This is a genomic window from Devosia sp. BK (assembly GCF_032907385.1).
Taxonomy (GTDB): domain Bacteria; phylum Pseudomonadota; class Alphaproteobacteria; order Rhizobiales; family Devosiaceae; genus Devosia.
In genome coordinates this window covers 1,992,779-2,218,374 of the sequence record NZ_JAIMBX010000001.1, presented here as the reverse complement: position 1 = coordinate 2,218,374, position 225,596 = coordinate 1,992,779, and the positions used below count along the sequence as shown (strand labels likewise).

The following is a 225,596-nucleotide window of genomic DNA, read 5'->3' as shown; positions in this document are numbered from 1 at the left end:
CGCCCAAATCGTCATCGGCGGCGGCGTCTCGGTTGGCTCCGCCGAGGGCTTCCAACTCATTGAAAAGCTTGGCAAAACCCTCGGCGCCGCAGTCGGCGCGACCCGCGCAGCGGTCGATGCCGGTTACGCCCCCAACGATTGGCAGATCGGCCAGACCGGCAAGATCATCGCCCCCGATCTCTACATAGCCATCGGCATTTCCGGCGCGCTGCAGCACCTCGCCGGCATCCAGGGCGCCAAGAAAATCTTCGCCATCAATTCGGACCCCGAAGCCCCATTGGTGAAAATCGCCGATGTTGAGCTGATCGGTGATCTCTTTGAAATCGTTCCGCAATTGGTCACCGAACTCGAGCGTCTCGGCCTAAAGCGCTAGTCGCAAAAGATTGCAAAAATCCCCATTCCGCCTATAAAGGCGGCGCTTTCCCACCGGACTTCCAAAAATGTTCGAAACCCTCTCCAAGGCCCCAGGCGACAAGATTCTTGCGCTGATGGGCGAATATGCGGCCGACTCCCGTCCCACCAAGATCGACCTCGGCGTCGGTGTCTATAAGGACGAAAAAGGCGTGACCCCGGTCATGACCTCCGTGCGCAAAGCCGAAGAGAAGATCCTTTCGAACGAAAAAACAAAGACTTACCTCGGTATTGCCGGCAATAAGGGCTTTGGCACTGCGGTGCTCGACCTCGTCCTTGGCGACAGCGTCGATCGCTCCCGCGTTCGCATCGCCCAGGCGCCGGGCGGCACCGGCTCGCTCTGGGTCCTGATGCAGCTGATCAATCGCGCCCGCCCCGGCGCGACGGTTTATGTGTCCGATCCGACCTGGGCCAACCACAACCCGATCGCCATCAATTCGGGTCTCAAGGTCGCAACCTATCCCTATTTCGACGCGGCAACCCGCGGCGTAAAATTCGACGAAATGCTTGCAGCGCTTGATAAATTGAGCGCTGGCGATGTCGTGCTGCTCCATGGCTGCTGCCACAACCCGACCGGCGCGAACCTCACAGATGCGCAGTGGGATCAGGTCGCCGACAGCCTCAAGCGCACCGGCGCTCTGCCGTTCGTCGATCTCGCCTATCTCGGCTTTGGCGATGGCATCGAAGCCGATGCCTATGGCACGCGCAAAATCTTGTCCACGGTCCCCGAAGCTCTGGTAGCATTCTCGGGTTCGAAGAATTTCGGGCTTTATCGCGAGCGTGTCGGGGCCGCTATCCTCGTTGCCCGCAATGCCGAGGAAGCTGAGGTCACCAATTCGCAGCTTCTTAACATCATCCGCGGTGCCTATTCGCAGCCGCCCGATCATGGCGCGGAGATCATCCGCACCATTCTCGAAGACGCATCCCTGCGCGCCGAATGGGAAGCGGAATTGGCGATTATGCGTAACCGTATGATTTCATTGCGGAAAAAGCTGTCTGACGCGATCCGCGAACGCTCAAACTCGACCGATTTCGACTTCGTCGCCGAACATCGCGGCATGTTTTCGCTGCTTGGCTTGACCAATGATGCGGTCGAACATCTTAAGGCCGGAAATGGCGTCTATATGACTGGAGACAGTCGCATCAATGTTGCCGGCATCCCGGAAGATCGCGTCGGCGATCTCGCCGATGCTTTTCTTGGCGCGCTGCGCTGAGCACGGCTTGCGGCGCCCAGCCGCCATGGACTAGCATCTGGCTAAGCCGCCGGAATTGAACGCTTTTAGGAGGGAACGATGAAGTTCTTCGTCGACACTGCAGATACCGCCGCCATCAAGGAACTCAACGAAGCCGGGCTCATCAATGGTGTGACTACCAACCCGTCGCTGATCGCCAAGTCCGGCCGCGACTTCAAGGAAGTGATCAAGGAAATCTGCGGCATCACGCCTGATCCGGTCTCCGCCGAAGTCGCCAGCCTTGAATTCGACGGCATGATCGCCGAAGGCGAGCACCTCGCCAAGATCGCCTCCAACGTTGTGGTCAAGTTGCCGCTGACCCTTAACGGCTTGAAAGCCACCAAGTATTTCAAGGACAAGGGCATCAAGACCAACGTCACGCTCTGCTTCTCGGCCAATCAGGCCCTGCTCGCAGCCAAGGCCGGCGCCACCTATATCTCGCCCTTCCTCGGCCGTCTCGACGACATCAACCTCGATGGCGTCCAACTGATCGAAGACATCCGCACCATCTACGACAACTATCAGTTCGAGACGCAGATTCTTGCCGCCTCGATCCGCACGCCCAACCATGTGACCCAGGTTGCCCTGGTTGGCGCCGATGTCGCGACCATCCCGCCTGACGTGATCAAGAAGCTCGTCAACCACCCGCTGACCAATGCCGGCATCGAAGGCTTCGTCAAGGATTGGGCCGGTACCGGCCAGTCGATCCTCTAGAGGCGACTAATCCATTGATTGACTGCGGAAATTTTCTGCGGTCGCGCTTCAAGACCTCGCCCGCGCACCGCTTGGGTGGGGTCTTTTCTTTTGGGGACCAAGATGGCCGATACCGAACTCGCCGCCCAGATCAAGGCTGCCCTTGCCAATGTGGACATCCCCGGCGGCGGTGATCTCGCAAGCTATTCCGGCCTCTCCGAAATCATCGTTACCCCCAGCGCCGTGGCCTTTGCTGTTGCCGTAAAGCCCGGCATGGAAGCCGCGTTCGGACCGGTCCGCGAAGCCGCGCTGGCCGCCGCAAAGACCCTGTCCGGCGAGCGCAAGGTGATGGTCTCCATCACCTCGGAAAAACAGAACACACCCAAATTCTCGCATGGTTCGCCACAGCCGCAAGGCAAGACGCGGGTTGATGGCGTGCGCCGCATCATCGCGGTCGGCTCGGGCAAGGGCGGCGTCGGCAAATCCACCACCTCGGTCAATTTGGCTCTCTCGCTTGCCGCCGAAGGCCTCAAAGTCGGCATGCTCGACGCCGATCTCTACGGTCCTTCGGTCCCCAAACTGCTGGGGATCGAAGGCCGCACGGCTCTGCGCGACGACGGCATTTTTCAACCCCACGAAGCCTTTGGCCTCAAAGTCATGTCGATCGGCTCAATGCTCGTGCCGGGCCAAGCCGTCGTTTGGCGGGGCCCCATGGCCACGTCCGGCCTTCGGCAGTTGCTTCGCGAAACAGACTGGGGCGATCTAGACGTCCTCGTCATCGACCTGCCGCCGGGCACTGGCGACATCCATATCGGCCTTTTCCAGCAGACGATCGTCGATGGCGTCGTCATCGTCTCGACCCCGCAGGACCTCGCCCTGATCGACGCCCAGAAAGCCATAGACATGCTGCGTCGCATGTCCGTGCCGATCCTGGGGCTCATTGAAAACATGAGCTATTTCATCGCCCCCGACACCGGCAATCGCTACAATATCTTCGGCTCGGGCGGCGCCGAACGCGCCGCAGCGAACCTCGAAATCCCGTTCCTCGGCGCCGTGCCCCTCGTCATGTCGATCCGCGAAAACTCCGACGCCGGCGTGCCACCCTTGGTTGCCGAACCGGGGGGCACAGAGGCAGGGGTTTACCGCCAGATTGCGCGAACGCTGATCGCTAAAGCGTAAGCAATCTGACGCCCCGAGTTCCATGCAATCGATTTATGAAATCGATTGCATGGCATTTCCGAACCGGATATCCGAACTTTGGAACAGGCAGCAGGCCTGAGCGGAGGGGATATGTTCTCGATCGACCGGCGGGATTTTGGGTCCGATTTTACCTTTGGCGTGGCGACGGCGGCCTATCAGATCGAAGGCGGTCAACGCGATGGCCGTGGCTCCTCGATCTGGGACACCTTTGCTTCGACGGCCGGCAATGTGAAAAACGGTGATACGGGTCGCGACGCCTGTAACCACTATGAACTTTGGCCGCAGGATCTCGATCTTATCCGCGATGGTGGCTTTGGCGCTTACCGCTTTTCCTTCGCTTGGCCCCGGCTCATCCCCGAGGGCACAGGCGCCGTCAACCAGGCCGGTCTCGATTTCTACGATCGCCTGATCGATGGCATGCTCGAGCGCGGCCTAAAACCCTATGCGACGCTCTATCATTGGGACCTGCCGTCTACGCTGCAGGATCGCGGCGGCTGGATGAACCGCGATATCGCCAACTGGTTCGCCGACTATGCGACGCTGATTGGTGAAAAATTCGGCGATAGGCTGGCCGCGACTGCGACGATCAACGAACCGTGGTGTGTCGCCTTCCTCAGCCATTATCTTGGCATCCACGCGCCCGGCTATCGCGATATGCGCGCGGCCGCTCGCGCCATGCACCATGTGCTCTATGCCCATGGCACGGCCATCGACGCCCTGCGCGCCACTGGTACGAAAAACCTCGGCATCGTGCTGAACCTCGAAAAATCCGAGCCTGCGACCGAGAGCGAAGCCGATAAGGCCGCCTGCAATTTCGGCGATGCGCTGTTCAACCGCTGGTATCTCGGCGGCGTGCTCAAGGGCCAGTATCCGAGCGAGATGACCGAGTGGCTCGCGCCCTATCTGCCCGCCAATTACCAGGCTGACATGGCCGTCGTGTCGCGCCCACTCGATTGGCTGGGGATCAATTATTACACCCGCAGTCTCTATAAGGCGTCGAGCGATCCGCGCCGTCCGGTGGAACAGGTGAAGGGCAATCTCGAACTCACCGATATCGGCTGGGAAATCTACCCCAAGGGCCTGTCCGACCTCCTGGTGCGCGTCTCCAACGAATACACCAAGATCCCGCTCTACGTGACCGAGAACGGCATGGCGGAAGTCGAAGGCGACGACGATCCGCGTCGCGTTCGCTATTATGACGAGCACCTGCAGGCCGTGCTTGCTGCGCGCAATGCCGGCGCCGATGTGCGCGGCTATTTCGCCTGGTCGCTGCTCGACAATTACGAATGGGCAGAAGGCTATGACAAGCGCTTCGGCCTGGTCCACGTTGATTACGAGACGCAGAAGCGGACCCCCAAGGCGAGCTATCGCGCTTTCCAGGGCATGCTGCACAACACGCGCTAACCGTGTATGGTCCGCGCACTGAATTCCAAGCGCGGGCCTTTTTTCATGTCTGAACTCGTCGATCTCCCCGAGTCCCTGCTGCGTCTCGATACCCTCCTGTCCGAAGCAGGCGACGAGTCCATGTTGCTGACAGAGCTGGATGGGTTTTTGTGCGGGCTGGCCGTCGGGCCAGCGCAGATCGAGCGGTCGGAATGGTGGCCATTCGACTTCTTGGCCGACGAGCGCGGCATGCTCAAGCCGGGCAATGAAGAGATCGAAAGCCTGATCTTCGCGCGTCAGGCCGAGATCGAAGCGGAACTCGCCTCGGATCAATATGCCCCGCTCTACGAAGTCGATGATGAAAGCGACGATATCGTCTGGGAAGCCTGGTTGGCTGGCTTCCAGCAGGCCATGTTCCTGCGCTTCGACGCTTGGGAAGAAATCCTTCGCGATACCGGCGATGATGCGCGTGGCGAAGCGGCCATGGGTCTTGCGACCGGGCTGATGCTGGCGCAGGGCGAGAACGTGCCCGACGACACCGCCGGCGATGAAGAATGGGCCGAATATGACGAAATGCGCGAGGCCATGCCTGAAGTGCTCGCCCAGGTCGCCGTGCTGCTTTATCGGCTGCACCGCCAAAACTAGGTTTTAGACAAGATCAGGCAGTCGCGCTGCCATCAGCGCTTTGGTGAGGCTGTGTCTGGGATCGGCGAACAGGGTTTTAGGCGACCCGGCTTCGACAATCCTGCCGGCTTCCATCACCATGACACGGTCAGCCATAGCCGCGACCATGTCGAGGTCGTGGCTGATGATCAGATAGGTCAGCCCGAACTGGCTCTGGAGGCGCGCCAGCAGATCGAGCACTGCGCCGCGCACCGAGACATCGAGCGCTGAGACGGGCTCATCCAGCACGACAAGGCGCGGCCGCGTCACCAAGGCCCGCGCGATGGCGAGGCGCTGACGTTGGCCGCCGGAAAACTCGTGTGGATAGCGGGTGAGCATCGAGGCATCGAGCCCTACCGATTCAATGGCCTCGATCAGCCGCTGCTCGCGGTCAAGCGGGGACAGCTTGGGCAGGAGGCGCAAGGGTTCCGCGAGCGATTTGCCGATCGTCAGCCGCGGATTGAAGCTGCCGAAGGGATCCTGGAAGACGAGCGATATGTCTCCCCGCTTCTCCCGGGGCAGGTCGGCGCCATGATAGGGCGTGCTATCGATCGTCATTGTTCCAGAGGTTGCGCTGTCGAGGCCGGCAATGACGCGGGCGAGGGTTGTCTTGCCACAGCCCGACGGGCCGACCAGCGCGAGGACCTCGCCGCGCGTGACATCGAAACTGACATCATTGACTGCCATTAGTGGCGGCTGACGCCGGCTAAAAAGGCCATTGCGCGAATAGGCGCGCGTGACTCCCTCGACGCTCAGCAATAAGTCTTGGTCAGACAGATCGTGGTTCGCGCGCGGTGCCATCTGCGTGGCATCGACGAGCGCCTGCGTGTAAGCCGCTTTGGGCCTTCTCAAGACGTCCTCTGTTGGTACGGTTTCCGCCAGTTCGCCCGCCTTCAAGACGGCAACGCGATTGCACAGCGCTGCTACGGCGCGCATGTCGTGGCTGATGAAGATCAGCGTCATCTGTCGCCGGTCGCAGATTTCGGCAATCAAATCCAGCACACGCCGTTGCGTAATGACATCGAGCGCAGAGGTTGGCTCGTCGGCGATTATCAGGTCAGGATCGCTGGCCAGCGCCATGGCGATCATCACGCGCTGGCGCTGACCGCCGGAGAGTTGATGTGGGAAGCGAATGGCGTGGCTGGAGTCGAGGCCAACTTCTTGCAGCAGCGCAGCCACCTCACGTGTGCTGCTGTCTGCGAGATCGAGAGCTTCGTCGATCTGCGCGCCGACGCGCATCAGCGGATTGAGCGCCGTCATCGGCTCTTGGAAAACTATGCCGATGCGGTGGCCGCGAAGGGCCGCCATGGCCCTTTCGTCGGTCGGTAGCAGCTTGCCATCGAAGCGGATCACGCCGGTTGCTTCTGCCGCATCGGGCAGAAGACCAGTGATCGCCAACGCGGTCAGCGACTTGCCCGAGCCGCTTTCCCCTACGATACCGAAGCGTTCCCCGCGGGCGATTGCAAGCGACAGGCCGGAAAGGGCAGGGCGCCCACCAAAGCGGATGGTTAGGTTTTCGATCTCAACCAGCGACACGGCCAACCTCCTGCCGGCGGAGGCGCGGATCGAGAATGTCGCGGAGGCCATCGCCGGCAATATTGAGGGCGATGACGATGACAGCGATGGCCAGACCCGGGGCGATGCTGAGCCAGGGATGGATCAGGAAAAGGTTCTGCGCATCCCTGAGCATGAGCCCAAGGCTCGTTTCCGGCGGCTGGGTGCCAAGCCCGATATAGGAGAATCCAGCTTCGGCCAAAATGCCGACCGAAAGCTGGATCGTCGCCTGCACGATGATGAGACTGGCGATGTTGGGGAGAAGGTGTCGAAGGGCGATTGCGGGTCTGCTGAGACCAGCCAGCCGGGCCGCCGCCACATAATCGAGCGTCGAGATCGTCAGCGCGCCGCCGCGCGCCACTTGGGCGAAGACCGGGATATTGAAAATGCCGATGGCGATAACGGCGTTGGCTGCGCCGGGCCCCATGAGTGTCGCGATCAGAATGGCGATGATGATGGAGGGGAAGGCGAAAGCGAGATCGGAAAACCGCAACACCAGCCATTCTACGGGTCCGCCATAGATGGCTGCTGCAAGCCCAAGCGGGACGCCGATCCCCGCGCCGATGATGATGGCGGTGGCGCCGACGGTAAAACTTGTCAGTGTGCCCGACATGATCAGCGACAGCATATCGCGGCCAAGCTGGTCGGTGCCTAGCCAATGATCCGGGCTGGGCACCGCAAAGCGGCGGGCGATGGATATATCGCCGATCGGATAGGGCGTCCAGACCAGCGACAACAGCCCGAGAAGGGCGAAGGCAAAGCTCGCAGCAAGCCCGAGCATGAGGCCCGGGTGACGCATCCAAGCGGTTCTCATGCGCCGCGCTCCCGCAAGCGCGGATCGACAAAGCCATAGGCGATATCGACGATCAGCATGGTGGCGCTGACGGCAAGGACAAGGATGATCGTCGCGCTGCGCACCAATACCAGATCGCGCTCGGTGACGGCGGTGGCGATCAGCCGGCCGAGGCCGGGGAGGAAGAACACATTCTCGACGATGATCGTGCCGGCGATCAGAAAGGCGAATTGGAGGCCAAGGATCGTCAGCACCGGCAGAAACGCATTGCGGACCCCGTGGCGCCACATGGCCTGCCCGAAGGTCATCCCCTTGGCGCGGGCAGTACGGATGAAATCCTGCGTCGAAACATCGACGAGGGCCGTGCGCATGACCCTCGCCAGGATGGCGGCTTGCGGCAGGGCCAAGGCCAGCCCGGGCAGGAGGAGGCCGCGAAACGCGGCGATCGGGTTTTCGTGCCAAGGCGTGAAACCACCGGTCGGCAGCCAGCGCAAGGTGACGGCAAAGAGCAGTGTCAGCAGCATGCCGAACCAGAAATTGGGCACGGCGACGCCGGCCTGGGCGATGACCATGAGGATGGTATCAAGCGGCTTGCCGCGATGCATGGCGGCCAATATTCCAAGCGGCAGGCCAATGACGATCGACACCACCATGGCAAAGAGCGTGAGAGGCAGAGTGACGGCCATGCGCGCGGCGATGAGATCCGCCACGGGGAGTTTCTGGGTCTGAGACATGCCGAAATCGCCACGAAACATGTCCAAGAGCCAATTGCCGAAACGGAGGATGGCCGGATCGTCGAGCCCCATCTGCAGGCGCAGCGCCGCGACGGATTCGGGTGTTGCATTGATGCCGAGGATGAAGCGCGCGGGGTCGCCGGGGAGCAGATCGAGAAGCAGGAAGATGACGGCGGCGGCAATGAGGAGGGTGACGAGAAAGCCGAAGACGCGGCGAAGGATGTAGAGGGTCACTGAAGCAGTTCCCCCCTCCCGGCCTCCCCCACCAGGGGGGAGGTGAAGTTTTGAGTTTTTGACCGGAACCGGTCACACCCGCGGACCTGCACCTCCCCCCTTGCGGGGGAGGCTGGGAGGGGGGTGTCTACGTCGATCGCCAAAAGCTTATTCAACCCAATGCACGTCGCGCAGGACCACACCTTCGACGGGCGCGTTCTGCCACATGCCGTCGAGCTTGGCGTTCCAGACGCCGGTCTGGGCGAGCTCGAAGAGGTAGCCGTTGACCGCGTCCTTGGCGATAATGGTCTGCATTTCCTGGGCCAGTTCCTTGCGCTTGGCCTCGTCGGTCGTGGCATTGAGCGTCTCGTTGAGGGCCTGGAACTCTGGATTGTTATAGCCGAAGTAGTAGTCGGGATTGGCATAGATGCCAATGTCGAAGGGCTCGACATGGCTGATGATCGTCAGATCGAAGTCCTTGTTGGCAAAGACGTCTTCCAGCCACTGCGCCCATTCCATGTTGATGAGTTCGAGCTTGATGCCGATCTTGGCAAAATCGCTGGCGATGATCTGACCCGAAACGGTGGCGTAATTGACCGGCGGCAGTTTGAGCGTCGCCGAAAATCCATCGGGATAGCCGGCTTGGGCCAGCAGTTCCTTGGCCTTGTCGAGGTCGAAAGGGTAGGTGTTGGTCAGGTCGATATAATAGGGATTGTGCGGCGCAAAATGGCTGCCGATGGGAACGCCATACCCATAGGTCGCGCCATCGATGATTTCCTGGCGGTTGATGGCATGCGCCATCGCCTGGCGCACTTCGAGCTTGTTGAACGGCTCTTTGGCATTGTTGGTCGAAAGGATCGTCTCGCCTTCGGTCGTGCCGACCAGAACCTTGAACTGCGGATTGTTTTCAAAGACGGGCAGCGCTTCGGCCGAGAAGTTGTAGGTGCCGTCCACATCGCCGGCGAGCAGCGCGTTGGTCATCGTCGCCATATCGCTGATGAAGACATAGGTCGCCTTGGTCAGTGCAGGCTTCTCACCCCAATAGGGGCCGTATTGCTCGAGAATGACGCGGCTGCCGCGATCCCATTGCACGAAGGCGAACGGCCCCGTGCCGATCGGCTGGGTGGCGTTGTTCTCGGCGCTCTCTGGCGCCACAATCACAGCGTCGCCGCGACCGATATTGAAGAGGAAGAGCCCATCGGGCCGCGACAGCTTGATTTCGACGGTCAGCGGATCGACGACTGTGACGCTCTCGATGGCTTCATAAAGCGCCTTCTGTGCGTTGACGCTGTTTTCGGCAAGGATGCGATCGAAAGTGAACTTGACGTCTTCGGCGTCAAAACTCGTGCCGTCGTGGAAGGTCACGCCGTCATGGAGCTTGAAATCATAGGTGAGACCATCCTCGCTTATGGTCCATTCCGAAGCGAGGCCGGGCTGTACGGCGCCGTTCTGGTCGATACGGGTCAAACCCTCGAAAACGTTCTGGTAGACAACCACGTCGATGGCCTCGGCAGCGCCCGCGGTCGGGTCAAGGGCGGGTGGCTCGAGTGGCGCGCCGACGCGGATCTCGGTGGATTGCGCCATGGCAAGGCTGGTGGCCAACAGCAAACCGGCACTGGCCAGCGCGAGGGATTTGGTCACTCTCATATTTGTCTCCCAGAGGTCGGACGCAGTCCCGCGCCCCGCGGCTAGGTATAGGCAAACTTGCCGCGCCATGCACGCGCATACCGGGCTAAAGTTTTTGCTTCAGAGCCCTGCGTTTAGGACAAACGACTTCAGTTCGGCTCAAGTGGCGAGCGGTCGATGAGATCGGCAGGAATACGGAGGGTAAAAAGCACACCGCTTTCCCCCGCCGGATCGACCGAAAGCGACACGGTATTGACCGCGAGCAGCGAGCGCGTCAACGCCAGGCCAACGCTTGAGCGGACGGGAGCAAGGGCTTGGCCGGTGCGGCTGAGACCATCGCGGAACACAACGAAGCGCTCCGCCATATCGACACCGTGGTTGGAGTTGTCGCGCACGTGGATGGCGATGCCGTCATCATCAAGGCGCTGGGCCGAGATGACGACCGTGCTGCCCACCGGGCTTTGATCGATGGCGCTGGCGAGAAGATTGAGCACCGCCTGTGTCAGCGAGGCGCGATCCGCCGTGACCCTCGGCAGCGTTTCCGAAATGGCGTTCCGCAGGATGATCCGGCCAGCATTGGCCTGGTTGCGGATGCGCAGCACGCAGGTTTCGAGCAGTTCGGTGAGGTCGAGACTGGCGCGCTCGGCGAGATATTTGCCGTCGCGAAGCCGCGCATAGTCTTCGAGCTCATCGACCAAAGCAGCGATGTCATTGCCGGCGGCCGCGATGTCATCGGCATAGGTCTGATAGCGCTCGTCGCCGAGTTCGCCAAAAGCCTTGCCACGCAGCAATTCGGCAAAGCCGATTATTGTATTGAGAGGCCGGCGTACGCCGCGGCTGATGCGTGCCAAAAGCGCGGGATCGGCGTCCGATCCGCCCGACATTCGCCGCGGCACGACACTGCGCGGGCGCACGAAGGCGAAGTAGCCGCTGACGGTGCCGGCCTGACCCTGGGCAAAAAGGATGATCTCCGATTTTCCATTGGCGGATTGCAGCAGGATCGAGGGGCGCTCTGTCTCGGCAAACCTGGCCGGCCGCTCGAGGAAAGCGCGCAGCGCAATGCTGTCTTCGGGCAGCGTGAGTTCTGATAGCGTCTTGCCGAGCACGGTGGTGCCATCGGCCAGACCGGCAATGGCCGAAGGATCCGCCGCGCGCACGACGCCAGCGCGGCTGGCTTCGATAAAGCCATCGCCACGCAGCTCGGCAAATGCTTTGGCAAAAGCGCGGACCGCGTCTTCATGCCCGGTGCGCACTTCGGTTGCGCTGGCCGAAAGCATGAGCGCAGGCCGCCCCTGCCATGAGGTCGATTGAAGGCGCGCGGTCACGGGCACCAAAGTCCCGTCCTGCTGCACGAGATGATTGACCGGCCCAGCACTCTCTTCCCCGCTACTGGCAGGGAAAACGGCCGTTAGTCCGGCACGGCGCAGCGAATCGACCGATTCGTAGCCGATCATTTCGGTGATGGCGCGATTGGCAAAAAGGATCTGCTGGTCGCGGAAAACCAGGATGCCAAGCGGCAGACGGTTCAGGACCAGTGCCTCGCCACCGAGATTGACGAGCGAGCCAGTGGATGCCGCAGGTGCAACCTCCTGACCGGCTTGAGGCTGCACGGCGTTCCGCTCGCCCAACCCGACGCGGTCATTCAGAATGCGCGACAGCTCATCGAAATTATAACGCGAAACGCGCTCGACCAAATCTGGCGCAGTTCCCGGCGGAAAGAGCGCATCGTCTTCGACGGGCGCGGCAGGGGGCGGCGCTTCGGCAAGGGTGGGCAATTCGCTGGCCTTGAAGCCGCGACCGGTGATCTTGAATAGCGTGGGCGCGGGGGCTTCCGCCGCAGCCGGTTCGACTGCGTTTTGGTCGGTGAACGCCTCGGGTGGTGTGTCATCGTCTTCGCCGAGCGGGGTATAGAGGTCTTCGTCTGCCGCAAGGCGATCGACCAGCGCCGTCAGGCTGCGGAAAAGTGGCCGTTCGTCTTCGTTCGGGGCCAGAGGAACGTCCGTTGACGGTTCAGCGGCGTCCTCGGCAAAATCTTCATCCTTCACCGGCGCAAAAACCGGCTCCTCCGGTGGCGGGGCGTAGACGGATTCCGGATCGGCCTCCTGCCAATTATGCAGTTCATGACGATAGGCATCGTCCGGCTCGATCGGCGCCTGAGCGGCACCCGGTTTCTCATCGATTGGTTCGTAGATTGCGCCCGCCGCGTCTTGATCGTCTTGCGAAGGGTCTACGTCGATGGCCAACGTATCTTTTTCAACAGCAGGAGCCAGACCTTCCGGCATCAGCTCTGGCTCTGGCTGAGTTTCAGACTGCACAACGGGCTCATCCGCAGCTTCAGGCTCTTCCGGCGCAATGAAAATCTCGTTGCGCTCCGCAAACATCTTCAGGATCGCCTCGTCGACCGGATCGACGGCGACGATCAGCAGCGACAACTCTTCGCCTTCGAGCAAAATCGGCGTCGTAGCGCAGGTGGCGGAGGCCGGCTTGTCGCCAGCATCGAATTGAATACGCGCAAGGCTGGTGCGGCCGGGCGAGCCAAGGCGGATGGTCCGTGCAACCTGTCCCTTGAGCGGCACTGCCAATGGCGCGAGCTTAAGGCCGCTTTTCTTGATCTTGGCGAGGAAGAGGTTTGCTGCAGAATTGGACCAGATCAGGCGCTGGCCATCGCCCGACCAAAGCCATGCCGGCCGCGGATCGTGTGCGTGCTGCAGCACCCGGCGGGCATTCGGCGATGTGGTCCACTCGGCATTCATAGACAGCGTATAAGGGCCAATTTTGTTTGTACCAGTTTGGCACAAATTTTTCGGGGTTCTTTAAGTGTTCTTCATTATCGTGCCGCTGGAAACGAATCCAGCCCATGGCACGCATCGCGCCCATTCAATCCTCGTCATGGTTAAACGGCAGGTGCTAACGAATGGTCACAGCGGCTTCCCAATCGTGATCGAAAGGGAGTTTAAGCGACTGTCCACAGGCCTAAAATCGGTGCTTGTCATTCCGCAAAACTCGACCTATGTTCCGCGCGGTTTCGACAGGCGACGCTTTTCCCGCCATGTCATGAGCCGCCTTAGCTCAGTTGGTTAGAGCGCTAGATTGTGGATCTAGAGGTCCTCGGTTCGATCCCGAGAGGTGGTACCACCCTTCAACATTGCTCATCGCGACAACCGCAGCTGCGAAAGCTGATTGGCGATGTTCTTGAACACGTCGACGAGCTCCGCGGGAGTGTTGGGGAAGAAGTAGTACCCGGTGCCTGACGAGCAATCGGTGAGCATTTTGCGCGTCGCCTGGCTCGGGGGCTGGAGCCCGATCGTATAGACCTGAATTCCCGCAGCCTTGGCATTGGCGCAAGTCTGAACGGTCTTGATGTCCATAGTCGTAGTCATATCGGCTTTGCTGTTGTGGGCGTTGTATTCATTCTGATTGCCAATGATGCCGTCCGTGTCTGGGAGGCGGCCATCCTTACGAAAACCCCAAGATCCATAGATACCCGTGCCGTTAAGGGTGTCAGAATAGGCGCGGAAGTCGGGCTCGTTGAAGCCGTCCGTCATCACGATCATGAACTTCGAGACTTGACCGGGCTTATAGGGAGCCGCCTCAGACAGAGGCTCTGCGCGGGAAAGCGCATGGAAACCCCAGATGGTGCCTTGCTGGATGTTGGTCCCGCCATTTGCCGTCATGCCCTTTATGCGTTGGATGACATCGTTGGATACCGCAGTCAGCGGCAAGATGGAGGCACTGGGGCAGTAGGCATTGGGGCCGGAATTCGCTGCATCTGTAGGTCTTGCGCCGTTATACTTACACAGGCGCTCTTGAAGTTCATTGGCAGAAAGCAGGCTGTAGACTGTTGTCGAGGTTTGCGTTGTGCCGGAAGATGTCGTGACGGTGTCGCTCAATGCTGGCCCGTCTGCGGCCTTGCAGGAAGCGGCAGGTGTCGTCGTGTTTGACCCTACCACTTTCGTATATTTATACGTTGTTGCGCCTGTGCATGTGGTAATACCATTTTTTGTCGAGCAGCCATTCTTGATGATTTGCTCGGTGCATGTCTTGGGCTGACATGTGCCGCCGACATCACTTAGATAGTTATTGTAGCTGTTATAATTGTTATATTTGCGATCGCCCGTGTCCGGCGAAAACATGGGGATGAAAAGCGTATCGCCTGCAACGGCTTCCTGGTCGGTCGTATCATATGGTCCGCGTCGCGCCTCAACGCAGCCTCTCCACGTCACGCCAGTCTGCGTGAATAGGTCGTTGCGGTTGACCGGCCCTACAAAGAGCGTGGTCTCATCATCGTCATTGTCGAAATTCAGACGCGAGAGTGGGCTTTGGCCGGTCCAGTCGAGCCACTTCGCATTTTTGAACTGGGTGCCGACATTGACCATGATGGTAAACGGCACGATTGAAATCCGGACGTCCTCCTGCTGCGTCGCTTTTGCCAATGGCGTGCAGTTAGTATCGACATCCTTGAAGAAAATGATGTTTGTCGCGCATGTCGCTGCCTGCTTGAGATAGGTCATGCGGTTGTTCGAACCCATAGACCCGGAATTGTCGAGCACCATGGCAACTTCGATAGCCATTGATGTTCTGACCGCTTGCGCTTCGACATGAGCGCTTAGGCTCGGCACGCCGACCAAGGCGACGAATGCTGTTGGCACCGTGATATTGGCCTCGAAAGAGAGGGTCCCGTCTGTAGCACTGCCACGTGTCGACAGGATTTTCGCATCGATGTTTTTGTTTGCAATGCGCTCGATGACGAAAGCTTCTGCCAGCTTCTGGACGTCGGCGGCGTTGAAGTTCTTTTCGAAAACCTTTGGCTGCAGGGCTAGGGCCGCAGCGTCGAGAGCGAGTTGGGCGCGGTTGCGGCCCTGTTCGAGCGTGACATAATCAACGACTGCCCCGCCGAGGGCGATCAGGACGATTGCCATGACGCCGAACATGACGGCAAAGGCGCCGCCTTCATCCTTGGCAAATCGGCGAAGAAGTCGGGCTAATTTCGTCTGCGCCGTCACGCGGGTGCTCCGTATTCCGATATCCGGCAGGCGCTTGCTAAAGCACGACCACCTTGGTGTTGAGCTGAACACGGCCATAGAGGTCGGTGACGTCTTGATTGGTCATGCGGATGCAGCCTGACGAGACATTCTGACCGATGGTCCAGGGCTGGTTGGTGCCGTGGATGCGATAAAGCGTCGATCCCAGGTAGAGCGCCCGTGCGCCAAGCGGATTGTCTGGGCCGCCCGCCATCTGGGCCGGTAGCTCGGGCTGGCGCTGACGCATTTCTGCAGGCGGCGTCCACGTGGGCCATTCGGCTTTTCGCGTAACGCGATGCGTGCCGTTCCACTCAAAGCCATCGCGCGCAACGCCGATGCCGTAGCGCAGAGCGCGGCCATCGCCGAGAACGAAATAGAGAAAATGCGCAGTGGTATCGACGACGATCGTCCCTGATCGTTCGCCGGTCGGATAGGTCACGACCTGACGGAGATAGGCGGGATTCACATAGGGATTGCCCTGAAGGGCCAAAGCGTGGCGCGGTCGCTGATCGGTGACGGTCATGCCGGGCGGTGGCGCGAAGCGCCAGCCCTGCTGGAAACGCCCCTCGGCAAAGCCTGGCGCAGCCTGCGCTGTGAGCAAAAGCAAACCAGCCAACACAACCGAGATTAGACGCTTGGTCTCGACCATAGCTTCGACGCCCCTTTGATATCGCCCGCATTTTGCGCGCTGAGCGCAAAAAAGAGGTCAAGGAACGTGGTAAACAACTGACAAGCCTGAAGACTTAACAAGCGGTAAAACTGTTGCGTTGTGGCAACAGGAAGAAAGACCTGCGGCGTTCTGCCTCATTTATGCTTGCCGATCACGGCGCCGCGATCTAAGGATTCGACATCCGCAACAGCCATCCGAGGGAGGCGTTTTATGACAGTCATGACGTTCCGCCACTCGGGGACCTGGCTCCATCTCATCAATACCCGCCGAGAGCCGGTAAAAGGCTGATTTAGCCGCTGATGAGTGTCTAAGGGCAAATCGCCCGCGGATTATCCAACCCTAGCCAACGTGTCGAAGCCGGTCCGTACTGCGTCCGTCTGAGCACTTTTCCCACTCTGAAACCATGAGGCCGGTGGGGTTGCACCCTGCCGGGATACCAATGTCTTCCAATGTGCTTTCCGAGCGCAATTTCGTTTTGCGCCTTGAATTCTCCATCGCCGATGCCGTGCATCAGCGTGGAATCGTGCCGGTCATTGCTGCAGCAGTTCGTGCCTGGTGGAACCGGCCACGCGTGCCGAGCGATCTGCCAGCCTATCTGCGGGCTGATATTGGCCTGCCGCCTGTAGCAGAACCCGTTATCTGGCACTCGCTACCGGCGATAACGATCATACCCGGCTTCAACGAGCGAAGTCGAAGATGATTGTTAGAGGCGGCCGGGCACCTCCGGCCGCCTGAACATCAAGCAAACCCCAACGGCCCCTGTTGTCTCGCCAAACCCTATCGGCTAGAGCAGGGGCCTGACGGGGGAACCGCCCTCCCGGCCGCGCGAGGGCCGCCATTGTCCGCCTCCGGAGTAGTGCGATGACCGAAAAGACCAAGCTGATTTCGCCCCGCCTGCCGCGTGGCTTCGAAGACCGCACGCCGGGTGATATCGCTGCCGTTGGGCAAATGATCGAGACCATCCGCAAGGTGTATGAGCGCTATGGCTTCGACCCTGTCGAAACCCCGCTCCTTGAGCTTACCGAGACGCTTGGCAAATTCCTGCCCGACACGGACCGGCCCAATGCCGGCGTCTTTTCGCTGCAGGACGACGATGAGCAGTGGATGAGCCTCCGCTACGATTTAACCGCGCCACTCGCCCGCTATTTCGCTGAAAATTTCGAAATTCTGCCAAAGCCTTATCGCTCCTATCGGCAGGGCTATGTCTTCCGCAACGAAAAGCCCGGCCCAGGCCGCTTCCGTCAGTTCATGCAGTTCGACGCCGACACGGTTGGCGCGCCCGGTCCCGAAGCCGATGCTGAAATGTGCATGATGATGGCCGACGTCATGGATGCGCTGGGGCTGGCCGGCAAATACGTCGTCCGGGTGAATAATCGCAAGGTGCTCGATGGTGTGCTTGAGGCCGCGGGTGTCACCTCCGACGCGCAAAAGCTGGGCGTGCTCCGAGCGGTGGACAAGCTCGATAAATTCGGTCCTGAAGGCGTAAAGCTTCTGCTCGGCGCCGGACGCAAGGACGAAAGCGGCGACTTTACCAAAGGTGCCGGGCTCAATGACGAGCAAGCGGGCGTGGTGCTCGATTATGTTGCGGGCAAGCCGCCCGCCGACAATGCCGGTGTCACTGAACTCGCGGTCATGCAGACGCTCTTCGACGCGGCTGGCTATGATGCGGACAAGATCAAGATCGACCCGTCAGTCGTCCGTGGCCTTGAGTACTATACTGGCCCGGTCTTTGAGATCGAACTGACCTTCAAGGTGCAGAACGAGAAGGGCCAGGATGTGGTCTTCGGCTCAGTCGGCGGCGGTGGCCGTTACGACGGGCTCGTATCCCGCTTCCGTCGCGAGCCTGTTCCGGCGACCGGCTTTTCCATCGGTGTGTCGCGTCTCGCCAATGCGCTCAAACTCACGGGCAATCTGGGCTCGAAAGAGCCGGTGGGCCCGGTCGTTGTGCTGGTCATGGATAAGGACCAGACCGCGCGCTACCAGGCCATGGTCGCCGAACTCCGCCAGGCTGGCATTCGGGCTGAGATGTTCCTCGGCTCGACCAAGAATTTCGGCAAGCAGGTCTCCTACGCCGATAAGCGCAATTCGCCGGCGGTCATCATCGAGGGCAGCCAAGAACGTGAGCAGGGCATCCTGCAAGTGAAGGATCTGGTCGCCGGCAAGCAGGCGTCCGAAGGCATTACCGATAATGCCGAATGGAAAGCCGCGCGTCCCGGCCAGTTCGAGATCAAGCGCGAAGAACTGGTTTCGGCCATCCAGAAGCTGCTGAGCGAGCAGTGACGCTTTTTCTGCAGGGGCAAGAGCCATGACTAACGCCGCCATGCGACGGACCCAGCTCGAAGCCCTTGTCGAGGCCCAGGGCGGTTGCCGTGCGACCCCGCCGCTGCTCCTGCCGGCTGATCCCTATTTCGATCTGGCGGGCGAAGAGTTCGGACGCCGGCTGCTTTTGACGAGCGACACGACTGGCGCCGAGCACTGCCTGCGGCCTGAATTTACGCTGCCCATCGTCCGCGATTATATCGCTGATGGGACGCGCCAGCCAGCGGCCTTTACCTATCTCGGCCCCATATTCCGCCAGCGCGAAACCGGCCCCGCCGAATTCGATCAGGCCGGGATTGAGCTCTTGGCGCAGCCCGATGGCGACGTGGCGCTTGATCAGGTTTTGACGTTCGCGCGCGCTGCGCTCTCCATCTATGGCCTCCCGGCCCATATCCGTCTTGGCGGTGTTGGCCTTTTCGAGGCTGTTCTAGTGCAGGCCGATATGCCCGCCGCGTGGCGCTCGCGCATTCGGCACCGCTTTGGCCATCCAGAAGCCATGGAACGCCTGCTGTCGCGGCTTGAGGCTGCGCCAGACGTGCCGCGGCAAGAACAGCCGTCGCGCGATGTGCTGATCGAAGATGTCACGGCGCGCATGGTATCGACGGGCCTAAGCCTCTCGGAAGGCCGCACGCCAAACGAGATCGCAGATCGCTATCTCGAGCAACAGGCGCTTGATGCAGCGCATGTTCCTGCCGAAACGCTAAAGCTGCTCCGCGACTATCTTTCGATTTCAGGCGACGTGCTCTCGGCACTGCGCCAGATCGAAGCGCTGGCCGAAAGCCACAAGCTGATGCTCGGTGCACCGATCCGCGCTATTCGGCGCCATCTCGATAAGCTTGGCGAAGCACGCATTTCCTTCGATGCCGCCTTCTCGCCGCGGCTCGATTATTATACCGGCATCGTCTTTGAGATTGTTGGCCGGAGCGGCGACGTTCTGGCCTCGGGCGGTCAATACGATCGTTTGTTGGAACGGCTTGGCGCGACAGCACCTATCGCGGCCTCAGGTTGCGCGCTCTGGGTCGATCGGCTGGAAGCGGAGGTCTCGGCATGAGGGGCATTACTCTTGCAGTCCCCTCGAAGGGGCGCCTCGAAGAACTGACACGCGCCTGGTTTGCCGAGCGCGGTCTCACCATTTCCCGGCCTGGCGGCGCGCGATCCTATCTCGGCGTGATGGAGGGAGAAGCCGATGTCACGGTACGTTTCTTCCCCGCCTCGGAAATTGCGCGCGAGCTGATCCGCGGCAATATCGACATTGGCGTGACGGGTCGTGACCTCATCCACGAGACGAGTGAAACCGGACCGGATGCCGTCCACTTCGCTCGTTCGCTCGACTTCGGTCATGCCGACGTCGTCATTGCCGTGCCCGATGCCTGGATCGATGTCACCCATCTCCATGACCTTGCGGACGTTGCCTCGGACTTTCGGAGCCGTCACAAGCGTTGGCTGCGGATCGCGACCAAATATATCACCATCACCCGCCAGCATTTCGCCAAGGCCGGGATTGCGGAATATCGCATTGTCGAAAGTCTCGGTGCGACGGAAGCCGCGCCAGCATCCGGTGTGGCTGATATCGTCGTCGATATTACCTCGACCGGCTCGACCCTTGCTGCCAATGGCTTGCGCGTCCTCGATGATGGCGTAATGCTCAAGAGCGAGGCCAATCTGATCGTCTCGCGCACGACCGAGTGGCCGGCCGACAAGAAGGCCTATCTCAACGATCTGCTCAAACGCCTGGGTGCAGGAGTGCTCTAGGCCAGCTCGAAGTGGCGATGATGGAACCGATTGTCCTGACCTTCGTCGTGGTCGCCTGTGTGATCATCGCCATCGTGTCGCTCGGTCAGCGCGCCGATCGGCGGCGGGCGCGCAAGTCCTCGGGCGACACCGGTGGCTCCGGCGATGCCGGATATTCCCCGAGCCATCGTGACCACGATCACGGCGGAGACGCTGGGGATGCAGGTGGCGACAGCGGCGGTGGTGATGGCGGCGGTGGGGGCGATTGAGGCTCTGTTGCCTTGCATCCGCCGGTGCTAAGACGCGCCGAGATTTCCCGGGACCATCATGCTCGATCCTCTGATTCTGGTTGCACTTGCCTGCGTTGGCGCTCTCGCGGGCTTTGTGGACGCCGTTGCTGGCGGCGGTGGCATGGTCACGGTGCCCGCGCTGCTTTCGGCGGGCCTGCCGCCGATTGCAGCTCTCGCGACCAACAAGATGCAATCCTCGATCGGCACGACGATCGCCGTATTGACCTATTGGCGTCGCGGCTTCGTTTCGGTGCGCGCGTTACTGCCCTCGGTTGCCGCAACATTTGCCGGCAGCATGATCGGTGCGCTGATCGTCAAGCAGATCGATACATCGCTGCTCAATGTCGCCGTGCCCATAGCCCTGATTGGTGTGGCGCTCTATTTTCTATTCGCGCCGAGCCTGTCCGATGCCGACCGCGTGTCGCGGCTGCCGTTCCCTCGCTGGGTGCCGCTCCTCGGTTTCGTCATCGGCTTTTATGACGGCGTATTTGGCCCGGGCACGGGCTCGTTTTTCACCATCGGGTTTGTGATGCTTTTCGGGCTTGGGATCACCAAGGCCGCGGGGAATACCAAGCTGCTCAACCTCGTGTCCAACCTATCCGCGCTGGTGATTTTCATCCATGGCGGCGATGTGGTCTGGCAGGCGGCGATCGTGATGGCCGGCGGGCAGGTGATCGGCGGCTATGTCGGCGCCCGCGCCGGCATCCGGTTCGGTGCCAAGCTTATTCGGCCATTGGTCGTGGTGGTGTCGGTCGCCATGGCAGTCAAGCTGCTGGTCTGGCCCTAGCGCTTAATCGTCGAGCCCTGCGGCTTTGCGCAGCGCCTCATTGATACGCTCTTGCCAACCCGGGCCCTCATCCTGAAAATGTTCGATCACGGCGCGATCAAGCCGGAGCGATACCAATTCCTTGCCTTCTGGCGGCGTTGACGATTTTGGATTGGCCGCAGTTTCTGGCTTGGTGGTGACGCTCTTGAAGGCCGCTTCTGCCTGATCGTAGGCGCTGCCGCGTCGTGGCGTTCTCATGCTGGCCTCATGTTTGCTTTGTTCCCAGACTAGCCGTTCAACGCCCATGAAAAAAGCCCCGGTGTTGCCACCGGAGCTTTCCACCAAGATCGTGACTGGGAAGAAACGATCCTGGAAGTCTTTTATCTCTAGGCGGCAAGGCCGCCCGGCCGTCGGCCGCCTCCGCGGAGGGGCAGCGGTCGGCGGTTTGCCGACCGCGATACGGCCCGTGAGCGAGAAGAAAGTCTAAGGCGTCAGCCTTAGAAGTCCATACCGCCCATGCCGCCCATGCCGCCGCCGCCCGGCATTGCCGGTGCTGCGTCCTTGGGAGCTTCGACGATGATGGCTTCCGTCGTGATCAGGAGCGAAGCAACCGAAGCTGCGTCCTGGAGAGCATGACGGACGACCTTGACCGGGTCGATAACGCCGAGAGCAACGAGATCACCATATTCGCCGGTTGCGGCATTGTAGCCGAACGCTGCAGCGGAGTTCTCGAGGATCTTGCCCACGACGACGGAGCCTTCGGCACCAGCATTGTTGGCAATGGTGCGCACTGGCTCCTGAAGAGCGCGGCGAACGATGGCGATACCAGCTTCCTGGTCGGCATTGATGCCCTTGGCCTTGATGTTGGCCGAAGCACGGAGGAGAGCAACACCACCACCCGGAACGATGCCTTCTTCGACGGCAGCGCGGGTTGCGTTGAGTGCGTCGTCGACGCGGTCCTTGCGTTCCTTGACTTCAACTTCGGTCGAACCACCGACCTTGATCACGGCAACGCCACCAGCGAGCTTGGCAAGACGTTCCTGCAGCTTCTCGCGGTCGTAGTCCGAGGTGGTTTCCTCGATCTGTGCCTTGATCTGGCCAACGCGGCCCTGAATGTCTTCAGCCGAGCCAGCGCCATCAACGATGGTGGTGTTTTCCTTGGTGATTTCAACGCGCTTGGCCGTGCCGAGCATGTCGAGGGTCACGTTCTCGAGCTTGATGCCGAGATCTTCGGAGATCACCTGGCCACCGGTGAGGATAGCGATGTCTTCGAGCATTGCCTTGCGGCGATCGCCAAAGCCTGGAGCCTTGACGGCTGCAACCTTGAGCCCACCGCGCAGACGGTTGACGACGAGGGTCGCGAGAGCTTCACCTTCGATGTCTTCAGCAATGATCAGCAGTGGGCGCTGGGACTGAACGACAGCTTCGAGGATCGGCAGGATAGCCTGGAGATTGCCGAGCTTCTTTTCGTGCAGCAGGATGATCGGGTCCTCGAGGACTGCCGTCATCTTTTCAGCATTGGTGACAAAGTAGGGCGAGAGGTAGCCACGGTCGAACTGCATGCCTTCAACGACATCGAGTTCGGTTTCAGCGGTCTTGGCTTCTTCGACGGTGATAACACCCTCGTTGCCGACCTTCTGCATGGCTTCGGCAATCATGTCGCCGATGGAAGTTTCGCCGTTAGCCGAAATGGTGCCGACCTGGGCAACTTCGGAGGACGAGGTGATCTTCTTGGACGAAGCCTTCAGCGATTCAACGACTTCAGCAACAGCGAGGTCGATACCGCGCTTGAGATCCATCGGGTTGAAGCCGGCAGCAACTGCCTTGACGCCTTCGACGACGATGGCCTGGCCGAGGACGGTCGCGGTCGTGGTGCCGTCACCGGCAACGTCGTTGGTCTTGGAAGCGACCGAGCGGAGGAGCTGGGCGCCGAGGTTTTCGAACTTGTCTTCGAGTTCGATTTCCTTGGCAACCGAAACGCCGTCCTTGGTGATGCGCGGGGCGCCAAAGGACTTTTCGATAACGACGTTACGACCCTTGGGACCGAGGGTCACCTTCACCGCATTGGCGAGGATGTTGACGCCGCGCAGCATCTTTTCGCGGGCGTCGGTCGAGAATTTTACTTCTTTAGCAGCCATGTGAGGCGCTCCTTAGAATGGGTTAAACGACTGGACAGACGAGGGTTTTAGACCTCGACGATACCCATGATGTCGCTTTCCTTCATGATGATCAGGTCTTCGCCGTTGAGCTTGACCTCGGTGCCGCTCCACTTGCCGAAGAGCACGCGATCGCCAGCCTTGACGTCGAGAGCATTGATCTTGCCGTTTTCGTCACGGGCGCCGGGGCCAACCGAAACGATCACGCCCTCAGAGGGCTTTTCCTTGGCGGTGTCGGGGATGATGATCCCGCCCTTGGTCTTTTCTTCACTATCGACGCGACGGACGACCACGCGGTCATGCAGGGGACGGAAGCCCATGATTTCAGTTCCTCTTGGCATCATTTCTGGTGCAATCTCGGGCCTGTTAGCACTCGATGTGGCTGAGTGCTAACAAGCTGACCGGGATATAGGGAGCCCCCGGCCAATGAGTCAAGGTCGGGTGAACGGAGATTTTGTTCGTGCGTTACGATGGGAAGATGACTCTTGAACGAAGGAGGCAACCGTGACCGCCGACGAGACTGCGACCGCCAATGTGAGCCCTGTATCGGGCCGCGTGCATATCTTTTTTGACGATGCGGAAATCGCTAGCAGTGCCAATGCCTTGCAGGTGGTAGAGGCTGGCCGGGAGCCGCAATATTTCGTCCCGCTCGACCATGTCCATCCGGGCATTCTGGAAGCCTCGGATACGCGCCGGACTGAGCCTGGAAAAGGCGAGGCACATTTTTATACCATCAAGACCTTGACCGCCGACGGCCCGGATGAAGCCTGGTATTTTCCCTATGCCGATGGCGCCTATGCCGATATTCGCGACCTCATCACCTTTGGTGGCGAGCGGGTGAAGGTAACCGTTTCGGACGTCTAAAACGGTAGCATTCCGTTAACATCGAGATGGTGCGAAGGACGAATTGGTGAGTGGGGCGCTAAAAGGCGGCCCACTTTGTGCTTTCTTCCGCATCGCATGTGCTGCATAAGGCTCACTATGAGCGAACAATCTTCTTACCAGATCAAGCTGCGCCTCAAGGGCGGCAGCGGTCCCAATGCAAACTGGCACTGGGAAATCCATGACGCAGACGGCACGGTCGTCAAGACCGGCAGCGCTGTCGGACCGGAGCACAAGGCTTTCGCCACGGCGCGTGTCGCCAAGGAAAAGCTGGAACAGTCCCAGTCCAAATAAGCCCGCCTTCGGCCGGGTCTGAGTGCCATGCCTATTTCCAAAAAAGATCCCGCGCGTGTAGCGGCCTCGGCCGTGCATGCTGCGGCCCCAGCGGCCGCCGATCCCATGCGCGGGATCATGCTCAAGGTCATTTCCGTCTTTTTCTTCGTGGTCATGGCCACGATGCTCAAGGCGACGGAAACCGTGCCTTCGGGCGAGATGGTTTTCTTCCGCTCCTTCTTCGCGCTTTTGCCCGTGCTCGCCTATCTCGGCTGGAAGCGGCGTCTGCATCATGCATTCACCACCAAGCGCCCGGTCGGGCATATCTTGCGCGGATTGATTGGCGTCACCTCGATGAGCCTGGGGTTCTTCGCGCTGACGCGCCTGCCGCTGCCGGAAGCGACGGCGATCAATTACGCGACCCCGCTCCTGATCGTCATTTTCTCCGCCGTGTTGCTGCATGAGCGGGTGCATGTCTTCCGCTGGACTGCAGTCGTCGTCGGGCTCCTCGGCGTCGTCGTCATTCTCTGGCCGCGGCTGACGGTTTTTACCGGCGGCGAGGCGCTGGGAGACGCGGAAGCCGTGGGCGCGATCGCGGCGCTCCTTGCGGCCGTGGTTTCGGCCTTTGCCATGATGGCGGTGCGCAATCTCGTCCATACCGAACGCACGGAAGCCATCGTCACCTATTTCTTCATCAGCGCCAGCGTCATCTCGCTGATGACGCTGCCCTTTGGCTGGATATGGCCGACGCCGCAGCAGGCGGCGCTCTTGATCGGCGCCGGCTTTTTTGGCGGCATCGGTCAGTTGTTGATGACCTCGTCCTACCGCTATGCCGATATGTCGGTGATCGCGCCTTTCGAATATGTGTCGCTGCTGCTGACGATCCTCATTGGGTTTTTCGTCTTTGCCGAAGTGCCCACGGTGACCATGGTCATTGGGGCGCTGATCATCATCGGCTCGGGCATCGCAGTCATTCTTCGCGAACACCGCCTTGGCCTTGATCGGATCAAGGCCAAGGAAGCCAATACGCCTTAGCGCTACGCCGCCTTCCGCAATTGAAAATGCAAGAAGAGCGGCGCGATGCGGGTGTCGGCGACGGTTGGGACGGCGGCGGCGGTCGCTTCGTCGGCCATGGGTTCGTTGAGTGCTTCGATAGTGAAGCCGGCCGCAACGATCATACCGACCCAGCTTGATAATGTTCGGTGAAAGCGCGGAACGGTGAAGGCGCGCACATTGGCGCGTTCTTCCGCGGGGATTGACGAAAAGATCCAGGTCTCGACGTCGCCATTGGTCTCGCGAAAATAGTCCGCAATTTCGACGGCGACCGGCTCGCCCGCTTCGTTCCTGATATTGCGCCGACGCGGCGGCACGAAGCACGGGTGGAGAATGGAAAACTGAAAGAAGCCACCGGGCCGGATGACGCGAAAAACTTCGCGGAGGACACCGGCCTGATCGGACATATCCATCATCGACATGAAAGCCGTGGCGAAATCGAAGGACGCTTCGGGGAAGGGCAGGGTGAGCCCATCGCCGAGCACGTAAGTTATGCCGCGCGGGTCCGACGCTTCGGTCTCTTGCGCATGGCGGAGGAACGTGGGGGCGATGTCGAGCCCTGTCATTTTGGCGCCTTGCGCCGCGACGGAGCGCGTATTGGTGCCTTCGCCGCAGCCGAGGTCGAGGCCGGTCAGGCCCTCAATCTCGGGGAGAAAGGCGAGAAAGGACGGCGTGTTGAGGGCGTCGCGGTGTTTGTCGTGACCAGCGCGGGAATAGTGTGTCCAGTTCTCGGCATTGGCCTCCCAATGGGCAGCAACGGTTTTTGCGTCCATCTCAATATCCTCCGGTTCGTGGGGCCGGGGTTTTAGACGCTGCGCAAGACCAAGAAAAGACAGTGTAGCTGCCTTAGGGCATTTAACTGCAACAATAGAAAAGACCCGCCTAAGCGGACCTTTTCAGAGATTTTTTCTAACTCTGTCAGGCTAAGACTTAGAAGTGGTAGGCGACGCCGACAGTTGCCTTGGCAGTGTCGAAGAAGGGGCTGTTGTTGTTCGCGTAGTCACCCTGGCCAACGACTTCGCCGCGGATGCTAACGGCATCGGTCAGAGCGAATTCGGCACCACCGCCGAGCTGGAAGATGCCAACCGTACGGTCGCTGCTGTTGTAAACACCAAGGCCGCCAAGTGCGTAGATCAGCACGGCTTCGCTGGCGAGGAAACCGCCGCGGATATTGACGAAGTATTCGCCGCCCTGACGGACGTTATTCCAGGTGTAGTCAGCGGTGGCTTCAGCACCGAGTACGACATGATCGGCTGGCATGAAGTTGAAGCCGACAACGCCGCCGACGACGCCATAGGTCGCAGCGGTAAACCACTGGCCACCAGCGCGCGCGCCGACATAGAGGCCTTCCCAGCTCACGCCGCCGGCTTCATAAATCGGCTCTGGGCTCGTCGGGATAATCAGATCGGCGGCGCTGACGGCCGCGGTAGACAGAAGTGCGGCAGTAATTGCCAGTGCAGTGCGGATCATTTTTCTCTCGATCAACTGTAGAATGATGACTGCTACCAAACATGTTTATGGTTACTATTTGGTTATGATAGAAAAACGTGATCGAGATTTTCTGGGTGGGTGAGGTGGTTAAGGGAGGCGGTGTGGGGGTGGTCGCCTGACTCGTTCTCCCTCTGGCTTGACCCGAGCAACTGTGTTGTTGGTTCAGGTTTTGAAGGGCGTTTGGTCTCTCAGAACGGCATTGGCGATGACGATGATTTTTCGCGCAATAGCGATGAGGGCGAGCTTTTTGGGTTTGCCGGCGGTGGTGAGGGTTCGGAAGAACTGACCAAGCAGGCCAGTGCTGCGGCACGCGGTGAGGGCCGCCATGTAGAGAGCAACCCGCACACGAGGACGTCCGCCACGGATGCTGCGCTTGCCGCGGAACAGGCCGCTGTCATTGTTGAAGGGGGCCAGACCTGCCAGCGCAGCGATGGTCTTGGGCGAGCGATGGCCAGCCTCTGGTAGGAAGGCCAGCAGCGTGGTGGCGGTGACCAGGCCGATGCCAGGGATGGACCGCAGGAGGCGCTGGGCCTGTGCAAGCTCGTCGGTGGCCGCGATCAGCGCGGCGATCCGGCTGTCGAAGACAGCGATGCGGCTGGTGAGCAGCTCGATATGGGCGCAGATGTCGGTCAGGATTTCGGGTTCCGCCATCTCCTGTTGGCGGGTCAATTCGCCCCGGCGCATGTCAACCAATTGATCCCGGCGCCGCGCCAACTCGCCTAAAAGTCGGCGCCTCTCGTCGGCGGCGGCCTGGGGATGTGGCCGTAAAGCCTGCGCCATCCGGGCCAACATCTGCGCATCGACCTTATCGGTCTTGGCCAACTGCCCGGTGGCCCGGGCAAAGGCCCGCGCCTGTGCCGGATTAACCCGACAGAATGCTATTCCGGCCTGCTCCAGAGCGCGGCGCAGCTTGCCGTCGTAGCGGCCCGTCGCTTCGAACAGCACCAGCTCGGGCCGGCTCAGCCCGGCCAACCAGTCCGCAAGAGCCGCCTCGGTATTGGCGATGGAAAACTCCCGACCGGCAAATATCTCCAGCGTGTATTTGCCCACGTCGATTCCGATAAAGTCCGATGCTATGATCATCGTGCCTGTCCTTGTACTGCGAGGTCCGCCGCCAGCGGCCTCGATCAACTGTTCAGGGTGGTGACAAAACCGGGAGGGGATCACGCTCGGGTACGGTCTGATGACCAAGGGCCAATCGATCGCCCTCCCGGAACCAATCTCGCACACTTTCAACAGACAAGGGGCACTCTCCCATCCAAAATGCTTGTGGCTCGCTCATTGGCCCTCGGGTCAAGCCCGAGGGAAGCACAGTGCGGGGGAACGCTTGCGGGCATACACTTGCTGCCGACGTGAACAGTTGCGGCGAAGGCAACGATTCATTTCGAGATTGATCCCGGCTCAAGGCCGTCCAAAACACGACGTCATTTCTGGGAAAGCGGGAATCCGGTTTTCAGCGAGGTGAGATTCCCGCTTTCGCGGGAATGACGCGGTAGGTGAGGTCTGACTTTTTGCGGAGGGCCAAAACCTCGAAAAAAGATCAGCTGGCTTTTTGCATTTCGGCCCAGGTTTGGCGCTTGCGGTAGATGGTTGACGGGCTGATTTCGAGCGCTGCGGCGGCCATCGAAATATTGCCGGCGAAGGCGGCGATGGCGTCTTCGATGATCTTCTGTTCCTGCTGCCACATGGGGAGGATGGCGCGGCGGGTTTCGGCGCGTGGGGCAGGGGTATCTGCCGGGGCAAAAGCCTGGGATTCGATATCGGCGGCGCCGAGCATCATGTGGTCGATATCGCCGCCATCGAACATGACGACGATGCGGCGAATGAGGTTTTGCAATTGGCGCACATTGCCCGGCCAATCGGCGGCTGTCAGTTGCTGGGCTGCCTCATTGGAAAAGCCGCCAAAGCTCTTGTGTTCTTCGCGCGCGTAGCGATCGAGGAAATGGCGGGCGAGTACCATGATATCGGTCGGGCGCTGACGCAGCGGGGGCAGGTGGATGGGGAGGACGTGGAGGCGATAGAAGAGGTCTTCGCGGAATTTGCGCTCGGCAATCATCTGTAGTGGATTGCGATTGGTGGCGCAGATGACGCGAACATCGACCTTGCGCACGCTCGCTTCGCCGACGCGCGAGATCGTGCCGGTCTGGAGGAAGCGCAGGAGCTTGGACTGGAGCGAGAGGTCCATTTCCCCGATTTCGTCGAGAAAAAGCGTGCCGCCATCGGCGAGTTCGGCTGCGCCCTTGCGATCTTCATGCGCGCCGGTAAAGGCGCCGCGGGCAACGCCGAACAATTCGCTTTCCATGAGGTCGCGCGGAATGGCGGCGCAATTGATGGCGACGAAGCGCTTGGCCTTACGCGGACCCTGGCTGTGCAGGGCTTCGGCACAGACGTCCTTGCCTGTGCCGCTTTCGCCGGTGATGAACACAGGAGCGGAGGAGGTCGAGACGCGCCCGATCTGCTCGTAAATGAACTGCATCGCGTTCGAGGCGCCGACAAAGCCGGCATAGTCAGCCATGGCTTGCGGGCGGGCGGTGTCGATGCCGAGCGAGCGCGGGCGACCGTGGCGCTGGGCGAGCTCGCCGATGCGATTGGCGAGAGCGGCGGCAGCGACGGGCTTGGCGACATAATCATGGGCACCGGCGCGCATGGCGCCGACGGCCGCGGTCACGGAAGCGCCGCCGGCCATGGCGACGACGAGCGCGCCTTCGGCGAGGCGCACGATGCGGCCCATGCCGTCTTCATCGCGCTCGCCGAGATCGGCCAGGCTCGGCATATCGGCAAGAATAATGTCGAATCGACCGGCCCGAAGCATGTCGAGCGCTTCACGGCCTGACCTGGCCACCGATACTTCCGGCGTGCAGAGCATGGCTTGGCTGAGCGATTCGCCGGTCTGGGCGGCAGCAACTGCATCGGCATCGATCAGCAGAAGTTGTCCACTCAGCGCGTGCTCGACGCCCGAAATCATTGCCATTGCGCCATTTTCCCCAAGTGTGCCCGCGGGTTCGAACGGATTCGAACCGGTCTTGACCTTTGTGGCGATTGTTGGCGAACAGGGTAAATAATCCGTTCTTAACCCCACCGAACGCGTCTCGGTGCTTTTTCCGTCACAGAGGCGATGCTATGACGGGATGTCGAATCTGGCCACTTTTCTTAACCTGGGATGCCAATGCAGGCCCTCGTCTATCTGTTTATAGCGCTTGCCGGAGTTGCTCTGGGTGCGGCCGCCTACTTTGGCTTGGCCTTTACTTTGGCGGAAGCAATCCTGGTTGCCCTGGTGGCCCTTTGCATTGGCACGCTGGTGATGGAGCGCCGTTTGCGGCTGCGCGCCGAACGCCGGCTCGAGCGCGGCATCGAAGATCTGTCGCGGCTTTTGGCGACCGACGCACAGGCCGGTTCGGTGCTCGGACGACGCATCAACGCGCTCTCCGAACTCAATCCCGGCCAGCGGCTCGAAACCATCGAAGCCGATATTTCCGTGCTTGGCACGGTGATTCGGCAGGTGGCTGAGGCTGTTGCGGAAATCGAAGAAAAGAGCGTCGCTGCGCCCGCGGCCCTTTCCAATGGCCATGCCGAGCGATTCAGCGGCGAAAGTGCGCGCCCCCAGGCGCAGGCCAAGCCTGTGGCCGACGATCGCGCCGATCCGATCATTCCGCTTGAGCTTGTTCGCCAAGCCATGGCCGAACAGCACCTCGTCTATCATATCCAGCCCGTCGCCCGGCTGCCGCAACGCCGTGCTGCTGGCTATGATCTGGTGCCGCGCCTGATGCTCGAAGACGGGGATTTCAGCGATCCCGACGATTTCATGCCGCGCGAAGGCGGCGAGGACGTGGTGCAGCGCATCGAGGGCACCGCGCTCAACGAGGCCGTTGCCATTGCACGCCGGGCGCGCACCGGCGGCCAATCGATTTCGCTGTTCATTCCGCTTAGCGCCGCGACTTTGCGCGACAGCGCGGCGATGGAACAGGTTTTGGCGACGCTCGACGCCAATCGCGTCATCGCGACTAATCTCGTTTTCACCGTGCCCGAAGTCGATTTCCAGATGCTGCTGCAAAAGGCGCGGCCGGCACTGCAGGCGATCCAGCGGCGCGGCGCGGGCTTTTCGCTCTCCTATGCCACCTCGCTGCGGCTTAATTTCACCGAGCTCTCGGAAATCGGCGTGCGTTCGATCCGGGTCAATGCATCCCGGCTCATCGCCTCACCCGAGGTCTATACCGACTTCCACCTCTCCGATATCGCGAGCTATGTCGGCCGGTTCGACATGACGCTCTTGGCAACGGGCGTGACCGACGAGCGGCAGATCGTCGAGCTGCTCGACAATGAAATCATGCTGGTGCAGGGCAATCATATCGCCCCGGCCGGGCCAGTGCGGCAGGACCTGCTGCTCGAGCCGGCGCGCACCGTCGTGCCGCAGCCGGCACTGCCGCCGCGTCGCCGCGCCGAGGTCTGAATTCGGACCGAGCGCCGTTTCGGGCTTGATCGGGCGGCGCAATCTGTCCCATAGCGGACGAGAAGAACAACTACGGGAAGTTCAAGCCCATGTCCGCGCCAGCGCCTTTGCCCATTATTTCCGGCCTTGCCGATCTCGCGGGGCGCTATGATGCGGTCTTGAGCGATGTCTGGGGCGTCATCCACAATGGCGTGTCTGCTTTCCCCGAGGCTGTCGATGCGCTGGTGCAATATCGGCGTGCGGGCGGCAAGGTGGTGCTGATCACCAATGCGCCGCGGCCATCGCCGCCAATCGTCGCCATGCTCGACCGGCTCAACGTGCCGCGCGAGGCTTATGACGCCATCGTCTCATCGGGCGATGCGACGCGAACGATGATCTCGAAATATCGCGGCAAGGCGATCCACCATGTGGGGCCCAAGACCGAGGACGACGCGCTTTACGACGGGTTCGATCTCAGGCGCACTGGGCCGGAAGAGGCCGAAGTTGTCGTCGTGACCGATCTCGACACCGATGACGATACGCCCGAAATGTATCGCGACCGCGCCAAATTCTGGCTCTCGCGAAAGCTGCCGATGATCTGCGCCAATCCCGACCGGGTGGTGGAGCACGGCGACCAGATCATCTATTGCGGCGGGGCGCTCGGCGATCTCTACGCGGCCATGGGCGGCATGGTGCTGATGGCGGGCAAACCCTATCAGCCGATTTACGAAGAGGCGTTCCGGCTGGCGGAACTGGCGGCGGGCAAGACACTCGACAAGAGCCGGGTGCTGGCGATTGGCGACAGCGTGCGCACCGATGCGACGGGAGCGGCGCAGTTTGGCATCGATCTCTTGTTCATCACCGGTTCGATCCATGCGGCAGAGCTCGATGCTTTCGGCAAGCCCGATCCGCAGGCTATTGCCGATCTCGTGGCGCCAAGCCGGGCGCGGGTCGCGGGCTTCTTGCCGCGTCTCTCCTGGTCTGCGTGAGATGAGCACTTTCGTCCGCCTGTCCGATTATGCCGGTCTGCCCGCGGCGCTCAAGGGCGCCTATGTGGCGATCGGCAATTTTGACGGCATGCATCGCGGGCACCAGAAGGTCATTGCGGCTTTGCGCGAACGCGCTTCGGCGGTCGGCGTGCCGGCGCTGATCCTGACCTTCGAGCCGCATCCACGCGATGTCTTTGCGCCGGCGCCTTTCATGTTCCGGCTGACGCTGGGCGACGCCAAGGCACGGCTAGCCGAGGCGCTGGGGCTCGACGGGATCATCATCCTGCCTTTCGACACGGCGTTTTCGCAGATGGAGGCGGAAAGCTTCGTCGCCGATGTGCTGGTCGAGGCGCTCGGTGTGCGCGGCGTTATCATCGGTTCCGATTTCCATTTTGGCCGCCAGCGGCGCGGCACGCCGGCCTTTTTGCGCGAGCAGGGAGCGGCGCGCGGCTTTGCCGTGGAAACGCTCGATCTCGTCGATGAGGCGGATGAGCCGATTTCATCTTCCCGCATCCGCGCGGCTTTGTCGGAAGGCGCGGTGACTGCGGCCAATCGGCTCCTCGGCTATCACTGGTTTTTCGATGGCTGCGTGGTCCAGGGGGATCAGCGCGGGCGGGAACTGGGCTATCCGACGGCCAATACGGTGACGCCGGATGGATTTCAGCTCGCGCAAGGCGTTTATGCCGTGCGGGCCAAGGTTGGGCGGCATCTGCTCGATGGCGTTGCCGCCTATGGCAAGCCGATGTTCGACAATCACCGGCCGCCGTTTGAAACGCATCTCTTCGATTTTTCCGGCGACCTTTATGGACAGACCATTTCGGTGGCGCTGGTCGGGCATATCCGCGGACAGGAAGTGTTCAAGGGTCTCGACGATCTGATCGCCGCCATGGACCGGGATAGCCGCAAGTCGCGTGCGATGATTGCCGAATGCGGTGCGCTTGGCGTGCTCGACACGCATCTGGGCTTTTTCGGCTAATCGCTTTCGAGGACCAGGCGGACGAGGTCTGTCTGCCGGCGCACGCCGGTCTTGTCGAAAATGCTGGTCAATTGTGCCCGCGCTGTCGCGTCCGATACGCCGCGATCGGCAGCGGCGGTCTTGCGACTGCCGGTTTCCACCAGCGCCAGGGTCAGTTCGGCTTCGGCGGTGGTGAGGCCAAATTTCTGGCGCAGGGCGAGCAGTTTTCGGCGCAGCTTCTGCTGGGGATCGGTGATGATCACGATCACGGCTGGCCGTCTCCCTGATGGGAAAAGCCGACCACCGGGATAGGGCGCGCAGTGCATCGAAAGAACGCCCTGCGGCGTCGGGACATCGAGCCGCCCGCCGGAACTATGGTCGGGCGCGGAAAGGCATAGGGCGAGCAAGCGCGAGAGGCGCCGGTCTGCCGCCCCATCTGCGCAGCCGAGACGCCGCTGGCGGAGAACGAGGCGGCCGCTTTCCAGAAGAGCAGCGGCGCCGGCATTGGCGTCGAGCAAGAGGCCACGGCCATCAAGCAGGATGGCCGCCTGGCCCGAGAGATCGAGGACATCGAGACTCGACCGGGCAAGGCCACGGAACCGGCGCAGCAGCGTATTGGTTTCGAGCGCTTGCTGGACGGTGGGGAGAATGGCTTCGAAGCGCGCGATCTGATCAGTTTCGAGCGGAGCGCGGGAATTGAGCATCAACGCGCCGGCCCAGCCATTTTGTGTGGTGAGGACGAGGCCCGCGCCGCGGCGATAGCCCTGCGGGACGCACCACTCGTTGTAAAAGCTGTCTCTCACGAAGCCGTCGAAGTCAGCCATGGCTTCATCGACGACGAGTTGCCCCGGGCTTTGGGACAGCATGAAACGCATGAGCATGTTGCGCGGGGCATAGGTCGAAAAATAGCGCGCGATCTGGGCGGGATCTGTGCGTGGTGCGAGGATTTCTGGGGCAGCGCCAGCGATGCCGCCACCGAGCGTCGCTTCAACGACGCCGAGATAATCGGACAAATGCTCCAGCATTGCAGGCCAAGCCGCATCGTCCTCGGCAGCCTGCCTTATGGTCCCGATGATCGCGTCGATACCGGCCATCACGCCACGCTCCGCATCGAACGTCTGTTCGATGTCCACGCCAGCATGGGCCAATAAAAAAGTCCGGTCAATCGAAGGGGTGACCGACGCTGCCTCCAGCGCAGGCTCGCTCCGGACCGGGAGTGTTAAACGATGACTTTGAGAAGAAAAAGCAGGCCCTATGCTTGGCTCGTGGGCATGTTGCTGGCCAGCGTCAGCACTGTGCCGGGCTATGCCGTCGAGAATGTGCGCCGCGAGGTGCACCATTTTTTCGAATGCCTCGACATGATGCTGAGTTCGCCCGCCGACCATAAGGCCAACTGCCAGCCGAACCGGGTGCCTGGGCCGTTTGGGTCGATACAGTCGACAGGGGGCAGCGACACTCAGCCAGTGGCGCCGCCAGCACCTCCGGCGCCCCCCGTGCCGCCAGTTGTCGTAGCCGAGCCGCCACCGCCCGCGGTTGTCGAACCGCCACCGCCACCGCCGCCAGCACCCGATCCCTGTGCCTGCGGGTCGTGCTACGCGACTTGAGCCATGGCGCCGCGTGTTCTCCTTGCCTGGGAAGGCGGCGCTGGGCGCGGCCATGTGGTGACGTTAAAGGTCATCGCGGAAGCACTCGGCGCCGCCGCCATTTGCGATGCCGCCCTCTGCCGCATGGAGCATGCGGCAGAGATCGCGCCCTTTTGCGACGGCGTCTTTGCCGGAGCCCGGCTTTGGCCGAACCGGGCAAGACGCGAGGCGATGGGCAATCCGCATACCGCAACCTGGGGCGATTTTCTCGGCGATCTGAATTTTTGGGATCCGCAATTTCTGATCACCCAGATCGGCTGGTGGCTGAAGGTAATCAGGGCCCGGCAGAGCCAATTGGTCGTGGCCGATTTTGCGCCCTGCGCGCAATTGGCCGCCCTGATTGCGAGCATTCCCTCTATCGCGGTGGGGACGGGTTACTCCGTGCCACCCAGTGGGCTTGAGCGTTTTCCGGTGCTTCTGCCTGATTATGCCATTTCTATTTATGACGAGGGCGAACTGCTCGACGCGGTGAACCGCGCACTCCGGCATTTTGGGTCCGCGCCGCTGCAACACCTCTCCGATATCTACAGTGGCGGAGGCGCCATGCCGCGCACTATTGCGGGCCTTGATCCCTATGATGGGATGAGAGCAGCGCCACTGCTGCCGCCGCTCAATGAAAAATTGCCGCGGCCCGGCGGGAGCGGCAACGAGATCTTTGTCTATTTTTCAACGAGCGAGACCGAAAACGAAGCACTTGTCGACGCGGTCTTGGGCCTCGGGCTGCCGATGCGCGCATTCCTGCCCGGTGCAGATGGAGAGACAAAGACGCGCTTCGCATCGGCTGGGGTTGTGGTCGAGCCGACGCCAGTGCCGGTTGAGGATATCGGCCGGCGCACGCGGCTGATGATCCATTCGGGGCAGCATGGTTCGCTGTGCCTTGGGCTCGGCATGGGCCTCGGGCAAATTGCCATTCCGCAGCATCTCGAGCATCTTTTTCATGCCAGAAAGGCGGCTGCGCTGGCGCCGGTCAGTATTATCGGGCCGAGCATGAAGAACGCAGACGACATCGCTGGTCTGATCGAAGCAGCCTATAACGACGATGCGGCATCGTCGCATGCGCGGGGCGTGGCCATGCGGTTGGGCGATGAGCTTTTCGGAGATATCGGCGCCATCACGCGCGAGCGGCTCCTGCCGCTGATGAGTTGAGGGCAAATCACCCTTTGCCCCATGGGCGCCACCTTGCTAAAAGGCGCGCACTTCTTCTGAACGAAACGCCGATCCATGACCGACACCGCTTCCGGCGCGACCGAAAAAGATTATTCGGCCACGCTCTTCCTGCCCGAAACCGAGTTTCCGATGCGCGCGGGCTTGCCCGATCGTGAGCCGATTTGGCTCAAGCGCTGGCAGGACATGGATATTTATGCGCTGCAGCGCGAGCAGGCCAAGGACCGGCCGCTGTTTACGCTGCATGACGGCCCGCCCTATGCCAATGGCAATATCCATATCGGGCATGCGCTCAACAAGACGCTGAAAGACATGGTGTCCCGCTCCATGCAGATGCTGGGGCACAATGCCGCCTATATCCCGGGCTGGGATTGCCACGGCCTGCCGATCGAATGGAAGATCGAAGAGCAGTATCGCGCCAAGGGCAAGGACAAGAACGAGGTTCCGGTGGTGGAATTCCGCCAGGAATGCCGCACCTTTGCCGAGCAGTGGGTCGATATCCAGCGCGAGGAATTCAAGCGCCTCGGCGTCCTGGGCGAATGGGACAACCCGTACCTGACGATGAGCTTTGACGCCGAAGCGCAGATCGCGCGCGAGCTGATGAAGGTGTCGATGTCGGGCCAGCTTTATCGCGGGTCCAAGCCCGTGATGTGGTCGGTGGTCGAGCGCACGGCACTGGCGGAAGCCGAAATCGAATATGCCGATTATGAGAGCGATGCGATCTGGGTGAAGTTCCCGGTTTCGCGCATCCAGACGGTTGACGGCAAGGACACCGATGAGGTCATCGCGCATCGCGAGCATCTGACCGGGGCCAGCGTCGTGATCTGGACGACGACGCCATGGACCATCCCTGCCAACCGCGCGATCTCGTTTTCGAGCAAGATCGCCTATGGCCTTTATGAGATCACCGAAGCGCCGGCCGAAAACTGGGCCAAGGTCGGCGACAAGCTGATCATTGCCGACAAGCTGGCGGCCGAAGTTTTTGCCAAGGCCAAGGTAGCGGCATCGGTGCGACTGCAGACAGTGCCTGCGGCGGTGCTGGGAGGCATTGCGGCCTATCACCCGCTGCGTGGCTTTGGTGGTGGCTATTCCTTTGACGTGCCGCTGCTCGATGGCGAGCATGTAACAGATGACGCCGGTACCGGCTTTGTGCATACCGCGCCCGGCCATGGTCTCGATGACTTCGGGATCTGGATGGAATCGACGCGCCTGTTGCATGATCGCGGTGTCGATCCGGCGATCCCCTATGTCGTCGGCGACGATGGTTTTTACACCAAGGACGCGCCGGGCTTTGATGGCGCGCGCGTCATCGACGACAATGGCAAGAAGGGCGACGCCAATAACAAGGTGATTGCCGCGCTTGCCGAGCACGGCAATATCATCGCCCGTGGCCGCGTAAAGCACCAATATCCGCATTCCTGGCGCTCCAAGAAGCCGGTGATCTATCGCAATACCCCGCAATGGTTTGTCTATATGGACAAGGACATCGAGGGTGCGGCGGGCGACACTTTGCGCGTGCGTGCGCTCAACGCCATCGACAAGACCAAATTCTATCCCGCAGCGGGCCAAAACCGCATCCGCGCGATGATCGCCGACCGGCCCGATTGGGTTCTGTCGCGCCAGCGCGCCTGGGGCGTGCCAATCACGGTATTCGTCCACAAGGAAAGCGGCGAAATCCTTCGCGACGAGGCGGTCAATCACCGCATCGCGCAGAGCTTTGAAGAAGAGGGTGCGGACGCCTGGTATAAGCCCGGCGCTGCCGAGCGCTATCTTGGCGAGGGCCGCAAGGCCGGCGACTATGAGATGGTGACGGACGTTCTCGACGTCTGGTTCGATTCCGGCTCGACCCATGCCTTCGTGCTGCGCAACAAGCAGAAGTGGCCGCATCTCAAATTCCCGGCTTCGATGTATCTCGAAGGCTCGGACCAGCACCGCGGCTGGTTCCATTCTTCGCTGCTCGAAAGCTGCGCGACCAATGGCTATGCGCCCTATGACAGCGTTCTCACCCATGGTTTCACCATGGATGGCGAAGGCAAGAAGATGAGCAAGTCCCTGGGCAATACCGTTGCTCCGCAGGACATCATCAAGCAATACGGCGCCGATATCCTGCGGCTCTGGGTGGCGTCATCCGATTATTCGGAAGACCTGCGTCTCGGCAAGGAAATCATCCAGACGACTGTCGACAGCTATCGCAAGCTGCGCAATACGCTGCGCTGGCTGCTGGGCAATCTCGCGCATTATAGGGCTGACGACGTCGTCGATTTCCGCGATATGCCCGAGCTTGAACGGCTGATGTTGCACCGGCTGGCGCAGCTCGATACAGGCGTGCGCACGGCATACAAGGAATATGACTATCGCAAGGTGGTCTCGCTCCTGACCAACTTTATGAATATCGAGCTCTCGGCGTTTTATTTCGATATCCGCAAGGATACGCTTTATTGCGATCCGATCTCGTCGGTGAAGCGGCGTTCGGCGCTGACCGTGCTCGATCATCTGTTCAATGCGCTGACGGCCTGGCTGGCGCCGATCCTGGTGTTCACCATGGAAGAGTGCTGGCTCGAGCGGCATCCGGGCGAGATGGAATCGGTGCATTTGCGCTTGTTCCCGGACATCCCGGGCGACTGGCTCGACGATGAGCTGGCGAGCAAATGGCAGCTTATTCGCGCGGTGCGCCGCGTCGTGACCGGGTCGCTCGAAATCGAGCGGCGCGAGAAGCGGATCGGCTCGTCGCTGGAGGCCGCACCGACCGTGTTCATCGCTGATGCGCGGTATATCGATGCGCTCGAAGGCCAGGACCTGGCCGAGATCGCGATCACCTCGGCTGTTGTGGTGAAGCAGGCTGACGGTCCGGCAGAGGCGTTCAGGCTCGATGAGGTGCCGGGCATTTCGGTGACGCCGGCTCTGGCTGAAGGCACGCGTTGTGCCCGGTCGTGGAAGGTGTTGCCCGAAGTCGGGACGGATGCCGAATATCCGGACGTGACGCTGCGCGATGCCCAGGCCTTGCGCGAACTGGCGGCGGCGGGGGTTTGAGCTTGACGTTCGGTTTCGCGGGTCACCCCCTCCCATCCTCCCGCATCAAGGGGGAGGTGCAGGGCCGGTGGGTGAGGCAACATTGTGCAACGAACTGGATACACCACCTCGCCCCTTGCGGGGGAGGATGTGAGGGGGGGCTTACACGATGAACGCCAAAGCATCCCCAGCCATTTTGACTTCGCTCCTCGTCGCCGTGCTCGCATTCGGCATAGACCGCGCGCAAAAAGGCTATCATATCGCGGCTGATTGCTATGCGATCGGGCAGGCCAACTGCGTGTCGGTTTTTTCCAACTTCATCCCGTTTTCGATGACGGGATGGCGGGGCGGCGAGATCGTGCCGGTCACGCCGTTCTTCGATTATGTGCTCGTCTGGAATACCGGCATTTCCTATGGGCTGCTCGATGGGCTGCCGGTCTGGGCGCTCGGGGCCATCATGATGGTGGCGATCGTCGGGCTCTCGATCTGGTGGTGGCGGACCAATGCGCCGCTGGTGCGGGTTGGGCTCGGTTTTGCCATTGGCGGGGCGCTGTCCAATGCGCTCGACCGTCTGATCTATGGCGCGGTGGCGGATTTCTTCCACTTCCACTGGGGAACGTGGTCGTTCTATATTTTCAACATCGCCGATGTGGCGATCACGCTCGGCGTCATCCTGCTGCTGCTCGATGCGCTGGGGGTGGGGCGGACGCGCCAGACGCCAGCCACTTAACGCTGCGCGATCATTGTGCTGCCCAAATCTGGCCTTAGGGGCAGAAATGCGGTATAAGCGCCGCCACTATCGTAAGGGACGTTTCATGCGTATTGGATTGACCGGCCACCAGAGCCGCATTTCGGCCCCGGCGCGTGCGGTGTTGGCGGGCCTAGCCCTCGTCGCAACGCTTGCCCTTGGCGCGTGCACGACGGTGGAAGGCACCAATGCGCTGACCGATGCCGGCACCTTTGAACGCGAAGTGTTGAACACGACGGCGCGCGGTGTGGGCCTTATTCCCGGCGATGCGCCCAAGGAAGATCTGACCAAGCCACGTGCGCCGCTGGCGCTGCCGCGCGACACGGCGAGCCTGCCGGCGCCGACGACGGAAGTGGCAACGGCTCAATTGCCCGCCAATAGCGATACGGTGCGCGTCGATACGAGCAAAATGAGCGAGGCCGATATTCAGCGCCTGCGCAATGCCAAGGTGGTCGATCTGCGCTCTCTGGGAGGTCGCCCGTTGACGGCGGAAGAGGCTCGCTCCTTGACGGCGCGCATGAGCGCTGCCGGCATGCAGGTTTCCTCGGCGGCCGAGCGTCCGCTCTATCTGCCACCGGATGAATATTTCACGCGCGTCGGCGACGCGAACCTTGTTTGCCGCACGGCAAATGGCGAATTGGTGCCGCTCAGCGATGCGCGCTGCCCCGACGAAGTCCGTCGCGCCATGCGCACGTCCGGTCCGGGCGCCAGCCAGCTCAGCACCGGTCCAGGTGCCAAGCTGACCAACTCGGAAACGACGCTGCAAAACTAAGCTCGGCAGCGAGCTTCCTGCCTTCTGGGCGGCCGGATGATCCGGCCGCCTTTCGCTTTCTCCGCGCCGCCCATAGTGGGTCCCGCATGTCATGAAAGTCCTCTCCATGAGCGACACACCAAAACCCGAAACCGCCGATCGTCTTGCCAAGGTCATGGCCCGCGCCGGGCTTTGCTCGCGCCGCGATGCCGAAGGCTGGATCGCCGCCGGCCGCGTCACCGTCAACGGCAAGAAGGTCATTACGCCAGCCTTCAACGTGACGAGCCGCGACAAGATCACCGTCGATGGCCAGCCGCTTGCTGAACGCCAGGGCACGCGCGTCTGGCTCTATCACAAGCCCGCCGGGCTCGTGGTGACCGAGAAAGATCCCGAAGGGCGCAAGACGATTTTCGAAGCGCTCGACGAGCAGGGTCTGCCGCGCGTCGTCACCGTCGGCCGGCTCGATATCAACACCGAAGGTCTGCTGCTGCTCACCAATGATGGCGGGCTGAAGCGCATTCTCGAATTGCCCTCCACCGGCTGGCTGCGCCGCTATCGCGTGCGCGCCTATGGCTATGTCACCCAGGCACAGCTCGATGCGCTCAAGGATGGCATCACCGTCGAAGGCGTCAATTACGGGCCGATCGAAGCGACGATCGAGCGTGAGCAGGGCCACAATATGTGGATCGTTGTCGGTCTGCGCGAAGGCAAGAACCGCGAAGTCAAGAACGTGCTCGGCGCGCTCGGCCTCGAGGTCAACCGCCTCATTCGCGTGTCCTATGGTCCGTTCCAGCTCGGCGATCTTGCGGAAGGCGCGATCGAGGTCGTCAAGGCCAAGATGCTCAAGGACCAGCTGGGCAAGAAGCTGGCCGAGGCCGCCAATGTCGATTTTGACAGCGAAATGCCAGAAGGCCTGTTCCCACCGCCGCGCGCCATGAGCGAAAGCCCGCGTAGTCGCGGTTTCCGCAAGCCGGCAGTACGCGCTGGGTTCGATGATCGCGACGAGGACCGCCCGGTGCGGCCGCGCCGGATTCACTTTGACGACGATGGCCGGGCGCCGGAAGAATATGAACCCAAGGGGCCGGATCGTCCGGGCCGGGGCCGCGTGGATCCCGATGATCAACCGGCGAGCAATTATGGCCGCCCGCCGATCCGCGCGCCGCGCGAAGAAAAGTCAGAGGGCGATCGCAAATCGTTTGGCGACAAGAAGTCTTTTGGCGCCAAGAAGCCTTACGGCGACAAAAAGTCGTTTGGCGATAAGAAGCCCTATGGCGAGAAGAAGTCGTTTGGGGACAAGAAGCCCTTTGGCGACCGCAAGCCTTACGGCGACAAACCCTATGGGGATCGACCGCAGCGCAGCCGTCCCGAGGGCGGTGAACGCCCGGCGCGCAGCTTTGGCGAGCGTCCGCAGCGGCGCGATGATGAGCGGCGTGGCGGCGGCGAACGCCCGCAGCGCGGCTTTGGCGGTGGGGAGCGCCCGCAGCGTAACTTTGGCGATAAGCCGGCCCGCAGCTTTGGCGGCGGAGAGCGCCCGCAGCGCAGTGGCGGCGAGCGTCCGGCTCGGTCCTTTGGGGACAAGCCGGCTCGCAGCTTCGAGGATCGTCCAAGCCGCGGCGATCGTCCGCAGCGTTCCTATGGCGACAAGCCTGCACGCTCGTTCGGCGATCGGCCGGAGCGGGGGCAGCGCCCGGATCGTCCGCAGCGCTCGTTTGACGACAATCGTGGTCCGCGCCGCGATGACCGGCCGGGTCAGGGCCGACCACAGGGTGGTCGCCCCGCGGGCAAGAGCTTTGGCGGCGCCCGGCCCGAAGGTGGCCGGCCTGCTAGCGGTGGCCGTCCCGGCGGCAAGCCGTTTGGTGGGAATCCAGGTGGCGGCCGACCGACTGGTGGCCGTCCGGCAGGCGGCGGTCGTCCCGCCGGTGGTGGCCGTCCCACGGGTGGTGGGCGTCCGACAGGTGGCTCCCGTCCCACGGGTGGCCGGCCTGGTGGCGGCAGGCCGCGGGGTTAAGCGGTGCGGATCGTTGCCGGTAAATTTCGCGGCAAGCAGCTCAATTCACCGTCGGACGATTCCATTCGCCCGACGGCTGACCGCGTGCGCGAAAGCATGTTCAATATATTGGGGTCGCGGCTGGGGCCGGTCTTCGAGGGCCTAAAGGTGCTCGACCTCTTTGCCGGCACCGGCGCGCTTGGGTTCGAAGCGCTGTCGCGCGGCGCGGCACATGTGACCTTTGTCGATACCGGCGCGGAATCACGCGGACTGGTGCGCGATCATATCCAGGCCTTTGGCGTGGCTGGGATCACCAAGCTCCTGCGGCGCGATGCGACGGCGCTTGGGGCGCCGGGCACATTTGGCCAATTTGATCTCGTTTTCCTCGATCCGCCCTATGGGCTGGGGCTCGGTGAAAAGGCGATGGCTGAACTGGCGGCCAATGGCTGGCTCAAACCCGGCGCGACGCTGGTCTGGGAAGAAAGCGCCGACGTGGCGGTGACTGTGCCCGAGAGATTCGCGCTCGACGACGAGCGGACCTATGGCGCGGCGGCGGTGCGGTTTCTCACGTTTGGTACAGCGGACTGAACTTTCCGCCGCGTCCCCGAGTTTGTCCCCGGCAATTGTCTGGAGATGAGTGATGGCGGAAGTGGTTCGGACGGGTGGGTGTCTTTGCGGAGCGGTGCGCTATGAAGTGCGCGGCGCACCATTCAAATCCGGGCTATGCCACTGCGCCGATTGCCGCAAGGTGACGGGGACGTCGTTTCTCGCCTATGCCGATTGGCTCAGCCATCAGTTCAGCTCTGAGGGCAAGGTCGAGACCTATGAGGGGCGCTCATTTTGCCCGACCTGTGGATCGCGGCTTTTCAATCGCAATGAAGAGGGAGTCGAGATTTACCTAGGCACGCTTGATGATGCGCCAAACGGCATCAAGCCCGAGGTCGAGGGCTGGTGCATCAGGCGCGAGCCTTGGCTGCCGGTGATTGCCGGCATGCCGATGATGCGGGAAGATCCCTGACGGTCATGCAGCCTTCTGCAAACACTCGGCGCAGCGGCCGCGGATTTCCATTGTGGTGCGTTCGACCTTGAAACCCTCTTTGCCGGCCCAGGCGCCGAGGCGCTCTTCGATGACCGCGTCGGCGAATTCGTCGACCTTGCCGCAGCTTTCGCAGATGGCGAAGGCGATGAGGCCTTTGCGGTGGCAATGGGTATCGGCGCAAGCAACGAAAGCGTTGAGCGATTCAAGCCTGTGAGCAAGGCCGCGATCGACGAGCTTTTCAAGCGCCCGATAGACCTGAAGCGGGGCGCGGAGGCCATCGGCGCGCAGCTTGTCGAGGATATCATAGGCGCTGAGCGGACCCATCGAGGCGGTCAACGTACCGAGCACCAGTTCCTGATTGCGCGTGAGATCGGTCGGCATGTCGTGGCTATGTGCCATGAGAGTCTCTCCTGCCGAACAATCGTGCGGTCGGCACCGCGAGCGAAACGAGGAAAATAAGCAGCGCCGCCACGACGATGGATGGTCCCGAAGCGGTATCCCAGGTGAGAGACCCATACAAGCCGCCGACGACGGAGACGGCGCCGAGACCGGCAGCGACCAGCGCCATGATTTCGGGCGTGGGGCTGAGGCCCCGCGCGGTGGCTGCGGGGATGATGAGAAGCGAGGTGATCAGCAACACGCCGACGAGCTTCATGGCGATGGCGATGACCGAGGCCATGAGCAGCATGAGCAGAATGCGGCTGATCTCGGGATTGAGGCCCTCGGCCTCCGCGAGTTCCGGGCTGACCGTTGCAGCGAGGAGCGGACGCCAATTCAAGGCGAGAAGCGCAAGGATCGCGGCGCCGCCGGCATAGATGATGATGATGTCGTCCATCGAGACGGCGAGGATATCGCCGAACAAAAAGCCCATGAGGTCGATGCGGACCTGGGTGAGGAAGCCGACGAGGACGAGGCCGACCGCAAGGGAAGAGTGGCTCAGGATGCCGAGAAGGGCATCGGTCGAGAGCGTGTTCTGGCGCTGGAGGAGAAGGAGCGCACCGGCGACCATGGCGGCGACGGCGAAGACGCCGAGGGTCATGTTGATCGAGAGGAGGATCGAAATGGCGACGCCGAGCAGGGCCGAATGGGCCATGGTATCGCCGAAATAGGCCATGCGGCGCCAGACGACGAAGCAGCCGAGCGGGCCGGTGACGAAGGCAAGGCCGATGCCGGCGGCGATGGCGCGGGAGAAGAAATCAGTGAGCATGGAGGACTCCTTGCCGCGCTGGTGCGTGGGAGCACCCCCTCCCAACCTCCCCCATCGAGGGGGAGGTGCAGATCGAGTGCTGGGCAACATCTGACCAAAGCCACCGGCCCGAAACCTCCCCCTTGATGGGGGAGGATGGGAGGGGGTGGGGCAACACGCGCATGCGCTCACCCATGATGATGCCCCGCATGCTCGTGATGATGGTCGTGCTTGCCATCCTTGCCCACCACACAGCCATCGTCGTGATGCTCGTGATCGTGGTGATGCTCGTAGATTGCCAGGGTTTCGGCGGCGCGGGTGCCGAACAACGCAAGATATTCGGGGCTGCGTTTGACGGCGGCTGGGGTGCCGCGGCAGCAGATGTGGCCGTTGAGGCAGATGACGGTGTCGGTTTCGGCCATGACGACGTGGAGGTCGTGGCTGATCATCAGGATGCCGGCCTGGGTGACGTCGCGGATCTGGCGGACGAGTTCGTAAAGCGCCACTTCGCCGGAAAAATCGACGCCCTGAACAGGTTCGTCGAGGACGAGCAGATCGGGCTTGCGGATCATTGCGCGGGCAAAGAGCACGCGCTGGAACTCGCCGCCCGAAAGTTCCTGCACGGCCGCGCCGAGGAGACGGCGCGCGCCGACGGCTTCAAGTGCGGATTCGATTTCGGAGCGCGAGAAACGGCCGGTCAAAGTCATGAGGCGCTCGACCGTTAAGGGGAGCGTCCAGTCGATGCTGAGCTTTTGCGGGACATAGCCGATTTTTAGGCCCGGCTTGCGCGTGACGGTCCCAGTCGTCGGCTTCAAGACGCCAGTCGCCATCTTGGCGGTCGTCGACTTGCCCGAGCCATTGGGGCCGATCAAGGTAACGATCTCGCCGCGTGAGATTGACAGATCTAAGCCCTCGACGAGGACACGGCCACCGCTCCGCACGCCGGCACCGGCCAGCGTGATCAGCGTTTCGCCCTTGGCACGCATATTCATGAAACTTTCCAACTGCACTCTTGACGCTGAGATTTACGTTATAGCATAACACCGCCGCAAGCGTAATAATATAACATGTTGTTGCGCATGATCCTGCCGACAAGAGGTGTCTGACATGACCCGGCTTCTTCCCTTTGTGGCTCTAACGAGCCTGATGTTGACTGGCACGGCCTTGGCCGTACCCAATGTGGTGGCATCGACCAAGCCTGTCCACTCGCTGGTGGCGGCGGTGATGGCGGGGGTGGGCGAGCCCGGCCTGATCGTCAAGGGATCGGCATCGCCCCATACCTATTCGCTGCGTCCTTCCGATGCTGCCGCGCTCGAAAATGCCGATATCGTGTTCTGGACCGGGCATGGGATGGAGCTGTTCCTTGCCGATGCGCTCGAGACACTCTCGACCAAGGCCGAGACGGTCGAACTGGCCGATGCCGAGGGGATTACGCTCCTGCCGGTGCGCGAGGGCGGCGCGTTCGAGCATCATTCCCATGGCGACGAGCATGCCGAAGAAGGGCACGAGCATGAAGAGCATGATCACGTCCATGAGGAGGGCGAAGGGGACATGCATTTCTGGCTCGATCCTGAAAATGCCAAGCTCATGGTGACCGATATTGCCAAGGTACTGTCGGCGGCAGACCCGGACAATGCGGCAAAGTATAATGCGAATGCCGAGACCGAAGTCGCGGCGCTTGGAGCGCTTGAGACCGAGATCAATGCCAGTTTGATCGGGGTGAAAGACAAGCCCTTCATCGTCTTCCATGACGCGTACCAATATTTCGAAAAGCGCTTTGGGCTTGATGTGGCAGGTTCGATCACAGTGTCGCCCGAGGTGATGCCCGGCGCGGCGCGGGTCGATCAATTGCGCACCAAGGTGAGTGAACTGGGCGCGACCTGCGTCTTTGCCGAACCTAATTTCGAGCCGACGATCGTCAAGACGATCATCGAGGGCACCAATGCCAAGGCCGGCGTGCTTGATCCGGAAGGCAGCGCGCTGACCGAAGGCCCCGATCTCTACGCCAACTTGCTGCGTGGGCTTGCGACCGGCCTCGTTGATTGCCTCGGCTGACCACTAGATTATGAGCCGGTGGCGATTTAAGCCGCCGGCCTTTCCTCTCATTTCGCAGATGATCCATCTGTCCCTTGGGACGGACGGGTTTTCGCACGCCTACAAACCCAATAGTTACGTTCTAACATAACGGAAATGACATGCGATTTCTTTTTGCTTCCCTGCTTTTTGCCACGGCGCTCACGGGGCCGGTTCTGGCCGATGATGTCACCGCGTGGCGGTTGTTCGTGGGTGATCATGCCGAGGGCAAGGTGACGGCGATCGATGCGTTGAGCGGGGAGGTGCTTGATAGTTTTGCCCTCAAGAGCCCCGTATCGCTTTATGCCAGTGCATCGGGCGATGCGGTTTTTGCCGTGCAGGGCGCGGGCAACCAGGTCTCGGCTATTCGCTCCGGCATCGCATTCGAAGATCATGGCGACCACGGCGATATCGCGGTTTCGGCGCCTTCATTGGTGGATGCGGTGATTACGGGCGAAAAGCCGGCGCATTTTGTCGAGCATGACGGCAAGGTAGCGCTGTTTTTCGATGGGTCGGGGAAGGTCGATCTCTTCGGTGCCGGGCAGTGGGTTCATGAAGGCACGGTGACGTCGGCTCAGCTCGATAGCGGCACGGCGCATCATGGGCTGGCAGTGCCGTGGGGCGATTATACGCTGGTGTCGATGGCCAATGGCGAAGACGAAAAGAAGCCGCGCGTGGGGCTCAATGTGCTTGATGCCGGGGGCGAGCAAGTGGGTGAAACCCATGCCTGCCCAGACCTTCATGGCGAGGCGGCATCAGGCAATCTGCTGATGATCGGCTGCGGTGATGGCGTGCTTGTCGTATCTGGTGCCGGCGCGCCGGAGGTCAAGAAACTCGATTATGCCGGGCTGCCGGAGGGCAAGACGACGACGCTCGTGGGCGGGCGGGGGATGCAATATTTCCTAGGCAATTATGGGCCGGACAAGGTCGTGATCATCGACCCGGCAGAGGCTGAGCCCTATCGCTTGATCGAACTGCCGACTCGACGGGTGCATTTCGTCACCGATCCCGGTCGCCCGCGCTTTGCCTATATCTTTACCGAGGACGGGTTTTTGCGGCAGCTCGACATGGTCAAGGGTGAGTTGACCCAAGCGGTCAAGGTGACCGAGCCCTATTCGATGGATGGCGAATGGAATCTGCCGCGGCCGCGAATGGCAGTGGTCGGCGATCAGGTCGCGGTGACCGATCCGCTCAAAGGATTGGTGCACCTCGTCGATATCGCAAGCTTTGCCATTTCCGGCGACATCCCCGTCGGGGGCTCGCCCTATACGATCGTCGCCGTCGGCGGCTCCGGCGCTCAGCACTAAATTTACGCCCTGCCGCCCGGTTCGGCGGCGGGGCCCTCTCCAATGGAGACTGTCATGGCCCCCCACCATCAAAGTGCCAAAAAACTCCCTGTTACCGTGCTGTCCGGCTTTCTCGGCGCCGGCAAGACGACGCTGCTCAATCACATTCTCAACAATCGCGAGGGGCGTAAGGTCGCGCTGATCGTCAACGATATGAGCGAGGTCAATATCGACGCGGCGCTCGTGCGCGACGGCGGCGCCAATCTCAGCCGCACCGAAGAAACGTTGGTGGAGATGAGCAATGGCTGCATCTGTTGCACGCTACGCGACGATCTGCTCGCCGAGGTGACGCGGCTCGCGGGCGAGAACCGGTTCGACTATCTGCTGATTGAATCGAGCGGCATTTCCGAGCCGTTGCCGGTGGCAACGACGTTCGACTTTCGCGATGAACGCGGCTTTTCGCTCTCGGATGTGACGCGGCTCGACACCATGGTGACGGTGGTCGATTGCGCGAACCTTCTCAAAGACTATGCCTCGACCGACTTTCTGCGCGATCGCGGCGAGACGGCGGGGGAGGGCGACGAGCGGGCGCTGGTCGATCTTCTGGTCGAGCAGATCGAATTTGCCGATGTGGTGGTGCTCAACAAGATTTCGACGGCAACCGAAGGCGATCGGCAGGCGGCGCGGACGATCATCAAGGCGCTCAACCCGGCGGCGAAGATCGTCGAGACCGATTTCGGCCAGGTGGCACTGGATGAGGTGCTCGATACCGGACTGTTCAACCTCGAGGTGGCCGAGACCAATCCGCTTTGGTTCAAGGAGCTCAATGGCTTCAAGGATCATCTGCCCGAGACCGAGGAATATGGGGTGCGCTCGTTCGTCTATCGGGCGCGGCGGCCGTTCAATCCGCTGCTGCTCGATCGGTTTATCAATTCGGCCTGGCCTGGCGTGATCCGCGCCAAAGGATTTTTCTGGCTGGCGACGCGGCCTGATCTGGTTGGTGAACTGAGCCAAGCCGGCGCTTTGGTGCGGACGCAGCGGCGGGGCATGTGGTGGGCGGCGGTGCCCGCACAACGTTGGCCCGAGAGCGCGGAATGGCGGAAATCCATGGCGCCTTATCTCGATCCCGTCTGGGGCGACAGGCGCCAGGAACTGGTTTTTATCGGCACCGACCTGATGGACGAGGCCGATATCCGCCGCCGACTCGATGCCTGCCTCGTGCCGGCGCGGACGATGACGCCCGACGCCTGGACCGTGCTGCCTGATCCGTTCCCGTCCTGGCAGGCTACTTGAGCGGGCCCTTGAAGATGAAGAGGGCGCCGATGCCGATGAAGGCAAAGCCGATGGCGTGGTTCCAGGTCAGCTTTTCGCCGAGATAGAAGACGGCGAAGAGCGCGAAGACCGTGAGGGAGATGACCTCCTGGATGGTCTTGAGTTCGGCGGCCGAATAGACGGCGCTGCCGATGCGATTTGCGGGGATGGCGAGCCAATATTCGAAGAACGCCACGCCCCAACTGATCAACACCACGACCCAGAGCACGAGGCCATGGTATTTGAGGTGCCAATACCAGGCGAAAGTCATGAAGAGATTTGACGCGAGCAGCAGCCCGATGGGGGCGAGGGTGGGAAAATTGAGGCCCATTGAAACACCGTAGGGGAGAATCGGCCCGGTCGGGCGCGCCTCGCATGTTTCGTGCGACGCACCCGGTCTTGGCAAGGCTCATTAACGCAGGTGATTTGTGGGGCGTTCCAGCGAAAGATTTCGTCGGTGAGATTATCGACCTGCTTCTTGACGAGCGCCTGCGCGTCATAAAGCCCGCGATTGTAAAAATAGCTGCCCATGCGCTCGGCAAAAAACTGCATCAGCATTTCGGCGGGGATGGCGCCGATGGACTGATCGAGCTCTTCGCGGAAATAATCCTGGATCTCGCCGACGATGGCCTTGGTCTCTTCGCGGCTGAATTTGATCTTTTCCATTATCGGCGGGCTCCTTTTCAGCCCCGTTCATAGCGCGAGTCGCCAATTGCGGACATGCGCAGGCTCGGACAGAATGGGCCTCGGGGATTGGGAGGAATTTTGCCATGTTCGCTCGTTTGTCATTTGCCGCTTTGTCACTGGCTCTGGTTGCGACCATGCCGCTTGCGGCCAAGGAAAAGGCCAAGGCCGAACCGTCTGCGGCAGAAACCGTCACCTGCGACGGCGTCTATGGCCGCAAGAGTTCGGACGCGCTGGTCAAGGAGACGTTTGGGGCCGACAACGTCAAAACCGGCATGGCCTATGGCGCCGAGGGCGTGGAATTCATGGCGACGGCGGTCTATCCCGACGATCCGCAGCGGGTGATCGAATTTAGCTGGTGGGACGAGGACAAGCTCGAATATCTCGGCTCGGTCGATCTCTCGCCCAGCCAGCAGACGCCGACGGGCGTGCGCATCGGCATGACCGTGGCCGAGGTCGAGGCGATCAATGGCGCGCCGTTTACCGTCGGCGGCTTCTGGTGGGATTATGGCGGCAATGCCGTGTTCGAGAAGGGCACGCTTGTCAATCCCGAGGATGGCTGCGGCTTCTGGATCCGCTTTGCGCCCAAGGATGAATATCCCTCGGATCTGAACGTGGACGCCGTTTCGGGCGAAGTGACGGTGCCGTCTTCGGAACCGCTTCTGAAAACGCTCGACGTGCGCGTGCGGTCGATTTCGCTCGGCTATCCCTATCCCGACGAACTGCCCAAGCAGGACTATTGAGGTCCGATGCGGAACACGATCATCTATCTGATCGGCCATTATGGGGTCGGCAAATACACCATCGCCCAAGAGATTGCGGCCCAGACCGGCGCGCGGGTGTTCGATAATCACCTCGCCAACAATGTCATCTTCTCGCTGATCCGCGAGGATGGGCGAACGAAAATTCCGGAACGGGCCTGGGACTTGATCATGACGATCAGACGGCAGGCGCTGACGGCAATGGCCGAGATCGCGCCGGAGCGGGCGAGCTTCGTTCTGACCAACGCCTTGATGGAGGCCGATCCGATGGATCGAGAGGCATTTGACGAGGTCGTCGCGACTTCGGCGAAGCGGGGCGGGGTCTTCGTCCCGGTGATCCTGAGGGCATCGGATGCGGCGCATGCGGTGCGGGTGCCCTCACTCGAGCGCGAAACGCGGCTGAAGATGACCGATGTCGATGGAGCACTGGCGGCGCGGGCGCGAAAGATACTCCGCGTTACGCATCCCAATCGGTTCGATCTCGATACGTCGGACATCGAACCGCAGGAGGCGGCACGGCGGATCATCGCCCATGCCGAGGTAGTTGCAGCTCAGCAATCGGCCTTGAGGGAAGCGACGAGCTGATCGACCAGAGGGTCGAATTTGCTGCGGTCGGTCTGGGCATAGTCGAAGCGGAGCGCGGCATAGGCTTTGCCATCGCAGAGGGCGATCATGTGCTGCTTGAGCACGCGATCCTTCTTGGCGCCGGACCATGTGGCCCAGGTGGGTGTCGTCGAGCGTTCGGTGACGCCCCAGCCGGAGGCCATATCGGACGCGAGCTGGCCATAGGATTCGGTTTCAAAACCGCTCGCGCCAAGCGGCGCGGCCCAGACCTTTAGGCGACCGACGCGGCCATCGAAGAGGAAGGCTTCGCCCGAGCCGTTGGCCTCAGCGCCCTGACCCTCGAAGCCGGGCGGGATATCGACGGTATAATTGAAGGCGGGGTTTTCGTAGGCGCTCCAAGTTTCCTGCGCAGTGGCGGGCAGGGCGAGGAGGGCGAGAGCGAAGAGGGGGGCTAGGATGCGCATGGCGGGAGATTGCCTGTAGGAGTTCTTGGAGGCAAGGGGCCTTGCCTATCGCTTACAGCACCACAATCCCTGCATGCTTCGCCTTGTTCTCGGGCTCGACGTGGATGGTGATCTGCACGTCTTCGACGGCTTCGCGCAGCTTGGCTTCGATGTCGTCGCAGATTTTGTGGGCGGTATCGACGGTCATGGCGCCGGGGACGACGAGGTGAAAGTCGATGAAGGTCAGCTTGCCGGCCTGGCGGGTGCGGATGTCGTGGGCCTCGATTGCGCCATCGGCGTTTTGTGCAATGACATCTTTGATGGATTTTTGGGTTTCAGGGGGTACGGCGACGTCCATGAGGCCGCCGACGCTTTCGCGGATGACGCCCCAGCCGGACCATAGGATGTTGAGCGCAACGAGGGCGGCCAGAACTGCGTCGAGCGCGGCAATGCCGGTCATATAGACGAGCGCGAGGCCGACGATGACGCCGAAGGTCGAGACCACATCGGTCATCAGATGCTTTGCGTCGGCAACGAGCGCGGGGGAGCGGACGCGATTGCCATAGCGGCGGAGATATTGCGCCCAACCGAGATTGATGAGGGTCGCGACGACGCTGATGGCAATGCCTTCGACGGGCGCTTCGGGGAGTTCGGGATTGATGAAGCCGAAATAAGCTTCGCGGAGGATCAGGATCGCCGCGACGATGATCATGACGCCGACGAGCACGGCCGAAAAGTATTCAGCCTTGTGATAGCCATAGGGAAGGGACGCGTCGGCGGGGCGCTGGGAGAGGCGTACGGCGATCAGCGCCAGAATGGCGGTGACGACGTTGACGATCGATTCGAGCGCATCGGAATAAAGCGCGATCGAGCCGGTGAAGCGCCAAGCGAGAAGTTTTAGGCCAAGCACCAGGATACCGACGCCGAGGCTGATCGCCGCTATGGTCAGCGTTCTATTGGTGACGGCCATGATGGGAACTCCGCAAGCGTGAGCGCGGCCCATAGCGGCAATGTCATCTGCCCGCAAGTGCTTGTATTTGCGAGTGATTTTCAGAAGCATTTCTATCTGGGCGGGCGCAAGGCAAGCCCTTGATCCCGCATGCTTTCTTGTCGAGGACTTTGCGAACGTCCTCCGTAAGCCCGCAAATAATTCTGTCAGTTTTCGATCGGCGGCGCCTCCCCCTTGAGGGTGAGTGGAAGGCCGGCGGCGATGAAGTAGACATCGTCGCAGATTTCGCCGAGGCGTTGATGGGTCGAGCCGGCCAGATCGCGAAAAGTGCGGGTCAGTGGATCTTCTGGGCTTATGCCGAGGCCGAGTTCATTGCTGACGAGCACGACTTTCGAGGTTTTGAATTCGACGAGCGTAGCGCAAAGTTCGCTGACGGCGGTCGCGACGTCCTCGCCCGATACCAGCATGTTGTTGATCCAGAGCGTCACGCAATCGACCAGGATGACATCGTGCTCTTCGCCTGCCTGGAGAATGGCGTGCGAGATGTGCATCGGCTCCTCGCGCAAGTCGAAACGGCCGGCGCGGCGAGCGCGATGGCTTTGAACGCGGTCACGCATGTCATCATCGAGCGCTTCGGTGGTCGCAAGATAGAGCGGTTTGCTGCCTGAGCGCAGAGCCAGTCGTTCGGCAAAGGCGGTCTTGCCAGACCGGGCTCCACCCAAAACCAATGTGTGCCGCATGGAAGTCTCCTCCGCATGCCGCCGCCACCAGCGCGGCAGCAAGACGTCTTAAAACCATTTGCGGGGCCGAGATGTTCCCGGGTTTCGTGAAATGGACGGAGGTAAGCCGGCTGCTGTTCTGAGTGAGAGACTCAGTTAGATGAGGCACAAACGCATATGGATTTGAACGCGCCCATGGCTGAGACCGACCTTTATCTGCCGCTCAAAGCCTTCATGGAAAGCGCGGGATATGTGGTCAAAGGCGAGGTCAATGGATGCGATCTGGTCGGGGTGACCAATGACGATCCGCCTGTGATCGTCGTTTGCGAAATGAAGCTGGCCTTCAATCTCGAGCTTGTCATGCAGGCGGTGCAGCGCGCGACCTATACCGACGAAGTGTGGCTCGCGGCGCGGGCGGCGAAAACGGCGAAGGGGCGCGAGCACGATGCGCGTTTTCGCAATCTCTGCCGGCGCCTGGGCTTTGGGATGCTGACCGTGTCAGAGGCTGGAGCGGTCAATGTCGTGATGGCACCCTTTGCGGTAACGCCGCGCAAGGATGCCAAGAAGCGCTCGCGCCTCCTTGATGAACACAAGCGGCGCATTGGTGATCCGCAAAAGGGCGGGGGACGCGGCAAGCCGATCATGACCGCCTATCGGCAAGACTGCATCCTCTGCGCGACGGCACTTTTGAGCGGGTCGCAGAGCCCGAAACAATTGAAGCCACTCGTGGCGCGGGCCGCAACGATTCTGCGGAGCAATGTCTATGGCTGGTTCGTGCGGGAAAGCCGGGGCATCTATGGCCTGACCGATCTCGGCCGGGCCGCGGTGCAGCCGCAGGAATAATCGGACCGCAGCGATGAGAAGGTGGTCGTTTTTCTGCCTTATACTACTTTCGTCTTAGCTTCTTTCGCACTATGGTCCGCGCGAAACTGACCCCTTAGGGTGTGGCCGCTTCGGGTGAACGCCGCTTCGCGCCGAATCAAGCAGCCCCATCCCTTTCACGGAGAAACCGCGTGGCCCGATATTATCTTGGCGTTGACGGCGGTGGCACCAATTGCCGCGTGCGTTTGGCCGACGAAAATCTGGTGACGCTGGCCGAAGTGAAAAACGGCCGTTCCAATCTGCAGATCGACGATGGTGAACCGGCCTATAAGGCGATCCTCGACGGTACCCGCGATGTGTTCAAGGCGGCCGGGATCGACTATGCCGAGACCGCCAATACCTATGCCTGCTTTGGCATGGCGGGTGGGCGCATGGATACGGCACGCGCCGAGTTCGCCGCGCGCGCCTGGCCCTTTGCCGGCGTCACAGTTTACGACGATATCGACATTGCCCATGCCGGCGCGCTTGCGGGCGGCGAAGGCGGGGTCGTTATCATCGGCACCGGCTCTGCTGCCATGTCGATCGTTGGCGGCAAGCGCTATCAGGCTGGCGGCTGGGGCTTTCATATCGGCGACCAGATGTCGGGCGCGATTCTTGGCCGGGAACTGGCGCGCTATGCCGTCGAGGCAGAAGACGGTCTCGTCGAAGGCTCGCCGCTGACCGAAGCGGTGGTAGCTGCGCTGGGCGGCGATAATCAGGCCGTGATGACCTGGTCTTTTGCCACCGAAATGGATTTAAAACTCTTGAGCCGCGATGACAGCGAAGGGTGCGATGACGCCCTGATCGGCCGCGCGCCCGGCGAGTTCGGCAAACTCATGCCGCTCTGGTTCGAACATCTAGAGCGGAACGATCCAGTCGCGCTCAAATTGCTCGATATCCAGATGAGCTATATCGACACCTATGTGCGCTGGTTCAAATCGCACGATGCCAAGGTGATGGCCATTGTTGGTGGCCTTGGGCAGCGGCTCTTTCCGCGCCTCACCGAACGCTATGGTGACTTTGTCGCCCTGCCGCAATTCGAGCCCCTGCATGGCGCGGTCATCCTCGCCAAGCAAAATGTCGCTTCAAACTAGGGACCTTGCCCCGTGTCCAGCCGTATCATCCCCGTCCAGCCCTTTGACTATGTGGTGTTTGGCGCCACGGGTGACCTGACCAAGCGCAAGCTCGTTCCTGCGCTCTATCACCGCTTCAAGGACGGCCAGTTCGACGAACAGAGCCGCATCATCGGCGCGTCGCGCTCAAAGCTGACCGAAGCCGATTTCCAGACGTCCGTTCGCGATGCGATCAGCCAGTTCGTCGAAAAGGAATATCAGGACGCAGCGACCATCGAGCGCTTCGTCAAGATCTGCACCTACGTGCCGGTTGATGCCAGCAAGCCCGAGGAATCGGGCGATCTCGGCAAGGCGCTGCGCAATGATCCAAAGATCGTGCGCGCCTTTTACCTCGCCGTGGCGCCGGACCTGTTCGAGCCGATCGCCGAATATCTGGCGGCCAAGAAGCTTTATCGCCGCGACGCGCGCGTCGTGATCGAAAAGCCGCTCGGCCACGATCTCACCTCGTCCAAGGCAATCAACGACGGCGTGGCCAAGATCTTCAAGGAAGATCAGGTCTATCGCATCGACCATTATCTCGGCAAAGAGACGGTGCAGAACCTCCTGGCCCTGCGCTTTGCCAATACGCTCTTCGAGCCAGTCTGGAATTCGGCCCATATCGACCACGTTCAGTTGACCGTGGCCGAAAGCGTCGGCGCCGGTACGCGCGGCTATTATGACGAGAGCGGCGCGCTCCGCGACATGATCCAGAACCACATGCTGCAGCTTCTCTGCCTTGTGGCCATGGAGCCCCCGGCTTCGGACGAAGCCAATGCGCTGCGCGACGAAAAGCTGAAGGTGCTGCGGGCGCTGCGGCCGATCGTCAATGGCGAAGTCGCCAAATCGACCGTGCGCGGCCAGTATCGCGGCGTGTCATCGGAAGCGACTTCGGTCGCTGGCTATCAGGACGAATTGCCGGAGGAAAAGAAGGGCAGCCGCACCGAAACCTTTGTGGCGCTGAAGGCCAATATCGACAATTGGCGCTGGGCCGGCGTGCCGTTTTATTTGCGCACCGGCAAGCGCATGGCCGAGCGCGTCTCGGAAATCTGCATCCAGTTCAAGCCCATTCCGCACTCGATCTTCGACCATGCCGAAGGCGCGCCCAAGCCCAACAAGCTGATCATGCGCCTGCAGCCCAATGAGGGCGTCAAGCTCCTCATGATGATCAAGGACCCAGGTCCCGGCGGCATGCGCCTCCGCGAAGTGCCGCTCAACCTCTCCTTTGCCGAGACTTTTGCCGAGCGCACGCCGGAGGCCTATGAGCGCCTGCTGATGGACGTGGTGCGTGGTAGCCAGACGCTGTTCATGCGTCGCGATGAGCTCGAAGCCGCCTGGATGTGGGTCGATCCGATCCGCGAAGCTTGGGATCGCTCGAGCGAACCGCCGCAGACCTATACAGCTGGCACCTGGGGTCCAAGCGGCGCCGTGGCGCTGATCGAGCGCGATGGCCGCTCCTGGTATGAGGGTGCGCTCTCGTGACCCTCGATCGCCGCACCTTTGCCGACAGGCCGACCCTCGCCAAGGAACTGGCCGAAGCCGTAGCGGACCGCATTCGCACGGCCATTGCCGAGCGCGGCGAGGCGGCGATTGCTGTCAGCGGTGGCTCGACGCCCGGCAAATTCTTCATGGCGCTGGGCAAATTCAGGGACATCGACTGGACAAAGGTCATCGTGACCCTCGTCGATGAACGCTGGGTCGACGAAACCAGCGATCGCTCCAATGCGCTGCTGGTCAACGAGAAGATGCTGCAGGGCCCGGCGGCCGTCGCCCGGTTCGTGCCGCTCTATTCGGGTGGCGACGAGCCGACGTCCGATGCCGTGGCCAAGACCAATGCACTTGTCGGTGCTCTGCCAAAGCCTTTTGCCGCCGTGATCCTCGGCATGGGCAATGACGGACATACGGCGAGCTTTTTTCCGGGCGGCGATACGCTTGACGAAGCGCTGACGGCAGCGGGCCCGACACTTGCTATTCACGCGCCGGGCGCGGGCGAACCGCGCATCACCTTTACCCTGCCGCGCCTTTTGGAAACCGATGGCCTCTATCTCCACATCGAGGGAGAGGAAAAGGCCACGGTGCTCGAAAAGGCGCTCGGCGACGGACCGGTCGACGAGATGCCGATCCGCGCCGTGCTGCGCTCGGGCGCGCCGCTTTCAGTTTACTGGTCTCCTTGAGCCCCTGGGGCGGTCCCCAATCGACCGCTCCGGCCGCGCCTGGTGGCTAGTCATCGTTGCAAGGCTTCTCCGCGCCAGCGGCCCCCCTTTGGCGCGTCCTTGCCCTATATGGAGAAATGACCATGACCGTCCGCCAGGCCATCAAGGACGTGACCGACCGCATTGCGGCCCGCAGCCAGGATACGCGCCGCGACTATCTCGCGCGCATCGAGTCAGCCCGGGAAGCAGGCGTGCATCGCTCGAGCCTTTCCTGCGGCAACCTGGCCCACGCCTTTGCCGCCTGTGCGCCTTCCGAAAAGGCGGCGCTGGCCGGCAACAAGACGCTGAACCTCGGCATCGTCACAAGCTACAACGACATGCTCTCGGCGCATCAGCCCTACCAATTCTATCCCGACATCATCAAGGAAGCGGCGCGCGAAATGGGCGCGACAGCCCAGGTGGCGGGCGGCGTGCCGGCCATGTGCGACGGGGTTACCCAGGGCCAGCCGGGGATGGATCTCAGCCTCTTCTCCCGCGATGTGATTGCCATGGCGACGGCCATCGCGCTCTCGCACAATATGTTCGATGCCGGCGTCTATCTCGGGATTTGCGACAAGATCGTGCCGGGCCTCGTCATCGGCGCGCTGACCTTCGGGCATTTGCCGGCTGTGTTCGTGCCTGCAGGCCCGATGCCTTCGGGCATTCCGAATGACGAAAAGGCAAAAGTTCGCCAGCTTTATGCCGAGGGCAAGGTTGGCCGGGCCGAACTGCTCGAAGCCGAGAGCAAGTCCTACCATTCGGCGGGTACGTGCACCTTCTACGGCACGGCGAATTCGAACCAGATGCTCATGGAAATCATGGGCTTGCATCTGCCCGGCGCGAGTTTCGTCAATCCCGGCACGCCGCTGCGCGATGCGCTGACACGCGAAGCCACCAAGCGCGCGTTGTCGCTGACGGCGCAGGGCAATGAATATACGCCCATCGGCCACATCGTCGATGAAAAGGCCATCGTCAACGGGCTCGTCGGCCTTCATGCGACGGGCGGCTCGACCAATCACACCATGCACTTGATCGCCATGGCGGCAGCGGCCGGGCTCCATGTCACCTGGGACGATATGAGCGACCTGTCTGACGCGACCCCGCTTCTGGCGCGCGTCTACCCCAATGGCGTGGCTGACGTGAACCATTTCCACGCTGCGGGCGGCATGGGCTTCATGATCCGCGAACTGCTCGAAGGCGGGTATCTGCACGAGGACGTCAAGACCGTCTGGGGTGCGGGGCTGTCCAATTACAGTGTCGAAGCCAAGCTGATCGAAGACAAGCTGGCCTTTGAACCGGCGCCGGCCGAAAGCGCGCTGCCCAAGGTTTTGACCAGCGTTAAGATGCCGTTCCAGCAGACGGGGGGCCTCAAACTTCTGTCGGGCAATCTCGGCCGCTCGGTGATCAAGGTGTCGGCGGTCAAGCCGGAGCATCGCGTGGTCGAGGCGCCGGCGCGCGTCTTCCATAGCCAGGATGGCATGCAGGCGGCGTTCAAGGCCGGCGAACTGACGGGTGATTTCATCGCCGTCGTGCGCTTCTCGGGCCCCAAGGCGCTCGGCATGCCGGAATTGCACAAGCTGACACCATCGCTCGGCATTCTGCAGGATCGCGGCTTCAAGGTCGCCCTTTTGACGGACGGCCGCATGTCGGGCGCGTCGGGCAAGGTGCCGGCGGCGATCCACATGACCCCGGAAGCCGTCGATGGCGGCCCGATCAGCAAGATCCGCGATGGCGACATGATCCGGCTCGATGCCAATGAAGGCACGCTGACTTTCCTCGGCGACGAGAAGGAATTCTTCTCGCGCACCCCGGCCTTGGAAGACCTGCGGCCCCAGCACTTTGGGATGGGGCGTGAGTTGTTTGCCGGGTTCCGGAGCCTGGTTGGTGTGGCCGATCGCGGGGCGAGTGTGTTCGGCTGAGGCTGAATAACCCCCACCTAACCTCCCCCTAGTAGGGGGAGGGATCTATCGAGTTTGCCGAAATTTTTGGGAGCCCAGATCCACTCCTCCCGCTAGAGGGGGAGGTTGGGTGGGGGTATCGGCACGCCCGCATACCGCGCCCTTGGCCTGATCAGCGCGCCGGTTTCGATCTGCTCCAGCGCATGGGCCAGCCAGCCGACACTTCTCGCCAGTGCGAAGATTTGCAGCGGGGCATCTTCGGGCAGATCATAAGCGGCGACCAAGGCGGAGAGGGCGAAGTCGATGTTGGGCTTTTCGCCACTCATTGCCTCGCCGACCTTGGCGAGTTCTGCAAAGAGCTTTGGGACTTCGAACGTCGCAAGGAGGGCCGGCGCTCGGATGTCGTGGTCGGGATAGAGACGGTGGCCGAAGCAGGGCAGGGGGCGGCCTTGGCGCAGGAGGCTGGAGACGGCGGCTTCGACGCCGTGGCGCTTGGCATCGCGGACGAGGGCGCCCATGCTGAGGCTGGCGGTGCCGTGGAGGGGGCCGGAGAGAGCGGCGAGGCCCGAGAGGACCGCAGCGGCGAGTGGGGCGCCGGTTGAAGCTGTGACGCGGGCTGCGAAGGTCGAGGCGTTGAGCTCGTGTTCGGAGAGGAGGACGAGGGCACAGCGTAGGCTGTCCGCAGCGTCGGGACGCTGCCATTGGGTAGCGAGGCGCTCGTGGACTGGACCGGAACGGGCGCCGGTAATGGCCGAAGCGACGAGCGACACGACGAGGTTCGCGTCCTTGATCAAGACGCTGCGGGCGCGACCGATGGGCGGCATTTGCGTGGCGGCGAGTTCGGCGATCTGTCGATAGGCCGCGATCAGGCCGGCGCTGCTGCCGCTGCTGGTGATGGCGGCGAAGTCGATGGGGCCGGACGTGTTCCAGAGTAACGCCGCCATGTCCTCGAGCGTGGCGGATTTGGCGAGCGCGGCGACGTCCTCACCGCGAATATAAAAGTGTCCATTGGCGACCGTTGAGATCGCCGTTTCCAAAACAGGTTCGCCCCAGGCGATGCTTTCGGCGGCGACGGTCGTTGCCGGGCGGCGGCCTTTCTGGCGCGCGGCGAGACGCTCGACATCGTCCTGACGATAAAGGCTGCGGCGCGGATCATCGGGATCGGGGCGGGCGGCGATACGGCCGCGGCTGACATTGGCGTAGAGCGTCTGCGGCTTGGTGCCGAGAAGGCTCAGGGCTTGATCGGCGGATATCCAGCTCATGGCGCCTCACATTGATTAATTGCGTCAAGATTGACGTCAATCTTGATAAAGCCAATCTGTCGTCAAAGACGAAGGAGACGCAACATGTCTGGATTGGATGATGTCATTGCTGCCGAGACCACGCTGTCAGAGGTCGATGGGTTGAATGGCCGGTTGGTGATCTGCGGATATACGCTCGAGGAGCTGGCGGGACACAAGTCGTGGGAGGACGTGTTGGGCCTACTTGGCGGCGACCTGCTGCCGGCCGTGACGTTGAAATCGAAGCTGGGCATGGCGCGACTGCGCGCCTTTGCGGAGGTGGCCTGGATCGATGATGGCATCCTGCCGCTGTCGATAACCGAAGGGCTGCGCGCGCTGATGGCGCGGCTGCCGGATGGCGAGGATGCGGCAACGGCGCTGCTCTTGGCGGCGGCACCTGCCGTGTTTGTCCCGGCTTTGGTGCGGCGCAAGGCGGGGAAGGCGGCGATCGCGCCGAACCCGGAATTTGGTCATGCGGCGGATATGCTGACTATGCTCCATGGCGCGGCGCCGAGCAAGGAAGCCGCCGCGGCGCTTGATGCTTATCTCGTGACCGTTTCGGACCATGGGCTCAATGCCTCGACCTTTGCGGCGCGTGTCGTCGCTTCAACGCGCGCGGGTTACACGTCGGCGGTGCTGGCAGCGCTTGGCGCTTTGAAGGGTCCGCTGCATGGCGGGGCGCCGGGACCGGTGCTCGATATGCTCGATGCGGTAGGGCGGCCGGACAATGCAGAGGCATGGCTCTCCGGTGAACTGGCGCGGGGCGAGCGGCTGATGGGGTTTGGCCACCGGATCTATCGTGTGCGCGATCCGCGCGCGGACGCGCTCAAGGCCGCATTGGCGCGTTTGGGTGGAGCGGGCGGGATGGATGCTGGGCGGCTGGCGCTGGCTGAAGCGGTGGAACGTGAAGCGCTGAAACTTCTCAAGACCAAAAAGCCGGATCGGGTGCTCGAAACCAATGTCGAGTTTTTCACCGCCCTCCTGCTCGAGGCGTTGGGCTTTCCGCGTGAGGCGTTTACGGGTGTTTTCGCCGCCGGTCGCGTCGGCGGCTGGCTTGCCCATGCGCATGAACAGGTGGAGAAGGGACGGTTGATCCGGCCGCTGTCTCGCTATGTCGGACCCAAGGCGGCTTAGGCTAAAGCCAATCCCCAATCGCTGGCGCGTCCTCGTTGCTGAGGTCATGGCCGGCGGCGATGAGGCGAACCTCGACACTGGCGCCATTGGTGCGAAGCGCGTCAGCGAGTCTTTCGCCTTGGGGGCGGAAGGCGTCGGTCTCGCCTAGGAGAATGAGGACACTGGTGCCGGTGAGGTCAGTCTCCGGCACGGCGTCCAGCACCATGACGGGGCGGACCAGGACGGCGCGGCGGACGAAGCCGGGATGCAGGAGCAGGGCGGCGCCGAGGAGATTGGCGCCGTTGGAATAGCCAAGGGCTACAGTCTTTTCCGGAGCGAGCCGATAGGCGGTGCGGATTTCTTGAAAGAAGGCTTCGAGCGCGCCTGATTCGAAACGGATGTCCTTCTGGTCGAAGATCGAAGGGCCAAAGCTGCGGAACCAGCGCTGGACGCCGCTTTCGGTGGATCGACCGCGGAGGCCGAGGAGAGTCGCCTGCGGCGCGGCGCGAGCGGCGAGCGGCATGAGGTCGGTTTCGTCGCCGCCGGTGCCATGGAGGAGGGCGATGGTCGTGCCGTCTGCATCATCGGGCGTGAAGAAGCGATGCTTGTAGATGAGGTCGCGATAAACGGTGCGCTCTTCGCCGGGCAGACCGAACTGCGGCAGCATGACCTTCATCGCTTCCGGATCGGGCGTGTCGGGCGGCATGAAGAGCGTCTGGCCGAGCTTGTCGAGCGTTTCATCGAGTGTGAAGCCGGGACCGTCGCTGGCCATTTCAATAAGAACATTGCCCGGCTCGCGCACATAGAGCGAAGTGAAATATTGCCGGTCGTGGAGATTGGTCAGGCTCGAATTGAGTTTTTGCAATTCGGTCGCGGTGGCTTCGACTGCTGCAGCGTCGCTGGCGCGGAGAGCGACGTGGTCGGCGGTGCCGGTGCCCGGTGCGCCGGGCCAGAAGCCGGCGGCGTCGCGGATGTCGAGGACGTCGCCCATGTCAGAGACGAGACGCTGGATCGGGCCTTCGACGGGGCCGGAGCGGAAGCCGAAATGGCGGGTGAGGAAGGCCGTGGTTTCTTCCTGCACTTCGGAGAGGAGCGTCACCCCGCGTATGCGGCGGATGGCGTGTTCGGCTGGGATACCGCTATCTGGCATGGTCAGCGCCGGGAGATTGGCGCTGACGAGTTTGACGATGACGCCATCGGGGTCGCGAAGGCGGAGGACGGTCTCGCCGAATTCCTGGCTTGTGCCGTCGACCTTGACCTGATGGGTGAGGGCGCGTTCAAGCCAATAGCCGATCGAGCCGGGCGCGATCGCGAGAGCGAGCTCGCTGACCTGGCCAGCGCCGGCCTGGCCCGATGAGCCGCCCTGCCAGACAAGGAAGGTGATGAGCGACCCGGGACTGGCGGCATAGTCGCCGTAAAAGAGATGGAGCTGGCGCGCGTCTTCATAGCCGCCGGTGCGCTTGACGAGGCGGAGGCCGAGGAAGCCGACATAGAAATCGACATTGGCCTGTACGTCGCCGGTGATCAGGGTGACGTGGTGGATGCCTGATGTCATGTCTTTGCCTTGCGGCGCGGCCGCGCGATGATGTGTTCGATGCTCTGCGGGCGCAGGTCCTGGGCGTCGACGCCGACATCGAACTGGCGCGGGATAGGCGTCAGCTTGCCATGGGAATGGCCGTGAAGGTTGATCGACTTCTTGCCCATCTTGTTCCAGGTGCGGAAGGGATAGTGGCAGATGACGAAGAGCTGCCCGTCGATGGTAAGCTCGACATAATGCTGGATGCTAGCCCAGCCCTTCGCCTCAAGCGTTGTTTGCGGATCGTTGTTGCCGATGATCAGGTGCTTCGTGCCGTTGAGCTGGGCGAGGAGCGCTTCGACCTCTTCGGTGGTGCCGCGCGCGAAGTCGCCGAGGTGCCAGACCTCGTCATCCGGCGCGACGACGGCATTCCAATTGGCGATCAGCGCTGCGTCATGCTTGGGCATGTTGGCGAAGGGGCGACGGTCGATGCGGAGGACGCGGGGATCAGCGAAATGATTGTCGCTCGTGAACCAGAGCATCAGCGGCTGCGCCCGAAAAGGCGTTCGATATCGCCCTTTTTCAGTTCCACATAGGTCGGGCGGCCATGGATGCACTGGCCGGAATGGGGCGTTGCTTCCATGTCGCGGAGAAGGGCGTTCATTTCATCGACGCGGAGGCGGCGGCCGGAGCGCACCGAGCCGTGGCAGGCCATGCGGCCGATAATGGCTTCCATCCGGTCGCTGAGCGCGGCGGTGCTGTCCCATTCGGCGAGGCCATCGGCGAGGTCTCGGATCAGGCCGGAAATATCGGTATTGCCGAGGAGGGCCGGCGTCTCGCGCACGGCGATGGCGCGGGGGCCGAAGCGGTCGAGATAAAGGCCGAAGCGTTCGAGTTCGGGCGCGGCCTCTTCGAGACGGGCACAGTCTTCCTCCGGGAGTTCGATGATGACCGGGATCAGCTGCGCCTGGCTGGCAATAGGGCCAGAGGCCATCTGTGCCTTGAAGCGCTCATAGACCAGGCGCTCGTGGGCGGCGTGCTGGTCGACGAGGAGGAGGCCCTTGTCGCTCTGGGCGATGATGTAATTGTCGAACATCTGCGCGCGGGCGGTGCCGAGGGGATAATCCACCGGCTCGGCGGGGTCGGTCACGGCTTCGACGCGGCCGCTGGGGGCGGTGAAGCCGGAGAGGCGGCCGGGGGCGCGGTCGAGATAGAGCGGGGCGGCCTCGGCGCGATAGCCATAGCTCGTTGCGAGCGGTGCGTCGTTGAAGCCGGTCGCGGGTTCGTAGACGGCCGTGGGAGCATCGGCCATTTCCGGGGCGGTAAAGGCGCCCAAGATGTCTTCGGCGACGCTTGTGGATGCCTTGAACCCTGCGGCGGCCAGCGCCGTGCCGATGGCACGGATGACGGCGCCGCGAATGGCGCCTTGATCCTGGAAGCGCAGTTCGGCCTTAGCGGGGTGAACATTGACGTCGACCGCGCCGGGGTCGACGGCGAGATAGAGCGCGACGACCGGGAAACGATCGCGGAAGACATAATCGGCATAGGCGGCGCGAATGGCGCCGACCAGCACCTTGTCGCGCACCGAGCGGCCGTTGACGAAGCAGAACTGGGAGAGCGAATTGGCACGCGTATAGGTGGGGAGCCCGGCAAGCCCCGCGACGACGACGCCGTGGCGGGCCATGGCGAGGGGCACGGCATTGTCGATGAAATCGCCGCCCATGACCTGGCCGAGGCGTGCGGCGAGGGCGCTTTCGCCTGTGACGGCGGGCCAGTTTGATGGATTGCGGTCGCTGCCCTCGAGGATGAAATGGATCTCGGGATTGGCCATGGCGAGGCGCTTGACCACGTCGGTGATTGCAGCGGTCTCAGAGCGGGCGCTTTTGAGGAATTTCCGGCGGGCAGGAATGAGCGCGAAGATGTCGCGGACTTCGATGACGGTGCCGCGATTCATCGCCTGCGGCACGGGGCCGGAGCGGCGGCCATTGTCGACGGTGATGATGAGGCCTGATTCGGCGTCGGCGGGACGCGAGGCAACGCTGAGGCGGGCGACCGAGCCAATCGAAGCAAGCGCTTCTCCGCGAAAGCCGAGGGTGCGGATGTCGTCGAGATCGTCGGCGGACAGTTTGGAGGTTGCGTGCCGCTCGACCGAGAGAAGGAGATCGGTCCGGTCCATGCCGTGCCCGTCATCGGTAATGCGGATCAGATCGATGCCGCCGCCCGCTGTGGCAATGACGATGCGGCGCGCGCCGGCATCGATGGAATTTTCCACCAGTTCCTTGACGACACTCGCCGGTCGCTCGACCACTTCGCCGGCAGCGATGCGGTTGATCAGGTCTTCTGGAAGCTGGCGAATGGGCAAGGGCGATTCTCCTTGAGGCCAATATAGGGAAAGCCGCGGCACTTTCCGACCCGCATCAGGATTTGTGCCCATTCTTGCTCGGCGACAGCTTGCGGGCTAGTGAAAGGCCATGATCCCGCCTCTCTCACCCATGGACCTTGCGCTCTCGCTTGCCGAAGAAGCAGCGGCGCATGGCGAAGCGCCTGTAGGGGCAGTGGTGATGGAGGGGGAGCGAGTACTCGCGACGGCGCGTAACCGGATGCAGGCGCTGCGTGATCCCACGGCCCATGCCGAGATGATGGCGATCCGGGCGGCCCTAGAAGTGCGGGGCACGGGGCGGCTCGATGGCTGCGATCTTTACGTGACGCTCGAGCCCTGCGCCATGTGTGCGGGCGCTATCGCGCATGCGCGAGTGCGGCGGGTCTATTTTGCGGCTGAGGACACCAAGGCTGGGGCTGTCGAGAATGGCATTCGGCTTTTCGAGCAGCAGACTTGCCACCACCGGCCGGAGGTCATCGGCGGGGTGTCTGCGTCGCGGGCTGAGACGCTGCTGACGGACTTTTTTAAAAAACTTCGCTGACCGCTCAAAACATGCGGTGGCGGACGGCTTCGGCAACCGTGTGGGCGCGATTCTTGGTGCCGAGCTTTTCCGCGACATTATCGACGTGTTGGTTGACCGTGCGGGCGGAGAGGCCCAGGCGTTCCGCAATCTCGATAGAGGTGAGCCCTTCGGCACTGAGGCCGATCACCTCGCGCTCACGTGGCGTCAGCGGCTCGGGCGCGGTCACGATGCCCATGCGCCGATCACGCCGCACATGGGCGAAGAGCGTATAAACGATCATCTGCAAGGCGGCCTTGTGCCGCTCGTCGAGCTCTGTATCGCCACAGAAACCGGCGACGCCGACCACTTCATTGTTGTGGCTCACCGGGATCATGGTGAAATCGACGAGATCCATGCGCCGCGCATAGCCCAATAGCGGATCGTTGGGGTCGCCAAAACGATCAAGGCTCATGCGCTGTACCGGTGAGCGCGCCATGATGCCCTGCAGATAGGATGTCGACTGCCGCAAGCCGCTCGAGAGATAATCTTTCCACCAATCGAGCCGGCGTGAATCGCTATCGAGAACATGGACCACAGCCAGGTGCCGCTCGCCATATTCGACCAGAAACGTGCTGCGAAAGCCAAAGTCGCGCGCCAGCCGTCCGGCGATTTCGACAAAATCGCTGTCGGTGCGGGCGGCGGCCAAGGCGGTCAAATAGGGTTCGGCAAGAGCGAGCATTGCTTCCCACACCAGAGTCTCGTCAAAAATCCATATAACACAGGATGATACGATTCTCGGATGAAAATGCCTATTTTACTGACGAGATTTTTCCCATTGGAATAATCCACATGTCAAAATTGCCAATGGCAGATGTCACAGTGGCATTCCTGACAATTTTCACGATCGTCCCCAAGCGCTATCATCACGGCACGTTTTGGTCTTGCGCTGGGATCGAAGAGATGTCCGCCCTCGACATCACTCTGGACTATCAGGACGCGTGCGATGAGCGCGCCCCTGCACATTTTCGACAGTTGACGCGCGACGAGTTTTCCATCGCGGAAGCGCTGGCAAGTGGCCGGTCTCTGCCTGAAATCGCGCTCTTGCGTGACGTGTCGATCGACGAATTGACGGCCGACATCGACCGGATCTTCGGCAAGCTTGGCATAGCGACCCTCGCGCATATGCTGCTGCTCTTTGCCGAAATGCCGGTTATGCAGCCGCGTGCGGATATCGTCTATGTCGAGGATCTAGGGATGGCCTATGGGTTTGGCGCGCCTTCGCGTCGGCTTGAATAGGGTCCCGGAAAGTTTGGGCCGGGTGTTCGTACAGCACCGGACCTGATTGGAGAGGCGTGTCGCGCTAGCGCATTCCCAGGCGCGCCTCTCCTCTAGTCTTCAGCGCCGCGCGCTCCCGATCGGCTCCACCTTATTCTGGATATAGGCCTCGATCTTTCGGGTCAGGATGTGTTTGAAACGATCTTTTTCCGTTTCCACATGAGTGAGCATTTCCCGCACGCGCCAGAATTCCATGGCGCCGAAGCTGGCCACATGCGGGCGGATGTAAATGTCCGGCGGATAGGCCGCCATCGAATGCGCGATCAGCGAATGCATCATGATCTGCGCGGAGCCGAACCAGATATCGAGCGGGCGGTGATCGGTCTTGGAAATGCCGGCCGAGGGGTCGCCATTGACGTCGATGCCGATGAGGAAATCGGTGCCGATATCGGCCTGGTCGAGCGGTAGCGGATTGACCACGGCCCCATCGACAAGGATGTGATTGCCGTGGAGCACGGGCTTGAAAATGCTTGGCATGGAGATCGAGCCGGCAATGGCCGGGCGCAGCGGCCCGGAATTGAACACCACCTGATGCCAGGATTGGAAATCCGTCGCGACCACATAGAGCGGGATCTTGAGTTCGCTGAACTCATTGGGAAAACTCGGCGGCGTGAAGGCATCGACGATGTGCATGGGATCGAGCTGCATCGAAATGCCATTGCGGAGAAGCCCGCCGAGGCCTTTCATCTGTGTCGACCAGAGGCGTGTCGCGATGGTGCGGAGCGTGCCCAGCACCTCGTAGGAATGCTCGCGCAATTCCTTGCCGGTCATCCCGGCGGCCCAACCGGAGCCGATCAGCGCGCCGATTGAGGTGCCCGAGATCACGGAGGGGCGAAGGCCAAGTTCGTCCATGGCCTCGATATAGGGAATATGAGTCAGCCCGCGCGCCGAGCCGCCACCCAAGGCGACGCCGATGCGGGGGCCGGAAATCGTTGTCATTCCGCCTCGCTCCCTTCCCTTGGAGCGCAGCCGTTCGACCAATGCCATGCCGCGCAATTGCAACGGGGTCGGCGGGCGTTCCGGCGGCGTCTCGTCGAAGACGGTCCGCAAGGAGCTTAGGACGGTAAGATTGAAGAATGGTTCAGGCTTCGCGGGCGGCTTGACGCCATCCAATGTCGCTCCGGGCAAAGCCTTCGGGCCAATCAATCGCGTGAACGCCTTGGTAAGCACGGCCTTGCGCCTCTTTCACCGATGAGCCCAGCGCGGTGACATTCAGCACGCGCCCGCCATTGGCAATTAAACGCTCCCCTTCACGCTTCGTTCCGGCGTGAAAGACCGTCAGATCATCGGTGTCGAGGCCATCGACGCCACGGATTTCGCTGCCTTTTTCGTAGGAGCCGGGATAGCCCTTTGCGGCCATGATGACGGTCAAGGCATAGGCGTCTTTCCAGACGATATGCTGGCCTTTCAGCGCGCCCTTTGCAGTTGCCAGCAGCAGTGGCAGCAGGTCGCTGTCCATGCGCATCATCATGACCTGGGTTTCAGGATCGCCGAAGCGCGCATTGTATTCGACGAGTTTCGGGCCTTCGTCGGTGAGCATAAGGCCGGCATAGAGGACGCCCTGATAGGGTGTTCCACGCTTGGCGAGGCCCTTGGCCGTCGGCTCGACGATCCGCGTCATGGCAAAGTGAAAGTCCTCTTCGCTCATGACGGGCGCGGGAGAATAGGCGCCCATGCCGCCGGTATTGGGGCCGGTATCGCCATCATGGGCGCGCTTGTGGTCTTGGGCGGTGGTCAGCGGCAGCAGCGTTTCGCCGTCGCATAGGACGAACAGACTGACTTCTTCGCCTTCCATGAAATCTTCGATGACGACGGCGGTGCCGGATTCCCCGAAGGCGCCGGAGAAACAATCGATAATGGCTTCTTCGGCCTCTTCGACGCTCATGGCGACCGTGACGCCTTTGCCCGCAGCAAGGCCATCGGCCTTGATCACGATCGGCGCGCCTTGCGTATAGATATAGGCAAGGGCGGAGGCTTCATCTTCGAAGCGCGCATAGGCGGCGGTCGGGATGTCGAATTCGTCGCAAAGGGCCTTGGTAAAGCTCTTCGAGCCTTCGAGCTGGCCGGCGGCTTTCGAGGGGCAGAAGCAAGTGATCCCGGCGGTACGGACATCATCGCCGAGCCCGGCGACCACCTGGGCATCGGGGCCGACGACGACGAAATCCACGTTTTGGGATTTGGCGAATTCGATGACGGCGGCGTGGTCGGTAATGTCGAGGGCGACATTTTCCGCGACATTGGCGGTGCCGCCATTGCCGGGGGCGCAATAGAGCTTGGTCAGGAGCGGCGACTGGGCGATTTTCCAGGCCAGAGCATGTTCACGTCCACCCGAACCGATGACCAAAACCCGCATTCTCGCCTCCACGCCATTGCTTTGGGCGTGATGCAGGAAAGTGGCGGGGAGGGCAAGGGGAAGATGGGCGAGGGAACGCCGGTTCGGACGCCATTGAAGCATCCCCCCTCATCCCAACCGAATTCGCAATAGCGAATTCAGCGAGCTTAGCGCCACCTTCTCCCCGAGAGGGAGAAGAATGGGCCGGTGATCGCTCTTGTTCTTCTCCCACTCGGGGAGAGGTGGCCCGGCATAGCCGGGTCGGTGAGGGGGCCTTCCCCTACATTTCCGCTTCAGAAAATACCGGCGTCACGTCCTCATTCCACGCGCCGCGGAATTTTTCGAGCCAGCGCTCTGCGGGGGCTTTGCCGGTGCGGATGGTTTCTTCGAGCGGCGCGAGGTGGATGGTTTCGTCCTGGCCCTTGGCGTTGAGGCGATTGCGGCGGACGAGGCCGGCCTCGGAAATGCCGACGGCCTGGGCGGCGACGTCGAAAATACTCGACCGATCGAAAGCGGTGGAGAGGCCCGTGCGCGGCACTTCGCGACGGAGATAGTCGCGGTCTTCATCGCTCCAGTTGCGGATCAATTCCCAGGCGGCTTCGAGCGAGACGCTATCGTAGAGAAGGCCGGTCCAGAAAGCGGAAAGGGCAACGACGTGGGCTTCATCGCCCATATCGGCGCCGCGCATTTCGAGGAATTGCTTGAGGCGCACTTCCGGGAAAAGGGTCGACAGATGATCTTCCCAATCCTTGATCGTCGGCTTTTCGCCGGGGAGCTGCGGCAGTTCACCCTTCAAGAAGGCGCGGAAACTTTCGCCGGCGACGTTGACGTATTCGCCGTTGCGAATGACGAAATACATCGGCACGTCGAGCGCATGGTCGGCATATTGCTCGAAGCCAAAACCTTCATCGAAGGCGAAGGGCAGCATGCCGGTGCGAGCATTGTCGGTATTGAGCCAGATATGGCTGCGGAAACTGAGATAGCCGGTGTCGCGGCCATCGGCGAAGGGCGAATTGGCAAAGAGCGCGGTTGCGATCGGCTGCAGCGCAACCGAGACGCGCAGCTTCTTGACCATGTCGGCTTCGCTCGAAAAATCGAGATTGGTCTGGACCGTGCAGGAGCGGTACATCATCGACGTACCGAGGCTGCCAACCTTGTCCATATAGGGCGTCATGATGCCATAACGCGACTTTGGCATGGCCGGAATGTCCTTGACTGCCCAGAGCGGGGTGACGCCAAGGCCAAGGAAGTGAATGTCGAGCGGGGCCGCGACCTTCTTAGCGATGCGCATATGCTCGGCCATTTCGTCGGCGGTCTCGTGCAGCGTCGCCATCGGGGCGCCGGAGAGTTCGAACTGGCCGCCGGGCTCGAGCGAAATGCCACCGGCAACAGCGTCGTTGCGGAGACCAATGGGGTTTTCGCCATCATAAAACGGCGTCCAACCGGTTTCTTTTTCGACGCCATCGAGCAGAGCGCGCACGCCATTCGGACCTTCATAGGTCACGGGGCGCAGCGGATTGGTGTGAAAGACGTGCTTTTCGTGCTCGGTGCCAATGCGCCATTCCGCTTCCGGCTTGGCACCGCGCGACATGGCCTCGATGAGGTCGGCCCGCGATTCGATCAGTGGCGAAAAACTATCGGCGCCGGCCATGGCATCCTCGTTGCATAAGTGAGGCTTAAACTGGGCCGGCAAGATAGCGAGCGCAAGCCGGAATGCAATCGGCTTTTATCGCCAATCACCGATGGTCGATTGGATGACTGCGAGGGCCGCGACGGCCGCCGTGTCGGCGCGCAGGATACGGGGACCCAGACTGATCGGGGTGACGAAGGGAAGCGAGAGCAGTTTTTCGCGCTCGGTGGGCGAGAAACCGCCCTCGGGGCCGATGAGGAGGCCCAGCTTTTTGGCCTTGAGACCCTGCAGCGTTTCGAGCGGGGAGGCCGAGGCTGCGGCCTCATCGGCGAAAATAAGCTGACGGTCAGGATGCTCGGCCGGCCAATCGGAAAGAAGCCGCTCGAGTGTAATCTCGGGGGCGATCTCGGGCACGTTGAGCACTTCGCATTGCTCGGCGGCCTCGATGGCATTGGCATGGAGCCGGTCGGTCTTGAGGCGGTGGACCTGGGTGAATTGGGTCATCACGGATTGGATCGTACCAGTGCCCATTTCCACAGCCTTTTGGATGACATAGTCGAGCCGCTCGTTCTTGAGCGGGGCAAAGCCATACCAAAGGTCGAGGCGGGGCGGCTGCGGCGCGATTTGTTCGACGCAATTGAGGGCGACGGATTTTTTCGAATCAGACATCAGCCGGCAGAGCCAGGCGCCGTCGCGGCCGTTGAAGAGGACGACCTCGGCGCCCACGGCTTTACGCAGAACGGCCGCGAGGTAAAGCGACTGGTCCTTGTTGAGCGTGATGGCGCCAGATTGGACGAGGTCGGCGTCGACAAAGAGGCGGGGCAGGGTGGCGTGGGTGCGTGGCATTTCTTCCTTCGGGCATGGTCAAGCCACGCCCTCGTCCTTCGACTAGCTCAGGATGAGGTCTACTTTGTCTCAAGCGTTTAGAGTAGACCTCGTGGCGAGTCGAACCATGAGGCTTGGCAAGATGTCCGAGATCCATTCCGCCCCAGTCGCCGATGCCCAGAAGGATAATTGGGTGGATCGCTATGCGCCGACCTTTGCCAAACCTTATCTGCGCCTCGCGCGGTGGGATCGGCCGATCGGGGTCTGGCTGCTGTTCTGGCCCTGCATCTGGGGCCTGGCCTTGGCGGCGGTTGCCCAGCCAGATTGGGGCTTTGGTTGGTACCATGCCATTCTGATGCTGATCGGCGCGGGGCTGATGCGCGGGGCGGGGTGCACGTTCAATGACATCGTCGACCGCGACATCGACGATAAGGTGGCGCGCACGCGGTCGCGACCGATCCCGTCCGGGCAAGTGACGGCCAAGGAGGCGCTGGCCTTTCTCGTGGCGCAGGCACTTTTGGGCGCTATCATCCTGTTTCAGTTCAACCGCTTTACGGTTTGGGCGGGTGTCGCTTCGTTGGTGCTGGTCGCCATTTATCCCTTCATGAAGCGTATCACCTGGTGGCCGCAGCTTTTCCTGGGACTAGCCTTTTCCTATGGCGCATTGGTGGGTTGGTCGAGCCAGACCGGCGGCCTCGCCTGGCCGGCCGTGCTGCTCTATCTCGGCACGATCCTTTGGGTAATCGGCTACGACACGATCTACGCGCTGCAAGATGTCGAAGATGATGCGCTGGTCGGCGTCAAATCCACAGCCCGGCTTTTCGGAGAGAATGTCCGTCCGGCTGTTGCGGTGCTTTACATCGCAGCATTCCTGCTCTGGCAGGCGGCGAACCTGCAGGCGGGTGGTGGAGGGCTTTTCGTTGTGCTTTCGCTCGTCGCGGGCGGCTTGATGGCCTGGCAGGTTTATACGCTCGATCCTCAAAACCAGGGCAATCCGCTCCTGCGGTTTCAGAACAACCACTACGTCGGCATCGCGATATCCCTTGCGCTGCTGGCGGAATGGGCGTGGTAGCCGCGCGCTATCGCAACCGCTGACTGTCATCCCTGCGAAGGCCGGGATCCATCTTGAGATTTCGGAATGGGCCCCGGATCAAGTCCGGGGTGACAGCCGCGGATGAGGGACTTCAACAATCCGTCGTGCCTTAGTGCCCGCGACGGCGCTCAAACAAGTGACCAACATAAAGAACGCCAAAAGGACCAGCCGCACCACCAGCTGATCCCGTCGACGTGCCCTTGGAGGGGGATTTGTTCGTTGCGCCGGTTAGCGGCGCAGACGATTAGTTGACTTCGGCTTCGCCGGGCTTGCGGCGGTTGAGGAAGCGGGGGCGGCGAGCGGCGTCGGCGGCGAGCTTGCGGCGCGGTGCCGTCTGTCCGACCATGACGCCATCGACTTGCTGGCTATAGGGGAGATATGCGCCATCGCCTGCCTTGATGAAGAGCGGCAGGCGGAGCTTCTTGCCCCAGTTCTGCCATTCGGCGACGACGTTGTTATTGCCCTCTTCTTCGAAGACCTTGTAGGTCAGCTCGCCATCGGGATGAACCAGTTCGATCGCGCTCGTCAGCAGCCCTTCTTCTGAAATTCTTGTGGCAACGGCGACACCGATGAATTCGGTGACCGGAACCTTGATCTTGATCGCGACACCGCTCTGTTCGAGCTGTTTGCGCACGGTCACTGTCTTGACGGGATCGCGCGGCCCATTGTCGTTCGCCGCAATGAAGCGGCGTTCCGCCAGTGCAGGCTTGCCGAAAGCAAGAACGACTGACGATCCTTCCATCGCTACGCCATGAACCATTTTGATGCCTTCCTGTAACTTCGAGAGCTGTTTTTTGCGCTCCGTTTGTGAGGGCAATCTAGCGCGTCGGATTACCAGCCGCCTTAATGGGTTCGGTTAAGTTTATGTTGTTTTCAGCGGTGGTTAGCGGGATCTTGCAGTAGGTCATGATGAGTTTACCCAATCGGATCGCAGCTTGTTTACCTCAACTGTGGCCGGTCTTCGCCAATCAAGAGGGGACCATGATCCCCCGGGCCTTGTCCGAAAGTCGTAGGAGGCATAAAAGCCGCGCATGCCGGCCTTTGCCCCCCCTTATGAAGACGATCTCGAATTGCTCCGCGCCACTGCCGTTTCGGCGGGCATTATTGCTGCGGGCTATTTTCGGCGCGATATAAAGAGCTGGAACAAGGAAAACGCCTCGCCGGTGAGCGAAGCCGATATCGTCGTCGATCGCTATCTGGCGGCGAGCCTTCTCAATGCGCGGCCCAATTATGGCTGGCTGAGCGAAGAAACTGCGGACAATCCCAGCCGGCTCGATTGCGATCGGGTCTTCGTGGTCGATCCAATCGACGGCACGCGAGCCTTTTTGCGCGGCGAGGATTGCTGGACCATTTGCATCGCGGTGGTCGAAAAAGGCATTCCGGTCGCGGGCGTCGTTTATGCGCCGGCGCGCGACGAGATGTATGAAGCAAGCCTTGGCGGTGGTGCGCGGCTTAATGGCGTCGAGCTGGTGCGGAACCGTCGCGCAGGATCTGCGCCGCTCATTCCCGCGCCGGGTGCCGTGCATCAGGAATTGCAGGCGGCCGGGCTCAATTATACGCGCGGACCAATGTTTCCCTCGCTCGCCTATCGGCTGATCCAGGTCGCGACCGGCAAACTCGATGCGGCCGTGGCGCGGCGGGGCAGCCAGGATTGGGATATTGCGGCCGCCGCCGTGATCCTGAGCGAATGCGGGCTAGACTTCGCCGATGTGTGCACCGGGTTCCCACAATTTAACAGACGAGATGTGCGCCATGGTGCGCTTGCGGCGCTCAGCGACATGAGCCTAAAACCCCTCGTCCACGCGGCTTTGATCACGGTTTACGGCTGTCCCGCCGAGCCGATGGGCGAGGCCGAACACATTTCCTCAACCTCGATGGACTCTTGAGCGATGGCTGAAGCGACTGAAAAACAACTCCTCCACCTGGTGATCGGCGGCGAACTGTCGAGCATCGACGGCATCACCTTTGCCGATCTCGACAAGGTCGACATCGTGGGCCTCTATCCCAATTATGCGTCGGCGCTGGTCGCCTGGAAGCAGAAGGCGCAGATGACTGTCGATAGCGCGCAGACGCGCTATTTCATCGTGCACCTGCATCGCCTGCTCGATCCGCAGACACCCGCTGCATGATCAGGCAGCCTGACGATCGGTAATCTCGGCGACGATCTTGTCCATCGCGCCGGGATTGCCAATTCGAATATGGCCCATCTGGGCCAGATGCCGGCGCTTGGTTTCGTTGAGCAAAAGCTCGCGCAGGGCCTCCGCCACCTCTTCCGGTTTTGCTTCCGTCACCTTGCGCGCATCGCCAAAAAGGTTTTGCTCGTCGGTAAAGCGCGAGCGCCTGTCGCGCGGATTGATGAAGGTGATGGCGGGACGTCCGAGGCCGAGCGACTGTATCGTCGCGGTGCCGGCCTGGCTGAGGACGATATCTGAATCGAGCACCAGATTGCCCATGGCGACGCCGCGGGCCATGTGGACGGTCAGGTTGCCATCGCTCAGTTCACCGAGATCATCGGATTCGGTGCTGAGGAGCGCAGTGCGCCGCAGGCTTGCTGCCTTGGCCAATTCTTCGACATTGACGCTGCCGGCAACGGCAAGAAAAACGTCGGGACGTTCTTCCTCGGGGAGAAGGCGAAGCGCGCCGACCTGAATGGCAAAGCTCTCCGCGGTCAGCGCGCGGCTGCCGGGCAGGAGCGTGACGGCCATGGGGCGCCTGCGACGGGTAGCAACGTCATAATCGCCATATGGAATGGCATCCATCATGATATTGCCGACAGCGCGAGCGTCCACGCCTTCGGTCTTGAGGCGATCGGCGAGGTTTGCCGCGCGGCAAAAGACGGTTCGGCAGCTTTTCTTGATGGCCCAGGCTTCGCCGGATGAATAAAGCCGGGCGGCGCCGGTCTTATAGACATCGAGATAGATAAGATCGCGCAGGCCCATGGCGAGAGCAGCGATGACGCCCACCATGTCGCCGACGACGATGGTCTTGTCATAATGGCCGCGCACGGAGCGCAGGAATTTGAGAGCCGGCGGCACGGTGAGAAGTCCACCAGTGACGATGTCGCGGCGGAGCGAGCCTTTGACATTGCGCCAGCCTTCGGAGGCGAGCGTGGCGCGCGGGCCGACGACGCGGCAGGCGCCTTCATAGGCCTTGCCGCTGCCGATCATGGGATAGGCTTCCACCTGGGCGGATTGGGAGAGGCGCTTGACGAGCGCTGCCCCGATGGCGTCTTCGCCGTGCCCATTGGAAATAACGAGGTAGCGCTGACGCGTCGCCGCCTCTGTCACGATCACTTGCCTCTGCCGTAGCGGAGGAACGCTTCGTGCGCGGTGGTCGCATCGACATAGGGCTCTTGCCGGTCGACGCTCCAATAAGTCAATTCATCGAGCGCAATGGGCTTGCCGGTTATGGCGCAGCGGACGAACGTGCCTTGTTTGATCACGACATAATCGCCATCGAGGTAACGGACGCTCGCCTCGGAGGGCGTAAACCCCTTGTCGAAGATATTCACCGCCGGGCTCCTTCTAATGACTTACGCTATAGAGGCAAAACCGGAGTTTCAAAAGAGACTTTCCTGCGAGCCGTCATCGGATGAAGTTCGTCCCGGCTTGCGTTTCTGCGGTGCGGCGCCAGCAACATTTGCGCCCACTTCCCCATCGGCAAAAGTCAGCTTCAAAACATCGCCGGGCTTGACCTGCGCGGCTGCGCTAACGACTTCGCCAGCCTCGTCCTGCACCAGCGCATAGCCGCGGGCGAGAACGCTGCGATAGGAGAGGGTATCGAGCAGTTTTGTCAGTTGGGAAAGCTGTTGGCGTCGGTCAAGCGTAAGACGTGCCGGAATGAGACCGAGGCGTTGCGCTAACGGCTGAAGTTGCGCTTGGGATTGCCGGAGTTCAGCGCGGAGCGGCTGCGGGGTGAGGCGCGGGCTGACGCGGGCAAAGAGCGCGCGCTTGCGTTCGAGCGCTTGGCCAACGCTGCCGGGGAGACGCGTGGCGCGGGGATCGAAGGTCAGCCTGGCGCGCTCGATGGTTTTATTGAGGCCCGCGAGCGCACGATGATCGATATGGTCGAGACGCTTGGCGAGATCCTCGTAACGCTGGCGCACGAGACGCGGCTGCATGGCGCCGGCAGCCTTCGAAAAGGCAAGTCGGCGCGCCTGAACGAAATGGCGAAGGCCGCTCGACAGTTGGGCTGAGGCCATATCGAGGCTCTGGCGCTGGGTGGCGACCAGATCGGTCGCACGGGGAAGCGCGGCACCCGCGGCGCGGAGCCGGTCTTTGAGACTCATCAAGCTGCGTCGCGCGGCCTGTCGCTGGCGGCTGCCCTGGTCCTCGACATAGGCGATGAGTTCGGCGCGAACGGGCACGGCTGCTTCGGCAGCCGCTGTCGGGGTCGGCGCGCGCATGTCGGACGCATAGTCGATCAGTGTCGTATCGGTCTCGTGGCCGACTGCGGAAATGACCGGGATTTCGGAAGCGGCGACGGTGCGAACCACGGCCTCTTCGTTAAAGCCCCAGAGATCCTCGATCGACCCGCCGCCGCGCGCAACGATCAGGATATCGGGGCGCGGAATACTGCCGCCGGGCAGGAGGGCATTGAACCCCTCGATGGCGTTGACGACTTCGGGTGCGCAGGTATCGCCCTGCACGCGCACCGGCCAGACGAGAACATGGCTCGGGAATCGATCATCGAGGCGGTGGAGAATATCCCGGATAACGGCCCCGGTTGGCGACGTAATGACCCCGATGACGCGGGGCAGATAGGGTAGCGCCCGCTTGCGCTCCCGATCGAACAGCCCCTCCGCCAGAAGCTTCTTCCGGCGTTCTTCGAGGAGCGCCATCAGGGCGCCGGCGCCCGCCGGTTCGATCTGCTCGATGACGATCTGATATTTGGACGAGCGCGGGAAGGTCGTCAGTCGGCCTGTCGCGATAACCTCGAGCCCTTCTTCTGGCTTGAAGGCAAGGCGTCCATAACTGCCCTTCCAGATCACCGCATCGATCGCTGCGGCATCATCCTTAAGGGTGAAATAGGCATGACCCGACGAATGCTGGCCGCGAAACCCTGAGATTTCGCCGCGCACGCGCACATGGCCAAATTCATCTTCGACCGTCCGCTTCACCGCCTGGGCGACTTCGGAAACCGTGAACTCGGCAGCATTTGTCAGAGCTTGAGGCATGGGTTCTTGGTGGTCGAAAGCAGACGGGAGGTCAAGGGGCGACCATTACTCAACGCCGGACCTTTCGGTCCTACTCAGCGGCCTCCGCTTCAGTGGGGCGTTCGAGGTTGCCCATGGATTGGACGATGTGTGTGGCGAGCGCGTCGTAGATGCCGCCATAGGCGTGGCTGCCGCGCATGAGAGCCATTTGGGCATCCGGGAGCGGCGGCAGGCCGCGATTGTCGGAGACGACGCGCATGCCGGGCTGGAGGGCACTTTCCGGCAGGAAGCCGATGGCGAGATCGGACAGCACAGCCGAGGAAATCGCCGTGGCGTTGGAGGACGTGTAGGCGATGCGATAATCGGTATTGCTGCGCTCAAGCGCGTCCATGGCGTCCTTGCGCCAGATGCAATATTGCGGGCCGCAGGCGATGGCGATGGGTTCGCTGGCGAGCGCGCGGCCGCCGTGGCTTGCAACCCAGAACATCTTTTCGGTGCGGAACAATTCGCCGAAATTCTGCTCGGTGCCTTGCGTGAAGACGATGAGATCATAGCGCCCGGCGCGCATGCCTTCGAGAAGGTGCTCCGAAGCCATGCAAGAAACGTCGACCACGATCTTGGGATGGGTGCGCTGGAAGCTCGAGAGGATCACCGGCAAAAGGCGTACGGCGTAATCGTCCGGCACGCCGAAGCGGATCGAACCGGCTAAGTCACCGTCGTTGAAGTGATCGAGGATTTCAGCGTTCGTGCGCAGCATTTTCCGCGCGCGCTCGTAAAGCACTTCGCCATGATGAGTGAGCGCAACGGTGCGGCCATCGCGTGTCAGCAGCGAGTGGCCCAGCCGCTCTTCGAGCCTCTTGATCTGCATCGAAACAGCGGACTGCGTCTTGTTTACGCGGCGCGCCGCTTCGGTGAAGCTGCCGCAATCGGCAATGGCACAAAAACTTTGCAACTGGTCGAGATCGAGCGGCGCAGCCATCGCCACCTCCATCACTCAATTTGATTGAATGGATGAAATCTATTTGTTGGACGAATGGAAGTCCAGAGCGCTAATTCAACAGCGTCGCCAATGACGGCGATTGCCGACCTCCCCCCGGCTCAGTTTTTTGGAGATTTGAAATGGCTCTCTCGCTTCCCGGCGAGCGGTCAGTTACGGCCGCCATGCCGAATACGTCTTTGCGAACCGTCTTTGCATGGTTCGCCAAGGCCAATGCTGATCGTACCCGCCGGACTGCGCTGCAAAGCCTGCTCGAATTGGACGCCGATCGTCTCGACGATCTGGGTCTCTCCCATGCAGATATCCATGAAGCCATGACGGCGCGCGGTGGCCGCGCCGCGACCATGGTTCTCAATACGGCGCGGGCTCGACGGTCCCTGCGCTAAGTTCTTCGCTCTGCCCCTCTGTGGAGCGCAAGCCTTGGAACGAACATGTTTATGCTCGTTCCATCTCCCGGGCCAGTTTTGCCGCTGGTCCCGTTTCCTGAAGACTTGCCGGGCTTGTGCTTGCACTCGCCCGGCTTTTTTTCGCCGCGAGTGTCGTCTAGAGGCTCCTCGTGCCAAGCCTTGGCAGCGTCTCTGGAGTTCTTCATGAAGCTTGCTTTCGCGGCCCTTTCTGTCTGCCTTCTCTCCGTTACGGCTGCCGAAGCGAAAACGCTCTGCACGGTTGTGGCCGATGCCAGGACGGGCGAGTTGCTTGAGGAAAACGGCGATTGCCGGACGCGCGTCACACCGGCGTCGACCTTCAAAATACCTTTGGCCGTCATGGGCTATGATGCGGGTTTTCTGAGCGATACCACGACGCCGGCAATTCCGTTCAAAGAAGGCTATGCCGACTGGGGCGGACCCGAATGGCAACAGACGACTGACCCGACGCGCTGGATGAAATATTCCGTCGTCTGGTATTCGCAGCGGATCACCGAGGCGCTTGGCGTCGCGACGCTCGAAAATTATGCGGCGCAATTCGGCTATGGCAATGCCGATTTTGCGGGCGATCCAGGCAAAAACAATGCGCTCGAACGCGCCTGGATTTCGTCCTCGCTCAAGATCTCGCCTGTGGAACAGGTCGCTTTCCTGCGCAACCTCGTCAACCGCGCGCTGCCGGTCAGCACTGATGCAATGGATATGACCGCGGCCGTGCTCGAAAGCTGGTCTACACCAAACGGCTGGACGGTGACCGGGAAAACCGGCTCGGCCTTTCCGCGGCTTGCCGACGGGACGTTCGATCGTGCCAAGGGCTGGGGCTGGTTCGTTGGATGGGCGGAAAAGGACGGTAGGACCCTTGTTTTCGCGCGGCTTAATCAGGACGAGCAGCGTCACGCCGTCGGCGGCGGTGTGCGGGCTCGCGACGCGTTGCTTGAAAGCTGGGATATGATGGTCGACGCTCTTCCGGCAGAGGCACTGTAGCGTGGTCTATATAAACTGCCGTCGGCCCTGGCAGGCTGGAGAGACGCTTGTACTCCTCGGCCCTGGTGGAGTCGGAAAATCGACGCTCGGCCGCGAGCTTTCGCGTCGTTTGGGTTGGGCGCTGATCGACCTCGACGAACTCTTCTGCTCGGTCATCGGTAATATCGGCGAGGTTATCGCCCAAAAGGGCTATGATCACTATCGCGCGGAAAATCTGGCCCTGGGCGAGCGGTGTTTTGCCGATCTCAAATCGCCCGCCATTTTCGTCAGCTCGTCAGGCTTTCTGGCCGCGCCGCCGGATTCGAGTGATTTCACGCGCGCCGCCGCTCTCGTTGAGAAGGGGTATGGCGTGACGCTGCTGCCTTCGCTCGATATTGACCGCGCCACCGATATCGTCGTAGCGCGGCAATTGACGCGGGGTTTCGGGTTTGTCCAAAGCAGCGAAGAGCGCAAATTCCGCCAGCGGTTTCCGATTTATCAAACGATCGGGGACGCTTTGGTGGTGTCGACCGCGGACGCGCCGGCAATCGCAGACGATTTGATTACCACCCTCGCGATCGCCTAGCGGCTACAAAAACCGCACGCCGATTTCGGTTTCCGTGTGCCATATGGTTTCGCAGGCATAGCTGCGGCCATCATGCATGGTCAGCCCAAAATGCTGGGGAATCCCGATGATGCTGGCAACGACAAGTTTTGCGCCGCTGTCGGAGTGATTGCGCACCGTGCAATCGAAGGTGGAGTGGCCGTCATTGGTGACGATGCGTCCACCCTTGAGGGTACGGTTGCGATGTACCTTGCGCCGCTCTTCGGTCATGGCGTTTGCCGGGATCAGGGCAGGGCGGCAAAGCCTTCCGAGAAGCCTTCGAGCGAAACGGGGATGCCGACGCCCTCTTCAGGGGTCTTGAACACGACGAAAATCGCGCTCGTCCCCTTCGAGAGCACATCGATCAGGTCATCATCGAGCTCGACTTCGGCGACGCAGCCATTGGGCAGGCAACGCACGAAGGCGACGCGGCCCATATCCTTGCCATCGACATTGAGCCCGAGCCCATTGGGCAAGAGCACGCCAAGCGGGGCGAGAACGCGCAGCAGCCGGGCTTCACGATCGGCCGTGCGCAGCACGATGACCGAGAGGCCGACATTGGGCTGGTCCTCGGCCATGACATTCTGGATGATCGCGCACTGTTCTGCGCTCGCGCCCGGAGGGGTGTCGCAGCTCATCTGCCAATCGCCATATTCGCCGCGCACCGTGCCTTGCGCCATGGCAGGGGCCGCGCTCAAAGCAGCGCTCAGCGCGAGGGCAAGGCCCATCAGGTGCTTCGAAAAATGCATCACTTTGCTGGTCTCCTGCCGATTCGCGGATATGCGGCACGCCCGGCCTGTTTCCGTTACAGCGTTCCGGCTGTCAACCAAGCCCGCTTTTGCGGCATTCTGGCAGCGGAACTGCGGCGCCCTTGAGGCAAAGACGGCTCGATTTGTCCAGTTTTAAACCGCAATAAGTGAGCTTGGCCGCAATAGACTCGGGCCAATCAATGTGATTTAGGTCGAAATTGAGTTTTGCGCTCCGAGGTTGAGTCGGGGCGGCGTGAGCTATGCCGCTTTTTGCCCTCTTCTTCCCGGTGTGCGTGCACCAGAATTGGTATTTAGGGGGTTTGTGGTGACCGGTCAGTTCGTTAGGAAGTTGGGTGCAGCAGCGACTGCCGCCCTGGCGCTGGTGCCGTCTTCCCTTTTTGCGCAGGAAATCGGCAAGGGTCATCCCGAGCCAGGTCAGTTCCATCTGCAGCAATCGGTCACGCCGATCATGGATTCCATCGTGGCTTTCCATGATGGCCCGCTGATGTGGACCATCACGATCATCGTGCTGTTCGTCCTGGCGCTCCTGATCGCTGTTGCCGTGCGCTTCAATGCCAAGGCCAATCCAGTTCCAGCGCGCTTTACCCACAACACGCTGATCGAAGTGATCTGGACCGTGGTGCCGATCATCGTCCTGATCGTTATCGCCATCCCGTCTTTCGGCGTTCTTTCCGATCAGATGACGACGCCCGATGGCGAGCGGAAGTATCTGGGCGCCAATATTTTCACCTTCGGCGAAGTCGAGGTTCCTGCTGCAAGCCTGACGATCAAGGCGACGGGTCAGCAGTGGTACTGGGATTACGAGTATGTCGATTACTCGAACTTCGTCCCCGATGCGCCCGCCGATCAGCCGCTCGGTTTCACCCAGAATATCATGCAGGAAGAAGACGTTCCGGGCGTGAATGGCGGGGCGCCGACCCCGGGCCGCAAGAGTGCGAAGCCGAACCAGCCGCGTCTTCTGGCCGTCGACAACGAGTTGATCGTGCCGGTCAACACTACCGTCAGCATGCAGATCACAGCCGACGCTGCCGGCGTCATCCACGCGTTCGCCGTGCCGTCTTTCGGCATCAAGGTCGACGCTGTTCCTGGCCGTTTGAACGAGACCTGGTTCAATGCCCGCGAGACCGGCCTTTACTATGGCCAGTGTTCGGAACTGTGCGGCAAGGACCATGCCTTCATGCCGATCGCCGTTCGCGTCGTGACCGCAGACGAATTCCAAACCTTCATTTCGGCATATGCAGAAGGTCGTGACTATGCCGCCGCCGCTGCCCTGCTGCCGGCAATTCAGTAATCTGGGTCAGGGGAGACCATAATGTCAGAAACACACCTCGAGGCCCATGCCACCGGGCATGACTACGCATCGCAGCACGACCATCACACCCCGACCGGCTGGCGCCGTTGGGTCCTTTCGACCAACCACAAGGACATCGGGATCATGTATCTCGTGTTCTCGATCGTGGCTGGTGTGATCGGCGGCATCCTTTCCGGCTTCATGCGCATGGAGCTGCAGGAGCCCGGCATCCAGATTTTCCATGGCCTTGCGTCCATGGTCTATGGCGTTCAGGGCGACTCCGCCGTCGACGCCGGCAAGCAGATGTATAACGTCTTCACGACGGCCCACGCCCTCATCATGGTGTTCTTCACCGTCATGCCGGCAACCATGGGCGGCTTTGCCAACTACTTTGCCCCGCTGATGATCGGTGCGCCCGATACGGCCTTCCCGCGCATCAACAATATCGCGTTCTGGCTTTTGCCGGTGGCCTTCATCCTTCTGCTGATGAGCCTGTTCTTTGAAGGCGCTGGTGGCGTCGGTGGTTTTGGTGGCGGCTGGACCGTCTACCCGCCGCTCTCGACCGCTGGTCACCCTGGCCCGGCGCTCGATTTCGCCATTCTGTCGTTGCACGTGGCAGGTGTGAGCTCCATCCTTGGCGCCATCAACCTGATCACCACCATTCTCAATATGCGCGCCCCTGGCATGACCATCCACAAGATGCCGCTCTTTGCCTGGGCCGTTCTGACCACCGGCTTCCTGCTCTTGCTGGCGCTTCCGGTTCTTGCCGGCGCAATCACCATGCTGCTGACCGACCGCAATTTCGGCACGACCTTCTTCTCGCCCGAAGGCGGCGGTGATCCGGTATTGTTCCAGCATCTGTTCTGGTTCTTCGGTCACCCTGAAGTTTACATCATGATCCTGCCGGGCTTCGGCATCATCAGCCACATCGTGGCAACCTTCAGCCGCAAGCCGGTCTTCGGTTACATGGCCATGGCCTATGCCATGGTCGCCATCGGCTTCGTCGGGTTCGTCGTGTGGGCGCACCACATGTATACGACCGGTCTTAGCCTCAACGTGCAGCGCTACTTCGTTGCCGCCACCATGGTCATCGCCGTGCCGACGGGCGTGAAGATCTTCTCCTGGATCGCCACCATGTGGGGCGGCTCTATTACCTTCCGCATTCCCATGCTCTGGGCTATCGGCTTCATCTTCCTGTTCACCGTTGGTGGTGTGACGGGCGTGGTGCTGGCCAATGCGGGTGCCGACCGTGCCCTTCACGATACCTATTACGTCGTGGCGCATTTCCACTACGTGCTCTCGCTCGGCGCCGTGTTCTCGATCTTTGCTGGTTGGTACTACTGGTACCCAAAGATGTTCGGTCACATGTATTCCGAGTTCTTGGGCAAGCTGCACTTCTGGGTCATGTTCGTTGGCGTGAACCTGATCTTCTTCCCGCAGCACTTCCTCGGCCTTGCCGGCATGCCGCGCCGTTACATCGACTATCCGGATGCCTTCGCACTCTGGAACCGCGTGTCCTCGATCGGCTACTACATCACCTTCGTTGCCATGATCATTTTCTTCTACGCGACCTGGGAAGCCGTTCGTAAGAAGCGCCCGGCCGGTGACAATCCATGGGGTGAAGGCGCGACGACGCTGGAATGGACGCTGAGCTCGCCTCCGCCGTTCCACCAGTTCTCGACGCTGCCCAAGATTGAATCGACCAACGCGCACTAAGTCGTGGTTTGAGAAATCCGTGGATCGCGCCCAAGGGTGCGGTTCACACCAAAAGTTTGGAAGAGTTCAGTGACCTATATCGACGATAGCAAGGGAATGCCCGCTTTGGCGGGTGAGGCACGGGTCGAGGATTACCTCGCCCTGCTCAAACCTCGTGTCATGTCGCTGGTTGTCTTCACCGCACTCGTCGGCATGCTGGTCGCGCCGGGCGGCATCAACCCGATCATCGGGCTCATTGCCATCATCTGCATCGCTATCGGTGGCGGCGCGTCGGGCGCGCTCAATATGTGGTACGATGCCGATATCGACGCCATCATGAGCCGGACGCAGAACCGACCGATCCCGGCAGGGCGGATTTCCGAAGGCGAAGCGCTGAGCTTTGGCCTCGTTCTCTCGGCCTTCTCGGTGTCGCTTCTCGGCCTTGCGACCAATTGGGTGGCTGGCGGGCTCCTTGCCTTCACCATCTTCTTTTATGCCGTTATCTATACGATGTGGCTCAAGCGCTCGACGCCCCAGAACATCGTTATCGGTGGCGCGGCCGGTGCCTTTCCAGCCATGATTGGCTGGGCTGCGGTCAGCGGCACCATCACCTGGGAAAGCCTCTCGCTGTTCCTCATCGTCTTCCTTTGGACCCCGCCGCATTTCTGGGCCCTGGCGCTCTATAAGCAGAGCGACTATGCCGCGGCCGGCGTACCGATGATGCCGAACGTTGCTGGCGAGGCATCCACCAAACGTCAGATTTTCGTCTATTCGGTAATCCTTGCCGTGTCGTCTTTCGTGCCGATTTATCTGGGCGTGGGAAGCTGGATATACGGTGTCGTTGCGGCGGCAACCGGCGCTGCCTTCATCTATCTTGCGGTCCGCATTCTTCGCGCGCCAAACAGCGTCGACATGAAGAAGGCTGCACGCCGACTTTTCACCTATTCGCTGAGCTACCTTTTCGTGCTGTTCCTTGCGCTGCTCGTCGATACTTTCGTTTCGCGCCTCGGAGGGTTCTGGCTGTGAGCACTGAGACCCCCGTGAGCCAACCAAGCGCTGCCGATCTGCAGGCCGCCGAAGCGCTGAAGCGCGTCCGCCGCCGCCGGTCTCTTGCCCTCGCCGGAGCCCTCGCGCTGTTCGCGATCACCTTTTATGTGCTGACCATCGTCAAGATGGGCCCGGCGCTGTTCGACAGGGCACTCTGATGACTTCTGTCGCACCCGAACATCGTGACAATCTCAGCAATCGCAAGAACCGCCGCATCGGCGTGAGCCTTGCGGTGCTGGTTGCAGGCATGGTGGGCCTCGCCTTCGCCTCCGTGCCGCTCTATCAACTGTTCTGCCAGGTCACTGGCTTTGGCGGCACGACGCAGGTGGCTGATGCCAATCCGAAGGGCGTCATCGCGCGCGAAATGCGCGTGCGCTTCGACGTCAACGTCGAAAATACGCTGCCCTGGACCGTCAAACCGGCCGCCTCGATCACCGACAAGATCGGCGCTGTCGACACGGTCAATTACGTGGCGACCAATAATTCCGACAAGCCGATAACCGGCCAGGCGATTTTCAACGTCGTGCCCGAACAGGCCGGCATCTACTTCAACAAGATCGAGTGCTTCTGCTTTACCGAGCAGACGCTACAGCCAGGCGAGACGGTCGATATGCCGATCGTCTTCTTCGTCGATCCCGATATCGCGGATAACCGCGAACTCAACACGATTAAAGAGATTACGCTCTCTTATACATTCTACGCTTCAGACAGTGAGGGAAGCTGAACATGGCCGCCATTGAGAAGAACCATGACTACCATATGGTAGAGCCGTCGCCCTGGCCCTTTGCGATGTCGGCCGCGGTACTGGTCATGATGATCGGTGCCGTGTTCTGGATGCACCAGTGGACCCCGTGGCTGTTTTTCATCGGCCTCGCCGGTGTTCTCTACGTTTTCTACGCTTGGTGGGCCGATGTGGTGAAGGAAGCCAATAACGGCGTCGACCACACCCCGGTCGTGCAGATGCACCACCGCTATGGCATGATCCTCTTCATCGCTTCCGAAGTCATGTTCTTCGTCGCGTGGTTCTGGGCCTATTTCGACGGCTTCTTCCGCCTCGACGACGTCGAGCAATATGCCCGCGTCGCGGCCACTGGTGGCCACTGGCCCCCGACCGGCATCGAGCTGTTCGACCCCTTCCACCTGCCGTTGTTCAACACGCTGATCCTCCTGACCTCGGGCACGACCGTCACCTGGGCGCACCATGCGCTCCTCGAAAACGATCGCAAGGGACTTCGCTGGGGCCTCGCGATCACCGTTGCGCTCGGCGTGCTGTTCTCGTTCGTTCAATATCTCGAATATACCCATGCCGGTTTCTCGTTCGCCGGCAGCATGTATGGCGCGACCTTCTTCATGGCGACCGGCTTCCACGGTTTCCACGTTCTGATCGGCACCATCTTCCTCGCGGTCTGCTTGATCCGCGCCGAACGTGGTGATTTCACTCCCGAGCGTCACCTCGGCTTCGAATTTGCCGCCTGGTATTGGCACTTCGTCGACGTGGTGTGGCTGTTCCTCTTTGCCTCGATCTATGTTTGGGGCAGCTGGGGTGTGGCGCTCAGCCACTGATAGGGCAGGTAGCCCGGAATTTGGGGGCGCGGCCAAGGCTGCGCCCCTTTTTGCATCAAGAAGCAGTTTATGGCGCAGCCCAATCCCATCCTGACTGGCCTTCTTTGCCGCTGTCCTCGCTGCGGCGAGGGACGGCTCTTCGCTGGTTATCTCAAGCTGGTGCCGCAATGCGAAAAGTGCGGCCTTGATCTCGCCTTTGCCGATAGCGGTGATGGCCCCGCCGTGTTCGTCATCTTTCTCGTTGCTCCTCTGGTGCTCGTTATGGCGCTGATCCTCGGTGCTGTCGCCACCGTGCCACCCTGGATGCATCTCGTGATCTGGATTCCGGTAACCGTGCTTTTGAGCCTCGCGCTGCTGCCGCCGTTCAAAGGCGTGCTCGTCAATCTGCAGTTTCGCCACGATGCGCACGAGGGACATCAATGACCACGCGTCGCCTCGGGCTCAAGGAATGGGTTTTTGCCGCCCTCATGCTGGTGCTGGCGGCCGTCTGCGCTTTTCTCGGCAACTGGCAGATGCAGCGACTGGCCGAAAAGGAAGCGCTTATCGCCGCGGTCGATGCGCGGCTGACTGCAGCGCCTGTTCCTGTGCCCGGCCCGGAATCGTGGTCGACGCTTGATCCGCAATCTATCGTTTATCAGCCGGTGACGCTCACCGGCGCCTATCGCTATACCCAGACGTCGACCGTGTTCACGAGTCTCGCCAGCGCGAAGGGCCAGTATTCAGGCCCCGGCTACTGGGTGATGACGCCGTTCGAGTTGCAAGGCGGCGGCACGGTTTTCGTCAATCGTGGCTTCGTGCCGCAGCAATATCAGGAAGCGGCGGCGCTCGGTGATCTTCATGGCGAAGACCCTGGCATCGTCACTATCACAGGCGTGGTCCGTACGCCCGAGCAGGCTGATTTCATGACGCCTGAGGCAGATACATCCAATCGGATCGAGTGGGTGCGCGATCCCTTGCGGTTGGCCCAACTTGCCGATCCAGCGCTTGCGCCGGTCGCGCCCTTCTATATCGATCTGCCGGCCGGCGCCCCAGGCGATCTGCCTCAGGCGGGCGAGACCGTCGTTACCTTCCCCAACAACCATTTCGGTTATGCTCTGACCTGGTATGGCTTTGCCATTGTCGCTGTGGTCATGCTCGGCTTTTGGCTGTTTCGCCAAAGCCGCCAGCCGTCAAAACCGGCGTGATCGGCAAAACCTTGCGGCGAAGCGTCGCTTTCACTAGGTTGCAACAATTCTAAAAGGGCTTTCCCTTCCGATGCAGTTTGTTTCGACGCGTGGCCAGGCGCCTGCGCTTGGTTTCTCAGATGCGGTCCTTGCGGGCCTGGCTTCCGATGGCGGTCTCTATGTGCCAGCCAGCTGGCCTCAGTTTTCCGCAGATGAAATCGCGGCCTTTGCAGGGAAACCCTATGCTGATGTCGCCTATGCCATCATCTCGCGCTTTACCGGCGACGAAATTCCGGCCGCGACGCTGAAGTCGATCATCGATGGCGCCTATGCGAGTTTCCGTCATCCGTCGGTGACGCCGCTGGTCGAACTCGAGCCTAATCATTTCGTGCTTGAGCTTTTTCATGGTCCCACCTTGGCCTTCAAGGATGTGGCGATGCAGTTTTTGAGCCGCATCATGGACCATATCCTGTCGTCCCGTGGCCTCCGCGCCACCATCGTCGGCGCGACATCGGGTGATACGGGCTCTGCGGCCATCGAGGCGTTCCGCGGCCGTGACACCACCGATATCTTCATTTTGCACCCCGAGGGTCGCACCTCGGAAGTGCAGCGCCGGCAGATGACGACGGTGCTCGATGCCAATGTGCACAATATCGCGCTCAACGGTACGTTCGACGATTGCCAGGATGCCGTGAAGGCGATGTTCAATCATCACGCCTTCCGCGATCGCGTGCGCCTCTCAGGCGTCAATTCCATCAACTGGGGCCGCATCGTCGCGCAGATCGTCTATTATTTTGCGGCTGGCGTATCGCTGGGCGCGCCCTATCGTCCGGTCAGTTTTACAGTGCCGACCGGGAATTTCGGCGATATCTTTGCCGGCTATTGCGCCAAGCGCATGGGCCTGCCGATCGAAAAGCTGGTTATCGCCACCAATTCCAACGATATCCTGCGCCGCACTATCGATACCGGCCGCTATGAGATGCAGGGCGTTGCGCCCACCATCAGCCCATCGATGGATATCCAGATCTCATCCAATTTCGAACGGCTTTTGTTCGAATCGGCCGGGCGCGACGCCAGTGCCGTCGGCCGGATGATGGCCGCGCTCAAGCAATCGCGTGGGTTCGATCTGCCGGAAAGCGCCATATCCGCCATCCGCTCCGAATTTGCGGCGGGTACGGCCAATGAATCGGCGACGAGCGAGACGATTGCCCAGACCTGGGCGAAGTCGTCTTACCTTCTCGATCCACACACTGCTGTCGGGGTCAGCGTGGCGCGCAGCCTTTCGGGCTCTGCAACGCCCATGATCACGCTCGCAACGGCTCATCCGGCCAAGTTCCCGGCGGCCGTAAACGCCGCCTCAGGCATCGAACCGCCCCTGCCGGCATGGCTTGCCGATCTTTATGAGCGGCCCGAACGGGTTGAACTGCTGGCCAATGACCAGCGTATTTTGGAAGACTTTATCGGGGCGCGCACCCGCGCGGCCTGAAGCATAATCGGACCATGTTGGGAGAGCCCAAAGGCCCCCGCACGGTTCAGGAGGAAGAGTGTGACGGTACAAACGACGACTCTCGAAAACGGCATGGTGGTGCTGACCGATGACATGCCGCATCTCGAGAGTGCCTCGCTCGGCGTCTGGGTAAAGGCCGGTGCTCGCTCGGAGCGTAAGGCTGAGCACGGCATTTCGCACCTTCTCGAACACATGGCCTTCAAAGGCACCAAGAGCCGCACCGCGCTTGAAATTGCCGAGACCATCGAAAATGTCGGCGGCGACCTCAATGCCGCGACTTCGATCGAGCATACCGGCTATTTTGCGCGCGTGCTCAAGGAAGACGTCGTTCTCGCGGCTGATATCCTCTCGGATATTTTGCAGAATTCGACCTTCGACGAAAACGAAATGACCCGCGAGCAGCAGGTTATCGTTCAGGAAATTGGCGCGGCGCGCGACAACCCCGATGACCACGTCTTCGATCTGTTTCAGCAGGCGGCCTATCCCACCCAGCCCATCGGCCGCACCATTTTGGGTACCGTCGATTCGGTGCGGGATTTTTCCCCCGAAATGGTCCGCAAATATATGCGCCGCAATTATGTGGGCGACCACATGGTCATGGCCGCTGCGGGCAATGTGGATCATGAGGAGCTCGTCGAAGTCGCCAAGCAGCGCTTTGCCGATCTGACGCCGAATGGCGCCCCGGCACCGCAGCGCGCCGAATATCAAGGCGGCGAAGAGCGGCTGATTTCGGACCACGAACAGGCCCATATCGTTCTAGGCTTTGAGGGGCGCGCCTACAATTCCGATGGCTTTTATGCCGCGCAGGTGCTTGCCTCCGTGCTCGGCGGCGGCATGAGCTCTCGCCTTTTCCAGGAGGTGCGCGAAAAGCGCGGCCTCTGCTATTCGGTCTATTCCTTCCACTGGGCCTTTGCCGATAGCGGCGTTTTTGGCGTTGCTGCGGCGACGGGCGAAGACGAAGTTTCCGAACTGGTCCCCGTCGTGCTCGATGAACTCAAGCGCGCGGCCGAAACCATTTCGGAAGAGGAAGTGGTGCGCGTGCGCAACCAGATCCGCGCCGGTCTCCTCATGTCGCTCGAAAGCCCTTCGGCCCGCGCCGGTCAGCTGGCACGCCAGCAGATCCTCTGGGGCCGTCCTATCCAGATGGCAGAGACGGTCGAGCGCATCAACCGCATTACCGCGCAGCGTGTGCGCGAGGTGGCCGAACAGATTTTCACCAGCTCGACGCCGACACTTGCCGGTATTGGGCCGATCAGCCGGCTGGCCGATGTCGAAAGCATCGGCGAGACGCTCAAGCGCTAAATCATGCTCTGGCCCTGGTCGTCGCCGGAGCAATTGATCACGCTACGCGGGCGCAGCATCGCTTTGCGCCTGCCGCAGATGCGCGACTATACGGCTTGGTATAATCTGCGCCGCTCCAGCCAGGATTTCCTCAAACCCTTCGAGCCGCGTTGGACCGAGGCCGATCTTGGCCGTCGCGTGTTCTCCATGCGGGTGCGCCGGGCGCGGCAGGAAGCCGAGCAGGGAACCGACTACACGTTTTTTATTTTTCTCGATGACGGCAGCAATACCTTGGTTGGCGGGATAACCCTCTCCAATGTCCGGCGTCGTGCGGCGCAATTCGTCAATCTGGGCTACTGGATGGGCCAGTCTTATGCCGGCAAGGGGCTGATGAGCGAAGCCGTCGAGGTGTCGCTCGCCTTCACCTTCGAAACGCTCGACCTCCATCGCGTCCACGCTGCTTTCCTACCGCACAATATTGCATCGCGGCGGGTGCTCGAAAAAAATGGCTTTGTCGAGGAAGGCTTTGCCGAACGTTACCTGCAGATCAATGGCCGCTGGGAAGACCATGTGCTGATGGGGCTGACGCGCGAGCGCTGGGACAGTTTCCGCTTCGCAAGTCCACATCATCGTGTTGCCTGACCGGTGGGACGTCCATCACGTTCCACATCGCACTGCGCCACCCCGCTTGCCGCAAGGGTCAATCTCTCGTACCAAAGGTGCGCCCCCTTTGGAGGTTACCAAAGCCAAAGGCTTGTCCCCCGCGTTATCCGCGGCCGACTGCCGCCACAATGAAGCCTTGTGTGGGAATTAGCTGCTCTTGATGCGTCCGTTTCTTGTTCTCGCAATCATCCTTGCGTTCGCTTTCTCGCAGCCGGCCCGGGCTTTCGAAGTCATTTCGGTCCCCGAAGACGTCAATGCCGTCAACCTGTCCGATATCGTCGAAATCGTGCCGGGCACGAATGGGCGTCTGCAGCTTTCGACCGCGCCTGATGCCGACGGCATCATCCGGCGCATCGAGGTTCTGGCAAGCGAGCAGGGCACCAATCCGTCGTTCGCGCTTTTTGCGCTCCGTAATGATTCCGACCAGCAGATCGAGCGCCTTCTCGTCGCGCCATTCTACCGGCTACCGGCGTCAGGCGTTTTCCAGCCCGATCTGGGCAATGCCCGCATTTCGGCGGTGACCCCAAGCGCTGGCATTCGGCCGGTGCAATTGGCCGACCCCGAGGCTGACGTTTATGAGGTCACGCTCGATCCCGGCGCGACTGTGACGCTGATTGCCGAACTGACGTCAGGCGAATTGCCGGAGCTTTACCTCTGGCAACCCAACGCCTATCGCGACTACGTCAATTCCTTCACGCTGTTCCGCGGCGTGGTGCTAGGCGTTGCATCGCTCGCGGCCGTGTTCCTGACCATCATGTTCGTGGTCAAGGGCAGGGGCGTATTCCCGGCCACGGCCGCTTTCGCCTGGGCGGTGCTCGCCTATCTCCTCATCGACTTCGCCATCCTTGGCCGCCTTTTCGGCATATCGGCCGGCGGGCTCCAACCACTCAGGGCCGCGGCGGAGGCGGGCATAGCGACGACGCTTGCCGGCTTCCTCTTCATCTATCTCAATCTCCACCGGTGGCATCTGCGCTTCATCCATCTGGCGCTCGGGCTCTCGGCGCTTTTTCTCGCGCTCTTCGGCTTTGCCTTTTTCCAACCCGCAATTGCCGCCACCATCGCGCGTCTCGTTCTGGCGCTCCTCGGCCTTTCCGGCTTCTTCCTGATCCTGTTGCTGGCGCTCCGCGGCTATGATCGCGCCGTGCTGCTCGTCCCGACCTGGATCATCTTCATTGCTTGGCTGTTCTATTCCTGGCTCGTCATTTCAGGTCAGGTCACCAATGACGTTGCCCAGCCGGCCGTGGGCGGCGGTCTCGTGCTCGTCGTCATGCTTTTAGGCTTCACGGCCGTTCAACACGCCTTTGCCGAAGGGCAGGTGACCATCGGCACCCTGAGCGAGGTCGAGCGTCGCGCTTTGGCGCTGACCGGTTCGGGTGATTTCGTTTTCGATTGGAATATCGATCGCGACCGGGTCACCGTCAGCGACGAACTGACAACCCGTCTCGGCGAAAAGCGCGGGGCGCTGCGCGGCGCCATCAAGCGCTGGCTCGATCGTGTCCATCCCGATGACCGCGACCGCTTCCGCACGGCCTTCGATACGCTCGTCGAATTGCGCCGAGGCAAGGTCTCTTCGGACCTGCGCGTGGCGGGCCATGATGGCAATTACCGCACCTTCCGGATGCGGGTAAAACCGGTGCTGGGCGGCGATGGTCAGGTCAACCGCATCGTCGGCACCCTGCAGGATGTCACCGAAGATCGCGCCGCCCGTGAACGCCTGCTGCATGATGCCGTGCACGACAGCCTCACTGGCCTGCCCAATCGCCAGCTCCTGCTTGATCGGCTTGAGCGTTCGCTGGCCCGCGCGCGCACGCCGGGCGGCATCAAGCCGGCAGTCTTCCTCATCGATATCGACCGGTTCATGGAGCTCGAAGAGCGCATCGGCCATTCGGCGGCCGATTCGGTACTGCTCGCCATTTCCCGCCGCATTTCCCGCGTCATGCGGCCGCTCGATACGGTCGCGCGCATTTCGGGGGATCAGTTCGCAGTGATCCTCGCCTCCGAGCAGACGGCCGGGAAGATCGCCGAAAGCGCTGAGCAAATCCGCAAGGCGCTGAAGGCCCCGTTCAATTTCGGCGACCGTGACCTCACTATCACGGCTTCGATCGGCGTCACGATCTACGACGGCAATCCCGCAGAAGCCCCCGACGTGCTGCGCGATGCCGAACTGGCCATGTATTACGCCAAGCGCCTCGGCGGGGATCGCATCGAGGCCTATCGTGCCTCGGCCCGCTCCATCGCCAATTACAACCGCGCCAGCGAAGAAGATCTCGAACGCGGCATGCGCCAGGGCGAACTCTCGGTGCAATATCAGCCGGTCATGAACATCGCGTCGGGCCAGATCGTTGGGGCCGAAGCGCTGATGCGCTGGAACCATCCGACGCGTGGCGTGGTCAACCCGGACGAATTCGTGCCGCTTGCCGAACGTTCCGGCCAGATCGAAAAGCTCGGGCGCCTGGCCTTCGAACAGGCGGCCACACAAGCCCGCGAATGGTCGGCGACGATTGGGCTTGGCGAAGAATTTTTCATCTCGGTCAATCTCTCGCCGACGCAATTGGCGACCGAAACGCTGCTCAACGACATGCGCAATCTCGTGGCGCAGGACAAGACGCTGGCAACCCATCTCAAGCTCGAGATCACCGAAGGTCAGGTGATGAGCAATCCCGAGCACTCCGCCTATATGCTTGAGGCGCTCCGGAGCTTGGGCCTAGGGTTGGCGCTCGACGATTTCGGCACGGGCCACTCGTCGCTCAGCTACCTCCACCGCTTCCCGTTCGACACGATCAAAATCCCGGCCGCCTTCGTAAAGATGGGCACCGAGACCGGCAATCCGCACACGCAGGCGCCAATCATTCGCGCCATTGTCGGGCTTGCCGAAGATCTGGATCTGATGGTGATTGCCGAGGGAGTCGAAACGCTCGACGAAATCGAGCGCCTGCGGCAGATGAACTGCCGTTTTGCGCAAGGCTTTGCGTTCGGGGCCGCCATGACCGGGCAGGAATTGGCAAAGAAGCTGATGGCGCAGGCGGGGCGGTAATCCTCGCCGCTAACGACAGTTTGGCTTAGGCGTGGCCTGCGTCGCTGCTCAGCGTTGCCCGCGTGATGTGCAGGCTTTCCAGCGCCTTCTCGTAGCGTTTCTCCACCGGAGTATTGAACACCAGCTCCGGCGTGAATGGCACGGTCAGCCAGCCGTTTTCGGCGATCTCCCGTTCGAGTTGTCCGGGGCTCCAGCCGCAGCAGCCAAGCGCAAAAAATGAGGCTTTCGGTGCCGGGCCGAACGCCATGGCGCGAAGCACATCCAGGGTGGCGGTAAGGCCGATATCTTCGGTGACCTTATAGGTATTGCCGCTGTGATAGTCGGACGAATGCAGCACGAAGCCACGCCCCTTCTCGACCGGCCCACCGCGCATGACCGTGCGGTCACGGATCGTGTCCGGCAGACGAATGACGGCATCGGGATCGCCTAGATCGAGCTCGTCGAGAATGTCGGCAAACCGCAGATTGGCCAATTTCTGATTGACCACCAGACCCATGGCGCCCTCTTCGCCATGACCGACGAGCAGGATAACGCTTTCGGCGAAGCGCTCGTCTTCCATGCCCGGCATGGCGACCAGGAATTGTCCTTCAAGATAAGTCATTAGCCAAGTCTATGCGCTAGGCGGGGTGAAGCCAAGTCTCGTGCCTCTTCACGAAGGCCTGAAGGCGCGTCAGCTATTCCTTCACCATCTCCTGCGTTAATGCCGAGCCATGCGATCAATTGCTCTTGCCGCCGCCTTTTTGCCCGCTCTCGTTGCACCGGTTTTTGCCGGCGAAACGCCGTGGCAGGAAGTGACGCCCGGGGTCAAATTGCGGCTCGTCAGCACTGGCGTCGTCAAGCCCGATGGCAAGACCTTGTTCGGCCTCGAAATCGATATGCCGGAAAATACCAAGACCTATTGGCGTGTGCCGGGCGAAACGGGTTTTCCGACCGAGCTCGATTTTTCCGCGTCTCGCGGTGTCAGCGCGGGCAAGATTCTCTGGCCGCACCCGATCGTCGATCTCAGCTCTGGCTATCTCGACTTTGCCTATTTCGGGCCAACCCTGCTGCCCATTGAACTGACCGTGGCCGACAAGACAGCCGAAGTGGATATCTCGGCGCTGCTTGGCATCTGCTCCGATATCTGCATTCCGGCACAAGCGAGCTTCACGCTCCCTGCAGCGGACGCATCGCCTGATCGGCCCAATAGCCTTCGCATCAAGCAGGCAGTGGCTGAAGCGCCTATTCCCTGGGTGGACGGCCCGGCACCAATCGGCAAAGTGGAATTTATCAAAGACGAACAGACCCTGGCAGTGTCTCTCGCAACCGACGATATCGACCCCGGCTCGATCATCGTTGCGACCGATAGTGGCGAGCCGCTGTTCGGCATGCCGCAAAAAAGCCCGCAAGCGAACCTAGTGCTGCTTCCCATCCTGGCGAAAACCGAGAATATTGACCTGACCGGCCAAGACGTTCAGTTGTCATTCATGACCGGTATGGGAGCATTCGAGCTTCGCCGGACAGTCGGGGCAGAGCCGGCGAACGAGTAGTCCCGGAGACGAGCGGCCAAGCCGCCAGCGGGATGGTTTTGGAGTAAGGCGATCTTCTCGCCTGGGGCATGGGGCAAATCCTCGCATGATTGAACGTGGCAATGCGATTCCGGCTGTTGGGATCAAGCTCGTAACGGCTTCCGGCACGCACGACACCACCAGTGACGTGGTCCTTGGCTCGGGGACCGTCGTCTTCTTCGCGGTGCCGGGTGCGTTTACGCCCACCTGCCACGTCAACCATTTGCCGGGCTTCCTCGCCAATACAGAAAAATTCCGGGCGCACGGCGTCGAGCGCATCGTCTGTGCCTCCGTCAACGACGCTCACGTGATGAAGGCCTGGGCCGAAGCCAGCGATGCCCTGGGCAAGGTAGAGTTCATTGCCGATGGCAATGCCGATCTCGCTAAGGCGCTTGGCCTCGCCAAGGATTTCTCCGCCAATGGCATGGGCACGCGCTATGCGCGCTCGGCCATGATCGTGCGGGATGGCAAGGTGCTCGACATTTTTGTGGAGGACGCGCCCGGCGTCAACGCCAGCGGTGCGCCGGCCATCTTGATGGCGCTAGAAGCAGCCAATGCGTAATTTGAGGCAGGAAGTGACCATGACCAAGCCGACCGTTCTGCGACTTGTCGCTCTTGCCGGCCTCTCAGCGGCTCTCGCCGGGTGCTCGATGGGCAGCATGTTCGGCGGCGGGCCATCGACCAGCGCCAATCTTCAGAATGCGACTGCGTCACCTCAGGCTGTGGCTCAGGCACAGACCAATGCGCTGCCAGCGATTGCCACCGAATGTCCGCCGATCAAGGTGCGTGTCGGCGGCGAGGCGATGTTCTATTATGGCGGCGGGCGTACAGGCGATGCCAAAGCGCTGCAATATCAAGGCGTGATCGACGAAGTGACGCGCAATTGCGTCGTCTCCAACGGCGTCATCACCGTCAATATGGGCGCTTCCGGCCGCGTTTTGCTCGGGCCTGCCGGCAGCCAGAGGTCGGTCAACGCCCCAATCCGTTTCGCAGTCGAGCGCGATGGCCAGGCAATCTTCTCGGAAAAATACACCATCCCCGTCGCGTTGACGCCGCCAGCCCAGTCGGCCGAATTCGTCAAGGTCGTCGAAAACGTCGCTATCCCCTATCTCGGCGGGGAGAGCATCACGATCTGGGTCGGGTTCGACACGCGGGGCTGATCGCTCCAACCAGAGAAATGAAAATGGCGGCCTTTCGGGCCGCCATTTTTTATTCTGCCGCCTGCGGCAGATCCGCAGGCTTTTCCCATTTGAGCACGGGCTGCCGTGCGGCCCGGGTTTCGTCCAATCGCCGCCGCGGTGCCTTTGCTGGAGCCGCGGTGAACCGGGCGGTGTTCCCGGCCTTGGCGTCTGTCGCCAGTTCCACCATCACGTCGCAAAAGCGATCGAGCGTCTGCTTGCTCTCGCTTTCCGTGGGTTCGACCAGCATGGCGCCATGGACGACCAAGGGGAAATACATGGTCATCGGGTGGAAACCCTCGTCGATCATCGCCTTGGCGAAATCAAGCGTCGTGACGCCTGCGTCTTTGATGAAGCTGTCGTCGAACAGCGCCTCATGCATGGTCGGATAATCGGGGAAGGGCACCGAGAAGATGTGCTGCAGCCGTGCCTTGATGTAATTGGCGTTGAGCACCGCATCCTGCGCAGCCTGGGCGAGGCCATCGCCACCATGGCTCAGCATATAGGTCAGCGCGCGGACATACATGCCCATCTGGCCGTGGAATGCCGTCACGCGGCCCAGCGCATGCTCTTCAATATGTTCGACCAGCTCCAGCCCCTTTTCGCCCTTCCGCACGAAAGGAACCGGCGCGAAGGGCGCTAGAGCCTCGGAGAGAACCACTGGACCCGCACCCGGCCCGCCGCCGCCATGGGGCGTCGAGAAGGTCTTGTGGAGGTTGATATGCATGGCGTCGATGCCGAGATCGCCCGGACGAACCACACCCATGATGGCGTTGAAATTGGCGCCATCGCAGTAAAAGAACGCGCCCGCATCGTGCACCGCCTTGGCGATTTCGATGACCTGTGGTTCGAAGAGGCCGCAGGTATTGGGATTGGTCAGCATGATCGCCGCGACTTCCGGCGAGAGCGCCGCCTTGACCGCTTCCACATCGACTGTGCCATCGGCCTTGGCGGGCACGGGTTTCACCGTGTAGCCGAGGAAGGCCGCAGTCGCCGGATTGGTACCATGGGCGCTTTCGGGGACGAGGACGATGGTGCGATGCGCCTGGCCCGCAGCCTCCTGAGCCGCCTTGATCGCCATCATGCCGAGGAGTTCGCCATGGGCGCCGGCCTTAGGTGAGAGGGCTACGGCGGCGGTATTTGTGAGGGTAAGAAGCCAGTGCGAAAGCTGGTTCATCAGCTCGAGCGCGCCCTGCACGGTCGAGACCGGCTGCAGCGGATGGATGTCCGAAAAGCCCGGCAGGCGGGCCATTTTTTCGTTGAGGCGCGGATTGTGCTTCATGGTGCACGAACCAAGCGGGTACATGCCGCTGTCGATCGAATGGTTCATGCGCGAGAGGCGCACATAGTGGCGCATGGCTTCGGGCTCTGTGAGCCCGGCGAGATCGAGCTTGGTCTTGCGCTCGAAACCGTCGAGGAAGCTGCCGTCGATTTTGACTTCGGGGAGGTCGACGCCGGAATGTTCGGTATCGCCGATTTCGAAGAGCAGCGGTTCATCGGGAATGAGTGCCGAGCCGGAAGCGGCGGTGCTGCCGCTGGTGCCGATGCCGGTTGGGCGGCCTTGGGTGTTCATGCTCATTGCGCGTCCTCCTCAATGGCGGCGTGGAGGCACTCGGCCAGCATTTCGATATCGGCGTGGGTGGTGAGTTCCGTTGCGGCGAGAACGATCAGGTTCTCGACATCCGGATAGCCCGGTTCGAGCCGGCTGACCGGCACACCGGCCAAAACTCCAGCCTGGGCAAGCATTTCGACCACCGGAGCGGCCGGAATCGGCAAGCGGATCGTCATCTCGTTAAAGAAGCTCTTGTTGAGCAATTCGACGCCTGGAACGGTGCCGAGCATCCGGGCGAGCTTGACCGCGTTGTGGTGGTTGAGGCGAGCCACGCGGGTGAAGCCGGCCTCGCCAAGGAGCGACATGTGGATGGAGAAGGCCAGGGCGCAGAGGCCGGAATTGGTGCAGATATTGCTCGTCGCCTTCTCTCGGCGAATATGCTGCTCGCGGGTCGAAAGCGTCAGCACGAAGCCACGATTTCCATCGGCATCAACGGTTTCGCCGCAGAGGCGACCGGGCATCTGGCGGATGAATTCCTTGCGGGTTGCCATGAGGCCGAGATAGGGGCCGCCAAAATTGAGGGCGTTGCCGATGGATTGGCCTTCGCAGACGACGATGTCGGCGCCGAGCGCGCCCGGTGCTTCGAGGAGGCCGAGGGAAACGACTTCGGTGATGACGACGATGAGCAGCGCGCCCTGTGCGTGTGCAGCATCAGCGGCGGCTTTGAGGTCGCGGAGATGACCATAGAAATCAGGGGTTTGGACGACGATCGCAGCGGTGTTGCCGTCAATCTGGCTCAGGATATCGCCCTGGCCCTCCGGCGAGGGGGAAAGGCAGACGAGGTCGGGATCGTCTTTCAGATAGGCTTTGACGACATCGCGATAGTGCGGGTGGAGTCCGCCGGAAAGAACGATTTTGTTCTTTTTCGTCAGGCGCTTAGCCATCAACACGGCTTCAGCGGTGCCGGTCGAGCCGTCATAGAGCGACGCGTTGGCGACGTCCATGCCGGTGATCTTGGCCACCTGTGTCTGGAACTCGAACAGCATCTGCAGGGTGCCCTGCGAGATTTCCGGCTGGTAGGGCGTGTAGGCCGTAAGCCATTCGGAGCGCTGGATTAAATGATCGACCGTTGCCGGCACGTGGTGGCGATAGGCACCGGCGCCGACGAAGAATGGACCATCGCCGGCGGCGTGGTTTTTGGCGGCGAGGGCGCGCATATGGGCTTCGACGAGGAATTCCGGGCTATGCGCCGGAAGACCGAGATCGAAGCTCTTGAGGGCGGATTTGGGAACGGCGGAGAACAGCGCGTCGATATCCGCGGCGCCGATGACGCCAAGCATCTCGGCGCGCTCGGTTTCAGAATGGGGAAGGTAGCGCATGATCAGAGGGTCAATTCCGCATAGCCGTCGGCATCGAGGAGAGTGTCGATTTCGCTGGCATCGGCGATTTCGATCTTGAACATCCAGCCCGCTTTTTCGGGGTCTGTGTTCACCAGACCGGGCTCTTTTGTTAGCATTCCGTTAACTTCGACGATCGTTCCGGTTACTGGCGCGTAGATTTCGGAGGCGGCCTTGACGGATTCGACGACGGCGGCTTCCTCACCCTTCTTGAGCACCTTGCCGACGGCGGGGAGCTCGACGAAGACGATGTCGCCGAGTTGCTCCTGCGCATAGGGCGTGATGCCGACAATGCCGGTCGAACCCTCGACGCGGATATATTCGTGGTCGGGTGTGAACTTGGTGGTCATGAGTGGGCCTCAGATGGCTTTGCGGAAATAGCGATGGGGAACGAAAGGGGTCGGGACGACTTCGGCCGGCTGCGCGCGGTCGCGGACGGAGACCTGGAGTTTGGTGCCGGGTGTCGTAAGGGCAGGGGGCACGAAGCCGAGGGCGATGGCCTTACCGAGCGAAGGGGCAAAACCGCCGCTGGTGACCACGCCGACAACTGCGCCGGACGCATCGAGGATTTCGGCACCTTCGCGCGCGGGAGCGCCTTCGACGAGGAGGCCGACGCGTTTGCGGTTGAGTTGGCCCTCGCGTTCGGCGAGAATGCGCTGGGCACCGGGGAAATCGGCGGCTTCGCGGCGCCGCTTGGAGACGGCAAAGCCGAGATCGGCTTCGATGGGAGAAATGGTTTCGTCGAGGTCGTGGCCATAGAGCGGCAGACCGGCTTCGAGGCGGAGGCTATCGCGGGCGCCTAGGCCGATGGGCTTTACGCGCGGATCGGCAAGGAGCGCGTCCCAGAGGGCGGAAGCCGAGCTGGCCGGAGCCAGGATTTCAAAACCATCCTCGCCTGTATAGCCGCAGCGCGAAATGGTGACCGAAACGCCGTTCCAATCAAAATCGCCGAACTGCATAAAGCCTAGATCAGTCGCCTCGGGCAGGAGCGCGGCCATCACGTTGACGGCCTCCGGGCCTTGGAGGGCTAGGAGGGCGCGATCGTCGGCGCGGTGTAGCATAGCCTTATCACCAACTGTCTTGGCGATCAGGGCAAAGTCACCGTCTTTGGTGCCGGCATTGACAATCACGTAGAGCGTGCCGCCTTCCGTAGCGCGACCGATCATGAGATCGTCTACCGTGCCACCCTTGTCGTTGAGAAGGAGCGTGTAGCGCAATTGGCCGGGTTTTAGGCCAGCGATATCGCCACAGACCAAGGGCTCGATCAGCGCATAGATTGCTGCGTGGTCTGCGGCGGTGTCGCTCGTCGGTGCGCTGAGGGTCAGAAAGCTTGGGCCCATATGGCTGACGTCGAAGAGGCCGGCGTGGTCGCGGGTCCACTTGTGCTCGGTCATGATACCGGTGGGATATTGCACGGGAAGGGCATAGCCGCCGAAGGGCACGATGCGGCCGCCGGCACTGACGTGGCGCTCATAGAGCGGGGTCTGCTTGAGGTCTTCGGTCGAAGGTTCGGCCATGGGTCTCTCGGGTTCAAAGGCGACACGACTATGCTCTGCCCAAATGGCGGAGTGCGTGCCCCCTCTGTCCTTGCCCTGAGAGATTTCCCGGCTGAGCGCCGGTTGCTCCTTCGGAGAGGCCGTGAAGGCCTGCTTTCCAGAGTTTTGACCTGACTGCGGTCCGGTTGCCTGAGAGTTTCCGGGGCGGTTGCTCCTTCGGCGCTGGCATTTTCAGCCAGTCTCTCCCGCAGTCGTTGGCACCATGGGGGAGATTTGTGGTGGCGTCAACGGCAGGCGTGGGGATGTGCACGGGAGGCGTGGGCATGGTGAGGAGACAGTCTAGGCGCCTTCAGCTGTCAGGGCGCTTTTTCGTCGGTCGTCACGACCGGGCTTGTCCCGGTGGTCCATGCGGAGGCGAGATGGATTGCCGGGACAAGCCCGGCAATGACGGCGGTGGGTAGGAGGGGGGAAGGGCAGCAGTTAGGGACGGGCTGCGTTCTGCCGCCTGCTCCTCTGCGGAGGAGAGAATACCCCTCACCCTGGAATTTCTTCTGAACGAAGAAACTCCTGTCCCTCTCCCTCAAGGGGCGAGGGTAAGGCTGGTTGGTGTGGCGCCAAATGCGACAAACAAACAAAAAAGGCGGACCTTGCGGCCCGCCTTCACATTCCAAAAACCAAAAAAATCAGTTCAGGCGGCCGGCGACGTCGGCGATGGCTTTGTCGACGATCTGGCTGCCTTTGGCGTTCATTTCGTCGGTGAGGACAACGCGGGCAGCTTCGACGGCGAGGTCGGCGGAGCGGGCGCGGACGTCGGCGATGGCCTGGGCTTCGGCCTGGGCGATCTTGTCTTCCACGGCCTTGGTGCGGCGGGCGACGAGGTCGGTCAGGGCGGTCTGGGCTTCGGCGGTCATGCGTGCCGCTTCTTCCTGGGCCGCGGCGATGATGCCTTGGGCTTCGCTTTCGGCAGCGATGCGCTTGCGCTCATATTCGGCGAGGAGAGCAGCGGCTTCTTCGCGGAGGCGCTTGGCTTCGCTCAGATCGGTTTCGATCTTCTTGATCTGCTTGTCGAGCATGCCGCCGATGATGCGGGGGACGCCGACATAGATCAGCACGCCGATGAAGATGACGAGGCCGACAAGCGCGAAAAAGCTGTTATCCATCCAAGTGGGCATGGCGATTATCCCTTCACCTTGGCAACGGCAGCGCGGACGCTGTCGGCGGAAACGTCACCCACGAACTGACCGACGACGGCCTGGGCCGTTTCGGCAGCGATCTCGTCGACATGGGCGAGAGCGGCGTTCTTGGTGGTCGTGATGCGGGCTTCGGCTTCGCTGACCTTGGTGGCGAGCGTGGCTTCAGCCGCGCTGCGCTTGGCAGCGAGATCAGCCTGCATGGCATCGCGCGACTGTGTGGCGATGGCCTGAGCCTTGGACTTGGCTTCAGCGAGTGCCTTTTCATAGGAAGCGATGGCCCCGTCGGTCTTCTGACGGTCGGCATCGGCTGCCTGGAGATCGGCGTCGATGGTTGCCTGGCGCTTTTCGATGATGGAGCCGACCTTGGGCAGGGCGACCTTGCTCATCAGCAGATAAAGCGCGGCAAAGGAAATTGCGAGCCAGAGCAACTGGCTGGGGAAAGTTGCCGGATCGAAGGGCGGGAAGACATCGGAATGCCCCTCGCCATGCGCTTCGGTCGTGGCATGGGTGTCAGCGGTCGGATCGTGCGCGTCCACGCCTTCGCCATGGGTGGCGTCGACAGCGTGGTCGAGGTTTTCCTCGGTCGGCGTTACCGCTTCTTGAGCGTAGGCTTGCGTTACCATCTGGTCGAGATCCCGTTAAATCCGGTCATCCAGCGCGGGCGCTGAATGCAACCGCAGCCGAACCCTTGTGTCCGGCTGCGATAAAATTCGTTGGTCGCGAATTAGGCGACGAACAGCAGGATCAGAGCAACCAGGAACGAGAAGATGCCCAGAGCTTCGGTCATGGCCATACCGAAAATCAGGTTACCGGTCTGGCTCGGCGCTGCGGATGGGTTGCGCAGGGCACCCGAGAGGAAGTTTGCGAAGATATTCGACACGCCGAGGGCCGCACCAGCCATACCCAGGGTTGCGATACCAGCGCCGATCATCTTTGCGGCTTCAACATCCATTTGTTTGTCCTTTCGAGGGTCAAAGTATTACCGGCGAAAAGCCGCCGTTTGAGGGACTCAACGTCTTAGTGTGATGGGTGGACCGCGTCGTTGAGGTACATCGACGTCAGCACTGCAAACACATAGGCCTGCACCACTGCGACGAGCAGTTCTAGCGCCGTGATTGCCACCGTCATGATGAGCGGGAGCAGAGCGCCGAGCCAACCAAGAGCGCCAAGGGCACCAAGGCTGACCACGAAACCAGAGAACACCTTGAGGGTGATGTGACCGGCAAGGATATTGCCGAACAGACGAACCGAAAGGCTGATCGGGCGCGACAGGAACGAAATGATTTCGATCGGCACCACGATGGGCAGCACATAGCCCGGAACGCCTGCCGGAACGAAAAGCTTGAGGAATTTCGGACCGTGGCGGAAGAAGCCGTAGAGGATCACAACCGAAATCACGAGCAGAGCAAGCGCTGCGGTGACGATGATGTGGCTCGTGACGGTGAAGAAATAGGGGAACATCCCGAGAAGGTTCGCCACCAGCACGAAGCCGAAAAGCGAGAACACGAACGGGAAGAATTTCATGCCTTCGGTGCCAGCCGAGCTTCGCAGCATATTGGCCACGAAACTATAGGCCAATTCGCCAGCAAGCTGGAAACGGCCCGGCACCATGCTGGCCTTGGAGGCCGACATCGCCATGAACGCGGTCAGGACAGCGACGGTCACGACCATGAACAGGGATGAATTGGTGAAGGAAAGATTGACGGCGTTACCCGCAGCCTCGTCCCCGATATGAATCGGGAAAAGGTCATAGATGACAAACTGGTGGATCGGGTCAGTACCGGCCATGGAGCCCTCTAAGCGTCATCAACTATCGGTCCGCTTCTCGTCTTCCGCGCCCGATGAAGGCGGGGGAGGCGATGCGGCATTCAGGTCCGTCACCACGCGGATGACGTTTCGGATTCCAGCGGCGAAGCCCACCATGAACAGGATGAGCAAACCCCAAGGGCTGGTCCCCAGGCCAAGATCGATGAGATACCCGACAAAGGTCCCCACCAGAATGGCAGCTATGAATTCGGTGGCGATGCGCATACCGCGCGCCATTCCGCTCATATCGCCCGAGACACCACCCGAGGCTCTAGCGTCCTTGAGTACCTGTTCCCGCTTGGCAGAAGCAATGCGCGATGCGAGATCGCGAGTCACTTCGCTGTCTTTTTCCGGCTTGCCCTGGATATTGGGCGGCTTTGCCATCCCGTTCCTCCCTGGCCCGCCTGTTCCGGAATTTCCGGTGCCTTTTCAGGTCGGGCGCAACATAGTGGTGGCCCCAAAAGGTGTCAAGGCAAGTGACGAAGATGTAAGTTCTTGATTTTGCGTTATGTTTTCGCGAAATCCACGGGTGCGGCATGCTGTCCACAGGTCAATTGTGGTAAAGCCGTGGCTCAAGGAGAGATTCCCGGGAGGGGCTGGGTTGCAAAGCGGGCAACTTGTGCGGCCATGTCGGTGGTGGCAGGCGGTAGGTAGACCACGCAATCATGGCGTTCCACCGCGGGCCGATCGCGCGATGGTCTAACTGTCCGGATCGTCTTTTTCGTAATCGAAGTCGTCGTCGTATTTCAACGAGGGTGTAGCAATCGAGTGCGTCACGCGCTGTAGCCAGACCGAGCCGTCAATCACATCATAATCGAAGCACCAGCCATCGACTATGATGCGCTGCGCGCCGCGGATCGGGAGGCTGCTCGGCCGCACTCGACCTGCAGATGGCTGACTTGCGAGAAGCTGCCGAGCGCGCTCGATAATCGAGCGAAAGGTTAGGATGCCGGAGATCGTCTTACCCTTGAGGTAATCGATCTCACGCTGAATATCGCGCTTGGCTTCTTTCGAAACCTTCACGCGCATTAGGCCGCTTTGCCCTTGCGAATAATCTCGTCCAGTTCGGCGATGACATCTTCCAGGTCTTCGCCACCGCCCTCGGCCGCTTCTTCACGGCCGCGCAGTACCGAAAGGCAGATACCGCCCTCTGCCTCTTGTGCGAGGTAATATTTGAGCGCGCGCACGATGACCCAGCTTCGCGTTCGCTCAGAGCCGGCGGCGATTCTCTCGACGTCTCTCAGGATGTCTTGCGGGAGACGCAAGGTAACGGGATCGGAAAGCTCAGCCATCACGGTTCTCCTTTGTATTACAAGTAATACAGGCATGCCCGCGCGGCAATGGCTAGGCTTGCTCGACTTCTCGGAAACCCTCCGCCGTCTGCAGATCCACCGAGACCAACTGGCTGACGCCGCGTTCGGCCATGGTGACGCCGAAGAGGCGGTCGACGCGGCTCATGGTGATGGGGTTGTGGGTGATGACCATAAAGCGGGTGTTGGTGCGCTGGCGCATGCTTTCGAGGAGATTACAGAAGCGCTCGACATTGGCGTCGTCGAGGGGCGCGTCGACCTCGTCGAGCACGCAAATAGGGGCGGGATTGGTGAGAAAGACCGCAAAGATCAGGCTCATGGCGGTCAGCGCCTGTTCGCCGCCGGAGAGGAGCGTCATGGTCTGCGGCTTCTTGCCTGGCGGGCGGGCGATGATTTCGAGACCGGCTTCGAGCGGGTCGTCGCTTTCGACAAAGGTGAGTTCGGCCGTGCCGCCGCCAAAAAGGGTGGTGAAGAGTTCCTGGAAGAAGGCGTTCACTTTTTCAAAGGCTTCAGAAAGGCGGGCGCGGCCTTCGCGGTTGAGGGCGGAAATGCCGCTGCGGAGTTTGGCGATGGCTTCGATCAGGTCGTCGCGATCGGCGACCATGGTGTCGCGCTTTTCCTGGACCTCGGCTGCTTCCTTTTCGGCGGAGAGATTGACGCCGCCCAGGCGCTCGCGCTCGAATTTGAGGCGTTCAAGCTTTTGCTCGATGCTTGATTCCGGCGGGAGCGCTTCTTCGGGACGGATGCCGGAGGCTTCGAGGGTTTTGCTGGCGGGGATGCCGAGGGTTTCTTCGATCTGGCGCTCGATCTGCTGGCGCTGGGCCATGGTGCCCTTGAGGCGCTCTTCGATGCGCGTCAGCTCGATGCGGACTTCGGAAAGAGCGTCGGCGGCGGTGCGGAGGCTCTTTTCGTGGTCGCGCCAGGCGGTTTGCGCTTTTGCGAAGCGGTCGCTGGCTTCCTGATAGTCGAGGGTGGCGTCGCTGATCTGGTCTTCGAGCTGTGCCTGGCGATTGGCGAAGCCATCGGGGGCGGTGTCGAGTTCGGCGATCTGGGTATTGATGGCGGCGACGCGCTGGTCAAGTGTCGCCAATTGGGCGGACGCTGCTTCATGGCGGCGGCGCCAGGCGGCGCTGTCGCGGGCGATCTGGTCGAGCCGGGCGCGGCGCATACGGGCGGCGTTTTCGAACGAGCCAAGGCGGAGACGGGCTTCGTCGGCTTTTTCGCGGAGGCGGGCAAGGTGCGCCTGCGCGGCGTCGAGCTGCGCGCTGTTGTCGTCTTCGTCGCCGAGGTCTTCGAGGGCAATTTCGGCCTCTTCGCGAATGGCGACGGCTTCTTCGAGACTCGTGCGCAGGCGGGCTTCGGCTTCCTCCAAGGCGGAATGGCGGGTGGCGATTTCTCCCTGGGCTTTGAGGGCCGTATCGAGTTCGGCCTGGGCGACGCCGATGCCGTGCTGGGCTTTGCGCCAATCTTCGCGGCGGAGGCGTTCCTCCTGGCGGGCGAGGTCGAGTTTTTGGGTCTGCGCGTCGATATCGCGGCGATAGGCATTACGCTCGGCCTTGGCGCGGAGGATTTCCTCGTCGAGTTCGGCGAGGCGATTGCGCTGGGCGAGGCGGAGGGCGGCGGCCGTCGGTGCATCGGCGGCGGCAACGAAGCCGTCCCAACGCCACATGGCGCCGTTGAGCGTCACGAGACGTTGGCCGGGCCAAAGGGCGGGCATAAGGCCTTCGCCATCGAATTCGCTGACGAGACCAATCTGATCGAGGCGGCGCTTGAGGAGCGGCGTGCCGGTGACGTAGCGCGAAAGCGGTTCGGCGCCCTGGGGGAGGGGCGGATCATCATACCCTTCAATGGCAATGGACCAATGAAGCGGCGCGCCGGCATCGGAAGAGGCATCGAGGTCATCGCCGAGCGCCGCGCCGAGGGCAGTTTCGTAGCCGGGCTCGACCTTGAGTTCATCGACGATGGCCGGCCAGAGGCTGGAGCCGACATTGAGCATCTTGCCCAAGGTGGACGCTTCCGATTCGAGGCCGGCGAGGAAGGCGTCGAGTTCGGCAAGGCGCGGGCGCATGTCGTCGAGTTGCGCCTGGGCTATGGCGGCATCTTCCTCGGCGGTGAGGGCAGCTTCCTCGGCGGCTTCGGTGATGGCCTGCGCCTCGGCGAGACCTTCGCGGGCGGTAATGACGCGATCGTCGCTGTTGAGGCTGAGGGCGAGTTCGGATTTCTCGGCTTCGACGGTTGCGAGTTCGCGTTCGAGCCGGTCGAGGCGGATCTGGGCATCCTGCGCCGCGCGCAGGAATTGGGTGCGGCGGGCGCGGATTTGGGCGAGGGCGTCGGTGAGGCGGCGCACGGCGGCCTCGGCGGCAAGGGATGCGTCGCGCGCTTCCTCGGCGGCGAGGCGTGCGGTTTCGAGTCCGGCTTCGGCTTCCTCTTCCTCGGCGGCAAGTTGGGCTTCTTCTTCGGCGAAGGCGGCGAGGCTTTCCTGGCTTTCTTCGACAAGGGCGCGTTCGCGGGTACCGTCTTCGGCGATCTGGCGCAGGCGTTCTTCGAGTTCGGCACGGCGCTGGCTCATGCGGCGCGCTTCATCGCTCAATTGTTCGTAGAGGATCTTGTAGCGCTGCAGGATGGCGCTGGTGACGGCTTCTTTTTCGCGGAGGGGCTGCAGAGCGGCTTCGGCCTCTTCGACGCTTTTCTGCGCCAGGCGCTCGGCATGGGTGGCGTCGGCAAGCTTGCGGATAAGGACGGCCTGAGCCGCTTCGCCGTCTTTTTCGGCGACGCGGGTGGCGACCCAGCGAATGTGAAAGAGCGTGGCTTCGGCCCGGCGAATATCTCCCGAGAGGCCGCGATAGCGGATGGCGAGGCGCGCCTGGCGTTTTAAGGTTTCGAGTTGGGTCTCAATCTGGGCGATGACGTCGTCGACGCGTTCGAGATTGGCCTCGGCGGCCTTAAGGCGCAATTCGGCTTCGTGCCGGCGCGAGTGAAGGCCCGAAATGCCGGCGGCTTCTTCGAGAAGGGCGCGGCGGGCGGTCGGCTTGGCGGCGATAAGCTCGCCGATCTGGCCCTGGCGGACCATGGCGGGGGAATGGGCGCCGGTCGAGGCATCGGCAAAGAGCAGCTGCACATCGCGGGCGCGCACTTCCTTGCCGTTGACGCGATAGACCGAACCCTGTTCGCGCTCGATGCGGCGGGTGACTTCGAGCACGTCGGCGGTGTTGAGGGCGGCGGGGGCCGTGCGGTCGAGATTGTCGAGGACGAGGGTGACTTCGGCACTGTTGCGGCCGGGCCGATTGCCGGAGCCGGAAAAGATGACGTCGTCCATGCCCGAGGCGCGCATGGCCTTGTATGAATTTTCGCCCATGACCCAGCGCATGGCTTCGACAAGGTTAGACTTGCCGCAACCATTGGGGCCGACAATGCCGGTCAGCCCAGGTTCCATGACGAGCACTGTCTCGTCACAGAACGATTTGAAACCGTGGAGTTTGAGGCGGGTGAACTTCATGGAGCCACCCCAATAGCATAATCCCCGCCACTAGGGGCGGGGATCTTGCAAAGGTCTTACTGAGCCGGGGTGACCGGCGTCATGGTATCGGCCGGAGCCATCGTGTCGGTCGGCGTGACCGGCGTTGCCGGTGCCGGCGTGGTGGTCGCGGGAGCAGGCGTTGCCGGCGTCGTCGCATCGGTGGCCGGAGCAGCCGGGGTGGTTGCGGCCGGAGTTTCGGTGGTGGTGCCGGTGGTCGGCTTGAAATCGGCCGGAACCAGCGGGTCGATTTCAGCAGAGAGCTGTTCCAGCGTCTGCGCGCCCGACAGCGTCTTGCCATTGATATAGAAGGTCGGAGTGCCCTGAAGACCGAAATCGTTCAGCGCCTGATCGCGCATCGCTTCCATGCCAGCGAACAGGTCCTGATTCGTCAGGGCAGCGTCAAAGGTCTCCTGGGTGAAACCAAGCTGAGTTGCGATGGTGAAGATCGCGTCGCGCGGCGTCTGCGACACGCCCCATTCGCCCTGGGTGCGGAAATAGGTGGCGAGGACGTTTTCGTAATTCGTCTCGCCGGCAGCTTCGGCCAGCATGAAAATGGCAGCGTCGAGCACGTTGCGCACGAATGGGCGAACGACAAACTTGACCTTGCCGGTGTCGATATAGGCAGCCTTGAAGGGCGCATAAGTGTTGTTGTGGAATTCAGCGCAGTGCGGGCAGGTCGGCGAAGCATATTCGTAGACGGTGACCGGGGCGTCGGCGGAGCCTTCGACCTTGTCGGCGATATTGCCAGCAGGAGCGGCAAGCTTAGCCGGATCGACCACATCGCCGTCCGCGGCTTGCGTTGCGCTGATGCCCGAAAGGCTGAGCGCCGAAGCGGCCGCACCAAGAATAAGGGTCTCACGGCGATTGAATTTCACGGCTTTAGGCTCCTGAACATTGTCTGCGCGACACTACACATGGCGTTGATGTCGGCAAGTGGGCACGATTATCACTTGGGGGTGAACGGACTATCCGTCCTTACGCTCCGATCGGCCGGCCAGCGCCAGGCCCAGATCACGCAAGGCGGCCTTTAAATCTTCATCGTCGATTTTTTCAACTGCGGCCCCCACCTTGGCGACCTCGTTCTGGCTTGGCTCACGGGTTTTTTGCCGCTTGGCGCCTGAACCAGGGGTGAATGGTTCGGCCGAGAGCCGGACTTCGTTGACGAGAAGATAGCCGAAATAGCGATTAACCGCCGTGGCGATCTCGGGCGCGGCATGCTGCACGAAGAGGGCTTGGCCAGGGCCGCAGCGAAGATAGAGCACCGCGCCCTCATGACCATGGCCGGCGCTGCGGGGCCAGACCAGTTTGTCTGGCATGGTCGTCTGATCATAGGGTCGCGGCGCGATGACCCGCCAATGGGTGATGATGTCACGCGTGGCGAAACCGCGCTTTTTCAACACCGGATCGAGCGCGCCCGAAAGCACATCGGCAACGCTGAGCGTGCGATTGCGGCGTTTTGGTTCGGGCAGCTTTTCTTCGGCCATGGATGGGAAGTAGCGAGTGGGGCGGGTTGGGGCAAGGGGGAGACCGCTGGGTATATTGTGCGTGGGGCTTCAACCCTTCCCAGCCTCGCCCTAGATGGGGGAGGCTGGGAGGGGGGGGCCGGGAGGGGGAGGCCGGGAGGGGGGCGGCAATCACCATACTTGCGGCGCATTGGCCCGAGCCTATATCCCTGCATCATGCCTCTTATCGATCCCCACCCCATCGACGCTGCTGCAGTTCTTGTCTGGTATGATCGGCATGCGCGGGATTTGCCGTGGCGTGTGCCGCCGGCCGATCGGGCGCGTGGGATCAGGCCGGACCCGTATCGCGTCTGGCTGAGCGAAGTGATGCTGCAGCAAACGACCGTTGCCGCTGTTCGCAATTATTTCCTGCGTTTCACCGCGCTTTGGCCGACGGTGCATGATCTTGCAGCTGCGCCGCTCGACGCATTGCTGCGCGAATGGGCCGGGCTTGGATATTACGCGCGGGCGCGCAATCTTCATGCCTGCGCCCAGGTAGTTGTCGAGCAGCATGGCGGCGTGTTTCCCAACACTTCGGCCGGCCTGCAGACGTTGCCGGGGATTGGCGCCTATACCAGCGCTGCGATTGCCGCGATCTGCTTTGATGAGGAGATTGCGGTGCTCGATGGCAATCTCGACCGTGTGCTTGCGCGCTACTATGCGCTGCCGGTTCCGGTGCGTGAGGCAAAGGACGAATTGCGGGCCGCCCTGCAACTGAGCGTTCCGAAGAGGTCGGGCGATTTTGCGCAGGCCATGATGGATTTGGGCGCCACGATCTGCGCGCCGCGGACAGCATCTTGTCTGATTTGTCCGCTCCAGCCCGAGTGTCTTGGCACACGCACAGGCAATCCAACCATGTTTCCGATCAAGCCGGTGAAAGCGGAACGTCCGACCCGACGTGGCCATGCCTTCGTCATGACCGACGCCAGCGGCGACGTTTATCTCCAGTCTCGGCCAGGAAAAGGGCTGCTGGCGGGCATGACCGAAGTGCCGACATCGGAATGGAGCGCAGACCCCGGAGCGGTGGTGCATCCCGTTTCAGCGGAGTGGCGGCACCGGGGACAGGTGGTCCACATTTTTACCCATTTCCGGCTTGAGCTCGAAATATGGTCGGCTGAAGTTGCTCCAGATGGTCTCGAAAATGGCTGGTGGGCCCCTGCCAGCGCGCTAAAAGGCGAGGCATTGCCGACGCTGTTCAGAAAGGTGCTGGCTCAGGCGGGGTTGGAATAACGCACTTGCACTCCCGGCGCAGAGACGCGCCTATTCCGGCAAACTCGCCTTGACGAGAGCGCGCAACTGGCGCGCGAGCATCGGTCCTTCAAGCTGGCTGGCGGAATAGCCTTCGCGCGCAATGGCCTGCTTTACTTCGGTGACGCTGGCGAATTTGCCGCTTTTGGCAAGCTCGAACGCACGTTCGAGAGCGGTGATATTTGGCTTCATATTGTTCCCCGTGGTTGAAAGCCCAATCGGGGCGAGAAAGGCCGCCAGCGGGCGGCCTATCCGTGAGCTTTAGAACGCTGCTTACTGAGCGAGCGTAAGATTGATAGCAGATTCACGGCCGTCACGACCGGTTTCTACTTCGTAGCTGACCTTGTCGTTTTCATAGAGGCCATCAACGCCCGAGCGCTGAACAGCCGAAATGTGAACGAAGTGATCCTTGCCACCGGTTTCAGGCGTGATGAAGCCAAAACCTTTGGTGGCGTTGAAGAATTTTACAGTGCCGTTGATGCGGGACATTTTGTATTCCTGGGTAGCTCGGAGCCGAAGCGAAACGAGCGGTTTCCCCCTGCGACATGCAAGAGGGTCTAGAACGTTCGCAAGTAGATCAGAGCGCCGAGGACCGGAAATGACCGGCAGACACAGCCGACTTAGGCTGAAAACGTATGCTGCACTTATCGCATTCAATCGTGTCTTTGGCAAGGCGGGCGTTTGTCAGCCTCGGAGGCCGGCAAAGACCTAAGATATTGTTCGTAAAAAGAGACCGTCGTTTTTGGTCTCAAACGACAGGACGAGGCGGCATTCTATTGTGGTCTTGATCGCCGTCGGCTCTTAAATGCTTTTTTTCCAGCGGCGGTCGAATTATAGCCCCATCTGCGCCATCATGCTTCCGTTCGAATGGACTGTGAGATGTGTCTTGATGAAGCGCGCCCTTTTTGCCCTTTGCTGCCTCTTCGCCCATATTGCCGAAGCGAACGTGGCTTTGGCAGGGGAGTTCGACGACTTTTTGGTGGGCCAGGGTTGCGCGATTGGCCCGCAGACCACTGACCTTGCTGTCGCGGCAGGGTTTTCCGCAGACGCACTGAGCGCGGTGGTTACCGAAGCGGAAGACGATCCCGAAACCTTTCGGACGGGAGACTGGATTGTGCTGCCGTCGAGCCTTTGCGTCATCGCGCCACCGGCTGTGAAAAGTCAGATCCGGATCGACGATCCTGAGGTCGTGGCCGTCACCTCGGGGATTGACGACTATGCTGAATTGGGCGAGCGCGGCTGTTTCCTTGATGGTCCGGGGCTGCCCAGCACGGTGGAACAGACACGCGGCTGGGATGCGGAAACGGCGAATACAGAATATCTGCGCTTCCTCGCCGAGAACCTGCGGGCCGGCACGATTGCCTTTTTCAAGGACGATCCACTGAGCACGCCGGTGGGCATACAGGTGCTGACCGGCGAATGCGCCGAGGTGCCCAGTATCGCCGAAATTCGGGCCAATCAGGCGCTGCGTGATCGCTATTTCGATGATCTCATCCGCGAAAACGCGACGAAAGTTGGCTGTGAGGAGGATGGGGGGCCGGGCATTGCCTTCATGGAACTCGCTGCCGAGCGCACAAAGGGCAAAAATACCAATGCTTGGCTGTTTGCGGAGGTAAGGTTCATTGCCATGGGCGCGGGCTGGTATGCGGGCATGAGCGCTACCGAGAGGGGCACGCCGCGTCCACCGCTTTGCACCTACGAAACGCCGCGGCCATGAATATCCTGCGCAATCTGTTCGGCCCGAAGTCGAAGAGGGCTGTGTCCGCGCCGGATGGTCCGCCTGCGCGAGACCTTGCTGGCACTGGAAGCGAAAATCCGCTCACGGCCTTACTGTCTGCCTGGGGGCTGCCGCTCGATGAGCCGCGTTCGGCGATCGAAGCGCGCAATGGCATCGTTTCGGACCCGATTTACAACTGGCCTACCCTGCTGCTGCCGGAGGCGGAGCAATTGCCGGGGGCGATGCGGCCTTGGGCGGCCTATGTCCATGATCGCATACCGCCGCAATTCCCGATCAGCCGCTTTAGCGGTCTTGTCTGGCTGGCGGACGATGCGGATTTCAATCTCCGTCGCACCGGCGAGCACATCGCCAAAACCCTTGGCCCGGCGCCGATCGGCCGTCGCTGGAACACGGTTGTGGCGTCCTGGACCTCGGACCTGGCGGAAATCCGGCTGACGGCGTGGCCGCCGCATCTGCAATCGGACAATCTCCAGAACCCCGCGGAGGAGCGCTATCCGCGCCTGCGGTCCGCGTGCCATGTGGAAATCGCCACGGGACTTTGCCTGACGCTGAGCGAAGTGGAGAGGCAATGGGTTTCGTCGAGCCAGCGGCTGCGAACCCTTTCGATTGGCGGCACTCCACCGCAATCCAGCGCGCCACTGGAGACGCAGCTCGAATATGCCCGTCGACTGGAGGCGGGGATTAGTACCGAGCCCAGGCTGAGCATAGCGGCAGGTGGCGAGGCCTTGGTGGTTCTCTCGAGCCAGCTCTACGTCATCCCGCGATCCGCCATTCGCCGACTGGAGGTCGTCCGCCTGACACCTGCCAAAGGCAGCGGCGGCGCCACGCTCTACGCCATTTGCGACAGTGCCGCGCCAAACTCCGAGGGCCAGTCGCTCTTTCTTGCCGCCGATCCCAAGACCGATGGGCTCAATGAATTTGCGCAAAACCTTGCGGACCAGATCGGTTGTCCGCTCGACATCGGACAAGCTTTTGCTGATTGCTGACCCTCAATCCCGAGATCAGAATGAACCGTACCGCCGACATTCAACTGCTTCCGCACGATCTGGCCGACGCCAATAAGCTGCAATTCATCAATTCATTGCGGCGGCCGCGGGGGATTTTGAGCGTGCTGCTTCTCTCGGCTGCCCTCTCGACGATATTTGCGCTTCTGGTTTGGGACGAGGGCAATGCCCTCCCGATTGCCGCTTTCACGATCGTCTCGCCGCTGGCCGTGCTTGCCGGGCCGGCCTTTGTGGTCTGGGTCATCAATCCGGGTACGGCGCGCCGGATTTTCAAACAGCAGGCGAGCCTTAGAAAACCCTATGCGATTGCTTGGGACGAGGCCCACTATCTCGCCCATTCCGATCTCGGCAATACGAAGCTGCCCTGGAGCGACCTTTTCCGCGTCGAGCACAACGACAAGCTGATCGTGCTCTTTGAATCGCAGAACCTGCGCCGCATCATTCCGCTGCGCTTTCTGTCACCCGAGCAGCGCGCCGACATCGAAGGCGTCATCGCAGCGGCTGCGCCGCAGGCGATGGCGCGGAAATGGAAATGAGGTATCCGTGACCCTTATCCGCATTCGGCCGGCCGACGTTAGAGACAAAGACGCACTCAAAAGTCTTCTCGATCTCTCGTGGTTGACCCATTGGGCGCCTCATGTGCATGCCGCATCCGTAGTGCGCTATCGGGGCGAACGCCCGGCGCATGGCTATGTCGATTCCCGTTGGCAGAACTTTGTGGTCGCCGAGCGCGATGGCGTTGTCCTCGGTATGTTTGACCTAGACGCATCATATCTGCATGCAATTCACGTGCATCCCGAGGCGATAGGGAGCGGCTTGGGAAAAGCCTTGATGGACCATGCGGAGGAGAATGGCGCGGCCGTGCTTGACGTTCGCGTCTTCAATAGGAATGCCATAGACTTTTACCAGCATCGCGGCTGGCAGAAAACCGAAGAATGTGATGCCATCCGAGATGGGTACGCCGACTCGATCGATCACTATGGTGCTGCCCCGAAACGGGTTTGGCTGACCAAACCATTTTCCTGGGAGCGACGGGCAGGTTCGCGCATTCTTCTTCAAAGAGGAGATGCGAATGGATGCTTCCAAGGGAAATTTTACGGGTCGCTGGCTGCATGAGGGTGATTGGCAGGGCAAGGATTTCAGCCACGAATTTGCCGAATACGATCATGACGAACACCCCGGCGCGCAAGGGGCGACGCCGATGCGCCATGCCTATGTCGAGCAGGGTGGGCAGCAAGTGGCCGTGTGGGTGCCGGCGGAATGGTCGGATGCGCAGGTGCGACAAGCTCTGGAATCCAACTGGTAGGCTTAAACCTTGAGGTTGGAGTCTAGAAATTTCGCCACGTCGTCGAGCACCGGGGCCATACGTCGTCCCGGACGGCTCAAGGCGATGAGGGTCTGTGGGTGGCCGAGTTGCGGATAGTGTTTTTCCTCGACGGTCACACCTACACCGCGCAAGCGCTTGGCCAAGGCTACGGTGTTTCTTGGGTAGACCAGCCCGTCCTTGTCGCCGGTTGCGAGGAACATGGGGGCGGCCGTGTTCCTGACATGCTCGATGGGCTGGGTGTCGCGCGGATTTGGGACGGCGCCAAAGGTGCGCATGGTGATTTTGCCGTCGAAGGGAAAGAAATCATATGGCCCTGACAGCCCGACGACGCAGCGCACGCTCTTGGTTATGGTTGACTGCGCCAGATAATTCGGATGGAGCGCGAGCATGATGGCGTTATAGGCGCCAGCCGAATGGCCCATCAGGCCGATCCGTGAGGAGTCCCCGCCAAATTCCGAGATAGTGGCTTCGACCCATTTCAAGGCCATGAAGCAATCATCGAGGAAGGCCGGATATTCGACTTCGGGCAGGAGGCGATAATCGGCGACGACGGTTACATAGCCGAGGGCCGCGAGCGCGCGGCCGGCAAAATCGTAATTGTGCCGATCCCCATCCATCCAGGAGCCGCCATAGATGAAAAAGACCACCGGCAGCGGCCCAGAAGGGTTGCGCGGCGCATAGATATCGAGCTTTTGGCGCGGCTCAGCGCCGTAGGCAAGGTCGCGTGCGATCTTCTCAGATCCCGCGTCCTTCGGGGTTAAAGCATTGAATATCTGAAGCAACGACCACACGGCTAACGCCCTCACCAAACCGACGCAGCAACGTCAGCGAGGACGAAAATGTTTCGTCTCCTGTTTGTTCGCGCATCGATTTATTGAATGGCTATCGCCGCGGGGCGCGGCATCACGTTTTCCGAAAACAAAAAGGCCGCTGGGGCAAACCAGCGGCCAGTTTAAGAGCCTGAGTGATTGGAGGTCAGGATCAGGCAGAAAGCAAATCAAGTTTTTGGCGCACACTTGCCCGGAGGACATCGATGGGCTCGGTTACGCCAAGAAAGTCGTGGTGCCAGAAGGTCCACCCGTTGCATGCCTCAGCACCCTGAACCAATGCGCCGACCTTGTGGATCGACCCCTGGTGCGGACCTGAGACGAGCGAGCCGTCTGCACGAACCATGGCAGAGTAACGTTTCGTTAAGTCGAAAAGTTGCGCACCCGGTTCGATCAAGCCTTGTTCAACGAGCGACCCGAAGGGAATGCGCGTTTCCTTGCGCTTCGGGGTGACCGATTGCAGCGCATCGAACACGGCTGGACGGATCGAGGCGATGCGCTGGCGGGCCGCTGCGACATAGGTGTCCTCGCGCTCGATGCCGATGAAGTGGCGGCCAAGCTTGCGGGCGACGGCGCCGGTTGTGCCGGTGCCGAAGAACGGGTCGAGCACGATATCGCCCGGCTTGGTCGTCGCATTGAGAATGCGGAACAACAGGGCTTCGGGCTTTTGGGTCGGATGAACCTTGCCGTCGTCTTCGTCTTTCAGACGTTCGGCGCCGGTGCAGATCGGGAAGAGCCAATCGGACCGCATCTGCGTGTCGTCATTGGCAAGCTTCATGGCTTCATAATTGAAGGTCACGCGGCTCTTCTGGCTTCTCGAGGCCCAGATCAGCGTTTCGTGCGCATTGGTGAACCGGGTGCCACGGAAATTGGGCATCGGGTTGGCCTTGCGCCAGATGACGTCGTTGAGCATCCAGAAATCGAGATCCTGGAGCGCCGTGCCGACGCGGAAGATATTGTGATAAGAGCCGATGACCCAGAGGGCGCCATCGGGCTTCAGGACGCGGCGGGCGGCCTTCAGCCAGCCGCGAGTAAAGGCGTCATAGTGGGCAAACGAATCGAACTTGTCCCAATCATCATCGACCGCATCGACCTTTGACTGGTCGGGGCGCGTGAGCCCCTCGGCCAGTTGCAGGTTATAGGGCGGATCGGCAAAGATGAGATCGACGGAGCCGGCCGGCAAGGCATTCATGTGGTCGATGCAATCGCCCACAAGAATGGTGTCGATCGGAAGGCGAACAGCCTCCTCCGCATCGGCCAACGGGGCCGTACGCGCGGTACGCAACATGCAACTATCCCTAACGCAGTACTAACCCTGCCTTTGTACTTTGTCAGGGTTAATGGAGCGTTCGCAAGGGGTTAGCGAGGGGTTAACTCTCGACTACAACCACGGTCTGCGTGACGAGAAGCGCGGCTACCGGGGCAAAAGCCGAGCGGTGATGGCGGCAAGGGCCGTGCAAATTCAACGCCTTGAGGTGGGCCGCCGTGCCATAGCCCTTGTGGCCGGCAAAGCCGAAATTTGGCGCGTCGCAATCCATGATTGCGCACATGCGATCACGCATCACTTTGGCAACGATGGAGGCGGCGGCGATCGAGACGCTGCGGCCATCGCCCCCGATCAGCGCAATGCCGGGGCAGGCGAGCATGGGCGGCACATCGCGGCCATCGACGAGGACGCAATCGGCAGCGCAGGGAAGGGCGCGAACGGCGCGGGCCATGGCGGCGAGAGTGGCGCCGCGGATATTGAGGCTGAGGATGTCCGAGGGCGGGGCGCTGACAACGGACACATCGGCGACGGCAAGAATTTCGGCAAAGAGCTCTTCGCGTCGTTCGGCGGTGAGTTTTTTGGAGTCGTTGAGACCTTGTGGGATGCGTTCGGGGTCGAGACGCACGGCGGCAACGACGACGGGCCCGGCAAGGGGGCCGCGGCCGGCTTCATCGACACCGACGACGCACTGCGCACCACGGGCATAGGCCATGGCTTCGTGGGAGAAATCGGGGAAATCGGCCTCGGGCGCGAAGAGCTCTGCGCTGGTTTCCAAAATTGCTGCTGTTGCCGCCTTGCGTGCCATCAGCTCCTGCCGGTCATCGTCTGGTCTTTTTCTCAGGCGCACTGGTATAAGAGTCTGGCCGGGGGGCAAAGACGAGAGTTTGTTATGCGCTTCGCCATCGCCCTTGCCGCCCTCATCGCCTTCGCCGCGCCTGGTATGGCTCAGCCTTTCCATCATCCCTATGGCGAATGGCGCGAATATTTTCGCGATTGGCTTGCCTCGTGCCCCGACAATATCAACGAGGATGCGACCGACTTTTATGGCTATTCCTGCTTTGCCAGCACAGGGAGCCAGACGAGGAACAGCGCCAATCTGCCGGCCTATAAGCTGACGCTGATCCGCAACCGGCTCGACGGCACGCTCGATGTGGCGATCACCATTGCGACCGACAAAACCGCCTATGACGAGACGCGCCCGATGCGGCTGCTGTTTTCCGGCTCGGTTCCGGTGATGCTCAATATGGGCGCGGAAATCGAGACGCGTTTTAACACGACCAACCAGTATTTCGTCGCCGATCCCGAGCTGGCGCTGAGCCTGATCGAGCAGATGAAAGAGCGTACATCGCTAAAGCTCGTCGTGCCGATTGTCGGCGAGGGTAAGCCGGCTGAAATCTGGCTGTCGCTACAGGGCGTCATGGCCTCGCTCGATTTCATGGCGACCAATGCGCGCAAGATCGCGCAATACTGAGACACCCCCTAAGCCAACAGAGCTGTTGACGAATGCGCTGCGTTCGTGTGGTTTCGCGCCGCTTATTTAGGGACGAACCATGACACTCAAGCCTGGCGCTGGCCTGCTTTTCGATATCGATGGCACTCTCGTGGAAAGCGATCCGCTGCATCTCGAGGCTTTCAACCGAGCCTTTGCGCCCTATGGTCATCATTTCGATCGCGAGCGCTTTGGGCGGGAGTTGCATGGGCTCGCTAATGAGGCGATCGGCGCGCGCTTTTTGCCGGGCGAGACCAAAGAGCGGCAGTGGGACATCATGATGAGCAAGGAAGCGCTGTTCCGCGAACTGGCTTCTGAAGGGATCGAACCAGTGCATGGGCTGTTCGAATTGCTCGATTGGGCGGATTCGATCGGTTTGCCGGCGGTGGCGGTGACCAATGCACCGCGGGATAATGCCGAGCAGTTGTTGAATTCGATCGGCGCGCGGCCTCGCTTCAAGGGGCTGGTGATCGCGGACGAGCTGGAACACGGCAAGCCGCATCCTCTGCCTTATCTCGAAGGGCTGCGGATATTGGGGGCGGAAGCGGCGAACTGTGTGGCGTTCGAGGATTCGCGCACGGGGCTGAAATCGGCGACGTCGGCGGGAATTGCGACGATCGGCATGGCGACGGGGCTTGAGCCGGCGCAATTGGTCGAGGCCGGTGCGACGCTGGCGGCGCGGGATTATCGGGATGCGGCGTTGCTGGAGTTTGTCAAAGGTCGCGTTTTAGCTTAGTGGACCTTGGAGCTCACTGAGAAATCCCCCTCACCGACTCGGCCTTCGGCCGAGCCACCTCTCCCCGAGGGGGAGAGGAATAAGAGGGGCCATTGCCAACCGCTAAAACAAACTCATCTGTTTGCTTTCCAGCTGGGGCTGGATGAAGAGGTCGGTGCGGAGGCTTGGGAGTTTGGCGTCGAGTTCGTAGCGTTCGCGGGCTTTTTCGAAGCGTTGGCGGAGGAGGGTGGCGTAGGGGCCTTCGCCGGTCATGCGCGTGCCGAAACGGGAGTCATAGTCCTTCCCGCCGCGGGTGTCGCGGACGAGCGAGAGAACATGGCGGACCCGATCGGGGAAGTGGCGGAGGAGCCATTCGCGAAACACGTCGCGGACTTCGCCGGGAAGGCGAAGGAGGATCATTGAGGCGCTGAGCGCTCCCTGGGCCTTGCCGGCATCGAGAATGCGTTCGAGTTCCATGTCGTTGATCGCCGGGATCATCGGTGAGGCAAAGATCGCGGTGGGCACGCCGGCTTCGCTGAGGAGCCGGATGGCTTCAAGGCGACGGGCGGGCGAGGACGCGCGCGGCTCCATCTTGCGGCTGAGCTTGTGATCCATCGATGTCACCGAAATCGCGACCTTCACGAGGCCGAGCTTGGCCAGTTCGGTCAGGAGATCGAGATCGCGCAGGATCAGCGCCGACTTGGTGGTGATCATCACCGGATGGCGCGTTTCGAGCATGACCTCGAGGATGGAGCGGGTCAGCTTATGCTTGCGTTCAGCCGGCTGATAGGGATCGGTATTGGTGCCCATGGCGATGGGTTTGGGTCGATAGGATTTGGCCGATAGTTCGGCGCGCAGGGCTTCGACGGCATTGGTCTTGACGTAGATCTCGCGCTCGAAATCGACGCCCGCCGAATGGCCGAGATAGGCGTGAGTGGGGCGGGCATAGCAATAGGAACAGCCGTGCTCGCAGCCGCGATAGGCGTTGATCGAGCGCTCGAAGCCGATATCGGGGCTGTCATTGCTGGTGATGATGGATTTGGCGCGCTCGGCATGTTCGACCGTTTCGAAGGTCGGCAGCGTTTCGACCGAACCCCAGCCATCGTCAAAATTCTCGCGCGCATGGGTCTCGAAGCGGCCGGACCGGTTGGTCTGGGCGCCGCGGCCACGGATGCGATCGGAATTGAGCAGCTCGCGCCGAGCGAGGTCCGCATCGCGGCTCTGGCTCAAGCGTTCGAGGGCTTCGAAAGACGGGGCCTGATAGAGGGCCATGAGAAATCTCCCTAATCCCGGGACGCTTCGGAATCGAACCGGGAACAGGACCGAATCTAGCAATCGGAACGGAACGCAACAAGAACAAAGTTCTACTTATGTTCTCATTTTTTGTTTCGCATTGCAGCGTTGCGACGCTCGGACTGGACGCTTTGAAGCGGAGATCCTATCAAGGGCAACTGTTTAAGGGGTGGCGCATCGGGGCCAGACGATCGGGCCTGAATATGCTTCCAATCGGCCAGCAATTTGTGGCTGCTGACATCCCCTGTCGCAGAAAAAATAAAAGAGCGATGTCGAACCGTAAAGACGCGGAGCGTCGTACGGATGTCGCGCGCTTGAGAGAGGGTTTGGAAATGACAACTGATACTGTTGGCTTCGACGGCTTGCCGCAAAGCGCACCGCACCATCCGGACAATGCCGCGCGCAATCGGCTGGTGATCGCGCTTTTGCTGGTGTCGACCTTCGTGGTGTTTCTCAACGAAACCATCATGAGCGTCGCCATTCCGCACCTGATGACCGATCTCGATATCAGCGCCAGCACCGCGCAATGGCTGACGACGGCATTTCTTCTTACGATGGCCGTGGTGATCCCGATCACCGGCTTTCTGCTGCAGCGGCTGAACACGCGGCCGATCTATATGATCGCCATGACCGTCTTCGCCGTGGGTACGGCTATTTGCGCCGTGTCGCCAGGGATCGAACTGCTGATCGCCGGGCGCGTGGTGCAGGCCATTGGTACGGCCATCATGATGCCGCTGCTGATGACGACCGTCATGACGCTGGTGCCGCCCGAAAGCCGCGGCAAAATCATGGGTAATATCTCGATTGTCATGTCGGTGGCGCCGGCCATCGGCCCGACCATCGGCGGGTTTATCCTTGCCCATTTCGAGTGGCGCTTCATGTTCTATTTCACCCTGCCCATCGCGATCCTAGCGCTCGTGATCGGGGCGAGCCGTATCCGCAATGTGTCGACGCCGCGCTTCGCGCCGCTAGATATCCTGTCGGTAATCCTCTCGGCCTTTGCCTTTGGCGGCATCGTCTATGGGCTCTCGAGCCTCGGGGAAGGCGCAGAGCATGGCTCGGCGGTCCCGGCCTGGGTTCCGATTGTCGTGGGTGTCGTTTCGATGGCGCTGTTTGTGCAGCGTCAGTTCGGCCTGCAGAATGACGACAAGGCGCTGCTCGATCTGCGGACCCTCCAGCACCGGAATTATACGCTGGCGCTGATCACCATGGCGATCGCGATGGTGGCGCTGCTTGGTAGCTCGATCCTCTTGCCGATCTATACCCAGAAGGTGCTTGGCCTCGATACGCTGCAGACGGGCATGATCCTGCTGCCGGGCGGCCTGCTCATGGGTGTGCTTGGGCCTGTCGTCGGCCGGCTTTATGACCGGGTGGGGCCGCGGCCGCTTCTGGTGCCCGGCGTAATCGCCGTGTCGGCTGTGATGTGGGCGCTGACCATGGTCAGCCAATATACCCCGATCTGGGGTGTGATCGCCGGCCATATCGTCCTCAGCATTGGTCTTGCTTTCACCTTCACCCCACTCTTCACCTCGTCGATGAGCTCGGTGCCGCCAAAATTCTATTCGCATGCGAGCGCTATTCTGGGCTCGGTACAGCAGGTGGCGGGTGCCGCGGGTATCGCGCTTTTCGTGGCGGTGATGAGCCTGCAGACCGCTTCGGGTGCTGCCGCCGGGCTTGGTGAAGTCGATGCACTGGCCGCCGGTATTCGTGCGGGCTTCCTCTGCGGTGCAGTGGTTTCGGTGCTGATGATCGTCGCGGCCTTCTTCGTGAAGAGGCCGGAAGGCGGTCACGGCGGCCCGGCAATGGGCCACTAGAAACACGAAGGGCCGGGTTCAACCCCGGCCCTTTTTCTTTGCCCTATTTGGCGGCTGGCTCGTAAAGCCCAGGAATGGCGGGACCGCGTGGGACGATGCCATTGGGGTTGAGCGTCTTGATCGAATAATAGCCGCGCTTGATGTGGTCGATATCGACCGTGGCGCGCACGCCCGGCACGTCGAGCACTCGCAGCATGTAGGCCTGCAGGTTCGGATAATCGGCGATGCGCTTGAGATTGGTCTTGAAGAGGCCGTGATAGGCGGCGTCGAACCGGACAAGCGTCACGAAGGCGCGGATGTCGGTCTCGGTCAGCGCTTCGCCGAAGAGGAATGATTTGCCCTCGAGCTTGTCTTCAAGCGTGTCGAGCGCTTCAAAGACATCGACATAGGCTTCGTCATAGGCTTGCTGGGTGGTGGCAAAGCCGGCGCGATAGACGCCATTGTTGAGGCGCGGATAGATATAGTCGTTGAGGGCGTCGATCTCGGCGCGGAAGGTTTCCGGGTAGAGATCGTATTGGTTGGACGCCAAGGCGCCGAAGCCGGAATTGAGCATGCGGAGGATATCCGCGCTCTCGTTGTTGACGATGGTGCCAAGCTTCTTGTCCCAGAGCACCGGCACGGTGGCGCGGCCGCTCACTTGCGGATCGGCCTTGGTGTAGATCTCATGCATATAGGTCGCGCCATTGATCGGATCAGGCTGGGCAAAGCGCCAGCCTTCGGCGCTGAGCTCGGGCTCGACGATCGAAACGCTGATGACCCCTTCGAGGCCCTTTAGAGTGCGACCGATGAGTGTGCGCGAGGCCCAGGGGCAGATGAGCGCGACATAGAGGTGATAGCGACCGGCGTCTGCGGCAAAGCCGGCTTCGCCAGTGGGACCGGCGCTGCCGTCTGGCGTGACCCAATTGCGGAAGGACGAGGTCTGGCGCACGAAGCCGCCTTTGGCGTCGACACCCTGAACCGGCTGCCAGTCGGCAGTCCATTTTCCGTTGACGAGCATGGCAAAAACCCTTTCCGCATTGCGCTGTTCCTTGCTCTGCAAGTGCGCCTCAATGCGGATCGGGTAAAGGCCTCAGTGCCGAACGCGTTGTTCGACAGGGATTGAAAGTCAGCGTTCGCTAAGGCGCGGCATCAGTTCGACGAAATTGCAGGGCTTGTGCCGGTAGTCGAGCTGATGGGTCAGAATGCCTTCCCAGGCATCGCGGCAGGCGCCGCGCGAGCCGGGTAGGCAGAAGACGAAGGTGGTGCCGATAAGGCCCGCCGTGGCGCGGGACTGGAGCGAACTCGTTCCCACCGTGCTGGCCGAATATTGATGGAAGAGGACGGAAAACCCTTCCATCCGCTTGTCGAACAGCGGCTCGACCGCTTCCGGCGTAACGTCGCGGCCGGAAAAGCCAGTGCCGCCGGTGGTGAGGATGACGTCGACTTTCGGATCGGCGACATAAGCCTGAACGGCCGCGCGGATGAGCTGGATATCGTCGCGCACAACTTGTCGGTCATGGCAGCTGTGGCCATCGGCTTCGAGGAGCGACTTCAGCAGCGCGCCGCCGGTATCGGTTTCGAGCGTGCGCGTATCCGACACGGCAATGACGGCGATGGACAGCGGCTTGAACGCCCGGTCTTCAAACTGTTCCGTCTTGAACATGGCGCTCATTCTCCGGGGTCTCGATCAGTTCATCGGGCACGGCAGCTTCGGACCGCAGCACCATCTCTTCTTCCTGATCCATATCAGCGCGCGGATCGAGCACAATCGATTCTGGCGTAACCTGCTTGTCATTGCCCATAGGCTGGAACGGCGCGCGTTCCGAAGCATCGACGCTCTTGCGCACCCGCATGCGGAGATAGGCAAAGACCGCAACGACAGCGTGAAAGATGGCTGTGATGATAAAGAGCGCGGCAGGCGAGATATTGCTCATCAGTACCGAGGCGATTGCTGGGCCGATGGCGAGACCGACGCCGAGGATGAGCAACATGCCGCCGGCAATCTTGGCGAAATTGCCGTCGCTGGCAAAGTCGTTCGCATGAGCCACGGCGATTGGGTAGAGCGGGTTGGCGGCAAGGCCATAGAGGGCAAAGAGGATATACATCATCCAGCCCGCGGCTGGATTGATGGCGACGATGAGGACGCCGACGACCGCCGAACAGGCGGCGAGCCCGATCATGACGAGGCGGCGATCAATCCGGTCAGAAAGGCGGCCAAAGGGGATTTGCGCAACCGCGCCGGCAATGGCGGCGATGGCAAAAAGCAGCGCGATGCCGGTGGAATCAAGGCCCTGCTCATAGCCATAAACCGGGGCCAGGGTGCCGAAGGCGCCATTGGCCATGCCGCAGCAAAAGGCAGCGACAGCAGCGACGGGCGAAGTTTTTATAAGAAGTGGCAGGTCAAGCTTGGCGGAGGCCAGCGGGCGCGGCTGTGGGCTCGAGGTGAGGGCCGGTGGCATCAGGGCGCAAATGAAGCTGATGGCGCCGATGACGAAGGGCAGATAGCCGGCGGTGCCGGTGATCGACATGGCCATCTGGCCGACGGTCGAGGCCGCAAGGTTGATGGTCACATAGATCGAAAAGATGGTGCCGCGGCTCTTGTTGTCGGCGACTTCGTTGAGCCAGCTTTCAACGATCATGGCGGCGCCGGCAAAGCAGAAGCCGGACAGGGCGCGCAGCACGATCCAGCCGACGTCGTTGATCCACAAGAGATTGAGCAGGATGGTAATGGTGCCGATGGCGGCCATGACCGAGAAGGCGCGGATATGGCCGACCTTTCGCACGATCAGCGGCACGGCGATGGAGCCCGCGACAAAGCCCACGGACCAACCTGTGCCGATGAGGCCGAGAGCGAGGAGCGAAAAGTGCTCCTCCGCGCCGCGCACCGAGAGCAGCAGCCCCTGCAGGCCACCTCCGAACATCAACAGAGCCGATCCAAGAAAGAGGGCATAGATTTTGACGACGGAAGCCATGGCGCTCGAAATATGTGGGCGGTCAAACGTTGCAAATCACGCGAGGGTGACCATAACGCGACAAAGCTGAAACGATAGGGCGGAATTAGGGACGGGCGGGAAAAAGTTGGGTGGGTGATCTTCTTCCGATGGAGGTGTCCATGCGGTGAGCGTGGGTCACCCCCTCCCGGCCTCCCCCATCAAGGGGGAGGTGTCGTGCTGGTGGTTTTGACGAGAAGGTGCGCCAAACTCGATCCAGCACCTCCCCATAGATGGGGGAGGATGGGAGGGGGTGTCGGCAAACTCGATGGCGCGGGGCGCTCAGCTCAGCCCCAAACTATCCATCTTCATCTTCAAACTCAGCAAATCCGCCCAGGCTTGCTGCTTGGCTGCCGGGTTGCGCAGCAGATAGGCGGGATGCAGCGTCGGTAGCGCCGGGACCTCGTGCGTGCCGATGGACACGTCCTGCCAGCGGCCGCGCATTTTGATGATGCCGGAGGTGGTCTTCAAGACGGTCTGCATGGCGGGGCCACCGAGCGTCATGACGAGGCGCGGGGCGACGAGTTCGACCTGGCGATTGAGGAAGGGGAGGCAAAGCTCCATTTCCTCGGGCGTCGGCGTGCGATTGCCGGGCGGGCGCCAGGGGACGGTGTTGACGATAAAAACCTTGGTGCGATCAAGGCCAATGGCGCCGAGCATACGGTCGAGCAATTGGCCCGAACGGCCGACGAAGGGCTTGCCCTGGCGATCCTCTTCGGCGCCGGGGGCTTCCCCGATAAGGACGATCTTGGCCTCCGGATTGCCATCGGCGAAGACGAGCTGGGTGGCGCGGAATTTGAGGCTGCAGCCGTCATAGGCTTCGAGAATGGTGCGTAATTCGTCGAGCGACTGCGCGGTGGCGGCAAGGCGACGCGCTTCGCTGGGGTCGCCGGTAATCGCGGCAGTGGCCGGGATCGGGGCGGGGGCATTGGGCGTTGCGGCCTGGCGAGCCTGTTGGGCAGGTTGCGGGGCTGCGGGCTTGGCAAAGCGGTCGACAGGGTCTTCGCCAACGGCAAGATCCACGCCGGCGGCGCGATACCAATCCAGCACGGCAAGCAGTTCGGCCTTGTCGAGTTCTCGAACTTGAGACATGAGGCTCGTTATGTCACACCGCGCGAGAGGCGACCAGTCGCCTAAAATTCACGAGGACTAGAGAAGATGGCTGAGGCGGGCAATCGCGAGACGCTTTCGACCGATGTATTGATCGTCGGCGCCGGTCCTGCGGGGCTGGCCGCGGCCATTCGCATCAAGCAGCGCCATCCCGACATCGCCGTCACGGTGGTGGAAAAGTCTGCCGAGATCGGTGGGCACATCATTTCGGGCGCCGTGATGGACCCGGTGGGGCTCGACGCGCTCATTCCCGATTGGCGGCTGAAGGGTTCGCCGGTGGGGCCAAATGTCACCAAGGACAGCTACCACTATCTGACGGCCAAGGGCGATTTTGCGCTGCCCCATGCTTTGGTGCCGCCGCAGATGAAGACGCCGGGCGCGGTGATCGTCAGCCTCGGGCGGCTGGTGCAGTGGCTCGGCGAACAGGCGATGGAATTGGGCGTCGATATTTTTCCGATGACCGCGGCGGTCGATGTGCTGCGCAGCGGCGATGGGCCGGTGCGCGGGGTGATTACCGGGGATCTCGGGCGCGATGCCGAGGGCAATCCCAAGCCAGGCTTTGCCGAGGGCATCGCCCTGAAGGCCAAATATACGCTGATCGCGGAAGGCGCGCGCGGTTCGCTTGCCAAGGCCTTGATCGGCGACTTTGCGCTCGGCAAGGAGCCGCAGAAATATGGGCTCGGGATCAAGGAAGTCTGGGAAATCCCGGGCGACAAGCACCATGCGGGCCAGGTCGACCATTATCTCGGCTTTCCGCTCGACAACGGCACGGCGGGCGGTGGCTTTGTCTACCATGCCGAGGACAACAAGCTTTATGTCGGCCTCGTTACCTATCTCGATTACGCCGATCCGACCCTATCGCCCTTCGACGAATTCCAGCTGTTCAAGACGCATCCGTCGATAGCCAAGCTTTTGGAGGGCGGCACTCGCGTCAGCTATGGCGCCCGGGCGGTGACGGCGGGGGGCTGGCAGTCGATTCCGACGCTGGCCTTTCCAGGCGGTGGGCTGATCGGCTGTTCGGCTGGCTTCATGAATGCCCCGCGCCTCAAGGCTATTCACAATGCCATTCTCTCGGGGATTGGTGCGGCCGATGCAGTGGGCTCGGCGATTGCGGCGGGTCGGCAGCAGGATGTGCTCGAGGATTTTGCCGAGAGCATCATGCGCACCGGCATCGAAAGGGAACTGAAGGGCGTCGCCAATGCCAAGCCGCTTTGGGGGCGGCTGGGGACCATTGCGGGATCGCTCGCGATTGGCGCTGATCTCTGGATCAACTCGATCTTCGGGCGCTCGCCGCTCAAGCTGACCAAGCACGGGGCGCAGGACTATGCAAAACTCAAGCGGCGTAAGGATGTGGTGGGGCGCAGCTATCCACGGCCCGATGGGAAAGTGACGTTCGATCGGACGTCGTCAGTGTTTCTCGCCAATCTCGCGCATGACGAGGATCAGCCGGTGCATTTGCGCCTCGCCGATCCCAGCGTTCCGATCGAGAAAAACCTGCCGCTCTATGGCGAGCCGGCGCCGCTCTATTGCCCCGCGGGTGTTTATGAAGTTGCCCAAGAAGAGGGGCGGCCGGTCTTTAGAATTCACGCGGCAAACTGCGTGCATTGCAAGACCTGCGACATCAAGGACCCGGCCCAAAACATCACCTGGGTGCCGCCCGAAGGCGGTAGTGGGCCCAATTACAGCGGAATGTGACCGGTCAAATCATGCGTGGCCTTGCGGCGCGGCCGTAAAACAGACAATCTTTGCCGCCAAATCGTGCCGCCTGCGGCATAGGGAGACTTCTGCAACGTGACCTTGCTTTCCAACCGACTGGTGCGGCCTTTCATGGCGGCGATCCTGGCCATGTCACTCGTGCCCGCCGCTTCCGCCCAGACGGATACCAAGGGCCTCCTGGACATGCTGCAGCTTTTCAAGCCCAGCGCCACCGGATCCTATCTCGCCGGGCGCCAGGCGCTCAATGAACTGCGCACCGATGAGGCTGCCCGCTATTTCAACCAGGCGGCGCAGAGCGATTGGGACAATCCGGTTCTGGTCGAACGCTCGTTCATCGCCTTTGCCGCCAATGGCGATATGGGGCAGGCCTCGCAGGTCGCCAAGCGCCTGATCGAGCTGGTTGGTCAAAATGAACTCGCCGATTTGGTCGTTGCGACCGAGGCGCTGAAAGAGCGCCGCTATACTGCGGCCGAAGATGCGCTTGAGACGATTTCGCAGGATACGTTTACCGGTATCACCGCCGGCATTCTTCGGGCCTGGGCTCTCGTCGGCGAAAAACGCTATGCCGAAGCCGATGAGCTGATGAGCAAGCTTGGTGCAACGGGGCTCGAGGATTTCCTTGTGTTCCACCGTGCGCTGATGGCGGAAGCTTCGGGCGATAAGGCCAAGGCGCTGGAACTTGCCGCCAAATCGTTCGAGAACGAGCCCTATGTCGCGCGCATGGTGGAAGTCTATGCGCGGATGCTGGCCAATGACGGGAAGTTCGACGAAGCTACGGAAGTCATCAAGACTTTCGAAGACCAAGGGCTGACCCATCCGCTCGTGACCGTGGTCAAGGAAGCGGTAGAGGCCAAGCGCCGGCCGGGCGTCTTCACGACCAATGTGCAGATCGGCGCGGCTGAGATGTTCCACGGTATCGGCGTGGCGCTGTCGCGCGATGGGAGCAAGGACCTAGCGCTCGTCTTTCTGCAGCTGGGCCGTTACCTCGAGCCCAACGCCGACGTGATTTCGCTCGCGGTCGGGCAGTTGCTCGATACCGACGCCCAGCACGATGCGGCCAATAAGATCTACGAGTCCATTCCCGCCTCGTCGGTTATGAAGCCGACTGCGGTTGTGCGCATTGCCCAGAATCTCGATGCCATGGGTGACCGCGCCGAAGCGCTGCGCCGGTTGCGCAATATCGTATCGACGAGCCCTGACGATCTCGACGCCGTTTCGGTGCTCGGCGATCTCCTGCGTTATGACGAACAATATACCGAGGCCGCCGACGCCTATACCAAGGCGCTCGAAATCTCGGGTGGCGAAGCGCCGGCCGATTGGCGCTTCTATTATGTCCGTGGCATCGCCTATGAACGCGCCAAGGAATGGCCGAAGGCTGAGGCCGATTTCCTCAAGGCGCTCAAGCTCAATCCGGACCAGCCGGCCGTCCTCAACTATCTCGGCTATTCCTGGATCGACATGGATATGAACCTCGACGAGGCGCTGACCATGATCGAGCAGGCCGTCGATGCGCAGCCGCAGGATGGATATATCGTTGATTCGCTGGGCTGGGCGTTCTACAAGCTCAACCGTATCGACGAAGCCGTGGAAACGCTCGAGCGCGCGGTCATGCTGCGACCCAACGATGCCGAGATCAACGATCATCTGGGCGATGCCTATTGGAAGGCGGGACGGCACCTTGAGGCTCAGTTCCAGTGGAAGGTCGCTCGGTCGGTCGACGAAGTGGGCAATGTTGCCCAGCGCGTCGACGCCAAGTTGACCAAGGGTCTCACGCCGGAAACCGCGACGGAATAAACTGCATGACTGAACCGGTCGTTCAGGCAGCGCCAGCCAAGATCAATCTGGCGCTGCACGTTACCCGTCGCCGTGAAGACGGCTACCATGATCTTGAAAGCCTGATCGTCTTCGCCGATGTGGCGGACGAGTTGGAGGCCGTGCCCGCAGAGGCTGACAGGCTCGATATTTCGGGCCCTTTCGCATCGGCCCTTAGCGGTGGCGGCGTCAATCTCGTGCTCCGCGCCATCGGCGATTTCCGGCAGCGCTGGCCGGGAACTGTGCCCGATGGGATCGCGGTGCATCTGGTCAAGAACCTGCCGGTTGCGGCCGGGATTGGCGGCGGGTCGGCGGACGCTGCGGCGGCCCTCCGCATTCTGGCGGACATGTCCTCGGCGCCTATCCCGGTTTCAGAGCTGGCTGACCTCGCGGCGACACTTGGTGCCGATGTGCCGGCATGTCTGATTAGCCGGCCGCTCGTTGCCCGTGGCGTGGGCGAAATCCTGTCGCCGCTGCCGCAGTTTCCCGATTGCCATGTCGTCTTGGTCAATCCTCTCGTGCCGGTTTCGACGCCAGACGTGTTTCGGCGCCTCCGGGCGCATGACAATTACCCCCTGCCGGCGCTTCCGGAACCGATGACGCGACCGGCGCAATTGGGGCTGTGGCTGGCTGAAACGCGCAATGACTTGCAGCCACCTGCGGTCAAGCTCGTGCCTGTGATCGGGGAGATCGTCGACGATCTCGCGCAGACCCAAGGCTGCATCCTGTCGCGCATGTCGGGATCAGGCGCGACGGTGTTCGGGCTCTTCGGCTCGGAGGGACAGGCCTATCAGGCCGCGCAACTCATGCGCGAGCGCAACCCCGATCATTGGGTCGCAGCGGCGCCATTGCTGACGCCTTAAGCGTTACGATGCGCGGCTGACGCTGTGCATCACCACATCGGCGAGCAGGGTCTTCATCTCATTGTCTTGCAAGGAAGCGAGGGCGGCGACAGCGGCTTCGGCGTGGGCGTGTGCCTTTTCGAGCGTGCGACCAAGCGTGTTGTGCCGATTGAAGATCGCAACCACCTGATTGACTTCGAGCTCCGACGCATCGGCCTTGCCGAGAGCGCCGGCAATGATCGCGCGTTCGGCTTCATTTCCATCGGCAAGCGCGAGGATCACCGGCAGGGTCATCTTGCCTTCGCGGAGGTCGTCGCCAACATTCTTGCCGAGCGCACCGGACTGCCCACCATAATCGAGAGCATCATCGACGAGCTGGAAGGCATTGCCGAGTTCGAGGCCATATTGGGCGAGTGCAGCGCGCCCGGCGGCATCGGCGCCGCCCGACATGGCGCCGACTTCGCAGGCAGCTTTAAAGAGGATCGCGGTCTTGGCGCGGATGACCTCGGCATAATCGGCTTCAGTGGTTGTCAGGTCGCCGGTCTTGGCGAGCTGGAACACTTCGCCTTCGGCCATGACGGCGGATGCGGCAGAAAGCACGCCAAGCGCTTCGATATCGCCGGTTTCGACCATCATCATGAAGGCTTGGCCGAGGAGAAAATCGCCGACCAGGATAGAGGCCTTATTGCCCCAGACCATGCGGGCCGCTGGCTTGCCGCGGCGCATATCGCTTTCATCGACGACATCGTCATGAAGGAGCGTGGCATTATGCATGAATTCGACGGCGGCGGCGAAATTGACTTCATTACCGACGCCCTTGCCGAAGAGCAGGGCGGCCGCGACAGTCAACATCGGGCGCAGGCGCTTGCCGCCGCTCTCGATGAGGTAGCGCGCGAGCTCGGGCACCATTTCGACATGGGAATCGGCACGGCTCAGGATCAGGCTATTGACCCTAGCCATGTCATCGGCGGTTGCTGCCAACAGCTTGTCGACCGCATTGCCTGCCGGGATGTCATTCTTTTGGGTCAGAACAGAGACCGCCATTACCGTCCTCGTTTGCCGCACGGCAGCAAATCGGTTGAGCCTGTGAGATCAGCGCAATAAACTCGCGCTGAACCAGCCATCAGGGTGCGATGTCCCTAGACCAGCCAAGTGACTTTGTAAAACACCAAACCACAACGCGCGATGCCTTTTTGGGTGGCCGGATCACTCTGTCGCAACCTCAAAAGGGTTTTCGGGCGGGTTTGGACAGCGTGCTCTTAGGCGCTGCGGTGCGGGCGGGCACGGGACAACTTCTCGATCTTGGTGCCGGCGTAGGGACGGCTGGGCTCGTGGCGCTGTCGCTCGACCGGGCTAAAGAGGCCGTACTGGTGGAGCGGGATGTGGCGACGGCTGACCTGGCCGCGCAAAATATTGACGACAACGGATTTGGCGAGATGGCGAGAGTTCTTCCGCTTGACATTATGTCGCCTGGGCCGATGAAACGCGCGGCGGGTCTGGCTGAGAATTTTTTCGACGTCGTGATTGCCAACCCGCCATTTTTCGAGGCGGGGCAGGGGACGCTGGCGCCCGAAACAAGCCGGGCGGATGCGCGGCACATGGATGGCTCGGCGCTCGAAAATTGGGCGCGCTGCGCCGCCGGCTGCGCGAGGGGCGGGGGCGAATTGATCGTGATTTATCCCGCGCAGGGCCTCGTGGCTCTGCTCAATGCCATAGCGCCACGCTTCGGCGGCGTCACTGTGCTGCCTATCTCGCCGCGTATTGGCGAAGCTGCGACGCGCCTCTTGGTGCGCGGCACAAAAGGATCGCGGGCGCCACTGACACTGATGGCCACCCGCGCCTTGCACGGCGCGGCAGGGCGCGATTTCGCACCGGAATTCGACGCAATTTTCCGTGGGCAGGCAGCGCTCGACTGGTAAATCCTCAAAGCCATGCCTAAATCACTGGAAAATAAAGGAGAGGACATGGTTGAGACGGTCGCCCCCAAGCCTAATTTTCTGGCCCGGCTGCTGCGCCGTCCACCCGTTATTCCTGTGGTTCGCCTGCAAGGTGTCATTGCTGCCGATCAGCGACCAGGGCGGCTGAATATCGACTCTGTCGAACCTCTCCTCAAACGCGCTTTCGATATGAAGGCGGCGCCGGCAGTCGCCATCGTGGTCAATTCGCCGGGCGGTTCGCCGGTGCAGAGCCGGCTGATTTCCAACCGGATCAGACAATTGGCCGATGAAAAGGGCAAGCGCGTGCTTGTCTTCGTTGAAGACGCCGCGGCCTCGGGCGGCTATTTCATCGCCGTTGCGGGCGACGAGATCATTGCCGATCCCTCATCGATCGTCGGGTCGATCGGCGTCATCATGGCCGGCTTCGGTTTTGTCGGTGCGCTCGAAAAGCTGGGCATCGAACGGCGCGTGCATACCGCCGGGCGCAATAAATCGACACTCGACCCGTTCCTGCCGGAAAAATACGAAGACGTCGAACGCATCAAGCGCTTCGAGCTAGACATCCATCAGGTCTTTATCGAGCACGTCAAACGGCATCGCGCCGGGCGTCTTAAGGCCGATGACGATGTGCTTTTTACCGGCGAATGGTGGCCCGGCCTGCGCGGCCTCGATCTTGGGCTGGTGGATAGTCTTGGTGAACTCCACACCACGCTGCGCGAGCGCTATGGCCAGAACATCGTGCTCAAGGCGATTGCAGCAAAACGCCCGTTCTTTGCTATGCCCCGCCTCGGCTTTTCGGCACGCGGTGTGGTAGAGGAACTCTCGACAAGTGTTGAGGATCGCGCGCTCTGGGCGCGGCTGGGACTTTAGGTCGAGAGTGTCATGCCGTTACGCATTCTGATTTTCGCGGCACTCGCCGTCATCGTCTATCTCGGCGTCAGGCGCATCTGGCGCGACTGGACGAGCAAGTTCGACAATGACGCGGAAGACGCCAAGCGCCTGCGCCGCGAGCGCGACCTGGCCGAACGCCAGCGCCCCGACGTCATCGACCTCAAACGCGATAAGGATGGAACGTTCAGGCCGAATGATCGGGACGACCGCTAGGTCAGAAGGATTCGCCGGCACCACGCCATCAACGCGGCATCGTCGGCGGCCAAAGACCAATAGGCAGCGAGCCATCGTTTTGCTGAACTGAACCCGTTATATAACCCGCGCTCAGCCAGCCATGACAGTGCTTGCTGCCTGTCAGCGTCGGTCGCGGCTGGTGAAATCTCTGCATCAAGATAGGCCACAGCACTCCAGAGTTCGAAACGAGCGTCACCGATTACGGACGACGCGCCAAAATCGAGAACGGCCGTAATGCGTTCTCCTTCGGCGAGAACGTTGGCTGGAAAATAATCCAGATGGACCAGAGCCGGCTTTGATGGTTCATCCAACGGACTATCCGCCTGAGCCAGAACAGCGGCACGGAGGTCCTCGGGACAATGCCCGGCGCTCCGAAGGATGCGGGTCTTTGCGTAGTCTCTCCAAGAACCACGGCGGAGAGCATCATCTCCCGTGAGTGGCCCGAAGCCGTTCGCCGGCAGGACAATGGAAAAGATAGACGCGGCGGCGTCGAGATAATTTTGGATGAGGCGAACCCGCTCCAGACCCGAAACTATCTCGAGCATCTTCGACACCGGGACGCCGGGTAGCGTGGGTTCGATAACCGCGATGCGCTTGCCTATTTTATGGATGGCCAGCACTTCTGGTGTGAGAAAATCAAGATGCCGGGCATTGGACTTGATGGCTTTGAGGAGGCGCGCCTTCGCTTGCGCATCAGAAAAGCGCGCGCCCGGTCGCATAACGCGCAGAACACGAGTGCTCCCTAAGCTATAAACACAAGCCTCGCCGCCCGAGCCCAAGAGTGGGGCATAGGGAAAACCGAGAGCCGCCAACACCGCTGCGTCGTCCAACACCCGTTTCAGCCTCCACTCTGCGCCATTGACCCGACCATGCGGTCAAACTAGAGGTTTGTCCCGCATAAGTGCAGGACTTTACCGATGACCAACCGCCCCGCTCACATGGACCCGAAGAATTCCTTCCAGGGTCTGATCCTGACGCTTCAGAATTTCTGGGCCGAGCAGGGCTGCGTCATTTTGCAACCCTATGACATGCCAATGGGCGCGGGGACGTCGCATACGGGCACGGTGTTGCGTGCGCTGGGGCCAAAACCCTGGAACGCGGCCTATGCTCAGCCGTCGCGCCGGCCCAAAGACGGGCGCTATGGCGAGAACCCCAACCGGCTCCAGCATTACTACCAGTTCCAGGTGATCCTCAAACCATCGCCGGACAATATCCAGGAGCTCTATCTCCAGTCGCTCTATGCCATCGGCATCGACCCGGCAGTGCATGATCTGCGCTTTGTCGAGGACGATTGGGAAAACCCGACGCTCGGCGCCTGGGGGCTGGGCTGGGAAGTCTGGTGCGACGGCATGGAAGTCAGCCAGTTCACCTATTTCCAGCAGGTGGCCGGTTTCGAGTGCAATCCGGTTGCGGGCGAATTGACCTATGGGCTGGAGCGTCTGGCCTGCTATCTCCAGAACGTCGACTCCATCATGGAGCTGAATTTCAACGGCGGCGTGGGCGATGCGAAGGTGACCTATGCCGACGTGTTTCTGCAAAACGAGCAGGAGCAATCGAAGTACAATTTCGAGGCGGCAGACACCGAGATGCTGTTCCGCCACTTTGCCGACGCGGAAAAGGAATGCCGCGCCATTCTCGCCAAGGGCGCTGAAGCAAATCGCCAGACCATGGCAATCCCCGCCTATGAGCAGGTGCTGCGCGCCGCGCACAATTTCAACATGCTCGACGCGCGCGGCGTAATTTCGGTCACCGAGCGCCAGAGCTACATCCTGCGCATCCGCGAATTGGCCAAATCCTGTGGCGAAGCCTGGCTGCAGACAGCGGGCGGTGGCGCGGAGTAGCTCCGCGCCTTTTGGCCTAGACTGCCTCGGGCATCTTCACCGCTTCCACCGTCAGCTTGTGCCGTTTGTCCGCACGGTCGCGCCAGGTGATGGATTGGCCGGTTTTGAGGCCGATCAATGCGGTGCCGATTGGTGTCATCACTGAAATGCGGCCCTGGTCGATATCGGCATCAGCCGGATAAACGAGCGTAACGGTCTGCTGCTGGCCGGCATTGGTGCTGTAGGTGACGGACGAGCCCATGCGGGCGATGCTTTCGGGCACCTTGCTGTCGGCGACGACTTTGGCGCGTTCGAGTTCGGCAAGTAGCCGATCGGCAAGGTCAGGCCAGCGGTCGAGGCCGGCTTCGGCGAGGGCGGTGAGTTTGGCGTGGTCGCTCTTGCCCAGCACGATGGCGGGGGCGAGGTCTTTTCGGATGTCAGTCATGATAGGTCCCGTCGGCCCGGCGCGCAAAACTGCGGCGGCTGGAGCCGTTGTGAAAAATAAAAAGATGCCGGTGTGGCGAAGTGCCGAGCCCTAAGCAGGCTCCGGCGGGCGCATGCCTAGGGTATCTATCCTGCGAGGAGGACGATACGGCGATAGGTGTGGCGCATGGTGTTCATGCCCACAAAGCTATGCATTGACGCCGCGAAGTCAAGCCCGGGGCTGTCGCGCCCCGTTGCATTGGCCAAGCCAAACTGCCAGTGTCCGCTCCGTTGGCTTGAGGGAGTTGAGCGCAATGGAATGGGTCATTCTCGCCCTGGTCGTGGGCGTCGTCGGTTATGCCATCGTCATCTACAATGGCCTGGTTCGAAACCGGCAGATGGTGGCCGAAGGCTGGTCCGGCATCGACGTGCAGTTGAAGCGCCGCACCGATCTCATTCCCAATATGATGGAGACGGTGAAGGGCTATATGGGCCACGAGCGCGAGACGCTGCAGGCCGTGGTCGAAGCGCGCGCCAAGGCAACGAGCGCAAGCGCGGCCGGCCCAGAGGCCCGCGCCAAGGCAGAAGGCGAATTGTCCTCGGCGCTGGGGCGGCTGATCGCGGTGGCAGAGGCCTATCCCGACCTCAAGGCGAACACCACTTTCCTTGAATTTCAGACGGCGCTGCAGACCGTGGAAGACGAAATCCAGATGGCGCGGCGCTACTATAATGGCGCGGTGCGCAACCTGAACATCCAGGTCGAATCCTTTCCGTCCAACCTCGTCGCCAACACCTTCAAATTTGAGAAGGCGCAGTATTTCGAGCTCGACAACGAAGCCGAGCGGCAGGCGCCGGTGGTAAAGTTCTAAAGACATGAAGGCACTTGTCGCCTGGGTCACGGCGCTTCTGGCGCTGGTTTTTCTCGCCATGCCGGCACTGGGGCGCGAGGAAATCCGCGCCTTCGCCTCGGACGTGACGCTGCGCACCGATGGTTCAGTGCGCGTGATCGAAACCGTTGATGTCAATGCCGAAGGGCTCGAGATCCGTCGCGGCATCTATCGCGATATTCCGACCGTGCTGCAGGGGCCATCGGGCAATAAGCTCCGCGTCGGGCTTGAGGTCGAATCGGTGACGCGCGACGGAAATGCGGAGATGTTCCGCACCGAGCGCATGGGTAATTTCCAGCGCATCTGGATCGGCGATCCCGACCAGTTCATTGCTCGCGGCGCGCATCGCTTCGTCATCACCTACACGATGGACCGGATGGCGCGGCCATTCGAGACCTATGACGAACTCTACTGGAACGCGACGGGCAACTATTGGAATTTTCCGATCCTGCGCTCGGTCGCGCGGGTGACACTGCCTGAGGGCGCTGTCATCGAGAACATGTCGGCCTTTACCGGCGACGTCGGTTCGACGGAAACGGCCGTGACCATCACGCGGACATCGGACAACCAGGCGACGTTCCGCACCCAGCGCGAATTGGGGCCGGGGGAGGGGATGAGCTTTGCCGTTTCATTCCAGAAAGGGATCATTGCCTTTCCGACTGGCGTCGATGCCTTGGTGCAGGAGGCTTCGGATCTGCGCGAGGTCTGGCTCCCGGTCGTCGCGGTGCTCCTGCTGCTCCTTTACAATTTTGGTGCCTGGATGCGCGTCGGCCGCGATCCGCCAAAGGGCACGATCATTCCACTGTTTCATCCGCCCAAGAATTTCTCGCCAGCCCTGACGCACTATGTCCACAAATGGGGCTTTGCCAATTCCGGATGGACGGCGATGACCGCGGCGATCTTTGATCTTGGGGTCAAGGGGCTGGTGACGATCAAGAACACCGACGATGGGCTCACGGTCCTAGCGACCGGCAAGGCGCCGGACGCGCCGCTGCCGGTTGGGGAGGAAGTGCTCAATCGCTATTTTTCGAGCCAGGGCGAGGTGACGGTTGGCAAATCGACGGGCGTCGAACTGGCGCGACAGCGCAGCGAATTCATGAGCGCCATCCAGCGCGAAAACCAGAAGATCTGGTTCAACCATAATTTCGGTTTTGCAGCGTTGAGCGTAGTCCTGACCATTCTGATGCTTGTCGGCATGGTGGCGCTCGATGTGCTGGAGCCGGTCTGGCTGATCGTCGCCTTTGTCGGCGGCATTTTTGCCGCGGTGATCGGCTCGATCATTTTCAGTGTGATGAAACAGGGGGGCTGGCAGCGTTATCTGACGCTCGCCATTATCGGCATTTTCGGCTTCAATTTCGTCGGTGGCATGCTCGAGACATTCTCGGGTATAACGATCAACTCGGCTGCTCTCGCCGCGGGTTCGATGGTGCTGATCACAGCGATCTTCGCGGTTCTGATGCGTGCGCCGACCGTGCAGGGCCGGAAGGTGATGGACGAGATCGAGGGTTTTAAACTCTATCTCGATACCGCCGAAAAAGAGCGCCTTAACATCATGGCGGAGCCGCCGATGACTGTGGAGCGGTTTGAAAAAATCCTGCCCTATGCCATTGCCCTAGGCGTCGAAAAGCCGTGGTCGGAACATTTCGAATCCGAACTGGCGCGCAACGCCGTCAGCGATGTGTCGAGCACTGGCTACAATCCCTATTGGTATTCGGGCGGCTCGCGCGGTTTCTCGCCAGGCTCGATTTCCAACACCGTCAGCGCCGCAACGACCGGCATGGCCGCAGCGATGATCGCGGCGCAGCCGGTGCAGGCGAGTTCTTCCGGCTCGAGCGGCGGTGGCGGCGGCTTCTCCGGCGGGGGTGGCGGTGGCGGCGGAGGCGGTGGCTGGTAGTGGCGGGCTCACCCTATGAGCAGGACGTCATCGCGCCTGTCGCCATTTATCACCGCGTCGAGTTTGGCGACCCGGACCCCAACCTGCCGGGCCAGTTCGGCTATTTCTACAACTATATCGACTATGATTTTACGCTTGGCGGCCGCACTCTGTCGGCGCGGCATTATCTCGATGAGCCGCAGCGCGCGCTTTTACTCGGGACCCCTGTCGAGGACGAGCTGACGCTGCTGGTCCTGCAGTTTTTGTTGATGCGCTACGACACGCTCGAATGGCTTGGCCGGGATGGCTATGTGAAAGTACCCAAGCCAGTGATGAACACGGTACGGGAGCGGCTCGACATCCACCTGGCGCGTTCGGGTTAAGCGCTTGGTGGACATTGGCCGATGCACTTGCTAGGCAAACACGCGCTCTTTGACTGGTTAGACCATGCCCGAACTCCTGCTTGAACTCTTCTCCGAGGAAATCCCCGCCCGCTTCCAGCGTCGCGCTGCCGAGGACCTCAAGAAAGCCGTCACCAATGCCTTGGTGGATGCGGGTCTCGTTTATGAGGGCGCGAAAGCCTTTGTGACGCCCCGCCGCCTGGCGCTGACCGTCAATGGTCTGCCGGCACGCTCGCCGGATACACGCGAAGAAAAGAAGGGTCCCAAGGTCGGCGCGCCGCAACCGGCGATTGATGGTTTCCTGCGCTCGGCCGGGCTGACCTCGCTCGATCAGGCCAAGGTTGAAAGCGATCCGAAAAAGGGCGACTTTTACGTTGCCGTCATCGACAAGCCCGGCGCGGACGCCGTGGCGCTGCTCTCCGGCATTCTGCCGAAAATTCTGACCGAATTTCCCTGGGCCAAATCCATGCGCTGGGGCTCGGGCAGCTTTAACTGGGTCCGCCCGCTCCGCGCCATCACCGCGACCTTCGGCACCGAGAACGACGAGCCGACCGTAGTGCCCTTTACGGTTGCCGGCACCGCTGCCGCGCAAACGACCTTTGGCCACCGCTTCCTCGCGCCCGACGCGATCCGCGTGCGCCGGTTCGACGACTATGTGACTGCGCTTGAGCGCGCCAAGGTCGTTCTCGATATCGATCGCCGCAAGGACATTATCCGGGGCGAGGCTGATCACCTGGCTTTCGCACAAGGCCTGACCGTCATTCACGACGAGGGCCTGCTCGAAGAAGTCGCCGGTCTCGTCGAGTGGCCCAATGTGATGATGGGGTCGTTCGATCCTGACTTCCTCAAACTGCCCGAGGAAGTGATCATCGCGACGATCCGCGCCAACCAGAAATGCTTCTGCCTGCGCGATGCGACTGGCAAGCTGGCGCCCAATTTCATCATCACGGCGAACACGATCCCGACGGATGGCGGCGCCGTCGTGATCGCTGGCAATGAGCGCGTCATCCGCGCGCGCCTCTCGGACGCGGCATTCTTCTATCAGGGTGACCTCGCCATTCCGCTCGAGCATGGTCTGCCCAAGCTCGAAGACATGGTGTTCCACGCCAAGCTCGGCACGCAGTTCGCCATGGTCGAACGGCTGGTGAAGCTGGCGGCCGAGATCGCGCCGCAGGTGGGCGCCGACGTCGAAAAGACCAAGCGCGCGGCGATGCTGGCGAAGGCCGATCTCGTCACCGGCATGGTCGGCGAATTCCCTGAATTGCAGGGGCTGATGGGGCGCTATTATGCGTCGGCGCAGGGCGAGCCGGCTGAAATTGCCAATGCCCTCGAAATGCACTACAAGCCCGTCGGGCCTTCGGACCGCGTGCCGACGGAGCCGGTTTCGATTGCCGTCGCACTGGCCGATAAGCTCAATGTGCTCTCGGGCTTCTGGTCGATCGACGAAAAGCCGACCGGCTCGCGCGACCCGTTTGCGCTGCGCCGTGCGGCGCTGGGCGTGATCCGCATCATCACCGAAAATGGCCTGAAATTTCCGCTCAAGGTCGATGCCGATCTTTTGGCGTTCTTCCATGATCGCCTAAAAGTGTCGCTGCGCGATGCTGGGGCGCGGCATGATCTCGTCGATGCCGTCATTTCCGCCGACAGCAATGACATTCTCCAGATCACGCAGCGGGCCGAAGCTCTGTCGACCCTGCTTTCGAGCGATGATGGCAAGAACCTCCTTGCTGGCTATCGCCGCGCCGCCAATATCCTGGCGGCCGAAGAGAAGAAGGACGGCAAGGCCTTCGCTGGAGCAGTCGATCAGGCGGCGCTGAAACTGCCGGAAGAAGAGGCGCTGGCCTTTGCCGTGGATGCGGTCCACGCGGCGGTGGCGAGCCATGTGGCCAAGGATGACTACAAGGGCGCTATGGCGGAGCTTGCAACGCTGCGCGCGCCGGTCGATGCGTTCTTTACCGCCGTTCTGGTCAACGATGCCGACCCGGCGGTTCGCGCCAATCGCCTCAATCTCCTCGCGCGGTTGCGCGACACCATGCATCTCGTGGCGGATTTCGGCAAAGTCGCCGGCTAATTGCAACCGCGCCCCTGTGGCGCGGTTTTGCTTTCGCATCAACGGATCGAGGACCGTCCATGAGCGTTGGCCTGCTTGCTTTGCTCGATGACGTCGCCGGGCTCGTAAAAGTCGCTGCTGCCTCGCTCGACGATGTCGCGGGCCAGGCGGCAAAGGCGGGCGCCAAGGCGGCGGGAGCTGTGATCGACGATGCGGCGGTGACACCCAACTATGTGCAGGGTTTTACCGCCGACCGCGAATTGCCGATCGTCGGCAAGATCGCCTGGGGCTCGATCAAGAACAAGCTGCTGTTCCTTCTTCCGGCGGCGCTGCTGCTGAGCTTTTTCGCGCCTTGGCTGATTACGCCGCTGCTGATGATCGGCGGCGCTTATCTTTGCTATGAGGGCGCCGAAAAGGTTTTTCACATGTTTGCGCCCCATCAGGCAGAGCATCATGAAGCAGGCCTCGAGCCCGCAGCGATCGATCCGCAGACGCTTGAGGATCAAAAAGTCGGGGGGGCGATCAAGACCGATTTCATTCTCTCGGCCGAGATCATGACGATCATCCTCGCCGCGATCGAAGTGGGTGATTTCTGGACGCGGGCGGCTGTGCTCGCTGTGGCCGGGATCGGCATCACCGTGGTCGTCTATGGCGCCGTGGCGCTGATTGTGAAGGCTGACGATTTCGGGCTCTTCATGGCCAAGAACGGTAAGACCGGCGCCGGACGTGGGTTTGGGCGTGGGCTTGTCGTCGGCATGCCCTATTTCATGCAGGCGCTGAGCATTATCGGGACGGCGGCAATGACCTGGGTTGGCGGCTCGATCGTCGCGCACGGGCTTTATGAGTTTGGGCTCGATTGGCCCGAGCATGTGATCGAAGCCGCAGCGCATTGGGCTGAGCACATTTTTCCGTCGATCGCTGCGGTAGCAGGATGGTTTGCGACGGCGTTTGTGGACTTTTTCTTTGGACTAGCCCTTGGGGCGTTGCTGATCCCAGTCGCTGGCTATGTGATTGCGCCGACCTGGAAGGCCATTAAGCGGATGTTGCCGAAGCGGGCTTGAGACTACCCTCTTCCCTTTTCCTCTCCCCATCGGGGAGAGGTGGCTCGGCGTAGCCGAGTCGGTGAGGGGGCGCTGTCTGCGATCACCGCTACATCCCCCTCATCCGACGCTGCGCGCCACCTTCTCCCCGAGGGGGAGAAGAATAAGAGGGCGTTCGCGCAAATTCAAAACGGTGACGCGAAACCCTCCGGGGCCTTTTTGCCCTTGAAAGGCGCCATGCCTTCGCGGGCGAGTTCGTCGGCGCGTTCGTTGAGTTCGTCGCCGGCATGGCCTTTGACCCAGTGCCAGGAGATATGGTGACGCTTGGTCGCTTCGTCGAGCGCTTGCCACAGTTCGACGTTTTTCACCGGCTTCTTGTCGGCGGTTTTCCAGCCGTTTTTCTTCCAGCCGTGAATCCAGCCCTGGACACCGTTTTTGACATATTGGCTATCGGTGTGGAGGTCGATGGCGCAGGGGCGCGTCAGGGCATTGAGCGCTTCGATGGCGGCGGTGAGCTCCATCTTGTTGTTGGTCGTATGCGCTTCGCCGCCCTTCAGCTCCTTGCGGTGCTGGCCGAACTGCAGGATGGCGCCCCAGCCGCCGGGGCCGGGATTGCCCGAGCAGGCGCCGTCGGTATGGATGATGACAGGTTCAGCCAATGCTTGATCGCCTCAGGATATGGAATTGGCAGGAGAGCCCGCCGGGCTCGACCTCAACGTGTGTCGGCACCATGCCGATCTTGCGGAGGACCGCGAGGGACGGCGCGTTGCGCGTGTCGGCAAAGCCGATGAAATGTGTGCCGCTGGTCTCACGAAAAAACCAATCCCGAAGGCCGGCGGCCGCTTCCTTGGCAAAACCCTGGCCGTGATGCTCTTCGAAAAGCGCATAGCCGATTTCTGGCTCGCCAGTGGGGCCATAGATGCCGAAGCCGGCGCGGCCGATAAAGGCGCCATCGCTTTTGCGAGTGAGGCGCAGCTTGCCCAATTGGCGGGTTTCAAAGAGGTCGATCCAACCGCGAAGCGCTGTCTCGGCCTTTTCGCGTGGCCAAGGCTCGCCGCTTGCAGAGAGATAGCGAGCGACATTGGGCGTGCCATGGAGCGCCACAAGATCCTCGAGTTGATCGAGCCGCCAGCCGGACAACACCAGCCTTTCGGTCTCGAACAGGGCTAGGTCTTTCATCGGCCGACGGCCACTTCCATGGTGCGCAGCACCTTCGGAATATTGAAGGCGATGTTTTCTTCGGCCGTGGTCTTGGTTTCGACCGTCACGTCATAGCGCGCGGTGAAGGCATCGATGACTTCTTCGACAAGGCTTTCCGGGGCCGAGGCACCCGCACTGACGCCGAGGGATTTGATGTCACCATAAAGCGACCAGTCGATTTCGCTGGCGCGATCGACAAGGGTCGCGATTTTGCAACCGCTGCGGAGGGCGACTTCGACGAGGCGCTGGGAATTGGACGAGTGGGGTGAACCAACGACGATCATGGCTTCGACCATTGGCGCCACGGCCTTGATCGATTCCTGGCGATTGGTCGTTGCGTAGCAGATGTCTTCCTTGTGCGGTCCGTTGATCGCGGGGAAGCGCACCTTGAGGGCAGCGACGATCTCGCGCGTATCATCGACGCTAAGGGTCGTCTGCGTCACGAAGGCTAGAGTGTCGGGGTTTTTAGGCGTGAAGCTATTGGCGTCAGCAACGGTTTCGATCAGCGTGACGGCGCCCTCAGGCAATTGGCCCATTGTGCCGATGACCTCGGGATGGCCGGCATGGCCGATCAGCACGATCTCGTGACCTTCTTCGAAATGCCGCGAGGCTTCGACATGGACTTTGCTCACGAGCGGGCAAGTGGCGTCGAGGAAGAACATGTTGCGCGATTTGGCATCGGCCGGCACGCTTTTGGGCACACCATGAGCCGAAAAGACCACAGGAGCCTCGGTGGCCGGGATTTCGTCGAGCTCTTCGACGAAAACCGCGCCCTTGGCCTTCAGGCCTTCAACCACGTATTTATTATGGACGATGGCATGACGCACATAGACCGGCGCGCCATATTTCTGCAGCGCCAACTCCACAATCTGGATGGCGCGATCAACGCCCGCGCAAAATCCACGGGGTGCACAGAGCAGGATGTCGAGGTGTGGCCGTTTTTCCATGACAGATGAGATGCTTTCGGTAACCCCTCAAGTCAAGTGCTGTTGCAGCCGGACGGGGGGCTGAGGCAATATGAGGCGACGATGAAGTCAGGGACGGTTGGCCGGTGAGTCTTGCCCAGGAAATGTTTGCGATCGCCCCGGCCCAGGGGAAGGCAAACCTCACCGCCGCGCAGCTCAAACTGCTGGCCGGCAAGGCGCGCTGGATTTTTCGCGTCGGCGAGGCGGGTTTTCCGACGGTGCCCACGATCGCGATTACCCGTGCCGCTTGGGAGGCACTGCAGGCCGAACGGGGCCGGCTCGATACGCGCCTCAGAACCCATTGGGTGACTTGCCTTTTCAAGCTCGTCGATAAGGACGGAAAGCCGCCCCTGCTGGCGGTGCGCACCTCGGCGGCAAATCACAATAGTGGCTTGCAGCCGGCCCGTATCGGCATTGCGGCGCCGACAGCGCCAGAGGATTCGGTCGATCCGACCCGGGCTCTGGCGAAGGCGGTCAAGCAAGCCTTTGACAGCTATGGCTTTCCGCAGAAGTCATGGGCGAGTTTCCGCCAGGATGACGACCGGGCAAGGCAGATCGTGCTGGTGCAGGTCGCGGCGGAAGGCGAGATCGAACAGTTTCTGACGCGCAATGCGACGACGGGGGCATTGGGGCCCGCGCCGCTCAATGGGGTGCCACTGCCTAAGCTGCCAGAAGGTGTGGGATCGTTGATCTCGCTGCTCGATGCCAAGGCCGGGCGCCATATGGCCTGCCTCGTGACGATCAATCGCGGCAAGGTGCAGTTTCTCTCGGCCCGTCCCGTGCAGGCTTCGGCAGCAGCGGAGCTGGAGGCGGCGGTCGATCGCGTGCAGAACAAGATCTGGTCGCCGCATAATGCGGTAAGCCGCGTCGATCCAAACCGTTTGCCGCAATTGCTGCATCCGCGCATCAAATCAACTGATGATGTGGTGCCGATCGCGACGGGGCTGGGCGTGTCGCCGGGGGCCGCGAGCGGCATCATCACCTTTTCCGCCGACGATGCGGCGCGACTACGGGCGAGGGGCAAGCATTGCATTCTTGTCGTCAATGAAACCGGGCCGGCCGATATCGAAGGCATGAAGGCCGCGACAGGCATTCTGACGGCGCGTGGCGGCATGACGAGCCATGCCGGGGTTATCGCGCGTATCACCGGTAAGCCCTGCGTTGCGGGCGTTCGGACACTGTCGGTCGATACGGTGGAAATGGTTTGCCGCATCGGCTCGCGGGAATTCCGGCCTGGCGATCGGCTGACGATCGATGGTAGCGACGGCTCGGTCTATACCGGCACACTGCCCCTTTCGCAGCCGCATATCGGCGGGGCGATCGGCACTTTGCTCGGCTGGTCCGATGCGAGCCGCGCCGTTTCCGTCCGCACCAATGTTGAGACGGTGGAATCCGCGGCAACGGCACTGAGTTTTGGAGCCGAGGGCATTGGTCTGGCGCGGTCCGAACACATGTTCTTCTCACCCGAGCGCATGGTGGCGCTGCGGCGCATGATCCTGTCCGAGGACGAAGAGGCGCGCAGCCTTGCCGTCAACGGGCTCGTCGATTTCCAGACGGGCGACTATTCGGCGCTGTTCTCGGTGATGGGCGGGTTGCCCGTGACCGTGCGTCTCTTCGATCCGCCGCTGCATGAATTCCTGCCGCGAAGCGAAGAGGAAATCGAGGACACGGCGGCCTCGCTGGGCGTTGCCGTGCGTGCCTTGCGCATGCGGCTAGAGCGGATTGCCGAAGTTAATCCGATGCTGGGCCATCGCGGCGTGCGGCTTGCCATCACCTATCCCGAGATTCTGCAGATGCAGATGCAGGCTGTGATTGCCGGCGCGCGGGAGGCGAGCGAACGTCTCAACAAGACCATTCCCGTCGAGGTCATGGTCCCCTTCGTCTCGACTGCGTCCGAAGTCGCCTGGGTGCGCGAACGCATGATGGCGATCATCGCCAATTCGGGTCTCCTTAAATCGGACAAGGTGACTTTCTCCTTCGGCACGATGATCGAATTGCCGCGCGCCTGCCTCCGCACGGGCGACATCGCCAACATGGTCGATTTCATCTCCTTCGGTACCAATGACCTGACGCAGACGACGTTCGGGATTTCGCGCGACGATGCGCCGACATTCCTTGCCGTCTATCAGCGCAAAGGCATTTATGAGCGCGATCCCTTTGTGACCATTGACGAAAAGGGGGTCGGCGAAATGATCTCCATCGCCATCGAGCGGGGGAGGGCGGCCAATCCCAAGCTCAAGATCGGCATTTGCGGCGAGCATGCCGGCGATCCCGTTTCGCTCAAATATTTTGCCGGCCTTGGCGTCGACTATGTTAGCTGCGCGCCATACCGGGTGCCGGTCGCGCGTTTGACGCTGGCGCAGGCGGCGACGTGACGCGCCACACTTTTGGCTGACCCCATTCACATTCGACGCTTTTGCCCCAATATGTTGGCAGAGAAGAACGAAAAGAAGAATGGGGAGGACTGCCGGTGAATAGTGTGCAGTGGTCGACACTTGCGGTTTTGGGTTCACTGGCTTTTACGGGGACGGCTTCCGCCCAATCGGGAAATCAATGCTCGTCCATCGTGGCCGATGGCGAACGCCTCGCCTGTTATGACAGTGTGTTTCGAAACGGTCCGAGTGAGGCCGCGCTGAGCGTCACCTTTAACTCCGAACAGCTTATTCCAGCGCGCCCAAGCGGTCGCATGCCCGCGACGATGACGATATCGTGTGAGGCCGGAAACCTGACGATCGCCTTTGCTTACGCAGGCAATACTATGTCGGCATTAGGTCGCGATGCGGGGCTGACGACGCAGGTGGATCTGCAGGCGGCGCGTAGCCGCACGCTCAATGTCAATCGGACCAACACTGCGGTCGTGATCGATAACACCTCGGATTCATTGGCTTTTCTGGATTCACTGCAAGGTTCGAACAACCTGACGACACGCGTGACGCCGGCGAATTCGCGCTCGCTTTCTGTGCGCTTCAGCCTTGCCGGCGTGCTCGAACAGGTCGAGCCGGTGCGGGCCGCCTGTAGCTAAAAACTCAGACAAAAGCGGCGATCATATTCCTGCCGCGCTTTGACCCTTTGCACGCCCTCTTGGGAATTTACTCCGCGCTAACCTTAATAAGAGATCATCACAACTATCGGCATTTTAGCGTCACCTTTGCCGAGCTTAGTTCGTGTTGCGTAGCGTTGAGTAGAGTTTATGGCCCATCCACACCGGCCGGTCGTGCGTTCGCACGCGGCTAGAGCGGTTCGCCGGAGTTTTCCAGTCGCCAAGACCTTGGCGCTGGGACTGTTTGCCTCCGTCGCCTATATGGGCTTTGCGGGAGGCGCCTTCGGTCCGTCTTCCGATCTGCCTGACCAGACCAAACCCGAGCTGGCTCTGGCGAGCCTGAGCTATACTGGCGCCGAGCCTGTCATCACTGGCTCCGTCGACAACCTCTTCAAATCCATCAGCTTTACCGGGCCAAACCGGTCGGAAAAGACCGATCGCTATCGTCCGCCGGTCGATGTTGCGGCCTTTTCCAAGAATTTTGAGCAGGCGCGCATGCAGATTGCAGCGCTGCGCGACGAGAATGTCGATCCCAATGCGCTCGGCCAATCGCGCGTCGCTGCGCTCGAAAACCAGCCAGAAGAAACTGGGCCGCGCATGTCGGTGGCTTCGATCGATCCGGCAACGGCAGCGGCACTCGATGCCATCGCCGGTATCGCGCCGCAGACGGCATCGCTTGGTCCCGTGGGTCCAATGATGCCTGCCGTCGCTTCCGAACAACTGGCCTATGCCCGCGCCAATGCCCCGGTGACCGGGGCTTTTTCGACCATGGCCCCTGTTGAAGTATCAGACCGCGAGAAGTGGTGCCTTGCAACCGCGATCTACTTCGAAGCGCGTGGCGAAAGCTATCGCGGTCAGGTGGCCGTGGCCCAGGTGGTCATGAACCGCGTCAAAGATCATCGCTATCCGAGCACGATTTGTGGTGTGGTGTTCCAGAACCAGGACAAGCGCAATGCCTGCCAGTTCTCGTTTGCCTGCGACGGCATTCCAGAGGTCATCAGCGAGCGCGAGCCCTGGGTTCAGGCCGAAGATATCGCCAACCGTTTCCTCGCCGGTGAGCTTTACCTGACCGAAGTCGGCACCGCGACGCATTACCATGCGACCTATGTCAGCCCCAAATGGGCACCGCGCATGGAGAAGGTCACCCAGATCGGGTTGCACGTTTTCTACAAGTTCAAGCGCGGTTGGTTATTCGGCTAAAAGCCTAGCAATAATAAAAGCTTGCCGTGGAAATGCAGGTAGAGGTGCGGGTTTGGCCGCGATGGGTCTTATAGGTCGTCACCGACACGTAGGAATTGCCATTATAGGTCCGCATCCGGTTCCAATGGCCATTGTTCCAGCTTGAAAAGCTGAATTGATTCAATGCGTTATCGCGTTCGTTGACGCCCGGATACTGCACATGCGGCGAAGCGATGCCATCGTCCGAATAGGTGCCGGTCGCGGTCTTGGTGATGGTGACGTAGCTCAGGCGCCCGCCTTCGATCTTCTTGACGGTGACGGTGCTGACCGGATCGGTCGAGACCCAATCGTCATAGGTCACGCCTTGATCGTCGCCAAAACGGACGAGATTGTCGCCGTCAAAACCGTCTGCGAAAGCGGGGATAGAAACGGCAAAAAGACTGCTGGCGAGTAGGCCGAAGATGGCGCGACGGGTCGGCAGATGCATGTGATGCGTCCCATTCTGATCCAGTGCTGGTGCACGTGCTTAACGGATCAGTAACCATCGCGATGCGGGCGTGCCAAACCTTTCCTCAGCCCTTGGTTAATTCTGCCACGGGTTCAGGCGGCGGGAATAAGTGTGGCTATGGTCTCGAAACTGGCGATGAAACGATCATGCGCCTGGCGGGTCGGCCAGGGCTGGATCAGGCGATCGAACTGCTCGATCTCGAAGGCGGCAACGCCCGGCTCACCGAAGAATTTCGTGGCTTCGCCGGGCTCGAAACCGGCAAGCGTGGTGGCCTCGAAATAGGCGGCTTCCTGGTCGGCCTTTTTCATCTGTTTCTTGAGCGCCGCAGGGACCGTGGCGGGAAGGGAGAAGCGGAGGTAAATTGCGGACATCAAACGGTTTTCGACGTCTTTGTAATTGCCGCCCATGGCCGTCTTGAAGGGCGAGATGATGTCGCCCATGACATATTCGGGCGCGTCGTGAAGGAGCGTTTGGAGGAGGGCCGCGGATGAGGCGTCCGGATTGGCGGCGCGGAAAAGCTCGAGGACGAGAACCGAGTGCTGCGCGACGGAAAAGGGATAGTCACCAATGGTTTGGCCATTCCAGCGCGCGACGCGGGCAAGGCCATGGGCGATGTCGGAAAGCTCCACATCCATGGGCGAGGGATCGAGAATATCGAGGCGGCGACCGGACAGCATGCGCTGCCAGGCTCGGGTGCTTGTACGGGCCATCTGGGTCTAATTCGTTAGCATCACGGTATCGTCGAGACTAACAGATGGCGTCGATTCGATAAGGTTTGGTTAGTCGGGGATTGGCGACCGGCGATACCCCCACCTAGCCTCCCCCTGGTAGGGGGGGACGCATCGGGGATGCCGTTAGTCTTCGGACGGGACCGAATCGCCGAATTGGTAGGTGGCCCAGGCGGGGAGAGATAGTTCGACGGTTTTTCCTTCGACGGTCGCGGCGGAGGGGTCGGTGATGCGATCGAGGCGCAGGATGGCGACGGCTTTGCCGTCGACGACCTGGCCGATGGTGCCGGCGTCACGGCCATTGGCGATGACGGGGGTGCCGGCGGGGGCATCGACGCCGGAGACGATGACGGGGCGGCGGCGGGCGGTGCCGCGGTGCTTCATGCGCGAGACGACTTCCTGGCCGACATAGCAGCCCTTGGCGAAGTCGATGCCGTCGAGAATGTCGAGGCCGATATCGTGGGCGAAGGCATCGTTGGCGGGGAAGTCATTGCCCTGGTGCAGGATACCGTTGGCGATGCGGGCGGTGTGGTAGGCGGTGTCGTCGGTTGACCAGTCAATTGTGGCTTCGACTGGCGCTATGATGCGATAGCCGAGCGAAACGGGGCCGCGCCGATCCTGATGTGCAAGGTGCGCGGATTCGGCGGCAAAGCCGACGCGGTGGGTCTCGCGCAGATCGTCGATATCGACCTTGGCGCGGAGGCGGTACATTTTCATGCGTTTTAAGAAGTCGTCAGCGACGGACGTGTGAACGTCGAGCCAAAGCGCGTCTTCGGCAAAGCCGGCGAGACCTTCGGCGAGGATCTTGCCTTGGGGGGAGAGCAGGGCCCAGGCGGCGGCCTTATCGCCTTCGGTCGGGATTTCGCCAGTGACCACATCGTTGATCAACCGATGCGCGTCAGGGCCCGAAAAACGGAAGACGGCACGGTCGCTGCGCAGATGAATGGTCATGGAATGCCTTGCCTCGCGGAGTTTTCCTCCGCTAAACCAGCCCGGAACCGAACCCGCGGAGGCCTCAGACATGGCGCAGTACGATACGATTTTCAAGAACGCGACTGTGGTGAACCATGATGGCGTTGGGCAGGCCGATATCGCGGTCAAGGGCGGCAAGATCGTAGCGCTCGGGACTGTGACGGGTGAAGCGGCCGAGGTGGTCGATTGCAAGGGACTGCATATCCTGCCGGGCGTCATCGACACGCAGGTGCATTTTCGCGAGCCGGGGCTGACGCATAAGGAAGACCTGGAGACCGGGTCGCTCGGCGCGGTGATGGGCGGGGTGACCGGCGTCTTTGAGATGCCGAACACCAATCCGCTGACGACGACGCGCGAGACCTTTGAGGCCAAGATCGCGGCGGGTACAAATCGCATGCATTGCGATTTTGCGTTTTACATCGGCGGGACGCACGAGAATGTCGGCGAACTGGCTTTGCTCGAAAAGCTGCCGGGCTGCGCGGGCGTGAAGGTGTTCATGGGGTCGTCGACCGGCTCGCTGCTGGTGCAGGACGATGCGGGGGTGGAGGCAATCTTGCGGGCGATTTCGCGCCGCGCGGCCTTCCATTCCGAAGACGAATATATGCTCGAGGAGCGCAAGCACCTGCGGGTACCGGGCGATCCGTCGAGCCATCCCGTTTGGCGCTCGCCGGAAGTGGCGATGAGCTGCACGACGCGACTGGTGAACCTGGCACGGAAGACCAGCAAGCGCATCCACGTGCTGCATATCTCGACCAAGGAAGAGATGGTCTATCTCGCCGAGCACAAGGATGTGGCCTCGGTGGAAGTGACGCCGCACCATCTGACACTCGACGAGACCGCTTACACGCGACTTGGGACCTATGCACAGATGAACCCGCCGGTGCGCGACAAGGATCATCGCGAGGGCATCTGGAAGGGGGTCGCCAATGGCGTCGCCGATATTCTCGGGTCCGACCATGCGCCGCATACGCGTGAGGAAAAGGACCATCCCTATCCGGAAAGCCATTCGGGGATGACGGGGGTGCAGACGCTGGTGCCGACCATGCTCGACCATGTGAATGCTGGAAAGCTGAGCCTGCAGCGGTTTGTCGACATGACGAGTCATGGGCCTCACCGGCTTTTCGGGATTGCCGGCAAGGGGCGGATCGCGGTGGGCTATGATGCGGATTTGACCATCGTGGATATGAAGCGGCGCGAGACGATCACCAATGAGTGGATCAAGAGCCGCGCCGGCTGGACGCCTTATGATGGGGTGACGGTGACGGGCTGGCCAGTGGGCACGGTGGTGCGCGGGCACAGGGTGATGTGGCAGGGGGAGCTGGTGACGCCGAGCCAGGGTCAGCCGATGCGGTTTTTGGAATCGCTGCCGGCGCAGGGGTGAGACCAAAAAGAAAGGCCCCCTCACCCGAATTGCTTTGCAATTCGACCTCTCCCCCAGAGAGAGAGGTGTCGCTCCGCGACTTCGGTGGAGCCGCAGAGCGGTGAGTGAGGGGGCCTTTTTCGCGTTACTCCGCCGCCGGCACCTTGATCCGGAGGATGTCGTTGGTTTCCGGGCCGAAATTATAGCGGTCGGTCAGGATCGTGTCGGCGCTTTCCCAGACCAGGGAGCCGAAATAATCGATGGTCGGCAGGATGAGGAGCGTCTTGCCGGTCTCGTAGTCCCAGACGGCGAGGGCGCTGGCGGTTTTGCCCCAGCGTTCGGGGCAGGAGAATTCGGCGGCGACTTGTTTGCCGAAGGGGCTGAAGGAAATTTGGCTGCTGGCATAGGTGCAGCCATCGCGCAGGGTCAGTCCATAGAGGGTGCCCGCATAGGCGGGATCATCAATGGAGCCGATGCGGATGCCTGTGACGGCGCTATCGCGAAGCTGATCGATCTTTTGCGCATAGGTTCGGCCATCCGGGCTGAGGGCGGTCTCAATGCCGTGGCTATAGAGGCCCGCCGTATCGGCGACGTTGGCCGGGACCGGATCTTCAGTGTTTAACGCGATCGGCCAGCCTTCGGCATGGTTGGCGTCGGGCAGGCCGGTCGGGTCTGTCCCCATATCCGTCAAAAGCCAGCCGCTTTTGTCAAAGGCCACATAGCGTGGAAACCAGCGATCGACTGTGCGCAGGATTTTGCCACCGTCGCGGCTGATGACATGGGTCTTGTTGTGAATGAAGGAGAGCGCGACCGTCTGGCCATCGGGGCTGACGGCTATGTTTGTGACGCTGGCTTCGGGTTGTAGGTCGTTGACGAGCGTCGAGTGAATGGCCTCGCCGGATTTTGCGTCGATTTCCACGAGAGCGAGCGGGTCGGAGCTGTTGTCTTCGCCGGGGAGACTGGCAACCAGAATATTGCCGTTCGGCAACAGCCCGAGGGGACCGATATTGCGCGCGTCGAAATGCGCGACCTTCTGGCAGGCGCCATGATTAAACATCAGTCCAAGGGTTTCGCAGGGCCAGAACCAGCCCGCGCCCCAGGCATAGATGCCGCCGCCGACGGCCGCGATTGCGGCGACGCTGACTAGGCTTTCGACGAATCCCCACCGCATCCACGTCTCCTTGCGCCTCAACGCTTTGGATTGCGGCAAAGGCGGATTTTTTTATGGCGGGGCGATAGCGGACTTTCTTAACCCTCACGCAGGATTGCACGGCGCGAATTGCTCCATGACAAAGAACGCCGCTTTCATTTAGTAAGAAGGCATATTATATGCACGCTTACTAAAGCGGGTATGCCTGATGAAAAGTATGGAGACAGCGCCGATTTTTTACCTGATCCACGAGGTGTTCCGGGCCTTCCGCCGGCAGCTCGAGGAGCAGACGCGCGGCAATGAGCTGACGCTGCCGCAATGGCGCACGGTGACCAAGCTCGGGCGCGAAAACGGCATGTCGCAGGTGGCGCTGGCCTCGGCGCTCGACACCGACCCGATGACCATGAGCAGCATTTTGAAGCGCCTGACCGAGCGCGAACTGGTGCAGCGCGAACCAGACCCTCAGGACGGACGCGCCAAGATCGTGACGCTGACGCCGGAAGGCCGGGCGCTGTTCTCCCAGGTCGAGGGGATGGGCGTCGAACTCTACAAGACGGCCATTGCCGGCATGGCGCCGACCGAGACCGCGGCCCTGATCGAAGGGCTTGCCAGAATTCGCGATAATCTGAGCGGCGGCGACGCCGAGACCAAGGACTGATCCGATGAACGCGCACGCAAAAGAACCAAAGCCCGGCGAAGCCACCCCTGTTGCTGCCAACGAGGTCACGCCTCCACTGCCACCAACCGAACCTGCCAAGAAGAAGCGCCGGCCAGGCCGGCTGCTGCTGATGGTCAGCGTGCCCGTGCTGCTGGTGGCGGCGGGTGGTTATTTCTACCTGACCGGCGGACGGTTCGAAGAAACCGACAATGCCTATGTGCAGCAGGCCAAGGTCGCTCTTTCGGCCGATGTCGCCGGGCGCATCACCGAGGTGGATGTGGCCGAGAACGTGATGGTGCATGCCGGGGACGAGATCTTTGCGATCGACCCCGAGCCCTACCAGATTGCGCTCGAACAGGCCAACGCGGCGCTGGGCACGGCGCGGGTGAATGTCGAACAGCTCAAGGTGGCCTATGCGACGGCGACCAAGGCGCTGAATGCGGCCAATCAGGTTCTGGCCATTCAGCAATCCAAGTTCGACCGGCAGGATACGCTTGTGACCCAAGGCATTGCCTCGACGGCAACGCTTGATGATCCCAAGCTTGCCTTGCAGCAGGCGCAGAATGCGGTTTCGACGGCGCAGCAGCAGGTGGATAATGCGGCGGCAGCGCTCGGCGGCAATGCCGATATCGATACCGATGCGCATCCGGCGGTGAAGACGGCGCTGGCGGCTGTGAGCCTGGCGGAACGAAACCTGAGCAAGACCAAGGTTGTGGCCGTGACCGATGGCGTCATCAGCCAGGTGGCGAGCCTCAATGTCGGGCAGTTCGTCGCGGCCGGCACGACCATTGCGAGCCTTGTCGAAACCAAGGCGAGTTGGGTGGAAGCCAATTTCAAGGAAACTCAGCTTGCCGGCATTCGCGTCGGCATGAAGGCCGAAGTGGCGGTCGACGCTATTCCGGGCAAGCCGATCGAAGGCACGGTGACCAGTATCGGCGCGGCGACGGGCTCGGAATTTTCGCTGATCCCGGCACAGAACGCGACCGGCAACTGGGTCAAGGTGACCCAGCGCATTCCCGTGCGCATCGATTTTGGCGATGCGGTGCCGGCTGATCTGCTGCGCTCGGGCATGAGCGCGGTGGTCAGCGTCGATACCGGCGCCAATACGCTTGAGCGCATGACGGGCGAAGCCAAGCCCCTCTGATGTGACGGGCCCACGGGCCCGCCTCCATTTCTCCCGAGGAGGCCAAGATGGCCGAAGCGATTTCCCAGCCCGCACTTGTGGTCAAGAACAAGGGCATGCTCACCCTGGCGCTGATGCTGGGCACCATCATGCAGGTGCTCGACACCACGATCGCCAATGTGGCGCTGCCGCATATGTCGTCTTCGCTCGGCGCCTCGCAGAACGAAATCACCTGGGTGCTGACGTCCTATATCGTGGCGGCGGCAATCGCGACGCCGCTGACGGGCTGGATGAGCGACCGGCTGGGTCAGCGGCGGTTGTTTCTGTTCGCGGTGATCGGGTTCACCGTCGCTTCGGCGCTCTGCGGTATTGCCTCGAGCCTGCCGGAAATGGTGATCTTTCGCGTCCTGCAGGGCATTTGCGGCGCCATGATCGCGCCTTTGGCGCAGACCGTGCTGCTCAACATCAATCCCAAGGAGCGCATTGGCCAGGCCATGGCCATCTATGGCATGGGCATCATGGTCGCGCCGATCATCGGGCCGTCGCTGGGCGGCTGGCTGACCGAGACTTTTGACTGGCGCTGGGTTTTCCTCGTCAACGTGCCGGTGGGCGCGGTGTGCGTCGCCATGCTGCTGCTGTTCATGCCGCAGACCGAGATCAAGAACCGGCGTTTCGACTTTTTCGGCTTTGGCATGCTGGCGCTCGGCGTCGGCGCGCTGCAGTTGATGCTCGATCGCGGCGCCGAGAACGACTGGTTCCAGTCGATCGAGACCTGGATCGAACTCGGGCTCGTCATCACCGGCATCTGGGTGTTTCTCGTACACTCGCTGACAGCCAAGCAGCCGTTTGTTGATCTAAAAATGTTCAAGGATTTCAACTTCTCGCTCGCTTCGATCCTGATGGGCGTGATGGGGATCACCTTGTTTTCGGGGCTCGCGCTGCTGCCGCCCATGCTGCAGAACCTGATGGGTTATTCGGTGATTTTTACTGGGCTGCTGATGGCGCCGCGCGGTGCGGCAACGCTGGTGGCGATGATGATCGTGGGGCGCACGAGCGGCAAGGTCGACCCGCGGATCGTCTTGCTGATCGGCGCTTTGCTGATGAGCTACTCGCTTTACCTGATGACAGGCTTCAGCCCCGACATGGACTACTGGCCCGTGATCATCACGGGGGCGCTGCAGGGCTTTGGCATGGGCTTTTTGTTCGTACCGCTCTCGACCATGGCCTTTGCCACCATTGCGCCGAGCGTGCGCGCCGATGCGACGGCTATGTTCGCGCTGGTGCGCAATATGGGGCAGGGAATCGGTATCTCGTTGGTGTCGGTCGTGCTCTCGAGCATGATGCAGGTGAACCATGCAGAGCTCGCCGAGCGGCTGACAGTCGACTCCATGGCCGTGCAGACGCAGATGCCGGGGCTGATTGCGGGCAATGGGCAGATCATCGCGGTGATCAACGGGCTCGTGCAGAAGCAATCGGCTATGCTCGCCTATCTCGACGATTTTTGGCTGATGCTGATCCTGAGCCTGGCGTCGATCCCGCTGATCCTCTTGCTGCGGGGCGCAAAAAAGAGCGCCAAGCCCAAGACCAAGGAAGAGCTTGCTATCGAGCGCGCGCATGCGATGGCGGAGTAGGGGGCTTCCAAGCTCACGACGTCATTCCCGCGAAAGCGGGAAGCTCGTGCCTAGAAAATGAGATCCCCGCTTTCGCGGGGATGACGCGGTGGGCGTGAGTGAGGCCGCGCTTGCCTAGGCTTTTCGGCAATCCAAGCCAAAAATTACTGGAGAATGCGCTCGAGGTTGTATTCGCCGGTGCGGATGCGGTCGGGGAGTTGGGCCACGAGGTCGGCCGTGGCTTCGTCGCCATGCATGCGCACGAAAGTGGCGAGCGCGGCAAAGAGCGAGGCGTGGGCGAGGGAGGCGGGTTCGAGACCATCTTCCTCGGCGCTGTTCCAGGCCTCGGCCAGATATTCGAGGGCGATCTGGCGCTCGACCTGACCCTGCTCGAAGGGGCCCTGGCCGGAAGCCGGCGCAAAAATGGATTTGGTGGTGCTCATAAGGGGTTCCGTAGCACGCACCCCGTCCGATGGCGCGGCAGAAGTAAGCCGAAGGTTAACGCGGAGTAGGCAATTGCAGGCTTTCGCCGCCCTGCCTATTCGGCAAAACGCGTATGAATGCTCCGGGCCAATTGCTGGGCTTCGACCATCAGCCGCGACAGCGCCTCGCGCGAGGCCGGCGTGCAATGGCGGTGGAGGCGGGAAAAGCCGGTATAGCCGGAATTGAATGCACCGGCGAGGCGCTGGCGACGGTCTTCATCGGGCTCATCTAGAGAGATCAATTCGGACATTTGCGCGCGCCAATCCTCGCTGCCGGCTTCGCAGAGCGGCTGGAGGTAATAAAGGCTCCCCATGACCTCGGCGAGGCGCTCCATCTGGCGCTGATAGGGCGGATCGACGGCGAGGGTTGGGGTCGTGAGGGTTAGGGCGAGAAGGAGGGGGGCGAGGGTTTTTTTGAGGATTGTGCTTGCTGTCACCCCCTCCCAGCCTCCTCGCCTCAAATCGCTCCACTGGAGCGATTTGCCCTGCGGTCCGGCTCGGAGCCCCTCAAGGGGGAGGTGCAGGCCGGTGATCTTGACCAGAGAGCGCCCCAAACGCGATGCCGCACCTCCCCCTTGATGGGGGAGGAGGGAGGGGGTGGAGCCACGCGGTTTGAGGTTCGGCTTCGTCATGCCCGCCTCTTACCAGTTTTGGCCCAAAACTTTAAAACACTCTTTGATCACGTCATCGAGGCGCGATGTGGTGCGGAGGGCGAGGAGCATGCCGGGGTCGGCCCATTTGTGATCGAGGATTTCGCTCGAGGGTTTGACCGTGCCGACATAATCGGTGGTGGTGAAGACGGCGAGGCGATAGGTGCCGTCGCGGCCAAGTTCCTGGGTCATGACGTGGCGCGGATTGCGCACGGTGAGGCCAAGCTCTTCCTGCACTTCGCGGATTGCGCATTGCTCGATGGTTTCATTGACCTCAAGGCGGCCGCCAGGAAAAGTCCACAGGTTCTGGTAAGGCGGCAGGGCGCGCTTGATGAGCAGGATTTTGCCGTGGCGTACGATGCCGACGCTGGCGGCATTGGGGAGAGCGGTCATGGCCCGAGCAGTTTGCGATTCGTCTGCAATGACATTACCTCGTGAGAAGTAAAGGAGACACGCCATGTGCGGACGCTATGCGGCGACTTTGCCGCCCGAAATGATGGTCGAGCTCTTCAAGATTTTGAAAGAGCTGCCCATGGTGCCGCGCTACAATATTGCGCCGACCCAGCCCATCGCCGCCATCTGGGAAGAGGGCGGGCAGCGCGAGGGACATTTTGCGCGCTGGGGGCTCGTGCCGCGCTGGGTGAAGGACCCGCGCGAATTCCCGCTGCTGGTCAATGCGCGGGCCGAGACCATGCGGGAAAAGGCGGCGTTTCGCGATCCGCTCAAGCACGGGCGCTGCATCGTGCCGGCGAGCGGTTATTATGAATGGCATACGGGGCCAGACAAGAAAAAGCGGCCCTATTACATCACTCGCGCCGACGGGCAACCGATGGCGCTGGCGGGGCTTTATGCGACCTGGAGCGGGCCGGAGGGCGAAGAGATCGACAGCGTTGCGACCATTACCGTCGCGGCCAATGCGCAGCTTTCGGCGATCCATGATCGCATGCCGGCAATATTGATGGATGAGCGGCAGATCGATGATTGGCTCAATGTGCGCGAAGTGCGCGCGGAGGAAGCGGCGCAGATGGCGCTGCCGCTCGAAGATGGGGTGCTGAAATTCCATCCGGTGTCGACGCGGGTCAATTCGGCGCGGGACGATGATGCGGGGCTGATCGAAGAAGTGAAGGAGGAAAAGCCCGAGCCGGTGGCTGTGAAGCCGAAGAAGGTTGCTGGTGGTGGCGGGCAGATGGATTTGTTTTGAGGTCCCCCCTCATCCGTCTCGCCCCTTGGGCGAGCCACCTTCTCCCCGAGAGGGAGAAGAATAAAAGAGGGGCACCATTCCTCTCCCACTTGGGGAGAGGGTGGATCGCGCGAAGCGCGAGACGGTGAGGGGCTACATAATCTCAAAATATCCCAGCGCATCGCCCATGGCTTCTTCTTCCCAGCCGAGGTGGGAGAGGAGCACGCGTTCGAGGGCGTGATAGATGTCGCGGGCGTCGGTGAAGCGCGTTTCGCTTGGTTCGGTGGCGAGCGTGTTGAGGGCCTCGACGAGGCGCTCGAGCAATTCGTGCACGACGACATGTTCGGCAGCCAGTCGATCGGCGATAGCCTTGAAGGCGGCACCTTGCTGAGTGAGCACGGGGAAGAGGTGCTGATCCTCGATCGTGTGGTGGGTATCGACAATGCCGCAGTGCTGGCCGCAGAGATTGCCGAAGCGCCGATAGTTGGCGACCATGGCCATGTCGCTGGTTTCGGCAGCGATCTCGGCCGGGCTCACCTGTCGCGCATTGGCGCGCTCGATCAGCTTGCCGAGGGTTTTCATATTGTCGCGCAGATGATCGTGGATCATGCGCAAGTGGTGACCAGCCTGACGCTGACGATTGGTCAGATTAGGCAGCGCGGGCACGGGCGGCCGCGTGGCGTCGTCGAGAAAATTGATGTTGAGGAGCATGGTCGCAAGATGGGCGAGCCTTGCGCGCGGGGCAAGAAGGCACAGGGGAGTGACCGACTTGTAAAAATGCACGGGCAGGTTTACCTTAGCCAAGCTTAGCTAAGGGTGATGGCAATGACGATGGTCAATATGCTGGAGGCCAAGACGCAGCTGTCCAAGCTCGTCGAGGCGGTCGAAAGCGGCGCGGAAGCCGAGATCATCATTGCACGCAATGGCAAGCCAGCGGCGCGGATCGTGCCGATTGTCGCAGAGGTGAGGCAACCGCGAAAGCTTGGCGCACTAGATGGGCTTTATCCATCTATTTCGCTGGAGGAGTTCAACGAGATGGACGAAGAGATTGCGCGCATGTTCACCGAGGGCGACATTTTTCCACCGGATGACGATGCGTCTGCTGCTTGATACCCATGTCGCTCTCTGGACCGTGGTGGACCTCAAGAGGATACCTCATCCCATCCAGCGCATGATCACCAATCCGTCCAACGAGGTTTTCGTTTCGGCCGTGTCAATCTGGGAGCTCGGACTAAAGTTCGGCAGTGGCCGGTCTCGGCAGCCGCTGCCGCAACGCAGTATTCTCGTTGAAAAATTCGAACTCAGCGGCTTCACTTTTCTCGATGTCTCAATGCGCCATGCCGTAGCGTTCGAAGACCACGCGCCGGCGCATCCTGATCCCTATGATCGCATGATCCTGACGCAGGCACTGACGGACCAACTGCGGCTCGTCACGGTCGATGCACGACTTGCGAGTTATAGCGATACCGTCATCAGCTGGTGACATGCGTTTCAGGACCTCTCGAAGCCTAGCATCTTGCCCGGATTCAAGATTCCGTTGGGATCGAGCGCGGTTTTGATCGACCGCATCATCTCGAGGGCGACCGGGTCCTTGACCTGCTTCAACAGATCGACCTTGAGCTGGCCGATGCCGTGTTCGGCGGAAACCGAACCGCCGAGTTTGAGGACGGTGTCGTAGATGACCTCGTGCACGGCTTCATCATACTGCGCCATGAAGGCTTTGGGGTCGGCACCGGTGGGCTGGGAGAAATTGAAGTGAATATTGCCGTCGCCCATATGGCCGAAGGGGACAGGGCGGATGCCGGGGGAGACGCGCGCCGCCGCGGCTGAGCCTTCGGCGATGAGGGCGGGGACGGCGGCGATGGGGACGGAGACGTCGTGCTTGATCGAGGCGCCTTCCTTGGACTGGCACTCGCTCATCTGCTCGCGAAAGGTCCACATGCGGGTGCGTTCGGCAAGGGATTCGGCGAGCGTGGCATCGGTGGTGAGTTCGCGCTCGAAGGCGTTTTCGAGGGCGGATTGCAGGGCGCCGGGTTCGGTGCCGGCCATGCGGGTCACTTCGATCAGCGCATACCAAGGCGAGGGGCTGGCGGTGGGATCGGCGTCGAGCATGCCGTGGCGAAGCTGGAAATCGAGCCCGATCTGGGGGATGAGCTCAAAGGCATTGAGCCGACCGCCGAGGCGCTGGCGCATGAGTTGGAAAAGCGTCAGCGCTGCATCGGGCGAGGCGACGTTGACGAGCGCGGTTTCGTGGTCGTCGGGCAGCGGAAAGATTTTAAGCGTTGCGGCGGTGATGATGCCGAGCGTGCCTTCGGCGCCGACGAGCAGGTCCTTGAGATCGTAGCCGGTATTGTCCTTCTTGAGGGCATTGAGGCCGTGATAGAGCCGGCCGTCGGCGAGGACGGCTTCGACGCCCATGGTGAGTTCGCGGGCATTGCCATAGGCGAGGACATTGACGCCGCCGGCGTTTGAGGAGAGGACGCCGCCGATGCGGGCCGAGCCTTGCGAGGCAAGCCAGAGCGGAAACATGGCGCCTTCCGCTTCCGCAGCATTATGGGCGTTTTCGAGAATGACGCCGGCTTCGGCGGTCATGACGCCAGCAGCTGTATCGATGGCGCGAATGCGATCGAAGCGGGCGAGGCTGACGATGACTTCGCTACCGAGGAGCGGCACCTGGGCGCCGACGAGGCCGGTATTGCCGCCCTGGGGGATGATGCCGACGCGGTTTTCATTGGCCCAGCGGAGGAGAGCCTGTAGGGCGGGAACGTCGGGTGGCGTGACGACGGCGGCAGCGGGCGTGTGGAAGCGCTTGCGCGGCTCCTTGAGGTAGGCGTCCATTTTTTGCGCGTCGGTGACGACGGCATCGTGCCCCAGAATGTTGGAGAGACCGCTGGCGATTTCGCTTTGTGACAGGGACATGGGGCCTCCGGAACGGCGCGCAGGATGGGTGATCTCATCTGCCACACACTGACGCCGGATGCCAGAAAGACGTGGCGGGCATGGCACATTCCCGTTTCTGCCTCTGGCATGATGAGGCAAATCGGGTACGGTAACGCCGGGTTCGGGATTTGCGCGAAGAGCGGTTTCGGCCCGGAACGGGCGAATTGGCGTTCGTTTCGACTCTAGTCCAAGGTCGCGCCGTTTTTGGCGCGTTTATGCGCATGACCACCCCCGACTGGCCCGATTTCTACTTTGCCCGGCACGGCGAAACCGACTGGAACCGCGAACGCCGATATCAGGGCAGCATGGACATTCCGCTCAATCGGGTCGGGCAGCTGCAGGCCGATGCCAATGGCGTGTTGTTGCGGCAATTGCTCAAGCAGGATGGCGTCGATCCCGCTTCGCTCAACTGGTTTGCCTCGCCGCTGAGCAGGGCGTCGGAAACCATGGACCGCATGCGGGCGGCCTTTGATGTTGAATTGCCGCCGGTGATTCATGATCCGCGTCTGATCGAGATTTCCTTCGGCGATTTCGAGGGCATGCTGCATGCGGAAGTGGCGCAGAAATATGCCGCCTTATCGCCCGGCGAGCGCGACGAGAGCTATTGGGCTTTCCGCCCGAATGGCGGCGAGAATTATGATGACGTCTCGGCGCGGCTTGTCGATTTTGCGCATGATCTGACCCATCAAGCCGTGGTCGTTGCGCATGGCGGCGTGTTGCGCGTATTGCGGCATCTGGTCGAAGGTGCGCCGCGTGGGGATGTGCTGAATTGGCCGCCGCCGCAGGGTGTCATCGCGCATTTCGCCAAGGGGCGGATGACGCTGCATGCGGCGGAGAATAGCTGGGATTCCGCTTCCGCTTGAGCATGGCGATTGACCTCAGGGGGAGGGCTTTCTAGAAAGCCCACAACCCAAGGGGCTGCGCCATGTCTTTCAATACGTTCGGGCATCTTTTCCGTTTCACCACCTGGGGCGAGAGCCATGGGCCGGCGCTGGGCGTGGTGGTGGATGGGGTGCCGCCAGGCATTTTGCTGACGCCGGAGATCATTCAGCGCGATCTTGATCGGCGGAAGCCGGGGCAGAGCAAATACACGACGCAGCGGCGCGAGGATGACGCGGTCAAGATACTCTCGGGTGTGTTCGAAGACGAACGCACGGATGGGCCGCGCACGACCGGGACGCCGATTTCGCTCTTGATCGAGAATACCGACCAGCGTTCCAAGGACTATTCCGATATCCGCGACAAGTACCGTCCGGGCCATGCTGATTTCACCTATGACCAGAAATATGGCATTCGCGACTATCGCGGTGGTGGGCGGACCTCGGCGCGCGAAACAGCGGCGCGTGTCGCAGCCGGTGCGGTGGCGCGGCAGGTGTTGCAGGGCGTGACCATCCGGGCGAGCCTGGTGCAGGTTGGGCCACACAAGATCGATTACAATAATTTCGATTGGGATCAGGTGGGGGAAAACCCGTTCTTCTGCGCCGATGCCAAGGCTGCGGAATTCTGGGCGGAGTATCTCGATGGCATTCGTCGGGATGGCAACTCCGTAGGGGCAGTGATCGAGGTAGTGGCCGAGGGCGTGCCGGCAGGCTGGGGCGCGCCGGTTTATGGGAAGCTGAGCGCGGACCTGGCTTCGGCGATGATGAGCATCAATGCGGTCAAGGCCGTCGAGATCGGTGATGGCTTTGGGGCGGCGGCGCTAACGGGCGTCGAAAATGCCGACCAAATGCGGGCGGGCGAGGGAAAGCCGTATTTCCTCTCCAATCACGCCGGGGGGATCTTGGGTGGGATTTCCAATGGCGATCCGATCGTTTGCCGCTTTGCGGTGAAGCCGACATCGTCGATTATTACGCCGCGGCAGACGGTGACCTCGGCCAATGAGGATGCAGATATCATCACCAAAGGGCGGCATGATCCCTGTGTGGGTATTCGCGCCGTGCCGGTGGGTGAGGCGATGATGGCGCTGGTGCTGGCAGATCATATGTTGCGGCATCGCGGGCAGACCGGGCGCGAGGGGGCTGTGGGTTTCCAGCGGAACTGACACCTCTCCCCGTGGGGATAGGTGAAGAGGGCTTAGGCCAAAGCCAACCGCATCCCCAAAAAACCGCGTTTCACTTTCAGCGCGCCGCGCTGTTCCAGATATTCGACGTGCGCCGCCATGGTCATCCGGGCTGCCATGCGGATCTTTGCGGGCTGGGTCGGGTAGATCGCCTTGACCACTTGGCCGATCGTTTTTGCTCCGCTTGCGACTGCTGCGAGCAACTGCTCGTTGCGCAATTGGCGGTGGGCCTTGAGTGCGGCTGCGTGGGCGGGGCCATCGGGGATGGGGCCGCCATGGGCAGGGTGGTAGTGGCGGTAGGGGAGGGCGATGACTTTGTCGAGGGAGGCGAAGTAATCGGCCATGGAGCCATCGGGGACGGCGACGAGGGTGGAATTCCAGCCCATGACGTGATCGCCGGATAACAGAATATCGTGTTGGGGTAGGCCGAAGGCGAGGTGGTTGGCGCAGTGGCCGGGGGTCGTGTGGACGGTGAGCGTCAGATCGCCGGCGGTGATCGTTTCGTCATCGGTGAGAGTGCGGTCGGGCTGCAAATCCCAATCGCAGGAATTCTTGATCGGGTTGCGCTCGAAGCGGCGAAGTGGGCGCGAGAGGCGGTGGGGGCCGCCGAACCAGAGCGGGGCCTTGTAGCGCGCCGCAACTTTTGCAGCGGCGGCGCTGTGATCGCGGTGGGTGTGGGTCAGGAGAATGGCCGAGACCGGGCGGCCCGCAATTGCGCGGTGGAGCGATTCGAGGTGAGCGGTATCGTCGGGCCCCGGATCGAGGACGGCCACGCGCTCGGTGCCGAGGAGAAAGCTATTGGTACCGGTAAAGGTATAGGGCGACGCATTGGGCGCTGTGATGCGCGTGAGACCGGGCGCGAGCGCGATGGCGGCGCCGACCTCAGGCGAGAACTGCGTATCGAATGTTGGAGGAGCTTGGGGAGCCATTGCGCCTGGTATCGTGACAGAATAGAACGGGGGTACCGAACACGGACGGTTGATCGACCCGGCCGTGCTCTCAGCTAGAAAGGTATGAAATGGCCGTCACTTTGACCACGCCCAATACGCTGCTCGGTGCATTCCAGCCCAAGTCCAATGCAGCCAAGCTGGCGACCAATCTCACGACTGTCGTGCTCGGCACGCTTTTGATCACCCTTGCCGCCAAGATCAATGTTCCGGTCTGGCCGGTTCCGGTGACCCTGCAGGGTCTTGCCATCGCCGCGCTTGCTGCCGCTTTCGGCGCGCGTATCGGCGTTGCGACCGTTGCTCTTTATCTCCTCGAAGGCGCGATGGGCCTGCCCGTTTTCGCGACCGGCGGCGGCCTGCCTTACCTGATCGGGCCCACCGGTGGCTTCCTCCTCGGCTTCCTCGTGATGGCCGGCATTATCGGCTATGCCGCTGACCGCGGCGCTTCGTCCAAGCCTCTGACGCTCTTCGGCGCCATGCTGGTCGGCGAAGTTGCGCTCTTTGCCATCGGCTTTGCCTGGCTGCTGACCCTCTCGGGCAATGCCCAGTGGATCGACCAGACCAATGTCGTCGCCTCGGCCTGGGCCAAGGCGGTTCAGCCATTCATCGTCTGGGATATTCTCAAGATGGCTCTGGCTGCGCTGACCGTGACCGGCGCCTGGAATGTTTTTGGCGCAAAGCGCTAAAACGAACCGATCTAGAATTTGGGGGCTGGCCTTCGAGCCGGCCCTTTTTATTTGTCCGCCGAGAGGCGCTTGAGGAAGGCGAGGGTGCCGAGCTCCTCCTCGTCAAACCATTCGATCGGTCGCAGGCGCTTTGCGGGCAGCAGTTTTCCCTCTTCCCAATGCTCGAAGACTGCCGGGTGAATATAGCTCGAGCGACAGACGGCGCGGGTATTGCCGAGCTTGCCGGCGACCTGATCGATCACGCCGGTGACGAACCGTTTCTGTCCAGCCTTGGTTTCGGGGATCTCGGTGCCACAGAGAAGACCATAGGCGCGGACGGTCGCCGCCCAGGTGCGGAAGTGCTTTGACGAAAAGCCTTCACCGGCATGTTCGGCGATATAATCGTTGATGTCGCGCGAACTGATGGCGTGAAAGCCGGTTTCGTCCTCATATTTGAAGAGATGCTGGCCCGGCAGATCCTGCATGGATTTGACGAGGCGCGCCATGCGGCGGTCGACGAGCTGCAGGTTCCAGTCCTTGCCCGACTTGCCCTTGAAGCGGAAATTGATGGCCTGGCCGCTGATATCGACGTGCTTGCGGCGCAGCGTCGTCAGCCCAAAGCTCTTATTGTCGCGCGCGTAAGCGGGATTGCCGACGCGAATAAGGCTATTGTCGAGGAGCCAGACGACAGACGCAGCGACCCGATCGCGGCCAAGGCTGCGACGGCGCAGATCCGCATCGACCTGGGCCCTGAGGTTTGGCAGGACCTGGGCAAAAGCGAGGAGGCGGCCGAACTTGTTGCCCGATCGGTGGGCGGTCCAATCGGCGTGATAGCGATATTGCTTGCGGCCGCGCTCGTCTCGCCCCGTGGCCTGGATGTGGCCATTGGCTTCCGCGCAAATCCAGACATCGGTCCAGGCGGGCGGGATGACGAGGGCCTCGATCATTTTTCGCTGCTGCGGCGTCGGGGCTTCCCCGTCGGCATCGACATAAGAAAAGCCTTTACCGCGGCGGAGACGCGTCCAGCCTGGATCGCAATCGGAAGAAAAGCAAAGGCCGGGCGGGGGCGCCGCAACGATTTCATCGGCCCGCATTCTGTCCCAAACTGGTCCCTGGCTGCGCATCGTGGTCTCCATCGTCCGTCGCCAGAAATGCGGCGGTGCGGTTGCGAGTTCCTTGATTCACATGCGAAGGCGAGGAACGAAAAAGTGTGCTCGCACGTCTTTGGGCAGAGCGAGGTGAAGATGAGCGCATATCGAAAAATTGGCGTGGGCAAAGATGCCGGTGACGCGGTGACAGTCGGGATCGAAGAAAACGCCGAGGGCCAGGTTGTCGCCGCCGTCTGGTGGCCATCACGCGGCGATGTCGACGCCGATGAAGCAGACTATGACAATGTCGACGAGGCCCTGGCGGCCGCTGAGGCTGCCAAGGCCCTGCATGGTTTTCCCGAAGTGGTCGTGACGCTGCAACGCGACGAACTCTGGCAGCCGCGTTGGGGCACGCTCAATGATGGCGTAGCACTCGACGACGCGGAATCGTTCGAATTGGCCCGCGCGATGGAAGCAAGCCGCGACGCCTGAGGCGTCGTTGCGGCGGCTTTTGCGCACCTGAGAATTTGGAGAAAGCAAAACGGGCGCCGCCGAGAATTCGGAGACGCCCGTTTTTATTGGTCGGAGTAGAGTGATTCGAACACTCGACCCCCTGCTCCCGAAGCAGGTGCGCTACCAGGCTGCGCTATACTCCGTCAGGAAATGCATCGCTCGGGAATGCGCGGGGAAAACCCCTCGCGGCACGATGTGGCGGCGTTATAGCCAGAGAAGAGCAAGGGTTCAAGCGCTTCCCACACGGTTTTCTTCGATATCCTCAGCGTCGGGACCGCTACGCGGCTCGGCAGCAGAACGGTCGAGAAACCAGCGATAGGTCAGGGTGATGCCGGTCTCCAGATCCACGCTCGGCGACCAACCGAGTTGGCGGAGCCGGGTGCTGTCGAGAAGCTTCCGCGGCGTGCCATCGGGCTTGGACGGATCGGGCAGGATGTCGCCGGAATAGCCGATGATCCGGGCGACGGTTTGGGCCAGATCCATGATGCCGAGATCGTCGCCGTAACCGACATTGACAGGCTCCATGCCAGAATAGGTCTTGAGAAGGAAGACTAGCGCGTCGGCGCAATCATCGGCATGGAGGAATTCGCGGCGGGGCGTGCCACTGCCCCAGATGGTGATGGACGGCGCAGATGCCAGCTTGGCTTCGTGAATTTTGCGGATGAGCGCGGGGAGGACATGGCTCGAGAGAGGATCGAAATTGTCGCCGGGGCCATAGAGGTTGGTCGGCATGGCGGCGATATAGTCGCGGCCATATTGGGCGCGGAAGGCCTGCACGAGCTTGATGCCGGCGATCTTGGCGATGGCATACCATTCGTTCGACGGCTCAAGCGGGCCCGTGAGGAGCGCATCTTCGGATATGGGCTGCGCCGCGAGGCGCGGATAGATGCAGGAGGAGCCAAGGAAGAGCAGGCGATCGACGTCATTCGAGTGGGCCGAAGTGATGATGTTGGTGGCTATAAGAAGGTTGTCGGCGAGGAATTCGGCGGGCCGGGTTTGATTGGCAAGGATGCCGCCGACTTTTGCGGCCGCAATAATGATGGCGTCAGGGCGGCTGTCATGAATAAAGCGATCGATCGCTGGTTGCTGCCGAAGATCGAGCTGGGCGCGGGTCGCGGTTACGAGCGTGCAGTTTTCACGCTGGAGGCGGCGGACAAGGGCACTGCCAACGAGACCGGTATGGCCGGCGACCCAGATGCTTTTGCCGGCGAGATCGAAGTGCATGGCCTTCAATCTGCGAGGCTGACGGGGAGGGCGAGGCCATGCGCGCTGAGAAGGGCGTGGCGCCGCGCGGCTTGATAATCAGCCTCGACCATTTCCCGGCACATTTCGCGAGCGGTGATCAGCGGCGACCAGCCAAGCTTTTCGCGCGCCTTGCTCGCATCGCCCAGCAGCGTGTCGGCTTCGGCGGGACGGAAGTAGCGCGGATCGACGCGGAGGATGATGTCGCCCGCCCGCACTTGCGGCGCGAGGTCGCCTTCTATCGCGGCGATGACGCCGACTTCGTTTTCTCCGGAGCCGGTAAATTCGAGCGTGATCCCGAGATCGGCGGCGGCCCAGATGATGAACTCGCGGACCGAATATTGCTGGCCGGAGGCAATGACGAAATCCTCGGGCTCGTCCTGCTGCAGCATCATCCATTGCATGCGGACATAATCGCGGGCATGGCCCCAATCGCGGAGGGCATCGAGATTGCCGACATAGAGGCAGCGTTCGACACCCAGGGCGATATTGGCAAGGCCGCGGGTGATTTTACGCGTGACGAAGGTTTCGCCGCGGCGCGGGCTCTCGTGATTGAAGAGAATGCCATTACAGGCATAGAGGCCATAGGCCTCGCGATAATTGACCGTCATCGCATAGGCATAGAGCTTGGCAACCGCATAGGGCGAGCGGGGATGGAAGGGCGTCGTTTCGCGTTGCGGGACTTCGGCGACCTTGCCGAAGAGTTCGGACGTGGAGGCCTGATAAAAACGGGTCTTCTTTTCGAAGCCGAGAAAGCGGATGGATTCAAGGAGGCGCAGCGTGCCGAGGCCATCGATATCCGAAGTGTATTCAGGCGCTTCGAAGGAGACTTTGACGTGGGACTGGGCGCCGAGATTGTAGATTTCGTCTGGCTCGACATCGCGGATGATGCGCGTGAGGCTGAGCGTATCGGAGAGATCGCCATGATGGAGGGTGAGGCCATCGGCCTGGCTGTGTTGATCGCGATAGATATGGTCGATGCGCTGAGTATTGAACTGCGACGAGCGCCGCTTGATGCCGTGAACGCGATAGCCCTTATCGAGCAGGAATTCGGCGAGATAGGAGCCATCCTGGCCGGTAATGCCGGTGATCAAGGCGACTTTGTTTGAACGCATACTGAACCCTTCGCTCGGCAACACAAATTGCGCGAGAGGGCAGGTCGATGTCTTCTTGTTATTGTTTAAATTCAGTCATGCCCCTCGCAATACAGTGAGCGGCAAATACTTTGACGTGACAATACGTAGTTTCTGAAGTCCGTGTGTCGCTAGTGCAGCGCTTGCTGGCGGGTTTCGGCATCGACGAACCAAGCTGCAACGGCGCCGAGGAGGAGAAGGGCAGCAAATAGGGCTATGGCGAGGCTGAAACTCTGGACGAAAACGAGGCCCATGAGCGAGGGCGCGAGAAGGCCGCCGAGGCGAGCCATGGCACCGGCCGCGCCCATGCCGGTGGCGCGGGAGACCGTGGGGTAGAGTTCGGGCGTGAAAGCATAGAGCGCGCCCCAGGTGCCGAGAAGGGCAAAGCTCATGAGGAGGATTGCGGCGCCGAGAAGGGCGCCGTCGCCAGCGATAAGGAAGAGGGCGCAGCCGGCAGCGCTTAGAAAGAGGAAGCCGATCAGGGTGGGCTTGCGGCCCACGGCTTCGACGCCCCAGGCGGCGAGGGCGTAGCCGGGGAGTTGGGCCAGGGCGACGAGGACGAGGAAGCCATAGCCGCGCACGTAGCCGAAGCCGTCTTGGGCAAGACGGGCGGGCAGCCAGGTGAAGACGCCATAGTAAGAGATCGAGACCAGGAACCAGACGGCGAGGATCGCGATCGAGCGGCGACGGAGGTCGGGCGAGAAAATGCCCTGCTTGGGTGGCTGCGGTGGGGCGTCGATGACGGCTCCGGCGGGGAGGGCAGATTTGCCGTTGGTCGTCAAAATGGTGTCGAGAACGGACTTGAGCGCCGGTTGGTCGCCGCGGCCAAGGAGATAGAGCGGGGATTCCGGGACCCAGAGGCGGAGCCAGATGCCGATAAGGGCGGGAAGGGCCGTGACGGCAAAAATCCAGCGCCAGGAATCGGTCGGCATGTAAATGCTGGCGACCCAGGCGGCGAGGGCGACGACGACGGTGCCGACGGCCCAGGAGCCTTCAAGGATGACAAGCCAACGGCCGCGATTTTTAGCCGGGAGGAATTCGGCCATCATCGCGTAGTCGACGGGGAGGGTGCCGCCGACCGCGACGCCGGTGAGGAAGCGGAAGAGGAAGAGCAGGAAGAGGTTGGGCGCGAAAACCGAAAGGAGGCCGAACACGGCATCGCAGGCGACGGTGATCAGCAGCACACGGCGGCGGCCGAAGCGATCGGCGAGGCGGCCGAAGAGGCTGGCGCCAATGAGCATGCCGAGGAAGAAGAGCGTGCCGATCTGGAGCGCCTGCGGCACCGATATCTCGAAACTGGCCGCGATCGAGGCGCTGGTGAAGCCGACAGCGAGAACCTGCATGGCGTCTGCGGCCCAGACGAGACCGAAAATGCCGAGTAGCCGGCGCTGGAAGCGGCCGGCACCCGCTGTATCGAGAACCTGTTCGACTGTGTATGCCATGATCACTCCCCCATGATGAACGGGGTTTACGCTGAAGTCGAGGCAGTTGGAAGGGTGAATGGGAGCGAGTACAGGGATTAGAGGAAGGCCCCCTCACCCGCCGCTTCGCGTCGACCTCTCCCCCAGAGGGAGAGGTGGTGGGTGCCTGACGGGTAGTGGGTAATCGAAGGCCTTTAACCTAGCTTTCCCTTCAACGATTGTTTGGTCTTAAAATAATCGGGCCAGGGGTTTTCGCTTTTGGCGCGGCTCGCGGCGGCGTCGAGGGAGAAGAGGTTGGCCGCCTTGAGGGTTTTGACTTCGTCCCACGAGACGGGGACGGCGACTGGGGCGTTTTCGCGGGAGCGGGCGGACCAGGGGGAGATGGCGGTCGAGCCGCGCTCGTTGCGGAGATAATCGATAAAGAGCCGGCCCTTGCGCTTGGCTTTCGACAGATTGGCGGTGAAGCGATCGGGTTCGTCGTCGGCGAGGTTCTGGGCGAAGCTCTTGCAGAAATCCTTGACCTCCGGCCATTCGACTTCAGGTTTTAACGGCACGATGACGTGGATGCCTTTGCCGCCCGAGACCATGGGGTAGCTCTTGAGCTTCTTGTCCGTGAGGCGCGCGGCAATGTCCTCTGCGGCAGCGATGACGGCGTCGAAGCCGAGGCCCTCGTCGGGGTCGATATCGAACACCAGGCGATCGGGTTTTTCGACGGCCTGCCGGCGCGAGCCCCAGATGTGCCACTCGAGCGCATTCATCTGTGTCCCGGCGATGAGACCGGCGAGATCTTCGACGTAAAAGTAGTCTTGTTCCTCGCCATCTTTCTCGATGATCGATGTGGACTTGATTTCATCAGGGAAGCCGCCGGTGTCGTGCTTCTGAAAGAAGCAATATTTGGCGCGACCTTGGGGGCAACGGACAAGGCTGAGCGGCCGGTCTTTGATATGAGGCAGCATGACCTCGGCGACGGCTTCATAATAGGCGACGAGATCGGCCTTGGTGATGCCTTGGCCTGGAAAGACGACGCGGCTCGGGGAGGTCAAGCGGACGCCGAGGCGCTCGGCGACTTCTTCGCCATCATGCTCCAGCGGCTCGGGCTTTTCCATCTTCACGTCTTTGGCGGGTTTGTCGCCGCGGAGGCCGATAAAGCTTGGGTGGCGAAGGATGTCGTCGCCAGTCAGTTCGGTATAGGCGATTTCGGCGACCAATTGCGGCTCGACCCAATGGGCGCCGCGGGCGCGTTCCTTGGGGGCGGCCTCGAAGGGATTGGTCTTGCGCGCGAGTTTTTCGAGCTTGCCGTCCATCTCGACGAGCAGATTGTGGGTAAAGCCGGTGCCGACACGGCCGCGATAGAGCAGCTTGCCGTTCTCCCAAGAGCCGAGGAGCAGCGAGGCGAAGCCTTTGCGCTTAGTGGAGGGCGACCATCCGCCGATGACGAATTCTTGGCGTTTTAGGCATTTGATCTTGAGCCAATCGCGATTGCGTTCGCCGCGATAGGGGGCGTCGGCGCGCTTGGCGATGACGCCTTCATGGCCATCCTTGCAAAGCGCATCGAGCACTTTCTGACCGTGATCGCGGACATGCGACGAATACTGGATCGGGTCCTTGCGAGCGGATTTACCGAGGAGCTTTTCGAGCCGCGCTTTGCGCTCGAGAAGCGGCAGTTTGGTGAGGTCCCGCCCCTCGGCCTCGAGGATGTCGAAGGCGAAATATTCAAGCCGTCCGCCATCCGCGAGGGTGTTCTTGAGCGTCGTGAAATCGGTGCGGCCTTTGGCGTCGAAGGCGCAGACTTCGCCATCGATTAGAGCTGAGCCGATCTTGAGCTTTTGCAGTGGCTCGACGAGAGCGCCGAACTGTTCGGTCCAATCCAGGCCATTGCGGGTGAACAGCCTGACGCTATCGCCCTCGACCGAGGCAAGGCAGCGATAGCCATCATATTTCATCTCGAATAGCCAATCCTTGCCGGCAGGGACGCTGTCGACGAGAGTGGCGAGCTGGAGGGGACGGAAGGCGGGCGTCTTGCCGCTATCCGCCTTAGCCATGATACGGGTTTTCTGGTCGGCTTTTTCAGCCTCTTCGGCATCGGAATGCCAGACGGCGTCGGGCTTGACCTTGCTTGCTTTTGCCGTCGCCGCGCCGCTCGCAATCTGCTTGAAATCGCGGGTCGTGGCCACCGAACGGGTAAAGCGCGTGGTCAGCGTATCCTTGTCCCGCGCATAGGAATCGCGGTGTTTGATGAGGAGCCAGTTTTCGCGGTCAGGGCCCGATTTGCGCTTGGCGTCGCGGCCCTTCATATGGACGAGGACATATTCGCCTTTGAGGCGCTCGCCATAGATGCGCATCTTGAGGTCGCCGTTTTCGAGGCCCTCATGCGGGTCTCCGATCGGCTCCCAAGTGCCATGATCCCACAGCATGACGGTGCCGCCGCCATATTCGCCTTCGGGGATGGTGCCTTCGAAGCCACCATATTCGAGGGGGTGATCCTCGACCCGGACCGCGAGGCGCTTATCCTCAGGATTGTTAGAGGGGCCTTTGGTGACGGCCCAGCTTTTGAGGACGCCATCGAGCTCGATGCGGAAATCATAATGAAGGCGAGTAGCGTCGTGTTTCTGAATGACGAAGCTGCCGCGCTCGGACTTTTTGCCTGTGGCCCCGTCACCGGCAGGTTCTTGGGTCTTGGCGAAATTGCGCTTGGCTTTGTAGTCCTTCAGCAGGTCTTGCGCCTTGGCGGCCATGATCAGCTCCCGACGGTCCGTTGTGCCGATTCAACGTCGATAGAGCGACCGCGTTCCGGCGCATAAAGGCCAGTTGACAATCACCCCGCGCCGGTCGAAATTTGACTGACTGGTCAAATTTCTTGACCGAAGGGAACGTGGGGACGGGACTATGGAATTCGGCATTACCTTCAAGGGTTTCGTGGATGCGGAACGCGCGCGTTATCTGGTCCGCGCTGCCGAATTCGCCGGCTTCGATTATTGCTGGTTCTATGATTCACATATCTTGTGGCGTGACTGCTACTCGGCCATTGCCATGTGCATGGAGCATACGCAGAAGATGCGGTTCGGGCCGCTGGTGACCAATCCGGACGTGCGCGACTGGTCGGTGGCGGCGTCGATCTTCGGATCGCTTTCCAAGCAAAGCGGCGGTCGGTTCGACCTCGCGGTGGGCCGCGGCGATAGCTCCATGCGCGTCATGGGCAAGAAGCCGGCGACGCTGAAGCGCGTGGCGGAATTTATCGACAAGACTAAGGCCATGGTGCGGGGCGAAGAGGTTTCCTATGGCGAAATCCCGGCGCCGGTGAAGTTCCCATGGGCGGTTGGCCACGACATGCCGAGCTGGATCGCGGCTTATGGCCCGCTGGCGCTGAAGACCGCGGGTGAGAGCGCCGAGGGCGTCGTGCTGCAGATCGCCGATCCCGGCCTCTGCAAGTGGTTCACCGACCAGTGCATCGAAGCGGGCACTGCGGCGGGCAAGGATATGTCGAACTATCGCTCCATGGCGGCCGCGCCGGCTTACTTTGGCGACAAGAAGCGGGCGATTGAGAAGGTGAAGTGGTTCCCGGCGATGGTGGGCAACCATGTGGCCGATATCGTCGAGAAATATGGCACGGAGAGCGGCAAGGTGCCGGCGAGCTTGACGAGCTATATCGAGAAGCGCCGGGGCTATGATTATTCCAAGCACGGCCAGGCGGATAACCCGTTCCTCGATTTCATTACCGACGATGTGGTGGAAAGTTTCTGCGTGCTGGGCGAGCCGGACGAGCATATCGCCAAGGTGCGCGAACTCGAGGCGGCTGGGGTGACGCAGTTCAATATCTATCTCGATAGTGGCGATGAAGAAGAGATCATTGCCGGCTACGGGCGGCATGTGATCCCGGCTTTTCGCTGAAAAACTCATCCCTCCCACGGCGTCATTCCCGCGAAGGCGGGAATCCCTGACTGGGAGATAAATCCCCGCTTTCGCGGGGATGACGCGGTGGAATGAGGCATGGTTCCGAGATAGCGGGGACGTCCCGGGAGGAGACCAAAAGAATGCGGTTTGGATATAAGGCTTCGGCCGAGCAGTTTTCGCCCAATAAGCTTCTGCAGTTTGCCGTCGAGGCGGAGCAGGGTGGGTTCGACTCTGTGTTCGTCAGCGATCATTTTCAGCCTTGGAAGCATACCGATGGCCATGCGCCTTTTGCGCCGGCATGGATGGCGGCGGTGTTGGCGAAGACGGAGCGGATTTCGCTTGGGACATCGGTGCTGACGCCGACATTCCGGCTGCATCCATCGGTCGTGGCGCATGCCTTTGGCACTCTTGGGGCGATGTTTCCGGGCCGGGTTATTCTCGGCGTCGGAACGGGCGAAGGGCTGAATGAAGTGCCAGCGACCGGGATTGAATGGCCGGAGTTGAAGGAGCGGTCGGCGCGGTTGCGCGAGGCCATAAAACTAATCCGGCAGCTTTGGAGCGAGGATCGGGTCAGTTTCGAGGGGCAGTATTACAAGACTGTCAACGCGACGATCTATGACAAGCCCGACGAAATGGTGCCGATCTATATCGCGGCAGGCGGGCCGCTGAATGCGAAATTTGCCGGGCGCGAGGGGGATGGCTTCATCTGCACCTCGGGCAAGGGCGCGTCGCTCTATGTCGACGAACTGCTGCCGAACGTGGCGGTTGGGCGGCAGGATTCCGCGCGGGCGGATAAGCCCTATGAGCGGATGATCGAGGTGAAGGTGTCGTTCGATACCGATGCTGAACGGGCGCTGGAGGACACGCGCAACTGGGCAGCCCTGTCGCTCTCGGCTGAGGAAAAGCACTCGGTGCAGGACGCCGAGGAGATGGAAAGGCTTGCCGACCAATTGCCGATCGAGCGGGTGGCAAAGCGCTGGATCGTGTCAAGCGATCCCGATGAGCACGTGGCGCAGATCAAGACCTATATGGACTATGGGTTTGACCATCTGGTGTTTCATGCGCCGGGGACGGACCAGAGCCGGTTTCTGAGCCTTTATGCCAAGGAAATCCTGCCGCGGCTGAAGGCGCTGGTCTGAGGGAGACGATGATATCGGTGCCAACATACAGCGTTTGGGGCGTAACCGGCATTCCCGAGATTGCCGAGGGCGATGATCTCGTGGCGCTGATCGCTGCGGCGATTGCCGAGATGGGGCCGGAACATGCGCTGGTCGATGGCGATATTCTGGTCGTGACCAGCAAGATCGTCTCGAAAGCCGAGGGGCGGCAGGTGCCGGCCGCGGATCGGGAAAAGGCCATCGCCGATGACACGGTGCGTGTCGTCGCCGAGCGCGTGCATCCGGGCGGGGTGACGCGGATCGTCGAGACCAAGCAGGGCATGATCATGGCGGCGGCTGGGCTCGACATGTCCAATGTGCCGGAGGGCTTTGCGCTGAAATTGCCGGAGGATCCGGATCGCTCAGCGCGGGCGCTGTGCGAGGGATTGCGGGAGCGGTTCGGGATCGAGCTTGCGGTTGTGGTGACCGATACGGTCGGACGCCCATGGCGCGTCGGGCAGACGGATCTGGCGATCGGCGCAGCGGGGCTGCAACTGACGGACGATCTGCGCGGGGCCAATGACGCCAATGGACGGCCGCTGCATGTGACGGTGGCGGTGGTGGCCGACGAATTGGCGGGGGCGGCGGACCTCGTCAAAGGTAAGACGTCGGGCATTCCTGTCGCTGTGGTGCGCGGCATGGGGCGGTTGGTCGCCGGGCTCGATGCGCCGGGGGCGCGGACGCTGGTGCGGACCGGGGACGATGACATGTTCCGCTTCGGTTCGGCCGAGGCCTATCGGCTGGGCTATGAAGCCGCGATGGCGGAAATGAAGAGCGGCAAGATTTCTCACGAGCGCTCCAACGAGCAAAAGCAGGACTAAGCCATGCGTCACTCCCTTTCTCTTCTGGCTGCCGCGGCTGCCGGGCTTTTTGCCGTGCCTGCCTGGGCGACGGACTATCCTCTGCAGCTCGACAATTGCGGCATGGCACTGACCATTGCAGCGCCACCGCAGCGGGTCGTCGCTATCAAGTCGACGGCCGCCGAACTGTTGCTGGCGCTGGGGCTCGAAGACAAGATTGTGGGCTTGGCCTTCCTCGATGGGCCACTGGCCGAACCCTATACGGACAGCACCTATCCCATCCTGTCGGACAAGCTGCCGTCGCAAGAAGTAGTACTCGAGACCGAGCCGGACTTCATCTATGGCGGCTGGGAGAGCAATTTCGCGGCCGATGGCGCGGGTGAACGGCCGGCACTGGCGGAGTTGGGGATCACGAGCTATGTCGCGCCGGCAGCATGCCGCTCGATAAAGCCGGAAAAGCTCAGCTTTGATCAGCTCTTTGGCGAAATCACCGAAATGGGCGCCATTTTCGATGTCGGGACGACGGCGGAAAATCTGGTCGAGGAGCAGAAGGCGGCGCTGGCCGGGGTGAAGGCGGATGATCGCGGGCTGACGGCGCTCTGGTATTCCTCGGGCACCAAGACGCCCTATGTCGGCGCCGGCAGCAATGCGCCGGAAATGATCCTCGAGGCGCTGGGGCTCAAGAACATCTTCGCCGATATCGACGAGGGGTGGACGCAGGCGAGCTGGGAGGCGATCGTCGATGCCAATCCCGATGTGATCGTGTTGGTCGATGCGGCCTGGAATTCCGCCGAGGCAAAGAAGAAGCTGCTGGCGGAAAATCCGATTACGTCGAAGATGGATGCGGTGATCAATCAGCGGTATTTGATTATTCCGTTCCCGGCTTCGGAGGCTGGTGTGCGGAATGTGCCAGCGACTGTGGATCTGGCAGTGCAGTTGGCTGGTTTGAGTTTCTAGCACACATGCCGGATTTATGCGCACACCGCTCCCCCTCCCCAACCCTCCCCGCCAGGAGGAGGGTGCTGGTTTGGTGGGTTGGGCAACATGCTGCGCCAAACTGGGTGAAGCACCTCCCCCTTGACGGGGGAGGTTGGGAGGGGGTGTCGGTTGGCGCTCAGGCCTTTTGAAGCGTTCGCTCAATATGACGGCCTTCGCATCCCTCTGCCTCCTGCTCCTCGCCAGCGCCGTCCTTGCCGTCACCTTCGGGCCTGCGGACATCACCCCTGCCGAAGTCTGGGTAACCATCCTCCACCATCTCGGCGTCGTGCCCGAAAGTCCGGTGTCGCGGCTGCGTGATGCGATTGTCTGGGATTTGCGGTTGCCGCGGGTGATTGCGGCGCTGGGCGTGGGGGCGGGGTTGGCGATGGCGGGGGCGGTGATGCAGGCGCTGACGCGCAATCCGCTAGCCGATCCCTATTTGCTCGGCCTGTCATCCGGCGCGGCGCTGGGCGCTGTGGCGCTGGTTGTGCTGGGGCTGACGGCGTTTGTGCCGCTTGGAGCGTTTGTCGGATCGTTGGCTGCGCTGGCATTGGCGCTGGCGGTGACGCAACTACTGGGCGGGACGACGCCGGTGCGGGCCATCCTGGCGGGTATCTCAATTTCAGCACTGGCCTCGGCTGCCACGTCGTTCATCATCTTCTGGTCGGCGACGGGGGATTCCTATCGGGAAATTCTCAGTTGGCTGATGGGCTCGCTCAGTGGTTCGAACTGGTTCGATGCGGCGCTGGTCATTGGAGCATTGATCGTCTGTGCGCCGGTCATGGTGCTCTCGGCGCGCGGGCTCGATGCCTTTGCCTTTGGCGACAAGGCGGCCGCAAGCCTCGGGGTGGATGTGGCGCGGTTGCGTTGGGTGCTGCTTCTGGTTTCGGCACTGCTGACCGGGATCATGGTCTCCATCGGGGGGGCCATCGGCTTTGTCGGTCTCGTCGTTCCGCATGCCGTGCGGCTCGCGGTGGGGTCGGGGCACCGGCGCCTGCTGCCGATGGCGATGCTGGTGGGCGCGATTTTCATGCTTTGGGCCGATACGCTGGCGCGGACGGTATTTGATCCGCGGGAACTGCCGGTGGGCATCGTGACGGCGCTCGTCGGGGCGCCGGCCTTCTTGCTAATCCTCATGCGGTTCAGGCGGATCACATGAGTTTGGTTGTCTCAAATCTATCGGTGGTGCTGGGCGGTAAGACCATTGTGGATAGCGCCAGCTTTTCCGCGCCGCGAGCGAAAGTGACGGGACTGATCGGACCCAATGGAGCCGGGAAATCGACCCTCATTGGCGCAATCGCCGGATTGCAGAGGCCAGAGCAGGGGACGCTTGGTTTCGGTCAGCAGGATTTGCTGGCTCTCGGCCGTCGGGAGCGAGCGCGGCTTTGCGCTCTGGTCGAGCAATCGGCGCAGACGGAGGAGCGGCTGAGCCTTGCCGAAGTCGTCGCGCTTGGGCGCATTCCGCATGCAAACATGTTTGCCGCTGATCATATCGAGGACGCCGATATCATCGAGCGGGCGCTTGCCCAAGTCGGCTTGGAGGAATTTGCGGGGCGGCAATTCAATACGTTGTCGGGCGGTGAGCAGCAGCGTGGGCAGATCGCGCGCGCCCTGGCGCAGGCGCCGCAACTCTTTCTGCTCGACGAACCAACGAGCCATCTCGATATTCGGGCGCAGATCGAGGTTTTGACCCTGCTCCGTAGCCTCGCCACTTCAGGGAAACTCGTGTTGCTGGCACTGCACGATCTCAATCTGGCGCTGCAATATTGCGATTGGCTCATCGCGATGAAAGGCGGAAAAGTGGTGGCCGAAGGGACGCCCGGAGATGTCCTCAGTCCAGCTCTTATCGCGCAACTCTATGGTGTGTCGGCAGAAATCTTCGACACAGGAGCTGGAGCGATTCTCGCTTTAAAAGGTATAGTTTAGCTCGCAATTTACGGCTTGTTCAGCATCGCAACAGCCGTGAACATGGCGTAAGAGATCGGTAAAGCCGAAGCAGGTAGTGCTAGCTCCGTAAATTTACGGATGTCGCGCTTTGTTTTCACTTCTCGACTTCTTTTTTAAAGACCATGATTTTCTCTATGTCGGCATGGCAGCGGCAGTCTGTATGCTGTCTGCCTATGCCTGCATGAGCCTTTTGCGGCACGCTGTGGGCATGGAAGGCCGGACACGGACGATCTGGCTGACGGTCTCGGCGCTGTCGGTAGGGCTTGGAATCTGGTCGACCCACTTCGTCGCGATGTTGGCGTTTCGCGCGGGATTCCCGCTGCAATACGACATCGTTCTGACCGGTGTGTCGCTGCTGATTGCCATAATCCTCTGTGGCGTCGGGCTTGCGGTCGCGGTACGCGCGACAACCATCCACGACAGGTTTCTTGGCGGTGCCGTGGTCGGCGCCGGCATTTCGGCCATGCACTATGTCGGCATCGCCGCGCTCTTGCTTGAAGGCAGGCCAGTGTGGAGCGATGGTCTCGTCGCCACCTCCATCATCGCGGGCATTGTCCTGTCGGGCCTTGCCATTGTCACTGCGATGGGCGGCAGCCGGTGGCGCTTGATCGGCGGCGCCGTGCTTTTGACCCTTGCGATCTGCGCCATGCATTTTACCGCCATGGGCGCGGCCGATTTCAGCAATTGCCTGCCGCTGATCCACAACGGATTCGATATCGACTGGCAGATGATGTCGCTGATCGTCGCCGTCATTACGCTTCTTATTCTGACGGCCGTGCTGGGAAGTATCGTTCTCGACGAGGCCGACCGTCGGCGCACCGAACGCGAAATGCTGCGTGAACAGCTCGATGCCGACCGGATCGCATCGGTGACGCAGAAGCTTGAACTGGCCTTGACCCATATGGGCCAGGCCATCGCGCTTTATTCGGCAGAGGGCAGGATACTTCTCCATAACGAACGCATGCTCGAGCTTCTCGGCTTGCCATCGCACACGTCGGTGGAGGGCAAATCGCTCGAAGAACTGGCCATGATGTCCTACGGTTTCAATCCGGATGACGAACTGGGGCTCGCCGGGGTGGAACGGATCGCGCGCGAACATCGCGAACTTGCGCAACGCGGCGGCGAAATCGTTCACGCCATCGGCGATCGGTTCATGCGCGTTCGGCACAATCCCATTGGTGACGGTCGCTGGGTCACGATGATGGAGGACATTTCCGAAAGTAAGCGCAACGAAGCCGCGATTGCCCATCTGGCGCTGCACGACACGCTGACGGGCCTACCCAATCGCGCGCAGTTCGACGAACTGTTTGAACGCGCCTTGGTCGAGGCGGAGGAAAAATCCGGCCATGTCGGCGTCGTTGCCATGGACCTCGACCGGTTCAAGGAAATCAATGACAGCTATGGCCACGCGACTGGCGACCAGGTGCTGCGCGTTCTCGCCGAGCGCTTCACCTCGGTCTTGAAGCCAGGCGAGGTCGTGGCGCGGCTCGGGGGCGACGAATTTGCCGCCTTCAAGCCCTTTAGCTCGATCGAAGCCTTGCGCGAATTTCTCGAACGCATCGAGGGCGTGCTCTTCGGCAATGTGCAGCACCAGGAGGTGCTGATCGCAACGGGCGGCAGCATTGGTGTCGCGACCTATCCCGAGGATGGCAAGGACCGCTCGAAGCTTCTCAGCAATGCCGACTTGGCCATGTATCGCGCCAAGGCCGATTTCGACGCTCATATCTGCTACTATGAAGCCGCGATGGACGAAAGCGCACGCTGGCGCCGCGCCATGGTCAAGGACCTCTGGAACGCTATCGAGAATGACGGGTTCGAACTCGCCTATCAGGTGCAGAAGTCCGTCGCGACGAGCGAAATCACGGGCTACGAGGTGCTGTTGCGCTGGAACCGGCCGGGGCATGGCTGGGTGTCGCCTGCCGATTTCATTCCCGTGGCTGAAGAATGCGGCGCCATCAATGCCATCGGCGCCTGGGTGCTGCGGACGGCATGCGTAGAGGCTGCGAGTTGGCCGAGCCAGCACAAGATCGCCGTCAATGTTTCGGGTGTGCAATTGGCGCAGCTTGAACTCGTCGATCTGGTCAAGATGGTGCTCTATCAATCGGGGCTGGCGCCGGAGCTGCTGGAGCTTGAAGTGACCGAAACGGCGATCATCTCGGACAAGAAGCGGGCGCTCAATACGCTGCGGCAGATCCGGGAAATGGGCGTCTCGATTGCCATCGATGACTTTGGGACCGGCTATTCCTCGCTTGAAACGCTGCGCAGCTTTCCGTTCGACAAGATCAAGCTCGATCGCTCTTTCATGCAGGAAGTGGAGAACTCCGAGCAGTCCAAGGCCATCGTGCGGGCTATCCTGGCGCTGGGCCGCAGTCTCTCCGTGCCGGTTCTGGCCGAAGGGGTAGAAACCATCGAACAGCTTAATGTCCTGAGGCACGAAGGCTGCAACGAGGCGCAGGGCTTTTTCCTCGGCCGTCCGGGCCGAATGACATGGGGCGATCAGAAACTGGTCAGTTTGGTGATGGCATAAAAAAGGGGCGCCGGAGCGCCCCTTTCCATTTGTGCTGATGGGAGATCAGAACGGACTGTCTGGGAAGTAGAACTGCTCGGCATTGTCCTTGGTGACGAGTGGCGCACCCAGAATATATTCGCCCTGCACGGGGCCATTGGAGGTGAAGTTGGCAACGGTCACGTCCATGGCAGTGGCGATCATCGCCGGCGGATAGAGCACATCGACCGGGATCAGCGCGTCGCCATCCATGATGCCCTTGATGACATCCTTCATGCCGGCGCCGCCGACGATGAACATGTCGCCTTCGCGGCCGGCCTGACGCACGGCTTCGACAACGCCCATGGCGATATCGTCGTCCTGCGCCCAGACGCCATCGATGTCCGGGAAGCGGGAGAGGAAGTCCTGCATGACTTCAAAGCCGTCATCGCGGTTCCAGTTGGCGAACTGGTTGTCGAGGACGTTAATGCCCGAGCCTTCGATGCCCTTCATGAACGCATCGAAGCGCTCGGTATCGATGACGGTCGGAATGCCGCGGAGAATGACGATATTGTCGCCTTCGCCGAGACGGGTCTTGAAGTATTCGGCCGAAACTGAACCGAGTTCGGTATTGTTGCCGGCGACATAGACGTCCTGAATGGACGTATCCGGCAGACCACGATCGACGACGGTGATGAAGGCCCCCGATTCCTTGGCCATGCGCACCGGCTCGACCAGCGGATCGGATTCGAAGGGCAGGACGACGAGCGCGTCGATCTGCTGCACGGAGACAAGATCTTCGATATCGCCAGCCTGATCGGCCGGGCTATCGGCGGTCACGAGCGTGATGTCGATATTGGGATTGGCCGCTTCGATACGCTTTTCGGCTTCCTGGGCGTGCCAGTTGAGGCCGCCGGCCCAGCCATGGGTCGCTGCGGGGATCGACACGCCGATCTTGATCTTTTCCTGAGCAATCGCAGTGCCGGCGAGCGCGGTCGTCGCCGCCAATGCCAGGGCCAATGCCTTGATGTACATAAATAGTCCTCCCTCTAGTGGCGCCTTTGGCGCCGGTTTCGCCCGGACGTGACCGGGAATTCTGCGGTGTTTATTCGGCTTTCTTGCGCTTTGACGTGAGGCTACCGCGCTGCAGATAGACCGCTGCGACGATGATGATGCCCTGCACGGCGCCATTGAGATAATTCGAGATGATATCGGTCAGGTTGAGGATATTGCCGATGGCGGTCAGGATCAGCGCGCCGATAACGGTGCCGCCGATGCGCCCAAAACCGCCCTTGAGCACGGTACCGCCGATGATCACGGCTGCGATGGCTTCGAGTTCCCAGAGGACGCCGGTGGCGGAAGATGCGGAGCCTAAGCGCGGCACGTAGATGATGGTGGCGAGCGAGACGCACAGGCCTTGGAGCACATAGGTCCAGGTACGGATGCGGTCGACCTTGATGGCCGAATAGCGCGCCACCTGCTCGTTGGAGCCGATGGCCATGCAATAGCGGCCGAAGGCGGTGCGGTTCATCAGGATCCAGCCGATTACGGCGACGATGATGAAGACCCAGACAGGGTAGGGGATGCGCAGGAAGCTATCATAATAGACCGGGCGATAGATTTCGCGCGCGCCGTTGTTGAGCGAGAGCGTGCCGCCATCGGCGAAATAAGTGATGAGCGAGCGATAGATGCCCATGGTGCCGAGGGTGACGATGAAGGCTTCGATCTTGGCCTTGGTCGTCAGGAACCCGTTGATGAAGCCGGCGCCGATCCCGAGGATCAGCGAGCAGCCGATGCCGAGAAGAACGGTAGCGAGCGACGCGCCCCAGCTATCGACCGCGGCATTCATGATCAGAATCATCATGCCGGCGATGAATGCGGCCATGGAGCCAACCGAAAGGTCGATGCCGCCGGCGGTGATGACGAAGGTGGCGCCCACCGCGATGATGCCGATAAAGGCCGATCGGGTGAGGAGATTGGTGACATTGCCTTCGTTGAGGAAAGCCGGATTGAGGCTATAGCCGAGGATGATCAGAAGGACCAAGGCGAGCAGCGGCCCGGCGGTCTTGAGATCGATACGAAAGCCTTTTGGAGCCTTTTGTGCTTCAGGCACTGAGACGGTCATCTTCGCCACCCTGTTTGATGCCGGCTGCGTAGCGCATGATTTCGGCTTCGGTTATTTCCGCGCCCTCGAGCATGCCGGCCATTCGGCCCTGGCGCATGACGACGACCCTATGAGACAGCCCGATCACTTCCTGCATTTCCGAGGAGATCACGATGATGGCTTTGCCCTCGGCCGCGAGGGCCGCAATGATGTGATAGATCTGCTGCTTGGTGCCGACATCGATGCCGCGCGTCGGCTCGTCCATGATGACGATATCCGGCTCGCTCTCCATGGTCTTGCCCAGCATCAGCTTTTGCTGATTGCCGCCTGAAAGCTTGCCGACGGGAACAGAAGGGTCGCGGGCGCGGATATCGAACCGGCGCACGGCGCGCTCTAGCGCCTTGGTTTCGCTGCTGCCGTCGAGGAAGCCATTCTTGAGATGCTTCTTGAGCGTCAGAAGCGTGAGGTTCGGCGTGAGGCCCGCATTGAGGAGGAGACCGCGGCCTTTGCGGTCCTTGGTCATATAGGCAAGGCCCGCAGCGACGGATTTTGAAACATCGGTGAAGTCGGCGGGGTGGCCTTTTAGGGTCACGCTGCCATTGGTCTTCTTGGTGAGACCAACGATGGCTTCGGCGACCGCGGTACGGCCCGAGCCGATGAGGCCGGCAAAGCCGAGGATTTCGCCGCGCATGAGATCGAAGGAAATGCCGGAAATCCCGGGCGCGGACATGTCGCGCACAGAGAGCATGACTTCGGAATCGACATCCGGCTCGTGCTTCGGCGGATAGAGATTGGAGAGTTCGCGGCCGACCATCATCTGGGCGATGGAATCGGGCGTCAGGTTTTCCGTGCCGACGGTCGCGATCAACTGGCCATCGCGGAGCACGGTGACGCGGTTGGCGAGCTCCATGATCTCGTCGAGCTTATGGGAGATGAAAACGATCGCCACGCCCTGTGCGGTCAGGCGGCGGATCTGCTCGAAGAAGGTGCGGGTCTCGGCGACCGAGAGAACGGCGGTCGGCTCGTCCATAATGATGACGCGCGCGTCCTGGCTGATCGCCTTGGCGATTTCCACCATCTGTTTGTCAGCGACCGAAAGCGTATGGATGCGGGTATCAGGGTCGATATTGACGTGAAGCGTATCGAGGATGGCGCGAGCTTCGGCGCGCATCTCTTTGAGCTTCAGGAATCCGCCTGACTGCATTTCACGGCCGAGGAAGATGGAGTCCGCAACCGTCAGATGCTCGGCCAGCAGGAGTTCTTGATGGATGACGACGATGCCCATGGCCGCCGCCTCGCCATTGGGGGGCAGGGTGACCTGCTGGCCGCGATAGGTGATCGTGCCGGAGGTGGGCTGTTCGAGACCGGAGAGGATCTTGATCAGCGTCGATTTGCCCGCGCCATTCTCGCCAATAATAGCGTGAACTTCGCCGGGGCGAATGTCGAAGTCGATGCTGAACAGCACCGGGATTTCGCCGAATGATTTTGAAATGCGATGTGCCGACAAGATCGCCGGCACAGCAGCACCTGCCCCCTCGGACATGTGCATCTCCTCCCTCTGAAGCCGCAGGACTTTGTGTCCATTCTCGGCCATGACCATCGATGTAAAGGTTTTCATGCATCGTGTAAAGGTTTACAGTGCGGCAAAAGCATATAGCCTGAGTTGAAGGCCATGGCTTCTTTCATGGCTTCTGCTAAGGGCTGAGGCGCGCGCCGCTTGGGCGGTATCGCGCGATGGGCGGAGCGCTGAGTGCAGCAGCAAAAACTGGCCACGATCGAGGATGTCGCTGCCTTGGCTGGGGTCTCCATCGCCACGGTCAGCCGCGCCATCAATGAGCCGACCAAGGTCGCTGAAGCCACGCGCCGCAAGGTGACCGAGGCTGTTGCGCGCACCGGCTACACCACCAATGCCATGGCCCGATCGCTGCGCATGCGGCGGTCGAACATGATCCTGATTTTGGCGCCCGATGTGGGCGATCCAAACTTTTCCAATATTCTCGTTGGGCTCGAAACCGAAGCCAGCAAGCGCGGCTATGGCGTCTTGATCGGGAATACGCAGAACGATCCGAGCCGCGAAACGGACTACCTGCGATTCATCAGCTCAAACCAAGCCGATGGGCTCATCCTTTTTACTGGGCACCTGCCGTTCGGCTATGGCCAGGATGGCAATGAGACACGGCTGCCGCCCATGGTGGCGGTCAACGAGCCGGTGCCCAATGCCGATGTGCCGTTTGTCGGCGTCGACAATTTTGCCGGGGCGCGGATCGCGACCGAGCACCTGATTTCGCAGGGGCACAAGCGGATCGCCTTTATCGGAAGAGCGCCGGGGCGCGAGGTCAATCGGCTGCGCGAAGAGGGGTATCGTACGGCCCTGACTGGAGCCGGGCTGACCGTGGATCCGCGCCTCATCATCGATGGCGATGGCACGACGGAGAGCGGCCGCGCGGCAGCCGAGTTGATGTTCGTGCGCGATGCACTGCCGACCGCCTTCTTCTGCGTCAATGACGCGACGGCGCTCGGCGTGCTGATCTCGCTGAGCGCGCGGCATTACGACTTGCCGCGGCAATTCTCGATCATGGGCTTTGACGATATCTCGTTTTCAAGCTTCGTCTCGCCGTCGCTCACGACGATGAAACAGCCGCGCACGCGCATCGGCGAGGCCGCGATGGACTTGCTGCTCGGCATGCTCGCTGGCGAGACGCCAAAGGAAAGCCAGATATTGCTGCGCGCGGAACTGATCGTGCGCAACTCCGTGGGGCGAGTTGGCTGACGTCCAGGCGTCAACCCCTATTGCGGGTGCTTGGCGAGCCAATCCTGCATGAAGGCGATTTCGGCTTCCTGCGCCGCGATGACGGCTTCGGCAAGTTTTTTGACCTCAGGGTCCGAGCCGTATTGAAGCGCGATCTTCGCCATGGCCACCGCACCCTGGTGATGGGGGATCATGCCGCGCATGAAATCGACGTCAGGATTGCCGGAATAATCGATGTCCATATTTTCGTGCATGGCCATGTTGGCAGCGCGAAAGGCGGCGGTGGACGGGGCTTCGCCGGCCGCGGCGGCACTATGGCCAGCGTGCTGATCCTGAGCGAAGGCCGGTGCGGCAAGCAGAGTGAAGGCAAGGGCGAGAAGCGCTGGTTTCATTGGGGTATCCTGTTATCGGTTGCAGCCTGCGGCCTTGCCAGATGGCAAGGTCAAGCAGGGATTTTCGGGCGATTTACGCTGGCTCGGGCGTGTAGCCAGCCTCCTTGATCGCCTCTTCGCCAATTGCGCGATTGCCGGTGAAGCTGACCTTGTGGGTGTCGAGATCGACGGAAATTTCAGCCCCGGGCAGGGCGGTTTCGAGGGCCTTGCGGACGGTGCCGACGCAGTGGCTGCAGGTCATGTCGTTGACGGTAAAAATGGTCTTGTTGGTCATGTCAGTGTCCTTTGGTTTTGGTTGAGCTGCCTGCGAGATCATCGAGGATCGGGCAATCGGGTCGGTCATCGCCATGGCAGCAATGGACCAGATGCTTGAGCGTGCCGACCATGGATTGGAGTTCGGCGATCTTGGTTTCGAGCGCCGAGATTTGGCCGGCGGCAATATCGCGCACTTCGCCGCTGGCGCGGGTCTTGTCCTGCCAGAGAGCGAGGAGCGCGCCGGTCTCCTCGATGGAAAAGCCGAGGGTGCGCGAGCGGCGAATGAAGCGGAGAACATGGACCTCGTCCGCGCCATAGACGCGATAATTGCTGCCGGTGCGATGCGGGGGCCGGATGAGCCCGATCTCCTCATAATAGCGGATCATCTTGGCGGAAACGCCCGTGACGCTCGCGGCTTCACCGATATTCATAGCGCTTCTCCCTTGATGGCGCGGAGGCGCTGGGCGTTGCTGACGACGAAAACCGAGGACAGCGCCATGGCGCCGGCGCCGAGCATGGGCGAGAGCAGGATGCCAAAAGCTGGATAGAGCGCGCCGGCAGCGACGGGGATCAGCACCGTATTGTAGCCGAACGCCCAGAAGAGATTTTCCCAGATATTGCGCATGGTAGATCGGCTAACCTTTAGGGCATTGAGTACGCCTTTGAGGTCGCCGCCGAGCAAGACGACATCGGCGCTTTCAATAGCGGCGTCCGTGCCAGTGCCGACGGCAATGCCGATATCGGCTTCGGCGAGGGCTGGGGCATCGTTGATGCCGTCGCCGATATAGGCGACCGTGCGGCCGCCTTGCCGGAGGGACTTGATCGCCTCGACCTTATCGGCGGGCAAGACTTCGGCGCGGACTTCATCGATGCCGAGTTGGGCGGCGATGGCGGCGGCGGTGCGCTGGTTGTCGCCCGAGATCATCGCCGTCTTGAGACCCATGGCATGGAGGCGAGCGATGACGGCCTTGCTGGTCGGCTTGATCACATCGGCGACCACGATGGCGGCCGCGATCTTGCCATCCACGGCGGCAAAGACCGGCGTTTTGCCTTCATCGGCAAGGCGCTGCAGCGCTTCTTCGAAGTCCGAGAGATCAAGGCCGTCCATCAGACGCGCGGAGCCAACTTGTACTTTGCGGCCATCGATGGTGGCCGTGACGCCGTGGCCGGCGTCGGAAGCGAAGTCTTCCAGGGCGGGCAGTGTCAGGCCGGCCTTTTCGGCGGCAGCGACGATGGCCAGCGCGATCGGATGTTCGGAGCGGCTTTCGGCGGCGGCGACAAGCGACAGTACTTCGTCATGCGTAAAATCGTCGTCGAGGATGAGGTCGGTGAGCACCGGCTTGCCTTCTGTCAGCGTGCCAGTCTTGTCGAAGGCGACGACGTCGGCATCGCGCAAGCGCTGTAGGGGTTCACTCCTACGGAAGAGCACGCCGAGTTCGGCGGCGCGGCCGGTGCCGACCATGATCGAGGTGGGTGTCGCAAGACCCATGGCACAGGGGCAGGCGATGATGAGGACGGCGACCGCGTTGACGAAACCGAAGGTCAGGGCAGGGTCGGGACCCCAGATGAGCCAGACGAGGAAGGTCAGCGCGGCCAGAGCCATGACGGCGGGCACGAACCAGGCGGTGATGAGATCGACGGTGCGCTGAATCGGCAATTTGCCGGCCTGCGCTTCTTCGACCATCCGGATGATCTGGGCGAGCATGGTATCGCCGCCGACCTTGGTGGCGCGGAAGCGGAAGCTGCCGGAGGTGTTGAGCGTGCCGCCGATGACCGGTGCACCGGCAGACTTAGAGACTGGTAAGGGCTCCCCAGAAATCATGGCTTCATTGACATGGCTTGTGCCGTCGATCACCTCGCCATCGACGGCGATCTTCTCGCCCGGGCGCACGACAATGATGTCGCCGACGCGGACTTGGGCGATATCGACTTCGTGCGATGTGCCATCGCGTTCGATGCGTGCCGTCTTGGCCTGCTCGTGCACGAGCCGCTGTATGGCTTGGCCGGTGCGGCCCTTGGCAATGGCTTCGAGCCAGCGGCCCACAAGGATCAGCGTGACGATAACCGAGGCGGCTTCGAAATAGACATAGCGGGTTTCCGTCGGCACGAGCTGCGGGGCGAAGGTGACCACGGTTGAGAACAGCCAGGCCGCCCCGGCGCCGAGCGCAACAAGGGAATTCATCTCCGGCGCGCCGCGCAACAGGGCGGGGATGCCAGCCTTGAAGAAGCGTAGGCCAGGCACGAAGAGTACGAAAGTCGCTAGCACAAAATAGGCGAAATAGAGCGCGTCCATCGAGACGACGGACATCAGCCACATGTGGAAGGGCATGTAGAGATGGCCGAGCATTTCGAGCGCGAAGAGCGGAATGGTCGGGATCGCGGCGATGATGACATCGCGCCGGAGCACGGCGGCATCTTCGTCGTGATGATGCGCGTGGTCATGCGTGGGCTGGTCGGGCAGGCGGATGCTGCTCGTGTAGCCAGCCTTTTCGACGGCCATGATCAGTGCATCCTGGTCGCCACCTGAGACCGTTGCCCGCTCCGTTGCAAGATTGACGGAAGCCGCTTCGACGCCCGGGACTTTCAACAGTGCCTTTTCGACACGCGACACGCAGGACGCGCAGGACATTCCGGTGATGTCGAGCGTGATGGGTGTGGCAGCGGTTTTTTGGACGTGTGCGTTCATGGCTATTACCTCGTCCGCGTAGAGATAGACCTTCCCATGATGGGAAGGTCAAGGGCTGTCTGTCTCTATTTGCGGCGCGCCTCGGTTTCGCCATGCGACGCGTTGGCACAGCGTCAAAAGGGCGGATTATCTTGGGAGCGGATGAAGCGTAATCACGGAACTGTCAGGAGCAGTTCCATGCAGACGGTTCGCAAAGACATCCACAATTCAGACGTGCCCATCCTGTGCCAAAGCTGCGAGGCGCGGCATCAGGGTATTTGTGGCGCGCTGACGCCGGAGCAACTCGCCGCACTTGCCAAGCAAACGCGCCGCGTCAAGCGCGAAGCAGGACAGGAACTGATGGCCGACGCCATGCCGATGCCGGCCTATGCCAATGTGCTGCGCGGTGTCGTCAAACTGACCAAGGTGCTGGAGGACGGGCGGCAGCAGGTCGTCGGCCTGCAATTCGCGCCCGATCTTCTGGGCCGGCCCTTTGCCAGCGAAAGCCGGGTCAGCGTCGAAACGGCATCGGATGTCGAACTCTGCATGATTCCCAAGCCTGCGCTCGAAGCGCTGATGCGTGATGGTAGCCCCGTCGAGCACCGGGTGATGATGCAGGCTCTGCGTGAGCTCGATGAAGCGCGCGACTGGATGGTAACGCTGGGTCGCAAGACGGCGGCCGAAAAGGTCGCAAGCTTTTTGTACCTCATTGCAACGCATATCGACCCCACCGAAGAGGGCGCGCTCGGAACTTTCGACCTGCCGCTGAGCCGCGCCGATATCGCCGATTTCCTCGGGCTGACCATCGAGACGGTCAGCCGGCAGATGAGCAAGCTTAAGACGGATAGGGTCATCGAGATCGCCAACTACCGGCACGTCACCATCGTCGATCTCACCCAACTTCGCCTGCGCTGCGGCTAAGCCGACCGAACAAATCTCTGGTTTGCCGAAGGGCGCGGTGTGCATTTCAAATGTGATGCGCTTGGCGTGAAATGGCGCTCGAAGTGACCCATTATGGGAACCAGCCGTTAACCACAGCGGCGTAACCCTTGGTACAAATACGGATGCCCTTATCCGTGTTGATCAGGTGCTCTCATGAAAACCCCGGGTAGTATAAAACTCGGAGCCAAATTGGCTCTGGCGTCCCTTATTGGCATTATCGTCGTCGCAATCATGATGGCCGCGACGATTTTCGGGACGGGTCTCACCAAACAGGCCGACGATTTCCAGGACCGACAGATGGAAATCAGACGGCTGATGCTCAATGCGAGCATTTCCATGCGCGATATGGAAATCGCTGTTGGCCAGCTCAACGATGTGGCCAGTGCCGCCGAAGCCGATGCTGCATATCAAGCCGCGGCCGAAGCCGGCGGACGGATGGAAACGTTCATCACGGACGCCAAATCCCGCATGACGCGGCCGGAAAATATCGCCAATGCCGAGGCAGTCCTCACGGCGCGCGAACAGTTCATTGCCGAAGCCGTCGGCCTCGCGGCTAATGCCAAGAAGGCGCTCGACCCCGCAGCGGCAGTGGACGTTGCCAGCGAACATAGCGCGCTCAAGCAAAAGCTTGCTGGCCTCGGCGCCGACATGTCCGAACGTATGCAGCACATCACGGCGCTCGCTTCGGAATTGGCGCAAAACGCCAACGCCGCTGCCGATGGCCAGCGCGATCAGACATCGCTCATCAGCACGGCCTTGGGCGGCCTCGTCATCCTCGTCTTGATCAGCACAGCCGTTTTCGGCGCTCGCTCGGTGGCGCGACCTATCGCTGAGATCAATAAGCGCATGACCGCGCTGGCCGAGGGTGATCTGGCGAGCGAAATACCCTTTGCGGGCCGTGGCGACGAAATTGGTGACATGGCCAAGGCTGTTGCTGTCTTCCGCGACAATGGCGAGCGGGTCGCCGCCATTGGCCTCGAGGAAGCCGACCGCGCTCGTGCGGCGGCTGCTCGTGCCAAATTGATGGATGCGTTCCAATCCGAGTTCGATGTCGTCGTGCGCTCGGCCAGCAATGGCGATTTCAGCAAGCGTATGCAGAGCCAGTTCGCAGATGCCGACATTGCCGGTATCGCAGCAAACTTCAACGGTATGATCGATACCATTGAAGCGGGTCTGAATGAAACCGGAGAGGTGCTGTCTGCGCTGGCCCGCACCGACCTGACCCAGCGTGTGACTGGGCAATACCGCGGCGCGCTCGATCGGCTGAAGTCCGACACCAATGCTGTCGCCGACAATCTCACCAGCGTCATGGGCCAGCTTCGCGAAACGTCCCGCGCTCTGAAATCGGCCACCAGCGAAATCCTCGCCGGCGCCAACGATCTTTCGGAGCGCACGACCAAACAGGCCGCGGCCATCGAACAGACATCGGCCTCCATCGAGCAGCTTTCGAGCACCGTCGTCGACAATGCCCGCAAGGCAGACGACGCGGCCGCTTCGACCACCGCATCCGCTCGTCTTGCCGGCGAGGGCGGTCAGGTGATGAACCTTGCAACCGGGGCTATGGAGCGGATCACGCAATCCTCCGCCAAGATTTCCAACATCATTGGTATGATCGACGACATCGCTTTCCAGACCAACCTCCTGGCGCTCAACGCCTCGGTGGAAGCGGCGCGTGCGGGCGAAGCCGGCAAGGGCTTTGCGGTGGTGGCCGTCGAAGTGCGTCGCCTAGCGCAATCGGCCGCCGAAGCCTCTGCCGAGGTCAAGGCGCTCATCGAGCAATCGGCCAACGAAGTCGGGCAGGGCAGCCGCCTTGTCGCCGATGCTGCAGGCAAGCTCAGGGCTATTCTCGACTCCGTCGAGTCCAATAGCACGCTCATCCAGTCCATCGCCACGGCCAGCCAGGAGCAATCCTCGGCCATCGCGGAAGTTTCCGTCGCCATCCGCCAGATGGACGAAATGACCCAGCACAACGCTGCCCTCGTCGAAGAAACCAATGCGGCAATCGAGCAGACCGAGTCTCGCGCCAGCGATCTCGATCATATCGTCGATCAGTTCAAGATCAGCGCCAGCGCGACACCCGTCTCTCGCGCCGCAGCGTCGGCACGACCAAGCCCGGTCAAAGCCGTGCAAAACAAGATCGCGTCTGCCTCGCGCGCTTATATCACAAGGGGCAATACCGCGCTCAAAGATGACTGGAGCGAATTCTAGTTTGGGTCTCGCAGACCGCGAGCGCAGCTTGGGATTTGCATCCATCAAGATGCGTCTCTAGCAAAGCATGCTCCGTCTTTTATGATCTGGGGTGGAAGGATAACCTTCCACCCCATCTTCTTTGCAAGGACCCGATATGGCCTCCCGCTTCCTTCTCGAACTCAACGCTCTTGCCTCCGGCTTTACGGAAAGCTTCCTGCTCGGCAATGGCAGTTTTGGCGCGTCGGTTCTGGGCAAGCCGGGAACGGAGAGCTTTGCGCTCAATCTCGATACGCTCTGGTCGGGCGGTCCGCTTGGCGACGAACCGGGGCCATCTCCCGCCCATCTTCTTCAGCCGCTGCGCGATGCCATTGCCGCGGGTGATTTCAAACGCGCCGATGCAATCAGCCGCGATATGCAGGGGCCTGGTTGGACTCAGTCCTACCAGCCGCTTGGCACGCTCAAACTCACCTATGCCGCTGCGGCTGAGATTAGTGGCTATAACCGTTGCCTCGATCTCGCGAAGGCCGAAGCGCGCACCAATTACAATAGTGAAAACGGATCGGTGCAACTCCGCTCGCTCGTTTCGGCACCGGCAGGTGTTCTCCTCGCCACCATCGAAGGGCCAGGCATTTTGGCTTTCGCCGAATTGGCACTGGCCTTTGACACGCCACACGAGAAGGCGGAAATCACTGTGGCCGAGGCGGACGGCATCAAATGGATGACCGTCACCGGCCGCGTGCCCAAAAATGTGCTGCCCAACTATGTCGATGACGAACCCGCAATCGTCTACGCTGATGACACGCCTGACGCAGCCGGCACCGTTGCCGGGGGCATGGGCTATGCCGTGGTTGCGGCGCTCCATCAGGATGCGGCGGGATCAGCGCGCTTGATCGTTTCGGCTGAAAGCGGTTTTCGCGGGTATGATCAGCGTCCCAGCGCCGATGTCGCGGGCCTTGCGAAAACGGCAAAAGACCGCGTGACCGCAGCGCTTGCGCAACCGATCCAGCGCCTCGTCGAGGACCATCGCGAAGACTATTCAAGCTATTTCGACCGAATGGATTTCGACCTCTCGCAGTCGCCCGTCCATGATGGCCTCGACCCGCGCCGCGCCGAATTGCTCTACCACTATGGCCGCTATCTGATGATCAGCAGCTCCTGCCCCGGCACGCAGCCGACCAATCTTCAGGGTATCTGGAATGTCGATGTGCGCCCCGCCTGGAGCGCCAATTACACCATCAACATCAATACCGAGATGAACTATTGGCCCGCTGAGATGACCGGGCTCGGCGATCTGGCGGCTCCGCTCCACCAGTTCGTCGCCGAGGCTGCAGGCGCGCGAGGCCAAGTCGCCGCGCGGCACTATTATGGAGCGCGCGGGGCTACCATTCACCACAATACCGACATCTGGCATTTCTCGGCGCCTGTTCATGGCGATCCGAGCTGGGCCAATTGGGCATCCGGCCTCATCTGGCTTGCGGTTCAGCTTAATAGCCGTTTGGACTACTATCCGGAAGACGATGCATTTCTACGCACAATAGCCCTGCCTGTGTGGCGCGAGGCGGTGCCCTTCGCCTTGGACATGCTGGTCGAAGACCAGGATGGCGCTTTGGTCGCAAGTCCTTCGACATCACCCGAGAACCAGTTTTTCGCGACTGATGGCGCGAAAGTCGCGGTATCCGCCGGCTCGGCCATGGATCAGGAAATGATCCGCGAACTGCTCGAAATCTTTGTCGGCTTTGCAACCGCGGACGATGCCGCGCTGAAGGCAGAAGCGCGCGCTGCGCTTGCCAAACTGAAAATCCCGCACATCGATGCCACTGGCGCTTTGAGCGAATGGTCCGTCGATGTCACCTCGGCAGAAATCGGCCACCGCCACCTCTCGCATCTCTTCGGCCTGCATCCCGGTCGCCGCATCACCGCTCAAACTACACCCGAGGCTTTCTCCGGTGTGCGCAAGGCACTCGATGTTCGCCTTGCCAATGGGTCGGGTCACACCGGCTGGAGCCAGGCCTGGATTCTCTGCCAGGCCGCGCGTCTCCGTGACACCGCGCGCGCCGATAAGGCCATCCACGGGCTCCTCAACGATCTGGCATTCAAATCGCTGATGGTGCTTCATCCCCATTCGGGTTGGGAAGAAGGCAATGTCTTCCAGATCGACGGCAATTTCGGCGCCGTTGCGGGCATGACCGAACTGGTGGTCCAGAGCCGCAAGGGCCAGATCATCATTCTGCCGACGCTTCCGGCGAGTTGGCCCACCGGCAGCGCCCGGAATATTCGCACCGTCGGCGGCCACAGTGTTGATCTAGCTTGGAAGGGTGGCGCGCTGGCGAGACTGACGATCAGAGGGGGGAGGGCCGAAACCATCGAGGTCGAACTCCCAACCAGCGAACTCGCTCAAATGATGATGCGGATGGCGGGCGTGCTGGCTGTGGAGGGCAAAGTTTGTCGCATCGAACTTCAGGGCGAGAAGGCTCTCAACTTCCAGTTTTAGTCTGGCCGGGGAGGTGAACAGCACGGGACGGGCCGGGCAAAGGGGCAGTCTAGGGCACATAACTTTGCCAAGCCGGAGTTGTGTCAGCCATTTGTCAGCAGGGCTGGATTATTGAGGGAGCTTTGGCCGATGCAGAACACCAAAGTGTGGTGGCTGCAGTCAGGATTGTCTCAGCAATGGCTCCCCGCAAGAAAGTTCTCCTGGTTGAAGACGAAGCGATGATCGCTGTCTTCTTGGAAGGAGTTTTGACAGAGGCGGGCTTTGAGACGGCCACTGCTTATGGTGGCGCCGCGGCTCTGGACCTGCTGGCCAGCGCCTATCCGCGCTTTGATGCCGTCATTACGGATATTCACCTGCCCGGGACTGTTAGCGGATGGGATATTGCGCGCCGGTCGAGTGAAATCAGCGCTGCAACGGGCGTTATCCTCATGACGGGTGACACTGTCAGCGCAGCGGACAAGGGCATGATCGAAGGGAGCGTGCTTCACCAGAAGCCTACCCTTGCCGCAGACCTGATCGCGAGCGTGGAGATGATCGTACCCCGCGATTGAACGGTCAGATCGACTGCGATCAGTGCGGCCAGATGAACCAGCGCGGCAGGGTGGCCAATGTGATGATCGCGCCAATGGCCAAAGCCACCGGGATCGCCATCGATGGTTTGTTCCAGGGCTCAGGCAGCCAGCGGCGCCCGACCTTGGCGACAATGAAGCCGATCAGCGCATAGACGCACATGTCTATCAAGATGGCGAAGCTCAGGAAATCCATCTGTGGCCCGTACAACGTAAACTGCTGACGGGCATAGATACCTAGGCTGTATGGCTGTCTAGTTTGAAAGCATGTTGATGTTGTCGATTTCGTTAATTCGAAATAGCAGCCGACAGCAAAGATAACAAATAGCTTACAACGCTGAACATTGAAATGTAATAATAAAAACAATCACTTAGAGGGAACGTTAGGTGGTGCTCGCCGTTATTTTGCCATGGATAACGAGGACGCGGCTCACATCCGGCAGCAAAAAGACAGAGCTGCAATAGCTGCCCATTCTGGATCGTCCTCATCATGACTGTTTGCCACTAAACGGCCCAGCCTAAGGCTCGGCCAGCCGCCCCTTTGGGGTGGTTTCAAGAGGAGGAAAGGATGCTCGTCATTCTTTTGTTTTTGGGAATCGTTGGTCTTGCCTGCCTTGCGTCGGCGGGCCTGATCTTCACAGCAACGGATTTCTCTGCCGTCGAGCGGACCGGCAGCGATCTGGTTGCGCCCGAAACGTCAGCCTCTTGAGCTTTCATTGCGGCGCCCTGCGCTCGCCCCCCTAACAATCTCAAACCCTGGAGACATCAATGACTATCGAACGCGAAACAATCATCGAACGCCCAGCAACGACCGAGACCGTGGTCACTGGGGGCAGCCCATTTGGCATTATCGGCGGGATCATTGCCGCCGTCCTCGCGGTTATCTTGATTATCTGGCTGGTCAACGGTGGCATCACCAGCAATGGCGAGTCTGTAAACGTCGATCTGCCCAACGTTACGGTCACGAATTAAGGCCCAGGCAGAGACGGGTCTCATCTATTGAGCGCTAGGTATCAACGACTGCTAATCGACGGCAGTTTAGGCTGCCTGGCGTCGAGGTTGATCCGTTTCGATAAATACTTTTGTGGCGCCGTTTGTCCTCCGACAAACGGCGTCGCGCGTTTGCAAGGTGCGACAGGGCGAAGGTCCATCCCGATACGCCGTGTCTAACCCCTGGACCTCGGCGACGTTCATGCTGGGTTTGAAAGCGAGGAGGCCGCTCCAACGGGCTTGGGGGGCGGGGATATGTCGGAGCGGCCTTTACCATCAAGAGGTCGAAAATCCAGCATGGGCGGAGCTCGACCGAAACCAGTGTCTCACAATTGGCGTGACGCATCTGTGAGTGTGCCTGTAAGCACTCTGTCAGCTTCAGCAGGATAGAATTGTGCCATGCGGATCCTCCTTCTCATGCCCTTGATGATCTTTCTCGTCGCTGCGCCTGCGCTCGCCCAGGGCAATGGCAATGGGGGAGAAAACGGAAATGGCAGCGGCAACGGTTCTGAAAAATCCCAGCAGGATGGGAACGCAAACGAAAATGGCAATTCCGGAAACGGAAACGGAAACGGAAACGGAAACGGAAACGGAAACGAGGGGAATAACGGAAACGGCAATGGGAATGCCGGGAACAATGGGAACGGCGATGGCAACGCCGGGAATAACGGCAACGCTGGGAACAACGGCAATACTGGAAACAACGGAAATAATGGCGCGAGCCAAGGATCGACGGGGGCCGGAAGCGGTGGCGGTGCACCTGCAACAGGCAGTACGGTCACGCAGGGGGCAGGCGACACGATCGCGGCGCCAGACACTACAGTGCACTACAGTACCGATTATGCGCGTGATGCGGTCAACGCTGGACGCGCGGTGAGCCTGAGCAGTCTGTTGTCGGATTTGGCTCAGCGTGCCGGCACCAATGTCATCGACGCAGAAATGCTCAGTATTCGTGGCTTTCTCGTCTATTCGATCCGCGTTCTGCGCGCCAATGGCACGGTGACGACGGAATATTATTATGCCCAATCAGGGCGCTTCATCGGGAGCGAGCCATGAAGATCTTGGTGGGCGAAGACGACGACCGCATTGCCGAAGTCCTGCAATCGAGTTTGAGCCGGTCCGGTTTTGAAGTGCAGCGCGAGAGCGATGGCGAAGCTGTGTGGTTTCGGGCCGACACCGAGACTTTTGACGCGGTCATTCTCGATCTGGGCCTGCCGCAAATGGACGGGCTGACCATCCTGAAGCGCTGGCGCCGCGGCGGCCTTCAGACGCCTGTGCTGATCCTCACTGCTCGCGGGCAATGGGAGGAAAGGGTGGAAGGGATCGAAGCTGGCGCCGATGACTATGTGGTCAAGCCATTTCACGCCCTCGAAATCGTTGCGCGCATCCGCGCTCTGATCCGCCGCTCGAAGGGCCTTGCATCTTCGCGCGTGGCTTTCGGCAAATACGAACTCGACATGCGGACCATGGCGGTCACGGAAGATGGTCTTCCCATGGACCTGACGCCACAGGAATTTCGTCTGATGGCCTATCTGTTGCACAATCGCGGGCGGGTGGTGTCGCAACTCGAGATCACCGAACACATCTATCGGCAGGACTACGAGCGAGATTCCAACGCCGTCGAGGTTCTAGTCGCGCGCCTGCGTAAACGGCTGGGCCATGACGTTGTCAAAACCCGCCGCGGCTTTGGCTATACGCTCGGTGACAACTATTGATCCGGCGCTGGCTGCCAAACCGGCGGTCGATCGCTCTGCGGCTGATGGGCCTTGCGGTGGTCATGGTCGTGGGGTCGCTCATCCTCTCCGGCATAATTCTGCAGGCGCTTTTCGTCGCCAATCTGGAAGCCAGCGTTAAGCGTGACCTCGAAGCGGCAATGACAAGGCTCATTGCCGTTATCGATCCATCCACATCGACCCCATCCATCTCGGCACCCCTGCCAGATCCGCGCTATGAAACACCTTTGGGCGGCCGCTATTGGCAGATCGAGGCTCTCGATACCAAGGGCGTGGCGCGCTCGCGCTCGCTCTTTGACCAGCAATTGGATGTCGCGCCTCAAGCCAATGGATCGATCGTCCATTGGACCAACAAGGATCGTTTTCACCTCATCCTGCTCTCTCGCGACATCACCATAGATGGTCGTCCCTATCGGGTTACGCTTGGCGAAGATCACGATCCGATCCACCAGGCGTCGCAGGCCTATGGATGGGATATCGGGCGCCTCTTTGCGCTCATGGCGATTGCGATTGTCGGCGCGTCATGGGCGCAACTGCAACTGGGTCTTGCTCCGCTCAACCGTCTGCGCAGCGCGGTAGACGATGTGCGCTTGGGCAGCGTTGGCCGGCTCGAGGGCGCGTTTCCGTCAGAAATCGAACCGCTAGTCAGCGAGGTCAATGCGCTGCTGTCCGAACGCGAAGAACTGGCACAGCGCGGACGGCGCCGTGCATCCGATCTTGCCCATGGGCTCAAAACGCCGCTCGCGGCCCTCCATGGCATCGCTATGCGCCTGCGCGACAAGGGGCAGGGCGACGAAGCAACCGTGCTCGATGATCTGGCTCATGAAATGTCCACGCGCGTCGACTATCAGATGCGCCTGGCCTCATTGCGCACCCGGACGGGCGAACATCGCGAAAGCAGTTCGCTCAACACCGCCGTGCTGCGCACCGTGGCAGTGTTGCGGAAAACGCAGGACGGCGAAAACCTTCACTGGATGGCGCAACTGGGTGACGACCCCGATGTGGATATTCATCGGCAGGATCTGATGGAGCTGATCGGCGTGACGCTCGAAAATGCATCCAAGTGGGCGCACGCCTCGATTGCGGTTTCAACGGCTACGGCCGGAGCCATGGCTCTGTTGACGATTGAAGACGACGGCCCGGGCATTCCGGATGAGCTTATCAAGAAGCTCGGGGGGCGAGGGATGCGTCTTGACCAGAATGTTCCAGGAACCGGCCTTGGCCTCGCCATTGCCGGCGAAATCCTCGACATCAATGGCGGCGCGATTGCCTATTCCGCTGGTGAGCGTGGTGGGCTCAAGGTCGAGGTTCGCCTGCCGCTTGCCCGCCGCTGAACCGCGCTACGGCCGTTTTGGATGTCGATATTTTGTTGAAAACGTCGGCCGACTGCAAAGTATAATGATGTAATAATAAATAGAATTCCTGAATGGACTGTATTAGTTCCTTACATTTGAAATACGATCATTGTAATTACTATATAATATTGGAAATGCGGAAATAATTACTGGAACTGGACGGGCGTTGATGAGTTCTAATTTCATCTTCCAACCCTCCCAGAGGATACGATGAAAAAGCTTTTTATCAGCGCTCTCGCTATTGCCGCCCTTGCCGTTCCCACCGTTGCGCAGGCGCAGATTATCAAGACGAACCCGGATGCCAATGCTGATGCCGCCGTGGGTGGCGCCGCTGGCGGCGTCACCGGGGCCGTCATTGGTGGCCTCGTTTTCGGTCCTATCGGCGCGGCAATCGGCGGTTTCGCTGGCGCGTCGGTCGGCGCTGCAGGTGGCGTCGAAACCGGCTCAGTTGAATATGTTCGGCTGCACCCGACGGACCCTGTCGTGATCGATGGCGCCATCGACGTCGGCTATACCGTTCCAGAAGCCGTCGTGCTGCACCCCATCGAGGGTGACGCCACCCACGGCTATTTCTACACCAATGATCGCGTCTATTTTGTCGATCTTAGCAATCGCGCCGTGGTCTATTCCCCCGGTACCGTGGTGGCTGTTCAGGCCAACTGACTTTATATGGCGGCCAGCAATGGCCGCCATTTTTCATCAAGCGGTCTATCGAGGTTGAGCAGGGCCCGTTATCCCGTCAGTCTTGCGGCGCAATGGGCGCTTGCAGAGCACCGGCGGCCGTGTTGCTCATTCGTTAACGCATGCCTCCTGACCATTTGGTCAAAATCTGTAAACCGGCAATGCGAGGTGCTCGTACTGCCCGGTTTTCCTTTGTTTTGCGTAGTTTGATCGCGCGCTGAGCTCTTAACCAATTAGCGTTTGAGCCCAAGCCACCTAAACCGAATATGAACCATATGCCTCTTTTGTATGCAGTCAGTGCATAACGGATGTGCAGAGAGACTGAGTACTAATCACGACCGGTTCGATCTACATAGAAGTCATCAAACGAAGGGGAACCGAAATGAACATTGCAAAGAAGCTTGCCGACTACGCCCGTTACCAGCGCACGATGCGCGAGCTCAACTCGCTCGACGCCCGTCAGCTGACCGATCTGGGCATCACGCGCGGCGACATCAAGTCGATCGCTCGCGGCACCTACGCTGCCTAAGCTTTAAGCAGAAGCAGTCGTACGATGAAGGCGTCCTCAGGGCGCCTTTTGTCGTTTCTGGGGCTTGGTTTTAGCGCGTCAGGTCAGCGACTATGCAGTCGAGCGCGACGATCAAGTCATTGGGCTTTATGCGAATTTGCAGCCCGCGCTGTCCGCCATTGAGATAAATCTCATCATGGAGCTGCGCCATTTCATCGAGCGCCGTCGGCACGGGCTTGCGCTGGCCTAAAGGGCTGATGCCGCCGACCTTGTAGCCCGTCAGGCGCTCAGCATCGGCCGGCTTCATCATATGCGCCGACTTGCCGCCGAGAGCGGCGGCGAGCTTTTTCATATTGACCTCTTCGTCCGACGGGACGATGGCGCAGATCGGCTTGCCATCAAGCTCGGCCATCAGCGTCTTGAACACCTCGCCGGGAGAAACGCCCATTGCTTCAGCGGCTTGCAACCCAACGCGCTCTGCGTTGGGGTCGTAGTCATAGTGCGCCAGGGTGAAGGCGATACCGGCTTTGATGAGTGCCTGGGTGGCGGGCGTGGTCTTTGACATGTCTTTGTTTTAGCTCGAATAAAACAAAGCTCAAGCCTCAGCGTTCGAGGTCGGGACGCTGGACCCAGCGTGGGTCGTTGGCGGCGGCGTCGTAATCCTCCATGCCGACGTCGCGAAGGATGTGCGGCGAAAGGCGGAGGGCTTGGATGGCTTTGTGGCGATCGGGCTTCTCGGATGCGTCGGACGGGGCAGGGACGGCGAAGAGGAAGCCAAGAATGTGCGGCAGCGTGAGCATATGATGCATCGACTGGCCTTATGGCGAGCCGCTCCATATCAGGTTGACATGGCAAGAGGATGCGCCTGATATCGGCCGCAATCCAACTAAACGTCTGCATGCACCCATAAGGTAGGCTTATCTCAATGTCGTTGCCGCCACTCAATGCCGTAAAGGTTTTCGAGGCCGTCGCGCGGCATCTCAGCTTCACTCGGGCGGCCGAGGAATTGGGGATGACGCAGGCGGCGGTGAGCTATCAGGTCAAATTGCTCGAGGAGCGGGTGGGGGCGGCGCTGTTTTTGCGCAAGCCGCGGCAGATTGCGTTGAGCGAGGCGGGGATAAAATTAGCGCCGCAGGTGAAAGAGGCCTTCGACATCATGCGCGATGCTTTTGCCGATACGCGCGGCGAGGTCGATAATCTCCTCTCCATCACCATCGTACCGACTTTTGCGAGCCAATGGCTGGCGCAGAACCTTGGCTTGTTCCAGATCGACCATCCCGATATCGCAGTGCGGCTCGATAGCCGTAGCGATGTTGTGGACCTGCTCAATGAGGATTTCGATATTGGAATCAGGACCTTGTCCGGGCCGCTCAAGAAGGGTCTGGTGGCGCATCTGCTCGTTGAAGCGGATTTCACGCCGCTCCTGAGCCCGGCTCTGGCGGCGAGCATTGGCGGGGTGAAGGAGCCGGCCGACCTTCTGAAACTGCCCATGCTCGATCCGCGGGATGAATGGTGGGCCATGTGGTTCGAAGTGGCTGGCGTGCCTGGCTTTTCGACGGAAGGCCGGCCGATGAGCATCCTTAATCTGCAATCGCTGCTGGGATCGGCGGCAATGGCCGGGCGGGGTGTTTCAATGCTGACGCCGGCGCTGTTTCGCGACGAAATAACCTCGGGGCGGCTGATCCAGCCATTCCCGATTCTCGCGCCGGCGGGGCGGGGATATTATCTGGTCTATCCCGAGAGCCGGCGGAATGCGCCGAAGGTGAAGATGTTTCGCGACTGGATGCTGGGGGCCACCGCATTCATGCGCGAGGGCACGTGACTTCGGTAGCATTCCGTTAGCATCGAGACGCTCAAAAGCCCGAAGCGGGTAAAATCCTGACAAAAGCTGTCGCGGACGGCCGGTAGCGCTCATGCATCATCATGGATGGAGCGGATATGACCAGCGACGAACTCAACGCCGTCATCGTACGGGCCAAGGCGGCGACCTATGTCGGGGGCGGGGTGAAAGCGCCAGCGTCGCGACCGGGCTCGCATGATCTTGGCTGGAGCGAGGGGCCGTGGCGCTACCTCGACAGCTATTTTGGCGGCACCGATTTTCTGGGGCAGGAAGTGGTGTGGCACCTCGCCGATCCGGTCTGGGCGATGAACTATTATGGCTATGTGATCCGGCCGGATCTGATCGACGCGGAGCGGACCAGGGCGACGATCAAGGGCGCGCTGACGGCGATGTATGCGGAGGGGCGGTTTTTAGGTGGGTTTGAGTGGGTGGGCGCGTTCGGGGTTTATCGCGATTGGAGCGAGGGCGGCGTTGGGCAGTTTCGGGGGCGGGAGGTGATCTTGGTGGAGGGGGTGGCGGCTTATGGGTTGGATTATTTTGGGGGGCTGGTGCGGGGGTAGGGGTGTTGTGGGTGTTTAGGCATCCCCCTCATCCGGCGCTGCGCGCCACCTTCTCCCCGAGGGGGAGAAGAATAAGAGGTGGGGCCTTTATTCCTCTCCCTCTTGGGGAGAGGGTGGATCGGCCAAAGGCCGAGACGGGTGAGGGGGCGCGAGCCAAACAAAAAGGCCCGGCGGCTGATCGCCGGGCCTTTTTAGTTCAGAGCCTGCAAAAATCAGACGATACCGCCCGAACCGCCCTCAACAGCCGGGCGCACTTCGGCAACCTTGGCGCGGTAGCCGCTGGCGCGGTAGGCGGCGAGGGGGTCGATGGCGCCGCCGGCTTCGAGGCGGGCCAATGCGAGGATCGGCTCGACATCGGTGCGGAAGGCGTGGCGGAGTTGTTGGGTGGCGGTCAGGGCGTCATTGTCGGACTGGGCGGCTTTGAGGGTCGCGCGGTCGACGAGGAGGGCCTGGGCGTAGGAGCGTTGGACGTCGGAGGCTGAGAGCATCAGCGACTCGATTGGGTCGGTGACATTGTGGCTCTGGTCGAGCATGTGGGCGGGGTGGAAATCGCTGTCGCGGTTCTCGATGTCGACGAGTTCGTTGAAGACGAGGAACAGACGGTAGGGATCGACCGAGCCCGCGTCGAGATCGTCGTCGCCATACTTGGAATCGTTGAAGTGGAAGCCGCCGAGCTTGCCGAACTGGGCAAGGCGGGAGACGATCATTTCGATGTTCACGTTCGGGGCGTGGTGTCCGAGATCGACGAGGCAAAGGGCCTTGTCGCCGAGTTCCTTGGCGATGATGTAATTGGTGCCCCAATCCTGCACGACCGTCGAATAGAAGGCCGGCTCATACATCTTGTGTTCGGTGTAGAGGTTCCAGTCGTCCGGCAGGGCGGCGTAGATCGCTTTGGCCGAGTCGAGATAGTTGGCGAACTGGTCGGCGAAATTGACCTGGCCGGGGAAGTTGGACCCGTCGCCGACCCAGATGGTAAGGGCCTTCGAGCCGATGGTCTTGCCGATCTCGATGCATTCGAGATTGTGCTCGATCGCCTGATCGCGGGTCGCCTTTTCATAGGACGAGAGCGAGCCGAACTTGTAGCTCTGCATCTGGCCCTTGGCGTCCGAGAAGGTGTTCGAGTTCATGGCGTCGAAGCCGAGGTTGAAGCGGCTGGCGGCCTGCTTCAGACGGTTCGGATCGGCCTTGTCCCACGGAATGTGGAGCGAAATGGTCTTGGTCGCCTGGGTCAGCTGGGCGATGACGGCGCAATCTTCGATCTTATCGAAGATATCGCGCGGTTCGCCCTTGCCCGGGAACTTCGCAAAGCGCGTGCCGCCGGTGCCGACGCCCCAGGAGGGGACGGCTACGGAGAATTTTGCGACTTTTGCCTTGATGGCGTCGATGGCGATGCCGCGGCGGTCTAGGCGTTCGCCCAGGGTTTCGTAATCGCGGCGGAGATCGGCTTCGCGCTTGGAATTGTCGGCTTCGACGATGGATGGGTCGATGATGTGTTCGGTCATTTTTTGCTCCTCCAGGGAATAAGGCCCCCTCACCCGGCCTTCGGCCGACCTCTCCCCCAGAGGGAGAGGTGTCGCTGCGCGACGGGGAGCCCCCCCACCTCTCCCTTGGGGGAGAGGTCGCCGCATAGCGGCGGGTGAGGGGGCCTTGCTGTTGCTTACCGCGGGAACGACTGGGCGTTGCCGGCGTCGACGTTGATGATGTTGCCGGTGGACTTGGCCGAGGCTTCCGAGGCGAAGAAGTAGATGGCTTCGGCGATGTCTTCCGGGAACACCGAGCGCTTCAGCATCGAGCGCTGGCGATACATCTCTTCAAGGCCGTCCTTGTCGGTCTTGTAGGTCGATGCGCGCTGCTCGAGCCATTCGCCGGCCCAGATCTTCGAGCCACGCAGCACGGCGTCAGGATTGACGACGTTGACGCGGATCTGTGCTTCCGCGCCTTCGAGGGCGAGGCAGCGGGCGAGGTGAATTTCGGCGGCCTTGGCGGTGCAATAGGCGGCAGCGTTGGGCGAAGCGGCGAGACCGTTTTTGGAGGCGACGAAGACGACGTTGCCGCCGATCTTCTGTTGGCGGAACAGGCGGAAGGCTTCGCGGCTGACGAGGAAATAGCCCGTGGACAGGATGTCCATGTTCTTGTTCCAGAGTTCGAGCGAGGTGTCTTCGATCGGGGCCGAGGAGGCCAGACCGGCATTGCTGACGAGGATGTCGAGGCCACCGAATTCGACCACGGCGTGGGCGAAGCCGGCGAGGACCTGCTCTTCCTTGGTGACGTTGATGTTCACCGGGCGAACGAAATCACTGCCGAAAATGCCGGAGAGTTCGGCCGTCGCGCCATCGAGGGCTGTCTGGTCGATATCGGCGAGGACGACGCAGGCGCCTTCGCGGAGAAGGCGTGCAGCGGTGGCCTTACCGATGCCGCCGGCGCCGCCGGTGACAAGGGCAATCTTGCCCGCGAGCGACTTTGGCTTCGGCATACGGGCAAGCTTGGCTTCTTCAAGCAGCCAATATTCGATGTCGAAGGCTTCCTGCTCGGGAAGGCCTTGATATTCGCTGACGGTCGAGGCGCCGCGCATCACGTTGATGGCGTTGACATAGAACTCGCCGGAAATGCGGGCGGTGGCCTTGTCCTTGGCGAAGGTGATCATGCCGACGCCGGGGATCAGGTAAACGACGGCGTTCGGGTCGCGAACGGCCGGCGAGTTGTCATGCTTGCAGCGATCGTAATAGGCCTGGTAGTCGACGCGGTAGGCGGCGATCTGGGCATCAAGGCCGGCGATCACGGCGTCAACATCGGGGTTTGCCGGGTCGAAGTCGATGACCAGCGGACGGATTTTCGTGCGCAGGAAGTGGTCCGGGCACGAGGTGCCGAGGGCGGCCAGCGGGCGCAGGTTCTTGGAATTGACGAATTCGAGCACGGCAGCCGAGTCGTCGAAGTGGCCGAGCTTGTGGCTGTCTTCGGAGATGAAGCCGCGGATCTTTGGCATCAGCTTGGCAGCGACAGCGCGACGGGCGTCGGCATCGAGCGACTGGGTGGCGGCGCCACCAAAGATCACCTTGCCTTCGGTTTCCTTTTCAAACCATTCGATGGCCTGATTGATGATGCCGATGGTCGTTTCGTAGCATTCCTTGGGGGTGTCACCCCAGGTGAAGAGGCCGTGCGACTCAAGGATCAGGCCCTTGGAATTGGGGTTCTCTTCGCAATATTTGCCGAGCCAGAGGCCGAGCTCGAAGCCCGGCTTCTTCCAGGGGAGCCAGCCGATGGAATCGCCAAAAATCTGCTTGGTCAGTTCTTTGGAGTTCTTGGAAGCCGCGATGGCGATGATCGCGTCGGGGTGCATGTGATCGACGAACGGGTGGTTCACATAGGCATGGAGCGGGGTGTCGATCGAAGCGGCGCGGGGGTTCAGATTGAACGTCGCGTGCGGCAGGTAGCCCACCATTTCGTCTTCGAATTCGACGCCGCGATAGAGACCCTTGAGGGCGCGGAGCTTGTCCATATAGAGCGTCGAAAAGCCATCGAGCTTGATCGAGGCGCTATCGCCGCCCGAACCTTTCACCCAGAGGACTTCGACCATTTCACCGGTCAGCGGGTCCTTCTGCATGATCTTGGAGGACGTGTTGCCGCCGCCATAATTGGTGACGCGCTTGTCGGACCCGAGGAGGTTGGAGCGATAGACGAGGCGCTCCGGCTCGGTCATGGACGCGGCCTTGGCGTCGTCCCACTTGTTTTCAAGGCGCTTGGGCGCGGTGGACATGAAGATTCCTCCCGAAGTGGTGGCGCCTCGATGCGAAGCGCAGGGTTGCGGAGTTTGCCCCACCCACCGGCTGTCATCCCCGCGCAGGCGGGGATCCATCTTGAGATCTCAGGATAGGCCCCGGCTCGAGGCCGGGGTGACAATCGTGTGTTTGGTCGCTCTCGAGGGGTGATCCGAAAGCCGGCAACACATTCGTTTGGCGCGGACATGGCCATAGAACGGTTGACGCTGTCAATCACAAACGATCATCAATCATCAGATGTGCGCGAAAATGATTGTAAATGGCAAAATGCTGATTGACTCTGCTTGGAAAGAATGAAAGCACTGCGCCTGAGGAGTATCAGCATTGCACGAAACGGAACGCCATCGCGTTATTCTCGCCGCCGCCCAGTCCCATGCCATGGTGACGGTTGCGGACCTGTGCGATCTGACGGGCTCTTCCGAAGCGACCATTCGCCGGGACATTGCCGCGCTCGACGAGCAGGGCAAGGTGCGGCGTGTGCGGGGCGGGGCCGAGGCGATCAACCCGCCATCGCAGGGTGGCTTGGTCGGGCGGCCATTTTCGGTCAATGAAACGATCAATATCGCTCAGAAGCGCGCAATCGCGAAAGCGGCGGCCGATCTTTGCAATGACGGCGAGCCGATCATCATCAATGGCGGCACGACGACCTATCAGATGGTGCATCACCTGACGACCAAGCGCGTCAGCGTCTTCACCAACAGCTTCGCCATCGCCGAATTCCTCATCCACAATTCGCGAAATCCCGTCGTCATTCCTGGCGGCACGGTCTATCGCGAGCAGAACGTCATCCTCTCGCCCTTTGGCGGCGTGGTGGCGAGCCACTTCTATGCCAAGCGCATGTTCATCGGCTGCCAGGGGATCGGCGCCCATGGGCTGATGGAGGCCGACCCCATGGTTGTGCAGTCCGAGCTGGGGCTGATCGGGCAGGCGGACGAGCTGATCGTTCTTGCCGACTCTTCCAAATTTACCGGCCGCTCAAGTCTGATCTTGTGCGGCCTCGACAAGATTGCCGCTGTCATCACCGACGCCGGCATCCGCGATGAAGATCGACAGATGCTGGAAACGGCGGGAGTGCGGTTGATCGTCGTGGAGACGCCTGCTCAGGCCGCCGTGGCTTGAGACATATCTGAAAATCCCAGGGAGGGAATTTATGAAGCTCTTTAAACTGATGGCCGCTACCGCTGCTGCCGCCATCCTTCTAGCGACGCCGGCCTTTGCCCAGACGCGCATTGCGCTCGTGGTAAAATCGCTCGGCAACGGCTTCTTCGACGCCGCCAACAAGGGCGCACAGGACGCGGCCAAGGAACTCGGCGACATCGAAGTCATCTATACCGGCCCGACCACCGCGACCGCCGAAGCCCAGATCGAAGTCGTCAATTCGCTGATCGCCCAGCAGGTCGATGCCATCGCGATCTCCGCCAATGATCCGGATGCTCTCGTGCCTGTGCTGAAGCGCGCCATGGATCGCGGCATCAAGGTGATCTCATGGGACTCGGGCGTTGCACCCGAAGGACGCCAGATCCACCTCAACCCGTCGGAAACCGCGCTGATCGGCGAAACCATCATCAAGCTCGCGGCGGACTATCTGCCTGAGGGCGGCGATGTTGCCATTCTCTCGGCCGCCTCCACCGCGACCAACCAGAATGCCTGGATCGAAGCGGCCAAGGCTGTCATTCCGGAAAAATTCCCTAACATCAACCTCGTCGCGACCGTCTATGGCGATGATGACTCGGTGAAGTCGACCGAAGAATCGCGCGGCCTGATCTCGGCCTATCCGAACCTCAAGGCCATCATCGCGCCGACCACCGTTGGCGTCGTTGCTGCGGCTCAGGTCGTCACTGACCAGAACCTGATCGGCAAGATCAATGTCACCGGCCTCGCCCTGCCGTCCGAGTTCAAGCAGTTCATCGACAATGGCGCGAGCCAGGCCGTGGCGCTGTGGAACCCGATCGATCTTGGCTACTCGGCCGTCTACCTCGCCAATGACCTCGTCAAGGGCGAAGAAGCCAAGCCAGGCGCAGTCTTCTCGATCGGCAAGGTCGGCGAAGTGACGCTCGACGACACGAACTCGGCCGCCATGGCTGCCCCTTTCCAGTTCGACAAGAGCAATATCGAAGAGTTCTCGAAGATCTATTGATCTTTCTTCACCTCTCCCTCCGGGGGAGAGGTCGATGCGAAGCAGCGGGTGAGGGGGCCTTTCCGAAACAGGAGGGCCCCCTCACCCCAACCGAATTCGCAAGAGCGAATTCGGTGATCCTCTCCCCCAGAGGGAGAGGGGACTGGACCGAGTGCGTGGCGAGACCACCACCACGCCAAGGAATAAAAAAATGACCGACCCCATCCTGACCCTTTCGGGTATCACCAAGACCTTCCCCGGTGTGCGGGCGCTGCATGATGTGGCGCTGGAGCTTTATCCTGGTGAGGTGACGGCGCTGATCGGCGAGAATGGCGCCGGCAAGTCGACGCTGGTGAAAACCATGACCGGGATCTACCAGCCGGACGCGGGCGAAATCCGGGTTGGGGGCAAGATCGTGACGCTGCCGACGGCGATTTCGGCGACGTCGGCGGGGATTACCGCGATCCATCAGGAAACAGTGCTCTTCGATGAGCTGACCGTGGCCGAGAACATCTATCTCGGGCATGCGCCGCGCAATCGCTTCGGCATGATCGACTGGAAAACCATGAAATCGGAGGCGCAGAAGACGCTCGATTCCATGGCGGCCGGGATCGACGCCGATATTCCACTCAAGGAACTTGGGATTGCCAAGAAGCATCTGGTCGCCGTGGCGCGGGCGCTCAGCGTCGATGCGCAGGTCGTGATCATGGATGAACCGACCGCGGCGCTCTCCCAGAAGGAAATCGAGGAGCTTTATGTGCTCGTCGAACTCCTCAAGAAGGACGGCAAGGCGATCCTCTTCATCTCGCACAAGTTCGACGAGATCTATCGCATCGCCGATCGCTATACCGTGTTTCGCGATGGCGAAATGGTGGGCAAGGGCTTTATTAGGGATACGCCGCAGAGCGAGATCGTCAAGATGATGGTCGGCCGGTCAGTCGATCAGATTTTCCCAACGCGCGCGGCGACCATTGGGGCGCCGGTGCTCGAGGTGACCGCGCTGAGCCATCCCACCGAGTTCGAGAACATTTCGTTTTCGGTGCGGAAGGGCGAGATTCTTGGGTTTTATGGCCTCGTGGGCGCCGGGCGCTCCGAGGTGATGCAGGCGGTCTTCGGGATGACCGAAGTCTCGGGCGGCACCATGGTGCTTGATGGCAAGACGATCGCGCCGCGGTCGCCCGCGGATGCGGTGGAAGCCGGCATCGTCTATGTGCCCGAGGAACGCGGCAAGCAGGGCGTTATCACCGGCGAGCCGATTTTCAAAAACGTGTCGCTACCGAGCCTTGATAAGACTAGCTCAAAAGGCTTCATCCGCATGGCGGAAGAATACAAGCTGGCGCGGACTTATACCGAGCGGCTTGATCTCCGCGCTTCGTCGCTCAGCCAGAACGTCTCGACGCTGTCAGGGGGCAATCAGCAGAAGGTGGTTATCGCCAAGTGGCTGGCGACGCTGCCCAAGGTGATTATTCTCGATGAACCAACTAAGGGCATTGATATCGGCTCGAAGGCGGCCGTGCACGAATTCATGGGCGAACTGGTGAGCCAGGGGCTCTCGGTGATCATGGTGTCGTCCGAATTGCCGGAAATTTTGGGTATGAGCGACCGTGTCGTCGTCATGCGCGAGGGGCTGATGGTCGATATCCTCGACAATACCAACTTGCAGCCCGAGACGCTGGTGCGTCTGGCGGCTGGCATTGCTGAGGAGAAGGCGGCATGAACCGGCTGCTGAAAACCCGCGAACTCTGGCTGGCCCTCGGCATTCTCGCCGTCATCGTGCTGGTGACGCTGCGCTTTCCGCGCTTTTCCCAGCCGGGCAATCTGCTCACCATTTTCAATGACACGTCGATCCTGATGATGTTGGCGCTGGGGCAGATGGCCGTCATCCTGACGCGCTCGATCGATCTTTCGATGGCGTCGAACCTGGCACTGACGGGCATGGTCGTGGCCATGATCAATGCGGCAGCGCCCGGCGTGCCGATCCCGTTGCTAATTGCCGGCTGCGTCGTGGTTGGCGCGGCGCTGGGGGCGTTCAACGGCATTTTGGTGTGGAAGCTCGATATTCCACCGATCGTTGTCACCCTCGGCACGTTGACGATTTTCCGTGGCCTCGTCTTCGTGATTTCGGGCGGCGCCTGGGTCAACGCGGCGCAGATGAGCCAGGAATTCATCCAGCTTCAGCGCGGGTCTTTCCTTGGGCTGCCGATCCTCTCGTGGTTTGCCGTGGTCGTCGCGGGGCTCGTCTATCTCCTAATGACGCGCACGCCGCAGGGCCGGGCCTTTTACGCCATCGGCGTCAATCCGACGGCGGCCGTCTATACCGGCATCAATGTCGGGCGGACCAAGTTTCTCGCCTTCGTGCTGGCCGGGGCCATTTCGGGCCTTTGCGGCTATCTCTGGATTTCGCGCTATGTGATCGCTTCAGTGGAAGTGGCCGGTGGCTATGAACTGACCATCGTTGCGGCCTGCGTCATCGGTGGCGTGTCGATTGCCGGTGGCATCGGGACGGTGGCGGGTGCGCTGCTCGGCGCGCTGTTCCTCGGCGTCGTCAACAATGCATTGCCGGTGATCGGCGTCTCGCCCTTCTGGCAGATGGCGATTTCGGGCGCGGCGATCCTGATTGCCGTGGTGCTCAACGGCCGGAGCGAACGGACCAAGGGGCGGATTATTTTGAAGAAGGCGGAGGCGGGGGCATGAGGGTAACTTCGACATCGCGCCACCCCCTCCCGGCCTCCCCCATCAAGGGGGAGGTGTTGCATCCAGTTTGGGATGAGATTTTGTGCCCCCCACCGGCCTTGCACCTCCCCCTTGATGGGGGAGGTTGGGAGGGGGGGATGGCACCCATAAACCCATCCATTTCCACTCTCACGCCGGGAGCCCCTTCATGACCGATTTCCCTGCAACCGGCCGTCAGCTTCCGAACCGGCTCGACAAGCCGCTGAAATCCGCTGTGCTCAGTTGGGAAAGCCTGCTGGTGCTCGTCGCGCTGGCCATCTTCATCGCCAATTCCTTCGCATCGCCCTACTTCCTCAATGAGTGGAGCTTGAGCGATATGACGTTCAACTTCACCGAAAAGGCGCTGATCGCGCTTGCCATGGCGCTGATCATCATCACCGGCGAGATCGATCTGTCCGTCGCCTCGATCATTGCGCTCGCTTCGACCATGATGGGTCTGGCGCTGCAGGCGGGGGCGGATACGCCCGTGCTCGTGATGGTGGGGATCGGTGTCGGGGTGCTCTGCGGGGCGTTCAACGGGTTCCTGGTGACGGGGCTCAAGCTGCCCTCGATCGTCGTCACCATCGGTACGATGAGCCTTTTCCGCGGCATCGCCTATATCGTTTTGGGCGATCAGAGCTTTAAGGGCTATCCGGCGAGTTTCTCGTGGTTTGGTCAGGGCTATGTGTTCTGGGTCATCTCGTTCGAGCTGGTGCTGTTTGTTGTCGCGGCCGTCATTTTCTATGTGCTGCTGCAGCACACCAATTTCGGGCGCCGGGTCTATGCGATCGGCAATAATGCGACGGCGGCGCGTTTTTCTGGCGTGCGCGTCGACCGCATCAAATTCGTCCTATTCTGCCTGACAGGGCTAATGAGCGGCATCGCGGCGGTGCTTTTGACGGCGCGACTGGGGTCGACGCGGCCCTCGATTGCCGAAGGCTTTGAGCTTGAGGCGGTGACCATGGTGGTCTTGGGCGGTGTTTCCATCCTCGGCGGTTCCGGCACGATCATCGGCGTAGTGCTCGCGGCGCTGATCATGGGGCTCGTGACCTTCGGGCTGGGGCTCCTCAACGTGCCGGGGATCGTCATGTCGATCTTCATCGGCTCGCTGCTGATCGTCGTGATCGCGCTGCCGATCCTGTTCCGCATGTGGAGGCAAAGACGCGCATGATCACCGACAACGGCTACGAAAAGCACGCCTTCAAGATGCGGCTCAATCCGGGGATGACGGCGGAATATAAAAAGCGTCACGACGAGATATTTCCCGAACTCGTCGACCTGCTGCACGAAGCGGGCGTGAAGGACTATTCGATCCATCTGGACGAAGAGACCAACACGCTCTTTGGCGTCTTGTGGCGGCGGGTGGATCACACGATGGCTGATCTGCCGAACACGGACGTCATGAAGCGCTGGTGGGCGCATATGGCGGACATCATGGCGACAAATGAGAAGAACGAGCCGGTATCGGTAGATTTACTGCCGGTGTTTTGGATGAAGTAAGGGGTCCACTTAATCCATAATCCTCAGGCTTGCCCCGAGGGTCGCGGCCCATGAGCGCAGGCGCGGTGGCTCCCGCAAAGGCCCTCGGATCAAGTCCGAGGGAAGAATGGTGGGTAGGTTGGATTGGGACGCGCCGGACGTCGTGAGTGACACGTCCACAATCATGTCTGCATCTTCCCGGATATACCAAACCATCCCCGGTCTTCCCTCGGGCTTGACCCGAGGGTCCCTACCCCTGCGCGCGAGTGCGGTGGCTCCCGCGGAGGCCCTCGGATCAGGTTCGAGGGAAGATGGGTGGGTGTGGTTGGATTGGGGGCCGACTTGAATTGTCAGCCGGGCAAAATACCGAGATAGAGGTCGTCCCATTCCGGATTGTCTTTCTCGATCAGCGCAACTTTCCACGCGCGCAGCCAGTGTTTCATGGTCTTCTCGCGCTGCATCGCGTAGCCCATTTCTTGGTGCTCCTCGTAATAAACGAGGAGGTGACACTGGTACTTTTTGGTGAAGCTCGGCACCAGATCGTTTTTGTGTTCCCAGACACGGCGGACGATGTCGCTGGTGGCGCCGATGTAGATCGTGCCGAACTTGCGCTCCGCCATGATGTAGAGCCACGCCATGCCTGATTTCAGGTCCAAATGGCGGGTGGGTCAATGCTAGATTGTGCGTTGTATTTGAGATGTCCGCCAAGTGTAGGCCTTAACATTACTTCTGTGGCTCTCATGAAGGCCCTCGGATCAAGTCCGAGGGAAGGTAGGTGGGTGGGGCGATTTGGAGTTCAAACCAAACTTTCGCGGCTGCTAGCGGTGTTTATCGGCTGTCACCCCCGATTATCTACTATTACTGCATTTCCCTCGGGCTTGACCCGAGGGTCGCTTCCCCCACCTACCTCTTCAACGGATCGTCGCTCTGATCTACTTCCCCATCTCATTCCGCCAGGAATATTGCGGCGAATAGCCCAGCATGCGCTTGGCCTTTTCGATCGATAGCAGCGTGCCATTGGTCGAGATGTTGCCCTTTTGGGGAACATTGGGGAACACTTCGGCGAGGAGCGAGGTATTTGAGCGGGTCATCACAGAATCCGCATTGGCGATGATGAAGGCCTCAAAACCCTTGAAGTCGGCCTGGAGCGAGCGCCGCACGGCTTGGGCGCCGTCGCGGGCGTCGATATAGCCCCAGAGGTTCCACTTGCGCTTTTTCGGGTCGCTGTCGAAACCGGGGAAGGCGGCGTAGTCTTCGGGGTACATGACGTTGGAAAAGCGCAGGCCGACGATGCGGAGTTCGGGGTCCCAGCGGCAGAATTGGGCGGCCATGGTTTCGTCGAGCAATTTTCCCAGCGAATAGGCGCTTTCGGGGCGGGGGAAGTATTCCTCGTCGACGGGCGCATAGGGCGGGGGTGTGTCGAAGGGCAGGCCGAGAACGGTTTCGCTCGAGGCAAAGACGACGTTCTTGATCTTCGCCAGACGGCAGGCCTCGAAGACATTGTAGGTCGTCGGGACATTGTTGGCGAATGTCCTAGCATTGGCGGCGAGACCAGGCGCGGGAATGGCCGCAAGATGCACGACGGCGTCGAAGGGCCCACCGCGCTCATCGACGCCGCCGAGAATGGCCGAGGCGACTTCGCCGAAATTGGTGAGGTCGATGCGCACCGAGGGGCAGATCGGGTCCGAGAGCGTCTGGTTATCGACATTGAGCACGTCATAGCCATGGGCCACGAGATCGCGCAGCACGGCGCGGCCGAGCTTGCCGCTGCCCCCGGTGACGAGAACCTTTTTCATCCGAACCTCCTCAAATTCCACGCGGATTTTCTGCGCGACTATTGGGAGAAGGTTAGGCGGAATTGCCGGCCTTGCCAACAGGGAGCGCTGTCTCGCGCGTATGAACGGAAACTGAACGGGGCCATCAGGCTAAGTTCAAACGGAGGGGGCCAGTCTAACGCCATGATGAATTTGATCGTCGGGGGACGAACATGAACAAGCGCCAGGAAAAGGTTTTGGTCGCCACGCTTTGTGGTCTCGTGATCGCGGTGACGGCCGGGTTCGTGGTGCAGCCCGTCATGGCGGCGGGCTATGATGTGGGCCAGCCGGCGCAGGTGTCGCGCGTTGCGCCCTGGGATGTGCTGCAGGTGCGCAAATGGCCGGCGAGCTATTCGCGCAAAGTCGGCAGCTTTGGGCCGGGAACTCCGGTTTGGGTCGAGCGTTGTATCGAGGTAGCGAAAAGCTCGGACTGGTGCCTTGTCGATAATGACGAGACGCGCGGTTGGGTGAACTCTCGCTACCTCTCACCGCTCGGCGGCAGAGATATTTGATTTTTAGGCCGACCCCTCCATCGGCTGATTTTAGTGACTGTGTACTGACCTCCCCATGCATTGACTTTTCCGGTCGCTGATTGTTCCTCAAGAGCAATCAGGACCGGAGTTTTCTTTTATGGATGCCAATCCCGTTCTCGCCGAAGCCGTGCGCGGCAATTGGGTGGAAAATCGCCATCGCGGCGCTTTTGTCGTGATTGATGCCGATGGGCGGGTGATTGCCTCGGCAGGCGATATCGAGCGGCCGGTCTTTCCGCGCTCGGCGATCAAATCCATGCAGGCCCTCGCGATCTTCGACCGGCATGCGGTGGAACGGTTTCATCATTCTTCCGAAGAACTGGCGCTGGCTTGCGCTTCGCATCATGGCGAAGAGGTGCATACGAGCCGGGTTGGCGGATTCTTGCAGCGCATGGGCCTGTCAGAAGCGACGCTTGAATGCGGCGCGCACCAGCCGACCAATGGCGCGGCGCGCGAGGCCCTGCGCGAAAGGCATGAGGAGCCGAGTGCGCTCCATAACAATTGCTCGGGCAAGCATGCCGGGATGCTGAGCGTGGCGCTGGCCATGGGCGTGCCGACGGAAGGCTATGTCAGCCGCGAGCACGATGTGCAGCGCGCGGTGCGGGCGGCGGTGGAGCTGGTGATCGGCGAGGAGCTGACCGAGGATCGCTGCGGCACGGACGGGTGTTCGATCCCGACATGGGCGGCGCCGATCCGGGCCTGGGCGCATGGCTTTGCGCGGATGGCGACGGGGAACAGGCTCGATGCCGGCCACGCGGCGGGAGCGCAGGCGCTGTTCGATGCGGCGACCACCCATCCGCTTCTCGTGGCGGGGACAGGGCATCTTGATACGCTGGTGATGGAAGCTTTTGGCGGCCGCGTCATGCAAAAGGGCGGGGCCGAAGGCGTGCAATGCGGCGCCATCCGCGACAAGGGCTGGGGCTATGCGCTCAAATGCGACGACGGCAATATGGCGGCGAGCCAGGCGATGGTCGCGGCACTGTTGCTGAAGTTTGCCGAGCCGGATGAGGGGCAGCGCAAGGTGTTGGAGCAGTTTGTTAGGCAGCCGACGGTGAATGTGCGCAAGATGGTGGTGGGGGAGATGCGGGCGGTTCTGTGACTGCCGAAGGCCCCCTCACCACGACGCTTCGCGTCGACCTCTCCCCCAGAGGGAGAGGTGGGTGAGTGCGTTGATGACGGAGTGACGCCTCTTCTTCAGGGGAAGCGCCTTGGCACTACCTGATCGTCACATGCGGATATTTGTCCGCTGCGGCGCGGAGGTCGGGTTCGGTGATCTTGGTCCATTCTAGGCCGACGATTTCGCCGACTTTGGGCTCGTAGATCATGTTGTTGGCGATGAGCACCGGGCCGGGATCGTCGGCGACGGTGACGCCGATGCCGACATCGCTCGAATAGACGACATTGTTGGCGATGACGATCGAGCGCATGAAGCGCCCGAAGCCGGCGGCGATGGCGACGCCGGGGACGTTTTCGACGACATTGCCGGTGACCGAGACTTCGGCCTCGACATAGATGCCGACCGGGACGGTGTCCGGGTTGACCTCGGACTTGGGCGAGATATTGCGCACGATATTGTTGGCGCAAGTGGCGAGATGACCCTCGCTGTCGAGATTGGTGATCGAGATGCCTGTGGCGGCGCCGTCGATGAGGTTTTCGGCGATGATCGAGCCGGAAAAGCCGAATTCGGAGAAGATCGCGACCTCGCCGCAGGTGCGGCACTGATTGCCCGAGACCACGGTGTTTTTGGTGGTGTTGAGGCGCACGGCGGTGAAGGCGCAATCGCTAATGTGATTGTCCGAAACGATCACTTCGTCGGCGAGATAGACATTGATGCCATTGCCGTTCTGGCCATTGCCGCCGGCTTTCCAATCGATATTGGCGATGCGGTTATTGGTGACGATCGAGCCATCGACGCCCTTGGTATCGCGCCAGATGCGGATGCCGGCATTGCCGCAGCCATCGATGTGATTGCCGGAAATGAGCGAGCCCGTGCTTTCGAGCGAATGGATGGCGCAATCGGCGTGATTGAGGAAGACGCAATCCCTGATGCGGACCGCGCTGGCATGCATACCGAGGGCAATGCTCGAGCCATCGGTGAAATGGCAGCGCTCGACGGTTACGTCGGTGCCGGTTTCGATGCCGAAGAGCGGGTCGGTGCCGCTATTGCCGGTAAAGCCGATGTCGCGGACGATCGTGCTTTGCTGGTTGGAAATGACGAGGGCAGGGCCGCCGGAGGCGACGAGCCAAGTGGCGCCGGGCACGCCTTCAAGCGTGAAATTGGATTTGAGATTGATCTGGCCGACGCGGAAGCGGCCGGCGGGGAGGGTGAGCTTGCCGACAGCGCCGTCGATGGCGGCCTGAAGAGCGGCGGTTTGATCGCTCTCGCCATCGGGCACGAGATCGGCCGTTTGCGCCTGAACCGGCGCGGAGGCGGCCGCAGCGAGGGCGGAGAGACCGAGAACGGCGTGGCGGCGGGAAATCGTTGTTTCTTGGCGCATAATTCTATTGTGCCAGCTTTCGGGCACGGCGCGAGGAAAAGCGGGGGAATTGGTGAACGGGGCCATTCTTCCGTGCCTTGTTCGCCCCACGACGGCGCGGCTATAACGGGGGAATGGTTTTAGGGAGAGGCATGCAATGCTCGTTGACGGTAAGATCTATCTTGGGACGAGCACGCGGCCGGAATATCTGAGCCTCAAATATGGCAATCGGCATGGGCTGGTGACCGGGGCGACGGGCACGGGCAAAACGGTGACGCTGCAGGCTCTGGCCGAGGGATTTTCGGCGGCGGGGGTGCCTGTCTTTGCGGCAGACATCAAGGGCGATCTTTCAGGGGTCGCGAAGGGCCAGCCGATCCAAGAGTGGCAGACCAAGCGCGCCGAAGAGATCGGCTTTACCGATTATGCCAATGACGCTTTTCCGGTGGTGTTCTGGGACCTGTTCGGGACCAAGGGGCATCCGGTGCGCGCGACCATTTCCGAGATGGGGCCGGTGCTGCTGAGCCGCATTCTCGATCTCAACGATACGCAGGAAGGCGTGCTCAATATTGCATTTCGCGTCGCCGACGAAGAAGGGCTGCTGCTGCTCGATCTGAAGGATCTGCGCGCGCTGCTGGTCAATCTCCAGGAGCGGGCCAAAGAGATTTCGGGGCGCTATGGCAATGTCTCGACCGCTTCGATCGGCGCGATCCAAAGGGCGCTGCTGGTGCTGGAACAACAGGGCGCCGACCATTTCTTTGGCGAGCGGGCGCTCGAAATTGCCGACCTGATGCGGACCGATAGTGACGGGCGCGGATTCATTTCGATCCTCGCGGCGGATCAATTGATGGCCTCGCCACGGCTCTATGGGACGTTCCTATTGTGGCTGCTGTCCGAGCTGTTTGAAGAGCTGCCGGAAGTGGGCGATCCGGAGAAGCCGAAGATGGTGTTCTTCTTCGACGAAGCGCACCTGCTCTTTGACGATGCGCCCAAGGCGCTGATCGACAAGGTCGAGCAAGTCGTCAAGCTCATTCGATCGAAGGGTGTCGGCGTTTATTTCGTGACGCAGAATCCGATCGATATTCCGGAAAATGTGCTGGCGCAGCTTTCCAACCGCGTGCAGCACGCGCTGCGCGCCTATACGCCGCGCGAGCAGAAGGCGGTAAAGGTGGCAGCGGAAACCTTCCGCCCCAATCCGGCCTTTTCGACCGAAGAGGTGATTACCCAGCTTGGGATCGGTGAGGCTTTGGTATCGGTGCTGGAGGATAAGGGCGTGCCATCCATGGTGGGGCGGACGCTGATCCGGCCGCCTTCAGCGCAGGTGGGCCCGCTCAATCCGGCAGAGCGCGATGCGACGCTCGCCAATTCGCCGGTTGGCGGTCTCTATGACACGGTGGTCGATCGCGAGTCGGCCTTCGAGATTTTGGAAAAGCGGGCGCGCGATCGGCAATTGTCGGATGAACGGGCCAAATACGATGCCGAGGACCGGGCGCGGGCCGATCAGATGGCGCGGGAGACGGCGCGCGAAGAGCGCGTGACCCAGCCGCGGCGAACGAGCCGGCAGACGCCGGCAGAGGCGGCGATGAATTCGTTTGCGCGGACGGTGGCCAATCGGCTCGGCAGCGCTATCGTGCGCGGCATTCTCGGCAGCCTCAAGGGACGATGACCATGGCCGATCTCTCCAAGACCCAACCGGTTATCGGCATTTTCGCTTCGGACAAGGGGCCGGGCGATCCGGAACGCGCGAGCCTGATGAGCCAGACGGGGACGCTGTTTGCCCGGCGCGGCGCGCAGCTTTTGTGCCTCTGGGAGAATGGGGTGTGTCCGTTGCCGCTGATGACGGCGGCGCGGACGGCGGGCGGGCCAGTGTCGATCCTGGCGGATGAAGAGGTAAACGTGCCGCCGACTTTGGCCGGGGTGCCGGTGCGGGTCGTGGAGGATCGGGCGGCGCGGCACGCGCTCTTGGCCGAGGAAGCGCAGGTTTTGCTGGCTCTGCCGGGCTCGCTAGCTTCGGCAAGTTCGCTGTTTGGTGCCTGGGCGGCAGGGCAGGGGAAGCCCAAGCCCGTCGTAATGCTCAACCGGCACCGGGCTTTTGAGGTGGTGAAGGGTTTTGCCGGCGACGTGCTGTCGCATTCTGTGGCTGGGTATGACCGCAATATCCAGTTTGCGGATAATGTCGAGGATCTCTGGCACAAGGTCAGTTGGGTGCTGGAGAGACGTTAGGGATCTGGGCTGATAATGGGAAGGCCCCCTCACCCGGCTTGCTTTGCAAGCCGACCTCTCCCCCAAAGGGAGAGATGTCGCTGCGCGACTAAGGGAACTCTCACCTCTCCCTTGGGGGAGAGGTCGACGACGTAGCCGGCGGGTGAGGGGGCCTTACCCGATTAAGGCTCAAGGCCCGGATGCATGGGCCGGCGGGTGTTGGGGAATAGCGGGACCACATTGTCCGTCGTCCGGCGCGTCGGGCTCGGCTGGGGTTTTGGCATGGGGACGCGGTCGCGGCGGTCGGGGCCGCGGTAGCCGTTGCCGAGGAGGCCGACGACGCTGCGATTGATGAGGCGGGCCTGGACGCGCTGCAACAGGTGGCGCGGGGACATGGGCTTGACGAGGACCTCGTCGATGCCGGCGCTGATCGACTGGTGACGCATGGGCGGAGTGATGGCGCGGGTAAGCGCGATCACCGGAAGGTCGCGGCTGACGAAAGTGGGGTCGAGGCGGATGGCTTCGACCATTTCATAGGCCGGGCGACCGTCGCGATCGAAATCGACCACCAGCATATCGAGCGGGGCGATGCGCATATAGGCGAAGAGCTCGCCTTCGCTTTCGAACGGGCGCACGCGCAGGCGTGAGTCGCCGGCGAGGACCATCGTCAGAACGGACGTCAATGCGGGGTTAGCGGCCAATACGGCCACTGTTTTCGGCTTTGTCGTCAACGCTTTTCCCCGGTTAGTAAACAATCCGTTAACACGGACTGAATCGCGCTGGAAGCGTTGCATTCCGCTAAGCAGTGGGAATTGTTGGGAAAGTTAACGGCGAGAGGGGTTTGCGAAAACGCTTTTCGTGTTTGCCAAAGACACCCCCTCCCAACCTCCCCCATCAAGGGGGAGGTGCGGGCCGGTGCTTTTGGACGAAGCGTGCCACACACTCGATGCGACACCTCCCCCTTGATGGGGGAGGCCGGGAAGGGGGCGCTGGACTAAAAGAAAACCCGCCAGCTTGCGCGGGCGGGCTTTCTCTGAAATCTCAGGATGGGCCCCGGCTTTCGCCGGGGTGACAGCCGGTGATGGAAATCAGGCCGTGGCTTCTTCGAAGA

At 61.3% G+C, this 225,596-nt stretch carries 228 protein-coding genes, 2 tRNA genes and 1 riboswitch (2 of these 231 running past the window's edge); of the genes, 127 read left to right on the top strand and 103 right to left on the bottom strand.

Translation table 11 applies throughout. The features are described 5' to 3' along the window. The 6 genes from DevBK_RS10815 to DevBK_RS10790 form a co-directional block, all read left to right on the top strand. Window positions 1-373: the 3' end of an electron transfer flavoprotein subunit alpha/FixB family protein gene (locus DevBK_RS10815; protein ID WP_317185431.1), read on the top strand. Its footprint begins 557 nt before the window's first position; only the last 373 of its 930 coding nucleotides appear in the window; its start codon lies off the left edge, out of view; the stop codon is at window positions 371-373. A 67-nt stretch (window positions 374-440) separates the two neighbouring features. Continuing rightward, window positions 441-1,625, top strand: coding sequence for an aromatic amino acid transaminase (locus DevBK_RS10810; protein WP_061907733.1), 1,185 nt, complete (start codon window positions 441-443; stop codon window positions 1,623-1,625). A 78-nt stretch (window positions 1,626-1,703) separates the two neighbouring features. Then, window positions 1,704-2,357 (top strand): fructose-6-phosphate aldolase, encoded by a 654-nt coding sequence (gene fsa, locus DevBK_RS10805; RefSeq protein ID WP_061907734.1) that lies wholly within the window; start codon window positions 1,704-1,706, stop codon window positions 2,355-2,357. Window positions 2,358-2,459: 102 nt separating this feature from the next. After that, on the top strand, window positions 2,460-3,515 hold the full coding sequence (locus DevBK_RS10800; RefSeq protein ID WP_317185430.1) for an Mrp/NBP35 family ATP-binding protein: 1,056 nt from the start codon (window positions 2,460-2,462) through the stop codon (window positions 3,513-3,515). 111 nt (window positions 3,516-3,626) lie between these two features. Then, on the top strand, window positions 3,627-4,940 hold the full coding sequence (locus DevBK_RS10795) for a GH1 family beta-glucosidase (protein WP_317185429.1): 1,314 nt from the start codon (window positions 3,627-3,629) through the stop codon (window positions 4,938-4,940). Window positions 4,941-4,985: 45 nt separating this feature from the next. Further along, window positions 4,986-5,564 (top strand): UPF0149 family protein, encoded by a 579-nt coding sequence (locus tag DevBK_RS10790; RefSeq protein WP_317185428.1) that lies wholly within the window; start codon window positions 4,986-4,988, stop codon window positions 5,562-5,564. Between the two features lie 3 nt (window positions 5,565-5,567). Here the strand turns inward: DevBK_RS10790 and DevBK_RS10785 are convergent, their stop codons facing one another. The 5 genes from DevBK_RS10785 to DevBK_RS10765 all read right to left on the bottom strand — a co-directional run bounded on the left by DevBK_RS10785 (window position 5,568) and on the right by DevBK_RS10765 (window position 13,255). Next, entirely contained in the window at window positions 5,568-7,118 is a 1,551-nt protein-coding gene (locus tag DevBK_RS10785; protein WP_317185427.1) for an ABC transporter ATP-binding protein, read from the bottom strand. Beyond that, complete coding sequence (locus tag DevBK_RS10780) at window positions 7,105-7,950, bottom strand: ABC transporter permease (protein WP_200940861.1); 846 nt, start codon at window positions 7,948-7,950, stop codon at window positions 7,105-7,107. Before DevBK_RS10780 ends, DevBK_RS10785 begins: the two co-directional genes overlap by 14 nt. Continuing rightward, window positions 7,947-8,897: an ABC transporter permease gene (locus DevBK_RS10775; RefSeq protein WP_317185426.1), complete on the bottom strand. Its 951-nt coding sequence runs from the start codon at window positions 8,895-8,897 to the stop codon at window positions 7,947-7,949. The genes DevBK_RS10780 and DevBK_RS10775 overlap by 4 nt, the downstream gene beginning before the upstream one ends. A gap of 147 nt (window positions 8,898-9,044) precedes the next feature. After that, window positions 9,045-10,523: an ABC transporter substrate-binding protein gene (locus DevBK_RS10770; protein WP_317185425.1), complete on the bottom strand. Its 1,479-nt coding sequence runs from the start codon at window positions 10,521-10,523 to the stop codon at window positions 9,045-9,047. A gap of 128 nt (window positions 10,524-10,651) precedes the next feature. Further along, window positions 10,652-13,255: a histidine kinase dimerization/phospho-acceptor domain-containing protein gene (locus tag DevBK_RS10765; protein ID WP_317185424.1), complete on the bottom strand. Its 2,604-nt coding sequence runs from the start codon at window positions 13,253-13,255 to the stop codon at window positions 10,652-10,654. 64 nt (window positions 13,256-13,319) lie between these two features. Between DevBK_RS10765 and DevBK_RS10760 the strand changes: the two genes are divergently transcribed. Further along, window positions 13,320-13,583 carry a hypothetical protein gene (locus DevBK_RS10760; protein WP_317185423.1) on the top strand — a complete coding sequence of 88 codons (264 nt, stop codon included), beginning with the start codon at window positions 13,320-13,322 and terminating at the stop codon, window positions 13,581-13,583. After that, window positions 13,561-13,637, top strand: a tRNA-His gene (locus DevBK_RS10755). The genes DevBK_RS10760 and DevBK_RS10755 overlap by 23 nt, the downstream gene beginning before the upstream one ends. Window positions 13,638-13,651: 14 nt before the next feature. On the opposite strand, the gene DevBK_RS10750 is transcribed toward DevBK_RS10755, so the two are convergent. Both DevBK_RS10750 and DevBK_RS10745 read right to left on the bottom strand, forming a co-directional pair. After that, the gene (locus DevBK_RS10750; RefSeq protein WP_317185422.1) at window positions 13,652-15,505 is read right to left on the bottom strand and encodes a TadE/TadG family type IV pilus assembly protein; all 1,854 of its coding nucleotides are present in this window, start codon (window positions 15,503-15,505) and stop codon (window positions 13,652-13,654) included. A 37-nt stretch (window positions 15,506-15,542) separates the two neighbouring features. Beyond that, window positions 15,543-16,172, bottom strand: a complete 630-nt coding sequence (locus DevBK_RS10745; RefSeq protein ID WP_317185421.1) for a L,D-transpeptidase — start codon at window positions 16,170-16,172, stop codon at window positions 15,543-15,545. Window positions 16,173-16,632: 460 nt separating this feature from the next. On the opposite strand from DevBK_RS10745, the gene DevBK_RS10740 reads away from it, so the two are divergent. From DevBK_RS10740 to DevBK_RS10715, 6 genes are all read left to right on the top strand, one after another. Continuing rightward, window positions 16,633-16,893, top strand: a complete 261-nt coding sequence (locus DevBK_RS10740) for a hypothetical protein (protein ID WP_317185420.1) — start codon at window positions 16,633-16,635, stop codon at window positions 16,891-16,893. Between the two features lie 161 nt (window positions 16,894-17,054). Then, window positions 17,055-18,473 carry a histidine--tRNA ligase gene (gene hisS, locus DevBK_RS10735; RefSeq protein ID WP_317185419.1) on the top strand — a complete coding sequence of 473 codons (1,419 nt, stop codon included), beginning with the start codon at window positions 17,055-17,057 and terminating at the stop codon, window positions 18,471-18,473. Window positions 18,474-18,498: 25 nt separating this feature from the next. Beyond that, window positions 18,499-19,563 (top strand): ATP phosphoribosyltransferase regulatory subunit, encoded by a 1,065-nt coding sequence (locus DevBK_RS10730; protein WP_062629418.1) that lies wholly within the window; start codon window positions 18,499-18,501, stop codon window positions 19,561-19,563. Then, the gene (gene hisG / locus DevBK_RS10725; protein ID WP_061907747.1) at window positions 19,560-20,264 is read left to right on the top strand and encodes an ATP phosphoribosyltransferase; all 705 of its coding nucleotides are present in this window, start codon (window positions 19,560-19,562) and stop codon (window positions 20,262-20,264) included. Before DevBK_RS10730 ends, hisG begins: the two co-directional genes overlap by 4 nt. Before the next feature lie 17 nt (window positions 20,265-20,281). Then, window positions 20,282-20,512: a hypothetical protein gene (locus DevBK_RS10720; protein WP_061907748.1), complete on the top strand. Its 231-nt coding sequence runs from the start codon at window positions 20,282-20,284 to the stop codon at window positions 20,510-20,512. Between the two features lie 58 nt (window positions 20,513-20,570). After that, window positions 20,571-21,320, top strand: a complete 750-nt coding sequence (locus DevBK_RS10715) for a TSUP family transporter (RefSeq protein WP_317185418.1) — start codon at window positions 20,571-20,573, stop codon at window positions 21,318-21,320. 3 nt (window positions 21,321-21,323) lie between these two features. Here the strand turns inward: DevBK_RS10715 and DevBK_RS10710 are convergent, their stop codons facing one another. The 3 genes from DevBK_RS10710 to DevBK_RS10700 form a co-directional block, all read right to left on the bottom strand. After that, window positions 21,324-21,557, bottom strand: a complete 234-nt coding sequence (locus tag DevBK_RS10710) for a BrnA antitoxin family protein (RefSeq protein WP_317185417.1) — start codon at window positions 21,555-21,557, stop codon at window positions 21,324-21,326. A gap of 239 nt (window positions 21,558-21,796) precedes the next feature. After that, entirely contained in the window at window positions 21,797-23,437 is a 1,641-nt protein-coding gene (gene groL, locus DevBK_RS10705) for a chaperonin GroEL (protein WP_061907750.1), read from the bottom strand. A gap of 47 nt (window positions 23,438-23,484) precedes the next feature. Further along, window positions 23,485-23,775 carry a co-chaperone GroES gene (locus tag DevBK_RS10700; RefSeq protein ID WP_046144411.1) on the bottom strand — a complete coding sequence of 97 codons (291 nt, stop codon included), beginning with the start codon at window positions 23,773-23,775 and terminating at the stop codon, window positions 23,485-23,487. A gap of 184 nt (window positions 23,776-23,959) precedes the next feature. Between DevBK_RS10700 and DevBK_RS10695 the strand changes: the two genes are divergently transcribed. The 3 genes from DevBK_RS10695 (at window position 23,960) to DevBK_RS10685 (ending at window position 25,645) form a co-directional block, all read left to right on the top strand. Continuing rightward, the gene (locus tag DevBK_RS10695) at window positions 23,960-24,319 is read left to right on the top strand and encodes a DUF427 domain-containing protein (protein WP_317185416.1); all 360 of its coding nucleotides are present in this window, start codon (window positions 23,960-23,962) and stop codon (window positions 24,317-24,319) included. Between the two features lie 117 nt (window positions 24,320-24,436). Then, a complete protein-coding gene (locus tag DevBK_RS10690) occupies window positions 24,437-24,631 on the top strand; it encodes a hypothetical protein (protein WP_061907752.1) in 195 nt (64 codons plus the stop codon). 27 nt (window positions 24,632-24,658) lie between these two features. Then, the gene (locus DevBK_RS10685; RefSeq protein WP_082511591.1) at window positions 24,659-25,645 is read left to right on the top strand and encodes a DMT family transporter; all 987 of its coding nucleotides are present in this window, start codon (window positions 24,659-24,661) and stop codon (window positions 25,643-25,645) included. 2 nt (window positions 25,646-25,647) lie between these two features. Here DevBK_RS10685 and DevBK_RS10680 read toward each other — a convergent pair whose 3' ends face one another. The 4 genes from DevBK_RS10680 to DevBK_RS10665 form a co-directional block, all read right to left on the bottom strand. Continuing rightward, window positions 25,648-26,436 (bottom strand): class I SAM-dependent methyltransferase, encoded by a 789-nt coding sequence (locus DevBK_RS10680; RefSeq protein WP_317185415.1) that lies wholly within the window; start codon window positions 26,434-26,436, stop codon window positions 25,648-25,650. A 157-nt stretch (window positions 26,437-26,593) separates the two neighbouring features. Next, the gene (locus tag DevBK_RS10675) at window positions 26,594-27,133 is read right to left on the bottom strand and encodes an outer membrane protein (RefSeq protein ID WP_317185414.1); all 540 of its coding nucleotides are present in this window, start codon (window positions 27,131-27,133) and stop codon (window positions 26,594-26,596) included. A 183-nt stretch (window positions 27,134-27,316) separates the two neighbouring features. After that, entirely contained in the window at window positions 27,317-28,237 is a 921-nt protein-coding gene (locus DevBK_RS10670) for an IS110 family transposase (protein ID WP_317185413.1), read from the bottom strand. A gap of 457 nt (window positions 28,238-28,694) precedes the next feature. Next, the gene (locus tag DevBK_RS10665; protein WP_317185412.1) at window positions 28,695-30,125 is read right to left on the bottom strand and encodes a sigma-54 dependent transcriptional regulator; all 1,431 of its coding nucleotides are present in this window, start codon (window positions 30,123-30,125) and stop codon (window positions 28,695-28,697) included. Between the two features lie 195 nt (window positions 30,126-30,320). Here DevBK_RS10665 and DevBK_RS10660 point away from each other — a divergent pair, with 195 nt between their 5' ends. From DevBK_RS10660 to DevBK_RS10650, 3 genes are all read left to right on the top strand, one after another. Beyond that, window positions 30,321-31,601: an EAL domain-containing protein gene (locus DevBK_RS10660; RefSeq protein ID WP_317185411.1), complete on the top strand. Its 1,281-nt coding sequence runs from the start codon at window positions 30,321-30,323 to the stop codon at window positions 31,599-31,601. A gap of 89 nt (window positions 31,602-31,690) precedes the next feature. Continuing rightward, complete coding sequence (locus tag DevBK_RS10655; RefSeq protein ID WP_317185410.1) at window positions 31,691-32,569, top strand: TIGR01459 family HAD-type hydrolase; 879 nt, start codon at window positions 31,691-31,693, stop codon at window positions 32,567-32,569. A gap of 1 nt (window position 32,570) precedes the next feature. Beyond that, complete coding sequence (locus DevBK_RS10650; protein ID WP_317185409.1) at window positions 32,571-33,545, top strand: bifunctional riboflavin kinase/FAD synthetase; 975 nt, start codon at window positions 32,571-32,573, stop codon at window positions 33,543-33,545. Here DevBK_RS10650 and DevBK_RS10645 read toward each other — a convergent pair. Continuing rightward, window positions 33,542-34,672 (bottom strand): hypothetical protein, encoded by a 1,131-nt coding sequence (locus DevBK_RS10645; protein WP_317185408.1) that lies wholly within the window; start codon window positions 34,670-34,672, stop codon window positions 33,542-33,544. The genes DevBK_RS10650 and DevBK_RS10645 overlap by 4 nt on opposite strands. Window positions 34,673-35,131: 459 nt before the next feature. On the opposite strand from DevBK_RS10645, the gene DevBK_RS10640 reads away from it, so the two are divergent. The 7 genes from DevBK_RS10640 to DevBK_RS10610 all read left to right on the top strand — a co-directional run bounded on the left by DevBK_RS10640 (window position 35,132) and on the right by DevBK_RS10610 (window position 43,844). After that, window positions 35,132-36,313: a hypothetical protein gene (locus DevBK_RS10640; RefSeq protein WP_317185407.1), complete on the top strand. Its 1,182-nt coding sequence runs from the start codon at window positions 35,132-35,134 to the stop codon at window positions 36,311-36,313. Between the two features lie 75 nt (window positions 36,314-36,388). Beyond that, complete coding sequence (gene ileS, locus DevBK_RS10635) at window positions 36,389-39,361, top strand: isoleucine--tRNA ligase (RefSeq protein WP_317185406.1); 2,973 nt, start codon at window positions 36,389-36,391, stop codon at window positions 39,359-39,361. Between the two features lie 148 nt (window positions 39,362-39,509). Beyond that, window positions 39,510-40,070, top strand: coding sequence for a signal peptidase II (gene lspA / locus DevBK_RS10630; protein WP_317185405.1), 561 nt, complete (start codon window positions 39,510-39,512; stop codon window positions 40,068-40,070). Window positions 40,071-40,155: 85 nt separating this feature from the next. After that, entirely contained in the window at window positions 40,156-40,860 is a 705-nt protein-coding gene (locus DevBK_RS10625) for a hypothetical protein (protein ID WP_062630150.1), read from the top strand. A 106-nt stretch (window positions 40,861-40,966) separates the two neighbouring features. Continuing rightward, complete coding sequence (locus DevBK_RS10620) at window positions 40,967-42,847, top strand: pseudouridine synthase (protein ID WP_317185404.1); 1,881 nt, start codon at window positions 40,967-40,969, stop codon at window positions 42,845-42,847. 3 nt (window positions 42,848-42,850) lie between these two features. After that, window positions 42,851-43,414, top strand: a complete 564-nt coding sequence (gene rsmD, locus DevBK_RS10615) for a 16S rRNA (guanine(966)-N(2))-methyltransferase RsmD (protein WP_317185403.1) — start codon at window positions 42,851-42,853, stop codon at window positions 43,412-43,414. Window positions 43,415-43,466: 52 nt separating this feature from the next. Then, complete coding sequence (locus DevBK_RS10610; protein WP_062630148.1) at window positions 43,467-43,844, top strand: GFA family protein; 378 nt, start codon at window positions 43,467-43,469, stop codon at window positions 43,842-43,844. 3 nt (window positions 43,845-43,847) lie between these two features. Here DevBK_RS10610 and DevBK_RS10605 read toward each other — a convergent pair whose 3' ends face one another. From DevBK_RS10605 to DevBK_RS10595, 3 genes are all read right to left on the bottom strand, one after another. Then, on the bottom strand, window positions 43,848-44,264 hold the full coding sequence (locus DevBK_RS10605; protein ID WP_061907766.1) for a Fur family transcriptional regulator: 417 nt from the start codon (window positions 44,262-44,264) through the stop codon (window positions 43,848-43,850). Further along, entirely contained in the window at window positions 44,254-45,072 is an 819-nt protein-coding gene (locus DevBK_RS10600) for a metal ABC transporter permease (protein ID WP_317185402.1), read from the bottom strand. Before DevBK_RS10600 ends, DevBK_RS10605 begins: the two co-directional genes overlap by 11 nt. Before the next feature lie 167 nt (window positions 45,073-45,239). Then, window positions 45,240-46,043, bottom strand: coding sequence for an ATP-binding cassette domain-containing protein (locus tag DevBK_RS10595; RefSeq protein WP_317185401.1), 804 nt, complete (start codon window positions 46,041-46,043; stop codon window positions 45,240-45,242). A gap of 115 nt (window positions 46,044-46,158) precedes the next feature. On the opposite strand from DevBK_RS10595, the gene DevBK_RS10590 reads away from it, so the two are divergent. From DevBK_RS10590 to DevBK_RS10580, 3 genes are all read left to right on the top strand, one after another. Next, entirely contained in the window at window positions 46,159-47,106 is a 948-nt protein-coding gene (locus tag DevBK_RS10590; RefSeq protein WP_317185400.1) for a zinc ABC transporter substrate-binding protein, read from the top strand. 140 nt (window positions 47,107-47,246) lie between these two features. Then, window positions 47,247-48,431 carry a zinc metallochaperone AztD gene (gene aztD / locus DevBK_RS10585; protein WP_317185399.1) on the top strand — a complete coding sequence of 395 codons (1,185 nt, stop codon included), beginning with the start codon at window positions 47,247-47,249 and terminating at the stop codon, window positions 48,429-48,431. Between the two features lie 54 nt (window positions 48,432-48,485). Continuing rightward, complete coding sequence (locus DevBK_RS10580; protein WP_317185398.1) at window positions 48,486-49,703, top strand: GTP-binding protein; 1,218 nt, start codon at window positions 48,486-48,488, stop codon at window positions 49,701-49,703. Here DevBK_RS10580 and DevBK_RS10575 read toward each other — a convergent pair. Further along, window positions 49,696-50,052, bottom strand: a complete 357-nt coding sequence (locus DevBK_RS10575; protein ID WP_317185397.1) for a DMT family protein — start codon at window positions 50,050-50,052, stop codon at window positions 49,696-49,698. The two genes, DevBK_RS10580 and DevBK_RS10575, sit on opposite strands and share 8 nt — an antisense overlap. Next, window positions 49,989-50,387, bottom strand: coding sequence for a DUF2164 domain-containing protein (locus DevBK_RS10570; protein ID WP_317185396.1), 399 nt, complete (start codon window positions 50,385-50,387; stop codon window positions 49,989-49,991). Before DevBK_RS10570 ends, DevBK_RS10575 begins: the two co-directional genes overlap by 64 nt. A 104-nt stretch (window positions 50,388-50,491) precedes the next feature. Here DevBK_RS10570 and DevBK_RS10565 point away from each other — a divergent pair, with 104 nt between their 5' ends. Both DevBK_RS10565 and DevBK_RS10560 read left to right on the top strand, forming a co-directional pair. Next, window positions 50,492-51,148 (top strand): hypothetical protein, encoded by a 657-nt coding sequence (locus tag DevBK_RS10565; protein ID WP_317185395.1) that lies wholly within the window; start codon window positions 50,492-50,494, stop codon window positions 51,146-51,148. 6 nt (window positions 51,149-51,154) lie between these two features. Then, a complete protein-coding gene (locus DevBK_RS10560) occupies window positions 51,155-51,751 on the top strand; it encodes a hypothetical protein (protein ID WP_317185394.1) in 597 nt (198 codons plus the stop codon). On the opposite strand, the gene DevBK_RS10555 is transcribed toward DevBK_RS10560, so the two are convergent. The 3 genes from DevBK_RS10555 to cobU form a co-directional block, all read right to left on the bottom strand. Continuing rightward, entirely contained in the window at window positions 51,718-52,194 is a 477-nt protein-coding gene (locus DevBK_RS10555) for a hypothetical protein (protein ID WP_317185393.1), read from the bottom strand. The two genes, DevBK_RS10560 and DevBK_RS10555, sit on opposite strands and share 34 nt — an antisense overlap. A 52-nt stretch (window positions 52,195-52,246) precedes the next feature. Beyond that, window positions 52,247-53,143: a cation diffusion facilitator family transporter gene (locus DevBK_RS10550; protein ID WP_317185392.1), complete on the bottom strand. Its 897-nt coding sequence runs from the start codon at window positions 53,141-53,143 to the stop codon at window positions 52,247-52,249. 185 nt (window positions 53,144-53,328) lie between these two features. Then, window positions 53,329-53,862, bottom strand: coding sequence for a bifunctional adenosylcobinamide kinase/adenosylcobinamide-phosphate guanylyltransferase (cobU, locus tag DevBK_RS10545; RefSeq protein ID WP_317185391.1), 534 nt, complete (start codon window positions 53,860-53,862; stop codon window positions 53,329-53,331). 174 nt (window positions 53,863-54,036) lie between these two features. On the opposite strand from cobU, the gene DevBK_RS10540 reads away from it, so the two are divergent. From DevBK_RS10540 to edd, 5 genes are all read left to right on the top strand, one after another. Then, complete coding sequence (locus DevBK_RS10540) at window positions 54,037-54,684, top strand: DUF2161 domain-containing phosphodiesterase (protein ID WP_317185390.1); 648 nt, start codon at window positions 54,037-54,039, stop codon at window positions 54,682-54,684. Between the two features lie 170 nt (window positions 54,685-54,854). Then, complete coding sequence (locus DevBK_RS10535; RefSeq protein ID WP_061907779.1) at window positions 54,855-55,796, top strand: BadF/BadG/BcrA/BcrD ATPase family protein; 942 nt, start codon at window positions 54,855-54,857, stop codon at window positions 55,794-55,796. A 12-nt stretch (window positions 55,797-55,808) separates the two neighbouring features. Next, window positions 55,809-57,293, top strand: coding sequence for a glucose-6-phosphate dehydrogenase (gene zwf, locus DevBK_RS10530; protein WP_061907780.1), 1,485 nt, complete (start codon window positions 55,809-55,811; stop codon window positions 57,291-57,293). Continuing rightward, window positions 57,290-57,985 carry a 6-phosphogluconolactonase gene (gene pgl / locus DevBK_RS10525; protein WP_317185389.1) on the top strand — a complete coding sequence of 232 codons (696 nt, stop codon included), beginning with the start codon at window positions 57,290-57,292 and terminating at the stop codon, window positions 57,983-57,985. The genes zwf and pgl overlap by 4 nt, the downstream gene beginning before the upstream one ends. Before the next feature lie 122 nt (window positions 57,986-58,107). Further along, the gene (edd, locus tag DevBK_RS10520; protein ID WP_317185388.1) at window positions 58,108-59,922 is read left to right on the top strand and encodes a phosphogluconate dehydratase; all 1,815 of its coding nucleotides are present in this window, start codon (window positions 58,108-58,110) and stop codon (window positions 59,920-59,922) included. Window positions 59,923-60,014: 92 nt separating this feature from the next. Here the strand turns inward: edd and DevBK_RS10515 are convergent, their stop codons facing one another. Then, complete coding sequence (locus DevBK_RS10515; RefSeq protein WP_317185387.1) at window positions 60,015-61,163, bottom strand: citrate synthase; 1,149 nt, start codon at window positions 61,161-61,163, stop codon at window positions 60,015-60,017. 84 nt (window positions 61,164-61,247) lie between these two features. Between DevBK_RS10515 and DevBK_RS10510 the strand changes: the two genes are divergently transcribed. Next, on the top strand, window positions 61,248-62,315 hold the full coding sequence (locus DevBK_RS10510) for a citrate synthase (protein ID WP_317185386.1): 1,068 nt from the start codon (window positions 61,248-61,250) through the stop codon (window positions 62,313-62,315). A gap of 1 nt (window position 62,316) precedes the next feature. Here the strand turns inward: DevBK_RS10510 and DevBK_RS10505 are convergent, their stop codons facing one another. From DevBK_RS10505 to mutL, 3 genes are read right to left on the bottom strand one after another with little or no spacing between them, the layout of a single operon-like run. After that, the gene (locus tag DevBK_RS10505; RefSeq protein ID WP_317185385.1) at window positions 62,317-63,849 is read right to left on the bottom strand and encodes a VOC family protein; all 1,533 of its coding nucleotides are present in this window, start codon (window positions 63,847-63,849) and stop codon (window positions 62,317-62,319) included. Continuing rightward, window positions 63,846-64,352 (bottom strand): metallophosphoesterase family protein, encoded by a 507-nt coding sequence (locus DevBK_RS10500; RefSeq protein WP_317185384.1) that lies wholly within the window; start codon window positions 64,350-64,352, stop codon window positions 63,846-63,848. Before DevBK_RS10500 ends, DevBK_RS10505 begins: the two co-directional genes overlap by 4 nt. After that, window positions 64,352-66,172 carry a DNA mismatch repair endonuclease MutL gene (gene mutL / locus DevBK_RS10495; RefSeq protein WP_317185383.1) on the bottom strand — a complete coding sequence of 607 codons (1,821 nt, stop codon included), beginning with the start codon at window positions 66,170-66,172 and terminating at the stop codon, window positions 64,352-64,354. Before mutL ends, DevBK_RS10500 begins: the two co-directional genes overlap by 1 nt. Window positions 66,173-66,281: 109 nt before the next feature. Here mutL and DevBK_RS10490 point away from each other — a divergent pair, with 109 nt between their 5' ends. Further along, window positions 66,282-66,731 (top strand): nucleoside deaminase, encoded by a 450-nt coding sequence (locus DevBK_RS10490; protein ID WP_317185382.1) that lies wholly within the window; start codon window positions 66,282-66,284, stop codon window positions 66,729-66,731. A 4-nt stretch (window positions 66,732-66,735) separates the two neighbouring features. On the opposite strand, the gene DevBK_RS10485 is transcribed toward DevBK_RS10490, so the two are convergent. After that, the gene (locus DevBK_RS10485) at window positions 66,736-67,443 is read right to left on the bottom strand and encodes a LuxR C-terminal-related transcriptional regulator (protein ID WP_156464002.1); all 708 of its coding nucleotides are present in this window, start codon (window positions 67,441-67,443) and stop codon (window positions 66,736-66,738) included. Between the two features lie 98 nt (window positions 67,444-67,541). Between DevBK_RS10485 and DevBK_RS10480 the strand changes: the two genes are divergently transcribed. Continuing rightward, entirely contained in the window at window positions 67,542-67,988 is a 447-nt protein-coding gene (locus DevBK_RS10480; protein WP_317185381.1) for a hypothetical protein, read from the top strand. Between the two features lie 99 nt (window positions 67,989-68,087). Here DevBK_RS10480 and DevBK_RS10475 read toward each other — a convergent pair whose 3' ends face one another. The 4 genes from DevBK_RS10475 to DevBK_RS10460 form a co-directional block, all read right to left on the bottom strand. Continuing rightward, window positions 68,088-68,966, bottom strand: a complete 879-nt coding sequence (locus tag DevBK_RS10475; RefSeq protein WP_317185380.1) for a patatin-like phospholipase family protein — start codon at window positions 68,964-68,966, stop codon at window positions 68,088-68,090. Between the two features lie 142 nt (window positions 68,967-69,108). Further along, complete coding sequence (gene purD / locus DevBK_RS10470) at window positions 69,109-70,380, bottom strand: phosphoribosylamine--glycine ligase (RefSeq protein ID WP_317185379.1); 1,272 nt, start codon at window positions 70,378-70,380, stop codon at window positions 69,109-69,111. A gap of 259 nt (window positions 70,381-70,639) precedes the next feature. Further along, the gene (locus DevBK_RS10465) at window positions 70,640-72,010 is read right to left on the bottom strand and encodes a glutamate--cysteine ligase (protein ID WP_317185378.1); all 1,371 of its coding nucleotides are present in this window, start codon (window positions 72,008-72,010) and stop codon (window positions 70,640-70,642) included. A 75-nt stretch (window positions 72,011-72,085) separates the two neighbouring features. Next, entirely contained in the window at window positions 72,086-72,835 is a 750-nt protein-coding gene (locus DevBK_RS10460; protein WP_317185377.1) for a 16S rRNA (uracil(1498)-N(3))-methyltransferase, read from the bottom strand. A gap of 121 nt (window positions 72,836-72,956) precedes the next feature. On the opposite strand from DevBK_RS10460, the gene ubiA reads away from it, so the two are divergent. Continuing rightward, window positions 72,957-73,886, top strand: coding sequence for a 4-hydroxybenzoate octaprenyltransferase (gene ubiA, locus DevBK_RS10455; protein WP_317185376.1), 930 nt, complete (start codon window positions 72,957-72,959; stop codon window positions 73,884-73,886). Between the two features lie 265 nt (window positions 73,887-74,151). On the opposite strand, the gene DevBK_RS10450 is transcribed toward ubiA, so the two are convergent. After that, on the bottom strand, window positions 74,152-74,667 hold the full coding sequence (locus DevBK_RS10450) for a DUF6101 family protein (RefSeq protein WP_317185375.1): 516 nt from the start codon (window positions 74,665-74,667) through the stop codon (window positions 74,152-74,154). Between the two features lie 271 nt (window positions 74,668-74,938). Here DevBK_RS10450 and DevBK_RS10445 point away from each other — a divergent pair, with 271 nt between their 5' ends. Beyond that, a complete protein-coding gene (locus tag DevBK_RS10445; protein WP_082511596.1) occupies window positions 74,939-75,793 on the top strand; it encodes a 3'(2'),5'-bisphosphate nucleotidase CysQ in 855 nt (284 codons plus the stop codon). 3 nt (window positions 75,794-75,796) lie between these two features. Next, complete coding sequence (locus DevBK_RS10440; RefSeq protein ID WP_061907796.1) at window positions 75,797-76,036, top strand: DUF4170 domain-containing protein; 240 nt, start codon at window positions 75,797-75,799, stop codon at window positions 76,034-76,036. Here the strand turns inward: DevBK_RS10440 and DevBK_RS10435 are convergent, their stop codons facing one another. From DevBK_RS10435 to DevBK_RS10420, 4 genes are all read right to left on the bottom strand, one after another. Continuing rightward, window positions 76,037-77,200: a glycosyltransferase gene (locus DevBK_RS10435; protein WP_061907797.1), complete on the bottom strand. Its 1,164-nt coding sequence runs from the start codon at window positions 77,198-77,200 to the stop codon at window positions 76,037-76,039. Further along, complete coding sequence (locus tag DevBK_RS10430; RefSeq protein ID WP_410494068.1) at window positions 77,197-77,412, bottom strand: DUF2093 domain-containing protein; 216 nt, start codon at window positions 77,410-77,412, stop codon at window positions 77,197-77,199. Before DevBK_RS10430 ends, DevBK_RS10435 begins: the two co-directional genes overlap by 4 nt. 54 nt (window positions 77,413-77,466) lie before the next feature. Beyond that, on the bottom strand, window positions 77,467-79,083 hold the full coding sequence (gene xseA / locus DevBK_RS10425) for an exodeoxyribonuclease VII large subunit (protein ID WP_317185373.1): 1,617 nt from the start codon (window positions 79,081-79,083) through the stop codon (window positions 77,467-77,469). Window positions 79,084-79,153: 70 nt separating this feature from the next. Continuing rightward, window positions 79,154-80,041 carry a LysR family transcriptional regulator gene (locus DevBK_RS10420; RefSeq protein ID WP_162236071.1) on the bottom strand — a complete coding sequence of 296 codons (888 nt, stop codon included), beginning with the start codon at window positions 80,039-80,041 and terminating at the stop codon, window positions 79,154-79,156. 140 nt (window positions 80,042-80,181) lie between these two features. Between DevBK_RS10420 and DevBK_RS10415 the strand changes: the two genes are divergently transcribed. From DevBK_RS10415 to DevBK_RS10405, 3 genes are all read left to right on the top strand, one after another. Further along, on the top strand, window positions 80,182-80,445 hold the full coding sequence (locus DevBK_RS10415) for a DUF1127 domain-containing protein (RefSeq protein ID WP_317185372.1): 264 nt from the start codon (window positions 80,182-80,184) through the stop codon (window positions 80,443-80,445). A gap of 204 nt (window positions 80,446-80,649) precedes the next feature. After that, on the top strand, window positions 80,650-81,465 hold the full coding sequence (gene blaOXA / locus DevBK_RS10410; RefSeq protein ID WP_317185371.1) for a class D beta-lactamase: 816 nt from the start codon (window positions 80,650-80,652) through the stop codon (window positions 81,463-81,465). A 1-nt stretch (window position 81,466) separates the two neighbouring features. After that, window positions 81,467-82,030, top strand: coding sequence for a shikimate kinase (locus tag DevBK_RS10405; protein WP_317185370.1), 564 nt, complete (start codon window positions 81,467-81,469; stop codon window positions 82,028-82,030). 3 nt (window positions 82,031-82,033) lie between these two features. Here the strand turns inward: DevBK_RS10405 and DevBK_RS10400 are convergent, their stop codons facing one another. After that, window positions 82,034-82,279, bottom strand: coding sequence for a PilZ domain-containing protein (locus DevBK_RS10400; protein WP_317185369.1), 246 nt, complete (start codon window positions 82,277-82,279; stop codon window positions 82,034-82,036). A gap of 14 nt (window positions 82,280-82,293) precedes the next feature. Beyond that, window positions 82,294-82,797, bottom strand: coding sequence for an invasion associated locus B family protein (locus DevBK_RS10395; RefSeq protein WP_317185608.1), 504 nt, complete (start codon window positions 82,795-82,797; stop codon window positions 82,294-82,296). Window positions 82,798-83,122: 325 nt separating this feature from the next. Here DevBK_RS10395 and coxB point away from each other — a divergent pair, with 325 nt between their 5' ends. The 12 genes from coxB to DevBK_RS10335 all read left to right on the top strand — a co-directional run bounded on the left by coxB (window position 83,123) and on the right by DevBK_RS10335 (window position 96,062). After that, entirely contained in the window at window positions 83,123-84,109 is a 987-nt protein-coding gene (gene coxB / locus DevBK_RS10390) for a cytochrome c oxidase subunit II (protein ID WP_410494051.1), read from the top strand. 21 nt (window positions 84,110-84,130) lie between these two features. Further along, window positions 84,131-85,825, top strand: a complete 1,695-nt coding sequence (gene ctaD / locus DevBK_RS10385) for a cytochrome c oxidase subunit I (RefSeq protein ID WP_317185368.1) — start codon at window positions 84,131-84,133, stop codon at window positions 85,823-85,825. A gap of 69 nt (window positions 85,826-85,894) precedes the next feature. After that, entirely contained in the window at window positions 85,895-86,830 is a 936-nt protein-coding gene (locus DevBK_RS10380) for a heme o synthase (protein ID WP_410494050.1), read from the top strand. 14 nt (window positions 86,831-86,844) lie between these two features. Next, the gene (locus DevBK_RS10375) at window positions 86,845-87,009 is read left to right on the top strand and encodes a hypothetical protein (protein WP_156464004.1); all 165 of its coding nucleotides are present in this window, start codon (window positions 86,845-86,847) and stop codon (window positions 87,007-87,009) included. Further along, window positions 87,009-87,575: a cytochrome c oxidase assembly protein gene (locus DevBK_RS10370; RefSeq protein WP_317185367.1), complete on the top strand. Its 567-nt coding sequence runs from the start codon at window positions 87,009-87,011 to the stop codon at window positions 87,573-87,575. Before DevBK_RS10375 ends, DevBK_RS10370 begins: the two co-directional genes overlap by 1 nt. Window positions 87,576-87,577: 2 nt before the next feature. Then, on the top strand, window positions 87,578-88,414 hold the full coding sequence (locus DevBK_RS10365) for a cytochrome c oxidase subunit 3 (RefSeq protein WP_061907808.1): 837 nt from the start codon (window positions 87,578-87,580) through the stop codon (window positions 88,412-88,414). A 69-nt stretch (window positions 88,415-88,483) separates the two neighbouring features. Further along, window positions 88,484-88,837, top strand: a complete 354-nt coding sequence (locus DevBK_RS10360) for a DUF983 domain-containing protein (protein WP_317185366.1) — start codon at window positions 88,484-88,486, stop codon at window positions 88,835-88,837. Further along, window positions 88,834-89,598, top strand: a complete 765-nt coding sequence (locus DevBK_RS10355; protein WP_317185365.1) for an SURF1 family protein — start codon at window positions 88,834-88,836, stop codon at window positions 89,596-89,598. The genes DevBK_RS10360 and DevBK_RS10355 overlap by 4 nt, the downstream gene beginning before the upstream one ends. A gap of 70 nt (window positions 89,599-89,668) precedes the next feature. Further along, on the top strand, window positions 89,669-91,063 hold the full coding sequence (gene thrC, locus DevBK_RS10350) for a threonine synthase (RefSeq protein WP_317185364.1): 1,395 nt from the start codon (window positions 89,669-89,671) through the stop codon (window positions 91,061-91,063). 60 nt (window positions 91,064-91,123) lie between these two features. Next, window positions 91,124-92,386, top strand: a complete 1,263-nt coding sequence (locus DevBK_RS10345; RefSeq protein ID WP_062630110.1) for a M16 family metallopeptidase — start codon at window positions 91,124-91,126, stop codon at window positions 92,384-92,386. Window positions 92,387-92,389: 3 nt separating this feature from the next. Next, on the top strand, window positions 92,390-93,007 hold the full coding sequence (locus tag DevBK_RS10340; RefSeq protein WP_061907813.1) for a GNAT family N-acetyltransferase: 618 nt from the start codon (window positions 92,390-92,392) through the stop codon (window positions 93,005-93,007). Window positions 93,008-93,188: 181 nt separating this feature from the next. Further along, a complete protein-coding gene (locus DevBK_RS10335; protein WP_062630108.1) occupies window positions 93,189-96,062 on the top strand; it encodes an EAL domain-containing protein in 2,874 nt (957 codons plus the stop codon). Between the two features lie 25 nt (window positions 96,063-96,087). Here DevBK_RS10335 and DevBK_RS10330 read toward each other — a convergent pair whose 3' ends face one another. Next, window positions 96,088-96,663: a YqgE/AlgH family protein gene (locus DevBK_RS10330; protein ID WP_317185363.1), complete on the bottom strand. Its 576-nt coding sequence runs from the start codon at window positions 96,661-96,663 to the stop codon at window positions 96,088-96,090. 109 nt (window positions 96,664-96,772) lie between these two features. On the opposite strand from DevBK_RS10330, the gene DevBK_RS10325 reads away from it, so the two are divergent. From DevBK_RS10325 to DevBK_RS10315, 3 genes are all read left to right on the top strand, one after another. Then, a complete protein-coding gene (locus DevBK_RS10325) occupies window positions 96,773-97,591 on the top strand; it encodes a protein-disulfide reductase DsbD domain-containing protein (RefSeq protein WP_317185362.1) in 819 nt (272 codons plus the stop codon). Between the two features lie 85 nt (window positions 97,592-97,676). Next, window positions 97,677-98,171 (top strand): peroxiredoxin, encoded by a 495-nt coding sequence (locus DevBK_RS10320; protein ID WP_061907816.1) that lies wholly within the window; start codon window positions 97,677-97,679, stop codon window positions 98,169-98,171. 19 nt (window positions 98,172-98,190) lie between these two features. After that, window positions 98,191-98,769, top strand: coding sequence for a hypothetical protein (locus DevBK_RS10315; protein ID WP_317185361.1), 579 nt, complete (start codon window positions 98,191-98,193; stop codon window positions 98,767-98,769). A 49-nt stretch (window positions 98,770-98,818) separates the two neighbouring features. On the opposite strand, the gene gcvPB is transcribed toward DevBK_RS10315, so the two are convergent. From gcvPB to DevBK_RS10245, 14 genes are all read right to left on the bottom strand, one after another. Continuing rightward, on the bottom strand, window positions 98,819-100,366 hold the full coding sequence (gene gcvPB / locus DevBK_RS10310) for an aminomethyl-transferring glycine dehydrogenase subunit GcvPB (protein WP_317185360.1): 1,548 nt from the start codon (window positions 100,364-100,366) through the stop codon (window positions 98,819-98,821). Continuing rightward, complete coding sequence (gene gcvPA, locus DevBK_RS10305; RefSeq protein ID WP_317185359.1) at window positions 100,363-101,718, bottom strand: aminomethyl-transferring glycine dehydrogenase subunit GcvPA; 1,356 nt, start codon at window positions 101,716-101,718, stop codon at window positions 100,363-100,365. Before gcvPA ends, gcvPB begins: the two co-directional genes overlap by 4 nt. 2 nt (window positions 101,719-101,720) lie before the next feature. Then, complete coding sequence (gcvH, locus tag DevBK_RS10300) at window positions 101,721-102,086, bottom strand: glycine cleavage system protein GcvH (protein WP_317185358.1); 366 nt, start codon at window positions 102,084-102,086, stop codon at window positions 101,721-101,723. A 9-nt stretch (window positions 102,087-102,095) separates the two neighbouring features. Beyond that, window positions 102,096-103,253 (bottom strand): glycine cleavage system aminomethyltransferase GcvT, encoded by a 1,158-nt coding sequence (gene gcvT / locus DevBK_RS10295; protein WP_317185357.1) that lies wholly within the window; start codon window positions 103,251-103,253, stop codon window positions 102,096-102,098. Between the two features lie 146 nt (window positions 103,254-103,399). Continuing rightward, a riboswitch (glycine riboswitch) is annotated at window positions 103,400-103,490 on the bottom strand. Between the two features lie 425 nt (window positions 103,491-103,915). Then, window positions 103,916-104,404 carry an ATP F0F1 synthase subunit B gene (locus DevBK_RS10290; protein ID WP_317185356.1) on the bottom strand — a complete coding sequence of 163 codons (489 nt, stop codon included), beginning with the start codon at window positions 104,402-104,404 and terminating at the stop codon, window positions 103,916-103,918. A gap of 5 nt (window positions 104,405-104,409) precedes the next feature. Beyond that, window positions 104,410-105,048 (bottom strand): ATP F0F1 synthase subunit B, encoded by a 639-nt coding sequence (locus DevBK_RS10285; protein ID WP_317185355.1) that lies wholly within the window; start codon window positions 105,046-105,048, stop codon window positions 104,410-104,412. 101 nt (window positions 105,049-105,149) lie between these two features. Continuing rightward, on the bottom strand, window positions 105,150-105,377 hold the full coding sequence (locus DevBK_RS10280) for a F0F1 ATP synthase subunit C (protein ID WP_046103481.1): 228 nt from the start codon (window positions 105,375-105,377) through the stop codon (window positions 105,150-105,152). A 65-nt stretch (window positions 105,378-105,442) separates the two neighbouring features. Next, entirely contained in the window at window positions 105,443-106,213 is a 771-nt protein-coding gene (locus DevBK_RS10275; protein WP_317185354.1) for a F0F1 ATP synthase subunit A, read from the bottom strand. An 18-nt stretch (window positions 106,214-106,231) separates the two neighbouring features. Beyond that, entirely contained in the window at window positions 106,232-106,615 is a 384-nt protein-coding gene (locus tag DevBK_RS10270) for an AtpZ/AtpI family protein (RefSeq protein ID WP_061907824.1), read from the bottom strand. Window positions 106,616-106,930: 315 nt separating this feature from the next. Further along, window positions 106,931-107,254 carry a hypothetical protein gene (locus DevBK_RS10265; RefSeq protein ID WP_317185353.1) on the bottom strand — a complete coding sequence of 108 codons (324 nt, stop codon included), beginning with the start codon at window positions 107,252-107,254 and terminating at the stop codon, window positions 106,931-106,933. Between the two features lie 5 nt (window positions 107,255-107,259). Next, a complete protein-coding gene (locus tag DevBK_RS10260; RefSeq protein ID WP_062630098.1) occupies window positions 107,260-107,523 on the bottom strand; it encodes a ribbon-helix-helix domain-containing protein in 264 nt (87 codons plus the stop codon). Between the two features lie 52 nt (window positions 107,524-107,575). Then, a complete protein-coding gene (locus tag DevBK_RS10255) occupies window positions 107,576-111,037 on the bottom strand; it encodes a chromosome segregation SMC family protein (protein ID WP_317185352.1) in 3,462 nt (1,153 codons plus the stop codon). 56 nt (window positions 111,038-111,093) lie between these two features. Beyond that, window positions 111,094-111,933 (bottom strand): thioredoxin domain-containing protein, encoded by an 840-nt coding sequence (locus DevBK_RS10250; protein ID WP_317185351.1) that lies wholly within the window; start codon window positions 111,931-111,933, stop codon window positions 111,094-111,096. Between the two features lie 90 nt (window positions 111,934-112,023). Then, on the bottom strand, window positions 112,024-112,542 hold the full coding sequence (locus DevBK_RS10245) for a DUF721 domain-containing protein (RefSeq protein WP_317185350.1): 519 nt from the start codon (window positions 112,540-112,542) through the stop codon (window positions 112,024-112,026). 219 nt (window positions 112,543-112,761) lie between these two features. Here DevBK_RS10245 and DevBK_RS10240 point away from each other — a divergent pair, with 219 nt between their 5' ends. Further along, window positions 112,762-113,790 carry an A/G-specific adenine glycosylase gene (locus DevBK_RS10240; RefSeq protein ID WP_410494067.1) on the top strand — a complete coding sequence of 343 codons (1,029 nt, stop codon included), beginning with the start codon at window positions 112,762-112,764 and terminating at the stop codon, window positions 113,788-113,790. Between the two features lie 30 nt (window positions 113,791-113,820). Here the strand turns inward: DevBK_RS10240 and DevBK_RS10235 are convergent, their stop codons facing one another. Next, window positions 113,821-114,000, bottom strand: coding sequence for a hypothetical protein (locus DevBK_RS10235; protein WP_317185348.1), 180 nt, complete (start codon window positions 113,998-114,000; stop codon window positions 113,821-113,823). 81 nt (window positions 114,001-114,081) lie between these two features. Beyond that, complete coding sequence (locus DevBK_RS10230) at window positions 114,082-114,297, bottom strand: cold-shock protein (protein WP_061907832.1); 216 nt, start codon at window positions 114,295-114,297, stop codon at window positions 114,082-114,084. Window positions 114,298-114,697: 400 nt separating this feature from the next. Between DevBK_RS10230 and DevBK_RS10225 the strand changes: the two genes are divergently transcribed. From DevBK_RS10225 to DevBK_RS10205, 5 genes are read left to right on the top strand one after another with little or no spacing between them, the layout of a single operon-like run. Further along, window positions 114,698-115,525, top strand: a complete 828-nt coding sequence (locus DevBK_RS10225) for a hypothetical protein (protein WP_317185347.1) — start codon at window positions 114,698-114,700, stop codon at window positions 115,523-115,525. Beyond that, complete coding sequence (locus DevBK_RS10220) at window positions 115,522-116,532, top strand: hypothetical protein (protein ID WP_317185346.1); 1,011 nt, start codon at window positions 115,522-115,524, stop codon at window positions 116,530-116,532. Before DevBK_RS10225 ends, DevBK_RS10220 begins: the two co-directional genes overlap by 4 nt. A 20-nt stretch (window positions 116,533-116,552) precedes the next feature. Then, a complete protein-coding gene (locus DevBK_RS10215; protein WP_317185345.1) occupies window positions 116,553-117,086 on the top strand; it encodes a YcxB family protein in 534 nt (177 codons plus the stop codon). Between the two features lie 7 nt (window positions 117,087-117,093). Next, a complete protein-coding gene (locus tag DevBK_RS10210; protein WP_317185344.1) occupies window positions 117,094-117,666 on the top strand; it encodes a GNAT family N-acetyltransferase in 573 nt (190 codons plus the stop codon). Next, entirely contained in the window at window positions 117,623-117,856 is a 234-nt protein-coding gene (locus tag DevBK_RS10205; RefSeq protein WP_061907837.1) for a hypothetical protein, read from the top strand. The genes DevBK_RS10210 and DevBK_RS10205 overlap by 44 nt, the downstream gene beginning before the upstream one ends. Window positions 117,857-117,858: 2 nt before the next feature. Here the strand turns inward: DevBK_RS10205 and DevBK_RS10200 are convergent, their stop codons facing one another. The 3 genes from DevBK_RS10200 to DevBK_RS10190 all read right to left on the bottom strand — a co-directional run bounded on the left by DevBK_RS10200 (window position 117,859) and on the right by DevBK_RS10190 (window position 120,776). Next, complete coding sequence (locus DevBK_RS10200) at window positions 117,859-118,668, bottom strand: alpha/beta hydrolase (protein ID WP_317185343.1); 810 nt, start codon at window positions 118,666-118,668, stop codon at window positions 117,859-117,861. A gap of 190 nt (window positions 118,669-118,858) precedes the next feature. Next, a complete protein-coding gene (locus DevBK_RS10195) occupies window positions 118,859-119,992 on the bottom strand; it encodes a site-specific DNA-methyltransferase (protein WP_317185342.1) in 1,134 nt (377 codons plus the stop codon). Between the two features lie 82 nt (window positions 119,993-120,074). After that, complete coding sequence (locus DevBK_RS10190) at window positions 120,075-120,776, bottom strand: ribonuclease HII (RefSeq protein ID WP_062629084.1); 702 nt, start codon at window positions 120,774-120,776, stop codon at window positions 120,075-120,077. Window positions 120,777-120,860: 84 nt separating this feature from the next. On the opposite strand from DevBK_RS10190, the gene DevBK_RS10185 reads away from it, so the two are divergent. Both DevBK_RS10185 and DevBK_RS10180 read left to right on the top strand, forming a co-directional pair. Further along, a complete protein-coding gene (locus DevBK_RS10185) occupies window positions 120,861-121,442 on the top strand; it encodes a hypothetical protein (protein WP_062629083.1) in 582 nt (193 codons plus the stop codon). 79 nt (window positions 121,443-121,521) lie between these two features. After that, complete coding sequence (locus tag DevBK_RS10180; protein WP_317185341.1) at window positions 121,522-122,196, top strand: HAD-IA family hydrolase; 675 nt, start codon at window positions 121,522-121,524, stop codon at window positions 122,194-122,196. Window positions 122,197-122,298: 102 nt separating this feature from the next. Here the strand turns inward: DevBK_RS10180 and DevBK_RS10175 are convergent, their stop codons facing one another. Beyond that, the gene (locus DevBK_RS10175; protein ID WP_317185340.1) at window positions 122,299-123,447 is read right to left on the bottom strand and encodes a PA0069 family radical SAM protein; all 1,149 of its coding nucleotides are present in this window, start codon (window positions 123,445-123,447) and stop codon (window positions 122,299-122,301) included. A 353-nt stretch (window positions 123,448-123,800) separates the two neighbouring features. Between DevBK_RS10175 and DevBK_RS10170 the strand changes: the two genes are divergently transcribed. Beyond that, window positions 123,801-125,282: an MDR family MFS transporter gene (locus DevBK_RS10170; RefSeq protein ID WP_317185339.1), complete on the top strand. Its 1,482-nt coding sequence runs from the start codon at window positions 123,801-123,803 to the stop codon at window positions 125,280-125,282. A gap of 43 nt (window positions 125,283-125,325) precedes the next feature. Here DevBK_RS10170 and DevBK_RS10165 read toward each other — a convergent pair whose 3' ends face one another. The 4 genes from DevBK_RS10165 to DevBK_RS10150 form a co-directional block, all read right to left on the bottom strand. Beyond that, entirely contained in the window at window positions 125,326-126,279 is a 954-nt protein-coding gene (locus DevBK_RS10165) for a glutathione S-transferase family protein (RefSeq protein ID WP_061908089.1), read from the bottom strand. Between the two features lie 108 nt (window positions 126,280-126,387). Then, window positions 126,388-126,924: a molybdenum cofactor biosynthesis protein B gene (gene moaB, locus DevBK_RS10160; protein WP_317185338.1), complete on the bottom strand. Its 537-nt coding sequence runs from the start codon at window positions 126,922-126,924 to the stop codon at window positions 126,388-126,390. Next, window positions 126,902-128,233 carry an MFS transporter gene (locus DevBK_RS10155; protein WP_061907844.1) on the bottom strand — a complete coding sequence of 444 codons (1,332 nt, stop codon included), beginning with the start codon at window positions 128,231-128,233 and terminating at the stop codon, window positions 126,902-126,904. The genes moaB and DevBK_RS10155 overlap by 23 nt, the downstream gene beginning before the upstream one ends. Window positions 128,234-128,533: 300 nt before the next feature. After that, window positions 128,534-129,343, bottom strand: a complete 810-nt coding sequence (locus DevBK_RS10150) for a uracil-DNA glycosylase (RefSeq protein ID WP_317185337.1) — start codon at window positions 129,341-129,343, stop codon at window positions 128,534-128,536. A 66-nt stretch (window positions 129,344-129,409) separates the two neighbouring features. On the opposite strand from DevBK_RS10150, the gene DevBK_RS10145 reads away from it, so the two are divergent. The 3 genes from DevBK_RS10145 (at window position 129,410) to DevBK_RS10135 (ending at window position 133,752) form a co-directional block, all read left to right on the top strand. Beyond that, on the top strand, window positions 129,410-131,056 hold the full coding sequence (locus DevBK_RS10145) for an electron transfer flavoprotein-ubiquinone oxidoreductase (RefSeq protein ID WP_317185336.1): 1,647 nt from the start codon (window positions 129,410-129,412) through the stop codon (window positions 131,054-131,056). 96 nt (window positions 131,057-131,152) lie between these two features. Next, complete coding sequence (locus DevBK_RS10140) at window positions 131,153-132,871, top strand: tetratricopeptide repeat protein (RefSeq protein WP_061907847.1); 1,719 nt, start codon at window positions 131,153-131,155, stop codon at window positions 132,869-132,871. Between the two features lie 5 nt (window positions 132,872-132,876). After that, complete coding sequence (locus DevBK_RS10135; protein WP_317185335.1) at window positions 132,877-133,752, top strand: 4-(cytidine 5'-diphospho)-2-C-methyl-D-erythritol kinase; 876 nt, start codon at window positions 132,877-132,879, stop codon at window positions 133,750-133,752. Window positions 133,753-133,755: 3 nt separating this feature from the next. On the opposite strand, the gene DevBK_RS10130 is transcribed toward DevBK_RS10135, so the two are convergent. Continuing rightward, window positions 133,756-134,775 carry a polyprenyl synthetase family protein gene (locus DevBK_RS10130; protein WP_061907849.1) on the bottom strand — a complete coding sequence of 340 codons (1,020 nt, stop codon included), beginning with the start codon at window positions 134,773-134,775 and terminating at the stop codon, window positions 133,756-133,758. Window positions 134,776-134,984: 209 nt separating this feature from the next. Here DevBK_RS10130 and DevBK_RS10125 point away from each other — a divergent pair, with 209 nt between their 5' ends. The 3 genes from DevBK_RS10125 to DevBK_RS10115 are packed head-to-tail and all read left to right on the top strand — an operon-like array spanning window position 134,985 to window position 136,772. After that, a complete protein-coding gene (locus tag DevBK_RS10125; protein WP_317185606.1) occupies window positions 134,985-135,650 on the top strand; it encodes a tRNA1(Val) (adenine(37)-N6)-methyltransferase in 666 nt (221 codons plus the stop codon). Between the two features lie 45 nt (window positions 135,651-135,695). Continuing rightward, the gene (locus DevBK_RS10120) at window positions 135,696-136,538 is read left to right on the top strand and encodes a S49 family peptidase (protein ID WP_317185334.1); all 843 of its coding nucleotides are present in this window, start codon (window positions 135,696-135,698) and stop codon (window positions 136,536-136,538) included. A 12-nt stretch (window positions 136,539-136,550) separates the two neighbouring features. Continuing rightward, entirely contained in the window at window positions 136,551-136,772 is a 222-nt protein-coding gene (locus DevBK_RS10115) for a hypothetical protein (RefSeq protein WP_061907852.1), read from the top strand. Here the strand turns inward: DevBK_RS10115 and DevBK_RS10110 are convergent. Further along, window positions 136,769-137,623 (bottom strand): aminoglycoside phosphotransferase family protein, encoded by an 855-nt coding sequence (locus DevBK_RS10110; protein WP_317185333.1) that lies wholly within the window; start codon window positions 137,621-137,623, stop codon window positions 136,769-136,771. The two genes, DevBK_RS10115 and DevBK_RS10110, sit on opposite strands and share 4 nt — an antisense overlap. An 87-nt stretch (window positions 137,624-137,710) precedes the next feature. Here DevBK_RS10110 and DevBK_RS10105 point away from each other — a divergent pair, with 87 nt between their 5' ends. Beyond that, complete coding sequence (locus DevBK_RS10105) at window positions 137,711-138,634, top strand: glycine--tRNA ligase subunit alpha (protein ID WP_061907854.1); 924 nt, start codon at window positions 137,711-137,713, stop codon at window positions 138,632-138,634. A 16-nt stretch (window positions 138,635-138,650) separates the two neighbouring features. Here DevBK_RS10105 and rnk read toward each other — a convergent pair whose 3' ends face one another. Continuing rightward, a complete protein-coding gene (gene rnk / locus DevBK_RS10100; RefSeq protein WP_317185332.1) occupies window positions 138,651-139,058 on the bottom strand; it encodes a nucleoside diphosphate kinase regulator in 408 nt (135 codons plus the stop codon). 292 nt (window positions 139,059-139,350) lie between these two features. On the opposite strand from rnk, the gene DevBK_RS10095 reads away from it, so the two are divergent. The 5 genes from DevBK_RS10095 (at window position 139,351) to DevBK_RS10075 (ending at window position 145,308) form a co-directional block, all read left to right on the top strand. Further along, entirely contained in the window at window positions 139,351-139,905 is a 555-nt protein-coding gene (locus DevBK_RS10095) for a LemA family protein (protein WP_062629070.1), read from the top strand. Window positions 139,906-139,909: 4 nt separating this feature from the next. Further along, window positions 139,910-141,817 (top strand): DUF2207 domain-containing protein, encoded by a 1,908-nt coding sequence (locus DevBK_RS10090; RefSeq protein ID WP_317185331.1) that lies wholly within the window; start codon window positions 139,910-139,912, stop codon window positions 141,815-141,817. Continuing rightward, window positions 141,817-142,179 (top strand): hypothetical protein, encoded by a 363-nt coding sequence (locus DevBK_RS10085; protein ID WP_317185330.1) that lies wholly within the window; start codon window positions 141,817-141,819, stop codon window positions 142,177-142,179. Before DevBK_RS10090 ends, DevBK_RS10085 begins: the two co-directional genes overlap by 1 nt. 64 nt (window positions 142,180-142,243) lie before the next feature. Beyond that, window positions 142,244-144,268 (top strand): glycine--tRNA ligase subunit beta, encoded by a 2,025-nt coding sequence (gene glyS / locus DevBK_RS10080; protein ID WP_317185329.1) that lies wholly within the window; start codon window positions 142,244-142,246, stop codon window positions 144,266-144,268. 59 nt (window positions 144,269-144,327) lie between these two features. Further along, a complete protein-coding gene (locus DevBK_RS10075; protein WP_317185328.1) occupies window positions 144,328-145,308 on the top strand; it encodes a DUF808 domain-containing protein in 981 nt (326 codons plus the stop codon). 164 nt (window positions 145,309-145,472) lie between these two features. Here DevBK_RS10075 and rnhA read toward each other — a convergent pair whose 3' ends face one another. Genes rnhA through ispH form a run of 3 tightly spaced genes read right to left on the bottom strand, consistent with a single transcriptional unit; the run spans window position 145,473 to window position 147,434 of the window. Continuing rightward, window positions 145,473-145,946 (bottom strand): ribonuclease HI, encoded by a 474-nt coding sequence (gene rnhA / locus DevBK_RS10070; RefSeq protein ID WP_317185327.1) that lies wholly within the window; start codon window positions 145,944-145,946, stop codon window positions 145,473-145,475. Continuing rightward, window positions 145,939-146,466, bottom strand: coding sequence for a GNAT family N-acetyltransferase (locus DevBK_RS10065; protein ID WP_317185326.1), 528 nt, complete (start codon window positions 146,464-146,466; stop codon window positions 145,939-145,941). The genes rnhA and DevBK_RS10065 overlap by 8 nt, the downstream gene beginning before the upstream one ends. Beyond that, window positions 146,463-147,434: a 4-hydroxy-3-methylbut-2-enyl diphosphate reductase gene (ispH, locus tag DevBK_RS10060; protein WP_317185325.1), complete on the bottom strand. Its 972-nt coding sequence runs from the start codon at window positions 147,432-147,434 to the stop codon at window positions 146,463-146,465. Before ispH ends, DevBK_RS10065 begins: the two co-directional genes overlap by 4 nt. A gap of 104 nt (window positions 147,435-147,538) precedes the next feature. On the opposite strand from ispH, the gene DevBK_RS10055 reads away from it, so the two are divergent. The 3 genes from DevBK_RS10055 (at window position 147,539) to DevBK_RS21000 (ending at window position 151,692) form a co-directional block, all read left to right on the top strand. Continuing rightward, the gene (locus tag DevBK_RS10055) at window positions 147,539-149,827 is read left to right on the top strand and encodes a putative PEP-binding protein (protein ID WP_317185324.1); all 2,289 of its coding nucleotides are present in this window, start codon (window positions 147,539-147,541) and stop codon (window positions 149,825-149,827) included. A gap of 191 nt (window positions 149,828-150,018) precedes the next feature. Beyond that, window positions 150,019-150,474 carry a hypothetical protein gene (locus DevBK_RS10050; RefSeq protein WP_061907866.1) on the top strand — a complete coding sequence of 152 codons (456 nt, stop codon included), beginning with the start codon at window positions 150,019-150,021 and terminating at the stop codon, window positions 150,472-150,474. Between the two features lie 168 nt (window positions 150,475-150,642). After that, on the top strand, window positions 150,643-151,692 hold the full coding sequence (locus DevBK_RS21000) for a cell wall hydrolase (RefSeq protein ID WP_082460811.1): 1,050 nt from the start codon (window positions 150,643-150,645) through the stop codon (window positions 151,690-151,692). Between the two features lie 4 nt (window positions 151,693-151,696). On the opposite strand, the gene DevBK_RS10040 is transcribed toward DevBK_RS21000, so the two are convergent. The 3 genes from DevBK_RS10040 to DevBK_RS10030 all read right to left on the bottom strand — a co-directional run bounded on the left by DevBK_RS10040 (window position 151,697) and on the right by DevBK_RS10030 (window position 153,858). Beyond that, window positions 151,697-152,158, bottom strand: a complete 462-nt coding sequence (locus DevBK_RS10040) for a hypothetical protein (RefSeq protein WP_317185323.1) — start codon at window positions 152,156-152,158, stop codon at window positions 151,697-151,699. 113 nt (window positions 152,159-152,271) lie between these two features. After that, window positions 152,272-152,889: an HD family hydrolase gene (locus tag DevBK_RS10035; RefSeq protein ID WP_061907869.1), complete on the bottom strand. Its 618-nt coding sequence runs from the start codon at window positions 152,887-152,889 to the stop codon at window positions 152,272-152,274. A 144-nt stretch (window positions 152,890-153,033) separates the two neighbouring features. Beyond that, window positions 153,034-153,858 (bottom strand): folate-binding protein, encoded by an 825-nt coding sequence (locus tag DevBK_RS10030; protein WP_317185322.1) that lies wholly within the window; start codon window positions 153,856-153,858, stop codon window positions 153,034-153,036. Window positions 153,859-153,928: 70 nt separating this feature from the next. Here DevBK_RS10030 and DevBK_RS10025 point away from each other — a divergent pair, with 70 nt between their 5' ends. Beyond that, complete coding sequence (locus DevBK_RS10025) at window positions 153,929-155,260, top strand: dihydroorotase (protein ID WP_317185321.1); 1,332 nt, start codon at window positions 153,929-153,931, stop codon at window positions 155,258-155,260. Window positions 155,261-155,384: 124 nt separating this feature from the next. On the opposite strand, the gene DevBK_RS10020 is transcribed toward DevBK_RS10025, so the two are convergent. Next, complete coding sequence (locus DevBK_RS10020) at window positions 155,385-156,410, bottom strand: hypothetical protein (protein ID WP_317185320.1); 1,026 nt, start codon at window positions 156,408-156,410, stop codon at window positions 155,385-155,387. 187 nt (window positions 156,411-156,597) lie between these two features. Here DevBK_RS10020 and DevBK_RS10015 point away from each other — a divergent pair, with 187 nt between their 5' ends. The 3 genes from DevBK_RS10015 to DevBK_RS10005 are packed head-to-tail and all read left to right on the top strand — an operon-like array spanning window position 156,598 to window position 159,801. Further along, window positions 156,598-157,047, top strand: a complete 450-nt coding sequence (locus tag DevBK_RS10015) for a MarR family transcriptional regulator (RefSeq protein ID WP_317185319.1) — start codon at window positions 156,598-156,600, stop codon at window positions 157,045-157,047. A 4-nt stretch (window positions 157,048-157,051) separates the two neighbouring features. Further along, window positions 157,052-158,191 carry an HlyD family secretion protein gene (locus DevBK_RS10010; protein ID WP_061907873.1) on the top strand — a complete coding sequence of 380 codons (1,140 nt, stop codon included), beginning with the start codon at window positions 157,052-157,054 and terminating at the stop codon, window positions 158,189-158,191. Between the two features lie 47 nt (window positions 158,192-158,238). Next, complete coding sequence (locus tag DevBK_RS10005) at window positions 158,239-159,801, top strand: DHA2 family efflux MFS transporter permease subunit (protein WP_062629057.1); 1,563 nt, start codon at window positions 158,239-158,241, stop codon at window positions 159,799-159,801. Window positions 159,802-159,944: 143 nt separating this feature from the next. Here DevBK_RS10005 and DevBK_RS10000 read toward each other — a convergent pair whose 3' ends face one another. The 3 genes from DevBK_RS10000 to DevBK_RS09990 form a co-directional block, all read right to left on the bottom strand. After that, a complete protein-coding gene (locus DevBK_RS10000; protein WP_200913565.1) occupies window positions 159,945-160,223 on the bottom strand; it encodes a hypothetical protein in 279 nt (92 codons plus the stop codon). A 95-nt stretch (window positions 160,224-160,318) separates the two neighbouring features. Further along, window positions 160,319-160,699: a TIGR02301 family protein gene (locus DevBK_RS09995; RefSeq protein ID WP_061907875.1), complete on the bottom strand. Its 381-nt coding sequence runs from the start codon at window positions 160,697-160,699 to the stop codon at window positions 160,319-160,321. Window positions 160,700-160,903: 204 nt separating this feature from the next. Beyond that, on the bottom strand, window positions 160,904-161,305 hold the full coding sequence (locus tag DevBK_RS09990) for an NUDIX hydrolase (RefSeq protein WP_317185318.1): 402 nt from the start codon (window positions 161,303-161,305) through the stop codon (window positions 160,904-160,906). Between the two features lie 64 nt (window positions 161,306-161,369). Between DevBK_RS09990 and DevBK_RS09985 the strand changes: the two genes are divergently transcribed. Next, window positions 161,370-162,113 carry an SOS response-associated peptidase gene (locus tag DevBK_RS09985; RefSeq protein ID WP_317185317.1) on the top strand — a complete coding sequence of 248 codons (744 nt, stop codon included), beginning with the start codon at window positions 161,370-161,372 and terminating at the stop codon, window positions 162,111-162,113. 132 nt (window positions 162,114-162,245) lie between these two features. On the opposite strand, the gene DevBK_RS09980 is transcribed toward DevBK_RS09985, so the two are convergent. Beyond that, window positions 162,246-162,875: a hemerythrin domain-containing protein gene (locus DevBK_RS09980; protein WP_317185316.1), complete on the bottom strand. Its 630-nt coding sequence runs from the start codon at window positions 162,873-162,875 to the stop codon at window positions 162,246-162,248. A gap of 42 nt (window positions 162,876-162,917) precedes the next feature. Here DevBK_RS09980 and DevBK_RS09975 point away from each other — a divergent pair, with 42 nt between their 5' ends. After that, on the top strand, window positions 162,918-163,202 hold the full coding sequence (locus DevBK_RS09975; protein WP_317185315.1) for a type II toxin-antitoxin system prevent-host-death family antitoxin: 285 nt from the start codon (window positions 162,918-162,920) through the stop codon (window positions 163,200-163,202). Then, a complete protein-coding gene (locus DevBK_RS09970) occupies window positions 163,186-163,575 on the top strand; it encodes a type II toxin-antitoxin system VapC family toxin (RefSeq protein ID WP_317185314.1) in 390 nt (129 codons plus the stop codon). The genes DevBK_RS09975 and DevBK_RS09970 overlap by 17 nt, the downstream gene beginning before the upstream one ends. An 8-nt stretch (window positions 163,576-163,583) precedes the next feature. On the opposite strand, the gene DevBK_RS09965 is transcribed toward DevBK_RS09970, so the two are convergent. Further along, the gene (locus DevBK_RS09965) at window positions 163,584-165,011 is read right to left on the bottom strand and encodes an FAD-binding oxidoreductase (protein WP_317185313.1); all 1,428 of its coding nucleotides are present in this window, start codon (window positions 165,009-165,011) and stop codon (window positions 163,584-163,586) included. A 242-nt stretch (window positions 165,012-165,253) separates the two neighbouring features. Here DevBK_RS09965 and DevBK_RS09960 point away from each other — a divergent pair, with 242 nt between their 5' ends. After that, on the top strand, window positions 165,254-165,895 hold the full coding sequence (locus DevBK_RS09960; protein ID WP_162236031.1) for a histidine phosphatase family protein: 642 nt from the start codon (window positions 165,254-165,256) through the stop codon (window positions 165,893-165,895). Window positions 165,896-165,957: 62 nt separating this feature from the next. Beyond that, window positions 165,958-167,073 carry a chorismate synthase gene (aroC, locus tag DevBK_RS09955; protein ID WP_317185312.1) on the top strand — a complete coding sequence of 372 codons (1,116 nt, stop codon included), beginning with the start codon at window positions 165,958-165,960 and terminating at the stop codon, window positions 167,071-167,073. 32 nt (window positions 167,074-167,105) lie between these two features. Here aroC and DevBK_RS09950 read toward each other — a convergent pair whose 3' ends face one another. After that, complete coding sequence (locus DevBK_RS09950) at window positions 167,106-168,020, bottom strand: MBL fold metallo-hydrolase (protein WP_317185311.1); 915 nt, start codon at window positions 168,018-168,020, stop codon at window positions 167,106-167,108. Window positions 168,021-168,109: 89 nt separating this feature from the next. On the opposite strand from DevBK_RS09950, the gene DevBK_RS09945 reads away from it, so the two are divergent. Further along, window positions 168,110-168,724, top strand: a complete 615-nt coding sequence (locus tag DevBK_RS09945; protein ID WP_062629050.1) for a biotin transporter BioY — start codon at window positions 168,110-168,112, stop codon at window positions 168,722-168,724. Window positions 168,725-168,771: 47 nt separating this feature from the next. Here the strand turns inward: DevBK_RS09945 and DevBK_RS09940 are convergent, their stop codons facing one another. Then, complete coding sequence (locus tag DevBK_RS09940) at window positions 168,772-169,827, bottom strand: DNA topoisomerase IB (RefSeq protein WP_317185310.1); 1,056 nt, start codon at window positions 169,825-169,827, stop codon at window positions 168,772-168,774. Window positions 169,828-169,947: 120 nt separating this feature from the next. Here DevBK_RS09940 and DevBK_RS09935 point away from each other — a divergent pair, with 120 nt between their 5' ends. Then, window positions 169,948-170,283, top strand: coding sequence for a hypothetical protein (locus tag DevBK_RS09935; RefSeq protein WP_317185309.1), 336 nt, complete (start codon window positions 169,948-169,950; stop codon window positions 170,281-170,283). An 87-nt stretch (window positions 170,284-170,370) separates the two neighbouring features. On the opposite strand, the gene DevBK_RS09930 is transcribed toward DevBK_RS09935, so the two are convergent. The 5 genes from DevBK_RS09930 to ligD form a co-directional block, all read right to left on the bottom strand. Further along, a tRNA-Pro gene (locus tag DevBK_RS09930) sits at window positions 170,371-170,447 on the bottom strand. An 85-nt stretch (window positions 170,448-170,532) separates the two neighbouring features. Further along, the gene (locus DevBK_RS09925) at window positions 170,533-171,528 is read right to left on the bottom strand and encodes a GDP-L-fucose synthase (protein ID WP_317185308.1); all 996 of its coding nucleotides are present in this window, start codon (window positions 171,526-171,528) and stop codon (window positions 170,533-170,535) included. A 5-nt stretch (window positions 171,529-171,533) separates the two neighbouring features. Continuing rightward, window positions 171,534-172,661, bottom strand: a complete 1,128-nt coding sequence (gene gmd, locus DevBK_RS09920; protein ID WP_317185307.1) for a GDP-mannose 4,6-dehydratase — start codon at window positions 172,659-172,661, stop codon at window positions 171,534-171,536. 149 nt (window positions 172,662-172,810) lie between these two features. Continuing rightward, a complete protein-coding gene (locus DevBK_RS09915; protein WP_317185306.1) occupies window positions 172,811-174,121 on the bottom strand; it encodes an MFS transporter in 1,311 nt (436 codons plus the stop codon). Window positions 174,122-174,294: 173 nt separating this feature from the next. Next, window positions 174,295-176,835 carry a DNA ligase D gene (gene ligD, locus DevBK_RS09910; RefSeq protein WP_317185305.1) on the bottom strand — a complete coding sequence of 847 codons (2,541 nt, stop codon included), beginning with the start codon at window positions 176,833-176,835 and terminating at the stop codon, window positions 174,295-174,297. Between the two features lie 151 nt (window positions 176,836-176,986). On the opposite strand from ligD, the gene DevBK_RS09905 reads away from it, so the two are divergent. The 7 genes from DevBK_RS09905 (at window position 176,987) to DevBK_RS09875 (ending at window position 185,400) form a co-directional block, all read left to right on the top strand. Continuing rightward, window positions 176,987-177,988, top strand: coding sequence for a TIGR03842 family LLM class F420-dependent oxidoreductase (locus DevBK_RS09905; protein ID WP_061907890.1), 1,002 nt, complete (start codon window positions 176,987-176,989; stop codon window positions 177,986-177,988). 143 nt (window positions 177,989-178,131) lie between these two features. Next, complete coding sequence (gene fgd, locus DevBK_RS09900; protein ID WP_061907891.1) at window positions 178,132-179,130, top strand: glucose-6-phosphate dehydrogenase (coenzyme-F420); 999 nt, start codon at window positions 178,132-178,134, stop codon at window positions 179,128-179,130. A gap of 17 nt (window positions 179,131-179,147) precedes the next feature. After that, on the top strand, window positions 179,148-179,969 hold the full coding sequence (gene cofE / locus DevBK_RS09895; protein ID WP_317185304.1) for a coenzyme F420-0:L-glutamate ligase: 822 nt from the start codon (window positions 179,148-179,150) through the stop codon (window positions 179,967-179,969). Between the two features lie 3 nt (window positions 179,970-179,972). Next, window positions 179,973-180,905, top strand: coding sequence for a putative F420-0 ABC transporter substrate-binding protein (locus tag DevBK_RS09890; protein WP_317185303.1), 933 nt, complete (start codon window positions 179,973-179,975; stop codon window positions 180,903-180,905). Window positions 180,906-181,071: 166 nt separating this feature from the next. Next, complete coding sequence (locus tag DevBK_RS09885) at window positions 181,072-182,085, top strand: putative F420-0 ABC transporter permease subunit (protein WP_317185302.1); 1,014 nt, start codon at window positions 181,072-181,074, stop codon at window positions 182,083-182,085. Continuing rightward, complete coding sequence (locus DevBK_RS09880) at window positions 182,082-182,852, top strand: ABC transporter ATP-binding protein (protein ID WP_317185301.1); 771 nt, start codon at window positions 182,082-182,084, stop codon at window positions 182,850-182,852. Before DevBK_RS09885 ends, DevBK_RS09880 begins: the two co-directional genes overlap by 4 nt. Before the next feature lie 109 nt (window positions 182,853-182,961). Further along, window positions 182,962-185,400 (top strand): EAL domain-containing protein, encoded by a 2,439-nt coding sequence (locus DevBK_RS09875; RefSeq protein ID WP_317185300.1) that lies wholly within the window; start codon window positions 182,962-182,964, stop codon window positions 185,398-185,400. Between the two features lie 45 nt (window positions 185,401-185,445). Here the strand turns inward: DevBK_RS09875 and DevBK_RS09870 are convergent, their stop codons facing one another. From DevBK_RS09870 to DevBK_RS09860, 3 genes are all read right to left on the bottom strand, one after another. Next, window positions 185,446-186,393: a substrate-binding domain-containing protein gene (locus DevBK_RS09870; protein ID WP_061907896.1), complete on the bottom strand. Its 948-nt coding sequence runs from the start codon at window positions 186,391-186,393 to the stop codon at window positions 185,446-185,448. Window positions 186,394-186,463: 70 nt separating this feature from the next. Next, entirely contained in the window at window positions 186,464-187,483 is a 1,020-nt protein-coding gene (locus tag DevBK_RS09865) for an ABC transporter permease (protein WP_062629040.1), read from the bottom strand. Beyond that, window positions 187,464-189,005, bottom strand: a complete 1,542-nt coding sequence (locus tag DevBK_RS09860; RefSeq protein ID WP_317185299.1) for a sugar ABC transporter ATP-binding protein — start codon at window positions 189,003-189,005, stop codon at window positions 187,464-187,466. The genes DevBK_RS09865 and DevBK_RS09860 overlap by 20 nt, the downstream gene beginning before the upstream one ends. 207 nt (window positions 189,006-189,212) lie before the next feature. Here DevBK_RS09860 and DevBK_RS09855 point away from each other — a divergent pair, with 207 nt between their 5' ends. Beyond that, the gene (locus tag DevBK_RS09855) at window positions 189,213-190,232 is read left to right on the top strand and encodes a LacI family DNA-binding transcriptional regulator (protein ID WP_061907898.1); all 1,020 of its coding nucleotides are present in this window, start codon (window positions 189,213-189,215) and stop codon (window positions 190,230-190,232) included. A gap of 17 nt (window positions 190,233-190,249) precedes the next feature. On the opposite strand, the gene DevBK_RS09850 is transcribed toward DevBK_RS09855, so the two are convergent. The 4 genes from DevBK_RS09850 to DevBK_RS09835 form a co-directional block, all read right to left on the bottom strand. Next, window positions 190,250-190,603, bottom strand: a complete 354-nt coding sequence (locus DevBK_RS09850; RefSeq protein ID WP_061907899.1) for a DUF305 domain-containing protein — start codon at window positions 190,601-190,603, stop codon at window positions 190,250-190,252. Window positions 190,604-190,676: 73 nt separating this feature from the next. Continuing rightward, window positions 190,677-190,877: a heavy-metal-associated domain-containing protein gene (locus tag DevBK_RS09845; RefSeq protein WP_317185298.1), complete on the bottom strand. Its 201-nt coding sequence runs from the start codon at window positions 190,875-190,877 to the stop codon at window positions 190,677-190,679. A 1-nt stretch (window position 190,878) separates the two neighbouring features. Further along, window positions 190,879-191,289: a Cu(I)-responsive transcriptional regulator gene (gene cueR / locus DevBK_RS09840; RefSeq protein ID WP_062629036.1), complete on the bottom strand. Its 411-nt coding sequence runs from the start codon at window positions 191,287-191,289 to the stop codon at window positions 190,879-190,881. After that, entirely contained in the window at window positions 191,286-193,544 is a 2,259-nt protein-coding gene (locus DevBK_RS09835; RefSeq protein ID WP_317185297.1) for a heavy metal translocating P-type ATPase, read from the bottom strand. Before DevBK_RS09835 ends, cueR begins: the two co-directional genes overlap by 4 nt. Before the next feature lie 177 nt (window positions 193,545-193,721). Here DevBK_RS09835 and DevBK_RS09830 point away from each other — a divergent pair, with 177 nt between their 5' ends. The 4 genes from DevBK_RS09830 (at window position 193,722) to DevBK_RS09815 (ending at window position 199,697) form a co-directional block, all read left to right on the top strand. Beyond that, window positions 193,722-194,444, top strand: a complete 723-nt coding sequence (locus DevBK_RS09830; RefSeq protein ID WP_062629034.1) for a Crp/Fnr family transcriptional regulator — start codon at window positions 193,722-193,724, stop codon at window positions 194,442-194,444. Between the two features lie 210 nt (window positions 194,445-194,654). Continuing rightward, window positions 194,655-196,673 (top strand): methyl-accepting chemotaxis protein, encoded by a 2,019-nt coding sequence (locus tag DevBK_RS09825; RefSeq protein WP_317185296.1) that lies wholly within the window; start codon window positions 194,655-194,657, stop codon window positions 196,671-196,673. Between the two features lie 136 nt (window positions 196,674-196,809). Continuing rightward, window positions 196,810-199,146, top strand: a complete 2,337-nt coding sequence (locus DevBK_RS09820) for a glycoside hydrolase family 95 protein (protein WP_317185295.1) — start codon at window positions 196,810-196,812, stop codon at window positions 199,144-199,146. A gap of 122 nt (window positions 199,147-199,268) precedes the next feature. Next, window positions 199,269-199,697: a response regulator gene (locus DevBK_RS09815; RefSeq protein ID WP_317185294.1), complete on the top strand. Its 429-nt coding sequence runs from the start codon at window positions 199,269-199,271 to the stop codon at window positions 199,695-199,697. A 19-nt stretch (window positions 199,698-199,716) separates the two neighbouring features. Here DevBK_RS09815 and DevBK_RS09810 read toward each other — a convergent pair whose 3' ends face one another. Then, window positions 199,717-199,911 carry a hypothetical protein gene (locus tag DevBK_RS09810; RefSeq protein ID WP_317185293.1) on the bottom strand — a complete coding sequence of 65 codons (195 nt, stop codon included), beginning with the start codon at window positions 199,909-199,911 and terminating at the stop codon, window positions 199,717-199,719. Between the two features lie 372 nt (window positions 199,912-200,283). Here DevBK_RS09810 and DevBK_RS09805 point away from each other — a divergent pair, with 372 nt between their 5' ends. The 7 genes from DevBK_RS09805 (at window position 200,284) to DevBK_RS09775 (ending at window position 205,003) form a co-directional block, all read left to right on the top strand. Further along, entirely contained in the window at window positions 200,284-200,424 is a 141-nt protein-coding gene (locus tag DevBK_RS09805) for a hypothetical protein (RefSeq protein WP_156351769.1), read from the top strand. A 59-nt stretch (window positions 200,425-200,483) separates the two neighbouring features. Then, window positions 200,484-200,687 (top strand): hypothetical protein, encoded by a 204-nt coding sequence (locus DevBK_RS09800; protein ID WP_061907908.1) that lies wholly within the window; start codon window positions 200,484-200,486, stop codon window positions 200,685-200,687. Between the two features lie 417 nt (window positions 200,688-201,104). Continuing rightward, window positions 201,105-201,761 (top strand): hypothetical protein, encoded by a 657-nt coding sequence (locus DevBK_RS09795; RefSeq protein WP_317185292.1) that lies wholly within the window; start codon window positions 201,105-201,107, stop codon window positions 201,759-201,761. Next, a complete protein-coding gene (locus DevBK_RS09790; RefSeq protein WP_317185291.1) occupies window positions 201,758-202,420 on the top strand; it encodes a response regulator transcription factor in 663 nt (220 codons plus the stop codon). Before DevBK_RS09795 ends, DevBK_RS09790 begins: the two co-directional genes overlap by 4 nt. After that, window positions 202,417-203,772: a HAMP domain-containing sensor histidine kinase gene (locus DevBK_RS09785; RefSeq protein WP_317185290.1), complete on the top strand. Its 1,356-nt coding sequence runs from the start codon at window positions 202,417-202,419 to the stop codon at window positions 203,770-203,772. Before DevBK_RS09790 ends, DevBK_RS09785 begins: the two co-directional genes overlap by 4 nt. Window positions 203,773-204,003: 231 nt before the next feature. Further along, a complete protein-coding gene (locus tag DevBK_RS09780) occupies window positions 204,004-204,456 on the top strand; it encodes a DUF1236 domain-containing protein (protein WP_317185289.1) in 453 nt (150 codons plus the stop codon). Window positions 204,457-204,856: 400 nt separating this feature from the next. Next, window positions 204,857-205,003 carry a DUF1127 domain-containing protein gene (locus tag DevBK_RS09775; RefSeq protein WP_082461207.1) on the top strand — a complete coding sequence of 49 codons (147 nt, stop codon included), beginning with the start codon at window positions 204,857-204,859 and terminating at the stop codon, window positions 205,001-205,003. Between the two features lie 70 nt (window positions 205,004-205,073). Here the strand turns inward: DevBK_RS09775 and ybaK are convergent, their stop codons facing one another. Both ybaK and DevBK_RS09765 read right to left on the bottom strand, forming a co-directional pair. Further along, window positions 205,074-205,547: a Cys-tRNA(Pro) deacylase gene (gene ybaK / locus DevBK_RS09770; protein WP_317185288.1), complete on the bottom strand. Its 474-nt coding sequence runs from the start codon at window positions 205,545-205,547 to the stop codon at window positions 205,074-205,076. Window positions 205,548-205,584: 37 nt separating this feature from the next. Beyond that, the gene (locus DevBK_RS09765) at window positions 205,585-205,791 is read right to left on the bottom strand and encodes a hypothetical protein (RefSeq protein WP_317185287.1); all 207 of its coding nucleotides are present in this window, start codon (window positions 205,789-205,791) and stop codon (window positions 205,585-205,587) included. 116 nt (window positions 205,792-205,907) lie between these two features. On the opposite strand from DevBK_RS09765, the gene DevBK_RS09760 reads away from it, so the two are divergent. Together DevBK_RS09760 and DevBK_RS09755 are read left to right on the top strand one after the other, a co-directional pair. Beyond that, on the top strand, window positions 205,908-206,804 hold the full coding sequence (locus DevBK_RS09760; RefSeq protein WP_317185286.1) for a LysR substrate-binding domain-containing protein: 897 nt from the start codon (window positions 205,908-205,910) through the stop codon (window positions 206,802-206,804). Between the two features lie 116 nt (window positions 206,805-206,920). Then, the gene (locus DevBK_RS09755) at window positions 206,921-207,382 is read left to right on the top strand and encodes a DUF5680 domain-containing protein (RefSeq protein WP_317185285.1); all 462 of its coding nucleotides are present in this window, start codon (window positions 206,921-206,923) and stop codon (window positions 207,380-207,382) included. A 212-nt stretch (window positions 207,383-207,594) separates the two neighbouring features. On the opposite strand, the gene rhaI is transcribed toward DevBK_RS09755, so the two are convergent. Both rhaI and DevBK_RS09745 read right to left on the bottom strand, forming a co-directional pair. Beyond that, on the bottom strand, window positions 207,595-208,884 hold the full coding sequence (gene rhaI, locus DevBK_RS09750; RefSeq protein ID WP_317185284.1) for an L-rhamnose catabolism isomerase: 1,290 nt from the start codon (window positions 208,882-208,884) through the stop codon (window positions 207,595-207,597). A 155-nt stretch (window positions 208,885-209,039) separates the two neighbouring features. After that, the gene (locus DevBK_RS09745; protein WP_317185283.1) at window positions 209,040-211,136 is read right to left on the bottom strand and encodes a bifunctional rhamnulose-1-phosphate aldolase/short-chain dehydrogenase; all 2,097 of its coding nucleotides are present in this window, start codon (window positions 211,134-211,136) and stop codon (window positions 209,040-209,042) included. A gap of 346 nt (window positions 211,137-211,482) precedes the next feature. Here DevBK_RS09745 and DevBK_RS09740 point away from each other — a divergent pair, with 346 nt between their 5' ends. The 6 genes from DevBK_RS09740 to rhaM all read left to right on the top strand — a co-directional run bounded on the left by DevBK_RS09740 (window position 211,483) and on the right by rhaM (window position 217,486). Further along, window positions 211,483-212,277, top strand: a complete 795-nt coding sequence (locus tag DevBK_RS09740) for a DeoR/GlpR family DNA-binding transcription regulator (protein ID WP_061907925.1) — start codon at window positions 211,483-211,485, stop codon at window positions 212,275-212,277. A gap of 31 nt (window positions 212,278-212,308) precedes the next feature. Then, complete coding sequence (rhaS, locus tag DevBK_RS09735; protein ID WP_317185282.1) at window positions 212,309-213,295, top strand: rhamnose ABC transporter substrate-binding protein; 987 nt, start codon at window positions 212,309-212,311, stop codon at window positions 213,293-213,295. Between the two features lie 190 nt (window positions 213,296-213,485). Further along, the gene (locus tag DevBK_RS09730) at window positions 213,486-214,991 is read left to right on the top strand and encodes a sugar ABC transporter ATP-binding protein (RefSeq protein WP_317185281.1); all 1,506 of its coding nucleotides are present in this window, start codon (window positions 213,486-213,488) and stop codon (window positions 214,989-214,991) included. Further along, window positions 214,988-215,968, top strand: coding sequence for an ABC transporter permease (locus DevBK_RS09725; protein WP_317185280.1), 981 nt, complete (start codon window positions 214,988-214,990; stop codon window positions 215,966-215,968). The genes DevBK_RS09730 and DevBK_RS09725 overlap by 4 nt, the downstream gene beginning before the upstream one ends. Window positions 215,969-216,155: 187 nt before the next feature. After that, a complete protein-coding gene (locus DevBK_RS09720; protein WP_317185279.1) occupies window positions 216,156-217,157 on the top strand; it encodes an ABC transporter permease in 1,002 nt (333 codons plus the stop codon). After that, the gene (gene rhaM / locus DevBK_RS09715) at window positions 217,154-217,486 is read left to right on the top strand and encodes an L-rhamnose mutarotase (RefSeq protein ID WP_317185278.1); all 333 of its coding nucleotides are present in this window, start codon (window positions 217,154-217,156) and stop codon (window positions 217,484-217,486) included. Before DevBK_RS09720 ends, rhaM begins: the two co-directional genes overlap by 4 nt. A 329-nt stretch (window positions 217,487-217,815) precedes the next feature. Here the strand turns inward: rhaM and DevBK_RS09710 are convergent, their stop codons facing one another. Further along, the gene (locus DevBK_RS09710) at window positions 217,816-218,103 is read right to left on the bottom strand and encodes a GIY-YIG nuclease family protein (RefSeq protein WP_317185277.1); all 288 of its coding nucleotides are present in this window, start codon (window positions 218,101-218,103) and stop codon (window positions 217,816-217,818) included. Window positions 218,104-218,397: 294 nt separating this feature from the next. Beyond that, complete coding sequence (locus DevBK_RS09705; RefSeq protein WP_317185276.1) at window positions 218,398-219,261, bottom strand: NAD(P)-dependent oxidoreductase; 864 nt, start codon at window positions 219,259-219,261, stop codon at window positions 218,398-218,400. A 191-nt stretch (window positions 219,262-219,452) separates the two neighbouring features. Between DevBK_RS09705 and DevBK_RS09700 the strand changes: the two genes are divergently transcribed. Together DevBK_RS09700 and DevBK_RS09695 are read left to right on the top strand one after the other, a co-directional pair. Next, a complete protein-coding gene (locus DevBK_RS09700; RefSeq protein ID WP_317185275.1) occupies window positions 219,453-219,791 on the top strand; it encodes an SH3 domain-containing protein in 339 nt (112 codons plus the stop codon). A 118-nt stretch (window positions 219,792-219,909) separates the two neighbouring features. Further along, window positions 219,910-220,908 carry an asparaginase gene (locus DevBK_RS09695; protein WP_317185274.1) on the top strand — a complete coding sequence of 333 codons (999 nt, stop codon included), beginning with the start codon at window positions 219,910-219,912 and terminating at the stop codon, window positions 220,906-220,908. 115 nt (window positions 220,909-221,023) lie between these two features. Here the strand turns inward: DevBK_RS09695 and DevBK_RS09690 are convergent, their stop codons facing one another. Then, complete coding sequence (locus DevBK_RS09690) at window positions 221,024-222,307, bottom strand: TIGR03808 family TAT-translocated repetitive protein (protein ID WP_317185273.1); 1,284 nt, start codon at window positions 222,305-222,307, stop codon at window positions 221,024-221,026. Between the two features lie 136 nt (window positions 222,308-222,443). Between DevBK_RS09690 and DevBK_RS09685 the strand changes: the two genes are divergently transcribed. After that, window positions 222,444-223,949, top strand: a complete 1,506-nt coding sequence (locus tag DevBK_RS09685; RefSeq protein ID WP_061907936.1) for a helicase HerA-like domain-containing protein — start codon at window positions 222,444-222,446, stop codon at window positions 223,947-223,949. A 2-nt stretch (window positions 223,950-223,951) separates the two neighbouring features. Further along, entirely contained in the window at window positions 223,952-224,506 is a 555-nt protein-coding gene (locus tag DevBK_RS09680; protein ID WP_317185272.1) for a hypothetical protein, read from the top strand. Window positions 224,507-224,667: 161 nt separating this feature from the next. On the opposite strand, the gene DevBK_RS09675 is transcribed toward DevBK_RS09680, so the two are convergent. Continuing rightward, window positions 224,668-225,216 carry a two-component system response regulator gene (locus DevBK_RS09675; RefSeq protein ID WP_162243229.1) on the bottom strand — a complete coding sequence of 183 codons (549 nt, stop codon included), beginning with the start codon at window positions 225,214-225,216 and terminating at the stop codon, window positions 224,668-224,670. A gap of 357 nt (window positions 225,217-225,573) precedes the next feature. After that, window positions 225,574-225,596 carry the final stretch of a superoxide dismutase gene (locus DevBK_RS09670; protein WP_061907939.1) on the bottom strand. The gene runs 586 nt beyond the window's last position, so only the last 23 of its 609 coding nucleotides appear in the window; its start codon lies beyond the right edge, outside the window; the stop codon is at window positions 225,574-225,576.

Coding starts and splice junctions, on each gene's coding strand:
- DevBK_RS10810 (WP_061907733.1), top strand. CDS start 441: ATGTTCGAAACCCTCTCCAAGGCCCCAGGCGACAAGATTCTTGCGCTG.
- fsa (WP_061907734.1), top strand. CDS start 1,704: ATGAAGTTCTTCGTCGACACTGCAGATACCGCCGCCATCAAGGAACTC.
- DevBK_RS10800 (WP_317185430.1), top strand. CDS start 2,460: ATGGCCGATACCGAACTCGCCGCCCAGATCAAGGCTGCCCTTGCCAAT.
- DevBK_RS10795 (WP_317185429.1), top strand. CDS start 3,627: ATGTTCTCGATCGACCGGCGGGATTTTGGGTCCGATTTTACCTTTGGC.
- DevBK_RS10790 (WP_317185428.1), top strand. CDS start 4,986: ATGTCTGAACTCGTCGATCTCCCCGAGTCCCTGCTGCGTCTCGATACC.
- DevBK_RS10780 (WP_200940861.1), bottom strand. CDS start 7,950: ATGAGAACCGCTTGGATGCGTCACCCGGGCCTCATGCTCGGGCTTGCT.
- DevBK_RS10770 (WP_317185425.1), bottom strand. CDS start 10,523: ATGAGAGTGACCAAATCCCTCGCGCTGGCCAGTGCCGGTTTGCTGTTG.
- DevBK_RS10765 (WP_317185424.1), bottom strand. CDS start 13,255: ATGAATGCCGAGTGGACCACATCGCCGAATGCCCGCCGGGTGCTGCAG.
- DevBK_RS10745 (WP_317185421.1), bottom strand. CDS start 16,172: ATGGTCGAGACCAAGCGTCTAATCTCGGTTGTGTTGGCTGGTTTGCTT.
- DevBK_RS10740 (WP_317185420.1), top strand. CDS start 16,633: ATGTCTTCCAATGTGCTTTCCGAGCGCAATTTCGTTTTGCGCCTTGAA.
- hisS (WP_317185419.1), top strand. CDS start 17,055: ATGACCGAAAAGACCAAGCTGATTTCGCCCCGCCTGCCGCGTGGCTTC.
- DevBK_RS10730 (WP_062629418.1), top strand. CDS start 18,499: ATGACTAACGCCGCCATGCGACGGACCCAGCTCGAAGCCCTTGTCGAG.
- hisG (WP_061907747.1), top strand. CDS start 19,560: ATGAGGGGCATTACTCTTGCAGTCCCCTCGAAGGGGCGCCTCGAAGAA.
- DevBK_RS10720 (WP_061907748.1), top strand. CDS start 20,282: ATGATGGAACCGATTGTCCTGACCTTCGTCGTGGTCGCCTGTGTGATC.
- DevBK_RS10715 (WP_317185418.1), top strand. CDS start 20,571: ATGCTCGATCCTCTGATTCTGGTTGCACTTGCCTGCGTTGGCGCTCTC.
- DevBK_RS10710 (WP_317185417.1), bottom strand. CDS start 21,557: ATGAGAACGCCACGACGCGGCAGCGCCTACGATCAGGCAGAAGCGGCC.
- groL (WP_061907750.1), bottom strand. CDS start 23,437: ATGGCTGCTAAAGAAGTAAAATTCTCGACCGACGCCCGCGAAAAGATG.
- DevBK_RS10700 (WP_046144411.1), bottom strand. CDS start 23,775: ATGGGCTTCCGTCCCCTGCATGACCGCGTGGTCGTCCGTCGCGTCGAT.
- DevBK_RS10690 (WP_061907752.1), top strand. CDS start 24,437: ATGAGCGAACAATCTTCTTACCAGATCAAGCTGCGCCTCAAGGGCGGC.
- DevBK_RS10685 (WP_082511591.1), top strand. CDS start 24,659: ATGCCTATTTCCAAAAAAGATCCCGCGCGTGTAGCGGCCTCGGCCGTG.
- DevBK_RS10680 (WP_317185415.1), bottom strand. CDS start 26,436: ATGGACGCAAAAACCGTTGCTGCCCATTGGGAGGCCAATGCCGAGAAC.
- DevBK_RS10675 (WP_317185414.1), bottom strand. CDS start 27,133: ATGATCCGCACTGCACTGGCAATTACTGCCGCACTTCTGTCTACCGCG.
- DevBK_RS10670 (WP_317185413.1), bottom strand. CDS start 28,237: ATGATCATAGCATCGGACTTTATCGGAATCGACGTGGGCAAATACACG.
- DevBK_RS10665 (WP_317185412.1), bottom strand. CDS start 30,125: ATGGCAATGATTTCGGGCGTCGAGCACGCGCTGAGTGGACAACTTCTG.
- DevBK_RS10660 (WP_317185411.1), top strand. CDS start 30,321: ATGCAGGCCCTCGTCTATCTGTTTATAGCGCTTGCCGGAGTTGCTCTG.
- DevBK_RS10655 (WP_317185410.1), top strand. CDS start 31,691: ATGTCCGCGCCAGCGCCTTTGCCCATTATTTCCGGCCTTGCCGATCTC.
- DevBK_RS10650 (WP_317185409.1), top strand. CDS start 32,571: ATGAGCACTTTCGTCCGCCTGTCCGATTATGCCGGTCTGCCCGCGGCG.
- DevBK_RS10640 (WP_317185407.1), top strand. CDS start 35,132: ATGGCGCCGCGTGTTCTCCTTGCCTGGGAAGGCGGCGCTGGGCGCGGC.
- ileS (WP_317185406.1), top strand. CDS start 36,389: ATGACCGACACCGCTTCCGGCGCGACCGAAAAAGATTATTCGGCCACG.
- lspA (WP_317185405.1), top strand. CDS start 39,510: ATGAACGCCAAAGCATCCCCAGCCATTTTGACTTCGCTCCTCGTCGCC.
- DevBK_RS10625 (WP_062630150.1), top strand. CDS start 40,156: ATGCGTATTGGATTGACCGGCCACCAGAGCCGCATTTCGGCCCCGGCG.
- DevBK_RS10620 (WP_317185404.1), top strand. CDS start 40,967: ATGAGCGACACACCAAAACCCGAAACCGCCGATCGTCTTGCCAAGGTC.
- DevBK_RS10610 (WP_062630148.1), top strand. CDS start 43,467: ATGGCGGAAGTGGTTCGGACGGGTGGGTGTCTTTGCGGAGCGGTGCGC.
- DevBK_RS10605 (WP_061907766.1), bottom strand. CDS start 44,264: ATGGCACATAGCCACGACATGCCGACCGATCTCACGCGCAATCAGGAA.
- DevBK_RS10600 (WP_317185402.1), bottom strand. CDS start 45,072: ATGCTCACTGATTTCTTCTCCCGCGCCATCGCCGCCGGCATCGGCCTT.
- DevBK_RS10595 (WP_317185401.1), bottom strand. CDS start 46,043: ATGAATATGCGTGCCAAGGGCGAAACGCTGATCACGCTGGCCGGTGCC.
- DevBK_RS10590 (WP_317185400.1), top strand. CDS start 46,159: ATGACCCGGCTTCTTCCCTTTGTGGCTCTAACGAGCCTGATGTTGACT.
- aztD (WP_317185399.1), top strand. CDS start 47,247: ATGCGATTTCTTTTTGCTTCCCTGCTTTTTGCCACGGCGCTCACGGGG.
- DevBK_RS10580 (WP_317185398.1), top strand. CDS start 48,486: ATGGCCCCCCACCATCAAAGTGCCAAAAAACTCCCTGTTACCGTGCTG.
- DevBK_RS10575 (WP_317185397.1), bottom strand. CDS start 50,052: ATGGGCCTCAATTTTCCCACCCTCGCCCCCATCGGGCTGCTGCTCGCG.
- DevBK_RS10570 (WP_317185396.1), bottom strand. CDS start 50,387: ATGGAAAAGATCAAATTCAGCCGCGAAGAGACCAAGGCCATCGTCGGC.
- DevBK_RS10565 (WP_317185395.1), top strand. CDS start 50,492: ATGTTCGCTCGTTTGTCATTTGCCGCTTTGTCACTGGCTCTGGTTGCG.
- DevBK_RS10560 (WP_317185394.1), top strand. CDS start 51,155: ATGCGGAACACGATCATCTATCTGATCGGCCATTATGGGGTCGGCAAA.
- DevBK_RS10555 (WP_317185393.1), bottom strand. CDS start 52,194: ATGCGCATCCTAGCCCCCCTCTTCGCTCTCGCCCTCCTCGCCCTGCCC.
- DevBK_RS10550 (WP_317185392.1), bottom strand. CDS start 53,143: ATGGCCGTCACCAATAGAACGCTGACCATAGCGGCGATCAGCCTCGGC.
- cobU (WP_317185391.1), bottom strand. CDS start 53,862: ATGCGGCACACATTGGTTTTGGGTGGAGCCCGGTCTGGCAAGACCGCC.
- DevBK_RS10540 (WP_317185390.1), top strand. CDS start 54,037: ATGGCTGAGACCGACCTTTATCTGCCGCTCAAAGCCTTCATGGAAAGC.
- edd (WP_317185388.1), top strand. CDS start 58,108: ATGACCGTCCGCCAGGCCATCAAGGACGTGACCGACCGCATTGCGGCC.
- DevBK_RS10515 (WP_317185387.1), bottom strand. CDS start 61,163: ATGAGCTGGATATCCGCCGATCAAGCCCTGAGCCTTCTCGGCACCAAG.
- DevBK_RS10510 (WP_317185386.1), top strand. CDS start 61,248: ATGTCTGGATTGGATGATGTCATTGCTGCCGAGACCACGCTGTCAGAG.
- DevBK_RS10505 (WP_317185385.1), bottom strand. CDS start 63,849: ATGACATCAGGCATCCACCACGTCACCCTGATCACCGGCGACGTACAG.
- DevBK_RS10500 (WP_317185384.1), bottom strand. CDS start 64,352: ATGCTCTGGTTCACGAGCGACAATCATTTCGCTGATCCCCGCGTCCTC.
- DevBK_RS10490 (WP_317185382.1), top strand. CDS start 66,282: ATGATCCCGCCTCTCTCACCCATGGACCTTGCGCTCTCGCTTGCCGAA.
- DevBK_RS10480 (WP_317185381.1), top strand. CDS start 67,542: ATGTCAAAATTGCCAATGGCAGATGTCACAGTGGCATTCCTGACAATT.
- DevBK_RS10475 (WP_317185380.1), bottom strand. CDS start 68,966: ATGACAACGATTTCCGGCCCCCGCATCGGCGTCGCCTTGGGTGGCGGC.
- purD (WP_317185379.1), bottom strand. CDS start 70,380: ATGCGGGTTTTGGTCATCGGTTCGGGTGGACGTGAACATGCTCTGGCC.
- DevBK_RS10465 (WP_317185378.1), bottom strand. CDS start 72,010: ATGGCCGGCGCCGATAGTTTTTCGCCACTGATCGAATCGCGGGCCGAC.
- DevBK_RS10460 (WP_317185377.1), bottom strand. CDS start 72,835: ATGCCACGCACCCACGCCACCCTGCCCCGCCTCTTTGTCGACGCCGAC.
- ubiA (WP_317185376.1), top strand. CDS start 72,957: ATGTCCGAGATCCATTCCGCCCCAGTCGCCGATGCCCAGAAGGATAAT.
- DevBK_RS10450 (WP_317185375.1), bottom strand. CDS start 74,667: ATGGTTCATGGCGTAGCGATGGAAGGATCGTCAGTCGTTCTTGCTTTC.
- DevBK_RS10445 (WP_082511596.1), top strand. CDS start 74,939: ATGCCGGCCTTTGCCCCCCCTTATGAAGACGATCTCGAATTGCTCCGC.
- DevBK_RS10440 (WP_061907796.1), top strand. CDS start 75,797: ATGGCTGAAGCGACTGAAAAACAACTCCTCCACCTGGTGATCGGCGGC.
- xseA (WP_317185373.1), bottom strand. CDS start 79,083: ATGCCTCAAGCTCTGACAAATGCTGCCGAGTTCACGGTTTCCGAAGTC.
- DevBK_RS10420 (WP_162236071.1), bottom strand. CDS start 80,041: ATGGCTGCGCCGCTCGATCTCGACCAGTTGCAAAGTTTTTGTGCCATT.
- DevBK_RS10415 (WP_317185372.1), top strand. CDS start 80,182: ATGGCTCTCTCGCTTCCCGGCGAGCGGTCAGTTACGGCCGCCATGCCG.
- blaOXA (WP_317185371.1), top strand. CDS start 80,650: ATGAAGCTTGCTTTCGCGGCCCTTTCTGTCTGCCTTCTCTCCGTTACG.
- DevBK_RS10400 (WP_317185369.1), bottom strand. CDS start 82,279: ATGACCGAAGAGCGGCGCAAGGTACATCGCAACCGTACCCTCAAGGGT.
- DevBK_RS10395 (WP_317185608.1), bottom strand. CDS start 82,797: ATGCATTTTTCGAAGCACCTGATGGGCCTTGCCCTCGCGCTGAGCGCT.
- ctaD (WP_317185368.1), top strand. CDS start 84,131: ATGTCAGAAACACACCTCGAGGCCCATGCCACCGGGCATGACTACGCA.
- DevBK_RS10370 (WP_317185367.1), top strand. CDS start 87,009: ATGACTTCTGTCGCACCCGAACATCGTGACAATCTCAGCAATCGCAAG.
- DevBK_RS10365 (WP_061907808.1), top strand. CDS start 87,578: ATGGCCGCCATTGAGAAGAACCATGACTACCATATGGTAGAGCCGTCG.
- DevBK_RS10360 (WP_317185366.1), top strand. CDS start 88,484: ATGGCGCAGCCCAATCCCATCCTGACTGGCCTTCTTTGCCGCTGTCCT.
- DevBK_RS10355 (WP_317185365.1), top strand. CDS start 88,834: ATGACCACGCGTCGCCTCGGGCTCAAGGAATGGGTTTTTGCCGCCCTC.
- thrC (WP_317185364.1), top strand. CDS start 89,669: ATGCAGTTTGTTTCGACGCGTGGCCAGGCGCCTGCGCTTGGTTTCTCA.
- DevBK_RS10340 (WP_061907813.1), top strand. CDS start 92,390: ATGCTCTGGCCCTGGTCGTCGCCGGAGCAATTGATCACGCTACGCGGG.
- DevBK_RS10335 (WP_062630108.1), top strand. CDS start 93,189: ATGCGTCCGTTTCTTGTTCTCGCAATCATCCTTGCGTTCGCTTTCTCG.
- DevBK_RS10330 (WP_317185363.1), bottom strand. CDS start 96,663: ATGACTTATCTTGAAGGACAATTCCTGGTCGCCATGCCGGGCATGGAA.
- DevBK_RS10325 (WP_317185362.1), top strand. CDS start 96,773: ATGCGATCAATTGCTCTTGCCGCCGCCTTTTTGCCCGCTCTCGTTGCA.
- DevBK_RS10320 (WP_061907816.1), top strand. CDS start 97,677: ATGATTGAACGTGGCAATGCGATTCCGGCTGTTGGGATCAAGCTCGTA.
- DevBK_RS10315 (WP_317185361.1), top strand. CDS start 98,191: ATGACCAAGCCGACCGTTCTGCGACTTGTCGCTCTTGCCGGCCTCTCA.
- gcvPB (WP_317185360.1), bottom strand. CDS start 100,366: ATGAGCATGAACACCCAAGGCCGCCCAACCGGCATCGGCACCAGCGGC.
- gcvPA (WP_317185359.1), bottom strand. CDS start 101,718: ATGCGCTACCTTCCCCATTCTGAAACCGAGCGCGCCGAGATGCTTGGC.
- gcvH (WP_317185358.1), bottom strand. CDS start 102,086: ATGACCACCAAGTTCACACCCGACCACGAATATATCCGCGTCGAGGGT.
- gcvT (WP_317185357.1), bottom strand. CDS start 103,253: ATGGCCGAACCTTCGACCGAAGACCTCAAGCAGACCCCGCTCTATGAG.
- DevBK_RS10290 (WP_317185356.1), bottom strand. CDS start 104,404: ATGCCCACTTGGATGGATAACAGCTTTTTCGCGCTTGTCGGCCTCGTC.
- DevBK_RS10285 (WP_317185355.1), bottom strand. CDS start 105,048: ATGGTAACGCAAGCCTACGCTCAAGAAGCGGTAACGCCGACCGAGGAA.
- DevBK_RS10280 (WP_046103481.1), bottom strand. CDS start 105,377: ATGGATGTTGAAGCCGCAAAGATGATCGGCGCTGGTATCGCAACCCTG.
- DevBK_RS10275 (WP_317185354.1), bottom strand. CDS start 106,213: ATGGCCGGTACTGACCCGATCCACCAGTTTGTCATCTATGACCTTTTC.
- DevBK_RS10270 (WP_061907824.1), bottom strand. CDS start 106,615: ATGGCAAAGCCGCCCAATATCCAGGGCAAGCCGGAAAAAGACAGCGAA.
- DevBK_RS10260 (WP_062630098.1), bottom strand. CDS start 107,523: ATGGCTGAGCTTTCCGATCCCGTTACCTTGCGTCTCCCGCAAGACATC.
- DevBK_RS10255 (WP_317185352.1), bottom strand. CDS start 111,037: ATGAAGTTCACCCGCCTCAAACTCCACGGTTTCAAATCGTTCTGTGAC.
- DevBK_RS10245 (WP_317185350.1), bottom strand. CDS start 112,542: ATGGCCGAAGAAAAGCTGCCCGAACCAAAACGCCGCAATCGCACGCTC.
- DevBK_RS10235 (WP_317185348.1), bottom strand. CDS start 114,000: ATGAAGCCAAATATCACCGCTCTCGAACGTGCGTTCGAGCTTGCCAAA.
- DevBK_RS10230 (WP_061907832.1), bottom strand. CDS start 114,297: ATGTCCCGCATCAACGGCACTGTAAAATTCTTCAACGCCACCAAAGGT.
- DevBK_RS10225 (WP_317185347.1), top strand. CDS start 114,698: ATGAAGCGCGCCCTTTTTGCCCTTTGCTGCCTCTTCGCCCATATTGCC.
- DevBK_RS10220 (WP_317185346.1), top strand. CDS start 115,522: ATGAATATCCTGCGCAATCTGTTCGGCCCGAAGTCGAAGAGGGCTGTG.
- DevBK_RS10215 (WP_317185345.1), top strand. CDS start 116,553: ATGAACCGTACCGCCGACATTCAACTGCTTCCGCACGATCTGGCCGAC.
- DevBK_RS10205 (WP_061907837.1), top strand. CDS start 117,623: ATGGATGCTTCCAAGGGAAATTTTACGGGTCGCTGGCTGCATGAGGGT.
- DevBK_RS10195 (WP_317185342.1), bottom strand. CDS start 119,992: ATGTTGCGTACCGCGCGTACGGCCCCGTTGGCCGATGCGGAGGAGGCT.
- DevBK_RS10190 (WP_062629084.1), bottom strand. CDS start 120,776: ATGGCACGCAAGGCGGCAACAGCAGCAATTTTGGAAACCAGCGCAGAG.
- DevBK_RS10185 (WP_062629083.1), top strand. CDS start 120,861: ATGCGCTTCGCCATCGCCCTTGCCGCCCTCATCGCCTTCGCCGCGCCT.
- DevBK_RS10180 (WP_317185341.1), top strand. CDS start 121,522: ATGACACTCAAGCCTGGCGCTGGCCTGCTTTTCGATATCGATGGCACT.
- DevBK_RS10175 (WP_317185340.1), bottom strand. CDS start 123,447: ATGGCCCTCTATCAGGCCCCGTCTTTCGAAGCCCTCGAACGCTTGAGC.
- DevBK_RS10170 (WP_317185339.1), top strand. CDS start 123,801: ATGACAACTGATACTGTTGGCTTCGACGGCTTGCCGCAAAGCGCACCG.
- DevBK_RS10165 (WP_061908089.1), bottom strand. CDS start 126,279: ATGCTCGTCAACGGAAAATGGACTGCCGACTGGCAGCCGGTTCAGGGT.
- moaB (WP_317185338.1), bottom strand. CDS start 126,924: ATGTTCAAGACGGAACAGTTTGAAGACCGGGCGTTCAAGCCGCTGTCC.
- DevBK_RS10155 (WP_061907844.1), bottom strand. CDS start 128,233: ATGGCTTCCGTCGTCAAAATCTATGCCCTCTTTCTTGGATCGGCTCTG.
- DevBK_RS10150 (WP_317185337.1), bottom strand. CDS start 129,343: ATGTCTCAAGTTCGAGAACTCGACAAGGCCGAACTGCTTGCCGTGCTG.
- DevBK_RS10145 (WP_317185336.1), top strand. CDS start 129,410: ATGGCTGAGGCGGGCAATCGCGAGACGCTTTCGACCGATGTATTGATC.
- DevBK_RS10135 (WP_317185335.1), top strand. CDS start 132,877: ATGACTGAACCGGTCGTTCAGGCAGCGCCAGCCAAGATCAATCTGGCG.
- DevBK_RS10130 (WP_061907849.1), bottom strand. CDS start 134,775: ATGGCGGTCTCTGTTCTGACCCAAAAGAATGACATCCCGGCAGGCAAT.
- DevBK_RS10120 (WP_317185334.1), top strand. CDS start 135,696: ATGGTTGAGACGGTCGCCCCCAAGCCTAATTTTCTGGCCCGGCTGCTG.
- DevBK_RS10115 (WP_061907852.1), top strand. CDS start 136,551: ATGCCGTTACGCATTCTGATTTTCGCGGCACTCGCCGTCATCGTCTAT.
- DevBK_RS10105 (WP_061907854.1), top strand. CDS start 137,711: ATGACCAACCGCCCCGCTCACATGGACCCGAAGAATTCCTTCCAGGGT.
- rnk (WP_317185332.1), bottom strand. CDS start 139,058: ATGACTGACATCCGAAAAGACCTCGCCCCCGCCATCGTGCTGGGCAAG.
- DevBK_RS10095 (WP_062629070.1), top strand. CDS start 139,351: ATGGAATGGGTCATTCTCGCCCTGGTCGTGGGCGTCGTCGGTTATGCC.
- DevBK_RS10090 (WP_317185331.1), top strand. CDS start 139,910: ATGAAGGCACTTGTCGCCTGGGTCACGGCGCTTCTGGCGCTGGTTTTT.
- glyS (WP_317185329.1), top strand. CDS start 142,244: ATGCCCGAACTCCTGCTTGAACTCTTCTCCGAGGAAATCCCCGCCCGC.
- DevBK_RS10075 (WP_317185328.1), top strand. CDS start 144,328: ATGAGCGTTGGCCTGCTTGCTTTGCTCGATGACGTCGCCGGGCTCGTA.
- DevBK_RS10065 (WP_317185326.1), bottom strand. CDS start 146,466: ATGAAAGACCTAGCCCTGTTCGAGACCGAAAGGCTGGTGTTGTCCGGC.
- ispH (WP_317185325.1), bottom strand. CDS start 147,434: ATGGAAAAACGGCCACACCTCGACATCCTGCTCTGTGCACCCCGTGGA.
- DevBK_RS21000 (WP_082460811.1), top strand. CDS start 150,643: ATGGCCCATCCACACCGGCCGGTCGTGCGTTCGCACGCGGCTAGAGCG.
- DevBK_RS10040 (WP_317185323.1), bottom strand. CDS start 152,158: ATGCATCTGCCGACCCGTCGCGCCATCTTCGGCCTACTCGCCAGCAGT.
- DevBK_RS10035 (WP_061907869.1), bottom strand. CDS start 152,889: ATGGCCCGTACAAGCACCCGAGCCTGGCAGCGCATGCTGTCCGGTCGC.
- DevBK_RS10030 (WP_317185322.1), bottom strand. CDS start 153,858: ATGACCATTCATCTGCGCAGCGACCGTGCCGTCTTCCGTTTTTCGGGC.
- DevBK_RS10025 (WP_317185321.1), top strand. CDS start 153,929: ATGGCGCAGTACGATACGATTTTCAAGAACGCGACTGTGGTGAACCAT.
- DevBK_RS10020 (WP_317185320.1), bottom strand. CDS start 156,410: ATGCGGTGGGGATTCGTCGAAAGCCTAGTCAGCGTCGCCGCAATCGCG.
- DevBK_RS10015 (WP_317185319.1), top strand. CDS start 156,598: ATGAAAAGTATGGAGACAGCGCCGATTTTTTACCTGATCCACGAGGTG.
- DevBK_RS10010 (WP_061907873.1), top strand. CDS start 157,052: ATGAACGCGCACGCAAAAGAACCAAAGCCCGGCGAAGCCACCCCTGTT.
- DevBK_RS10005 (WP_062629057.1), top strand. CDS start 158,239: ATGGCCGAAGCGATTTCCCAGCCCGCACTTGTGGTCAAGAACAAGGGC.
- DevBK_RS10000 (WP_200913565.1), bottom strand. CDS start 160,223: ATGAGCACCACCAAATCCATTTTTGCGCCGGCTTCCGGCCAGGGCCCC.
- DevBK_RS09990 (WP_317185318.1), bottom strand. CDS start 161,305: ATGACCGCTCTCCCCAATGCCGCCAGCGTCGGCATCGTACGCCACGGC.
- DevBK_RS09985 (WP_317185317.1), top strand. CDS start 161,370: ATGTGCGGACGCTATGCGGCGACTTTGCCGCCCGAAATGATGGTCGAG.
- DevBK_RS09975 (WP_317185315.1), top strand. CDS start 162,918: ATGACGATGGTCAATATGCTGGAGGCCAAGACGCAGCTGTCCAAGCTC.
- DevBK_RS09970 (WP_317185314.1), top strand. CDS start 163,186: ATGCGTCTGCTGCTTGATACCCATGTCGCTCTCTGGACCGTGGTGGAC.
- DevBK_RS09965 (WP_317185313.1), bottom strand. CDS start 165,011: ATGTCCCTGTCACAAAGCGAAATCGCCAGCGGTCTCTCCAACATTCTG.
- DevBK_RS09960 (WP_162236031.1), top strand. CDS start 165,254: ATGACCACCCCCGACTGGCCCGATTTCTACTTTGCCCGGCACGGCGAA.
- aroC (WP_317185312.1), top strand. CDS start 165,958: ATGTCTTTCAATACGTTCGGGCATCTTTTCCGTTTCACCACCTGGGGC.
- DevBK_RS09950 (WP_317185311.1), bottom strand. CDS start 168,020: ATGGCTCCCCAAGCTCCTCCAACATTCGATACGCAGTTCTCGCCTGAG.
- DevBK_RS09945 (WP_062629050.1), top strand. CDS start 168,110: ATGGCCGTCACTTTGACCACGCCCAATACGCTGCTCGGTGCATTCCAG.
- DevBK_RS09940 (WP_317185310.1), bottom strand. CDS start 169,827: ATGCGCAGCCAGGGACCAGTTTGGGACAGAATGCGGGCCGATGAAATC.
- DevBK_RS09935 (WP_317185309.1), top strand. CDS start 169,948: ATGAGCGCATATCGAAAAATTGGCGTGGGCAAAGATGCCGGTGACGCG.
- DevBK_RS09925 (WP_317185308.1), bottom strand. CDS start 171,528: ATGCACTTCGATCTCGCCGGCAAAAGCATCTGGGTCGCCGGCCATACC.
- gmd (WP_317185307.1), bottom strand. CDS start 172,661: ATGCGTTCAAACAAAGTCGCCTTGATCACCGGCATTACCGGCCAGGAT.
- DevBK_RS09915 (WP_317185306.1), bottom strand. CDS start 174,121: ATGGCATACACAGTCGAACAGGTTCTCGATACAGCGGGTGCCGGCCGC.
- ligD (WP_317185305.1), bottom strand. CDS start 176,835: ATGGCCGCCAAGGCGCAAGACCTGCTGAAGGACTACAAAGCCAAGCGC.
- DevBK_RS09905 (WP_061907890.1), top strand. CDS start 176,987: ATGGAATTCGGCATTACCTTCAAGGGTTTCGTGGATGCGGAACGCGCG.
- fgd (WP_061907891.1), top strand. CDS start 178,132: ATGCGGTTTGGATATAAGGCTTCGGCCGAGCAGTTTTCGCCCAATAAG.
- DevBK_RS09890 (WP_317185303.1), top strand. CDS start 179,973: ATGCGTCACTCCCTTTCTCTTCTGGCTGCCGCGGCTGCCGGGCTTTTT.
- DevBK_RS09880 (WP_317185301.1), top strand. CDS start 182,082: ATGAGTTTGGTTGTCTCAAATCTATCGGTGGTGCTGGGCGGTAAGACC.
- DevBK_RS09870 (WP_061907896.1), bottom strand. CDS start 186,393: ATGTACATCAAGGCATTGGCCCTGGCATTGGCGGCGACGACCGCGCTC.
- DevBK_RS09865 (WP_062629040.1), bottom strand. CDS start 187,483: ATGACCGTCTCAGTGCCTGAAGCACAAAAGGCTCCAAAAGGCTTTCGT.
- DevBK_RS09860 (WP_317185299.1), bottom strand. CDS start 189,005: ATGTCCGAGGGGGCAGGTGCTGCTGTGCCGGCGATCTTGTCGGCACAT.
- DevBK_RS09850 (WP_061907899.1), bottom strand. CDS start 190,603: ATGAAACCAGCGCTTCTCGCCCTTGCCTTCACTCTGCTTGCCGCACCG.
- DevBK_RS09845 (WP_317185298.1), bottom strand. CDS start 190,877: ATGACCAACAAGACCATTTTTACCGTCAACGACATGACCTGCAGCCAC.
- cueR (WP_062629036.1), bottom strand. CDS start 191,289: ATGAATATCGGTGAAGCCGCGAGCGTCACGGGCGTTTCCGCCAAGATG.
- DevBK_RS09835 (WP_317185297.1), bottom strand. CDS start 193,544: ATGAACGCACACGTCCAAAAAACCGCTGCCACACCCATCACGCTCGAC.
- DevBK_RS09830 (WP_062629034.1), top strand. CDS start 193,722: ATGCAGACGGTTCGCAAAGACATCCACAATTCAGACGTGCCCATCCTG.
- DevBK_RS09820 (WP_317185295.1), top strand. CDS start 196,810: ATGGCCTCCCGCTTCCTTCTCGAACTCAACGCTCTTGCCTCCGGCTTT.
- DevBK_RS09810 (WP_317185293.1), bottom strand. CDS start 199,911: ATGGATTTCCTGAGCTTCGCCATCTTGATAGACATGTGCGTCTATGCG.
- DevBK_RS09805 (WP_156351769.1), top strand. CDS start 200,284: ATGCTCGTCATTCTTTTGTTTTTGGGAATCGTTGGTCTTGCCTGCCTT.
- DevBK_RS09800 (WP_061907908.1), top strand. CDS start 200,484: ATGACTATCGAACGCGAAACAATCATCGAACGCCCAGCAACGACCGAG.
- DevBK_RS09795 (WP_317185292.1), top strand. CDS start 201,105: ATGCGGATCCTCCTTCTCATGCCCTTGATGATCTTTCTCGTCGCTGCG.
- DevBK_RS09790 (WP_317185291.1), top strand. CDS start 201,758: ATGAAGATCTTGGTGGGCGAAGACGACGACCGCATTGCCGAAGTCCTG.
- DevBK_RS09780 (WP_317185289.1), top strand. CDS start 204,004: ATGAAAAAGCTTTTTATCAGCGCTCTCGCTATTGCCGCCCTTGCCGTT.
- DevBK_RS09775 (WP_082461207.1), top strand. CDS start 204,857: ATGAACATTGCAAAGAAGCTTGCCGACTACGCCCGTTACCAGCGCACG.
- ybaK (WP_317185288.1), bottom strand. CDS start 205,547: ATGTCAAAGACCACGCCCGCCACCCAGGCACTCATCAAAGCCGGTATC.
- DevBK_RS09765 (WP_317185287.1), bottom strand. CDS start 205,791: ATGCATCATATGCTCACGCTGCCGCACATTCTTGGCTTCCTCTTCGCC.
- DevBK_RS09760 (WP_317185286.1), top strand. CDS start 205,908: ATGTCGTTGCCGCCACTCAATGCCGTAAAGGTTTTCGAGGCCGTCGCG.
- DevBK_RS09755 (WP_317185285.1), top strand. CDS start 206,921: ATGACCAGCGACGAACTCAACGCCGTCATCGTACGGGCCAAGGCGGCG.
- rhaI (WP_317185284.1), bottom strand. CDS start 208,884: ATGACCGAACACATCATCGACCCATCCATCGTCGAAGCCGACAATTCC.
- DevBK_RS09745 (WP_317185283.1), bottom strand. CDS start 211,136: ATGTCCACCGCGCCCAAGCGCCTTGAAAACAAGTGGGACGACGCCAAG.
- rhaS (WP_317185282.1), top strand. CDS start 212,309: ATGAAGCTCTTTAAACTGATGGCCGCTACCGCTGCTGCCGCCATCCTT.
- DevBK_RS09730 (WP_317185281.1), top strand. CDS start 213,486: ATGACCGACCCCATCCTGACCCTTTCGGGTATCACCAAGACCTTCCCC.
- DevBK_RS09725 (WP_317185280.1), top strand. CDS start 214,988: ATGAACCGGCTGCTGAAAACCCGCGAACTCTGGCTGGCCCTCGGCATT.
- DevBK_RS09720 (WP_317185279.1), top strand. CDS start 216,156: ATGACCGATTTCCCTGCAACCGGCCGTCAGCTTCCGAACCGGCTCGAC.
- rhaM (WP_317185278.1), top strand. CDS start 217,154: ATGATCACCGACAACGGCTACGAAAAGCACGCCTTCAAGATGCGGCTC.
- DevBK_RS09710 (WP_317185277.1), bottom strand. CDS start 218,103: ATGGCGTGGCTCTACATCATGGCGGAGCGCAAGTTCGGCACGATCTAC.
- DevBK_RS09705 (WP_317185276.1), bottom strand. CDS start 219,261: ATGAAAAAGGTTCTCGTCACCGGGGGCAGCGGCAAGCTCGGCCGCGCC.
- DevBK_RS09700 (WP_317185275.1), top strand. CDS start 219,453: ATGAACAAGCGCCAGGAAAAGGTTTTGGTCGCCACGCTTTGTGGTCTC.
- DevBK_RS09695 (WP_317185274.1), top strand. CDS start 219,910: ATGGATGCCAATCCCGTTCTCGCCGAAGCCGTGCGCGGCAATTGGGTG.
- DevBK_RS09690 (WP_317185273.1), bottom strand. CDS start 222,307: ATGCGCCAAGAAACAACGATTTCCCGCCGCCACGCCGTTCTCGGTCTC.
- DevBK_RS09685 (WP_061907936.1), top strand. CDS start 222,444: ATGCTCGTTGACGGTAAGATCTATCTTGGGACGAGCACGCGGCCGGAA.
- DevBK_RS09680 (WP_317185272.1), top strand. CDS start 223,952: ATGGCCGATCTCTCCAAGACCCAACCGGTTATCGGCATTTTCGCTTCG.